At 64.3% G+C, this 230,686-nt stretch carries 201 protein-coding genes, 1 tRNA gene and 14 pseudogenes (1 of these 216 cut by a window edge); 122 read left to right on the forward strand and 94 right to left on the reverse strand.

Going from position 1 to position 230,686, the window contains the following annotated elements; all coding sequences use genetic code 11:
* From IPN92_11850 to IPN92_11860, 3 genes are all read left to right on the forward strand, one after another.
* Positions 1-1,236 (forward strand): hypothetical protein (locus IPN92_11850; protein ID MBK8638923.1); only part of this gene is annotated, 1,236 nt, incomplete at its 5' end.
* Positions 1,233-1,655, forward strand: coding sequence for a hypothetical protein (locus IPN92_11855; GenBank protein MBK8638924.1), 423 nt, complete (start codon positions 1,233-1,235; stop codon positions 1,653-1,655). The genes IPN92_11850 and IPN92_11855, both read left to right, overlap by 4 nt.
* 35 nt (positions 1,656-1,690) lie before the next feature.
* Positions 1,691-1,849 (forward strand): DUF2384 domain-containing protein, encoded by a 159-nt coding sequence (locus IPN92_11860; protein ID MBK8638925.1) that lies wholly within the window; start codon positions 1,691-1,693, stop codon positions 1,847-1,849.
* 66 nt (positions 1,850-1,915) lie between these two features.
* Here the strand turns inward: IPN92_11860 and IPN92_11865 are convergent, their stop codons facing one another.
* The 4 genes from IPN92_11865 to IPN92_11880 form a co-directional block, all read right to left on the reverse strand.
* The gene (locus IPN92_11865) at positions 1,916-3,136 is read right to left on the reverse strand and encodes an argininosuccinate synthase (GenBank protein ID MBK8638926.1); all 1,221 of its coding nucleotides are present in this window, start codon (positions 3,134-3,136) and stop codon (positions 1,916-1,918) included.
* 227 nt (positions 3,137-3,363) lie between these two features.
* Positions 3,364-4,152 carry an alpha/beta fold hydrolase gene (locus IPN92_11870; GenBank protein MBK8638927.1) on the reverse strand — a complete coding sequence of 263 codons (789 nt, stop codon included), beginning with the start codon at positions 4,150-4,152 and terminating at the stop codon, positions 3,364-3,366.
* Between the two features lie 139 nt (positions 4,153-4,291).
* On the reverse strand, positions 4,292-4,873 hold the full coding sequence (locus IPN92_11875) for a superoxide dismutase [Fe] (GenBank protein ID MBK8638928.1): 582 nt from the start codon (positions 4,871-4,873) through the stop codon (positions 4,292-4,294).
* Positions 4,874-5,038: 165 nt separating this feature from the next.
* Positions 5,039-6,208, reverse strand: a complete 1,170-nt coding sequence (locus IPN92_11880; GenBank protein MBK8638929.1) for an ATP-binding protein — start codon at positions 6,206-6,208, stop codon at positions 5,039-5,041.
* A 79-nt stretch (positions 6,209-6,287) separates the two neighbouring features.
* Between IPN92_11880 and IPN92_11885 the strand changes: the two genes are divergently transcribed.
* From IPN92_11885 to IPN92_11895, 3 genes are all read left to right on the forward strand, one after another.
* Complete coding sequence (locus IPN92_11885) at positions 6,288-8,543, forward strand: 2OG-Fe(II) oxygenase (GenBank protein ID MBK8638930.1); 2,256 nt, start codon at positions 6,288-6,290, stop codon at positions 8,541-8,543.
* A gap of 65 nt (positions 8,544-8,608) precedes the next feature.
* Positions 8,609-10,399 carry an N-acetylglutaminylglutamine amidotransferase gene (locus IPN92_11890; GenBank protein MBK8638931.1) on the forward strand — a complete coding sequence of 597 codons (1,791 nt, stop codon included), beginning with the start codon at positions 8,609-8,611 and terminating at the stop codon, positions 10,397-10,399.
* Positions 10,400-10,566: 167 nt separating this feature from the next.
* Positions 10,567-10,962 carry a transposase gene (locus IPN92_11895; protein MBK8638932.1) on the forward strand — a complete coding sequence of 132 codons (396 nt, stop codon included), beginning with the start codon at positions 10,567-10,569 and terminating at the stop codon, positions 10,960-10,962.
* Here IPN92_11895 and IPN92_11900 read toward each other — a convergent pair.
* Together IPN92_11900 and IPN92_11905 are read right to left on the reverse strand one after the other, a co-directional pair.
* Positions 10,948-11,901, reverse strand: coding sequence for an SDR family oxidoreductase (locus IPN92_11900; protein ID MBK8638933.1), 954 nt, complete (start codon positions 11,899-11,901; stop codon positions 10,948-10,950). The genes IPN92_11895 and IPN92_11900 overlap by 15 nt on opposite strands.
* Positions 11,902-11,990: 89 nt before the next feature.
* The gene (locus IPN92_11905; GenBank protein ID MBK8638934.1) at positions 11,991-12,782 is read right to left on the reverse strand and encodes an IclR family transcriptional regulator; all 792 of its coding nucleotides are present in this window, start codon (positions 12,780-12,782) and stop codon (positions 11,991-11,993) included.
* 151 nt (positions 12,783-12,933) lie between these two features.
* On the opposite strand from IPN92_11905, the gene IPN92_11910 reads away from it, so the two are divergent.
* Together IPN92_11910 and IPN92_11915 are read left to right on the forward strand one after the other, a co-directional pair.
* Positions 12,934-15,141, forward strand: coding sequence for a phosphoketolase (locus IPN92_11910; GenBank protein ID MBK8638935.1), 2,208 nt, complete (start codon positions 12,934-12,936; stop codon positions 15,139-15,141).
* An 88-nt stretch (positions 15,142-15,229) separates the two neighbouring features.
* Positions 15,230-16,573, forward strand: a complete 1,344-nt coding sequence (locus IPN92_11915; protein ID MBK8638936.1) for a four-carbon acid sugar kinase family protein — start codon at positions 15,230-15,232, stop codon at positions 16,571-16,573.
* Between the two features lie 76 nt (positions 16,574-16,649).
* Here the strand turns inward: IPN92_11915 and IPN92_11920 are convergent, their stop codons facing one another.
* The 3 genes from IPN92_11920 to IPN92_11930 all read right to left on the reverse strand — a co-directional run bounded on the left by IPN92_11920 (position 16,650) and on the right by IPN92_11930 (position 17,826).
* Positions 16,650-16,907: a DUF2442 domain-containing protein gene (locus tag IPN92_11920; GenBank protein ID MBK8638937.1), complete on the reverse strand. Its 258-nt coding sequence runs from the start codon at positions 16,905-16,907 to the stop codon at positions 16,650-16,652.
* Positions 16,879-17,118 carry a DUF4160 domain-containing protein gene (locus tag IPN92_11925; GenBank protein MBK8638938.1) on the reverse strand — a complete coding sequence of 80 codons (240 nt, stop codon included), beginning with the start codon at positions 17,116-17,118 and terminating at the stop codon, positions 16,879-16,881. The genes IPN92_11920 and IPN92_11925 overlap by 29 nt, the downstream gene beginning before the upstream one ends.
* A gap of 147 nt (positions 17,119-17,265) precedes the next feature.
* Positions 17,266-17,826, reverse strand: coding sequence for a cold shock domain-containing protein (locus IPN92_11930; protein MBK8638939.1), 561 nt, complete (start codon positions 17,824-17,826; stop codon positions 17,266-17,268).
* A 601-nt stretch (positions 17,827-18,427) separates the two neighbouring features.
* Between IPN92_11930 and IPN92_11935 the strand changes: the two genes are divergently transcribed.
* From IPN92_11935 to IPN92_11960, 6 genes are all read left to right on the forward strand, one after another.
* Positions 18,428-20,002 (forward strand): FAD-binding protein, encoded by a 1,575-nt coding sequence (locus IPN92_11935; GenBank protein ID MBK8638940.1) that lies wholly within the window; start codon positions 18,428-18,430, stop codon positions 20,000-20,002.
* Between the two features lie 15 nt (positions 20,003-20,017).
* Positions 20,018-21,145, forward strand: coding sequence for a glycolate oxidase subunit GlcE (gene glcE / locus IPN92_11940; protein ID MBK8638941.1), 1,128 nt, complete (start codon positions 20,018-20,020; stop codon positions 21,143-21,145).
* Between the two features lie 2 nt (positions 21,146-21,147).
* Positions 21,148-22,395, forward strand: coding sequence for a glycolate oxidase subunit GlcF (gene glcF / locus IPN92_11945; GenBank protein ID MBK8638942.1), 1,248 nt, complete (start codon positions 21,148-21,150; stop codon positions 22,393-22,395).
* Positions 22,396-22,486: 91 nt separating this feature from the next.
* Positions 22,487-22,813, forward strand: a complete 327-nt coding sequence (gene grxD / locus IPN92_11950; protein ID MBK8638943.1) for a Grx4 family monothiol glutaredoxin — start codon at positions 22,487-22,489, stop codon at positions 22,811-22,813.
* A gap of 83 nt (positions 22,814-22,896) precedes the next feature.
* A complete protein-coding gene (locus IPN92_11955; protein ID MBK8638944.1) occupies positions 22,897-23,454 on the forward strand; it encodes a cytochrome b in 558 nt (185 codons plus the stop codon).
* Between the two features lie 16 nt (positions 23,455-23,470).
* Positions 23,471-24,454, forward strand: a complete 984-nt coding sequence (locus tag IPN92_11960) for a RibD family protein (protein ID MBK8638945.1) — start codon at positions 23,471-23,473, stop codon at positions 24,452-24,454.
* Between the two features lie 62 nt (positions 24,455-24,516).
* Here IPN92_11960 and IPN92_11965 read toward each other — a convergent pair whose 3' ends face one another.
* The 3 genes and pseudogenes from IPN92_11965 to IPN92_11975 form a co-directional block, all read right to left on the reverse strand.
* On the reverse strand, positions 24,517-24,876 hold the full coding sequence (locus IPN92_11965) for a transcriptional regulator (GenBank protein MBK8638946.1): 360 nt from the start codon (positions 24,874-24,876) through the stop codon (positions 24,517-24,519).
* On the reverse strand, positions 24,866-25,174 hold the full coding sequence (locus tag IPN92_11970; protein MBK8638947.1) for a type II toxin-antitoxin system HigB family toxin: 309 nt from the start codon (positions 25,172-25,174) through the stop codon (positions 24,866-24,868). The genes IPN92_11965 and IPN92_11970 overlap by 11 nt, the downstream gene beginning before the upstream one ends.
* Positions 25,175-27,468: 2,294 nt before the next feature.
* Positions 27,469-28,468, reverse strand: a pseudogene (locus IPN92_11975) (FkbM family methyltransferase).
* A 258-nt stretch (positions 28,469-28,726) separates the two neighbouring features.
* Between IPN92_11975 and IPN92_11980 the strand changes: the two are divergent.
* Positions 28,727-29,392 carry a two pore domain potassium channel family protein gene (locus IPN92_11980; protein ID MBK8638948.1) on the forward strand — a complete coding sequence of 222 codons (666 nt, stop codon included), beginning with the start codon at positions 28,727-28,729 and terminating at the stop codon, positions 29,390-29,392.
* Positions 29,393-29,466: 74 nt separating this feature from the next.
* Here IPN92_11980 and IPN92_11985 read toward each other — a convergent pair whose 3' ends face one another.
* Positions 29,467-32,523 (reverse strand): efflux RND transporter permease subunit, encoded by a 3,057-nt coding sequence (locus tag IPN92_11985; protein ID MBK8638949.1) that lies wholly within the window; start codon positions 32,521-32,523, stop codon positions 29,467-29,469.
* On the reverse strand, positions 32,520-33,755 hold the full coding sequence (locus IPN92_11990) for an efflux RND transporter periplasmic adaptor subunit (protein MBK8638950.1): 1,236 nt from the start codon (positions 33,753-33,755) through the stop codon (positions 32,520-32,522). The genes IPN92_11985 and IPN92_11990 overlap by 4 nt, the downstream gene beginning before the upstream one ends.
* Before the next feature lie 245 nt (positions 33,756-34,000).
* Here IPN92_11990 and IPN92_11995 point away from each other — a divergent pair.
* Positions 34,001-34,126: pseudogene (locus IPN92_11995) on the forward strand (helix-turn-helix domain-containing protein).
* 107 nt (positions 34,127-34,233) lie between these two features.
* On the opposite strand, the pseudogene IPN92_12000 reads toward IPN92_11995, so the two are convergent.
* From IPN92_12000 to IPN92_12010, 3 genes and pseudogenes are all read right to left on the reverse strand, one after another.
* A pseudogene (locus IPN92_12000) lies at positions 34,234-35,300 on the reverse strand (IS256 family transposase).
* Between the two features lie 945 nt (positions 35,301-36,245).
* The gene (locus IPN92_12005; GenBank protein MBK8638951.1) at positions 36,246-36,626 is read right to left on the reverse strand and encodes a sulfur globule protein CV1; all 381 of its coding nucleotides are present in this window, start codon (positions 36,624-36,626) and stop codon (positions 36,246-36,248) included.
* A gap of 743 nt (positions 36,627-37,369) precedes the next feature.
* Positions 37,370-37,621: a hypothetical protein gene (locus IPN92_12010; protein ID MBK8638952.1), complete on the reverse strand. Its 252-nt coding sequence runs from the start codon at positions 37,619-37,621 to the stop codon at positions 37,370-37,372.
* A 239-nt stretch (positions 37,622-37,860) separates the two neighbouring features.
* Between IPN92_12010 and IPN92_12015 the strand changes: the two genes are divergently transcribed.
* From IPN92_12015 to IPN92_12025, 3 genes and pseudogenes are all read left to right on the forward strand, one after another.
* Entirely contained in the window at positions 37,861-38,421 is a 561-nt protein-coding gene (locus IPN92_12015; protein MBK8638953.1) for a twin-arginine translocation pathway signal protein, read from the forward strand.
* Between the two features lie 159 nt (positions 38,422-38,580).
* On the forward strand, positions 38,581-38,772 hold the full coding sequence (locus IPN92_12020) for a hypothetical protein (GenBank protein ID MBK8638954.1): 192 nt from the start codon (positions 38,581-38,583) through the stop codon (positions 38,770-38,772).
* A gap of 882 nt (positions 38,773-39,654) precedes the next feature.
* A pseudogene (locus IPN92_12025) lies at positions 39,655-41,337 on the forward strand (hypothetical protein).
* Positions 41,338-41,358: 21 nt separating this feature from the next.
* Here the strand turns inward: IPN92_12025 and IPN92_12030 are convergent.
* Positions 41,359-41,859: an AI-2E family transporter gene (locus IPN92_12030; protein ID MBK8638955.1), complete on the reverse strand. Its 501-nt coding sequence runs from the start codon at positions 41,857-41,859 to the stop codon at positions 41,359-41,361.
* 58 nt (positions 41,860-41,917) lie between these two features.
* Positions 41,918-42,094: a CsbD family protein gene (locus IPN92_12035; protein MBK8638956.1), complete on the reverse strand. Its 177-nt coding sequence runs from the start codon at positions 42,092-42,094 to the stop codon at positions 41,918-41,920.
* A gap of 640 nt (positions 42,095-42,734) precedes the next feature.
* Between IPN92_12035 and IPN92_12040 the strand changes: the two genes are divergently transcribed.
* The 8 genes and pseudogenes from IPN92_12040 to IPN92_12075 all read left to right on the forward strand — a co-directional run bounded on the left by IPN92_12040 (position 42,735) and on the right by IPN92_12075 (position 50,298).
* Positions 42,735-42,938, forward strand: a complete 204-nt coding sequence (locus IPN92_12040) for a hypothetical protein (protein ID MBK8638957.1) — start codon at positions 42,735-42,737, stop codon at positions 42,936-42,938.
* Between the two features lie 533 nt (positions 42,939-43,471).
* On the forward strand, positions 43,472-44,350 hold the full coding sequence (locus IPN92_12045; protein ID MBK8638958.1) for an alpha/beta fold hydrolase: 879 nt from the start codon (positions 43,472-43,474) through the stop codon (positions 44,348-44,350).
* A gap of 66 nt (positions 44,351-44,416) precedes the next feature.
* Positions 44,417-44,822 (forward strand): annotated as a pseudogene (locus IPN92_12050) (ATP-binding protein).
* A gap of 356 nt (positions 44,823-45,178) precedes the next feature.
* Positions 45,179-46,500 (forward strand): annotated as a pseudogene (locus IPN92_12055) (ISNCY family transposase).
* Positions 46,501-46,682: 182 nt separating this feature from the next.
* Positions 46,683-47,651 carry a zinc-binding alcohol dehydrogenase gene (locus tag IPN92_12060; protein ID MBK8638959.1) on the forward strand — a complete coding sequence of 323 codons (969 nt, stop codon included), beginning with the start codon at positions 46,683-46,685 and terminating at the stop codon, positions 47,649-47,651.
* 16 nt (positions 47,652-47,667) lie between these two features.
* Positions 47,668-48,072: a 6-carboxytetrahydropterin synthase gene (locus tag IPN92_12065; protein ID MBK8638960.1), complete on the forward strand. Its 405-nt coding sequence runs from the start codon at positions 47,668-47,670 to the stop codon at positions 48,070-48,072.
* The gene (locus IPN92_12070; protein ID MBK8638961.1) at positions 48,069-49,292 is read left to right on the forward strand and encodes a glycosyltransferase family 4 protein; all 1,224 of its coding nucleotides are present in this window, start codon (positions 48,069-48,071) and stop codon (positions 49,290-49,292) included. Before IPN92_12065 ends, IPN92_12070 begins: the two co-directional genes overlap by 4 nt.
* Positions 49,285-50,298: a class I SAM-dependent methyltransferase gene (locus IPN92_12075; protein ID MBK8638962.1), complete on the forward strand. Its 1,014-nt coding sequence runs from the start codon at positions 49,285-49,287 to the stop codon at positions 50,296-50,298. Before IPN92_12070 ends, IPN92_12075 begins: the two co-directional genes overlap by 8 nt.
* Positions 50,299-50,344: 46 nt before the next feature.
* Here IPN92_12075 and ubiG read toward each other — a convergent pair whose 3' ends face one another.
* Complete coding sequence (gene ubiG / locus IPN92_12080) at positions 50,345-51,124, reverse strand: bifunctional 2-polyprenyl-6-hydroxyphenol methylase/3-demethylubiquinol 3-O-methyltransferase UbiG (GenBank protein ID MBK8638963.1); 780 nt, start codon at positions 51,122-51,124, stop codon at positions 50,345-50,347.
* Positions 51,125-51,158: 34 nt separating this feature from the next.
* Positions 51,159-51,839 (reverse strand): ribonuclease T, encoded by a 681-nt coding sequence (gene rnt, locus IPN92_12085; GenBank protein MBK8638964.1) that lies wholly within the window; start codon positions 51,837-51,839, stop codon positions 51,159-51,161.
* A gap of 184 nt (positions 51,840-52,023) precedes the next feature.
* On the opposite strand from rnt, the gene IPN92_12090 reads away from it, so the two are divergent.
* From IPN92_12090 to IPN92_12140, 11 genes and pseudogenes are all read left to right on the forward strand, one after another.
* A complete protein-coding gene (locus tag IPN92_12090) occupies positions 52,024-52,917 on the forward strand; it encodes a TraB/GumN family protein (protein ID MBK8638965.1) in 894 nt (297 codons plus the stop codon).
* Between the two features lie 383 nt (positions 52,918-53,300).
* Entirely contained in the window at positions 53,301-53,969 is a 669-nt protein-coding gene (locus IPN92_12095) for a response regulator (GenBank protein ID MBK8638966.1), read from the forward strand.
* Positions 53,966-55,354, forward strand: coding sequence for a two-component sensor histidine kinase (locus IPN92_12100; protein ID MBK8638967.1), 1,389 nt, complete (start codon positions 53,966-53,968; stop codon positions 55,352-55,354). The genes IPN92_12095 and IPN92_12100 overlap by 4 nt, the downstream gene beginning before the upstream one ends.
* 96 nt (positions 55,355-55,450) lie before the next feature.
* Positions 55,451-58,801 (forward strand): fibronectin type III domain-containing protein, encoded by a 3,351-nt coding sequence (locus IPN92_12105; GenBank protein MBK8638968.1) that lies wholly within the window; start codon positions 55,451-55,453, stop codon positions 58,799-58,801.
* A gap of 121 nt (positions 58,802-58,922) precedes the next feature.
* Positions 58,923-59,459, forward strand: coding sequence for a TlpA family protein disulfide reductase (locus tag IPN92_12110; protein ID MBK8638969.1), 537 nt, complete (start codon positions 58,923-58,925; stop codon positions 59,457-59,459).
* 193 nt (positions 59,460-59,652) lie between these two features.
* Positions 59,653-63,372: a PKD domain-containing protein gene (locus tag IPN92_12115; protein MBK8638970.1), complete on the forward strand. Its 3,720-nt coding sequence runs from the start codon at positions 59,653-59,655 to the stop codon at positions 63,370-63,372.
* Between the two features lie 184 nt (positions 63,373-63,556).
* The gene (locus tag IPN92_12120) at positions 63,557-64,345 is read left to right on the forward strand and encodes a VacJ family lipoprotein (protein MBK8638971.1); all 789 of its coding nucleotides are present in this window, start codon (positions 63,557-63,559) and stop codon (positions 64,343-64,345) included.
* A 148-nt stretch (positions 64,346-64,493) separates the two neighbouring features.
* A complete protein-coding gene (locus IPN92_12125) occupies positions 64,494-64,871 on the forward strand; it encodes a hypothetical protein (protein ID MBK8638972.1) in 378 nt (125 codons plus the stop codon).
* 26 nt (positions 64,872-64,897) lie between these two features.
* Positions 64,898-65,233 carry a nucleotidyltransferase domain-containing protein gene (locus tag IPN92_12130; protein ID MBK8638973.1) on the forward strand — a complete coding sequence of 112 codons (336 nt, stop codon included), beginning with the start codon at positions 64,898-64,900 and terminating at the stop codon, positions 65,231-65,233.
* Positions 65,220-65,618, forward strand: coding sequence for a HEPN domain-containing protein (locus tag IPN92_12135; protein ID MBK8638974.1), 399 nt, complete (start codon positions 65,220-65,222; stop codon positions 65,616-65,618). Before IPN92_12130 ends, IPN92_12135 begins: the two co-directional genes overlap by 14 nt.
* A gap of 6 nt (positions 65,619-65,624) precedes the next feature.
* A pseudogene (locus tag IPN92_12140) lies at positions 65,625-68,265 on the forward strand (DEAD/DEAH box helicase family protein).
* A 9-nt stretch (positions 68,266-68,274) separates the two neighbouring features.
* On the opposite strand, the gene pyrC reads toward IPN92_12140, so the two are convergent.
* The 8 genes from pyrC to acs form a co-directional block, all read right to left on the reverse strand.
* Positions 68,275-69,315, reverse strand: coding sequence for a dihydroorotase (gene pyrC, locus IPN92_12145; protein MBK8638975.1), 1,041 nt, complete (start codon positions 69,313-69,315; stop codon positions 68,275-68,277).
* 178 nt (positions 69,316-69,493) lie between these two features.
* A complete protein-coding gene (locus tag IPN92_12150) occupies positions 69,494-69,961 on the reverse strand; it encodes a hypothetical protein (GenBank protein MBK8638976.1) in 468 nt (155 codons plus the stop codon).
* A gap of 112 nt (positions 69,962-70,073) precedes the next feature.
* Complete coding sequence (locus IPN92_12155) at positions 70,074-70,703, reverse strand: dephospho-CoA kinase (GenBank protein ID MBK8638977.1); 630 nt, start codon at positions 70,701-70,703, stop codon at positions 70,074-70,076.
* Positions 70,704-70,707: 4 nt separating this feature from the next.
* Entirely contained in the window at positions 70,708-71,577 is an 870-nt protein-coding gene (locus IPN92_12160) for a prepilin peptidase (GenBank protein ID MBK8638978.1), read from the reverse strand.
* A 9-nt stretch (positions 71,578-71,586) separates the two neighbouring features.
* Positions 71,587-72,819, reverse strand: a complete 1,233-nt coding sequence (locus IPN92_12165; protein ID MBK8638979.1) for a type II secretion system F family protein — start codon at positions 72,817-72,819, stop codon at positions 71,587-71,589.
* Between the two features lie 5 nt (positions 72,820-72,824).
* On the reverse strand, positions 72,825-74,549 hold the full coding sequence (gene pilB / locus IPN92_12170) for a type IV-A pilus assembly ATPase PilB (protein ID MBK8638980.1): 1,725 nt from the start codon (positions 74,547-74,549) through the stop codon (positions 72,825-72,827).
* A 64-nt stretch (positions 74,550-74,613) separates the two neighbouring features.
* Entirely contained in the window at positions 74,614-75,447 is an 834-nt protein-coding gene (locus IPN92_12175; GenBank protein MBK8638981.1) for an NYN domain-containing protein, read from the reverse strand.
* Positions 75,448-75,630: 183 nt separating this feature from the next.
* Positions 75,631-77,577 carry an acetate--CoA ligase gene (acs, locus tag IPN92_12180; protein ID MBK8638982.1) on the reverse strand — a complete coding sequence of 649 codons (1,947 nt, stop codon included), beginning with the start codon at positions 77,575-77,577 and terminating at the stop codon, positions 75,631-75,633.
* A 433-nt stretch (positions 77,578-78,010) separates the two neighbouring features.
* Between acs and IPN92_12185 the strand changes: the two are divergent.
* Positions 78,011-79,254, forward strand: a pseudogene (locus IPN92_12185) (ISNCY family transposase).
* Between the two features lie 260 nt (positions 79,255-79,514).
* Here the strand turns inward: IPN92_12185 and IPN92_12190 are convergent.
* The 3 genes from IPN92_12190 to IPN92_12200 all read right to left on the reverse strand — a co-directional run bounded on the left by IPN92_12190 (position 79,515) and on the right by IPN92_12200 (position 83,107).
* The gene (locus IPN92_12190) at positions 79,515-80,198 is read right to left on the reverse strand and encodes a 3'-5' exonuclease (protein MBK8638983.1); all 684 of its coding nucleotides are present in this window, start codon (positions 80,196-80,198) and stop codon (positions 79,515-79,517) included.
* 9 nt (positions 80,199-80,207) lie between these two features.
* Complete coding sequence (locus tag IPN92_12195; GenBank protein MBK8638984.1) at positions 80,208-82,079, reverse strand: cyclic nucleotide-binding/CBS domain-containing protein; 1,872 nt, start codon at positions 82,077-82,079, stop codon at positions 80,208-80,210.
* A gap of 191 nt (positions 82,080-82,270) precedes the next feature.
* Positions 82,271-83,107 (reverse strand): hypothetical protein, encoded by an 837-nt coding sequence (locus IPN92_12200; GenBank protein ID MBK8638985.1) that lies wholly within the window; start codon positions 83,105-83,107, stop codon positions 82,271-82,273.
* Positions 83,108-83,588: 481 nt separating this feature from the next.
* On the opposite strand from IPN92_12200, the gene IPN92_12205 reads away from it, so the two are divergent.
* The 12 genes from IPN92_12205 to IPN92_12260 all read left to right on the forward strand — a co-directional run bounded on the left by IPN92_12205 (position 83,589) and on the right by IPN92_12260 (position 97,023).
* Complete coding sequence (locus IPN92_12205; GenBank protein MBK8638986.1) at positions 83,589-83,855, forward strand: DUF4212 domain-containing protein; 267 nt, start codon at positions 83,589-83,591, stop codon at positions 83,853-83,855.
* Between the two features lie 60 nt (positions 83,856-83,915).
* Positions 83,916-85,658 (forward strand): cation acetate symporter, encoded by a 1,743-nt coding sequence (locus tag IPN92_12210; GenBank protein ID MBK8638987.1) that lies wholly within the window; start codon positions 83,916-83,918, stop codon positions 85,656-85,658.
* 127 nt (positions 85,659-85,785) lie between these two features.
* Positions 85,786-86,217: a hypothetical protein gene (locus tag IPN92_12215; GenBank protein MBK8638988.1), complete on the forward strand. Its 432-nt coding sequence runs from the start codon at positions 85,786-85,788 to the stop codon at positions 86,215-86,217.
* Positions 86,218-86,659: 442 nt separating this feature from the next.
* Positions 86,660-86,971, forward strand: a complete 312-nt coding sequence (locus IPN92_12220) for a DUF485 domain-containing protein (GenBank protein MBK8638989.1) — start codon at positions 86,660-86,662, stop codon at positions 86,969-86,971.
* The gene (locus tag IPN92_12225; protein MBK8638990.1) at positions 86,968-88,704 is read left to right on the forward strand and encodes a cation acetate symporter; all 1,737 of its coding nucleotides are present in this window, start codon (positions 86,968-86,970) and stop codon (positions 88,702-88,704) included. Before IPN92_12220 ends, IPN92_12225 begins: the two co-directional genes overlap by 4 nt.
* A gap of 280 nt (positions 88,705-88,984) precedes the next feature.
* Positions 88,985-90,376 (forward strand): threonine synthase, encoded by a 1,392-nt coding sequence (locus tag IPN92_12230; GenBank protein ID MBK8638991.1) that lies wholly within the window; start codon positions 88,985-88,987, stop codon positions 90,374-90,376.
* Positions 90,373-91,944 (forward strand): 2-isopropylmalate synthase, encoded by a 1,572-nt coding sequence (locus IPN92_12235; protein MBK8638992.1) that lies wholly within the window; start codon positions 90,373-90,375, stop codon positions 91,942-91,944. The genes IPN92_12230 and IPN92_12235 overlap by 4 nt, the downstream gene beginning before the upstream one ends.
* Before the next feature lie 194 nt (positions 91,945-92,138).
* Complete coding sequence (locus IPN92_12240) at positions 92,139-93,008, forward strand: transglycosylase SLT domain-containing protein (GenBank protein MBK8638993.1); 870 nt, start codon at positions 92,139-92,141, stop codon at positions 93,006-93,008.
* Positions 93,009-93,086: 78 nt separating this feature from the next.
* Positions 93,087-94,979, forward strand: a complete 1,893-nt coding sequence (thiC, locus tag IPN92_12245; protein MBK8638994.1) for a phosphomethylpyrimidine synthase ThiC — start codon at positions 93,087-93,089, stop codon at positions 94,977-94,979.
* Positions 94,980-95,080: 101 nt separating this feature from the next.
* Positions 95,081-95,728 carry a DUF4433 domain-containing protein gene (locus IPN92_12250; GenBank protein MBK8638995.1) on the forward strand — a complete coding sequence of 216 codons (648 nt, stop codon included), beginning with the start codon at positions 95,081-95,083 and terminating at the stop codon, positions 95,726-95,728.
* Between the two features lie 18 nt (positions 95,729-95,746).
* Positions 95,747-96,862 carry a macro domain-containing protein gene (locus IPN92_12255; protein ID MBK8638996.1) on the forward strand — a complete coding sequence of 372 codons (1,116 nt, stop codon included), beginning with the start codon at positions 95,747-95,749 and terminating at the stop codon, positions 96,860-96,862.
* Positions 96,859-97,023 (forward strand): hypothetical protein, encoded by a 165-nt coding sequence (locus IPN92_12260; protein MBK8638997.1) that lies wholly within the window; start codon positions 96,859-96,861, stop codon positions 97,021-97,023. Before IPN92_12255 ends, IPN92_12260 begins: the two co-directional genes overlap by 4 nt.
* Before the next feature lie 27 nt (positions 97,024-97,050).
* On the opposite strand, the pseudogene IPN92_12265 reads toward IPN92_12260, so the two are convergent.
* Together IPN92_12265 and IPN92_12270 are read right to left on the reverse strand one after the other, a co-directional pair.
* A pseudogene (locus IPN92_12265) lies at positions 97,051-99,776 on the reverse strand (HAD-IC family P-type ATPase).
* Positions 99,777-99,840: 64 nt separating this feature from the next.
* Entirely contained in the window at positions 99,841-100,044 is a 204-nt protein-coding gene (locus IPN92_12270; GenBank protein ID MBK8638998.1) for a hypothetical protein, read from the reverse strand.
* Here IPN92_12270 and IPN92_12275 point away from each other — a divergent pair.
* A pseudogene (locus IPN92_12275) lies at positions 100,028-100,171 on the forward strand (IS3 family transposase). The gene IPN92_12270 and the pseudogene IPN92_12275 overlap by 17 nt on opposite strands.
* A gap of 352 nt (positions 100,172-100,523) precedes the next feature.
* On the forward strand, positions 100,524-102,113 hold the full coding sequence (locus IPN92_12280; protein ID MBK8638999.1) for a glycosyltransferase family 2 protein: 1,590 nt from the start codon (positions 100,524-100,526) through the stop codon (positions 102,111-102,113).
* Positions 102,114-102,122: 9 nt separating this feature from the next.
* Here the strand turns inward: IPN92_12280 and IPN92_12285 are convergent, their stop codons facing one another.
* The 3 genes from IPN92_12285 to IPN92_12295 all read right to left on the reverse strand — a co-directional run bounded on the left by IPN92_12285 (position 102,123) and on the right by IPN92_12295 (position 105,200).
* On the reverse strand, positions 102,123-103,433 hold the full coding sequence (locus IPN92_12285) for a glycosyltransferase family 4 protein (protein MBK8639000.1): 1,311 nt from the start codon (positions 103,431-103,433) through the stop codon (positions 102,123-102,125).
* A gap of 30 nt (positions 103,434-103,463) precedes the next feature.
* Positions 103,464-104,180, reverse strand: a complete 717-nt coding sequence (locus IPN92_12290) for a sulfotransferase (GenBank protein MBK8639001.1) — start codon at positions 104,178-104,180, stop codon at positions 103,464-103,466.
* Positions 104,181-104,279: 99 nt separating this feature from the next.
* Positions 104,280-105,200: a hypothetical protein gene (locus tag IPN92_12295; protein ID MBK8639002.1), complete on the reverse strand. Its 921-nt coding sequence runs from the start codon at positions 105,198-105,200 to the stop codon at positions 104,280-104,282.
* 939 nt (positions 105,201-106,139) lie between these two features.
* Here IPN92_12295 and IPN92_12300 point away from each other — a divergent pair.
* From IPN92_12300 to IPN92_12325, 6 genes are all read left to right on the forward strand, one after another.
* Positions 106,140-107,231: a DUF4935 domain-containing protein gene (locus IPN92_12300; GenBank protein MBK8639003.1), complete on the forward strand. Its 1,092-nt coding sequence runs from the start codon at positions 106,140-106,142 to the stop codon at positions 107,229-107,231.
* A gap of 126 nt (positions 107,232-107,357) precedes the next feature.
* Positions 107,358-108,998, forward strand: a complete 1,641-nt coding sequence (locus tag IPN92_12305) for a hypothetical protein (protein MBK8639004.1) — start codon at positions 107,358-107,360, stop codon at positions 108,996-108,998.
* A 131-nt stretch (positions 108,999-109,129) separates the two neighbouring features.
* A complete protein-coding gene (locus tag IPN92_12310) occupies positions 109,130-109,507 on the forward strand; it encodes a DUF2513 domain-containing protein (protein ID MBK8639005.1) in 378 nt (125 codons plus the stop codon).
* Between the two features lie 741 nt (positions 109,508-110,248).
* Positions 110,249-110,788, forward strand: a complete 540-nt coding sequence (locus IPN92_12315) for a paraquat-inducible protein A (GenBank protein ID MBK8639006.1) — start codon at positions 110,249-110,251, stop codon at positions 110,786-110,788.
* Between the two features lie 321 nt (positions 110,789-111,109).
* Positions 111,110-112,168, forward strand: coding sequence for an efflux RND transporter periplasmic adaptor subunit (locus tag IPN92_12320; GenBank protein ID MBK8639007.1), 1,059 nt, complete (start codon positions 111,110-111,112; stop codon positions 112,166-112,168).
* Positions 112,165-115,272 (forward strand): efflux RND transporter permease subunit, encoded by a 3,108-nt coding sequence (locus IPN92_12325; GenBank protein MBK8639008.1) that lies wholly within the window; start codon positions 112,165-112,167, stop codon positions 115,270-115,272. The genes IPN92_12320 and IPN92_12325 overlap by 4 nt, the downstream gene beginning before the upstream one ends.
* Before the next feature lie 85 nt (positions 115,273-115,357).
* Here IPN92_12325 and IPN92_12330 read toward each other — a convergent pair whose 3' ends face one another.
* The 6 genes from IPN92_12330 to gatC form a co-directional block, all read right to left on the reverse strand.
* A complete protein-coding gene (locus IPN92_12330; GenBank protein MBK8639009.1) occupies positions 115,358-115,705 on the reverse strand; it encodes an H-NS histone family protein in 348 nt (115 codons plus the stop codon).
* Between the two features lie 216 nt (positions 115,706-115,921).
* On the reverse strand, positions 115,922-116,632 hold the full coding sequence (budA, locus tag IPN92_12335; protein MBK8639010.1) for an acetolactate decarboxylase: 711 nt from the start codon (positions 116,630-116,632) through the stop codon (positions 115,922-115,924).
* Complete coding sequence (locus tag IPN92_12340; protein MBK8639011.1) at positions 116,629-116,964, reverse strand: STAS domain-containing protein; 336 nt, start codon at positions 116,962-116,964, stop codon at positions 116,629-116,631. The genes budA and IPN92_12340 overlap by 4 nt, the downstream gene beginning before the upstream one ends.
* Positions 116,951-117,970: an alcohol dehydrogenase catalytic domain-containing protein gene (locus IPN92_12345; protein MBK8639012.1), complete on the reverse strand. Its 1,020-nt coding sequence runs from the start codon at positions 117,968-117,970 to the stop codon at positions 116,951-116,953. Before IPN92_12345 ends, IPN92_12340 begins: the two co-directional genes overlap by 14 nt.
* 54 nt (positions 117,971-118,024) lie before the next feature.
* Positions 118,025-119,479: an Asp-tRNA(Asn)/Glu-tRNA(Gln) amidotransferase subunit GatA gene (gene gatA / locus IPN92_12350; protein MBK8639013.1), complete on the reverse strand. Its 1,455-nt coding sequence runs from the start codon at positions 119,477-119,479 to the stop codon at positions 118,025-118,027.
* Between the two features lie 61 nt (positions 119,480-119,540).
* On the reverse strand, positions 119,541-119,828 hold the full coding sequence (gatC, locus tag IPN92_12355; protein ID MBK8639014.1) for an Asp-tRNA(Asn)/Glu-tRNA(Gln) amidotransferase subunit GatC: 288 nt from the start codon (positions 119,826-119,828) through the stop codon (positions 119,541-119,543).
* A 212-nt stretch (positions 119,829-120,040) separates the two neighbouring features.
* On the opposite strand from gatC, the gene IPN92_12360 reads away from it, so the two are divergent.
* The 5 genes and pseudogenes from IPN92_12360 (at position 120,041) to rodA (ending at position 125,661) form a co-directional block, all read left to right on the forward strand.
* The gene (locus IPN92_12360; protein ID MBK8639015.1) at positions 120,041-121,087 is read left to right on the forward strand and encodes a rod shape-determining protein; all 1,047 of its coding nucleotides are present in this window, start codon (positions 120,041-120,043) and stop codon (positions 121,085-121,087) included.
* Between the two features lie 149 nt (positions 121,088-121,236).
* A pseudogene (gene mreC / locus IPN92_12365) lies at positions 121,237-122,162 on the forward strand (rod shape-determining protein MreC).
* Positions 122,159-122,644 (forward strand): rod shape-determining protein MreD, encoded by a 486-nt coding sequence (mreD, locus tag IPN92_12370; protein MBK8639016.1) that lies wholly within the window; start codon positions 122,159-122,161, stop codon positions 122,642-122,644. Before mreC ends, mreD begins: the two are co-directional and overlap by 4 nt.
* 7 nt (positions 122,645-122,651) lie before the next feature.
* Positions 122,652-124,535, forward strand: coding sequence for a penicillin-binding protein 2 (gene mrdA / locus IPN92_12375; protein MBK8639017.1), 1,884 nt, complete (start codon positions 122,652-122,654; stop codon positions 124,533-124,535).
* On the forward strand, positions 124,525-125,661 hold the full coding sequence (rodA, locus tag IPN92_12380) for a rod shape-determining protein RodA (GenBank protein MBK8639018.1): 1,137 nt from the start codon (positions 124,525-124,527) through the stop codon (positions 125,659-125,661). Before mrdA ends, rodA begins: the two co-directional genes overlap by 11 nt.
* Before the next feature lie 175 nt (positions 125,662-125,836).
* Here the strand turns inward: rodA and msrA are convergent, their stop codons facing one another.
* A complete protein-coding gene (gene msrA / locus IPN92_12385) occupies positions 125,837-126,451 on the reverse strand; it encodes a peptide-methionine (S)-S-oxide reductase MsrA (protein ID MBK8639019.1) in 615 nt (204 codons plus the stop codon).
* Entirely contained in the window at positions 126,448-126,957 is a 510-nt protein-coding gene (gene msrB / locus IPN92_12390; protein MBK8639020.1) for a peptide-methionine (R)-S-oxide reductase MsrB, read from the reverse strand. Before msrB ends, msrA begins: the two co-directional genes overlap by 4 nt.
* Positions 126,958-127,331: 374 nt before the next feature.
* Between msrB and IPN92_12395 the strand changes: the two genes are divergently transcribed.
* The gene (locus IPN92_12395; GenBank protein MBK8639021.1) at positions 127,332-128,678 is read left to right on the forward strand and encodes an ATP-grasp domain-containing protein; all 1,347 of its coding nucleotides are present in this window, start codon (positions 127,332-127,334) and stop codon (positions 128,676-128,678) included.
* Between the two features lie 63 nt (positions 128,679-128,741).
* Positions 128,742-129,692 (forward strand): L-histidine N(alpha)-methyltransferase, encoded by a 951-nt coding sequence (gene egtD, locus IPN92_12400; protein MBK8639022.1) that lies wholly within the window; start codon positions 128,742-128,744, stop codon positions 129,690-129,692.
* A gap of 8 nt (positions 129,693-129,700) precedes the next feature.
* On the opposite strand, the gene IPN92_12405 is transcribed toward egtD, so the two are convergent.
* A complete protein-coding gene (locus IPN92_12405) occupies positions 129,701-130,849 on the reverse strand; it encodes an SUMF1/EgtB/PvdO family nonheme iron enzyme (GenBank protein MBK8639023.1) in 1,149 nt (382 codons plus the stop codon).
* Positions 130,850-130,883: 34 nt separating this feature from the next.
* Between IPN92_12405 and IPN92_12410 the strand changes: the two genes are divergently transcribed.
* The 17 genes and pseudogenes from IPN92_12410 to IPN92_12490 all read left to right on the forward strand — a co-directional run bounded on the left by IPN92_12410 (position 130,884) and on the right by IPN92_12490 (position 151,313).
* Positions 130,884-131,846, forward strand: a complete 963-nt coding sequence (locus IPN92_12410) for a TIGR04348 family glycosyltransferase (protein MBK8639024.1) — start codon at positions 130,884-130,886, stop codon at positions 131,844-131,846.
* Positions 131,847-134,129, forward strand: a complete 2,283-nt coding sequence (gene selD / locus IPN92_12415) for a selenide, water dikinase SelD (protein ID MBK8639025.1) — start codon at positions 131,847-131,849, stop codon at positions 134,127-134,129. It begins immediately after the preceding gene.
* A complete protein-coding gene (locus IPN92_12420) occupies positions 134,122-134,811 on the forward strand; it encodes a methyltransferase domain-containing protein (protein ID MBK8639026.1) in 690 nt (229 codons plus the stop codon). The genes selD and IPN92_12420 overlap by 8 nt, the downstream gene beginning before the upstream one ends.
* A 16-nt stretch (positions 134,812-134,827) precedes the next feature.
* The gene (locus IPN92_12425) at positions 134,828-136,504 is read left to right on the forward strand and encodes a sulfatase-like hydrolase/transferase (protein MBK8639027.1); all 1,677 of its coding nucleotides are present in this window, start codon (positions 134,828-134,830) and stop codon (positions 136,502-136,504) included.
* Positions 136,505-136,509: 5 nt separating this feature from the next.
* Entirely contained in the window at positions 136,510-138,093 is a 1,584-nt protein-coding gene (locus IPN92_12430) for a deoxyribodipyrimidine photo-lyase (protein ID MBK8639028.1), read from the forward strand.
* A gap of 17 nt (positions 138,094-138,110) precedes the next feature.
* Entirely contained in the window at positions 138,111-138,269 is a 159-nt protein-coding gene (locus IPN92_12435; protein MBK8639029.1) for a DUF2256 domain-containing protein, read from the forward strand.
* Position 138,270: 1 nt separating this feature from the next.
* Positions 138,271-139,828, forward strand: a pseudogene (locus tag IPN92_12440) (cryptochrome/photolyase family protein).
* Between the two features lie 57 nt (positions 139,829-139,885).
* Entirely contained in the window at positions 139,886-140,581 is a 696-nt protein-coding gene (locus tag IPN92_12445; GenBank protein MBK8639030.1) for an SDR family NAD(P)-dependent oxidoreductase, read from the forward strand.
* A 414-nt stretch (positions 140,582-140,995) separates the two neighbouring features.
* Positions 140,996-141,241: a DUF433 domain-containing protein gene (locus tag IPN92_12450; protein MBK8639031.1), complete on the forward strand. Its 246-nt coding sequence runs from the start codon at positions 140,996-140,998 to the stop codon at positions 141,239-141,241.
* A 274-nt stretch (positions 141,242-141,515) separates the two neighbouring features.
* The gene (locus IPN92_12455; GenBank protein ID MBK8639032.1) at positions 141,516-141,845 is read left to right on the forward strand and encodes a type II toxin-antitoxin system PrlF family antitoxin; all 330 of its coding nucleotides are present in this window, start codon (positions 141,516-141,518) and stop codon (positions 141,843-141,845) included.
* Positions 141,842-142,348 carry a type II toxin-antitoxin system YhaV family toxin gene (locus IPN92_12460; protein ID MBK8639033.1) on the forward strand — a complete coding sequence of 169 codons (507 nt, stop codon included), beginning with the start codon at positions 141,842-141,844 and terminating at the stop codon, positions 142,346-142,348. The genes IPN92_12455 and IPN92_12460 overlap by 4 nt, the downstream gene beginning before the upstream one ends.
* Positions 142,349-142,609: 261 nt before the next feature.
* On the forward strand, positions 142,610-143,629 hold the full coding sequence (gene bioB, locus IPN92_12465) for a biotin synthase BioB (protein MBK8639034.1): 1,020 nt from the start codon (positions 142,610-142,612) through the stop codon (positions 143,627-143,629).
* Between the two features lie 125 nt (positions 143,630-143,754).
* On the forward strand, positions 143,755-145,092 hold the full coding sequence (locus tag IPN92_12470; GenBank protein MBK8639035.1) for an 8-amino-7-oxononanoate synthase: 1,338 nt from the start codon (positions 143,755-143,757) through the stop codon (positions 145,090-145,092).
* The gene (gene bioH, locus IPN92_12475; protein MBK8639036.1) at positions 145,089-145,922 is read left to right on the forward strand and encodes a pimeloyl-ACP methyl ester esterase BioH; all 834 of its coding nucleotides are present in this window, start codon (positions 145,089-145,091) and stop codon (positions 145,920-145,922) included. Before IPN92_12470 ends, bioH begins: the two co-directional genes overlap by 4 nt.
* Positions 145,922-146,836: a malonyl-ACP O-methyltransferase BioC gene (gene bioC / locus IPN92_12480; protein ID MBK8639037.1), complete on the forward strand. Its 915-nt coding sequence runs from the start codon at positions 145,922-145,924 to the stop codon at positions 146,834-146,836. The genes bioH and bioC overlap by 1 nt, the downstream gene beginning before the upstream one ends.
* 34 nt (positions 146,837-146,870) lie before the next feature.
* Entirely contained in the window at positions 146,871-147,647 is a 777-nt protein-coding gene (gene bioD, locus IPN92_12485) for a dethiobiotin synthase (GenBank protein MBK8639038.1), read from the forward strand.
* Positions 147,648-147,737: 90 nt separating this feature from the next.
* A complete protein-coding gene (locus IPN92_12490; protein MBK8639039.1) occupies positions 147,738-151,313 on the forward strand; it encodes a class I SAM-dependent DNA methyltransferase in 3,576 nt (1,191 codons plus the stop codon).
* A 429-nt stretch (positions 151,314-151,742) separates the two neighbouring features.
* Here the strand turns inward: IPN92_12490 and xerC are convergent, their stop codons facing one another.
* The 9 genes from xerC to IPN92_12535 form a co-directional block, all read right to left on the reverse strand.
* Positions 151,743-152,687, reverse strand: a complete 945-nt coding sequence (xerC, locus tag IPN92_12495; protein ID MBK8639040.1) for a tyrosine recombinase XerC — start codon at positions 152,685-152,687, stop codon at positions 151,743-151,745.
* A 4-nt stretch (positions 152,688-152,691) separates the two neighbouring features.
* On the reverse strand, positions 152,692-153,324 hold the full coding sequence (locus IPN92_12500; protein ID MBK8639041.1) for a DUF484 family protein: 633 nt from the start codon (positions 153,322-153,324) through the stop codon (positions 152,692-152,694).
* Positions 153,321-154,151, reverse strand: coding sequence for a diaminopimelate epimerase (dapF, locus tag IPN92_12505; protein ID MBK8639042.1), 831 nt, complete (start codon positions 154,149-154,151; stop codon positions 153,321-153,323). The genes IPN92_12500 and dapF overlap by 4 nt, the downstream gene beginning before the upstream one ends.
* 8 nt (positions 154,152-154,159) lie before the next feature.
* A complete protein-coding gene (locus IPN92_12510) occupies positions 154,160-154,831 on the reverse strand; it encodes a methyltransferase domain-containing protein (GenBank protein MBK8639043.1) in 672 nt (223 codons plus the stop codon).
* A gap of 10 nt (positions 154,832-154,841) precedes the next feature.
* Positions 154,842-156,089, reverse strand: coding sequence for a diaminopimelate decarboxylase (gene lysA, locus IPN92_12515; GenBank protein MBK8639044.1), 1,248 nt, complete (start codon positions 156,087-156,089; stop codon positions 154,842-154,844).
* Positions 156,090-156,101: 12 nt separating this feature from the next.
* The gene (locus tag IPN92_12520) at positions 156,102-156,317 is read right to left on the reverse strand and encodes a lipoprotein (GenBank protein MBK8639045.1); all 216 of its coding nucleotides are present in this window, start codon (positions 156,315-156,317) and stop codon (positions 156,102-156,104) included.
* Positions 156,318-156,382: 65 nt separating this feature from the next.
* Positions 156,383-156,799 carry a nitrous oxide-stimulated promoter family protein gene (locus tag IPN92_12525; protein MBK8639046.1) on the reverse strand — a complete coding sequence of 139 codons (417 nt, stop codon included), beginning with the start codon at positions 156,797-156,799 and terminating at the stop codon, positions 156,383-156,385.
* Positions 156,796-157,968, reverse strand: coding sequence for an SPOR domain-containing protein (locus tag IPN92_12530; protein MBK8639047.1), 1,173 nt, complete (start codon positions 157,966-157,968; stop codon positions 156,796-156,798). Before IPN92_12530 ends, IPN92_12525 begins: the two co-directional genes overlap by 4 nt.
* A gap of 105 nt (positions 157,969-158,073) precedes the next feature.
* Positions 158,074-158,391: a DUF1840 domain-containing protein gene (locus IPN92_12535; GenBank protein MBK8639048.1), complete on the reverse strand. Its 318-nt coding sequence runs from the start codon at positions 158,389-158,391 to the stop codon at positions 158,074-158,076.
* A gap of 212 nt (positions 158,392-158,603) precedes the next feature.
* Between IPN92_12535 and IPN92_12540 the strand changes: the two genes are divergently transcribed.
* The 4 genes from IPN92_12540 to IPN92_12555 all read left to right on the forward strand — a co-directional run bounded on the left by IPN92_12540 (position 158,604) and on the right by IPN92_12555 (position 162,561).
* Positions 158,604-160,118: a hypothetical protein gene (locus IPN92_12540; protein ID MBK8639049.1), complete on the forward strand. Its 1,515-nt coding sequence runs from the start codon at positions 158,604-158,606 to the stop codon at positions 160,116-160,118.
* A gap of 94 nt (positions 160,119-160,212) precedes the next feature.
* On the forward strand, positions 160,213-160,725 hold the full coding sequence (locus IPN92_12545) for a hypothetical protein (GenBank protein MBK8639050.1): 513 nt from the start codon (positions 160,213-160,215) through the stop codon (positions 160,723-160,725).
* A 97-nt stretch (positions 160,726-160,822) separates the two neighbouring features.
* A complete protein-coding gene (locus IPN92_12550) occupies positions 160,823-162,037 on the forward strand; it encodes an FAD-dependent oxidoreductase (GenBank protein ID MBK8639051.1) in 1,215 nt (404 codons plus the stop codon).
* Positions 162,038-162,066: 29 nt separating this feature from the next.
* Complete coding sequence (locus IPN92_12555) at positions 162,067-162,561, forward strand: CreA family protein (protein ID MBK8639052.1); 495 nt, start codon at positions 162,067-162,069, stop codon at positions 162,559-162,561.
* A gap of 27 nt (positions 162,562-162,588) precedes the next feature.
* Here IPN92_12555 and IPN92_12560 read toward each other — a convergent pair whose 3' ends face one another.
* From IPN92_12560 to rplU, 4 genes are all read right to left on the reverse strand, one after another.
* Positions 162,589-163,713, reverse strand: a complete 1,125-nt coding sequence (locus tag IPN92_12560; protein ID MBK8639053.1) for a glutamate 5-kinase — start codon at positions 163,711-163,713, stop codon at positions 162,589-162,591.
* Between the two features lie 44 nt (positions 163,714-163,757).
* On the reverse strand, positions 163,758-164,831 hold the full coding sequence (gene obgE, locus IPN92_12565) for a GTPase ObgE (GenBank protein ID MBK8639054.1): 1,074 nt from the start codon (positions 164,829-164,831) through the stop codon (positions 163,758-163,760).
* 116 nt (positions 164,832-164,947) lie between these two features.
* Entirely contained in the window at positions 164,948-165,205 is a 258-nt protein-coding gene (rpmA, locus tag IPN92_12570; protein MBK8639055.1) for a 50S ribosomal protein L27, read from the reverse strand.
* A 13-nt stretch (positions 165,206-165,218) separates the two neighbouring features.
* Entirely contained in the window at positions 165,219-165,533 is a 315-nt protein-coding gene (rplU, locus tag IPN92_12575) for a 50S ribosomal protein L21 (GenBank protein MBK8639056.1), read from the reverse strand.
* 334 nt (positions 165,534-165,867) lie between these two features.
* Between rplU and IPN92_12580 the strand changes: the two genes are divergently transcribed.
* The 7 genes from IPN92_12580 (at position 165,868) to xthA (ending at position 170,899) form a co-directional block, all read left to right on the forward strand.
* Positions 165,868-166,836 (forward strand): polyprenyl synthetase family protein, encoded by a 969-nt coding sequence (locus tag IPN92_12580; protein ID MBK8639057.1) that lies wholly within the window; start codon positions 165,868-165,870, stop codon positions 166,834-166,836.
* Positions 166,837-166,913, forward strand: a tRNA-Pro gene (locus IPN92_12585).
* 304 nt (positions 166,914-167,217) lie between these two features.
* Positions 167,218-167,559 carry an SHOCT domain-containing protein gene (locus IPN92_12590; GenBank protein ID MBK8639058.1) on the forward strand — a complete coding sequence of 114 codons (342 nt, stop codon included), beginning with the start codon at positions 167,218-167,220 and terminating at the stop codon, positions 167,557-167,559.
* Positions 167,549-167,863, forward strand: coding sequence for a hypothetical protein (locus tag IPN92_12595; GenBank protein MBK8639059.1), 315 nt, complete (start codon positions 167,549-167,551; stop codon positions 167,861-167,863). Before IPN92_12590 ends, IPN92_12595 begins: the two co-directional genes overlap by 11 nt.
* A gap of 132 nt (positions 167,864-167,995) precedes the next feature.
* On the forward strand, positions 167,996-169,222 hold the full coding sequence (locus IPN92_12600) for a D-alanyl-D-alanine carboxypeptidase (GenBank protein ID MBK8639060.1): 1,227 nt from the start codon (positions 167,996-167,998) through the stop codon (positions 169,220-169,222).
* A gap of 16 nt (positions 169,223-169,238) precedes the next feature.
* Complete coding sequence (locus IPN92_12605) at positions 169,239-170,078, forward strand: trypsin-like peptidase domain-containing protein (GenBank protein MBK8639061.1); 840 nt, start codon at positions 169,239-169,241, stop codon at positions 170,076-170,078.
* A 2-nt stretch (positions 170,079-170,080) separates the two neighbouring features.
* Positions 170,081-170,899 (forward strand): exodeoxyribonuclease III, encoded by an 819-nt coding sequence (gene xthA / locus IPN92_12610; GenBank protein MBK8639062.1) that lies wholly within the window; start codon positions 170,081-170,083, stop codon positions 170,897-170,899.
* A gap of 36 nt (positions 170,900-170,935) precedes the next feature.
* On the opposite strand, the gene ptsP is transcribed toward xthA, so the two are convergent.
* The 13 genes from ptsP to IPN92_12675 all read right to left on the reverse strand — a co-directional run bounded on the left by ptsP (position 170,936) and on the right by IPN92_12675 (position 181,349).
* Positions 170,936-172,693 (reverse strand): phosphoenolpyruvate--protein phosphotransferase, encoded by a 1,758-nt coding sequence (ptsP, locus tag IPN92_12615; protein MBK8639063.1) that lies wholly within the window; start codon positions 172,691-172,693, stop codon positions 170,936-170,938.
* The gene (locus IPN92_12620; GenBank protein ID MBK8639064.1) at positions 172,690-172,959 is read right to left on the reverse strand and encodes an HPr family phosphocarrier protein; all 270 of its coding nucleotides are present in this window, start codon (positions 172,957-172,959) and stop codon (positions 172,690-172,692) included. Before IPN92_12620 ends, ptsP begins: the two co-directional genes overlap by 4 nt.
* Positions 172,956-173,381 carry a PTS fructose transporter subunit IIA gene (locus IPN92_12625; GenBank protein MBK8639065.1) on the reverse strand — a complete coding sequence of 142 codons (426 nt, stop codon included), beginning with the start codon at positions 173,379-173,381 and terminating at the stop codon, positions 172,956-172,958. The genes IPN92_12620 and IPN92_12625 overlap by 4 nt, the downstream gene beginning before the upstream one ends.
* Positions 173,378-174,241 (reverse strand): RNase adapter RapZ, encoded by an 864-nt coding sequence (rapZ, locus tag IPN92_12630; protein MBK8639066.1) that lies wholly within the window; start codon positions 174,239-174,241, stop codon positions 173,378-173,380. Before rapZ ends, IPN92_12625 begins: the two co-directional genes overlap by 4 nt.
* Positions 174,232-175,200: an HPr(Ser) kinase/phosphatase gene (hprK, locus tag IPN92_12635; GenBank protein MBK8639067.1), complete on the reverse strand. Its 969-nt coding sequence runs from the start codon at positions 175,198-175,200 to the stop codon at positions 174,232-174,234. The genes rapZ and hprK overlap by 10 nt, the downstream gene beginning before the upstream one ends.
* Positions 175,197-175,667: a PTS sugar transporter subunit IIA gene (locus tag IPN92_12640; protein MBK8639068.1), complete on the reverse strand. Its 471-nt coding sequence runs from the start codon at positions 175,665-175,667 to the stop codon at positions 175,197-175,199. Before IPN92_12640 ends, hprK begins: the two co-directional genes overlap by 4 nt.
* Positions 175,668-175,778: 111 nt before the next feature.
* Entirely contained in the window at positions 175,779-176,099 is a 321-nt protein-coding gene (gene raiA / locus IPN92_12645; GenBank protein MBK8639069.1) for a ribosome-associated translation inhibitor RaiA, read from the reverse strand.
* Positions 176,100-176,262: 163 nt separating this feature from the next.
* Positions 176,263-177,747 carry an RNA polymerase factor sigma-54 gene (locus IPN92_12650; protein MBK8639070.1) on the reverse strand — a complete coding sequence of 495 codons (1,485 nt, stop codon included), beginning with the start codon at positions 177,745-177,747 and terminating at the stop codon, positions 176,263-176,265.
* Positions 177,748-177,922: 175 nt separating this feature from the next.
* Positions 177,923-178,648 (reverse strand): LPS export ABC transporter ATP-binding protein, encoded by a 726-nt coding sequence (gene lptB / locus IPN92_12655; GenBank protein MBK8639071.1) that lies wholly within the window; start codon positions 178,646-178,648, stop codon positions 177,923-177,925.
* On the reverse strand, positions 178,645-179,196 hold the full coding sequence (lptA, locus tag IPN92_12660; protein MBK8639072.1) for a lipopolysaccharide transport periplasmic protein LptA: 552 nt from the start codon (positions 179,194-179,196) through the stop codon (positions 178,645-178,647). Before lptA ends, lptB begins: the two co-directional genes overlap by 4 nt.
* A complete protein-coding gene (gene lptC, locus IPN92_12665; GenBank protein MBK8639073.1) occupies positions 179,193-179,849 on the reverse strand; it encodes an LPS export ABC transporter periplasmic protein LptC in 657 nt (218 codons plus the stop codon). Before lptC ends, lptA begins: the two co-directional genes overlap by 4 nt.
* Positions 179,846-180,367 (reverse strand): 3-deoxy-manno-octulosonate-8-phosphatase KdsC, encoded by a 522-nt coding sequence (gene kdsC, locus IPN92_12670; GenBank protein ID MBK8639074.1) that lies wholly within the window; start codon positions 180,365-180,367, stop codon positions 179,846-179,848. The genes lptC and kdsC overlap by 4 nt, the downstream gene beginning before the upstream one ends.
* 25 nt (positions 180,368-180,392) lie before the next feature.
* A complete protein-coding gene (locus IPN92_12675; protein ID MBK8639075.1) occupies positions 180,393-181,349 on the reverse strand; it encodes a KpsF/GutQ family sugar-phosphate isomerase in 957 nt (318 codons plus the stop codon).
* A 264-nt stretch (positions 181,350-181,613) separates the two neighbouring features.
* Here IPN92_12675 and IPN92_12680 point away from each other — a divergent pair, with 264 nt between their 5' ends.
* The 9 genes from IPN92_12680 (at position 181,614) to IPN92_12720 (ending at position 189,142) form a co-directional block, all read left to right on the forward strand.
* Positions 181,614-182,447 carry an ATP-binding cassette domain-containing protein gene (locus IPN92_12680; protein ID MBK8639076.1) on the forward strand — a complete coding sequence of 278 codons (834 nt, stop codon included), beginning with the start codon at positions 181,614-181,616 and terminating at the stop codon, positions 182,445-182,447.
* Between the two features lie 4 nt (positions 182,448-182,451).
* Positions 182,452-183,231, forward strand: a complete 780-nt coding sequence (gene mlaE / locus IPN92_12685) for a lipid asymmetry maintenance ABC transporter permease subunit MlaE (protein MBK8639077.1) — start codon at positions 182,452-182,454, stop codon at positions 183,229-183,231.
* A gap of 3 nt (positions 183,232-183,234) precedes the next feature.
* Entirely contained in the window at positions 183,235-183,699 is a 465-nt protein-coding gene (gene mlaD, locus IPN92_12690) for an outer membrane lipid asymmetry maintenance protein MlaD (protein ID MBK8639078.1), read from the forward strand.
* A 4-nt stretch (positions 183,700-183,703) separates the two neighbouring features.
* On the forward strand, positions 183,704-184,324 hold the full coding sequence (locus IPN92_12695; protein MBK8639079.1) for an ABC transporter substrate-binding protein: 621 nt from the start codon (positions 183,704-183,706) through the stop codon (positions 184,322-184,324).
* Positions 184,321-184,638, forward strand: coding sequence for an STAS domain-containing protein (locus IPN92_12700; protein MBK8639080.1), 318 nt, complete (start codon positions 184,321-184,323; stop codon positions 184,636-184,638). The genes IPN92_12695 and IPN92_12700 overlap by 4 nt, the downstream gene beginning before the upstream one ends.
* Positions 184,639-184,787: 149 nt before the next feature.
* Positions 184,788-186,044: a UDP-N-acetylglucosamine 1-carboxyvinyltransferase gene (gene murA, locus IPN92_12705; GenBank protein ID MBK8639081.1), complete on the forward strand. Its 1,257-nt coding sequence runs from the start codon at positions 184,788-184,790 to the stop codon at positions 186,042-186,044.
* Between the two features lie 16 nt (positions 186,045-186,060).
* Positions 186,061-186,726, forward strand: a complete 666-nt coding sequence (locus IPN92_12710) for an ATP phosphoribosyltransferase (protein ID MBK8639082.1) — start codon at positions 186,061-186,063, stop codon at positions 186,724-186,726.
* 11 nt (positions 186,727-186,737) lie between these two features.
* Entirely contained in the window at positions 186,738-188,048 is a 1,311-nt protein-coding gene (gene hisD / locus IPN92_12715) for a histidinol dehydrogenase (protein ID MBK8639083.1), read from the forward strand.
* Positions 188,049-188,065: 17 nt separating this feature from the next.
* Positions 188,066-189,142, forward strand: a complete 1,077-nt coding sequence (locus tag IPN92_12720) for a histidinol-phosphate transaminase (GenBank protein MBK8639084.1) — start codon at positions 188,066-188,068, stop codon at positions 189,140-189,142.
* A gap of 127 nt (positions 189,143-189,269) precedes the next feature.
* Here the strand turns inward: IPN92_12720 and IPN92_12725 are convergent, their stop codons facing one another.
* The gene (locus IPN92_12725) at positions 189,270-190,337 is read right to left on the reverse strand and encodes a class III poly(R)-hydroxyalkanoic acid synthase subunit PhaC (GenBank protein ID MBK8639085.1); all 1,068 of its coding nucleotides are present in this window, start codon (positions 190,335-190,337) and stop codon (positions 189,270-189,272) included.
* Between the two features lie 25 nt (positions 190,338-190,362).
* Positions 190,363-191,409 carry a class III poly(R)-hydroxyalkanoic acid synthase subunit PhaE gene (gene phaE, locus IPN92_12730; protein MBK8639086.1) on the reverse strand — a complete coding sequence of 349 codons (1,047 nt, stop codon included), beginning with the start codon at positions 191,407-191,409 and terminating at the stop codon, positions 190,363-190,365.
* Positions 191,410-191,657: 248 nt separating this feature from the next.
* Between phaE and phaR the strand changes: the two genes are divergently transcribed.
* From phaR to phbB, 3 genes and pseudogenes are all read left to right on the forward strand, one after another.
* Positions 191,658-192,122 carry a polyhydroxyalkanoate synthesis repressor PhaR gene (phaR, locus tag IPN92_12735; protein ID MBK8639087.1) on the forward strand — a complete coding sequence of 155 codons (465 nt, stop codon included), beginning with the start codon at positions 191,658-191,660 and terminating at the stop codon, positions 192,120-192,122.
* A 143-nt stretch (positions 192,123-192,265) separates the two neighbouring features.
* Positions 192,266-192,634, forward strand: a complete 369-nt coding sequence (locus tag IPN92_12740) for a phasin family protein (GenBank protein MBK8639088.1) — start codon at positions 192,266-192,268, stop codon at positions 192,632-192,634.
* A gap of 17 nt (positions 192,635-192,651) precedes the next feature.
* A pseudogene (phbB, locus tag IPN92_12745) lies at positions 192,652-193,403 on the forward strand (acetoacetyl-CoA reductase).
* A gap of 287 nt (positions 193,404-193,690) precedes the next feature.
* On the opposite strand, the gene IPN92_12750 reads toward phbB, so the two are convergent.
* The gene (locus IPN92_12750; protein ID MBK8639089.1) at positions 193,691-194,299 is read right to left on the reverse strand and encodes a redoxin domain-containing protein; all 609 of its coding nucleotides are present in this window, start codon (positions 194,297-194,299) and stop codon (positions 193,691-193,693) included.
* Between the two features lie 616 nt (positions 194,300-194,915).
* Here IPN92_12750 and IPN92_12755 point away from each other — a divergent pair.
* The 5 genes from IPN92_12755 to IPN92_12775 all read left to right on the forward strand — a co-directional run bounded on the left by IPN92_12755 (position 194,916) and on the right by IPN92_12775 (position 201,898).
* Entirely contained in the window at positions 194,916-195,773 is an 858-nt protein-coding gene (locus IPN92_12755; protein ID MBK8639090.1) for a hypothetical protein, read from the forward strand.
* A gap of 340 nt (positions 195,774-196,113) precedes the next feature.
* Entirely contained in the window at positions 196,114-196,803 is a 690-nt protein-coding gene (locus tag IPN92_12760) for a hypothetical protein (GenBank protein MBK8639091.1), read from the forward strand.
* Positions 196,800-197,789, forward strand: a complete 990-nt coding sequence (locus tag IPN92_12765) for a hypothetical protein (protein ID MBK8639092.1) — start codon at positions 196,800-196,802, stop codon at positions 197,787-197,789. The genes IPN92_12760 and IPN92_12765 overlap by 4 nt, the downstream gene beginning before the upstream one ends.
* Positions 197,790-198,711: 922 nt before the next feature.
* Positions 198,712-199,734 carry a hypothetical protein gene (locus tag IPN92_12770; GenBank protein MBK8639093.1) on the forward strand — a complete coding sequence of 341 codons (1,023 nt, stop codon included), beginning with the start codon at positions 198,712-198,714 and terminating at the stop codon, positions 199,732-199,734.
* A 250-nt stretch (positions 199,735-199,984) separates the two neighbouring features.
* Complete coding sequence (locus IPN92_12775) at positions 199,985-201,898, forward strand: S-layer homology domain-containing protein (GenBank protein MBK8639094.1); 1,914 nt, start codon at positions 199,985-199,987, stop codon at positions 201,896-201,898.
* A 419-nt stretch (positions 201,899-202,317) separates the two neighbouring features.
* Here IPN92_12775 and IPN92_12780 read toward each other — a convergent pair whose 3' ends face one another.
* The 5 genes from IPN92_12780 to IPN92_12800 all read right to left on the reverse strand — a co-directional run bounded on the left by IPN92_12780 (position 202,318) and on the right by IPN92_12800 (position 208,099).
* Positions 202,318-204,456 (reverse strand): thioredoxin family protein, encoded by a 2,139-nt coding sequence (locus IPN92_12780; protein ID MBK8639095.1) that lies wholly within the window; start codon positions 204,454-204,456, stop codon positions 202,318-202,320.
* Between the two features lie 75 nt (positions 204,457-204,531).
* Entirely contained in the window at positions 204,532-205,932 is a 1,401-nt protein-coding gene (locus IPN92_12785; protein MBK8639096.1) for an FAD-binding protein, read from the reverse strand.
* Complete coding sequence (locus IPN92_12790) at positions 205,929-206,564, reverse strand: BON domain-containing protein (GenBank protein MBK8639097.1); 636 nt, start codon at positions 206,562-206,564, stop codon at positions 205,929-205,931. Before IPN92_12790 ends, IPN92_12785 begins: the two co-directional genes overlap by 4 nt.
* Positions 206,557-206,886, reverse strand: coding sequence for a YraN family protein (locus tag IPN92_12795; protein MBK8639098.1), 330 nt, complete (start codon positions 206,884-206,886; stop codon positions 206,557-206,559). Before IPN92_12795 ends, IPN92_12790 begins: the two co-directional genes overlap by 8 nt.
* Before the next feature lie 13 nt (positions 206,887-206,899).
* Positions 206,900-208,099: a penicillin-binding protein activator gene (locus IPN92_12800; GenBank protein ID MBK8639099.1), complete on the reverse strand. Its 1,200-nt coding sequence runs from the start codon at positions 208,097-208,099 to the stop codon at positions 206,900-206,902.
* A 228-nt stretch (positions 208,100-208,327) separates the two neighbouring features.
* Between IPN92_12800 and rsmI the strand changes: the two genes are divergently transcribed.
* Positions 208,328-209,167: a 16S rRNA (cytidine(1402)-2'-O)-methyltransferase gene (rsmI, locus tag IPN92_12805; protein MBK8639100.1), complete on the forward strand. Its 840-nt coding sequence runs from the start codon at positions 208,328-208,330 to the stop codon at positions 209,165-209,167.
* A gap of 1 nt (position 209,168) precedes the next feature.
* Here rsmI and IPN92_12810 read toward each other — a convergent pair whose 3' ends face one another.
* The 8 genes and pseudogenes from IPN92_12810 to IPN92_12845 all read right to left on the reverse strand — a co-directional run bounded on the left by IPN92_12810 (position 209,169) and on the right by IPN92_12845 (position 215,935).
* Positions 209,169-210,146 (reverse strand): LysR family transcriptional regulator, encoded by a 978-nt coding sequence (locus IPN92_12810; GenBank protein MBK8639101.1) that lies wholly within the window; start codon positions 210,144-210,146, stop codon positions 209,169-209,171.
* 105 nt (positions 210,147-210,251) lie between these two features.
* A complete protein-coding gene (gene tatC / locus IPN92_12815) occupies positions 210,252-211,442 on the reverse strand; it encodes a twin-arginine translocase subunit TatC (protein ID MBK8639102.1) in 1,191 nt (396 codons plus the stop codon).
* A 152-nt stretch (positions 211,443-211,594) separates the two neighbouring features.
* The gene (tatB, locus tag IPN92_12820; protein ID MBK8639103.1) at positions 211,595-211,909 is read right to left on the reverse strand and encodes a twin-arginine translocase subunit TatB; all 315 of its coding nucleotides are present in this window, start codon (positions 211,907-211,909) and stop codon (positions 211,595-211,597) included.
* A gap of 33 nt (positions 211,910-211,942) precedes the next feature.
* Positions 211,943-212,209, reverse strand: a complete 267-nt coding sequence (tatA, locus tag IPN92_12825) for a twin-arginine translocase TatA/TatE family subunit (GenBank protein ID MBK8639104.1) — start codon at positions 212,207-212,209, stop codon at positions 211,943-211,945.
* A gap of 167 nt (positions 212,210-212,376) precedes the next feature.
* The gene (locus tag IPN92_12830; GenBank protein ID MBK8639105.1) at positions 212,377-213,474 is read right to left on the reverse strand and encodes an aminoglycoside phosphotransferase family protein; all 1,098 of its coding nucleotides are present in this window, start codon (positions 213,472-213,474) and stop codon (positions 212,377-212,379) included.
* Entirely contained in the window at positions 213,471-214,823 is a 1,353-nt protein-coding gene (gene mtaB / locus IPN92_12835; GenBank protein MBK8639106.1) for a tRNA (N(6)-L-threonylcarbamoyladenosine(37)-C(2))-methylthiotransferase MtaB, read from the reverse strand. Before mtaB ends, IPN92_12830 begins: the two co-directional genes overlap by 4 nt.
* Before the next feature lie 49 nt (positions 214,824-214,872).
* Positions 214,873-215,376 (reverse strand): hypothetical protein, encoded by a 504-nt coding sequence (locus IPN92_12840; protein ID MBK8639107.1) that lies wholly within the window; start codon positions 215,374-215,376, stop codon positions 214,873-214,875.
* 74 nt (positions 215,377-215,450) lie between these two features.
* Positions 215,451-215,935, reverse strand: a pseudogene (locus tag IPN92_12845) (hypothetical protein).
* 158 nt (positions 215,936-216,093) lie between these two features.
* Here IPN92_12845 and gmk point away from each other — a divergent pair.
* The 8 genes from gmk (at position 216,094) to IPN92_12885 (ending at position 225,084) form a co-directional block, all read left to right on the forward strand.
* Positions 216,094-216,711 (forward strand): guanylate kinase, encoded by a 618-nt coding sequence (gene gmk, locus IPN92_12850; protein ID MBK8639108.1) that lies wholly within the window; start codon positions 216,094-216,096, stop codon positions 216,709-216,711.
* Between the two features lie 124 nt (positions 216,712-216,835).
* Entirely contained in the window at positions 216,836-217,129 is a 294-nt protein-coding gene (rpoZ, locus tag IPN92_12855) for a DNA-directed RNA polymerase subunit omega (protein MBK8639109.1), read from the forward strand.
* Between the two features lie 74 nt (positions 217,130-217,203).
* On the forward strand, positions 217,204-219,381 hold the full coding sequence (locus tag IPN92_12860; GenBank protein MBK8639110.1) for a RelA/SpoT family protein: 2,178 nt from the start codon (positions 217,204-217,206) through the stop codon (positions 219,379-219,381).
* 91 nt (positions 219,382-219,472) lie between these two features.
* Positions 219,473-219,940, forward strand: a complete 468-nt coding sequence (locus tag IPN92_12865) for a DUF2384 domain-containing protein (GenBank protein ID MBK8639111.1) — start codon at positions 219,473-219,475, stop codon at positions 219,938-219,940.
* A gap of 98 nt (positions 219,941-220,038) precedes the next feature.
* Positions 220,039-220,362 (forward strand): DUF2782 domain-containing protein, encoded by a 324-nt coding sequence (locus tag IPN92_12870; GenBank protein ID MBK8639112.1) that lies wholly within the window; start codon positions 220,039-220,041, stop codon positions 220,360-220,362.
* Positions 220,363-220,388: 26 nt separating this feature from the next.
* Positions 220,389-221,408 carry an amino acid ABC transporter substrate-binding protein gene (locus IPN92_12875; GenBank protein MBK8639113.1) on the forward strand — a complete coding sequence of 340 codons (1,020 nt, stop codon included), beginning with the start codon at positions 220,389-220,391 and terminating at the stop codon, positions 221,406-221,408.
* A 47-nt stretch (positions 221,409-221,455) separates the two neighbouring features.
* On the forward strand, positions 221,456-222,697 hold the full coding sequence (locus IPN92_12880) for a DUF1015 domain-containing protein (GenBank protein MBK8639114.1): 1,242 nt from the start codon (positions 221,456-221,458) through the stop codon (positions 222,695-222,697).
* A gap of 137 nt (positions 222,698-222,834) precedes the next feature.
* Positions 222,835-225,084, forward strand: a complete 2,250-nt coding sequence (locus IPN92_12885) for a bifunctional (p)ppGpp synthetase/guanosine-3',5'-bis(diphosphate) 3'-pyrophosphohydrolase (GenBank protein MBK8639115.1) — start codon at positions 222,835-222,837, stop codon at positions 225,082-225,084.
* A 238-nt stretch (positions 225,085-225,322) separates the two neighbouring features.
* Here IPN92_12885 and IPN92_12890 read toward each other — a convergent pair whose 3' ends face one another.
* Entirely contained in the window at positions 225,323-225,757 is a 435-nt protein-coding gene (locus IPN92_12890) for a host attachment protein (protein MBK8639116.1), read from the reverse strand.
* Positions 225,758-226,096: 339 nt separating this feature from the next.
* Here IPN92_12890 and IPN92_12895 point away from each other — a divergent pair, with 339 nt between their 5' ends.
* Positions 226,097-226,837 carry a hypothetical protein gene (locus IPN92_12895; GenBank protein ID MBK8639117.1) on the forward strand — a complete coding sequence of 247 codons (741 nt, stop codon included), beginning with the start codon at positions 226,097-226,099 and terminating at the stop codon, positions 226,835-226,837.
* A gap of 103 nt (positions 226,838-226,940) precedes the next feature.
* On the opposite strand, the gene IPN92_12900 is transcribed toward IPN92_12895, so the two are convergent.
* On the reverse strand, positions 226,941-228,113 hold the full coding sequence (locus IPN92_12900) for an AI-2E family transporter (protein ID MBK8639118.1): 1,173 nt from the start codon (positions 228,111-228,113) through the stop codon (positions 226,941-226,943).
* Positions 228,114-228,220: 107 nt separating this feature from the next.
* Positions 228,221-228,670, reverse strand: coding sequence for a DUF1134 domain-containing protein (locus IPN92_12905; GenBank protein ID MBK8639119.1), 450 nt, complete (start codon positions 228,668-228,670; stop codon positions 228,221-228,223).
* A 341-nt stretch (positions 228,671-229,011) separates the two neighbouring features.
* On the opposite strand from IPN92_12905, the gene IPN92_12910 reads away from it, so the two are divergent.
* The gene (locus IPN92_12910; protein ID MBK8639120.1) at positions 229,012-229,197 is read left to right on the forward strand and encodes a hypothetical protein; all 186 of its coding nucleotides are present in this window, start codon (positions 229,012-229,014) and stop codon (positions 229,195-229,197) included.
* Positions 229,198-229,239: 42 nt separating this feature from the next.
* Here IPN92_12910 and IPN92_12915 read toward each other — a convergent pair whose 3' ends face one another.
* The 3 genes from IPN92_12915 to IPN92_12925 all read right to left on the reverse strand — a co-directional run.
* Positions 229,240-229,722, reverse strand: a complete 483-nt coding sequence (locus IPN92_12915) for a molybdenum cofactor biosynthesis protein MoaE (protein MBK8639121.1) — start codon at positions 229,720-229,722, stop codon at positions 229,240-229,242.
* A 13-nt stretch (positions 229,723-229,735) separates the two neighbouring features.
* Positions 229,736-230,050 (reverse strand): hypothetical protein, encoded by a 315-nt coding sequence (locus IPN92_12920; GenBank protein MBK8639122.1) that lies wholly within the window; start codon positions 230,048-230,050, stop codon positions 229,736-229,738.
* 112 nt (positions 230,051-230,162) lie between these two features.
* Positions 230,163-230,686, reverse strand: partial view of an anaerobic ribonucleoside-triphosphate reductase activating protein gene (locus tag IPN92_12925; protein ID MBK8639123.1) — the 3' portion only. 178 nt of this gene lie beyond the right edge of the window; only the last 524 of its 702 coding nucleotides appear in the window; the start codon falls outside the window, past its right edge — the gene reads right to left on this strand; its stop codon occupies positions 230,163-230,165.

The following is a 230,686-nucleotide window of genomic DNA, read 5'->3' on the forward strand; positions in this document are numbered from 1 at the left end:
GCCGTAGTCAGCGTCACCCAGATCAACACCGGTGCCGCCGTCGCTGGCTGGCAGCTCGCCACCAATCTGCAGGCCCCCGGCGTGGTCCGCGCCTCCCTTGCCGGTTCAACACCCCTCGCCCCTGGCGTGGGACTGGAGTTGTTGACCCTTGACCTCAGGGCTGAAGGCGCCGCTGGCAGCAGCTCTGCCCTCAACCTAACCCGGGGCGATATCGACGAGCTCACTGGCATTCTTAGCGACGGCGAAGTCACCATTGCCTCCCCCCGTTCCAGCCTCAATGTCGACAAGGACGGCACCGGCACTGGCAGCGTCGCCAGCAGCCCCGCCGGTATCGACTGCGGCAGTGATTGCAGTGAGCGGTATGTGACTGGCACCGTCGTCACCCTCACCGCCACGCCCGCCAGCGACTCCTCCTTCGTCGGCTGGAGTGGCGGCGGCTGTTCCGGCACTGGTACTTGCGAGGTGACGATGAGCATCGATCAGAACGTCACCGCCAGCTTCACCAAGGCCCTTAATCCTACTGTCACCGTCACCGCCAGAGATGCCAGCGCCAGCGAGGCCGGCCTCACCACCGGCACCTACACCTTCAGCCGCACGGGGAGCACCAGCGCCGCCCTCGCCGTCGCCTATACCGTCAGTGGCACCGCCACGTCCGGCAGCGACTACCAGTCCCTGGGCACCAGCGTCAACTTCGGCGCTGGGGTTACCAAGGTCACCAAGACCCTCACCCCCCTGCAAGACACCCTACAGGAACTCCCCGAGAGCGTGATCGTCACTCTCAAGCCGGGTACCAGCTATGCCGTCGGCACCCCCGGTAGCGCCACGGTGACCCTCACCAGCGACGGTCAGCCGCCGCCGGCGCCACCGCGTCCCAAGCCCCTCACCCCCTGCGACCCCCTGCAGGAACTCCCGAGCGTGATCGTCACCCTCAAGCCGGTACCAGCTACGCCGTTGGCACCGCGCGCCACGGTGCCCTCACCAGCGACGAAGTGGTCACCCAGACCGTCACCGTCCGCTACGATAACAGCGCCACCGAGGCCGGCCTCCCACCGGCACCTTTACCTTCAGCCGCAGCGGCAACACCGCCGCCGCCCTCACCGTCGCCTATCCACCAGTGGCACCGTAGCGACTACCAGTCCCTGGGCACCAGCGTCAACTTCGGCGCTGGGGTTACCAAGGTCACCAAGACCCTCACCCCCCGGCAAGACACCCTACAGGAACTCCCCGAGAGCGTGATCGTCACCCTCAAGCCGGGTACCAGCTATGCCGTCGGCACCCCCGGTAGCGCCACGGTGACCCTCACCAGCGACGAAGTGGTCACCCAGACCGTCACCGTCGCCGCTACCGATAACAGCGCCACCGAGGCCGGCCTCACCACCGGCACCTTTACCTTCAGCCGCAGCGGCAACACCGCCGCCGCCCTCACCGTCGCCTATACAGTCAGTGGCACCGCCACGTCCGGTAGCGACTACAGGTCCCTCGGCGCCAGCGTCAGCTTCGCCGCCGGTGCCACCAGTGTCACCAAGACCCTCACCCCCCTGCAAGACCCCCTGCAGGAACTCCCCGAGAGCGTGATCGTCACCCTCAAGCCGAGTACCAGCTACGCCGTTGGCACCCCCGGCAGCGCCACGGTCACCCTGACTAGCGACGATTAGGAGCAGATGACGTCGTTGCCAACTGAAGCTCTTAATTGCTGCGATTGGCCCGGGTGATCGCCCGTGGCGAAGAAGCCTTCGAGGGTCGGGAAGCGACCCTCGATTGGCTCAACCAGCCCAATGCCGCCCTGGGTGGTGGTACCCCTTATGTGTCTGCTGGAAAGGGATATCGGCACCGAGAACGCCATGGATAACCTGGGGGTGTATCGAACACGGCGTTTACGCCTGATGCTCGGTTCTGGTTCTGAACCCGCTCCAGTTCAACCCCGCCGGCGTGCGGCCACCCGCAGGCGCAGGGCGTTGAGGCGGATAAAGCCGGTGGCGTCACCCTGGTTGTAGGCGCCGGCATCCTCCTCGAAGGTGGCGATATTGGTATCGAAAAGGCTGTTGGTGTCGGACTTGCGGCCGACGGCCATGACGTTGCCCTTGTAGAGCTTGAGGCGCACCACGCCGTTGACCACTTGCTGGGTCTGGTCGATGGCGGCCTGGAGCATCTCTCGCTCCGGGGCAAACCAGTAGCCGTTATAGACCAAGCTGGCGTAACGGGGCATGAGCTCGTCCTTGAGGTGGGCGGCCTCGCGGTCCAGGGTGAGGGACTCCATGGCGCGGTGGGCCTTGAGCAGGATGGTGCCGCCGGGGGTCTCGTAGCAGCCGCGGGACTTCATGCCCACGTAGCGGTTCTCGACGATGTCGCTGCGTCCGATGCCGTTGGCGCCACCAATGCGATTAAGTTCCGCCAGGAGCTGGGCCGGGCTCATTACCTGGCCATCGATGGCGACCGGGTCGCCCTTCTCGAAGGTCAGCTCAAGGTAGGTCTGCTGGTCCGGGGCCTGCTCCGCTGGTACCGTCCAACGCCACATGTCCGCCCCCGGCTCGACCCAGGGGTCTTCCAGGTCATAGCCCTCGTAGGAGATGTGCAGCAGGTTGGCGTCCATGGAGTAGGGCGACTTGGTGCCATCGCGCTTCATCTCCACGGCGATGCGGCGGCTGGCGGCATAGTCCATGAGCTTTTCGCGGGACAGCAGGTCCCATTCGCGCCAGGGGGCGATGATTTTGATCTCGGGGTTGAGGGCGAAGGCGGTCAGCTCGAAGCGCACCTGGTCGTTGCCCTTGCCGGTGGCGCCATGGGCGATGGCGTCGGCGCCGGTGGCGGCGGCGATCTCGATCAGGCGCTTGGCGATCAGGGGCCGGGCGATGGAGGTGCCCAGGAGATATTCACCCTCGTAAAGGGCGTTGGCCCGGAACATGGGGAAGACGAAGTCGCGCACGAATTCCTCGCGCAGGTCGTCAATGTAGATCTCCTTGACCCCGGCGGCCAGGGCCTTGGCGCGAGCCGGCTCCAGTTCCTCGCCCTGGCCGATGTCGGCGGTGAAGGTCACCACCTCGCAGCCGTATTCCTCCTGCAGCCATTTGAGGATGACCGAGGTGTCCAGGCCGCCAGAATAGGCCAGCACCACTTTCTTGATGTCGCTCTTCGCCATGGGGGACTCCCGCCTAACTTCGCAAAAGGGCGCAGTATATAGCGGCGGCCGGGCCTTGCGGAATGTGGTTGGCCTCATCGGAGGGTGGCGCCAGGCGATCAGGTCAAAAGCCTGGACTGGGGGACCCGGCAAGCCGAGCCTAAAGGTCATGCCACCCTGTGGAACTCGCCCGGATCAAGGCCAAGGTCAGAGCGCTGATGGGATTTGGTTAAGTGATTGACCTGTGCTCAACCCTTCAGGAAATCCACCAGGGTCTGGGTGAAGGCCTCGGGCTGGTCGGCATGGACCCAATGGCCGGCGCCGGGGATGGCGACGAGTTCCGCGCGGGGGAAGAGGGCGCGGATGTCTGGCAACTGGTTGGTGTTGACGTAGTCCGAATCCGCGCCGTGGATGAAGGCCGTCCGGCCGTGGAACTGGCGGTCCCGAGGGTCGGGAAAGGTCCGCAGCTCCTCCATGGCATCCGGTAGGGCGGCAAGATTGATGCGCCAGCTCCAGCCCGCTTCGCTCTTGCGGAGGTTCTGTAGCAGGAAGCCGCGCATCATGGGGTCGGGGATGGCGGCGGCGAGGCGGGCGTCGGCCTCGCGGCGCGAATCGATCGTCTTGAGGTTGAGCGCCCCCAGGGCCGCGATCAGGCGCCGAAAGCGGGAGGCATAGGTCACCGGGGCGATGTCTACCACCGCCAGGGCCTCGATCCGCTCCGGCCAGTTCAGGGCCAGCCACATGGCGACCTTGCCGCCCAGGCTGTGGCCGACCAGGCTGACGTACTCGATGTCCCGGCTGTCCAGCAGGCCGATAAGATCCTCGGCCATGGCCTCGTAGCTCAGGATCGGGTCATGGGGTGACTGGCCGTGATTGCGGAGATCCGGGACGATCAGGCGCCGGTCCGCCCCCAGCAGCGAGTGCAGCCGGCCGACGATGGGGTGCCAGTTGACGGCGGAGCCGAAGAGGCCATGGATCAGGAGGATGGGTGTGGCCGGAGACGCTGGGTCACCGTAGCCGCGGTGAAAGAGGGGGATGGGCGGGGACAAGAGGGGTAAGGGGCGGCGGGGCGTCCGGCGAGGAGGCGAGACTCAAGGCGCGGAGGTTGCACCCGCCAAGGATAGGCCCGGAGTGCCTCCGGGCCATGATCCTCTATGGCTCATCGCCGGGGCGCGATCAGGCGGCGAAATTGGCGGCCACGAAGTCCCAGTTGACAATATGCCAGATGGTTTCCAGATACTTGGGACGAGCGTTGCGGTAGTCGATGTAGTAGGCATGCTCCCAGACATCCAGGGTCAGGAGGGCCTGCTTGCCAGAGGTCATGGGGGTGCCGGCGTTGGAGGTATTGAAGATCTCCAGGGAGCCATCGGCATTCTTGACCAGCCAGGTCCAGCCGGAACCGAAGTTGGTGGCGCCGGACTGGTTGAACTGCTTCTTGAACTCCTCGAAGGAGCCGAACTTGGCATCGATGGCCGCGGCCAGGGCGCCAGTGGGCGCGCCACCGCCGGTGGGGCTCAGGCAGTTCCAGTAAAAGCTATGATTCCAGACCTGAGCGGAATTGTTGAAGACGCCGCCGGAGGACTTCATGATGATGTCTTCCAGGCTCAGGGCCTCAAACTCGGTGCCCGGGATCAGGTTGTTGAGGTTGGTGACATAGGTCTGGTGATGCTTGCCGTAGTGGTACTCCAGCGTCTCCTGGGAGAGGGTGGGCGCCAGGGCATCCATGGCGTAGGGCAGGGCGGGCAATGAGTGAGTCATGGGTTATCTCCTGAAAAGTGGTATCGACTCGGCGCAAGATAGGCCCCCCCGGGCCAAAGCTCAAGCGCCAGCCCCCAGTAATTCACATCCTGGTCCAGATCGGCACCCACGGTAGCATGAAGGACCGGGTGTGCGGAGGGATCCGCAATGGCTTTGGGCGGATGATCAGGTGGTTTCCGCCCAGGCGCCCACCTGATGCCAGGGCAGAATGCGGGCCTGGGTGCGTGTCTGGGCCTCGCTGCCCGCGTAGATCAGGAGGGGCCGCAGGGCGGCGTCACCTGCCAGGGCGCGCCATTTGTTCAGGCCGGAAAAATAGTCGGGGTTGATGGTAGTCCCCGCCTTGATCTCGATAGGCAACAGCCGCTCGCCCTGGTCCAGGAGGACATCGATCTCGTTGCCGGCGCTGTCTCGCCAAAAATAGAGGTTCGAGGGCAGGCCGCGGTTGAAGCGACCCTTGAGCAATTCGGCGATGACCCAGGTTTCGAACAGGGCACCGCGCTGGGCATGAAAATGCAACGGCTCCTGGTTCTGGATACCCATGAGCCAGCAGGCCAGGCCGGTATCGAGGAAGTAAAGCTTGGGGGACTTGGTGAGGCGTTTGCCCAGGTTACGATGGTGGGGAGGCAGCAGAAACAGCAGGTAACTGGCCTCTAGGACTGACAGCCAGGCCTTGGCGGTGTGATGGGTGATGCCGCAATCATTGGCGAGGGCGGACAGGTTCAGCAATTGGCCGGTGCGGGCGGCGCACATGCGCAGAAAAACCTGAAAGGTCTTCAGGTCTCGGACCTGGATGAGTTGATGCAGGTCGCGCTCCAGGTAGGTGGCCACGTAGGCGGACAGCCAGTCATGGGGCCTCAGATCCCGCACGTAAAGCGGCGGATAGGCACCTTTGTATAGGGTGGTTTCCAGATCGGCGGGTGGCGCGGGTGTCTGGCACAGCTCGACCTGACTGAAGGGCAGCAGATGCACCAGGCCAACCCGACCGGCCAGCGACTGGGTGATGCGGGAACGCAGGTCGAACTGTTGCGAGCCCGTGAGGATGAAGAGTCCCATGCGCCCGTCATCGTCCACCAGACCCTGGAGGTAAGAGAAGAGGTCCGGGGTCCGCTGGACCTCGTCCAGGATGGCGCCATCGGGAAAACCGGCGAGAAAGGCGCGGGGGTCGGACTCGGCGAAGCCGCGAAGGTCCGGATTTTCCAGCGAGACATAGGGTTTGTCGGGAAAGGTGGCGCGCGCCAGGGTGGTCTTGCCGGACTGGCGCGGGCCCGTGATGGCCAGGACAGGGAAGCCCCGGCTCAAGCGCTGCAAAGTCTGGCTGGCTTGGCGTGGAATCATTTCAGTAGGTTAGCAACGCTTGTGCAAATTGGCAATTTGATTTCCAATATTTCATCCCATCAACGATGACCCTACGCTTATGACTGACTACCCCCAAGCCTTGGCCGACCTCCTGGCCAGCGTCCAGCGCCCCGGTGGTTTCCACGTCGCCGGCTCCTTCGACATCCACCCGCCGCGTCTGGAGGTGGAGGGGGTGGGGCCCATTGCCCTGCCGCTGCTGCCCACCCAAGCCGAGGCCCTGGTGGGCGGGGCCGAGCAGGCGCCCTATGGCCGGGGGAGTGAGACCCGGGTGGACACCGGTGTGCGCCGTACCTGGCAGGTGGATGCCGCCCGGGTGAAACTGACGGGCCGGAAGTGGTCGGAGGACCTGGCGGGCGTCGTCGAGCAGGTGCGGGTGGGTCTGGCGGTAGCCGGGACCATTGAGGCTCAGCTCTATAAGCTGCTGATCTATGATACTGGCAGCTTTTTCGTTCCCCATCGCGACACCGAAAAGGCCCCGGGCATGTTTGGCACCCTGGTGGTGGTGCTGCCCTGCGACTACAGTGGCGGCGAGCTGATCATCCGCCACCGGGGCGAGGAGGTGCGCGTCGATCTGCACCGGGACGAACCCTCCGAGTCCGCCTTCGCCGCCTTCTATGCCGACTGCCGGCACGAGGTCCTGCCCATCGCCTCCGGTTACCGGCTGGCGCTGATTTACAACTTGATCCGCCGTGGCGAGGGCCCCTTGCCGCGGGCGCCGGACTACGGCTCCCAGCAGGCGGCCCTCGCCCGCCTGCTGGCTGACTGGGACCGCTCCGGTGCCGCCCCCGATAAGCTGGTCTATCCCCTGGAGCATGCCTACACCGAGGCCGAGATCGGCTTCCCGGCCCTCAAGGGCCAGGATGCGGCGGCGGCCCAGGTCCTGATCTCCGCGGCGGCCGCGGCCGGCTGCGATCTTTACCTGGCGCTGATCAGCGTGGCGGAGACCGGCTGGGCCGACTACACCGGCGGCGGCGGGTGGCGAAATCCGGAATTGGAGATCGGGGAGGTGACCGACAGCGCCTGGACCATTCATGACTGGCGTCTGGCGGACGGCGGCCAGAGCGATATGGCCAACTTGCCCTTCACCGAGGAGGAGCTGTCGCCCCCCGAGGCCTTGGCCGACCTGGAGGATGCCGAGGTCGAATTCTCCGAGGCCACGGGTAACGAGGGGGCCTCTTTCGAGCGTTTCTATCAGCGCGCCGCCTTCATCCTCTGGCCGGTGGCCCGGCGCGGCGCCGTCCTGGCCGCCGGCGGACTCAGGGTCAGCATCCCCGCCCTGCTTGAAGGGGTGCGCCGCTGGGAGGCGGCGGGCGCTCGGGTGGGCGACAGCGACTGGCGGGAGGCCCACCGACTGGCGGGCGCCATCAGCGCCCAGTGGCCGCGGGAGTCCTGGGTCCGGAACCATGCCAGTACCGAGGGGCGGTCACGTGACCTGCTCGATGCCCTGCTCCGGCTGGGTGATCTGGAGGGCGGGGCTGAGTTCACCGCCGCTCTGGTCGCGGGGGGCGCCTACAGTCTGGAGGACAATCCGGCCCTGGCCCTGCTCTTCCACCGTCTGCCGCCCGCTCGCGCGACCGAGCTGCTTGGCCAGGTCATCACCGCCCATGTCGCCCGGCGGCCCGGGGCCTGCGCCAATCTGCTCAACCGTTGCGCGGCGGATGGCGCGCCGGCCTGGCTCCACGCCTTGTCCAGTCCGGCCAGACTCTTGCTGCAGGGCCTACCCGATGGCCAGCCGGTCAGCCCGACGCCCTTCGATTATCCCCAGGTGCCGGAACCCCTGACGGCCGCGCAGCTTGCCGAAGCGGTCAGTGCCCTCGGGCGGATCGATGCCGCCCTTGCCGATCAGGCGGTGGCGCGCTGCCTGTCCTGGCCGGCCGTCTATGACCCGGACCGCTTACTGGTACCGGCGGCTTTGGCGCTCAAGTCCGCTGGCGGGGAGCGGGAGCCCCCAGCCGCCAAGGTCCTGCGCGAGGCGGTGCTGGCCCACCTGGAGGCCCGCATCGCCCTGCCCCTGGAGCCCCCGGCGGATTGGGCCCGGCCGGTGGCCATCGCCTGCAAGTGCGCCCATTGCCGCGCACTGAGCGGCTTCCTGGCATCACCGGAGGAGCCGGTCTGGCACTTCAAGGCCAACGAGGTCGAGCGCCGGCATGTCGCCGTTTCCATCCAGAGTATCCAGTGCGATCTCGACCTGGCCACGAACAAAGGTGGCCGTCCCTTCACCCTCATCTGTACCAAAAACCAGGCGAGTTTCCACCGCCGGGTCAAGCAGCGCGAGCAGGATCTCCGGCATCGCGAGCAACTGGTGGCCCCTTGAGGGCGCCGATAGTCGGGTCGGGTTAGCTGGGTAGCAGTCAAGGTCCAAGACGGAGAAAGTCAGCGATGTGCGGAATATGCGGTGAATTGCGCCTCGACGGCGCCCCGGCGGATTTGGGAGCGGTGGAGCGGATGATGGCGCGCATCCGCCGGCGCGGGCCGGATCATGGCGGGAGTTGGAGCGACGGCGGTCTGGGCTTCGGCCATCGCCGCCTGGCCATCATCGACCTCTCCGTCCGTTCCAATCAGCCTATGGTGGACCCGGAACTGGGCCTGGCCCTGGTGTTCAACGGGGCCATCTACAACTATCGCGAACTGCGCCAGGAACTGGTGGCCAAGGGCTACCACTTCTTTTCGGACGGCGACACCGAGGTCATCCTCAAGGCCTGGCACGCCTGGGGCGAGGGCTGCGTCGAGCGCCTGCACGGCATGTTTGCCTTCGCCCTCTGGGATATGGGCAGGCGCGTCCTCTTCCTGGCTCGGGATCGCTTTGGCGTCAAACCCCTCTACTGGACCCGCGACGCCCGTCGGTTCCGGTTTGCCTCCAGCACCCAGGCCCTGCTGGCGGCGGGTGGGGTGGACACCGCCATCGACCCCATCGCCCTGCATCACCTCTTCACCCTCCATGCCGTGGTGCCGGCGCCGCGCACTATCCTGACCGGCATCCGCAAGCTGGCCCCGGCCCACTGGCTACGCATCGACGCCGATGGCACCACCACCGAGCGCCCCTACTGGAGCCTGGCCGGCGTCCGCCCGGACCCCATCCCCACCGCCAGCGAGTGGGTGGCGGCCATCGGCACCGCCCTGCGCCAGGCCGTACGCCGCCGCGAGGAGGTGGCCGACGTGCCGGTGGGGGTGCTGCTCTCCGGCGGCCTGGATTCGAGCCTGCTGGTGGCCCTGCTGGCGGAGCTGGGGACGGCGGAGGTACGCACCTTCTCGGTGGGTTTCGAGGATACCCCGGAGGAGGCCGGCAGCGAGTTCGAGTACTCGGACCTCGTCGTGGCGCGCTACGGGACCAGGCATCACAAGTTCCACGTCCCCAACGCCGAGGTCCTGCCCCGCCTGCCGGAGGCGGTGGACGCGATGACCGAGCCCATGTTCGGCCAGGACGCCGTCGCCTTCTATCTGTTGGGTGAGCAGGTATCACGGGAGATCAAGGTCGTCCAGTCCGGCCAGGGGGCGGACGAGGTCTTCGGCGGCTATTTCTGGTATCCGCGCCTGGCCGGGGCGGACCAGGGGGCCTGGCTCGAGACCTTCCGTCGGCACTACTTCGATCGCGATCACGCCGAGTTTCTGCACCTGGCGGCCCCGGCCCATGCCGGACCGGACCACACCGGCATCCTCGTCGCCGATCTCCTGGACCAGACCGGCGCCGAGGAACTGGTCGACGCCGTCCTGCGCCTGGATGTGACCAGCCTCATCGTCGATGACCCGGTCAAGCGGGTGGACAACATGACCATGGCCTGGGGTCTGGAGGCCCGGGTGCCCTTCCTCGATCACGAACTGGTCGAGTTGGCGACCCGCTGTCCCGCCGCTATCAGGCTGCGCGAGGGCGGCAAATATCCCCTCAAGGCCCTGGCCCGGGGCCTGCTGCCGGATGCCGTCATCGACCGGCCCAAGGGCTACTTTCCCATGCCGGCCCTCAAGTTCGTGCGCGGCGACTTTCTCGTCATGATGCGGGACCTGGTCAATTCCCGCGCCTGCCGCGAGCGCGGCATCTACCAACGGGCTTATGTGGATCAGCTTCTCGCCGCCCCCGATCTGCATCACACACGCATCCGCGGAAATAAGCTTTGGCATCTGGCCTTGCTGGAACTCTGGCTCCAGCGCCACCTGGATGGGGAGTGCCAGGGCTGACCCGAAGATGAAGGGATGTCGCTATATAAGATTTTCCTGAACTTGGTTTTCATCACGGGTGTTATCAGCCATACTTAACTGCCAAGCCCCGGGAGATTGTCAACCTCTGAGACGAACAGTTCAGGCCGCTTTTCCTGCCATTGCCCGAGGGCTTCGGCGGGGCTGAGATGGCCGAGACGGGCAACCTGCTGCACGGTGAGGAAGAGGCCGCTTTTGCCGATGCGGGTTATACCGGCGCCGAGAAGCGCGGGGAGCTCAGGGACCGGAAGGTGGAATGGTCCATCGCCGCTAAGCGCAGCAAGGTGGCCGGTTTGCCCGCAGGCGAGAAGAAAGACCTGATCAAGCGGATTGAGCGGCTCAAAGCACAAGCCCGCAGCCGGGTCGAGCACGTCTTCCACCTCATCAAGGACCGCTTCCACCATCGCGAACTGCGCTACCAGGGGCTTAAGAAGAACAGTGCCCAGCATGAGGTGCTCTTCGCCCTGGCCAATCTGATTATTGCCAAAAAACGCTCTCCGAGGGCGAAGAGAGAGATATCAGATCATTCTTCAGCGTTTCCGTAAGGCCTCGAAATAGGCGATGGTGGGCTTTAGCCCTTCGCGCAGGGGGATCCTGGGCGCCCAGTCGAGGTGGGTTTTGGCCTGGGTGATATCGGGCTGGCGCTGACGGGGATCGTCCTGGGGCAGTGGCTCGTGGATGAGGGGTGAATGGGAGCCGGTCAGGTCGCGGATGGTCTCGGCCAACTCGATCATGCTGAATTCGCCGGGGTTGCCCAGGTTGATGGGGCCGGCGAGGTCGTCGGGGCTGTTCATGAGGCGGACGAAGCCCTCGATGAGATCGTCCACATAGCAGAAGGAGCGGGTCTGGCTGCCGTCCCCGTAGAGGGTGATGGGCTGGTTGCGCAGGGCCTGGACGATGAAGTTGGAGACGACGCGGCCGTCGTTGGGGTGCATTCGCGGGCCGTAGGTGTTGAAGATGCGGGCGACCTTGATGCGCAGGCCGTGCTGGCGACGGTAGTCGAAAAAGAGGGTCTCGGCGCAGCGTTTGCCCTCGTCGTAGCAGGAGCGGGGGCCAATGGGGTTGACGTTGCCCCAGTAGTGCTCGGGCTGGGGGTGGATGGCGGGGTCGCCATAGACCTCGCTGGTGGAGGCCTGAAAGATCTTGGCCTTGACCCGCTTGGCCAGGCCGAGCATGTTGATGGCGCCGTGGACGCTGGTCTTAGTGGTCTGGACCGGGTCGTACTGGTAATGAATGGGCGAGGCCGGGCAGGCCAGGTTGTAGATCTCGTCCACTTCCACATAGAGAGGGAAGGTGACGTCGTGGCGCATCAGCTCGAAGTAGGGGTTGTCGAGCAGGTGGGCGATGTTGTCCTTGGTGCCGGTGAAGAAGTTATCGACGCAGATGACGTCATGGCCGTCGGCGAGGAGGCGTTCGCAGAGGTGGCTGCCCAGAAAGCCGGCGCCGCCGGTGATGAGGATGCGTTTGCGCAGGGCGTAATTCATGGGGAGTACCGGTGGCGGTGGGGTGCAGAGGCCCGGGGGCGGCCAGTATGGCATAGCGGGCGGCCCGGGCCATCCTCGCGCGCCGCTGCCTAGCGCGCGCCCCGATGCTGGGCGATGCGCTCCGTGATGCGGCGCGCGGCCTCCTGGATGAGGCCGATCCAGGCATCCCGGCGCCGCTCGATGGGCGCGGAGATGGACAGCCCCGCCAGGGGCTCGCCCGCCGGGTCGCGCACCAGGACGCCAATGCAGCCTACGCCGATCTCGGCCTCTTCGTTGTCGAGGGCGTAACCGGCCGCCAGGTCCTGGCTGGCCTGGCGCCAGAGGTCCTCGCCGCGGGTCAGGGTGTGCTCGGTATAGGCGGTCAGGCCGGTGCGGGTGGCATACTCCTGGACCGCCGCCTGGCCGGCGCTGCCCAGCATCAGCTTGCCCACCGCCGTCACATGCAGGGGCGCCCGGCTGCCGATGAGCTGCTCGACCCGCATCATGCGCTGGGGGGTGGCCCGTTCGATATAGACGACGTCATCCCCCTCGCGCTCGGTCAGGTTGACCGTTTCCTCGACCTGGTCCCGCAGCCAGGCCATGACGGGCCGGGCCAGGGCGCGGAGGTCCTCGCCGCCCTGGCGACAGGCGGCCCAGCTGGCGAGCTGGCCGCCAAAGCCATAGTGGCCCGTCTCGTTGCGCTCGACGAGGCCATTCTCCGTCGCCGCCGCCAGGATGCGGAAGGCGGTGGAGGGGTGCAGGCCCGTCTCGGCGGAGAGCACCTTGAGACTGGCGCCGCCGCCATTGCTGGCGAGGGCATTCAGGAGGGCGGCCAGGCGGTCAATGACCTGAATCCGGTGGCTGGGGGTGGTGCTGGGTTGGCGAGGTGTTGGGCTGTTCATTTCACATTATGAAATCGATTACGTATTGTGAAATCATAGCGCCCGGTGTAAGGTTAGATCAAGCCCATTCGTCATCCCGAGGAGTCCCCCCATGAAGGCTACCGCCACCGAGACCACCCCAGACCAGGCCGCCCCAGATTTCTGCGCGGGCATGCAGCACTTTGGCGAGCCCTGGCCGGGTTTTGAGACCCATGCCGCCGCGCCGGCGGTAAGCGCGGATACTGGCCGCATTGCCCAGGTGGACGCGGAGGCCGCCTATCAGACCCTCCTGATGGCCGATGCCCTGCGCTATGTCACCCTGCAGGTGTGCGGCTCCAAGGGCTCCGGCCATCCCGGTGGCTTCGCCTCCAGCGCCGAGGCCTATGCCGCCCTGGTCATGCTGGGCCACACCAATATCGTCACCGAGGTCGGCCACCACGCCCCGGGTTTTTACAGCGCCATGTTCCTCGACACCTCCCTGGAGGAGATGGGCATCCGCACCCTGACGGACATGATGGCGCGGTTCCGCGAAAAGCATGGCCTGCTGGGCCACCTCTCCGGCGCCATCCCGGGCCTCCTGGCCCCCGCCGGTCCCCTGGGTCAGGGCCAGCATTTCGCCATGGCCGGGGCCATGCTGCATCCGGACAAGCTCTTCCCGGTGACCATCGGCGACGGTGGCATGGGCGAGCCCTATGTGCTCAATGCCATGATGCATTTCCATACCGCCTACCCCCAGGTCACCAACTTCCTGCCGACCCTCATTTGGAATGGTTACAGCCAGGAGCACCATTCCATGGTCTCCCGCCTGACCAATGAGGAGATGCTGGCCTACTGGCGGGGCCATGGCTTCGAAGAGGTGGTGCTGGTGGACGCCAAGGACTTCGACGATAGCGGTCAGGAGGCCGCCTATGTCGATTCCAGCCGTTTTTCGCAGGGCCAGCGCCTGGCCTTTGCCCAAGCGGTACTGGCGGGTGTCGAGCGGGCCGCCGCGAGCGCCTTCTCCGGCAAGCTGACCGCCTTCATTCTCAAGCAGTTGAAGGGTACCGGCGTCCATACCCTGGGCGCTAAGTCCCATAATCTCTACCCGGCCGACACCCTGGATGCCCCCCATATCATCGAGGGCCTGCAACGCCGCGCTCTGCCACCCGCCGCCTGGGCCCTGGTGCGGGAGAACTTTGTCCGCGCCGGTGGCGGCCCCGCCGTCAAGACGGCGGTGACGGAGTTCGTGCTGGACCTGGCCCCCCTGGGCGCCTTCCCCTGCCAGGCATTCACCCCGGGCGACAAGGCCGTGCCCGCCACCGCCCTGGGCGCCCTGGCGGCCTGGGTAGGCCAGCAGGACCCGCGCTTCGTGGTCACCAACGCCGACGGCAACGAGGCCTCGGCGATGAAGAATATCAACGACGCCCTGAAAATCCGCCACCCGACCCCGGACCCCCTCTACAACCAGGAGCCCACCGGCCAGGTGTACGAGCCCCTTAACGAGGACGCCTGCGCCGGCCTCGCCGCCGGCCTGAGCCTGTTCGGCTCCCGCGCCCTCTGGCTGTCCTACGAGAGCTTTGCCATCAACGGCTGGCCCATCGTCCAGACCGTGACCCAGGCCATGGCCGAGCTGCGCCGCAAGACGCCGTCCGTCGTCTGCATGTTCACCGCCGGCGCCCTGGAACAGGGCCGCAACGGCTGGACCCACCAGCGCCCGGAGATCGAAAACTACTTCGCCGCCCAGATGCGCAACGGCAACCTCTATATGCTGTTTCCGCCGGACGCCAACAGCATCCAGGCCGCCTACGAGTACGCCACCCAAAGCTTCAACAAGGGCATGGTGATCATCGCCTCCAAGTCGCCCCTGCCGGTGTACCTGAGCCTGGCCCAGGCCGACGACGCCGTCGCCAAGGGCGCGGCGACCCTCTACGAGACCCAGCCCGGCAAGTCCGGCAAGAAGGGCGGCAAGGGCAAAAAGGGCGCTAAGAACAACAAGGGTACGGTGGTCTTCGCCGTCACCGGCGACATGGTCTACCTGCCCGTGTTCGAGGCCAAGGATCAGCTCGAAGCCGCAGGCTGGGCCGTGCGCATCGTCGCCGTGGTCAATCCGCGCCGCCTCTATCGTCCCAGCGATGTCGCCTGGGAGACGGTGTCCGAGCCCGACAACGCCTTCATGGACGACGACCACTTCAACGCCTTCTTCGACGGCGACGTCCTGCTGGCCGTGAGCGGTGGCCCCTCCGCCGCCCTGGAGCCGGTGCTGCTGCGCAGCCGCGCCGCCCAGCGCGACACCTTCGCCTGGAAGCGCGGCGAGACCACCGCCAGCCCGGCGGAGATCATGGACTTCAACGGCATCACCGCCGAGCGGATGGTGGCGCGGGTCAAGGCCCTGCGGTCCTAATCAGGGTTCAAAAATAACCGGTATATCCGTAGGTCGGGTTAGCGCAGCCTAACCCGACTCCGGCCTGAATCTGTCCGCGAGCCACAAGATGCCAGAAACCAAGATCATAGTCCTCGACGACGACCCCACGGGTTCACAGACGGTCCACGGCTGCCTGCTCCTGACCCGCTGGGATGTCGAGACCCTGCGCCAGGGCCTGGCCGATGCCTCGCCACTCCTCTTTATCCTGACCAACAGCCGCGCCATGGGCGCCGAGCAGGCGGCGGCGGTTACCCGCGAGGCCTGCCATAACCTGAAACTGGCTCTGGCCGCCGACGCTCTGGCCAGGGAGGGCGAGGGCCGGGCGCTGCATCCCCTCTTCGTCAGCCGTTCCGACTCCACCCTGCGCGGCCACTACCCGGTGGAGACCGATGTCATGGCGGAGGAACTGGGCCCCTTCGACGCCCACTTCCTCACCCCGGCCTTCTTCGAGGGCGGGCGCTTCACTCGCGATTCCATCCATTACCTGATGGTCAATGGCCAGCCCGTTCCCACCGCGGAGACCGAGTTCGCCCGGGATTCCGTCTTCGGCTACCGCACCAGCTATCTGCCCGATTACGTTGCCGAAAAGACCCAGGGCCGCATCCCCGCCCACCAGGTCGAGCGCTTCCTCCTGGCCGAGGTCCGGGCCGGGGTCCAGGAGCGTCTCCTGGCCCTGCATGGCAACGCCTGCGGCGTGGTGGACGCCGAGACCCAGGCGGACCTGGATCGCTTCGCCGCCGATGTCCTGGCCAGCGTGGCCGCCGGCAAGCGCTTCCTCTTCCGCAGCGCCGCCAGCCTGCTCACCGCCCTGGCCCGCCTGCCCGCCCAGCCGGTGGCGCCGGATGCTATGCGCGAATATGTGCGCGGTGGCCGGCCGGGTGCCGTCATCGTCGGCTCCCACGTCAAGAAGACCACCGACCAGTTGGCGTGCCTCCTCCAGCAAGCTGGGGTGGGGGCGGTGGAGATCGACGTCGATCGCATCCCCACCGAGGGCGCGGCCCTCCTGAACGCGACCCTGGCCCGGGCCGCGGCGCTGCATGACCAGGGCCAGACGGCGGTGATCTTCACCAGCCGGGTCGAGCGCACCTTCGCCGACCAGGCCACGCGTCTGGCCTTTGGCGACCAGGTCTCCGCCTTCCTCATGGATGTGGTGCGCGGCCTGCCCCGCGACCTGGGTTTTCTGATCAGCAAGGGGGGCATCACCTCCAACGACGTCCTCTCCAGCGGTCTGGCCCTTGGCGCCTCCCGGGTCCTGGGCCAGATCCTGCCCGGCTGCTCCGTGGTGCGCTGCCCGGCGGATCACCCCCGTTACCCGGACCTCCCGGTGGTCATCTTCCCGGGTAATGTCGGGGATGAGGAGGCCTTGGCCACCGTTTATGGCCGATTAACCGGTATCAGTCTTGGAGATTAAGGGGCAAGGTGAGGTGGTAGCCGTGTCATCAGCTTGCGGGGCTGGACAGATATGCAAATGACCCGAGCCAACCACATCATGCCCGGATTTTCGAGATCAGAGGAAAATTTTCAGGCTTGCGAATTGACTCAACCGAGAGATCAAGGTCCAGTTCGGGCCAATAGAGATGGTTTTCCGTTGGACGTTCAATCTCGCAAAGTTGCTCGATGGTTGCCGACTTAAACCACGGAAAATCCGAAAACGGTATAGCCAGTTCCTCATCATCCAGCAGCAGCCAGAAGCAATGCTTAGACACGTTGGTGACTTCAGCAGTCAAAGTGGCGATGCCAGGCATCTTGAATCTCCTTAATATGCGCTTCAACCACGGCTTGCGCTTGACATATTTGCATCTTTGAAAGCCCAATATTCACTGCCAAGTGTACCGATGGAGTCAGCCAGAATTTCGCCTCGCCATCCGGGTGTGCCACGTGGACATGGCTGCGGGGCTCCTCGCGAGAGAAGAAAAACAGTCTGAACTGTCCGTCACGAACGATTGTTGGCGCCATCTATACACTATGCCGTAATGGTGGTCGTCTTGTGCACTAACATGCAAGCTCTGGGGCGCGGAGCCGGCTTGCCGGCGGAGCGTCCCACTGGAGCGGAATGTTAGACATTGCGCCAATTGAGAAAAGTCAGCTGGAGGGACGGCACGCTTATTTTGCAAAAGGACTTGTACACCACTGTTGCTCGCACGGCTCACCATCATGATTGCCGTCCATCTCAGTATTGGGGCAATTGCGAAGGAAAAAGGTAGCTTCAGCGCAGGATGTCATCTGGGAACAATGGGTGCGCCCGTCGCAGCGGTAGGGAGATGATGTTTCCTGAATCTCTGGTTCAGCGGCGATCACGGGCAACGGGGCTATACGGCGGGTATACTCACCGTAACCGTATACGCCCAAGCCCACCAGAAGGAGCAGAGGAATGACCCGACCGAAAAAGCCAGGACTCTCTTTGCGACGATAGGATGGCGATTTGCGGGAAGGGTATGGGCGCATAACAGTCGGGCGCTGTGGGCACAAAAGGTTTTTCGCTCGCTTCTTCCCAGTGCTGTCGGTTTCAATTTCAAAGGTGATGCTTTCTCCGAGTGTCGGGCGTACTCCATCCTTCGGAAACGCAGAGATATGGACAAAAATCTCCTGACCACCTTGGGTTGGCGTTATGAACCCGAATCCTCGGTCGTCATTCCACTTTGAGAGAGTGCCTTCGATGCGCATTTTGAATGTCTAATGTGTTCTTAGGTTGAGACGGGCCAAGTTGCGCGCTAGGCTGGACTAGGACATTTGTGCGCTATCCCGCCGCGGGCCACTAGGGTGCTAGACGGGATTTTTCGATCAGCCAAGTCCCCTAGCGGCGCCGCGGATGTCCTGCCAGCACTTCGCCCTGTGTCCTTCGCCGCGGATGCCGGCGTCGATTCTTCTTAACAGGTTGTAGGACCAGGCGCAACCCCACGGCTGCGGCTGTCTTTAACTCGTCGATGCCTTGCGAGGGCTTCTTCTCAATCTGGATCATGGTTCCGGCAAAAAAGGGCCCGATCACAACGGCTGGAGACGAGGCCAGCATCTGCTGGGGGCCAGTCATCTGGCCACCTTGTGTTCCGGTACGGACTTGGGCCCCTATGTACCAGACCGCCTTAGGATGCTCGTGTGCAAGCCTGCAGCGGGCCACTCGGGAACTAGCTTGCCACGGGCCACTAAGGGACTGGGTGATGTTGATATTCAAAAAGTAAACCGCATCGTTACCAAATCTCATAATTTAATCCGTTTTGCGTATAGTTGCCGCTGCGGACAAGACGAAGCGAAGGGGCTTTACTCAATGATGACTGAACGATGCACAGGTCAACAACAGGGGGATCATGGCCAGGACAACCCCCCCTTGGGAGTCCAGCTTTCAGTTGATCATCATCCCGATTCACCGCTAACCCCCCAGGCCCGTATCGCCCGCCAAGCGGAACTGGTGGCCGGCCTGCTGGCGATTCTGCCGGAGACCTTCGTGCTGCACGAGGCGGAGGATTTGCGCCCCTATGAGTGCGACGGCCTCTCCGCCTACCGCCAATTGCCCCTGGCAGTGGCCCTGCCTGGCCAGGTCGAGGAGGTCCAGGCCATCCTGCGCCTCTGCCAGCGGCTGGGGGTGCCGGTGGTGGCCCGGGGCGCGGGCACGGGCCTGTCCGGTGGGGCCTTGCCCCACGCGGACGGCCTGCTGCTGTCCCTGGCGCGGCTCAAGTCCATCCTCCATATCGATCCCCTGGCCCGCACCGCCCGGGTCCAGCCGGGGGTGCGCAACCTGGCTATCTCCGAGGCGGCGCGCCCCCATGGCCTCTACTATGCCCCGGATCCCTCGTCCCAGATCGCCTGCACCATCGGCGGTAATGTGGCGGAAAATGCCGGGGGCGTGCATTGCCTGAAATACGGCCTGACGGTCCATAACCTCCTGAAACTGGAGGTCATTACTATGGAGGGGGAACGCCTGACCCTGGGCGCCGATGCCCTGGATGCCCCCGGCTATGACCTGCTCGCCCTCCTGACCGGCTCCGAGGGCCTGCTCGGGGTGGTGGTCGAGATCACCGTCCGCCTCCTCCCCCTGCCGGAGCGGGCCCAGGTGCTGCTCGCCGCCTATGACGACATCGGCCAGGCCGGCGCGGCGGTGGGGGCCATCATCGCCGCGGGCATCATCCCCGCTGGCCTGGAGATGATGGACAATCCCGCCATCCGCGCCGCCGAGGCCTTCGTCCACGCCGGCTATCCGGTGGAGGCTGCGGCCATTCTGCTGTGCGAGCTGGACGGCGCCAACGAGGAGGTGTCGCAGGATATCCTGCGGGTGCGCCAGATCCTCCTGGAGAGCGGCGCCGTCGAGGTGCGCACCGCCCGGGACGAGGCCGAGCGGCTCCTCTTTTGGAAGGGGCGCAAGGCGGCTTTTCCCGCCGTCGGTCGCCTGTCGCCGGATTATTACTGCATGGATGGGACCATACCGCGTCGGCGCCTGTCCGAGGTGCTGGGGCGCATCGCCGCGATGTCCGCCGCCTATGGCCTGCCGGTGGCCAATGTCTTCCATGCCGGCGATGGCAATCTCCACCCCCTCATCCTCTACGATGCCAATGTGCCCGGGGAGCTGGAGCGGACGGAGGAACTGGGCGGCAAGATCCTGGAGCTGTGCGTCGAGGTGGGCGGTACCATTACGGGCGAGCATGGGGTCGGCAAGGAAAAGATCGACCAGATGTGCGTCCAGTTCCAGCCCCAGGAGTTGGCCCAGTTCCATGCCGTCAAGGCCGCCTTCGATCCGGCGGGCCTGCTGAATCCCGCCAAGGCCGTGCCCACCCTACATCGCTGCGCCGAGTTCGGCGCCATGCACGTCCACGCCAATCAGCTTAGGTTTCCCGACCTGCCGAGGTTCTGAGTGATGACAGAAAGCATGAATCAGGACCTTACCCAAATGTTGGCGGAGCGGGTGGCCGCGGCCCAGGGCGCGGGCCGCCCGCAGCGCATCCAGGGCGGCGGCACCAAGGCCTGGCTGGGGCGAACCGTGGAGGGTGAGACCCTGGAGGTCGCCGGCCATCGCGGCATCCTCAGCTACGAGCCCACCGAACTCGTCATCACCGCCCGGGCCGGTACGCCCCTGGCCGAGATCAAGGTCGCCCTGGCAGAGCGCGGTCAGTGGCTGGCCTTCGAGCCGCCCCATTTTGACGTGCGCCCCAATCCCGATGGCCGGCCCGGCGCTGACGCCACCCTGGGGGGGATCATCGCCTGCGGCCTCTCGGGTCCCGCCCGGCCCTATGCCGGTGCCGCCCGGGACTTCGTCCTGGGGGTCAGGATCATCAATGGCCGTGGGGAGGTGCTGCGGTTTGGCGGCGAGGTGATGAAAAACGTCGCCGGTTATGACCTGTCGCGCCTCATGGTCGGGGCCCAGGGTACCCTGGGCGTCTTGCTGGAGGTCAGCCTCAAGGTGTTGCCGCGCCCGGCCACCGACCTGACCCTGGCCCTCGAACTCACGGCGGGGGAGGCCATCGACCGCTTCAACCGCTGGGCCGGTCAGCCTTTGCCCCTTAGCGCGGCCTGCCATGACGGCGAACGAGCCTATGTGCGGCTCGCCGGCAGCGAGGCGGCGGTGCAGGCCGCGCGCGCCCGGTTGGGGGGCGAGGCGGTAGGGGCGGGGGCCGATTTCTGGCGTGGCGTGCGCGAATTGAGCCATGCCTTCTTCCGGAATCCGGCGCCCCTGTGGCGGTTGTCTCTACCGCCCACCGCGCCCCATGATCCCAGTCTGGGACCCCACTTCATCGACTGGGGTGGGGCCCTGCGCTGGGTCCAGAGCGAGCACCCCCTCTGGCCGGTGGCTCAGGCCGCGGGGGGGCATGCCACCTGTTACGGTCGCCGGCCGGCTGGCCAGCCAGGTCTTCAGGTGAGTGGCCAGGCTGGCGATCCGCCTGGCGGGCAGGTCTTTCAGCCCCTGCCGCCCGCCCTGCTGGCCCTCCACCAGCGCCTCAAGGCCGCCCTGGATCCGCGCGGCATCCTTAATCCTGGCCGCCTCTATCGGGATTTATAGGTATGCAGACCCAACTGGCCGATTTCATCCGTGACAGTCACCAGGGCCAGGAGGCGGACGCCATCCTGAGATCCTGTGTGCATTGCGGTTTCTGTACCGCCACCTGTCCCACTTACCAGCTCCTGGGCGATGAACTGGATGGACCCCGGGGCCGCATCTATCTGATCAAGCAGGTCCTGGAAGGCCAGACCCCCAGCCGCAGGACCCAGCTCCACCTGGATCGCTGTCTGACCTGCCGCTCCTGCGAGACGACCTGCCCCTCCGGCGTGCGCTATGGCCGGCTGGTGGATATCGGCCGTGCCGCCGTCGAGGCCACCGTGCCGCGCCCCTGGGACGAGCGGCTGGCGCGGCGCCTGCTGCGCTGGCTGGTGCCCTCGCGGTTGCGCTTCGGCCTCTTTCTCGGTCTTGGCCAACTGTTCCGCCCCCTGCTGCCGGCGAGTCTGAAGGCCAAGGTGCCGCCGCGCCGGGTCGCAGGACCCTGGCCGACCGCCCACCGGCCCCGCACCCTGCTGGCCCTCGCGGGCTGCGCCCAAGCGGCGGCGACCCCCGATACCAATGCCGCCGCCGCCCGGGTCCTGGATCGCCTGGGCATAAGCCTGGTCGAGATCCCGCGGGCGGGTTGTTGCGGGGCCCTGCCGCACCACCTGGGCGCGGAGGAGGAGGCCCTGACCATGATCCGGCGCAACATCGACGCCTGGTGGCCCCAGGTCGAGGCCGGCGCCGAGGCTATCCTGGTGACTGCCAGCGGTTGCGGGGCCATGGTCAAGGATTATGGCGTCCTGCTCGCCCAGGACCCGGTCTATGCCGCCAAGGCGGCCCGGATTGCGGGCCTGGCCCGGGATCCGAGCGAGGTGCTGGCGGTCGAGTTGGCCCGCCCGGAGGTCGCCCTGCCCCCGCCCGGGGCCGGGCGAAAAATCGCCTTTCATTCGCCCTGCAGCCTCCAGCACGGGCAGAAGCTGCCGGGTCTGGCCGAGGGCCTGCTGACCCGGCTCGGCTACGAGCTGACCCCAGTGGCCGACGGCCACCTCTGCTGTGGCTCGGCCGGCAGCTATTCCCTGCTGCAACCCGTTCTGGCGCGGCAACTGCGCGACAACAAGCTCGCCAGCCTGGCCGCCGGCGGCCCTGAGTGCATCGCCACCGCCAATGTCGGGTGTCAGTTGCACCTGGAGTCTGGTACCCGGATTCCCGTGCGGCATTGGATCGAGCTGGTTGACGAGGTGTTGGCCGTTAATCCCGCGGCGCGGACCTAGCCCGGTGGCTGGGCTTCCTTGAAATGGGCCCCTGCGGCCCGATCTCAGCCCCACTCCATCCCCTATTTTTTTCCTTAACAGAGGTCAGCCAATGGACGTCCTGGAGCGTATCGATCAGCAGGTCAAGGGTAATGCCATCGTCATTTTCATGAAGGGCACCCCCCAGTTTCCCCAGTGCGGCTTTTCCATGCGCGCCGCCGCCGCCCTCAAGGAGTGTGGCGTCCCCTTCGCCCATGTCAACGTCCTCCAGGATATGGAGATCTTTGAAAACCTGCCGCGTTATGCGGACTGGCCGACTTTTCCCCAAATCTACATCGATGGCGAGCTGGTCGGGGGCTGCGATATCACCCTGGAACTCCATGCCACGGGTGAACTCAAGTCCCTGGCGGAGTCGGCGGCGGCCAAGGCCACGGCCTGATCGGCTGGCGCGAGCGACCTGGCCGGACCGGCGGCCGGGTACGACATCTTGATCCCGGGAGCCTGTCACACGAGGAAACTGCTATGTCCGAGGCCGATCGCTACACCCTGGTACAACGCCTGCTGCACTGGCTCCTGGCCTTGCTGGTAATTCCCGCCCTGGGGGTGGGTCTAACCCTCGGCTGGCTGGGGTTCGATGGCACTAAGGACGCCTTTGGGGGTGAGGTGACTGATGCCCTCTATACTGGGCACAAGACGATGGGGGTGCTGATTCTGGCTCTGATGACCTTCCGTCTGGTGATGCGCCTGACCCTGGGCGCCCCGCCCCCCGTCCCCACCCTGACCCAGTTCGAGCGCCTGGCCAGCCAGGCGGTTCATGCCCTGCTGTACCTGGTCCTCCTGGCCCAGCCCATAGTGGGCTGGCTGGCGACAGCGGCTGGGGGTTACCCGGTCCAGTTGTTCGCCTGGACCTTGCCCGGGCTGATCGCCAAGGATCCGGCCCTGAGCGAGAAGCTGTTTCAGCTTCACGGCGTCCTGGGCTGGACCCTGCTCGCCTTGTTGGCGCTCCACATCGGGGCCGCGCTCATGCATTGGCTGGTGAAGCGCGACGGGGTGATGAGGCGTATGAGCCTCTTCTCCTGAACCGGCGGTTAGGGTTGTGGCATTAGCCCAGAGCAAGGCCTCCCGGCCCCTGCCGACGCTGGGCCCAGCGGCGAGCCTGGCCTGGTCCACCCTTCTGGGTACCCAGCGTCTGGTCCGGCGCGGGACTCTGCCCGAGGGCCCAACCACCTTCGCGGCGGATGCGGTTGCGGGGCTGAAACCCGTGACCGAGGCCGCGACCGAGGCCCTCATCACCTGGTCCCCGGGGTCGGACTGGGGGCTAGCCCCCGCCGCCCAAGGCGAGGCGCGGGCCCTGCTTGATCTCTACCTGCCGCTGCTGCCCCGCCACCCTGGCGAGACCCTGACCCTGGGCCACCTGGGGCAGAGCCTCGATGGCTTTATCGCCACCACCCAGGGGGAGTCCTGCTTCGTCACCGGTCCGGAAAACATCCTGCACCTGCATTGCCTGCGCGCCCTCTGCGATGCCGTTCTGGTGGGGGCCGAGACAGTGGCCGCCGACAACCCGCGGCTGACCACCCGGCTGGTGCCTGGCGACAATCCGGTCCGGGTGGTGCTCGATCCCCGCCTGCGGCTCCCGGCGGAGCGGCACCTCTTCCAGGACGGGGCCGCGCCGACCCTGCTGGTCCGGGCCGAGGGGCGGGCGGGGCCCCGACATCAGGGCCAGGCGGAGGTTTTGACGGTGCCGGCCACCCCCGAGGGTCGCCCGCGGCTGGACGCCCTGGTCGCGGCGCTCCACCGGCGCGGGCTGCGGCGGCTGTTCGTCGAGGGTGGCGGCCTGACTGTGTCCAGCTTCCTGGCCGCCGGGCTGCTGGATCGCCTGCAGGTGGCGGTGGCCCCCCTCCTGATCGGCACCGGCCGGCGCGGTCTGAGTCTGCCGGCGCCCGCCGCCCTCGGCGATTGCCTGCGCCCCGGTTGCCGGATCTTTCGCATGGGCGAGGATATCCTTTTCGATTGCGAACCCCGGGCAGCCGCGGCGGACGGGGAGGGGACCTTGCCATTCAGCCTCACCCGTATCCGTTGAGGGCTCGGGATGCTGGCTACCGGCGTCGTTCGCCCCTGGACATTTATCAGGCAGCAGGCGACTTATTCCGCCCGCGACAGCAGGCTTTCGTAGGGAATCCGCAGACCCTGATGCAGGCGTTGCACCATGCGCGGACTGAGCCCTCGTTTGCGGTTCAGCACTTCCGAGACGCGACCGCTCGGCCCAATGAAGGCCTCCAGATCCTTCGCCACCAAACCCTGTTGTTCCATACGGAATTTGATGGCCTCCACCGGGTCCGCGGGGCCAATGGGCCAGTGCTGGTTTTCGTAGGCTTCGACCAAGGTAACCAGTACGTCCCTCTCGTCGGCCTCGGGCGACCCTGGCGCCGCCTGAAAAATGGCCTCAAGGCGGCCAAAAGCGGCGCGCAGGTCATCATCATTTCGGATCGGCTTAATAGTCATTTACGGTTTCCACATCAATGCGATCGTATTGGGCATGGGTGCCGACAAATTTCACCCAGGCAATCCCCGCCTGGTATTGCATTTCCACCACCAGTCGGTACTTGTTGCCAGCAATATTGAATACCACGCGATTGTTGCCACAAAGGCTGGCATGGCGGTACAGCCTCTTGATGTCCCCTGGGCAAGTCCATGAGGCCTGCGCAGCCTCTTCATACCAGGCCTCCAGGGGGCCTCGCGCATCGGCATGCGGGGGATGCTCCCAAAATTTCCTCAGCGTGCTTTTCGAAATGATGCGCATCCGGATATTCTAGTTCCCATTTTGGGAGATGCAAGCGGATGAAGAACGCCCAGCCCTCACGTCGAGCGTTCGCCTCGGACCTCTGGCGCAACGCCTGGGTCAATGGCCTCGCCGGCCTCGGCTTGACCCTGGGCCTTGGTATGGGGCTCGCCGGTTTCCTGGGACTGGGGGAGGCCTATGTCCCCAAGGCCCTGGCCGTCTACGGCCTGATTCTGCTGGTGCTGCTGGGTTTTCTGCCGCTGCACTGGCCCCGGACGCGGCTGGGGCCGGCCAACCAGGTCACGCTGGCGCGCGGGGTTCTGACGGCCCTGCTGATCGCCCTGGCTGGGGAGGGGGGCGACGCGGGGCTGGGGGAGGCGATGGGCGCGGGCCTGGCCTGGACCGCCCTGGCCCTGGCGCTGCTGGCGACGGCCCTGGACGGGGTCGATGGCTACCTCGCCCGCCGGTATGGCTGGGCCAGCCCCTTGGGCGCCCGCCTCGACATGGAGGTGGATGCCCTGCTGGTGGCGGGGCTGGCCCTGCTGCTCTGGAACCTGGACCGCGTCGGGCCATGGGTGCTGGCCGCCGGGGCCATGCGTTATGTCTTTGTGTTCGGGGCCTATTTATGGCCCTGGCTGCGTCAGCCTTTGCCGCCGAGCCGGCGCCGCCAGGCGATCTGCGTGGCGCAGGTTCTGACGCTCACTCTGGCCCTGGCGCCCATCCTGCCCGCGGCCTGGGCCGGGTGGGTGGCGGCTAGCGGGCTGGCGCTCCTCTGCTACTCCTTCGCCGTGGATATTGTCTGGCTCGCCCGGCGGCCGGCACCCCTGGTCGTTGGCGCCGCTAATGGCCTTGCCGAGAGCCTGACCTGGACGGCCTGGCGCCCCTGGCTGGTTCTTGGCGTTGCCCTCTGGTTGCTCAACGCGGCCCTCAGCTTCCATGGCCGCTGGCCGACCCTCTGGGTGGAGTGGCGCTGGGAACTGGCCCCGGAGATCGCTGGCCTGGTGCTGCTTCTTGCACTGGGCGCGGGTTACGGACGACGGCCGTCGCGGCGCCTGATCGCTGGCCTCGCGGGGATTCTGACCCTGCTGGTGCTGGGTCGCTACCTGGCGGTGATGGCCCCGGCCCTCTACGGGCGACCCATCGACCTGATCGCCGATGCCCGCTATCTGCCCGAGGTGATCCCCATGCTGGCCCAGGCGGCGCCCTGGACCCTGTTGCTGGGCCTGCCGCTGGCATTCCTGCTCCTACTGGGGGTCATCTTTGTCGGCCTGCGCTGGGCCCTGGGGCGGGTGGCGGCGGCTCTGGAGGCGGTTGCCCCCCGCAGGCTGCTGATACTGCTCGGCGGGGTCACGTTCGCCGCCTACCTGGTGGGGCTGGCGAGTCCAGGCCTGGCCTGGGGGCCGGGGTTCTCGCGCCCGGTAAGCCTGGCCCTGGCCGAACAACTCCGCCTCGTCCCCCAAGCCTTGGACGCCCAAGCGCCGGACGCCCAAGCCTCGGACACACATACCCCGGACCCCCATACCTCGAACACCCAAGCCCCGGAGCCCCAGGCCCGGGCAGGCGCGCCGGGGCCGCCGCCGAGCCCCCGGCTCGACTCCGACCTCGGCCGGGTGCGGGGGGCCCACGTCGTCATCCTCTTCGCCGAGTCCTATGGGGCGGCGACCTTCGACCAGCCCCATCTGGCGGCGGCCCTGGCTCCCGCCCGCGCCGACCTGGCCGCCGCCCTGGCCGAGACCGGGCGCGAGGCGGTCTCCGCCTGGGTGCGGTCGCCGACCTTCGCCGGCGGCTCCTGGCTGGCCCACGCCAGCCTCCTGTCGGGTGTGGAGGTGACGGGGGACGAGGATTACAACCGCTTGCTGACGCAGTCGCGGGAGACCCTGGTCCAGCCCTTCGCCCGGGCGGGGTACCGCACCCTGGGGGTGATGCCGGGACTGAGGTACGACTGGCCCGAGGGCGCCTTCTACGGCTACGAGGCCATTCTGGATGCCCCGGCCCTCGACTATCCGGGCCCGGCATTGGGCTGGTGGCGCATCCCGGACCAGTTCGCCCTGGCCCGGCTGGATGCGGCGGAGCTGACCGGGGGCGATGGCCGGCCGCGTCTCGCCGTCTTTCCCACCATCAGCTCCCATGCCCCCTTCCGGCCCACGCCGCCTTACCAGCCGGACTGGGGCCGCATCCTCACCGCGGACCCCTTCGACCGGGCGGAGATCAAGCAAGAGCTTGACCCGGCGGGCGGCGAGGCGGGCGTTCTGTCGGACCTGGGCCCCGCCTATGGGGACGCGGTGGCCTATCTCTTGCGGGTCGTCGCCGGCTGGCTACGGCTCCGGCCCGACCTGGATCTGGTGCTGCTGGTGCTCGGGGACCACCAGCCCCTGGCCGCCGTCAGCGGGGAGGGGGCCTCCTGGGAGGTCCCGGTCCACCTTATCACCCAGCGGGCGGAGGTCCGGGATGCCTTTGTGGCCGAGGGCTTCGTCCCCGGCCTGGTCCCCCGGCGCCCGGCCCTGGGCGGCATGGCGGATCTCACCCAGGCCTTGCTGCGGGCCTTCGGCTCGGGTCCCGCCGACGACATCCGCGCGCCAGGCGTAAACGTCCCCGGAGCCCTGGGTCAGGCGGGCGAGGGCGGCCCGCATCCCGGCGGCGTCCAGCCAGCCGGCTGAGGCGAGCTGGTGGCTCTCGCCGGGGGACCAGTTGTAGCGATACTCCCCCAGGGCCTCCAGCCGTTCTACGCAGGCCAGGGCCCGGTCCCGGGCCGCCGTCAGGTATTCGAAGGAGAGGGCGGGCGGAGGCCGGGAGAGGCCAGCGAGAACCTCCCGCCTCCAGGCCCTCCACGTCGATCTTGACGAAGTCCGGCACGCCGAAGCGGCGGATCAGCGCGTCCAGGGTCGTCACCCGCACCTCCCCGGCCTGGCGCCAGCGCACGCCGCGAAAGTCGGGCCCCCGGCCAACCTCCTCGGCCCAGGCGGCGGAGAGGGTGGTGACGGTGGGGTGGCGATCGCTCACCCAGAGCGGGGCCTGCCCCGGCCGGGCGCCGACCGCCTCCGAGACCAGGGTTACTGCCGGGTCGCGGCCGTAGAGCAGGGACAGGATCCGCAGCAGGTCTGGCTGGGGCTCCACCGCGACGACCCGGGCGCCCAGGGCGCGCCAGCACCTTACCCGGTTGCCCACATGGGCGCCGATGTCGAAGCCCAGGGCGCCGGGCCCCAGGAAGGGGGCGTAGAGGCGGGCCAGCCGCCGGTTGCGCAGGGGATTGCCGTAGTAGAGGCCCAGGGAGCGGGCGAGACCAAGGGCGCGGGCGATGCGGTGGGTGCTGGCCATGGGTGCTAAAGGGATCTGGTGGGAGGCTGGGCCTCCGCGGCCTTGATCGGGGGGAGGGGCTCGCCTTACCCGGAGGCAACGAAGAGGGGCCGGCGACTATATCAAAGACGTTGCCAACGGGGAGATTGCCGGCCCTGTCGGCGGACCCTGTCAAGGCTAATAGCCAGGTCCGTGCAATGCCGTGGCGTGGCGTATAAAATCCCGGAGCGGGTTTTCCCGCTTTTTCTCGAAGCACCTGCAGCTACCGGAAGTGGGTTGATGAAACCGCAACACCTCGCACGCAACAACGTCATCCTTCTCGTCTCCTTGCTGGTCCTGATCCTGTTCTACCCGCTGTTCCAGGCGGACAGGTTGCTGGTTCGCGATCTGCTGCTCTCCGCAGTCTTCTTTTCCGGGATTTTCTCGCTTGAGTTTTCCGCTCAGTCCCGGATGCTCCTCTTGTCACTCGCGACCCTAACGACCGGCACCACCTGGATCCATCATTTCAACGACAATGACCTGCTGTCCCTGATCGACTTCGCGACGTCCTCGGTGACGCTGGCCGTTATCGTCGTACTGATGATCCGCCATATCGCCCGCAGTCGAATCGTGACGCCGACCATCATTCTGAGTTCAGTCAACGGCTACCTGCTGCTCGGCGTGCTTGGCGCCGTACTGCTGAACATCGCTGATGCCGTCCATGTCTTCCTGAACGGCGCGGAAAGCGCCGGCATCGCTCTCCCCAGCCAGGGTTCACCCGAATTCAGCGACTATCTCTATTTGGCGATTATTACCCTGACTACCGTGGGTTTTGGGGACGTGACGGCTGTTTCCCACCTGACCCGATCCGTGGTGATGCTCATCGGCCTTGCCGGTCCGCTGTACATGACCATTCTCGTTGCCATGCTGGTAGGAAAATTCCTAGCCGACCACGAAGGAAAGTAAGTGGGGGGCTGCACCATCACTCTCCTACCCACATTGGCACCGAATATCACCCCCACCGACTGCACCCACGTTCTTCATTGCGGCTGCGAAGGTCGCTCGGCAGTACCCCGATACCCCGTCACATAGAGTACCGGCAGGAAGACCAGGGTGAGGAGGGTCGCCACCAGCAGGCCGCCCATGATGGCGAAGGCCATGGGCCCCCAGAACACGGTCGGAGCAATGGGGATGAGCCCCAGGATAGTGGAGAGGGCCGTGAGCATGATGGGCCTCAGGCGCGAGGCGCTGGCGTCCACCACGGCCGCCTGCAGGGGCTTGCCCGTTTCGCGTTCCTGCTCGATCTGGCTGATGAGGATGACCGAGTTCTTGGCGATCATGCCGATCAGGGCCAGTACCCCGAGGATGGCGACGAACCCCAGGGGTTGGCCGGACAGCAGCAGTGCCCCGACCACCCCGATCAGGCCCAGGGGTACGACGCTGAGGACGATGACCAGCAATGCGAAACTGCGCAGTTGGAACATGAGCAGCGCGATCATGAGCAGGAGCATCAGGGGCACCACGGCCATGACGGACGCCTGGGAGGCGGCGCTCTCCTCCACCGAGCCGCCGACCTCGATCCGATAGCCCGCGGGTAGCCGGGCATTCAGCGCCTCGATCGCCGGAGTCAGGTCCGCGACCACCGCGTCCGGCAGGAGCCCAGGGGCCACATCGGCCTGGACCGTGAGGGTCGGTACCCGGTCCCGGCGCCAGATCATGGGGTACTCCTGGCCGTAATCGAAGGTGGCGAGCTGGTCCAGGGGCACGGTGCGCCCGTCCGGCAGTGGGACCTCCAGGGTCCTCAGGGTGGCAAAGGACACGCGCTGTCCCTCCCGCTCCCGGGCCACCACGTCGATCAGATAGATATCGTCGCGGACCTGGGTGACGGTGGTCCCGGTGATGTGGGTGTTGAGCACAGAGGCGACCGCCGCCGAGGACAGCCCCAGGCGCCGGACCTGATCCTGGTCAATGCGGATGCGTAACTGCCGGCCGGGCTCCATCCAGTCGAAGTTCAGATCCCGGGTCCCGTGGTGCCCGGCCACGATCTGGCCGAGCTCCAGGGCGATCTCACGCAACTGGTCCAGGTCGTCGCCCAGGACCCGGTACTGGATGGGCCAGCCCACCGGGGGCCCAAGCTCCAAGGGGGCGACCCGGGTGATGGCCTGGGGGATCTCTTCCTTGAGGTACTGGTCGAGCTTGACCTCCAGCCGTTCCCGGGCCGCCACGTCCTTGGCGACCACGACCGCCTGGGTGAAGAAGGGGTTGGGCAACTGGACGTTGAGCGGCAGATAGAAGCGCACCGCTCCCCAGCCGACATAGGTGCTCCAATGGGCGACGTCCGGGTCGGCGCCGAGCAGGGCATCGAGCCGGTCGGCCTCCCGGGCCGTGGCATGGATGGAGGCGTTCTGGGGCAGGCTGATGTCCACCAACAGGTCGGTGCGGTCGGAGGCCGGGAAGAACTGGCGCGGGACCCGATCCATGGCCCAGAGCGAGACGGCGAAGGCGGCCACGGTCACCGCCATGGTCAGCCAGCGCAGCCGGATGGCCCCATTGAGCAGGGCGCGGTAGGCCCGCAGCAGGGCGCCGGGTTTGGACTCATCGGCCGGGGTCTTGGGCGGGACCAGGAGCAGCATCCCGAGCAGGGGGGCGAAGACTACGGCGACGAACCAGGAGACCAGCAGGGTGATGCCGACCACGGCGAAGATGTCGAAGGTGTATTCGCCGGCCGAGCTGGCGGCAAAGCCCACGGGCACGAAGCCGGCGATGGTGACCAGGGTCCCGGTCAGCATGGCGAAGGCCAGGGTCCGGTAGGCATAGGTTGCCGCCGCCTCCTTGGCCTCGCCCATGGCCAGTCGCCGGGACATGGCGTCCACCGTAGTCAGGGCATCGTCCACCAGGAGCGCCAGGGCGATGATCAGGGCGCCCAGCGAGATGCGCTGCAGGTCGATGTCCAGGATGTTCATGATGGCGAAGACGGTGGTTAGCACCAGCGGGATGGCCAGGGCCACCACGGTCCCGGCCCGCACCCCCAGGCTCAGGAAGCTCACCCCCAGGATGATGGCGATGGCCTGCCAGAGGGAGGTGGTGAAGTCGTTGATCGCCGCGTCCACCGTCCGCGGCTGGTTGGCCACCCGCACCGCCTCGATGCCGATGGGCAGCTCCGCGATGATCCCCTGCATGGCCTGCCGGATGTTTTCCCCGAGCAAGAGGATGTCGCCGCCGTCGCGCATGACGATGGCGAGCCCTAGGGCGTCCTTCCCGTTGACACGGAACATGGGTTGGGGCGGGTCGGCCAGGCCGCGGCGGACCTGGGCGACGTCCCCGAGCCGCAGCATCCGGTCGCCGATGGCAAAGTTGACCGCCAGCAGGTCTGCCTCGGAGCGGAAGGCCCCAGACACCCGCAGCGAGATGCTCTCATCCCCGGTCTGGATGACTCCGGTGGGGCGCACCACGTTCTGGGCCGCCAGGGCCGCCACCAGGGCGCTGGGGTCGAAGCCCAGGCCGGCCAGGGTGCGCATATCAAACTCGACGTAGATGCGCTCGTCCTGAGCCCCCAGGACGCTGACCTTGGAGACGTCGGGTACCCGCAGGAGCTTGGACCTGACCTCCTCCACGTAGTCACGCAGCTCCCGGTGGCTGAAGCCGTCCGCGTTGAAGCCGTAGATGATGCCGTAGGTGTCACCGAACTCGTCGTTGAAGCCCGGCCCGATGAGCCCCTGGGGCAGGGTGTGGCGCATGTCACCCACCTTCTTGCGGACCTGATACCAGGTGTCTTCCACGGCCTTGGGGTCGGTGTCGCCGGTCAGGTCTACAAAGATGGTGGTGACGCCCGGCTTGGTGAAGCTGCGCAGGTTGTCGAGGTTGGGGACCTCCTGCAGGGTGCGCTCCAGGCGCTCCGTGACCTGCAAGGTGGTTTCCTCCAGGGTCGCCCCCGGCCAGGCCGCGCTGACCACCATGGTACGGAAGGTGAAGGGCGGGTCTTCGGCGCGGCCAAGCTGGAAGAAGGCGCTGATTCCGGCCGCCACCGAGACGATCATCAAGAAGAACACCACGGAGCGGTTCTTGATGGCCCATTCGGAGAGGTTGAAGTCGCTCATCGCTTGGCCTCTGCGGGCGGCGCTAGCGAGGCCTCAAGCTTGGGCTCGGGGTCCGCCGCCGAGGGCGGTGGCGCGCCCGCCAGGCGCACCCGCTGTCCTGGCCTCAGGGACTGGACCCCCGCCGTCACCACCAGTTCGCCGTTGCTCAGGCCCGCGGCGATTAGGACCTGGTCGAGTTCGAATCCGGCAATCTCAACATTGCGTAAGGCCACGGTGCCGGCCGCTGGGTCCATGACCCACACGGCGGGCGCCCCCTGACTGGCGGTCAGGGCTGCGGCGGGGATGACCATCCCCGGGTTGCCGCCCAACTGCACGGTGCCAGTGACCGTGGAGCCCAGCCGCATGGCCTCGGGCGGTTCGGACAGGCCCACCCGGACCTGGAAGGTGCGGGTCACCGGGTCGGCCTCGGGGGAGACCTCCCGTACCCGGCCCTGGGCCGCGACCTTGGCGTCGGTGCTCATGGCCACGGCGACCTCGAGATCCGCGTGGCCCTGGTCCTTGACCCGGGCGGGCACATCGAAGACCGCATCGCGCCCACCCTTGCGGGCGAGGCGCACCACCATGCGCCCGGCGGCCACCACCTCGCCGGGCTCGGCCCCCCGGGCCGTGACCACCCCTGGGCCGTCGGCCATGAGCTCCGTGTAGGAGAGCTGGGTCTCGGCGGTGGTGACCTGGGCCTCGGCCGCGTCCACCAGGGCCTGGGCCGCGTTGCGGGCCTCGACCGCCTGGTCGAACATCTGACGGGAGACAAAGCCGCGGGGCAGCAGGGGCTCGAAGCGCTCCACCTGATTGCGTGCCTCCACCAGGCGGGCCAGGGCGGCGGCGCGGTTGGCGCGGGCGGTCTGTACGGCATCGCTCCAGGTAGAGGGGTCCAGGCGGGCGACGACCTGGCCGGTGCTGACCTGATCGCCGACATTCACCGAGCGCTCGATCAACTGGCCGCCGATTCGGAAGGCCAGGGCGACGTCCTCCTGGGCCGCAACGGTACCGGTGAGGGTCACGGTCTCGCCGCCAGGGCGTTCCTCCACCGTCACCACCCGTACCGGCCGGATGGGTTCCGGGACTTCCTGGGTTGTCTGCGCCGGCTTGCAGCCGGGCAGGAGGATCAGCAAGGCGAGGGCGCAGGGGGCCAGGGCCCAAGGGCGGGGGCGCACGGGGGCGGCGGGACCGCGGGCGGCCAGAGTCGAAGCTTCCAAGGGGATACCTCCAGGGGGTAAGGGCACGATTCGCATCCTAGCCTGAACCGAGGTTTTGTCCTACCCCTGAGGGCCTATTTTTGCCCCGAAGGGGATCGACAGTGGCGCCATCCCGTGCAACCAGCCCTTTTCCCTGGTCCCCTAGGTGTTAGGCGACAGCACAAACTGACCCCCTGGCGACATCGAAAACTGACCCCCTGGCGGGCCGGGAGGAACCGATGTCGAGAACCCGTTACAACGCCTCTTTTTCATGGGCAGTAAGAAAAGAGAGAGGCGAGACGATGCGAGAGCCGGAGGAGGTGTCCGCGATGCTGCGGTTGCACGAGTTGGGTTGGGGTGCGAAGCGGATGGCTGCTGAGCTTGGGGTGAGTCGGAACACGGTCAGGCGCTACCTGCGCCAGGGGGGCTGGGCGGGATCAGCAGTTCTAAATTTAAGACCATTATGTTATGAGGGACTTCTGAGAAGCTAGAGCTATTGTCAAATCTGGTGTATGACCATGGGATCAGAGTTTTGTCAGGCGGCTTCCTGTTGCTCCTCTTGGGTCTCCGGCGGGTCGTCAGACACCGGAATGCCGTCTGCGTAGCGTGCCCCGCCGAGCAGCTCGGCCACTTTCTCGGGGGCACGGATGCGCCGCCAGGTCTTGGCGGCCTCCTCGGCCAGTTTGAAGGCCAGACCGAGGAAGGTCGCGCGGGTGACGCCGTTCTTGGTCTGACGGGTACGCTGGCGCACGGTGGCGAAGGTCGACTCGATCGGGTTAGTGGTGCGCAGGGGCACCCCGTGCTCGGCCGGGAAGGCGAAGAAGGCGAGCAGGGCCCCGCGGTCCTTCGCCAGTTTCTCGGTCGCCTTAAGGTATTTGGCGCCATAGCGGCTGAGGAAGCGCTTGAGGGCTTGGTTGGCCTCCTGGCGGGTCGGGGCCATCCAGAGCGCCTGCAGATCCGTCTTGGCCTTGCCATGCAGCGCTTTGGGTAGCGCACTGAGCACGTTGCCCATCTTGTGGAACCAGCAGCGCTGATGCGCGGTGTCGGGATAGACCTGATCGAGCGCGCTCCAGAACCCCAGCGCCCCGTCGCCGACGGCCAGGCGCGGACCCGCTTGCAGACCCCGGGCCTTGAGGTCGCGCAGCACATCGAGCCAGGACTCGGTGGACTCGCGCCGCCCGTCGCGGATGGCCACCCACTCCTGGGTGCCATCAGCAGTGACCCCGATGATCACCAGCAGGCAGAGCTGGGGATCGTCACTCGTGCGCAACGTGGTGTCGATGCCGTCGACCCACCAATAGGCGTATCGGCTCTCCTCCAGCGAACGGCTGGCCCAGTCCCGGTACTCCTTGCTCCACGGTGCCTTCAGTCGGCTCAAGGCGCCGGGAGATACCCATTGCGCACCACCGCGCGGCGTCCGTCCATCAACGACACCGCAGCGAATTCCTCGAGCAGTTGCTGGACCTCCGCCTCGATGGCGCGCTGCAGGATGTCGCGCGCCCCGCGGCGCACCCGCTCCTCCAGCGGCAGGCCCAGCTCGGCCAGCGGCTCCACCCGATCCCCACTTGCACTTCGGGTCCCCGTCCTCGTATCGTTGCTCATGGCGCACCTCTGTCGTTGCTGCTTTGGGTCTCGACAACCACATGGTCAGCAACGGTGCGCCGCCTGCTCAAGCGCTATCAGTCCCCGCTCATATACACCAGAATCGAGCATAGCTCTCGATCACCCGGACAACGGCGGCAAATTTAGAATTGCTGTCAATACCTGGTGTCGCTTGACACCCTGCATCATGCCCAGCCCGTCATCTCGCCAACTCGGTCACGGTCTGGTCAGCAGGGCGCGCGCCAGTCCCGCACAACCTCAGATTCCGCCCTCCCTGGCTGGATTTACGCGCCGTCCCTGGCTTGGGTGGCCACGACCTGAAGATTCAGAAGCGCCATCCCTGGCGCCGCTGTTGCGCGGCTGGTCTTCCGGCTGGCGCAGTTCGCAGGCTCACCATGCCCAGCCGGTAGCCCGCCCGCTGTCGGAAGAGTCGAGTCCTCCTGCCCCCCGCCGGGGGGAGTTGCCGGAAATTGGCCAGGCGTTAGCCCTGGTCTGGCTGGAGGTGGCGTCGCGGGCTGGGAAATGCTGGCCATGGGTGAAAAGGGGGGATAGGGCCGAACTGGCAATGAATGCTGCGACCGACCGTGCCCGCGGCGCGCTGCTTGGCGCGCTGGCCGGCGATGCGGCCGGCGCCTTTCCGGCTGCCGCATCCGGGTTGACCGCGGATGATGCTGGCGAGGTGTTGGCCTGGCTGCACGACGCCCGGGCAGGGGGCGCAGTGCCGTTGTCAATGGCCACCAGAACGGAATCACTCAGGATTTTGGTAAAGCAGGCCACTAGCCCGAGGGGTGGTGGGCCAGTGCAGGGATAGGGATAGGGATAGGTGGCGTCGGAGAAAGGTACTTGCTACCGCTAAGATGCTGACCACCCTCCCCCGACGCCGAAAGGGACCCAGGGTGAAACGCACCTCCCTGTGCGTGAGAATGTCCTAAGCTCAGCGGCTCCTTACTTGGTGGGGGCGGCCGGCGCGGCGGGCGCGACCGGGGGCGCGGGCGGGGCACCGTAGGGGGCGCCATAAGGAGCGCCGTAAGGGGCATAGCCGTAGGGGGCGCCGTAGCCGTAAGGGCCGGGGCCGTAACCATTGGAGTAGCTGTTGTAGTAGCGGTTGTTGCCGCGACCATAGCCACGTCCACCACCGCTCATGTTCATGCTGAAGTCGCCGTAGCCGTCGCCATTGCCGAACATGTCGTTCATCATGTTGTTGTTGCCCCAGCCATCGTTGCCGTAGCCGTTGTTACCCCAAGGACCACCGCCCCAGAAGGCGGAAGCAGAAGCGGAAACACCCAGCAGGGCAGCGATCGCGGCGGCAGTAGCAAGCTTTTTCATGTGATTTTCTCTCTCGTTGGTTTCTGGTTAGCAGCAAGGGCGGCGTCTTGGTTGTGCGGTGCGCCGTCCATGGGGAGTTAGAATATTAGAATGTTCTGATATTGTCAAGCGCCATTTTCCCAGGCGTGGGCTTTGGCGACGGTTCATGGGCCGTCGCTGGAATAGCCCCTTGGGGGGTGTAGCCGATGCCATCCTCGACCGCCTGGTCCACCACGCCCACCCCCTCAACCTCGCCGGGGAATCCCTGCGAAAAATCCAACCAAGATTGACGGAGGAACCCACCCGAGCGTAAACAACATCCACCCCGCGCGTAGCTTCGCTCCGACGGTCCAGGTTGGCGTGGAACGGGTGTCCCGCTTGCGCTGGAATGGGTGTCCAGTTGGCGTGGAATAGGCAGCGGATCTTGGCGGCTGATCGCGCTCGCGCGCGTCGTTCCCGGCATCTTTGCGCTGGGGCTGTAGTTGCTTTTCTGGCGCGGTAGGTGCGGACGCGCCTTGTATCTGCGGGCGAACATGCTCTCGCACTAAAGCGTCTTTCGGCTCGTAACGGTACTTCTGCTTTCGCAGCGTGTGCTGCTCCTCCACCCTGGGATACGTTTTCCCCGAATACTGCCGCTGATAGGTGGGCAGGGGGGCTGGCGCTGGCGCGGAGCGGTGGTTCCATTTGTCCCATCCGCGTCGACGCTGCTCCCAATCATGACCCCAGTGCTCGCCCCAACGTGGCGGCGCATCCCGCCGCCACCCTTAAAAGTACGCTGGCGGACGCCGGTAATCGCGCACCGGGACTCGTAACACGTATTCCGGGACATATTCAGGCGCGGTGCGCCACCAAGGCCCGTTGTACCAGTCGTCGTCGTGGTAGACCCAGTACATACCATCGTAAAAGAAATAGTTCGTGCGCTGTCGCGGCGCGTAGTAGACGGGGTAATTCGGAACCTGGACAAGTTCGGATTTGGTGCGGAACATGGGCACATGGGCGGCAGCGGTACACCACACGGGAGGTGGGCTCTGCCCGCTCCAGACCGGTTCGGTGTTGGACGAGTGCCGCCCTATGTGTACCACCGTACAGACGGCATTTGGTCATGTCAGTATCGTTGTGGTCAGTTGTCGCTGCCGCCGGCTATCGTTCGGAAAATGTTTTTTGTAGGGAGAGGCCCGCCGCGACAAAGACTGCTCGACTGGCAATGTTACCGGTCGGTCTCCAACGACAATCTAAACCGTAAGGGCCACTCAATATGTATAGCATACGACGCAATCTCCGCACCCTCGTGCTCGCGATGGCATCGATCGTTGCAATGGTCGTGTTGAACCCGGCACGGGCGGCAACCGCGGAGGATCTGGATAAGGATTCCAGTCAGGCATTGCAGGCGCTCTATAAAGCCCAACCTGTTGCCGAGACCCTTTCGCGCACGGCTAAGGCGGTGCTCGTCTTTCCAAATATCGTGAAGGCCGGCCTCGTGTTCGGCGGCGGCTACGGCGAAGGCGAGTTGCTGAAGGGCTCGAAAGTCATCGATTATTACAACTCTGTTACCGGATCCTGGGGTCTGCAGATCGGTGCCCAGTCCTACGGATACGTGGTGTTTCTGATGACAGATGAGGCCGTACGCTATGTCGAAGACACGAAGGGTTGGGAAATTGGTGTGGGCCCAACCGTTGTCGTGGTGGACGAAGGGGTCGCAAAGAATCTTTCGACTTCATCGCTGAAGGATGACGCCTATGCGTTTATTTTCAGTCAACAAGGATTGATGGCGGGCGTCAGCATCGAGGGAACAAAAATTTCCCGCATCAAGCGCTAAAATTAAAAAGGGGCGGACGCGAGTCGTTGTCCGTCCTCATTTGCCCGTCGCGCGTGCTCACAATGGCTGAATGAGCGGCGGCAACAATGGAGGATTAAATGCATCGAATCGATGCGGACGGTCCCTCGATAAATGTAAAGATCTAACAGGAGAATGCCCATGCCACTCATTAATCTAGTCGTTGTCTTGATCGTCGTTGGCGTACTGCTTTGGCTCGTCAACGCCTATATCCCCATGGACGGAAAGATCAAGAACATCCTGAATATCGTCGTCGTCATCGCAGTCGTGCTCTGGCTGTTGCAGGCGTTTGGCGTGTTGGGCTCGCTTAGCAGCATTCAGGTCGGTCGCTGACCCCAGCAGACGAAGGTAGGTCTGCTCGAACTGACCGCCGGCGATCGGCCGACGGTCAGTTCGTTGGTCTAGACCCGCGCGGTAGCCGTAGCGGCAGGCGCGCTGCCGGTTTTTGTGACTACGAGCAGCTAATACCCGCACCTCGGGAAGCCCGTCGTGTCCCTCTGCCAAAAAAATGAAGGCCGACGTGTCCCGGGGAACGCCTGACTTACGGCCCCCATCAACCAATAAAACGAGGTTCTCAATATGGCAAGAATGCATAGGCTCGCTTTCATGGCAGTGTCCTTGATCCTGGGCGTGGGTGGCTTGCAGTCGGCCGGCGCGCAGGATGCGCAGCGGACCTCCGCCGGCGATTCAGAACCAGGATATCCGCAACGGGCGCCCGTAACGCCTGCCGTATCGCCAAACGGTCGACCAATCGCCGCAGGGGAGTGGGCGGTACAACCATCGTCATCGACGATCCGTCCGTGTTCAGGACGGGAAACTTCCTGTGGGCAGGGTCCAAGGGGGCCCTAGGATATATTGTCCAGGCCACCATGGTGCTGTTCTTGGTTTTCTTTCTCTTCCTCTCGGGCGATACCTTCAAACGAAAGCGGGTACGACTCACCGGACCGTCGCGATCAAGGAGGAAGATCACCGTACAAATCCTCAGTGACATCAACCGCTCCATCCCAGCGCGGCCTTGATCACAATTCCGCCCAAGACCGAGTGCTGTGCCCGGTTATAGGCATCGGCGAGGTTGGCAGGATCTCCGAACGCTCATACCCTTGGAAGCGCGAACTAAACCAGGGTAGTGAACGATGTCCGAAGATCCTGCCACGATTGACTTTAGCCCAGAGGCCCGGGGTTCGCCAGTCGGCTGTGGTTGGCTGGCGAGCGGTGGTGCACGGTGAAGCACGTTCGCGCCTGGAGCGGGCGGAACAGCTCAGCGTCGCCGCGGACCGGTTGGCGCAGGGACAACCCCTGCGCCAGGTAGCGGCCCCGTTGGGGGTCGCACGCCGCACGCTGCGCGACGGGTGCGCGGCATCGGCACCGGCCGGGCTGCCGGCGGAGGTCGCGGCCTGCCTGGCCAACCCGGCGGGGGCGCGCTGGCTGCATCAATAAGTGGTGGTGATGCATCTGATCATCACCCTGCGGGCGGGCGCCGGGGTGCGCCTGGCGTGCGAGTTCCTGGAGCTGAGCGGCTTGTCGGCGGTGGTCGGCGCCGCCTATGGCAGCCAGTACGCGCTGAGCGTGCCGTTGCAGGACGCCGTGGTCTAGCAGGCGCAGGCACAGCGCGCGGCGCTCGCGGTCGGGATGTTGCCGCAGACGGTGACGGTCTGTGAGGACGAAACCTTCCATCCTGACATCTGCCTGGTCGCTATCGAGCCGGTATCGAATTTCATTCTGCTGGAACAGTACGTACCTGATCGCACGGCCGCGACCTGGACGCAGGCGCTGACGACGGCCCTGGACGGGTTGCCGGTGACCGTGATCCAAGGCACCAGCGACGCCGCGAAGGCGTTACGGCACCACGTGGAGCACGACCTCGGCGCCCACCATGCCGCCGACCTCTTTCATGGCCAGCATGAGGTGTCGCAAGCGACCCGCCTGCATCTGGCCCGCGACGTCCGACAGGCGACCGGCGACCTCGCCACCGCCCAGGCGCAGGTGGACGCGGCGCAGGCCGCCGAGCGGGCCTATTACGCCCAGTCGCCGCGTCCCCGCGGCCGCCCCCCGGCCTTTGGCGTGCAGATCGACGCGGCCGTGACGGGCCTGATCCGCGCCGAAGACGCGCAGACCCAGGCCGTGGCGCGACAAGCGCTGGCCGGTGAGCAGATCCAGGAACGGGGCCGCTTGTATCACCCCTATGACCTCGTGAGCGGAGCGGGACAATCCGTGGCGCGCGTCGCCGCCCGCTTCGCGGACGTGTTGGCGCGTCTGGCGGACCTGGCCGACGCGGCCGACTTGCCCACGCGGGCACGCGAACACCTCGCCAAGGCGCAGCGCCTGACCGTCCCGTGGCTGGCCACCCTGGCCTGCTTCTGGGCGACCGTCCAGACCCGGGTCGACGCCCTGGGCCTGGCTCCCGACCTGGAGCAAGCGGTTCTGACCCAGTTGATTCCGGCCCTCTATCTGGAGCGGGTCGCGGGGCGGAGCACCCACGCCGCGGATCGTCATCGTCTCACGGCGCTGAGCGCGCAGTTGCTCGAACCCCTGCGTCAACCAACGCATCCGCTGCAGGCCCTGGCACCCGCACGCCGTGCCCACCTCGAGGCGGTCGCCGCGGGCTGTGCCGACCTGTTCCAACGCAGCAGTTCCGGTGTGGAGGGGCGCAACGGCCACCTGTCGCTTTATCATCACGGCGGTCACCGTTTGAGCGACCGCAAGCTGGCGGCCCTGACGGCGCTGCATATCTTTTATGTCCGTCGCCCTGACGGCACCACCGCGGCCGAACGCTTCTTCGGGCGGGCTCACCCGGCGCTGTTTGACCAAGTGCTGCCACACGTCGACCTGCCGCCGCCAGCGCGGCGACGACGACCGCGACCGGACAAGCAGTCTGCCCTGACGCTGGTGGCGGCGTGACGGGGGTGAGCGGAGTTATGATCAAGGCCGTTCCATCGGCACCAGACGGACCGTGCGGCCGAGCATATGGCGGCCGTCGCGCAGCAGAAAGAACAGAAGGAACAGCATCACGAAAAGGTCGACGACCGTGCCCATGGCGCCGAGCAGGAAGTTGCCGCCCGTGGCCGCCACAGACGTGAGCGGCGCCTGAGCAGCGCTGACCAGCCAGCCCTGGAGCTGTTCGGTCGTGGCGGTGAGGTGCTGGCGCAGCCATTCGGCTAGGCCGCCAATGCCTGGGTACCGCTCCATCTGCGTGAGCAGACTGGCATCGAAGCGCAGGGGCTGCTCTTGCAGGTGTGTGATCAGGCCTGCGACCTGATCCACGAATGCCGCGCCGGGGCTCACCAGCGGGCCGGCGAGCAGGACAGGTACCAGCAGGGTAATGATCCCCGCCGACAGGCCGACGCGTCCCTTCAGCTTGCCCGCCAGCCAGCGATGCACCGGAAGCCCTCCAGCCCTCCAGCCCTCCAGCCCTGCTTTAATTCCAACGTGCCTGGGGTTGCCGGTGGATTGTTACGTCAGAATCGGGCCGTCTCAGGCGTTAGAGCGCGTCTTTGACATCTTCCTTGAGGTCCCCCACGCCCGCCTGGACCTTGCCGATGTTCTTTTGGATATTTCCTTCCACCTCCATCTCCTTGTTGCCGACGACCTTGCCGGTGACTTCCTTGACTTTGCCTTTCGCTTCTTCAATGCGTCCCTTGACCTGGCCTTTGTTCATGGTGAGTCTCCGAGGGTGAGGTCAGCCATGGCCACGATGGCGATGACTTGAGCCTGGAATGACGGTTTCCATCGCTCAATCTAAATAGTACACGCAAGACCAGGGGCTTTCGGTGCGGCAACGCACGTTGAACAGGGGCTAGAGAGAGCGGCGGAAGAGACAAGGTCCTTTGCGGGCCAGGGATGCCCCACGGGGCGGGGGGCGCGTTTGTCGCTCGCAGTTGTGGGCTTCGATGAGCGTTGCCGTTTCTTTGGAAAGGATCCTCCGGCCGTGTGCCGAAGGGTCGTAGGCCTGGACCGGGGAAGGCTGAGGGCATGTCCTGTGTGTCGAGGATTGCCGGTGGGACCTATGTGTGTCACCGAACAGACGGAATCCTCGGATTTCCATAGCGTCGGGGTGTCACAGCGAAGCCGTCGGGGGCGCTATCCTTACCAACGGCAGCGCAGTTGGAACCGTCGGCGCTGCTGCCGTTGGCGGCATCATCGGCCACGAAGTGAGTAAGCCCAAATGATGATGGCATTGCGACGCGCCTGACCGACCAGGCCGGTACATCGCAGTTGCTCATCGCCCTGATCCCGCTGCGAGCGGGACCGATAAAGTCGCTTTCGTCTCCGGGCGAGCGGATCACCACGAGGTATAAATGATGAAATTTTCGAAACTCAACACGACCGTCGGCACAGCGTTCGTCCTGAGCGCGTTGCTTGTGGCACTACCCGGCTGCCAGAAGCAGGAAGGCCCAGGGGAACAGATGGGCAAGGGAGTCGACAGGGCGACAGAGAGGGCCGGAGAGAAGGTCGAAAAGGCTGGAGAGAAAATCCAGGACGCGGCTAAGGGCGACAAGTAGCAAACGCCGCACAGAACACCGGGCAGCCGCTGGACACGAAGCCCCGCTCGGCGCCATCGAAACCCCCGCTGCGTCCTGCGGCAGGCAACGAGTACCGTTGCGCTGAAATGGCCCCAACATCATGCGGCCAGCGGCTTACCTTGGTAGGTACGCTTGTAAATGGCCGTCAAACCAAAGCCCTCCCAGTGCTTCGATCGGGGGTGTTAGCGTTTGCGTATAGGGTGATGGCCTGGCCGGCGCTGCCCCGGACTGCCGAGGTGATTCCGACTGGGGTTGTCCCATTCGGTTCCCAAAGTCCCTTCCCCCTCTCCATCGCACAGGTCCCTTTAGGAGGTCCTACCATGGTCGTCACTGCCGCAGACCGGATCGCGCAGCCAAGCTGCGACACGACTCTGCGCGCCGGCACCTTGACCCCCCAGGACCCCCGCCGGGGTAGGCTTCCCGCGCCAATCCCCAGTGCGCTTCGCGACCGGCGACCGAGTCAGCATCGAGATCGAAGGCACTTGCCTCCCGACCAACCCGGCGGAATCGGCATGAAGCGCTGGTGTGGTCGTTGGTGGCTGGCCCTGTGTTGCGCGCTCGGACTGGTGTTCGCCAGCCCTGCCAGCGCTGGGCGCATCCTGGTGCTGGTGCACGGCTACCTGGGAGATTCTGCTTCCTGGCGGCAGAACGGAGTCTTGCCGGTGTTGGAGCAGGCCGGCTGGAAAGCAGCCGGCAACTGGCAGTCGACCCGGGCCGGCGTCCGGCTGGAGCCGGTCGGGCCACCCGCAGGGGAATTCGCGGTCTACACTGTCGACCTGCCCTCCACCGCCCAACTGATGGAACAGGCGCGCTTGCTCGGCGGGATGCTGGGAGCCATCGCGCAGCGGCACCCGACGGACACGGTCGACCTCATCGGGCATTCGGCCGGCGGCGTCGTGGCCCGGCTCGCACTGGTGAACTACGGCGCGGGCACGGTCACCCGTCTGATCACCGTCGCCGCTCCCCACAGGGGCACCGAGCGCGCCTCGGAGGCGCTGGATGCGACCGACGACAGCGGGCTGTTCGGCGGGATCAAGCGCTGGTTCGTAAAACGCAAGGTGGGAGACGACCTGTATCGCACCGTGCAGGCTTCGCGCGGGGTCCTCGCGGACCTCGCCCCGCCGGTGCCCGGTAACCTCCTGTACTCGCTCAATGCTCGCCCGCACCCCGACATCGTTTATATCGCAGTGGTTCGCGGCGCCGCATACGGGCTGGCGGGCGACCAGGTCGTGCCGGCACCCAGTCAGGACCTCCGCCGGGTGCCCGCTCTGAATGGGCGGGCCAGCATTCGGGTGATGGCCGGCGATCACCAACTCAGCCCGCAGGATGGCCTGCTGTTGGCGGAGCTGGTGTCCAGGCCCGCTAATGCCACCGCGACCACGTCGAAGTGACGCGGCAGGATGGTGTGCGGCCGCGACGCCTGCGACAGGCTCGCCTGGGGTCTCGCTCTCCGTTTCGTGCTGTTCGCCACCGCCGCGGCCCTGATGACCTCCCTGGTCAAGGCCCACAACGAGGGCCGCCTAGAGGAGCGGCTGGCCATCTACGCCAAGCCCAAGCTCCTGATCGTCGACGAGTTGGGCTATCTGCCCTTTGAGGCCAGCGCCGCGCACCTGTTCTTCCAACCTCGTCTCACGCCGCTACGAGCGCGGCAGTCTGCTGGTCACCAGCAACCGCCACGTTACCGAGTGGGGCGAGGTCTTTGGCGACCCAGTGGTGGCCACCGCCATCCTCGACCGCCTGCTCCACCACCGCCACGTCCTCACCCTCCGCGGGGAGAGCTATCGCCTGCGCGAGAAACGTCGCTCGGGCCTCGTCCGTCTGAGCCCCATCAACCACGAAACCACCACCGCGATGCCCAGCTAGGGGGGCAATTTTTCGTGTCGCCAGGGGGTCAATACCTGGTGTCGCTTGACACCATAGGCCCTGTCGCTGGACTCCTGGTGGGGTTGATCCTGGCCGGGTGTCAGACTGTCCCTCCTGCATTCGGGGGTAGTGGTCCAGACGTGGAAACGGGCTCGGAAAACAGTCGTTAAGACAAGCCCCTGTAAGCTGTGCTATCCAGATCTGGCGCACTACCTCCCCCAGCGACTATCAGCAGTTCTAAATTTAAGACCATTATGTTATGAGGGACTTCTGAGAAGCTACTGGTGATTCCGTTGGTCCTCAAGCCTGCCGTTGCCCAGAGTGATCCTGCGCCAGACGTGTTCACGGTCACCGGCTTGGTGAAGCGGATTCGTGAGGCGTTGTTTGACTTGCCTGATCACCGTAAGGGCGGCAACAACCAGTCTTATGCCATCGGCGACGCCGCGCTGAGTGCCTTCTCGGCGTTTTTCCTGCAGAGTCCGTCGTTTCTGGATTACCGGCGGCGCATGTAGGAAGAGCTCGGGGAGAACAACGCCAGCTCGCTGTTCGGCGTGCATCAGATCCCGAGCACGCAGCAGATCGGCAATCTGCTCGGCCCGAACTCGGCGGATCATCTCGCGCCGGTGTTCTTCGAACTCATCGAGGCGCTGCACCGGCACGGCGCCTTGGCATCGCACCGCGGCGTCGACGCACGCCTGCTGATGGCGCTCGACGGGACCCAGTACCACAGCTCCGAGTCGATCCACTGCGAGCACTGCTCTACGCGCAGCTGAGTAACGGCAAAACCCAGTATGACCATGTTGCCGTCACCCCGGTGATCGTCGCCCCAGGGCAAGTGCAGGTCTTTGCCTTGCCACCGGCATTCGTGCGCCCGCAAGACGGGCAGGCCAAGCAGGACTGCGAACTCAATGCTGCGACGCGCTGGCTGCAGCAGTGGGGTGCACGTATCGCGCCGTGGCACACCACGCTCCTGGGCGACGATCTGTACTGTCATCAGCCGTTCAGCGAGCAGGTGCTCGCGCCGGACTGTGCGTTTTTGTTCGTCTGCCTGCCACCGTCGCACACGCTGCTGTATGAATGGGTCGCGGACTTCGAGCGCATCGGCGCGGTGCCGACCCTGGTGAAAACACGCTGGACGGGCAAGCAGCGCCTCACCGAGACCTATCGCTGGCTCAATGAGCTGCCGTTGCGCAACGGCGACGATGCCCTGAAGGTCGGTTGGTTGCGAGCTGACGACCACCGATGCCGCGGGCAACGTGCTCTACCGCAACGCCTGGGCCAGTTCGGTGCCGGTCACCCGAGAGAACGTCGTCGCGCTCGTCGCCGAGGGCGCAGTCGCTGGAAGATCGAGAACGAGAACAACAATACCCTCAAGACCAAGGGCTACAACTTCGAGCACAACTACAGCCACGGCAAACAGCACCTGTCCTCGCTGCTGGCAAGCCTGATGCTGCTGGCCTTCCTTACCCATAGCGTGCTCGATCTGCTCGACCAACGCTATCGCACGATCCGCCGGCACCTACCCTCGCGGCGCACTTTCTTCGAACACCTGCGCGCGCTCACCCTGTACATGCCCTTTACCTCCGGGGATCACCTCTTTGACTTCATGCTGGAGGCCCTGCAGCCAGCGCGCTCGCCGCCCAAGTGTCGATCACCCGGACAACGGCGGCAAATTTAGAATTGCTGAGCGACTATACCAAACCCAAAACACGGGTGTGTTGGGTATAGAATCGCGTCTTTCGGGAGACAGGACCATGCCGATCAGCCCAGCACCATCCCCCCAGCGCCTGACCCGGCTCGATCATGGCTCCTCCTAGCCTCCCCCTCGGTAACGCCGAACCCTGGACGGAGGCCACGACCCTGGCGGCGGAGGCCTATTGGCTCCTCGCCCCCGGCCAGGGCGGGATCTGCACCGAGACCTTGCCTGGGCTCGAGCCTGGCGATGCCCAGGTCCGGACCCTCTACAGCGGCATCAGCCGGGGCACCGAGTCCCTGGTCTTTCGGGGCGAGGTGCCGCCCAGTGAGTTTGAGACCATGCGCGCCCCCTTTCAGGCGGGCGATTTCCCCGGTCCGGTCAAGTATGGCTACTGCAGCGTGGGGCTAGTGGAGTCCGGCCCGGCGGACCTGCGCGGGCGGCGGGTCTTCTGCCTTTACCCTCACCAGACCCGTTACCGGGTCCCGGCCGCGGCGCTCCATTTCCTCCCGGAGGGGGTGCCACCGGGCCGCGCCGTGCTGGCCGCCAACCTGGAGACCGCCATCAATGGCCTCTGGGACGCTGCCCCTCGGGTGGGGGACCGCATCGCCGTCATCGGGGGCGGGACCCTGGGTTGCCTGGTGGCCTGGCTCGCCGGTCGCATCCCAGGTTGCCAGGTCGAGCTCATCGATACTAACCCGCGGCGGGCCGGCATCGCCGCCGCCCTAGGGGTGGCCTTCGCCGCCCCGGTCTCGGCGACCCCGGAGGTGGATCGGGTGATCCATGCCAGCGGCTCCGCCGCCGGCCTCGCCCTAGGGCTGCGCCTGGCGGGTTTCGAGGCGACGGTGCTGGAGCTGTCCTGGTATGGCACCCGGGAGGTGGCGCTGCCCTTGGGGGCTGCCTTCCACCGCCGCCGGCTGACCCTGCGTTCATCCCAGGTGGGTAGCATCGCCACCGCCCAGCGGGCGCGCTGGGATTTTCGCCGCCGGATGGGGCTGGCCCTGTCCCTCTTGACGGACCCGGCCCTTGATGGGCTCATCACCGGCGAGGATGCCTTCACCCAACTGCCGGAGATTCAGGCCCGACTGGCTCGCGACCCCGGCGACACCCTGATGCACCGCATCCGTTACGACTGACTAAGGGAATCCGATCATGTACAGCCTCAGCGTTCGCGATCACGTCATGATCGCCCACAGTTTTCGCGGCGCCGTCTTCGGGCCGGCCCAGCGGCTGCACGGGGCCACCTATGTGGTGGATCTGGAGCTGCGCCGGCCCAGCCTGGACGCAGACAACCTGGTGGTGGACATCGGTCTGGCGAGCCAGGCCCTGCGCGCCGTCCTCGCCGACCTGGACTACCGCAATCTGGACGAGCACCCGGATCTCCAGGGCCAGAACACCACCACCGAATTCATGGCGCGGCGGATTTTTGAGGGGGTGGCGGCCAGTCTGGCCGCCGGGGAGCTGGGGGCGTCGGCGCGGGGCATCCAGTCCCTGCGGGTGGTGCTGCGCGAGTCTCACCTGGCCTGGGCCGCTTACGAGTCGGAGTTGTCCGCCTGAGCCCGCCGAACCCCCCGGGGTCCGACGGGCGGCGGCTCTGGGCCCTGGTTCCCGGCGATCTCGACACCCCCGCCGGCGGTTACCGCTATGACCGGCGCATCCTGGCCGGCTTGGCCGGTCTGGGCTGGGAGGTGGCGTACCGCACCCTGGACGCCAGCTTTCCGGCACCGACCCCAGCGGCCAGGGAGCAGGCGCGGCAAGTCCTCGCGGCCATTCCGGACGACGGCCTGGTCTTGGTGGACGGGCTCGCCTACGGTGTCCTCCCTGAACTGGCGGAGGCCGAGGGGCGGCGGTTACGTCTGGTGGCCCTGGTGCATCATCCCCTGGCGTTGGAGGCGGGGTTGTCTCCAGAGCGGGCCGCCACTCTGCGTGACGCCGAGGTCCTTGCCCTGGCCCAGGCGCGGCTGATCCTGGTGACCAGTCGTTTCACTGCCGCCCTGCTCGCCGGCTGGGGGGTGCCCCCGAGCCGGCTGCGGGTGGTGGAGCCGGGGACGGACCCGGCCCCCACCGCCCAGGGCTCGGGGTCCGGGACCTTGCGTCTGCTCTGCGTCGCCTCCCTCACCCCCCGCAAGGGGCATGACCTGCTGCTGCGTGCCCTGGCGGGGCTGCGGGAAGAGTCCTGGCACCTGGACTGCGTCGGCAGCCTGGACCGGAACCCCGCCTGGGCCGCGGGCCTGATCCGGCTGCGGGATGAACTTGGGCTGGCTGGGCGGGTGAGCCTCCTGGGTGCCCTTGGCGAGGAGGAACTGGAGGACTGCTTTGGGGGGGCGGATCTGTTCGTCCTGCCCTCCCGCTTCGAGGGCTACGGCATGGCCTTCGCCGAGGCCCTGGCGCGCGGCCTGCCGATCCTGGCCACCCGCGCCGGGGCCAGCGGCGAGACGGTCCCCCCGGAGGCGGGGCTGCTGGTGCCGGCGGATGATCCGCTGGCCTTGGGGCAGGCGCTACGCCAGTTGCTGGTCGATCCAGCCCTGCGGGGCCGTCTGGCCAAGGGTGCCCGGGCCGCCGGCTTGTGTTTGCCGACCTGGCAGGATGCCGTCGCCGCCTTCGCCACCGCCCTTGAGGAGGCTGTGGGGCAAGCCGAGCAAGAAGCAAAGGCGGCTACCCAAGAGGGGGCCCGGCGGGTTCTCGGGGAAATCCGGCTGAACAGCAGCCCTGCCCATGACGAGATGACCCAGCAGGTGGTCGGGATGGTCATCCCGGAGGTGGCGCGAGATGGGTGATTTCAGCACCGCCTGGCTGGCCCTGCGGGAGCCGGTGGATAGCCGTGCCCGTTCCGATCGCCTGCTGCGGAGCCTGCTGGCGCTTCTCACGGCATTCAACCACCCCCCGGGCGCCGAGGTCGCTCAGCCCCTGCGTATTCTTGATCTGGGCTGTGGCACCGGGGCTAATCTTCGTTACCTGGCCCCTCGTCTGGGCCTCGAGCCAGACGCCGGCCCCTGGGCATGTCAGGACTGGATCTGCGTGGATAGGGACCGGAGGCTGCTGGCCGATCTGACTCACCGCACCGCGGACTGGGCCAGAGGCCGGAACCTCACGGCCATTGTCCAGGGCGAGGGGCTAATCATCCAGGGTGCCCAGGGTGTCCCGGCCTCGGGTCCCCACTGCCGGGTCAGGACCCTGGACCGGGATCTGGCCCGGGGGTCGGAGTCCCTGCTTCTGGGCCCGGGTACCCTGGTGGTCGCCTCCGCCCTGTTGGATCTGGTCGCGGCGGACTGGCTCGCCGGCCTGCTGCGGGCCTGCGCCAGGAGTCGCTCCCACCTCTACCTGGCCCTCACCTATGACGGCCGGATCGACTTGTCCCCCGACCACCCCCACGACGGGACCCTGATCGCCCTGGTCAACGCTCATCAAAACCGCGATAAGGGGCTGGGTGGTCCCGCCCTCGGGCCCTCCGCCCCCGCCCGGCTGGCGGAATTGGCGGCGGGTCTAGGCTTCGCCCTGGAAGCGGCTGACAGTGATTGGGTACTGGGGCCAGACGAGCCGGAGCTCCAGTCGGCCCTGGTCGCCGGCTGGGCGGTCGCCGCCCGGGAGCAGGTGCCCGCCGGGCCTGAGTCAAGGGGCCTGGACGAGGAGATCTGCCGCTGGCACGAGCGTCGCCAGGCACACATCGCCGCCGGACTTTTGCATATCCGGGTGGGCCATCGGGATGCCCTGCTGTCGCCGCTTAGGGAGGGTTCAGAAACAAGCGGCGCAAGGCTTGCCCGGAGTCGGCGTAGGCTGCGCTAATCCGACTTACGGATGTACCGGTTGTTTTTGAACCGTGACGTAGCGGCTAGCGCCCGTCGGGACGAACGGTTTCCGGACCCGGGTCCTTGCGCAGCAGCAACATGTAGTTGACGCCCAGATAGCGGCTGTAATGGAAGCTGCGGTTAAAGGGGTTGATACGCACGCCGGTGCGATGGAGGAGGGCGAAGGGCGCGCCGAGGCCGGCGGTGACCTCGGAGGGCTTGACGAGTTTTCGCCAGTGGTGAGTGCCCTTCGGCATCCAGCCCAGGATATATTCCGCGCCCAGGATGGCGATCAGGAACGCCGCCCAGGTCCGGTTGATGGTGGCCACCACCATGAGGCCCCCCGGTCGGACCAGGGTGCCGCAGACCGACAGGAAGGCCGGCAGGTCTTTCACGTGCTCCACGACCTCCATGTTGAGCACGGCATCGAACTGGGCGCCACTGTCCGCGAGGGCCTCCGCGCTCGTCAGCCGGTAGTCTGGAGCCAGGCCGCTCTCCTGGGCGTGAATTTCGGCGACCCGGATATTCTTGCTCACCACGTCGATCCCCGTGACCTGGGCGCCGAGGCGTGCCAGGGACTCGCTCAGGATGCCGCCGCCGCAGCCGATATCCAGCAGCCGAAGGCCCGCCAGGGACCGCTCGCTAGTGGGATCGGTGCCAAAGGCCTGGGAGAGGCGATCGCGCAGGTAGCCGACGCGGAAGCCATTAAGCCGGTGCAGGGGCCAAAAAGGTCCGTTTGCATCCCACCAGCGGTGGGCCAGCTTCTCATAGTAGGCGACCTCGTCGGGATCGATGCTCGGGGCGCTCGGCGGTGGGGTCGTCATGGTGGCTAAGGGCTCCGCTGCTGGCGGGTGGGGATTAATCGCGAAAATCAGGGTCCGGGCCCTGTGGCCCGGGCGGGCCGGCTTCCCAGATCCGCACTGGGTCCAGTTCCCGCCAGCGATTGACGATCTGGCAGAACAGCTTGGCGGTCTGCTCCACGTCATAGATGGCGGCGTGGGCCTTGCTATTGTTCCAGCCTAGGCCGGCGACCTGAGCGGCGCGGGCCAGTACGGTCTGGCCAAAGACCAGCCCCGCCAGGGAGACGGTGTCGAAGACGCTGAAGGAATGAAAGGGGCTGTTCTTGAAGCTGTTGCGCTCCACCGCCGCCTTGAGGAAGCCGAGGTCGAAGGCGGCGTTGTGGCCGACCAGGATGGCCCGGTTGCAGCCGCTGCTTTTGACTGCCTTGCGGATGGGCAGCAGGATGCGGTTCAGCGCCTCCTGTTCGGGCACGGCGTCGCGGAAGGGGTGAAGGGGGTCGATGCCGGTGAAGGCAAGGGCGCGCGGGTCGATCTCCGAGCCGAGAAAGGGCAGGACGTGGCAGGAAAGGGTGGCCCCGGGGAAGACGTGCCCACGCTCGTCCATGCGGATGACGCTGGCGGCGATCTCCAGCAGGGCATGGCGCTGGGGGTCGAAGCCGGCGGTTTCCACGTCCACCACCACCGGCAGGAAGCCGCGAAAGCGCCGGGCAATGGTGTGAAGCTGTTCTAGTTCGTTCATGGGCACAGAATAAGAGTAGCGCCCTTAATTGCAAAGGCCTTTGCGGTCGGCCTCGCCGGGATGCTGTCATCAAGCCTACCGGGAGGTCTTCACGGCGTCCCCCAACCGCCGCCACCCGACCCGACCCTGAAAACCGAAAAACTCCTATAGTGTCCGCCTGGAGAGGGATGGAGAGGGTGGCGCGATGACAAATCCAGTGAATCCGGTTCCCAAGCCCCTGGCCCGCCTGGCCCGCCTGGCCGGGTTGGCCCTGTGGCTGCTGCTGTTCACCGCCGCTGGGGGTGAGCGCGCCCTCCTGTTCGAAATCAGCACGCCCGCGGCGCCTCCCTGCTATCTCTTCGGCACCCTCCATAGCGAGGACCCGCGGGTGCTGGCACTGTCGCCCGCGACGCGGGACGCCTTCGAGGGGAGCCCTGTCTTTATCCTGGAGATGATCCCGGATGCCCAGGCGCTCGCCCGCTCTATGCAAATCATGGTCTACGGGGATGACCGCGACCTGGCGCGGGTGGCCGGGGCGCCGCTCTACGGGCGCCTGGTCGAGGCCGCGGCCGAGTTGGGCCTGCCCGAGGCGGCGATCCGGGGCCTCAAGCCCTGGGCGGCCGCCACCCTCCTGGGCCTGCCTCCGGCCCGGACGGGTGAATTCCTCGATATCCACCTCTACCGGACGGCCCTGGCCACGGGTAAGGAGGTGATCGGCCTGGAGACCATCGAGGAGCAAGTCGCGGTCTTCGATAGCCTGGGCGAGGAGGATCAAATCCTCATGCTGAAGGAGACTCTGGACACCCGGCACCAGCTGCCCCTGATCTTTGAGCGCATCCTCTCGGCCTATCTCGATCGGGATCTCACCGCTTTAGCGCGCCTCGGCGACGAGTACCTGGGCCAGGGCGACCCCGGGCTAGCGGAAAATTTCCGGCGCGCGGCCCTGGATGATCGCAACCTGCGCATGGCGGCGCGTCTGGACGCCTATCTACGCGCGGGCGGCTGTTTTATCGCCATCGGCGCCCTGCACCTGCCGGGAGAAGATGGGCTTCTAGCGCGCCTTGGGCGGGCCGGCTTGCGGGTGCGGGCGGTGGATTGATGGGGCTCAATCGCACCCAGCTATCGGCCAGGGTTCCCAGTTAGGATGCCGATAACCTCTTGGTTGGGCGGTTGATAGGGTTGGGACCTTTCGTGGAAAGGCGCCGACTCGCCGTCTGTGCGCCTAGGCCGCCAGGGCGCCTCTGGGGCCTAGGGCGATTGAGTTGGATCCATAAACACCCTATATTCCCTCCAAGGTTCAACAGTTGGCTGTCGGGTCATGGGTTTCGAATTTTTCCTCCTGGCTTGAGTCAGCCGGTGCGGACAGGGATCTACTGGCAAGTAGCCAAAACCGCAAGACAGGCATCCATTCTTCGTTGGGCTAACACCCTAAATCCAAGCCTTACCTGGCAATATTTCTGTCTGATAGCTTGTTGGGGAAAGATGCGCGTACTCATCGTCGAAGATGACCCTCTGCTGGGGGCGGGACTGGTGACCGGACTCGGTCAAGATGGCTTTGCGGCGGACTGGCTGACCGCCGCCGAGCCTGCCCTGCATGCCCTGCGTCTCGAGCACTTTGACCTGCTGGTACTCGACCTGGGGTTGCCAGGGCAGGACGGTCTCTCGCTGTTGCGGGAGTTACGGCAGGAGGGTTCAACCTTGCCGGTGTTGATACTCACCGCCCGGGATTCCGTCGCGGAGAAGGTCGCTGGACTCAATGCGGGTGCCGATGACTATCTGGTCAAGCCCTGCGACCTGGACGAATTAAGTGCCCGGCTGCGCGCCCTCGCGAGGCGCGGTTGGGGTCGTCCCGCGCCTCTGTGCAGCGCGGGAGACCTGACCCTGGACGCCACCGCGCGGGTTGTGACCCTGGCTGGGCAAACCCTGACCTTGTCACCCCGGGAGTTCGACCTGCTTGAGGTCCTGATCTCTCACCCCGACCGGGTGGTGCTCCGGGCCCGCCTGGAGGCCAGCACTCAGGGCTGGCAGGGCGAGGTGGAGAGTAATTCACTGGAGGTCCACATCCATAATCTGCGGCGCAAGCTTGGGAAGGAACGGGTCCTGACGGTACGAGGCTTTGGTTACCAACTGGTCTCGGAGCCGACGTCTTGAACTCCATCCGGCAACGACTGATGCTGTCCCTGTTTGGCCTTTGGATCGCGGTCTGGGCCGCGGTGGCCATGGTCGCCTTCGAACGCTCCGGTCATGAGGTTGACGAACTCCTGGATGCCCAGATGGCCCAAACCGCCCATGTCCTACGTAATCTCAGTTCCGGTGGGCCTCCGTCCGGGATGATCGCGGCCCCCCAGGCCTTGTCCACGGTGGGTCACCCCTACGAGGCGAAGCTGAGCTTCCAACGCTGGCAGGGGGACCATCTGAAGGCGAGCTTCGGCGCGGCGCCATCCGCGCCCTTGGCGCAGACGATGGGATTTTCGGACCAGGTGCTGGCGGGTACCTCCTGGCGGGTTTTCGGGCTGCCAGGCACCCGCCCCGACGAGGTCCTGTTCGTGGCCCAGGATTATTCGATCCGCAAGGAGTTGGTTGATTATCTGACCATTCACGCCTTGAAGCCCATCCTCTGGTCCCTGCCGCTCAGTATGCTGCTGATCTGGCTGGCGGTGAGTGACGGTCTTGGCCCCCTGTACCGCCTTGCCAGAAGTATTACCCGCCGCTCGGCGGATCGTTTGGGGCCGATCGACGGGGAGGGTGTCCCAGTGGAGATCCGCCCGCTCACCGAGGCCCTCAATGGCCTCATGGAGCGGCTCGACGAGGCGCTGGCCATGGAGCGGCGCTTTGCCGCCGATGCCTCCCATGAATTGCGCACCCCCTTCGCAATCATCCGCACGCACGCCCAAATCGCCCAGCGCAGCGGCGATCCCGCCGAACGTCGCCAAGCCCTCGATAACCTGATCCTGGGGGTGGACCGGGCGACCCGCCTGATCGCCCAACTCCTGATTCTAGCCCGGCTCCAGGGCGAGTCTCAGCAGGTGGAGCAGGGTGTCTCATCCCTCGCGGGGGCCGTTAGCCGGGCCGTGGCGCACCAGCAGGCCGCCGCGCAGAGCCGGTCGATCAGCCTGACCGCCCTGGTACCCGAGGGTCTCTACAGCGTGGTCGCGGTGCCTGGGGAGGTGCTGGGCACTCTGGTCGGCAATCTCGTGGAGAACGGGGTCAAGTACACGCCGCCGCGGGGCTGGGTCCAGGTGGCATTAGTACCGGAGCGGGGCTGGCTCCTGCTGCGGGTGACCGACTCCGGCCCTGGCATCCCACCCGCCAACAGGGAGCGGGTCTTCGACCGCTTCTATCGCCAGCCTGGTCAATCCCAGGGAGGGGCGGGTCTGGGGCTCTCCATTGTACGGCGCATCTGCACCATGTACGGTCTGGGAATCGAGTTGCGGGAAGGGGCGGAGGGGGTGGGCCTGGCGGTTGAGGTGCGCTTCCCCTTGTCTTCCGACTCCCGGCCCTCAGCCCCCTTGGGTGTCGTGGAAAAAGGGTCTTAAGGTTTTCTTAAGCCTCCCGGTTGTACTGTGACCATGCATGTGGCGGTAACCGCCGCCAAGAATAATGATCCACAGCCCACCCAAGAGGAGAGGCAGATGACCAACCCCCAACCACGGCGCCACAAGCGCTACTCCCTTAGCTCCGATCAAGCCCCCCCAGGACCATCCAAGGCGCAGCATGGCTTGGGTCTCGAGCTGTCCATGGCTGGCTTGGTTCGAAGCAACTCCATCCCCTTGGGGGTGGCACTATCCATTGGGCTGGCGTTGGCGTGGCCGGCCGTAGGCTCGGCGGCATCCTGTACCATCTCGCCCAGCAACCCGACTATCAACATGGCCGGGAGCGTTTCCTGGTCCGCCACTTACAGCGGTTTCTCGAGGTCGCCGACCTACGCCTGGACCTTCCCGGGCGGCAACCCCGCCAGCAGCACCAGCGCCACCCGCAGCGTCAGCTATGCCAATGCCGGGGCCTCCACCACCAGCCTGAAGCTGACCCGAGGGGGCACCAGCGCGACCTGTACGTCCACGGTCACGGTCCGGGATACCAAGGCCCCGACGGTCCCCGGGGGTCTCACCGCCACGCTCGCCGGTGCCACCCAGGTCAACCTGGCCTGGTCCGCCTCGACGGATAACGTCGCGGTCACCGGCTACCGTGTCGAGCGCTGCACCGGTGCGTCCTGTACCAACTTCGCCCAGATCGCCACCCCGACCACCGCCAGCTACAGCAACACCGGCCTCACCGCCGGCACCACCTACCGCTACCGGGTACGGGCGGCGGATGCGGCGGCCAACTTGAGCGCCTACTCCAGCACTGTCAACGCCACCACCCCGGCGGGCGATACCACGAAGCCAAACGTGTCCATCTCCACCCCGACCCCCGGGCCCTACCACGCCCCGGGCATCGTGCCCGTCAATGCCACCGCTACCGATAACGTCGGTGTCACCAAGGTCGAGTTTTACGACGGGGCCACGCTCCAGGGGACCGATACCAGCACTCCCTACAGCTACAACTGGTCCATCGTCGCCAGCGATGCCGGAACTAGCCATAACTGGACCGCCAAGGCCTACGACGCGGCCGGCAATGTCGGTACCACCGCAGCGCTTAGCCTGACCGTGGCGCCCCAGGCCCCCCACGTCTCCATCAACTCCACCAGCCAGAACGCGCTGGATGTGGGTGTGGACCCCTACACCGTCGGCGCCGTGACCGAGGGTCCCAAGCCGAAGAGCGCCAATTCCCTGAGCCCTACCGCCGGAACCGGCACTACCGGCTATCAGGTGGTCGCCATCAACGATCTCGGCATGCACTGCGGAGATCTAGACACCCGCGTCTCCAGCATCCTGCCGCCTTTCCAGGTCCTGCTCGCTCAGGTCATTCAGAAGGGGGCCAAGCCCGTCATTCTCGACAAAACCCAGGCCAGTGTGACCTACACCGCCGCCTCCAACGCCAATGACCCGATCCTCGGCAAACCGCTGGATCCGGGCACCGGCTATCCCTTCACCGGCCTGACCGGCAGCGGCGAAGTCTTCAAGACCAACTTCTGGTCGGTCGCCTTCAACGCCTACGACCCCTTCTACCCCCCAGGCGTGCTGGCCAGCTTCTACGATCCCAACAACCCGGCCAACAACGCGGACGACAGCCTGCCGGTGCCCAACGTCGAGGATCTTTATATAGGCCCCGATGGGCTGGTCAACAGTGGGGATGAATTTCTCTCCGCCGTCCAGCATGCCATGCCCGGTATCGCCAACCCCTACCTGGCCAACGCCGCTCAAACGGCGGAGGAGCACTACGGCGACAAGCCCTTCTTCGTCAACTTCCCCTTCGGCTATGTGGCCAACGGCGTGAACTGGTTCGAAGGGGCCGGTGTGCCGTTCGCCGCCTTCGATGACTTCGGGCGTGAGAATCCCTACCCGCTGGTGCGGGTCCAGGCCAAGAACAATACCGGGACCGTACTGGCCACCGTCGATACCGTCCTGCCAATTTCCGGCGAGGCCAGTTGCAAAAACTGTCACGGCGACCCGGTGGATGTGCCCGACAGCCTGCACCCGGGCGCGGCCAATGCCAAGCTGATCGCCGCTGGACTGCCGGTGGCGAGCAGTCTGGCCGACCCCCTTGAGGGGACGGATGTGCCTATCGCCGTGAGCGTGGAGTACGCCACCGACATCAACGTCCTGCGTCTACATGACGTCATGCACGGTGCGGCCTACCGCGATACCACGGGTGCGGTCACCGCCTGTAACGGCATCACCTCCGCCACCCCCAACGGTAACGCCAACTGCCTGACTAATCGGGCGCTCGACCAGGGCAAGTCGGTGGTCTGTCAGGTCTGCCACTACACCCCGGCCCTGGACCTGGCCCAGTTCGGCCCCCTCGGTGGTGATGCGGCCAACCCGGATGCCGCCGCTAACGGTCGGGTGCAGCGCATCCAGAAGAGTAACTCCCGCGTCCTGCACATGGCCCACTCGAAACAGACCACGCTGTTTCCGGCCATGCCCGCCCCGACCGCCGACAGCGCCGCCACCGGCCTGCCCGGCAACCAGGCCGCCCGCGAGGCCGTGCTCGAACAGACCTGTTACCAGTGCCATCCCGGTACCAACACCAAGTGCATGCGTGGGGCCATGGCCGACGGCGGCATGGTCTGTCAGGACTGTCACGGAGAACTGGCCCAGGTTGGTAACGACTTCACTGCCAACGTCACCGCCGCCCAGCCCTTCCCGGCCGGGGCCGACCTGACCAAACGCGTGCCCTGGGCCAACGAGCCCGGCTGCGGGTCTTGCCACACGGGGGATGCCACCAGCAACATGGCTACCGCCGCTGGGACCGCGGTCAATGGCTACGACACCAACGGCAATGCCGACGGTATCCGCCTGATCCGCGCCTATCTCAACAACGACGCCAATGCCAAGCCCATCGTTCCGGCCAACAAGCGCTTCGCGGAGAATACCATCGCCGCGAGCTTCAATGGCTTTGCCAACCCGGGGGCCGGCAACCAGAAACTTTACCGCGTCAGCACGGGTCATGGTGGGGTCATGTGCGAGGGCTGCCATGGGGCGACTCATGCGGAGTGGGACGCCGACAGTTCGCCCTTGCAGAACGACAACGTCACCGGCAACCAACTCCAAGGCCATTCCGGAACCGTGAGTGAGTGCAGCACCTGCCACACCACCAGTGCCATGTCCGCCAGCACCCAGGGCGGCCCGCACGGCATGCACCTGGTCAACGATAGCCGCTTCTGGAAGCAGTCGCACAAGGACATGGCCAAGGCCGAGAACGGCAAGACGGGGGGCGGGACCTGCGGGGCCTGCCACGGGGCGGATCACCTGGGTACCGTCCTGTCGCGTACCCCTGTCGATCGCAGCTTCAGTGTGGAGGGGACCAACCGTACCCTGCTGGCCGGCGATCCGGTGAGCTGCGGCCTCTGCCACAGCGTGAGCAAGAGCTTCGGGCAGTAATCCAACAACTTTCCTAGGTAGGCGCGACGGCATCTGGCAGATGCCGCGCACTTGGGCCCCACCCGGGCAACCGGGCGGGGCCCGTTTTTTTGGCTCGCTCTAATCTCTGGAGGAACTAGCCATGCCTAACGCCCAACGCCTGATAACCCTCGGCCTGGTTCTGGCCGTCAGTCTGGCCCTACCCTGTTGGGCCGGAGAGTTGCGCCCCCTGGAAGCCAGGGACGCCCCCGCCTTGGAACTGCCAGACCTGGGCGGGGCTATGCATCGCCTCGCCGACTGGCGTGGTCAGGTGATCCTGCTCAACTTCTGGGCCAGTTGGTGCCAACCCTGCGTGGCGGAGATGCCGGGGATCCAGCGCCTGGAGGAGCGGATGCGGGGTCGCGGCTTCGTTGTCGTTGGCGTCAACGTGGCGGAGACCCAGCGGCGAGCGACCCGGAGTGTGGAGCAAATGGGGCTCGGTTTCCCGGTCCTGCTGGACGCCGAGGGTGGGACCTTTCACGCCTGGGGTGGCAAGGGCCTGCCCACCAGCGCCCTGATCGACCGCCAGGGCCGCTTGCGGTATGTCGGGCTGGGACCCCTGGAGTGGGACGGGGCCGAGGCCTTGGGGCGGGTCGAGTCTCTCCTCGAAGAGCCCGTCTCCGCCGGGGACGGCGGTTGAACCGAGGGGGGCGGATGGGCAGGCACTTGGGGGGGGCCCTTGTCTTCCCGCTTTCAAGCTTCATATAAAGCAAATTGTTTTGAGGAACTGAACTTAAGGTTTTCTTAAGCCTCCCGGTTGTACTGTGATCATGCAGTTGGCGGTAACCGCCTTCGCGACCAATGATCCACAGCCCACCCCAAAGGAGAGGCAGATGACCACCCCCCAATCATGGCGCCACGAGCGCCACCTTCCCGACCCCGCTCAGGAATCGCCACCGCGACGACCTCTAGGGCGTCGCTTGGGTCTCGGACTGCTCATAGCGGGCTTTGCCCTGGCTGGTTTTGCCCAGGTCGAGGCCGCCGACAATGATGGCGTCGCGCCCAGCGCGGCCATCGCCTTGAGCATTGACAGTGCCTCTTGGAACAACAGAGAACGACGTCTGCGCGCCACGGGCAACGCGCCGGCCGATGTTAGGGTCAAGCTGGTCAATGCCTACAACCCATCCCAGGTATTGGGTTCGGACGAGGCCGAAGACGACGGCGACTGGTCCATCAGAAAATACAGGCCGAGCCCGGTGCCCTGTGCGGTGCGCGCCCTGACGCCGGACGGCAATTACATCGATCGTGCCGTGAGCAATACCCCGTCCACCTGTTCCCCCAAGGCCCCTACGCCGACCAACCAGGCCCCGACGGCCAAGGCCAACGGGCCCTATAGCGGCCTGACGGGCGCCGCCATCAGCTTCAGCAGCGCCGGTTCCACTGATACCGATGGCACCATCGCCAGCTATGCCTGGACCTTCGGGGACGGCGCCAGCGCCACCACCGCGAATCCGAGTCACGCCTACGCGACCGCCGGCACCTTTAATGTGTCGTTGACGGTCACGGACAACCTGGGCAAGGCCTCGACCGCGTCCGCCACCACCGCGACCATCACGGCGCCCCCGGTCAACCAGGCCCCGACGGCCAAGGCCAATGGGCCCTACAGCGGCACCACGGGCGTGGCCATCAGCTTCAGCAGCGCCGGTTCCACTGATACCGATGGCACCATCGCCAGCTATGCCTGGACCTTCGGCGACGGCGCCAGCGCCACCACCGCGAATCCGAGTCACGCCTACGCGACCGCCGGCACCTTTAATGTGTCGTTGACGGTCACGGACAACTTGGGCAAGGCCTCGACCGCGTCCGCCACCACCGCGACCATCACGGCGCCTAACGTCGCTCCCACCGCCAAGGCCAACGGGCCCTATAGCGGCCTGACGGGCGCCGCCATCAGCTTCAGCAGCGCCGGTTCCACTGATACCGATGGCACCATCGCCAGCTATGCCTGGACCTTCGGCGACGGCACCAGCGCCACCACCGCCAATCCGAGTCACGCCTACGCGACCGCCGGCACCTTTAACGTGTCGTTGACGGTCACGGACAACCTGGGCAAGGCCTCGACCGCATCCGCCACCACCGCGACCATCACGGCGCCCCCGGTCAACCAGGCCCCGACGGCCAAGGCCAATGGGCCCTACAGCGGCACCACGGGCGTGGCCATCAGCTTCAGCAGCGCCGGTTCCACTGATACCGATGGCACCATCGCCAGCTATGCCTGGACCTTCGGGGACGGCGCCAGCGCCACCACCGCGAATCCGAGTCACGCCTACGCGACCGCCGGCACCTTTAATGTGTCGTTGACGGTCACGGACAACCTGGGCAAGGCCTCGACCGCGTCCGCCACCACCGCGACCATCACGGCGCCCCCGGTCAACCAGGCCCCGACGGCCAAGGCCAACGGGCCCTATAGCGGCCTGACGGGCGCCGCCATCAGCTTCAGCAGCGCCGGTTCCACTGATACCGATGGCACCATCGCCAGCTATGCCTGGACCTTCGGCGACGGCGCCAGCGCCACCACCGCGAATCCGAGTCACGCCTACGCGACCGCCGGCACCTTTAATGTGTCGTTGACGGTCACGGACAACTTGGGCAAGGCCTCGACCGCGTCCGCCACCACCGCGACCATCACCGCCGCGGTGGCCTGCACCTCGCCAATCCCGGAGCATTGCAGCATCACCGCCTACACGGGGCCCGAGGTGTGCGTCGCCTGTCACGAAGGCGAGGCGCGCGATATGCATGGATCCGTCCATTACCAGCAGGGTGGGGCCTTCCCCAACGTGACGAATATTCCGTCGGACTTCAAGTCGGCCGGTGAGCGGCCCGCCAAGGCGGCGGCGAGTGACCTGGTGGCGACTGGCGTCAACACCTACTGCGGTACCCATGAGAACTCGCCGCGCTTCACCTGCGCGGGCTGCCATGTGGGTAACGGGCGCTTCCCGATGGCCCAATCCCTCTTCGAAAAGCTGGCTCCCACTTCGGTGGAGGCTCATACCCAGTTGGCGAATATCGACTGCCTGATGTGTCACCAGGAGGTTTACAAGCGCTTCCCCGATTGGACTTCCGCTGGCCTGGGCTTCAGTGATTTTAGTCTGCTGAACCTGGACACGGATCCCACCACCGGCAAACTCATTCGCTCGGATGGCGACGCCGTGATCCGCACGGGGTTCCAGGGCATCCCGAACGTCAGCGCCGCCGGTGACTTCCTGTTCAAGCCGGCTGGTAAGGACACGCTACCTGCCTCGGTGCCTATGGTACCCATGACCCTGACCACCCTGGCCGCGGCCCAGAATGTCCATGCCACGACCCGTCAGTCCTGCCTCAACTGCCATGCGGGGGCGGCGGGTGCCGACGGTGCCAAGCGCGGTGATCTCTCCAAGGAAAACGTTAACCCGAGCCTGACGCTGGACATGCACATGAGCCCGGCCGGCGCTGACCTTACCTGTTCCGATTGTCACGACGCGGTCGGGCCCAATGGCGAGAGTCACCGGGTACGGGGTCGTGGTCTGGATCTGCGGGCGAATGATGTGCCCGGGCGTTTCACCTGCGAGACGGGTGGTTGCCATAACAGCACCCCCCACGGCGACTTCAGCAACACCACTGGCTCCAGCAAGGACAAACATGCCATGAAGGTCGCCTGCCAGACCTGTCACATCCCGTCCTACGCCAAGGCGGCGGTGGGCACCGAGATCGCTCGCGACTGGCAGGACCCGCACCCGTCCGACTCCGCCTGTAATGGTCGTGGCGGTTGGCTGCCGCGGGAGGATAAGGGTGGTCTGGGTACGGCATCCCTCACGCCTATCTACGAATGGTTCGATGGCACCAGCGAGATCGCCTATCTGAATGAGTCCCTCACGGGCGTGCCGACGGTGCCCCTGGACGCTACGGTGGCGACCAATTTTGTCGGGAACTTCAATCCCGGTGATCCCACCTATGTCCTGGGTCAGCCCAATGGCGACGTGAAAAGCGCCAGCGCCAAGCTCTATCCCATGAAGGAACATTGGGGCAAGTTGGCTCGCGACGACAGTAAGAACACCCTGGTTGCCCACTCGACCTTCGAGTTCTTCCGCACCGGCAGCTTCTGTCGCGCGGTGGCGGTGGGCCTGGGCATTGACGAGGCCAATGCGGAGACGAGCACGGTGTGCGACGGTCTCCCTGGCGGTCTCGAGATGCCTTCGGGCACGACCACGGTCCCGGTCTTTACCTATCAGACCATCAACCACGGGGTGGAGCCCAAGGCCAATGCCCTGGGCGGGACCACCAAGGGCTGTGGCTCCTGCCACCAGGATCTCACGGGAGGCCCGACGCGGTTGGATATGGTCAGCCTGGGTTATGGCCCACGGACCGCCACGAGCGTAGTGGTTAGCACCAACAGGACCACGCTGAACGGCAATCTGGACAATATCTGCAGTCAGTGCCATAGCAACGAGACGAGCGCCAGTGATCGTGCGTTCGCCGAGGTCCATAAACGTCATGTGTCAAGCAAGAAAAAGGATTGCGCCGCCTGCCACAACTTCTCGCGACCCGAGAGGAGCTTATCCCTCAGTAAGAATTAAGGGCTTGATCCGAAGGTGACTGGGCGGGGCAGGGATGCCCCGCCTTTTTTTTGTTTAGGGAATTTTCCTAAGCGCTACCGCCAGCGCCCTCGGGATCGCTTCTGGACATCCGCCAATCTCTGCTGAGCCGATTTACCGCTTATGCTAGTATCCGCCTTTCGAAGGCACCCGGCGCACCGAGGCGATGGAAAGGCGCACCTTTATGACGAGAAGAATTTTCTTATCCCTGGGCACCTCCCTCATGCTCGTCCTGGGGGGCTGTACCTCCATCCCGGAAGACCAGCGTGATCCCCAGGATCCCCTGGAGTCCTACAACCGGGCCATGTTTAAGTTCAACACGGACCTGGACACGGCCTTTGTCAAGCCCGTCGCTAAGGGCTACAAGGCCGTGGTGCCCAAGCCCGTGGATCAGGGCGTCACCAATTTTTTTAATAACGTCAATGACGTCAACTCGGCCGTCAACAATCTCCTGCAGTTCAAGGTATCGCGTTTCGGCACCGATGTGGGACGCGTCGTCGTCAACACGACGGTCGGCATCGGCGGCCTCATCGATGTCGCCACCAATATGGGGCTACCCAGCTACAAGGAGGATTTTGGGCAGACCTTTGGCTATTGGGGCGATGTGGATAGCCCCTATCTGGTGCTGCCCCTGCTGGGCCCCAGCACCTTGCGCGATACGATTGGACTGCCAGGGGATATTGCCGCCAATCCCTTCTTCCATGTCTGGAATACCAATACCGCCGCCAACTGGGGCATGATCGGCCTGGATGTAATCGACACCCGGGCGGACTTGTTGGCGGCCAGCGATGTCCTGGATTCGGCCGCCGTCGATCCCTATGCCTTTGTGCGTGATGCCTATATCCAGAAGCGGCGCTATGCCATTTTCGATGGTAATCCGCCGTCGGACCCCGGGGAGCCGGACATCTGGGCCGAAGAGGACGCGGCTAAAGCGGCCAAGGCGAAAAAGCCCTGATGGCCTCCAGGTGGCCATCCCTCTTGGCACACTTGACATCCTCACCACCCTAAAGGAGGGCGGTTCCCGCGGCGCTACGCCCAAGGATGCTCGCGCTCAGTAGCCGCTGTGGGTTGCCGGGCCAGCGCCCCACCGGGCGAAGGTGGAGATGGACAGGCTGCTGACCGGGGAGAACCTGCCGGCCTTCGAGCAACTGGGCGCCCTGCTGTTCCACATGGCGACCCATCAGGCCCGGCCCATCGCCGCCGAGCCGGAGGAGGTCGCGGGGTGCGGCTACCTGGGGGCCTCGTCGGCGCAGCATGTGTGGCTGATCTACCGCCCGGACCTGGACTTCCTCAAGTCCCGCGACGCGGCCCTGACCCTCTCGCGCGCCCAGGCCATCGCCGGGGCCAAGCCGGACAAGCCGCACCTGGTCTATGCCCCGACCCGCTTCGTTTCGAAACGGGTCCTGGAGGACGCCAAACTCCCCGTCGAGGTGGCCTTTGCACCCCTGCCCTATGCCCTCTACCGCGTGGAGCGCCTTTAGCCCTTAATGAATCCGGAGCCAAGGCCATGAGCGCAGATGAAGCCGCGTTGCTACAACAGATGGTGGAGACGATCGTGCGGGAGGTCGACCCGGAGACCATCATCCTGTTCGGCTCGCGGGCCAGGGGGGAGGCCCGGCCGGATTCCGATGTGGACCTGTTAGTGGTGGAGCGTGAGCCATTTTCGCCCGCGCACAGCCGCATCCGGGAGGCCAACCGGCTCTACATGGCGCTGCGCAACCTGCCCGTATCAAAGGACCTGTTGCTGTATAGCCGGGATGAGTTCGAGCAATGGAAGGGGTCCTTGAATCATGTGGTCGGTCGCGCTTGCCGTGAAGGACGGGTCCTGCATGGGCGACTTTGAACATGCTCGCTCGTTGGTGCGGCTCGCCTACCGGGACTTGAACGCGCTGATTGGGATGCAGGATTCGCCGCTGTTCGCCGACGAGATCGTCGGGTTTCATGTACAGCAGGCGGTCGAGAAGGCGCTGAAGGCATGGCTCAGCGCGCGTGGCCGCGAGTATCCGTTGACCCACGATTTGCCGCGCCTGCTTTCGCTATTGGAGCATGACGGGGCCGAGGTCGAACCATTCTGGCCGCTGGCGCGGTTTGCACCCTATGCGGTTCAGGCGCGCTACGCGGAAGGGTTGCCCGAGGCGGACGAAGCACGAGATCGGCCCGCGCTGATTGCGGAGGTGACGGCCCTACTGGAGCACATCGCTGCTTCACTTGGCGACTTGGAGATTTAATCCGCCATGCCTTTGCGCGACTTGGAGTATCAGGCCCGGGTGCTGACCCGGTTCGACTAATATTTGACCGAGCTGGCGGTGCAGAAGGCGAGGGCCGATAAGATCGCCGTCGCCAATGCGGGGGAGTCGGACCCGGACCTGATTCGGCCGGTGCCGAATTTTCCGGCCACCGCCTGGCGGGCGCTGAAGGAGGCTGGCAAGCTCCCGCCGAGCCGGGTGAAGGTTCCGTTCTCGCCCCGCGCCGACGGAATGCGGCGCCCGGTCCCCAATTGCGTCTTCAAGGTGCCGACCGGTGGCGGCAAGACCTATCTCGCCGTCTCGGCCCTGTCGCGCCTCTTCGGGCGCTACCTGGGGCGCAGCACCGGGTTCGTGCTCTGGATCGTCCCTAACGAGGCGATCTACACCCAGACCAAACGCCAACTGACCAACCGGCAACACCCCTATCGGCAGATGCTCGATGTCCTCTCGGGTAACCAGGTCCTGCTGCTGGAGAAGGGGGACAAGCTGGACGCGCGGGATGTGGACGCCGGCCTGTGCGTCATGCTGCTGATGTTGCTGTCGGCCATCGGCAGACCAACGAGACCTTGCGGATGTTCAAGGACCGCGGCGATGTGCGCGGCTTCTTCCCGGATGAGGGTGACCAGGAGGCACAGACCCAGGTGCTCAAGGAGACCCCGAACCTGGACGCCTACGCCGTGTCCGCGACCAGCGGTTCCTTCTGGCCCATGGTCAAGGACTCGCTGGGTAATGCGCTGCGACTGATCCGCCCCGTGGTGGTCATGGACGAGGGCCACAAGGCGACCCCGGAGTTGGCCTTCAAGACCCTTTATGGCGGCTTCAACCCCTGTTTTGTGCTGGAACTGACCGCGACCCCAAAGGATGTGCTTGCCCGTGGCGGGCAGAACCCGAGACCGGCGCGACCGGCCAATGTGCTGGTGGAGATCACGGGCCTGGATGTGGACCGGGAGGGCATGATCAAGATGCCGCTCAACCTGGACACCCGCGGGGGCAGCGATTGGCGGGAAACCCTGCGCAGTGCCTTGGAGCGACTGAATAACCTAGATGCCGAGGCGCGGCGGTTCCAGGGTGAAACCGGGCGTTACATCCGCCCCATCCTTTTGGTGCAGGCGGAGCGCACCGGCGCCGAGCAGCGAGACGGCGGCTTCATTCATGCCATGGATGTGAAGGAGTGGCTGGTCACTGCTGGACTGGACGAGCCCGAGATTGCCATCAAGACCGCTGATACCAACGACCTGGCCGCGCCTGAAAACCTTGACCTACTGGACCCCACCAACCGGGTGCGCGTCATTATCACCAAGCAGGCCCTACAGGAGGGGTGGGATTGCCCCTTCGCCTATGTACTTTGTTCGCTGTCGGCGAGCCATAACGCAAGCGCCCTGACCCAACTGGTCGGGCGCATCCTGCGTCAGCCGCACGCGCGAAAGACCGGCGTCGCCGCCCTGGACGAGTGCTATGTGGTCACGCACCACGCAGATACGGCGCGCGTGGTGGCATCGATCAAGCAAGGATTAGAGGAGGACGGGCTGGGCGATCTGGTGCGGGAGATTCGCGTGCGGACCCGGACGGCGGCGGCCAGGGTCCCCGCCGAATCGGACGTCGTCCCGCCTTCGCCAAGACCGACATTTACCTGCCCGAGGTGCTGCACGTCGCCGACGGCGCGGTGCGGCAACTTGACTACGAGCAGGACATCCTGTTTGCGCTGGATTGGAGCGAGCTCGACCCGGCACCCTTGGTCGCGAAGATCCCGGACAACTTCACAGCCGCGGAGCGGCAGATGCGGCGCATCCGCCTGGTGGATACGGGCAAGGAGCGGTTTCTGGCGGAGGTGACAGGCGAGACTGGCGAGCGCCTGGCCTTCGATCCCGCCTATGCCGTGCGTATGGTGTCGGACATCGTGCCGAATGCCTGGATTGCGCGGGAGATCATCGGCGGACTGGTCGCTGGGCTGCAACGCCGGGGCTTTGCGGAGGAGACGCTGGGCAAACTCCACGGGTTGCTGATCGAGGAGTTGCGCAAGTGGCTGGACGGCGAGCGGGACCGGATGGCCGAGGCCCATTTCCGCCAGGAGGTCGCGGCGGGGCGCATCCAGTTCCGGCTACGCACCGACCGACACCATTGGACGATGCCGGCGGACTCGGTGACCTACGAACCCGAAGGGGCGGACCAGATGCTCGGTACCGACGGCGGTCCCCTGCAACGGAGCCTGTTCGCACCGATGTACAGGCACGACCTGAACCAGGAGGAACGCGAGGTTGCCGTCTACCTGGACGCGGAGCAGTCCCTGGTCTGGTGGCATCGCAACGTCGCACGGCACCAGTATGTCCTTCAGGGTTGGCGGCGCGAGCGCATTTATCCCGACTTCATCTTTGCCGTGCGGCCCGGCAACCGGTACGACAAGGGCGAACGGCGGGTGGTCATGGAGACGAAGGGCGATCACCTTCAGGGCAACGCGGACACCGAGTACAAGCGGGCGGTGCTGGACCTGATGACCCAAGCGTTTCTGATCGATCAGACCCAGCGCGTTGGCGAGCTGGCGATAGTCAACCCGGATGGGACCCGGGTGGAGTGCGACCTGGTGTTGATGAACGAGTGGAAGGTCAAGCTGCCGAAGAAATTTCAGACCTGAAGTGGTTGCCTACCCTGCCAGCAGGCGCCAGCCGATGGTCTCCCCCCCGCGCAGGGGTCTGACCTGGGTCGTTCCGAAGGTATAGCTGTCCGGTACTTGCCAGGCATCCCGCCGCAGCCGGATCGTCTCCCGGTTGCGAGGCAGACCGTACCAGTCCGCGCCATGAAAACTGGCGAAGCCCTCCAGCTTGTCCAGGGCCCCCGCCTGATCGAAGGCCTCCGTGTAGAGTTCGATGGCGGCGTGGGCGCTATAAATCCCCGCACAGCCACAGGAACTCTCCTTGGCCCCTACCGCATGAGGTGCGCTGTCCGTGCCCAGAAAGAAGCGGGGATGGCCGCTGGTGGCCACCGCTACCAAGGCCTGGCGATGGCGCTCTCGCTTGAGAACTGGCAGGCAATAGAAGTGGGGGTGGATGCCGCCGGTCAGGATGGCGTTACGGTTGTAGAGGAGGTGCTGAGGCGTGATGGTGGCGGCCAGGGTTGGCGGCCCCTCGCGGACCAGGTCGGCGGCGTCCGCCGTGGTGATATGTTCGAAGATGATCCTTAACCCGGGAAAGTCGCGCAGCAAGGGCAGTAGGGAGGCCTCGATGAAGCGCTGTTCGCGATCGAAGACATCAATCTCGGTATCGGTCGCCTCGCCATGCACCAGCAGGGGCATGCCGGCCTCCTCCATGGCCGCCAGGGCGGGGTAGATGCGCTCCAGCCGGGTAACCCCGTTCTCGGCGTTCGTCGTCGCCCCGGCAGGGTAGAGCTTGGCCGCGATGATGGCGTTCGAGGCCTGGGCGCGCCGAATCTCCTCCGGCGCCGTGCTGTCCGTCAGATAGAGGGTCATGAGGGGCGTGAAATTCAGGCCCAGGGGCAAGGCCGCCTGGATACGCCCCCGGTAGTCGATGGCCTGGGTCGTGGTCACCACCGGCGGCTTGAGATTGGGCATGACGACGGCGCGGGCGAAGCAGCGCGCCGTGTGGGGCAGGACCGAGGCCATCTCGGCCCCATCGCGCAGATGCAGGTGCCAATCGTCGGGGCGGGTGATCTGGAGTTCCTGGGTCATGATGGGCTGGATATTGGGTTGCGGGCAGGTGGTCGGAGGCTAGAAAGAGGGGGTCACCCCATCTTGTCTCTAGGTTAAAGCCGGCTGGGAGAGACGGAGGTACTGCCTGTCCCAGCCGCCATCAAAAAGGCGGCCTCTCGGCCGCCATTTCTTATGGGCGAAAGCCAGGATGGTAAAGTTAGTTCTTGGTGGGTGCCGGAGTGGCGGGGGCCGGAGTGATCGGAGCCTTAGCCGGGGCGGCGGGAACTTTAGCTGGCGCGGCGGGTACCTGCGCCGGGATAGCGGGAACCTTGACTGGCGCGGCGGGTACCTGCGCCGGGATAGCGGGAACCTTGGCTGGCGCGGCGGGTACCTGTGCCGAAGTAGTGGGCGCCTTGGCTGGCGCGGCGGGTGCCTGTGCTGGCGTAGCGGGAGCCTTAGCCGGAGCGGCGGCCGCTTCCTCGCCGGTCTTCCTCTCACCCTTGGACTTACAATAGGCGGCGACCTCCTTGCCATCCTGACGCTTATAGCCACTGACCCAGGAGCACCCGGGGTTGGCGCTACAGGCGGTCTGGTCGAGGCCCTTACACTCCGAGGCGGCCTGGACGGCGAGGCTGGGCAGGACCAGAAGGGCGCTAAGGGCGATGAAGGAAATGGACTTGGTCATGGGGGTGTCTCCTTGGTTTATTGTTGGCACTCACGGGATTATTTCCTCGCGATAAGGAGCATAAACGAGGGGCACCCTGCCCTCAAGCGGGAATTTACGGGCTTTCAAGCCATTATTGGGGGCCTGGATGTTGGGCGAGGCTCAGATAACGTTGGTGCAGGGCCTCGGTCTCCGCCATGAGGTCTTCCAGGTGACCGCTATTGTCAATCAGGTCATCGGCGCCCTGGCGGCGGGTCTCGCGCCGGGCCTGGCTGGCGAGAATGGGGCGGACCTCCTCCGCGGTCAGGCCGCCGCGCGCCATGACCCTGGCGACTTGCAGGGGTTCGGGCAGGTCCACCACCAGGATACGGTCGGCGACATCGGTCCAGCCGGTCTCGAACAGGAGCGGGATGGCGAGCACGGCATAGGGCGCCTGGACCTGGGCCAGTTGCTCGTCCATACGGGCGCGGATCAGGGGGTGGAGGATGGCTTCTAGCCGGTGGCGGGCGCTGGCGTCGCTAAAGATCAGCCGTCGCATGGCGACCCGATCCAGGCTGCCGTCGGCGGCGAGGGCCCTGGAGCCAAAGGCCGCGGCGACGGCGGCCATGGCCGCGCCACCCGGGGCCGTGAGGGCGTGGGCGAGGCGGTCGGTGTCGATGACGGCCGCGCCCAGTTCCGCCAGGCGCTCGGCGACGGTGGTCTTGCCGCTGCCGATGCCACCGGTCAGGGCGACGACCAGCCGGGGGCGGCCCGAGGGAGTCATGGCCTCAACCCAGCCCGCTCCACTGGAGGTAGGCGCCATTGATGGTTTCGCCCCAGAGCAGGGCTATCCAGCCCGCGGCGGCCAGGTAGGGACCGAAGGGCAGGGGTGTGTGGCGATCCTGCCCGCGCCGGGCGAGCAAAGCCAAGCCGATGATGGCCCCGACGACGCTGGACAAGATCAGAATCATGGGTAAGGCCTGCCAGCCGAGCCAGGCCCCGAAGAGGGCGAAGAGCTTGAAATCACCGTAGCCCATGCCCTCGCGGCCGGTGATCAGCTTGAAGACTTGATAAATGGTCCAGAGGAAGAGATAGCCCAGGGCAGCCCCCAGGATAGCGTCCCGGGGGCTGGAGAAGCTGCCCGCGAGGCTGAGCAGCAGCCCCAGCCACAGCAGGGGCAGGGTGATGCTGTCCGGCAGGAGTTGGGTGTCGATATCAATGCCCGCGAGGACGATCAGGCCCCAGGTCAGGGCCAGGGCCGCGGCGGCCTCCCAGGTCACCCCAAAATGCCAGACCACCAGGAGGGACATTAGGGCGGTTCCTGCTTCGACCAGGGGGTAGCGGGCGCCGATGGGATTGGCACAGGCCGAACAGCGGCCCCGCAGGAAAAGATAGCTCAAGAGCGGGATATTCTCCCGCGCCTTCAGGGCATGTCCGCAGTGGGGGCAGCGGGAGCCGGGCAGGGCCAGGGACAAGCGCTCCGCCCCCGGGGCCTCCTCGCCGGCTAGATCGGCGCATTCCCGTCGCCAGGCCTGCTCCATCATCAGCGGTAGGCGGTGGATGACCACATTGAGGAAGCTACCCACCGCCAAGGCAAAGAGGCCGACCGTGGTGTAGAGCAGGGCGGGGGTTTCGATCAAGAGTTCAATGGCTGACATGGGGTTTGCTCACACCGCGGCGCCCATCTTGAAGATGGGCAGGTACATGGCGATCACCAGGCTGCCCACCAGGCCGCCAATGACGACCATGATCATGGGCTCCAGCAGACTGCTGAGGGCATCGACGGCGTTATCCACCTCTTCCTCGTAAAAATCCGCCACCTTGCCCAGCATGTCGTCGAGGGACCCGGCCTCCTCGCCAATGGCCGTCATCTGAATGACCAGGTGCGGGAAGAGGTTAGCCTGGCGCATGGATAACTGGAGCGACTGACCGGTGGCGACCTGTTCGCGCATTTGCAGGATGGACTCGGAATAGACCACGCTGCCGGTCGCCCCGGCCACCGAGGTAAGGGCCTCCACCAGGGGTACGCCGGCGGCGAACATGGTGGCGAGGGTGCGGGCAAAGCGGGCGATGGCGGCCTTGTGGAGGATGGGGCCTATGATGGGAAATTTAAGCATGGTCCTGTCCAAACCTTCCCGGAGCTTGGGGGAGCGTTTGAAGGCCTGGGCAAGGGCGTAGCTGGCGCCTCCCAGGGCCATGCCGATCAGCCACCACCATTCGACCATGAAGTCCGAGATGCCGACCACCAGGAGGGTGAAGGCCGGCAGGTCGGCGCCGAAACTATCGAACAGGGACTTAAATTGGGGTATCACGAAGATCATGATGACGGTGGTCACCACCACGGCGACGATGATGACCGCGGCCGGGTAAAAGAGGGCCTTTTTGATCTTGCCCTTGATGCTTTCGGTTTTTTCCTTGTAGGTGGCGATCTTGTCCAGCATGGTATCCAGGACGCCGGCCTGCTCGCCGGCCTGGACCAGGTTGCAGAAGAGCTCGTCGAACTGGAGGGGATGCTTGGCCAGGGCCAGGGTGAGGGCGGTGCCGCTCTGGATGTCGTTCTTGATCGAAAGGATGAGGTCCTGCATGGCCGGGTTGTCGTGGCCCCGGCCCACGATGTCGAAGGCCTGCACCAGGGGGACACCGGCGGACATCATGGTGGCAAGCTGGCGGCTGAAGACGCTGATGTCCTTGCTGGTGATCTTCTTCTTACCACCCCCCAGACCCTTGGATTTCTTGCGTATCTTGATCGGGTTGATACCCTGGCGGCGCAGATCGGCGCGCACCGAGGCCTCGTCGGACCCCGGCGTCTCCCCCTTGACGCGCTGGCCGCGCCGGTCCAAGCCCTGCCAGGCGAAGAGCAGATTTTTATCGGGATCGGGTTTCCTGGCAGGAAGGGCCATGAGCATTATTCCTTGGTCACGCGGTTGATTTCCTCCAGGCTGGTGACGCCGGCCTTGACCTTGCGCAGCCCGGATTGGCGCAAATCGAGGATACCCTCGGCGCGGGCCTGGTCGCCCAGTTGGATGGCGTTGCCGCCCTCCATGATGAGGCGGCCCATGGCCTCCGAGATAGGCATGACCTGGTAGATGCCGACGCGGCCCCGATAGCCCTGATAACAATGCTCGCAGCCGACGGGCTTGTAAACGATCAGCCCCTCGTCTATCTCCTTTTGGCTGTAGCCTTCCAACAGCAGGGCCTTGCGTGGGATCTTATCCGGCTTGCGGCAGTGACGGCAGAGGCGCCGGACCAGGCGCTGGGCCATGATCAGCAGGACTGAGGAGGCGATATTGAAGGAGGCGACGCCCATGTTGGCCAGCCGGGTCAGGGTCTGGGGGGCATCGTTGGTGTGCAGGGTCGAGAGCACCAGATGGCCGGTCTGGGCCGCCTTGACGGCGATCTCCGCCGTCTCCAGGTCGCGTATCTCGCCGACCATGATGATGTCCGGGTCTTGGCGCAGGAAGGCGCGCAGGGCGGCGGCAAAGGTCAGGCCGGTCTTGAGGTTCATGTTGACCTGATTGATGCCCGTCACCTGGATTTCCACCGGATCCTCGACCGTGGAAATGTTCACCTCCGGCTGGTTGAGGAGGTTGAGGCCGGTGTAGAGGGTGACCGTCTTACCCGAACCGGTGGGACCCGTGACCAGGATCATACCGTAGGGTTTGCCGAGGGCGGCGAGGAAGGCGTTCTTCTGCTCCTCGTCGAAACCGAGTTGCTCCACCCCTGCCAGGGTGGTGCCCGTCTCCAGGATACGCAGCACCACCTTCTCCCCGTAAAGGGTTGGTAAGGTGTTGACGCGAAAATCGATATCGCGGGTGCGGCTGAGCTTAAGCTTGATGCGCCCGTCCTGGGGAACACGCCGCTCGGCGATATTCATGCGCGACATCACCTTGAGACGCGCCACCAGACGGTGCGAGATATTGACGGGGGGAGAGGCGATCTCGTGCAACATGCCATCCTGACGGAAGCGGATGCGAAAGGTCTTCTCGTAGGGCTCGAAGTGAATGTCAGAGGCACCGCTGGAGATGGCATCCACCAGGATTTTGTTGATGTAACGCACCACCGGCGCCTCGTCAACATTGAGTTCCTCCTCGGTAACCGGGCGCTCCTCGGCGGCGGCCTGTTCGAGATTGACCAGATCCGAGGCAATGATCTGGCCCATGACCGAATGGGTGGACTCCAGGGCACGATTGATGGCCTTCTCGATCGCCACCGCCAGCTTATCCTCCTCGACCAGCACTGCCTCCGTGGTTAGGCCGGTGTTGAAGCGGATTTCGTCCAGGGCCTGGTGGTTGGTCGGGTCGGATAGGGCGACGAAGAGGCGGTTGCCGCGGCGGTGGATGGGCAGGGCCCGATGCTTGCGCACCAGCCTTTCATTGACCATGTCCAGCGGCAGATTGCTGGTGTCGATGGCGCTCAGGTCCAGCAGGGGGATGCCGAGTTCCTCGCGGGTGGCCAGGGCGATACGGCGGCTGTCGAGGATTTTCTCCTCGACCAGGTACTGGACGAACGGCTTGCCGCGCTTGGCGGCGGCGGTGAAGGCGCTTTGGGCCCGTGCCTCAGAGATCAGTTTCTCGCGGATAAGGCAGGAGGCTAGTCCGGACAAGGGAATGGTGCGGGCGGGGATGGCCATGGGGCTTTCGTGCCGGTGGGTAACCAGACCGATTTCAGGTATTAAAAGGCCCTGGCCATGCCGGTCAGCGATTCACCGTAAAGGCGAGTCGGACGTTATTGGCTACCAGGCCGTTATCCTTCTGCTCGCTCTCGTTGAGATAGAACTCCAGGACGGTCTCCCGGTTCATGAGCATGTCCTCGCTCACCTCGTCGGCGATCTCATTGGCGTGGCAGAAGACGCTGGTATAGGGGGAGCCCTCGTCGCGAGGGTCCGTGATCCAGAGATTGGGGGAGATGTGATTCATGAAGCGCAGGAAGCCGTAGCCCTTTTCCGGGAACCACTTGGTGCAGACGCCGCGCACGCAGGAACTCGGCTTGCCCCATTCGTTGCGGGGCTCGTAGGTGACGGGCAGGAGTTCCGGGATCATGTAACCTGAGTAGTAGGCGTCCACCTCTTGCTGGAGTTGGCGCGAGACGTTCTTGAATCCGATGAGTTCGACGCGGCAGCCGGTATTCTGCAAGGCGTTGACAACCTGTAGGAAATCGCCATCACCCGTGACGAGGAGCACTTGGTCGAGCTTGCCGGCCTGCAGCATGGCATCCACGGCCATGTCGAGATCGGCATTGGCCTTGGTGGTGACATTGCCATTTTCGTCCGTGTAGCGGCGGACATATTTGACGGTGATCTTCCAGCCGAAGTCCCGCACCATCTGCTGATAGGCGCGGGATTTTTTTGCGTATTCCTGATCTTCCCTGGCACGTTCGAGATCGAAAGCCAAATAGGTATTGAGGCGCTGGAGTATGCCCTTCTCGCGCGCGGCAAAGCGGCGCAGGACGTCGTAGCGCATCTGATAACCGCCGTTGTAGCGGACATTCTCGGCATCGACGAAGACGCCAATTCGCATATGTGCACTCAAAATTATCATCTCCTTAAACAAAAGCGACGGGGAGGCGCTGGCATCCCCGTCGTTCACGCTAGATTAAAGGCTACTTCCCTCGTTAATCAGGGCCCCCTGCAGTCCCTGTCACATCCGATCAGCCGGGGCCTTTCGATCCCCACAGGGGCCCAGGCGGTGAACCGCCCGGGCCCGGTCTTGTGGTTACTGGTTGGCCCGGTTCTCGATCAATTCGTTGACCACGGTCGGATCGGCCAGGGTCGAGGTATCGCCCAGGCTGTCGATTTCGTTGGCGGCAATCTTGCGCAGGATGCGGCGCATGATCTTGCCCGAGCGGGTCTTGGGCAGGCCCGGGGCCCACTGGATAAGGTCCACGATGGCGATGGGTCCGATCTCGCCACGCACCATGGCCACCAGTTCCTTTTTCAGGGCATCGGTCGGCTCGATGCCGGCCATGGGGGTGACGTAGGCGTAAATGCCCTGACCCTTGATATCGTGCGGGTAACCCACGACCGCCGCCTCGGCGACATGCGGGTGCAGCACCAGGGCGGACTCGATCTCGGCGGTCCCTAGGCGGTGACCGGAGACGTTGAGCACGTCATCGATGCGGCCCGTGATCCAGTAGTAGCCATCCTCGTCGCGGCGGGCGCCGTCGCCGGTGAAGTACTTGCCCGGATACTGGCGGAAGTAGGTGTCGACGTAGCGCTGGTGATCGCCATAGACGGTACGCATCTGCGCCGGCCAGGGCTGGGTGATGACCAGGGCGCCTTCGCCGGCGCCCAGGATGGGGGTCCCTTCCGCCGGGTCCACCAGGGCCGGGACCACGCCAAAGAAGGGGCGGGTGGCCGAACCAGGCTTGAGGGGGGTGGCGCCGGGCAGGGGGGTGATCAGATGGCCACCGGTCTCGGTCTGCCACCAGGTATCAACGATGGGGCAACGGGCGTCGCCAACTACGCGGTAGTACCACTCCCAGGCCTCGGGGTTGATCGGTTCGCCGACGGAACCCAGGATGCGGAGCGACTGGCGGGAGGTCGCCTTCACCGGCTCCTCGCCGGCCCGCATCAGGGAGCGGATGGCGGTGGGGGCCGTGTAGAAGATGTTGACCTGGTGCTTGTCAACCACCTGCCAGAAGCGCGACATATCCGGGTAGTTGGGAATGCCCTCGAACATCAGGGAGGTGGCGCCGTTGGCCAGGGGGCCGTAAACGATGTAGGTGTGGCCGGTGACCCAGCCGACGTCGGCGGTGCACCAGTAGATCTCGCCTTCCTGGTAATCGAAGGTGTACTTGTGGGTCATGGCGGCGAAGACCAGATAGCCGCCCGTGGTGTGCAGGGCGCCCTTGGGCTTGCCGGTGGAGCCGGAGGTGTAGAGGATGAAGAGCGGGTCTTCCGCGTCCATTGCCTGGGGCTCGCACACGGCGGAGGCACTGGCCATGGCCTCGTGGTACCAGACATCGCGGCCCTCGGTCCAGGCCACCTTGCCGCCGGTGCGCTGGACCACCAGCACGGTGCCGACGTTCGGGCACTCGTTGAGGGCGGTGTCGGCGTTCTTCTTCAGGGGTACGTTGCGTCCACCGCGCACGCTCTCGTCGGCGGTGATGAGGACGCGGCAGTCGGAGTCCAGGATACGGTCGCGCAGGCTGTCCGGGGAGAAGCCGCCGAAGACGATCGAATGGACGGCGCCGACCCGGGTACAGGCCAGCATGGCCACTGCCGCCTCGGGAATCATGGGCAGGTAGATGCAGACCCGGTCGCCCTTCTTGACGCCCTTGGACTTGAGGACATTGGCCAGCTTGCAGACTTCGGTATGCATCTCCCGGTAGGTGAGTTTCTTGTCCTCCGCGGGATTATCGGCCTCCCAGATGATGGCGACCTGATCACCGCGCGTGGCCAGATGCCGATCCAGGCAATTGTAGGAAACATTGAGCTGGCCACCCTCGAACCACTTGATGTAGAGATTCTCGGGGCTGAAGCTATAGTCCATCACGGTGTCGAATTTTTTACTCCAGGTGACGAATTTCTCCGCCTGCTCGGCCCAGAAGCCATTCGGGTCATCGACCGAGCGTTGGTACATGCTCGCGTATTGCTCGGCGTTAATATGGGCCTTGGCGGCGATGGCGGCGGGAATTTCGTAAGTCTTGATTTCCGACATGGGAACCAATCTCCTGTTCTGAGGTGGTGAATTAATATCCGCCGGCTTTGGGAAGGAGCCGGAGATAAAGAGCTTGCTTTTGGTTATCGGCCAATCCGGGTGGGGCTTGGCGACCGATGTTCCTGACGCAACGAGCGCGCATTCTTCTTGATTTAGCGCCGCAGCGGGATTAATGCCGCTTGCGTGATCCTCGTCTCCCCCGACCCTACAGGGTTCGGCGGTCCTTATGGGGACTGTCCTCCTCGCCTCCCTAGCCAGGGCGATGTCGACACCGATCCCTGGATGGAAGGATACCCAAGTCTAAACACTTGTCGCGGCCTTCGCCAGCCCTTAGCCCCGCCTGTTAGCCCAAAGTAGTAATGTCCCCTTTGTGCAGTTTAGAAATGTCCCCTTTTGGTTAACGGGGGGGGCGATGCCAGAGGAGATGATCGAGTTGACGAATCGAGCGCTACACCGCCTGAAGGTCGTCGAGGCGGTCACGGACCGGCGGCTGACACAGGCGGAGGCCGGGCGGCAAATGGGACTCACGACGCGGCAAGTGAAGCGTCTGGTGGCGGCCTACCGGGCGCAGGGGGCCGCGGGACTGGTCTCCCGGCGCATCGGGGAGCCGTCGAACCGACGGCTCAAGGAGCCGCTACGCGAGGCGATTCGCGCCCTGCTGGTGGATCGTTACCCGGACTTTGGGCCAACCCTGGCCCAAGAGAAGCTCGCCGAGCTGCATCAGATCGAGGTCTCCGTCGAGACGATCCGCCAGCTCCAGATCGAGCTGGGGCTGTGGCGACCCAAGCGGCGCAAGGCCGCGCGGGCACATCAGCTGCGCGAGCGGCGAGGGCGCTTCGGCGAGCTGATCCAGATCGACGGCTCACCCCACGACGGGTTTGAGGGGCGCGGCCCGCGCTGTACCCTGATCGTTTTCATCGACGACGCCAGCGGGCGCCTGGTGCAGTTGTGGTTTGCCCCCAGCGAAACCACCGCAGTCTACATGCAAGTGCTACGGTGGCATCTGGAGCAGTACGGGCGGCCGGCAGCGTTCTACTCCGACCGCCATAGCCTCTTCCGCATCACCCAGGTGGAGCCCGCCAACGGCGCCACCACCACCCAGTTCGGACGCGCCCTCACCGGACTTGAGATCGAAGCGATCCACGCCCGCACCCCGCAGGCCAAGGGGCGCGTAGAGCGGGCCAACCAGACCCTCCAAGACCGGCTGGTCAAGGAGTTGCGTCTGCGCGGCATTAACGATCTGGAGAGCGCCAACGTCTACCTGCCGGAGTTCATGGCCGACTTCAACCGGCGCTTCGCAGTAGCCCCAGTTCAGGAGAGGACGCCCATCTTCCCCTCGTGCATCGCCCGCGGGAACTGGACCTGCTGCTCTCGGAGCAGGAGGAGCGGACCCTGTCCAAGAACCTCACCGCGCAGTACCGCAACGTCGCCTATCAGCTGCAACACCCTGGACCGGGATACCGCCTACGCGGGGCTAAGGTGACTGTCTGCGCCCTAGCCGACGGGGAGGTCGTGCTGCTCCGGGAGGGCCGCGAGCGGCCTTACACCACCTACCGCAAGGGGGAGCAACCGCCGCCGGTCGCGGACGAGAAGACCCTCAACGAGCGGGTCGATGGCGCTCTTGACAAGCAACAACGGCAGCGTGCCAAGCCGGCCCTCGATCACCCGTGGCGCCAGGCCGTGGCGAGGGCAGCCGCCCGCACCGCCACCTCATCCGCCGCCCCTGACCCCGCACGACCACGCCGCCGGCTGGGCGGCCAGACGCCCGTCGCCCTCCGGGCTCCTGCCGTCTGGCCCGCCAAGCCGGCGTACCCCCCGGTTCTACCCCCTCCCTAGCCGAGCCGAGCCGCTAACAGGGGACATCTCTATTTTGGACAGAAGGGGACATTTCTACTTTGGGTTGACAGCCCTTAGCCCCGCCGAGGCCGCCAGGGCCCTCAGACGAGGAATTCCCGCAAGGCGAAGCCCTTGCCGCTGTCGCGCTGGGCGGCCTGGGCGAGGAAGAGTTCGCCCGCCGCCAGGGCATCGCTGAGGGCATTGTGAGCACCGTAGCGGGGCAGGTTATAGCGGGCGCCCAGATTATGGAGACGCAGGTCGGAGCCTTTGAAAGGCATCTGGCGCTGATGGAAGTTGCGTAAGGCCACGGCTTGCGTATCGACGATGGGCACGATCAGGGGTCCCCCCAGGTACCGCTTGCAGGCCAGGTCGATGAAGGTCTCCTCAATGTAGGAATGATGGGCGATCATGACCTTGCCCGCTAGTTCCAGGAGGAATTCGGTCAGCACCTTTGCGAGGGGCTCGCCCGTGGCTGCTTCGTCATCCAGGATCTGGTGGATGATGGCGCTGGCCTCGGGGATGGCGCGATCGGTGAGGACCAGGCGGTGGCGGGCGGTGGCCAGATCGATGCTGTAGCCGTGGAGGGCCACGTAGCCAAAGCTGAGGATGCTGTCCCGTTTAGGGTCCAGTCCCGTGGTCTCCAGGTCCACGGCCAGGTATTCCACCTGACGATAGTCCGTCTTCGGGTCGGGAAAGGGCCTCGCCAGATAGTCGCGCAAGGGCCCCACCGGCAACTTGCGGAGGTGCCAGCGGCGGCGGAAGTCCGGGGTCAGGGGCCAGGTCATGGTCAACCGTCAGCCAAAGCGTCCAGCCTGATAGCGCTGCTCGAGATAGTCCTGCATGGTATTGATCAGGGAGAAGGCATCCTTGAGGTGCCCTCGCTCCAGACCCGACAGGGAGTCTGGGGCCAGGAAATTGTCCGCTTTTTGTCCCTGGCGTAACTGCTCGGCCTGGTGGCGCAGGCGGAGGGCGCCGATCAACTCCAGCGCATCAATGAGATTGGCCGCCCCATCCTGACTCACGGCCTGGTATTTAGCCGCCTGTTCCAGGCGCTCGGTGGTGTTGACGGCGGGCTGGCCCGTTGTCAAGGCATAGACCCGGGCCATGTCGATGATGGGTACCGTGCCGCGATGCTTAAGGTCCAGGGTTTTGTCGTGGTTGCCACCACTGACGAGGACGAAATTGCGGAAAAACCCCAAGGGTGGCCGATGCTTGAGGGCGTTGGCCACCATGTAGCCGATGAAGATGCGGTTGGCGCGGCTGAGGTCGAGGACATGTTCGCGGAGTTCTCCGACCATGCCCTCCGGGTCATGAATCGCCCGCAGGTCGAAGAAGATGCTGGAATGCATCAAGGCCAGGGGCTCGGGCCGTTCGATCCAGGAATTGAAATACTTGCGCCACATGCGCAGGGGCTGGCGCCACTTGGGATTGGAGGCCATGACGTTGCCGGGGCAGTAAACATAGCCACAGGCGTTGAGGCCATCATTGACGATGCGGGCCAGGGCGGCGAAATAGGCGTCATCGTCCGGCTTCATGTGGTCGGCGATGAGCAGCGCATTGTCCTGGTCGGAATGGGACGATTGCTCGCGCCGGGCCTGAGACCCCGCGGCCATCCAGGCATAGGGCACCGGCGGGGGCCCCAGTTCCTGCTCCGCCATCTCCAGCAATCGCGTGGTGATGGCGTCCGTGACGGCGCTCACGGCCTGCCCCACCTGATCCGTCGTCGCGCCACTCCTGACGAGCTGCACCTGCAGGTCCGCTACCTTGGCGCTGAGGGCGACCAGGGCCTCCAGGTCCCTGGCCTTGTGGATGTCGCCAACCATGTACACCGAGTTGGCGCTCTGGAAGCGGACCAGGTCGGAGGTGGAGAGCATGCCGATGACCCGGCCATCCTCCAGCACCGGCAGGTGGTGGACATTCAGCCGGGTCATGGTGATGAGGGCGTGAAAGGCCAGGGTGCCGCTGGTGATGGTATGGAGGTTGGTGGTCATGATGCGGGTGACCGGTTCCTCGAAAGAGAGGCCCGCCGCGATACAGCGGGTGCGCAGGTCGCGGTCCGTGATGATGCCCGCCAAACGCTCCCCGTCCATGACGAAGATGGAGGCGACGCGGGCCTCGCTCATGGCGGTGGCAGCCGCGCGGATGCTGGCCTCGAGCGGGACGCTGGTGACCTTGCGACCGGCGACGAAGTCGTGGATGTTGACCGTCATCAGGTTGCCGCCGCTCGTGGTCGGCTCCAGTTGCATCAGGTCCAGGGCCTTGCGCAGCCGCTCGCGCTGGGAGTGATCGAAGAAGGTGGCGAAATCCGGGTAATCGGCGCGCAGTTTGGCGAGGTCGGCGCAGGTCAGGAGGTAGCAGAGGGTATCCTCGGCGGTCGTACCCGTGAGGGTCAGCGTCACGTCAACCTGTAGGCAGGCCGTGGTGCAGAGATCGCCCTCGGCGAGCTTGCTCAGCAGGTCACCCCTGGGGTTGCGCAACTCCACCGCGCCCCGCCGGAGGATGTAGAGGTAGGGCTGGTCCGTGTCCTTGGGGGGGAGTTCCAGTCCCCGCCGAAAATAGCGTACCGACAGCTTTTTGGGCAGGCTGTCCAGCACCCCCCCCGGCAGCAGGTCGAAGGGATGATGGCTAGCCAGGAAATCGCGTATTTCGAGCAGTTCCACATCCATCGCGGGAGTTCCAAGGTTAGGCGAAAACGCTAACCATACACGAACCAACCTAACCCGTGCCTTGCCCTCGCTCAACAAAGCTGGGCTTGCGGGCCAGGCGATGGTTGGGCGGCGGCACCCGACGCAGGTCGAAAGGGATCGGCGCCGGCGCGATGGGCTCGCGCGCGGCGCCTCCTGGCCAGTGGGCGGGTTTAGTTTTTTCTGCCCGAGGGGACCGCGGGGCGGATGAGGGGGTTTTTGGGGGCGACGGGCCGGGCGGGAGCCTGGCTGGGATGCGGGCTCCCGGGGGAGGCGCCCGGGGAGGCAGTGTCAGCGGCGGTCATGGCGACATCGCCGCTGCCCTCGGCCAGGGTCTTGGCGCGTTCCAGGGCCTTGCGGGCCTTGTCCTCCGCCGCGTTCAGGCGCTCCTGGGCTTGCCGGGCATCATCCAGGGCCCGTGCCGCCTCGCTTTGCTCCTGGGCGCTGGCCTGGGCCAGGGCCTGGGCGGTGCGCGCCTGGGCCTCGGCGGTCTTGGCCTGAGCGCGGGCCGTCTCCGCCTGGGCGGCAGCGGTCTCGGCCTGGGCCTGGGCCTCCAGTTCCAGTTGGGCCTGGGCATCGGCGATCTTCCTGGCCGCCTGGGCCAGGATCTCCTGGCGCGCCCGCTCGCTCTCCGCCGCCGCCGCCTTGCGTACGGCCTCGACCTCGGCCCGGGTTTCGGATTTCATGCGCTCGACCAAGGCCTGGGCCTCGCGTCGCGCCGCCTCCGCCTGCTCCCTGGCCTCGGCGGCCTGCTTGAGGGCGTTCTGAACCTCAGCATGGGCCTGGGCGGATTTGGCCTGGGCCTCGGCCTGGAGTTGGGCGGCCTGAGCCTCGGCCTTGGCGGCATGGGCGCGGGCGGTGGCGGTCTCCGCCTGGGCCTCTGCTTGGGCGCGGGCTACCTTCTCCTGGGCCAGGGCGACCTCGACCTGGATCCTGGCAGCCTCCGCCAACTCCCGGACCAGGGTTCCCAATTGCTTGGTGGGCTTCTCTTTATTTTCCTTGGCAGACATAGGGGTCTCCTCGTTAGCAGACATGGGGGGCTCATCAACAGCGGGCATAGGGGGCTCCTCTTCAACAGGCATAGGGGGTCTCCTTGTTGGGGGGGAACTGAGAGGAGTTAATCGCCTCTTCGCGATTTTCAGGCCTCGTCTGGCTGGCAACCTGGGTTGCCTCGCCAGGCCTTCTGCGGATGTTAAGGGATTGTGACGATGGAGGGATAAAAATCACGTCCAAGGCCAGGGCCGTTCGGGAGTTGGCCCGGGGTTTTGGCCTGGGTCGGGCTACCAGGTGGCGTCTCGTCGCCCGGGTGGGTGATCCGGCCAAGCCCTGGACCCTGTGCCCTCGAACCCCGCCGCTAGCCACCCTGCGGAGAGGCGGTTGAAGCCAGAAACCTCCTAAGTTCTTGCTGGAACCTTTCCGCGATGGTATGGTCTCCTCGGACCCAACCCCTAACCGGTTGGATTTACCACCATAAAAATCAGAGGAGTCGTCATGTCGATACATGCAACAAAAGAGCTCAAGGCATACTGGAAAGAAAACCTTGTCATTATCTCGGTTCTTCTGGCCATCTGGTTCGCGGTGTCCTACGTTTGTGGCATCCTGCTCGCCAATCAGCTCGACGCCTACCGGATCGGCGGTTTTCCCCTCGGGTTCTGGTTCGCCAACCAGGGCTCGCTCGTGACTTTTGTGGTCCTGATCTGGGTCTATGTCGGGCTCATGGACAGACTGGACATCAAATATGGCGTGCAGCAAGACTGATATTGGCCCTGACGTTCGCAACGAACGCTCTTCCCGTAATTTGACGAGGTCACTGACACAATGACAATTCTTCAATGGACCTGGATACTTACAGGCCTCAGTTTCGCGGTGTATATCTACATCGCCTACTGGGCCAGGGCGAGAACAACCGGCGATTTCTATGTTGCCGAGAAGTCGGTTCCGCCTTTGCTGAATGGCATGGCCACCGGCGCCGACTGGATGTCGGCGGCGTCCTTCATCTCCATGGCGGGATTGATTTCCTTCCTCGGACGCGACGGTTCCTATTATCTGATGGGGTGGACCGGTGGCTACGTGCTGCTGGCCCTGCTGTTCGCCCCCTACCTGCGCAAGTACGGTAAGTTTACGATCCCCCAGTTCATCGGCGACCGCTACTACTCCAATACCGCTCGCCTCATCGCGCTGCTCTGCGCCATCTTCGTCTCCTTCACCTATGTGGCGGGCCAGATGCGTGGCGTCGGCGTGGTCTTCTCGCGCTTTATGGATGTCGAAATCAACACCGGCGTCATCATCGGTATGGCGCTGGTCTTCTTCTACGCCACCCTGGGCGGCATGAAGGGCATTACCTATACCCAGGTCGCGCAATACGTCGTGCTGATCACCGCCTACTTGATACCGGCTATCTTTATTTCCATGCAATTCACCGGTAACCCCATCCCGCAGATAGGCTACGGCTCGCCGATCACCGCCGAGGGCGCGGCCCTGCTCAACGATCCCGGCACCCAGGGTAAGTACCTGCTGGATGTCTTGGACGGTCTCAGTAAGGAACTGGGTTTTGCGGCCTATACCAGTGGGCAGCGCCCCATGATCGACGTCTTCTTCATCACCTTCTCGCTGATGATCGGCACCGCCGGTCTCCCGCACATCCTGATCCGCTTCTTCACCGTACCCAAGATCCGTGACGCTCGCTCCTCCGCGGGCTGGGCGCTGATTTTCATCGCCCTGCTCTACACCACCGCTCCGGCCGTGGCCGTTTTTGCCCGCACCAACTTCATCCAGACGGTGAACAACGTCGCGTATGCCGAGGCCCCTTCTTGGTTCAAGAACTGGGAAAAGACTGGGCTGGTCGGCTGGAAGGACAAAAATGGCGACGGCATCATGCAGCTTCGCCCCGGCAAGTGGGATGATCCGAAGAGCGCGAACGAAGTCAAGATTGATCAGGACATCATGGTTCTGGCCAACCCCGAGATTGCCAAGCTCCCCAACTGGGTTGTGGGTCTGATCGGGGCGGGTGGCCTGGCCGCCGCCCTGTCCACGGCGGCAGGCCTGCTGCTGGTCATTTCGGCCGCCGTTTCGCATGATCTGATGAAGAATATCCTCAAACCGGATATGTCTGAAAAGGCGGAACTCTGGTGGGCACGAGCGGGCGCCGGCGTGGCTGTTGTCATCGCCGGCCTGTTCGGTATCTATCCACCAGGTTTCGTGGCCCAGGTTGTGGCCTTTGCCTTCGGACTGGCGGCGGCCTCCTTCTTCCCGGCTATCCTGATGGGCATCTTTAATAAGAAGATGAACAAGGAAGGCGCCATCGCGGGAATGGTCGTCGGCATCGTCTTTACCGCCGCCTATATCTGGTGGTTCAAGTATGGCGACCCGGCGTCCAACAACGCGGCCGGCTGGTGGATGGGTATCTCGCCGGAAGGGATCGGCACCGTCGGCGCCGCGCTCAACTTCCTCACCGCCTATGTGGTCAGCAAGTTCACCAAGGCGCCGCCGGCCGATATCCAGGATCTGGTGGGCAGCCTGCGTTACCCCGGCAAGGAGGTATCCGCGGCGAGCAGCCATTGATCGATGAGTTGATGTGAGTCGCACTGATGGCGGCTGCCGGAAACGGTAGCCGCCATTTTTTTATCCAGCATATCGAGGGAGTCAGACCATGGCCGCGAAGGCAAATCCGCCAGGGGGCAGGTTAAGCATGATCCAACGCCTCAACAGATTCATCCTGTCTAAGATACTGGGCATTCGGCTCCGGCCCACCGGCGCCGTCATTCTGGGGGGCTTCGCCGGCTTGAGCCTGACGACCACCATTCTCCCCGCCACCATCGCGATTCTGGGGGGTATCGACGAGTTCTCGGCGCGCCTCGATCTGGCCGGTTTTGCCGTCTACTCCTTCCTGGCGTGGGCGGTCGGCGGCTGGGCGGCCCAGAGAAGGGCCAGCGCTCAGGGGGGGGCCGTCATCCTGGGCCTTTTGGGTTCGGTCAGTGCCGCCCTTTTCGCTGGCCTGACCTACGGCGCCGAGAAGGAATTAGTCCTGCTTTGCGCGGCGGCGGGATTGGCCTACGGTTCCATCGGCGGGATGCTCATCGCCATCGCCCTTGGCGAAAACAAGAATGCCACTTCGGGTTGACTTGCCGACCCTTATCAAGCTGAGCCATCCGGGCGGGCGCGGGGACCATCCCGCTCACCGGGTCAGTGGGTGACCCGATTTTCGGTATCCCGGTCGCCATCACCCCCCTCCGTGCGACGGCAAGGGCGCTAACAGCAGGGCTGGGAAGCGTCTGGACTTGGCCAGGAAGATAAGATATCTTGCCGGGCTGTCCGAGGGTGTCCTCCCCTATTCAGATCGGATGATGGCCCTATCCAGGGCGCCGAGAGCAGGCTTTGCACACCCAGGCTGGGATGGCTCACAAGCTCTCGCCCGGTTCGCGCGGACAGGGCGGACAGGGCGGAGGCCGTGGACAGCTAACGAAGCGGTTGCCGCCATACCATTTCCACAAGGGTAACGAGGTCAGCGACCTTCCTACTCTGATTCCATCAACTCCCATCCAAAATCATGAGGAGGTGTTACTGTGTCCATAGAAACATGGGGGCAGATTCGGGCCAACCCGAAATTTCAGCAATTCGTTCAGAAACGTAACCGCTACTCGATCGTCATGTCCATCCTGGTCATCATCGCGTATTTCGGTTTCATCCTCCTGGTCGCCTTTGACAAGCCCTTCCTGGCCCAAAAGCTCGTTCCTGGCAGCGTCACCTCCCTGGGGATCCCCATCGGCGTGGGCGTCATCCTCTTCACCATTATCCTGACCTGGATTTATGTCCACAGGGCCAACACGGAGTTCGATACCGAGGCCGCGGCCATCCTGGAGGAATCCACGAAATGAACCCCACCATCACGAGCTTGATCGCCGTCGCCGCCATCATTCTGATCGGCGTCTTTGGTACGGCCTTTGGCGCCGGGCCCGACCTCGGGCAGACCACGCAACAGACCACCAACTGGGTGGCCATTTCCATGTTCGCTGGCTTTGTCCTCATCACCCTGGGCATCACCAAGTGGGCCGCCGCCCGCACCCGTTCCGTTGCCGACTTCTATACCGCCGGTGGTGGCATCACCGGGTTTCAAAATGGTCTGGCCATCGCGGGTGACTATATGTCCGCCGCCTCCTTCCTGGGTATCTCCGGCCTGGTGTTCGCCAATGGCTTTGACGGCTTGATCTTCTCCATCGGTTGGCTGGTGGGCTGGCCCGTCATTACCTTTCTGATGGCGGAACGCCTGCGTAACCTGGGCAAATTTACCTTCGCGGACGTGGCTTCCTATCGCTTTTCCCAGACCCCGCTGCGCAGTTTTGCCGCTACCGGCACCCTGGTGGTGGTGGCCTTCTATATGATTGCCCAGATGGTCGGCGCCGGTCAGCTCATCAAGGTGCTCTTTGGCCTTGAGTACATCTACGCCGTCGTCCTGGTAGGCGTCATCATGATGATGTATGTCCTTTTCGGTGGCATGACCGCCACCACCTGGGTGCAGATCATCAAGGCCGTGTTGCTCTTGGGCGGCGCCACCTTCATGGCAACCATGGTCCTGCTTCAGTTTGGCTTTAACCCCGAGGCCCTGTTCGCCAAGGCGGTCGAGGTCAAGACCGGGATGGCTATCTCCACCGGCAAGACCGCCGCGGAGGCTGCTACGGCAGGTGCCTCAATCATGGGTCCCGGTGGCCTGATCAATGACCCCATCTCCGCTATCTCCGTTGGCATGGCCCTCATGTTCGGTACCGCCGGCCTGCCGCACATCCTGATGCGCTTCTTCACCGTCCCCACCGCCAAGGAGGCCCGCAAGTCCGTGGCCTGGGCGACGACCTGGATCGGCTACTTCTATATCCTGACCTTCATCATCGGCTTTGGCGCCATCGTCAACCTGATCCCCAATCCGACGCAATACTTCGTCGGTGGCGATCTGGCCAAGGGCCTGAATGGCGGCGGCAACATGGCGGCGGTCCATCTCGCCAACGCCGTGGGCGGTAATGTCTTCCTGGGCTTTATCTCTGCCGTGGCCTTCGCCACCATCCTGGCGGTGGTGGCCGGTCTGACCCTGTCCGGCGCCTCCGCCGTCTCCCATGACCTCTATGCCTCGGTCTGGCGTCACGGCAACGTGGATTCCGATACCGAGCTGCGGGTCTCCAAGATCACGACGGTCGTCCTGGGTATCGTCGCCGTCTTGCTGGGTATTCTGTTCGAGAAGCAGAACGTGGCCTTCATGGTCATGCTGGCCTTCACCGTTGCCGCCTCGGCCAACTTCCCGGTCCTCTTCATGGCGGTGCTCTGGAAGAACTGCACCACGCGCGGGGCCGTGGCCGGCGGTATCGTCGGTCTCGTCATGTCCGTCTCGCTGACCGTGGTCTCGCCCGCCGTCTGGGAGGCCACGCTCGGCAATCCCAAGGGCAGTGCCCTCTTCCCCTTCTCCACACCGGCGGTCTTCTCCATCACCGCGGCCTTCTTCGTCATCTGGCTGGTCTCGATCCTGGATCGCAGCCCGCAGGCCAAGAAGGAACGTGCCCTCTATCCGGACCAGATGACCCGTTCGGAAACCGGCGTCGGTGCCTCCCTGGCCTCCAGCCATTGATGCTCCCAGCCGGTTGAGGTAAATGAAATGCCCGCCCCTGGCGGGCATTTTTATTTCCGGGCCCGTCTTTTCAACCGTTTGCGCGGTGGCAGGCGCGGGCCCATTTGCGTCAGGCTCTCAATCGCGTTCATCCTTCCGCCCGCCTTGCACTTGAATTTGGCGGAAAAACTACCTACCTTGACACTCCCCGGCTTGCGGGACTCAATCCGGGTCCCGAATCGATGGCCGATCCCGGTCGCGACTTTTATTCTAAAATTTCCGGCATCCAGCAGGACCACACATGCGCTATGTCAGTACACGCGGGGGAGTGGCCCCCATCGGATTCGCCGAGGCGGTGATGATGGGCCTGGGCACGGATGGCGGCCTCCTAGTCCCCGCAAGCCTGCCGCGCCTGGATGCCGCGACCCTCAAGACCTGGTCGCGCCTGCGCTTTCAGGACCTGGCCCTGGAGGTCATGTCGCCCTTTGTCGGCGACGCCATCCCCCGCGATCACCTGGCGGCCCTGATCGAGCGTTCCTACGCCAGCTTCAGCCATCCGGAGGTGACGCCGGTCATCCGCCTGGGCGACTCGTGGCTGCTCGAACTCTTTCACGGCCCTACGGCGGCCTTCAAGGACGTGGCCCTGCAATTTCTGGGCAACCTCTTCGAATATCTGCTGGAGCGGGACGGCGGGCGGCTCAATATCGTCGGTGCCACCTCGGGCGATACGGGCTCGGCGGCGATCGCCGGGGTGCGCGGCAAGTCGCGCATCCACATCTTTATCCTGCATCCCGAGGGCCGCGTCTCGCCGATCCAGGAACGCCAGATGACGACGGTGCTGGACGCCAATGTCCACAACATCGCCATCCGCGGCACCTTCGATGACGGCCAGCGCATCGTCAAGCAACTCTTCGGCGACCTGGAGTTCAAGCGCGACTTGAGCCTGGGGGCCGTCAACTCCATCAACTGGGCACGCATCCTGGCCCAGATGGTGTACTACTTTTACGCCTGGGGGCGATTGGCGGCGGATGATCCCAACCGCCGGGTCAGTTTCGCCGTGCCCACGGGCAACTTCGGGGATGTCTTCGCCGGTTATATGGCCAAACGCATGGGCCTGCCGGTGGACCGCCTCATCATCGCCACCAACCGCAACGATATCCTGAGCCGCTTCGTCCATACCGGCCGCTACGCGGCGGGGGAGGTCTATCCGACCCTGAGCCCGGCCATGGACATCCAGATCGCCTCTAACTTCGAGCGCTATCTCTATTTCCTGCTGGGCGAGGACCCGGCGGCGGTGCGCGGTCTGCTCGACGACATGGCCGGGACCGGCGGCCTGGCGGTGGATGCCGGGCAGCATGCCCAGGTTCGGGCCGATTTCGACGCCCTGGCCGTCGGCGACGCCGAAACCCTGGACCAGATCCGTGCCACCTTCGCCCAGTCCCAGTACATTCTGGACCCGCACACGGCGATTGGCGTGCGCGCGGCCCAAGGTCATGGGGACACCATCTGCCTGGCCACCGCCCACCCCGCCAAGTTTGGCGAGGCCGTGACCCTGGCCATTGGCCGCGAGGCCCCGCCGCCGCCGTCCCTGCGGGGGCTGTTGGAGAAGGAGACCCGTTGCGCCCGGCTGGAGGCCAGCGCGGAGGCCATCCGCGCCCATATCCATGACACCCTGGAGGCGGCAAGCCTATGAGTGGCCCGGCCCCTTCCATTCTCATTCTCGACACCACCCTGAGGGATGGCGAACAGACCCAGGGCGTCTCCTTCTCGCCGGAGGAAAAGACCAATATCGCCAAGGCCCTGCTGGAACTGGTGCGGGTCGATCGCATCGAGGTAGCCTCGGCGCGGGTCTCCCGAGGTGAGCTCACGGCGGTCACTAACATCATCGACTGGGCCCGGGGTCAGGGCCTGGAGGGGCGGGTCGAGGTACTGGGTTTCATTGATCAGGGCCGCAGCATTGACTGGATCCGTCAGGCCGGCGGGCGAGTCCTCAACCTGCTTGCCAAAGGCAGCGAAAAACACTGCCAGGGCCAACTCGGCAAGACCCTTGATCAGCACGCCCAAGAGGTGCGGGACACCATCCGCCATGCCCAGGACCGGGGGCTGGCGGTCAACATCTATCTGGAGGACTGGTCCAACGGCTACCAGGATAACCGGGACTACGTTTATGGCCTGGTGGAGCGGTTGGAGGATGGCGGGCTGGGGCACATCATGCTGCCCGACACCCTGGGGGTCATGACCCCGGAGCGGGTCTTCGCGGCCGTCTCGGACATGATCCGGCGCTTCCCGGAGCTCAAGTTCGACTTTCATCCCCATAACGACTATGGCCTCGCCACCGCCAATGTCCTGGCCGCCGCCCGGGCGGGGGCGGCGGCGGTCCATTGCACCGTCAACTGCCTGGGCGAGCGCGCCGGTAACGCCTCTCTGGCGGAGGTCGCCGTCAATCTGCGCGACCAGTTGGGTATGAAGGTGTCCATCGACGAGACCCATCTGGCGCGGGTCAGCGAGTTGGTCGAATATTTCTCCGGCAAGCGCATCGCCGACAATGCCCCCATCGTCGGCGAGGACGTCTTTACCCAAACCGCCGGCATTCACGCCGATGGTGATCGCAAGGGGAGCCTTTACCATACCCAGTTGAGCCCCGAGCGCTTTGCCCGCCGCCGCAAGTACGCCCTCGGCAAGCTCGCCGGCAAGGCCTCCCTGGCTAAAAATCTGGAAAAGCTCGATATCAGTCTATCGGAGGAAAATCAGCGCAAGGTGCTGCAGCGCGTCGTCGAACTTGGCGACTCCAAGAAGACCATTACCACCGATGACCTGCCCTTCATCATTGCCGAGGTGTTGGAGAGCCAGGACTACAACCATGTCCAGTTGCTGGCCTGCAACGTCAGTAGCGCGCTGGACTTGCCCTCCACCGCCAGCATCCGGGTGCGCGTCGGCGAGGCCATCCATTACGCCGCCGGCAGCGGCAACGGCAGCTTTGATGCCTTCATCAAGGCCCTCGCCAAGGTTCTGCGCCGGCATGACCTGACGCTCCCCGGCTTGATCGATTACGAGGTACGCATCCCCAAGGGTGGCCGTACCGACGCCCTCACCGAGTGCATCATCACCTGGGCCGACGAGGAAGGTCCGGTCCGCACGCGTGGCGTCCATACCAATCAGGTCTTCGCCGCCATCGCGGCTACTCTGCGCCTGGTCAATATTCTGGTCCATCGCGCCGCCCAGCGGGTGGGGACCTTGCCCGTCCTGGAGACCGGGGCTTGAACCTTGCGGTAGGGCTTTGGGTGGCTGGCGCGCCCGTCCGGTTATTTTATGGTGGCTTTTCGGGCCGTCATATCGGACACTAAATCTGTTATGGCCTTTGGCGCGGGAGGCTGGACCCCTAGGTCCAGTGTGCATCCGGCGCACCACCCATCACCCTTGGCGGCGAGATGATGCGAAAGATGAAATCCCTCCCGATGCTGGCGACCCTCTTGCTGACGGCCGTGCCCCATGCCGCTACCCAGGCGGCGGAAAAGACCCCTGAAGCGAAGGCGGACAAGGTCTTCGACGAGGCCCTGCGCAGTCGGGATATGCACCTGCTCACCGCATCGGGTCTGCGCTATGAGACCGGTGTTGGCGTTGGGCAGGATGCCGACAAGGCGGTCAAGCTCTATTGCCTCGCGGCCAAAATGGGTGATGGCGACGCCAAATATCGTCTCGGCTACCTCTACGCCTACGGCCGGGGCGTCAAACGTGATCCGGAACTCGCCGCCGCCTGGTTTGGCGAGGCGGTCAAGGCGCGGCACGCCATGGCCGCTACTCAGCTCAAGCTCCTTAAGGTCACCGCCGATCCCAAGCGTCTCCCCTCCTGCGGCCCCGGTGGCCCGGGCGGCGGCGGAGGCGGTGAAACCACGCGCATGGTCCTGCGTATCCATCCGGCCACCGGCGAGATCGCCAAGCTGATCCATAGCCTGGCCCCTAAATACAAGCTTGATCCCAGCCTGGTCCTGGCCGTGGTCGAGGCGGAATCCAACTTCAATCCCCAAGCCCGTTCGCCTAAGGATGCCCAGGGTCTGATGCAACTCATCCCCGCGACCGCCGATCGTTTCGGTGTCAAGGATGTCTGGGACCCGGAGCAAAACCTGAACGGCGGCATGGCCTATCTGCGCTGGCTCCTCGACCACTTTGATGGCGATGTCAAGCTGGCCCTGGCCGGCTACAACGCCGGAGAAGGGGCGGTCGAGAAGCATGGCGGGGTCCCCCCCTACCAGGAGACCCAGTCCTATGTCGCGCGTATCCTGCGCCGCCTCGGGCTCGAGGAGGGCCAGCAAAGCAGCCCAGGTTAAGGCCGGCGCGGGATCCTCCGGGCGAGATGGCCGATCGCGCCGCGCCTGCCTGCCCCCATTTCATCGAGATCAGACGTCATGAGCGCCATTCCCCAGGACTTTATCCGAAACACGGCCCGTCTTTCGGACGCGGCTACTCAGCCCTTCGCCCGTTCGCGCAAGATCCACGTCCAGGGGTCCCGCGCCGATCTGCGGGTGCCCATGCGGGAGGTGAGCCAGACGGACACCCAGACCCATCGTGGCGTGGAAGAGAATCCCCCCATCTACATCTACGACACCTCTGGACCCTACACGGACCCGCAAGCCCACATCGACCTCCTGGCGGGCCTGCCTGACCTGCGGGGGGCCTGGATCGAGGAGCGCGGCGACACCGAGCGTCTCGCCGGTCCCAGTTCCGCCTTCGGTCGTCAGCGTCAGCAGGACCCGGGCCTGGCCCACCTGCGCTTCGAGCACATCCGGGTCCCACGCCGCGCCAAGCCAGGGGCCAACGTCACCCAAATGCACTATGCCCGCCAGGGTCTCGTCACCCCGGAGATGGAGTTCATCGCCATCCGCGAGAACCTGCGCCTGGAGGAACTGCGCGCCGACCCCCGTTACGCCAAGCTGTTGCGCCAGCACCCGGGGCATGGCTTTGGCGCCCGGCTGCCCGCGTCCATCACCCCGGAATTCGTCCGCGCCGAGGTGGCCGCCGGGCGGGCCATTATTCCCGCTAACATCAACCACCCGGAACTGGAGCCCATGATCATCGGGCGCAACTTCCGGGTGAAGATCAACACCAACATCGGCAACTCGGCGGTCACCTCCAGCATCGAGGAGGAGGTGGAGAAGATGGTCTGGTCCTCCCGCTGGGGGGGCGACACCCTCATGGACCTCTCCACCGGCAAGAACATCCACGAGACCCGCGAGTGGATCCTGCGCAACGCCCCCGTGCCCATCGGTACCGTGCCCATCTACCAGGCCCTGGAGAAGGTGGACGGCAAGCCGGAGGAACTGACCTGGGAGATGTTCCGCGACACCCTCATCGAGCAGGCCGAGCAGGGGGTGGACTACTTCACCATCCATGCCGGGGTGCTGCTGCGTTATGTCCCCCTGACGGCGGACCGCGTCACCGGCATCGTCTCCCGGGGCGGCTCCATCCTCGCCAAGTGGTGCCTGGCCCATCACCAGGAAAATTTCCTCTACACCCACTTCGAGGATATCTGCGAGATTATGAAGGCCTATGACGTCGGCTTCAGCCTGGGCGATGGTCTGCGCCCGGGCTCCATCGCCGACGCCAACGACGCCGCCCAGTTCGCCGAGCTTGAGACACTGGGCGAGCTGACCCAGATCGCCTGGCGGCACGACGTCCAGGTCATGATCGAGGGTCCGGGACATGTGCCCCTGCAGATGATCAAGGAGAACGTGGACAAGGAGCTAACCGACTGTTTCGAGGCTCCCTTCTACACCCTGGGGCCCCTGATCACCGACATCGCCCCTGCCTACGACCATATCACCTCCGCCATCGGCGCCGCCAACATCGGCTGGTACGGCACCGCCATGCTCTGCTACGTCACCCCCAAGGAACATCTGGGCCTGCCCAACAAGCAGGATGTGCGCGACGGCATCATCGCCTACAAGATCGCCGCTCACGGCGCCGACCTGGCCAAGGGCCTGCCCGGCGCCCAGGTGCGTGACAACGCCTTGTCCAAGGCCCGCTTCGAATTCCGCTGGGAGGACCAGTTCAATCTGTCCCTGGACCCGGAACGCGCCCGCGAGTATCACGACGAGACCATGCCCCACGAGGCCCACAAGGTCGCCCACTTCTGCTCCATGTGCGGCCCCCACTTCTGCTCCATGCGCATCACCCAAGAGGTGCGCGACTACGCCGAGGCCCATCGCCTCGATGACGTCGAGGCGGCGCTGGTCGAGGGGATGCGGGAGAAGGCGGTGGAGTTCCTGAAGGAGGGCGCGGAGATCTATCGGGAGATCTGAGGGAATCGGTGGTTCGTCTTGGGCAAACCCAATATCCCCAAACAGGAAGTCGCCGAAGCCATCGCGGTGGTGACGGTTTTCTTGGATCTGGTGGCAAAGAAGTGACGCAGCTCCCCACCCCCACTTGGCTCTACCGCCTGGTTCATGTGGACAACCTCGCCACGTTACTGATGCGGGGCGCCTTGCATGCACCTCATGCCACGCCGGAGGATGGCCTGCCATACCACCCCATCCACAATGTCAGTGTGCAGGTGAGCCGTCATATCCAGCCCATCTCATGCGGGCCGGGCGGCACGATTCACGATTACGTGCCGTTCTACTTCGGCCCCCTGTCGGTGATGCTGCTCAACCTCAAGACCGGCCGCGTCGCCGGCTACGACGAAGGCCAGGAACCATTGATCTACCTGATGACCACGGCCCAGGCGGTGCAACAGGCGGGATGCCGCTTTGTGTTCTCCGACGGCCACGGGCTGGCCGGGTTTACCGAGTGGTTCGACGATCTGGCGCGACTCGACCAAGTGGATTGGAATCTCGTGAGTACGCGCTACTGGTCGGATCAGCCCGACGACAACGACCGGCAGCGCCGCAAGCAGGCGGAATTCCTGGTCTGGCAATCTTTGGACTGGACTTTGATTGGCGGCATCGCCGTGCTGAACCCGTCGATGCAACGGCGGGTCGAAGACATACTCGACCGGTTTCTGCAGCGGTCGCGCCCCAAGGTCGCGGTCAAGCAAATCTGGTATTACTGAGCAAGGAGAGCACGTTCAATGATCGAACTTACCCGTGGCAACCTGCTGGAAGCGCCCGCCGAAGCATTGGTGAACACAGTCAACTGCATTGGCTACATGGGCAAGGGCATTGCGCTGCAATTCAAGCAGGCCTTCCCGGCCAACTTCAAAGCCTATGAGGCCGCCTGCCACGCCAGCGACATGGTGCCGGGCAGAATGTTCATTCATGACAACGAAGGGCTGGTGAATCCACGCTACATCATCAACTTCCCAACCAAGCGTCATTGGCGGGGCAAGTCGCGCATCGAGGATGTGGCCGCCGGTTTGGAGGCTCTGGTCGCCGATGTTCGCCGCCTGGGCATTCGCTCCATCGCCGTGCCGCCCCTGGGTTGCGGCCTAGGCGGGCTGGACTGGAAGGTGGTGCGGCCGATGATCGAACAGGCCTTTGCTCCGCTGCCGGATGTAGGCGTTCTACTGTTCGAGCCGGCCGGGGCGCCTGCGGCCAAGGCCATGCCCGTACGCACCGCTCGCCCGCACATGACCGCCGCACGTGCCCTGTTCATCAAGCTGATGGAAGCCTATTCAGCGCTTGATTACAGCCGCACTCTGCTGGAAGTGCAGAAGCTCGCCTATTTCCTGCAAGAGGCTGGTGAACCACTACGGTTGAAATATGAGGCCGGTCACTATGGGCCCTACGCCGCCAACCTGAACAAGGTGCTGGAGGTCATGGAGGGGCACTTCATCCGTGGTTTTGGCGACAGCCAGAAGCCGGATGCGGAAATTGAACTGCTGCCGGGTGCGGTTGAGGAAGCGACCGAGTTCTTGAAAAACCGGATGGACTCCGTCGCTCGACTCGAACGGGTCGCCGGCCTGATCGAGGGTTTTGAAACCCCTTACGGAATGGAGTTGCTGTCCACTGTGCATTGGTCAGCATGCTACGGCGGCCATCGGGGTGAATCGCCGGCCACTGACGTGGAGAGTGCCGTCGATCTGGTTCATGCCTGGAACCCGCGAAAGCGCGGCATTTTCAAGCTGGATCATATCCACGTGGCATGGGCGAGGCTGGCGCAAAACGGATGGCTGGCGACGGGCCTGTCGCACCGGGAGATTGAATCGCCCGCTCGTCAGTGCCTCCCGCGAATTTCGCAGCAATGAGCAAGCTGTACCGGGTGCATCGCAAGCCGGATGCGGGCAATGGCCAGGCGGAGGCGATCAATCCGGAGGCCATCCGCACGGTGGTGCATTCGCAGTTGGCCATGAAGCAAAAGGCCGATGAGTTCCTGAAAGAGGGCGGACGGATTTACCCTGAGGTTTGATGGAGGATAACCATGGGGTTGGCAGCACTAGACTTGGGCTTGAGGGGCTAGCCGCGACTTACGGATTGCCTTATCCATTTCTATGGTGATGATGACCGGGAAGAATGACATGAGGATCAAAGGCCACCAATCGCTGGGGAAAGGCGCCAGGCGGAAGGCGGCCGCCAATGCCGGGACATAAGTCACCAAGCCATGGAGCAGGATGGCGAGCCCGATTCCGCCCAGTAGCCAAGGATTGCCGAAGGGGTTCAAGGTAAAAGCGGAATCGTAAATGGACCGGGCGGAAATAACGTAGCTGACCTGGGTGATCAGGATGACCCAAAAGGCGGCCGTCTGCGCCTGAGTCAGCAGCTTGGCGTCCACGACCACCCCGTCCACCACGGCGGAGGCGCCGAAGTGGAAATAGATCAGGAAACACGGCACCGCAATCATCAGGCCCATGATCACCACCCGCTGCAGAAACAGGGAATCAATGATGCGCACCTGGGGGTCACGCGGGGGGCGCGCCAGCAGGCCGCGTTCCTTGGGTTCCATCATCAGCGGCAGGGTGAGGAGGACCGAGTCGATGAGATTGATCCAGAGGATCTGCACCGGCTCAAGGACAAAACGCGCCGCGAACACCGGCACCAGGGCCGCCAGCAGGATGGCGCCCATGATCAGCAGGGCCTGGGCGGCGTTGGTCGGCAGGGTATAGAGGATCGCTTTCCGCAGATTGGTCCAGGCATGGCGGCCTTCCTCCACGGCGTTGACGATGGTGGCGAAATTGTCGTCCGCCAGCACCATGTCCGCCGCCTCCCGCGCTACCTCGGTGCCCGCGATACCCATGGCGATGCCAATGTCTGCCTGCCTGAGGGCCGGGGCGTCGTTGACGCCGTCGCCGGTCATGGCGACGACATGGCCATTGGCCTGAAAGGCCTCGGCGATGAGCTTTTTATGCTCCGGGGCTACCCGTGCGAAGACGGCAACCTCTTCCACCGCCAGGCGTAGGGTCGCCAAATCCATGTTCGCCAGTTCCACCCCGGTCAGCACCCGTCCCGCCCGGATGCCAAGTTGCGCGGCAACCGCTTGTGCCGTGTCAGGGTGATCGCCGGTGACCATGACCGTACGGATGCCTGCCCCCTGACACTTGGCCACCGCGGCGATGGCCGCGGGTTTTGGCGGATCGATCATGCCCTGCAAACCCACCAGTGTCAGGTCACATAGGTCCTGGTGGCAAAGATCCCGATGGTCCCCACTGACTTCCTTGCAGGCGAAGCCCAGGGTGCGCAGGGCCTGACGGGCAAAGCCTCTCACCGCGGCGTGATAGGCCGCTGGATCCAGCCCTTGCGTCTGACCTGCCCGGTCAAGTTGCGTGGTGCACATCGCCAATACGGCCTCGGGGGCGCCCTTCACGAAGATGAAGCGTCCCCCCGCCATCTCAACCAGCACGGCCATGTACTGGGTGCTCGAGTCGAAGGGAATTTCTTCAAGGCGATGCAACCCCTCGCGGGTAATTCCGGCTTTCGCGGCGCTCACCAGCAGGGCAAGCTCGGTGGGGTCACCCACCCCGCCACCCGCATCGCTCAGGTGGGCGTTGTTGCAGGCAACACCAATCTCCAACAAACGTCGCAAGGCCGGCTGGTCCCCGGGGTCAAGCTGGGCACCCTGCAGGGAGAAATGGCCCGTCACGTCATAGCCAACCCCCGCGACTCCCAGGCTTTGTGAACCGGCATAGACCTGGGTCACCGTCATGCGATTCTCGGTGAGGGTACCGGTCTTGTCCGAGCAGATCACCGAGGTGGCCCCCAGGGTCTCCGCCGCCGGCAACTTGCGGATCAGGGCCTTGCGCTTGGCCATGAGGGTCCCCGACACCGCCAGAATGGCGGTGATCAAGGCCGGCAGCATCTCCGGAATCGCCGCCACCACCAGCGACACCGCGCCGAGGAAGCTGTAGCCCAAATCGTAGCCCAGGTAGATGCCGAGGCCGAAATTGAAGGCGCCGACGACGAGAATGGCCTTGATGAGGGTATGAACAAACTCACTCGTCTTGCGCTGCAGGGGGGTTTGACCGGGATCGGCACGCTTGACCATGGCGGCGATCTGGCCGAAAACGGTGTTGGCACCCGTCGCCACCACGATCCCCGGGCGGTTCCTTGGGTCAGAAAGGTCCCCGAAAAGCCCATGTTGCGCTGATCGCCCGGCACCAGGTTCTCGCCGGCGATCGCCTGTACTGACTTTGGCACCGGCACGGATTCGCCGGTGAGGGACGATTCATCGACCGAGAGACTACTGACCTCGATGAAGCGCAGGTCAGCGGGAATCTTGTCCCCGCCCTCGAGCACCAGCAGGTCGCCAGGCACCAACTCACGCGAGTGCAGCCGCCGCACCTCCCCGTCGCGAACCACCAGGCACTCGGGTACCATCATGCCGCGCAAAGCATCCAGAGCCCCTTCGGCCTTGCCCTCCTGGACGAATCCCAGCAGGGCGTTAAGCACCACCACGGCCAGAATCACCAGGGTATCGGGCAGCATGTGGCTGCCCAAGGCCGTCAGTAGGGCGGTGATGGCGGCGGTGACGAGCAGGATGATCACCATGGCATCTTGAAACTGGCCCAGGAAACGCACCCAGGCCGGTGTTTTCCTGAAGACCAGTTCATTCCATCCGTGCTGGGCTCGGCGGTTAGCAACCTCGGCCGCGGATAGGCCCTGAGTCCGGTCGCTTGCCAACGCTGCCAGAACCTCGTCCACGCTCTGTCGATACCATGCCGTGCTCATGTCACTCTCCTCTTCGGTCAGTGTGCCGCGGGTAAAAGGTGCGTACCGCGGCGCGGAATCAGACTCAGACCTCGTCAGGCCCAACTTCATCCGCCGTGAGGTGCGCGCCTTGCTGACGCCATCCCCCAGCCCCTATCTCGTCCGTATCGAGCCGTTCCGCATCCCTGACAACGCCGCTCTTCAGTCGCAGGACCGGCCGCAGCATGTAACCCAACCCATAATCATTGTAGATCTCAAGCCGGCCGAGGGTGCTGGGTCTGGCCGGCATGGCGCCTGGGCCTGCGACCAGCACGGCACCTCCGCAGCACCAGCTTTACCCCTACCTGCTGCGTGGGGTAGCGGTGACCCGCCCCAACCAGGTCTGGAGCACCGACATCACCGACATCCGCCTGGCCCCCCCTTGTCCACACTCATTCACCCTTTGCCCACACTGCGCCGCACGGGCGCCGGTGCTGGCTGACGACGCCTGGGGATAGTGGTCGAGTGCCGCGGTTTTGTACCCACGATGGACGCTCAAGCAGCGACGAGAGCGAAAATCAATACCGAAAAAAATGCATGAGTTTTCATGGCAGTCAAGACCGAATTCGGGAGGTTTAAGTTATGAAAAATGCCGTACGCCAACAACTACAGCCGGTGTCCCTTGTGGGTACGAACGCCTCCGCTTGGCCCTTGACTGGCTAGGTGGACGGGGGCAAACTGCTACGCAGGCGGTTGGATTTCCTATCTTTCTCCCTCCCTGTGAGCTGCTTGACGCTGACCGATATGGATACATCCCGTTCACTTGGCGACATGCGCAAGCAGGCAGCCGAACTCTGCCGTAACGGCGAGTGGGAGGCCGCGCTCATGCTCCATGAGGTATTGCGCCAGGAAAACCCCGACAGTTTTGCCTCTGCATTGCCGCATGCGAGGCTTCTGAGTGAAATCGGCCGCTCACGGCAGGCGATAGAAAGGCTGGAGCCCGTTGCCGCCAGGGATCCGGACCCGCAGCGTTCCCTGTCGCTGATCGCGGCATGGCGGAAAGCACTCAATATCCACTCCGGCCAGGATCTGGCAGCGGTCACGCCCGAAAATCCGACGCCCGGACCCTTGCCGGGACAGGCGGCGTCCGCACCGCCACCGAACCGGCAGGGCGATCTGGTCCGGGAGGGCCGCCTGGATGAGGTCGTTGCGCTCCGGGCGGAGCACATGCGGGCCAATCCCGGACGGGTTAAGGCACGTCTGGTCTGGATCGAGGGTCTGATCATGGCCGGTCGATTCGAGGAGGCCGAACGCGCCGTTACTGATCTTTCCGGAATTCTCGATCTGCACCCGGAAGCAGCCGTTCAGCGCGCCTGGCTGGAGGCGCGTCACGACCGATACGATGCCGCACGCCGTATTGTGAGAACCGCGCTCGATGAGCGCGGTCACCGCGCCCTGCATTGGCCTGTATCGCGGATAGACTGGCTGAAAACGGCCCGTCATCCGTCATCGTCGACTCTTGCGCTCTTTACCACGGTTCACAACGAAAAGCTGCGCCTGCCGTGGTTTCTCCGTTACTACCGGGAACTGGGCATACGCCATTTCGTGATCGTGGACAACGACTCCACCGACGGCAGCCGCGAATGGCTGATGGATCAGGCGGATGTCACCCTCTACTGGACGCCCGACAACTTTAGAAACGCCATGTGCGGCATGCGCTGGATCAATCTCCTGGCGGAGCGTCACCTGCCGGGAGGCTGGTGCCTGTATGTCGATGCAGACGAGCAACTGGTCTACCCCGGTGTCGAACACCGCGGACTGCCCGATCTGGTCACCTGGCTCGAGGCCCAGGGCCATGAGGCGATGCGGGCGCACATGATCGACATGGCCGCCAATCCATTGGCGGACGGTGCCCTTCTTGCGCCCGGCCAGGATCCCGTCGAACGATGCCCGTATTTCGAGCCCCACTATCGCTTCATCCCGAAATCGGGAGCACCCTACGAACGTGTTACCGGCGGCCTTCGGGATGTGCTCCGGGATATTCAAGTTATGCAGGCCCTTCCGATGGTTAAAACGCCGCTCGTGCGCATACCCTCCGGCGTGCGTTTTCTGTCGAGCAGCCACGACATCCTGCCCGCCCGCGTGGCAGACGTGACCGGCGGCCTGCTACATTTCAAATTTGCGGGGGACTATTTTGAGCGTTATTTCACGAAAGGCCGCCATGCTGCGCGCCGCGGCGAGGCCGCGCGCGTGCAATGGATCAAGGAATCGCTACAGGCCGAAGGGGGATTGTCGCTGCCCGTATCCGCACTGCGATACCGAGACAGCACACAACTCGTTACCCTCGGCATCCTCCGGCCGGGGGGCTGGGCCGGATGATGTTGGCGCTCATTGCGCCAAAACCTGCCGGTAAGCCGACTGGAGTCTTTCCAGGTGGCGTTCGGGTGAAAACCATTGCGCACGGACCAGACCCTTCTCAGCCAGGCTTTCATGCAGGGTGTCATCCTCCGCCAGTCGCTCCATGGCATGGGCGATCTCGTGGACATCCATCGGGTCGATCAGGTACGCGGCATCCGCCGCCACTTCGGGCAGGGAGCTGTTGTTCGACGTGATCACCGGCACCCCCATCTGCATCGCCTCCAGAACCGGCAGTCCGAAGCCTTCGTACATCGACGGAAAAACCAGCGCACGCGCCCCTTTCAGGAGGTACATCTGCTGCACACGGTGCAGATAATCGAGTTTTTGTATGTATCTCCTGGAGTTGCGATTGCTTTTCATGACCTCGATGCGGTGGCGTTCCTCTTTAAACAGCCAGCCATATTTTCCGGCCAGCACCAAAGGCAGTTCGATCTGTGCGATTGAATGCGCGTCCAGCAGGCGCATCACGTTTTTTTTCGGTTCTATCGCACCCAAAAACAGTAAATAGCCCCCGGGGCTGAGTCCGAAGTTGGTCTCCAGGAATCGCGCCAGGTAGTCGTGATCAACCTGGCGAACGGACTGGGGGATGTTGACGGACTGGTAGGTCACGTGGATGCGATCCTCGGGCAGCTCGAATAGCGCCAGCAAATCCCGCTTGCTGTGTTCCGAGACCACGAACACCCCATCGGCTCGATGCAGCGAGGCCTCCATGATCCGTCGGTAATGTTTGAGATTGATCTCGGTACTGTGTGGAAAGACGAGCGGAATCACGTCGTGGGCGGTGATGACGTTCGGCACGCCCTCCATGCGAACCGGAAGTGGGGAGGTCAGGTGAAACAACTCGATACCGGGGATGCGCTTGATCCGCAAAGGTCTTCCGGTAGTCGCCGCCAACGCCTGGGACGCCCGGTATACGGATGGCATATTGTAGATATCGGCAGTATTGGGAATCCCTTCGGGTATTCGCCGCTCGCTCGTGGTTGCCGTGGGCAGGATGCGTTTCGGGTCGTGCGGTAGCCGTAGCAAACCGGTCACGGCGTGCAGCCCGGCATGCAATGCCCACTGCCTCCAGTCTTCGACACCGGACTCGCCATTCACCCCGAGGGATTGCATGAAACGCTCCCAGCGCAGCTTAGGTTCCCTGCCGATACCGTTTAGACCATAAAGAACACTGACCTCGTGACCGCCGGCACCCAGGTTGCCGGCCAGTTCACGGGCATAGGTGGATAATCCCGTGCCCTGTTTCAGTCCAAGCGCAAATCCATCGATTCCAATTTTCATAAGGAGGCGGCCACGGCGCGCGCGTTAGAGTTATCGATTAGTGTCACGTCCGAGCACTCTGCGGTGATAAAAGGAACGAATTTTTGCTATTAAATATTCGATGGGTGTCGGGTGGTGGTAATCGCCATCGCGATTAATGAACCCTAATAGTCGTTCGCGGTCGGGGCGTAGTGGGTTCAGTATGGCGATGAGCTGGTCGACGAACGCCTGCGGATTGGCATGAATCACCTCCAAATGAAACTCATGGAGATCCGGAACGGGGGACTCCGAAGAGAGGGAGTCCTGAAACTGACGCACCCTGCGGGTGTGTTCATGGGCCACCTCCAGGAGGCGATCCCCGACGGCCGACCAGTCACGTCGATCATGCCGTGCCGAGGACTGCGCAATCCGGAGGGGATCCCGATAGATGAACAGATAGCAGGGCTCGACGAGCAGATGACGCACCTGCTCAATGTAGTAGATATTGTTAGGTAGCTTCCAGCCCCAATAGGGATATTTTCGATTCCGCCGCCGAATGACCGGGGCCAGTGTCTCAAGGGCCTGGTCGGCCTGCTTCGGCGGAATTTTGAAATCGCAGTCCTCGTATTGGTAATAATTTCCCAGGTTACCCATATAGACGCCCGCAGCGTGGAGTGCCCCGGCAACAAGGCTGGTCCCGCCCCGCGGACAGCCGAGGACGACGAAGGTGCGTCGGGTTTGAGTGCTTCGACCGCCAATCATCCCCAGGAGGCAATTCAGGAAATTCATGACACCCGATCCATCACTTCCCGACATGATCTCGACCGCTTTGTGGCTGTGTTTGGCGAACGCCGCCTTTCCAGAAGGGTATGAATGAACCGGCCGTGATTAACAACGACCTCCACCAAGGGTGTCGAGCCATTTGTTTCTCACTCGGCGGCGTCGATCCGGATGTCCAGCGCGCCGGCAGGTCGGCATCCAGGGATGGAAACTTCCCCGCAGCCGGGTCCAGTGCTTACCTGAATCACCGATCATGCGAGCGGTTTCGATAAGGGCAATATCCAGCGGGTCGAAATCCGCCCGCATATACAATTCGATTTGCCGTCCAAAGCGTTGGGTCAGATGGAGCGTCTCGTTGATGGTCAGTTCGTCCCGATGGCGACGCGGCACACCCCGGTTGTACTGCGTGAAGGCGTTTGCCTTCACGCCGTCCACAATGGCCGGCAGATCGAGTCCGGCGAGGTCTTTCGCGCCGATTTGCTCCGCCACGCGCCTGAGGAAGGAGTCGCTGCGGAATGCCACCTCTTCGAAGTGGGAGGCCATGATCCCGGGCACGTCGAGCCATTGTTCAAAGGCCTGCAGGTCCTTCTCATAACCCTTGGTAGCCCTCACCCAGCCATCTATCTCTGAAAATGCGCTACGTCCTTGCTGCCTGGCCTGCCAACCGGCATCCAGCAGCGACAGGATGGCGTCCCGCGGGTCCCGGAAGATGGCCTGTCCCAACAACCGCCCCTCCGCAGCCAGTTCACGAAAAATATCCGTCGGTGGGGCATGCGTCTTGAGCACGATAATCCGTCCGGGCGATACCTCCTCCTCAAGCCGCCGCAACGTCTCCCTGTCGAAGTCCCTGCGCACGAAATTTACAGAATGAATGGCCGCAATCACCCTGTTGCTCAATCGGTCATTAGGATGCCCCACGGCCTGCAGCAACGCACGCGTCAACTCGTACGCCAGGGTGCTGCCGGATTTTTTCATGCCGAAGCTGATATAGATCATGGGTCCTTGTTCAGGTTGGCAGTTGATATACACGGGCGCACTCTCGTTCGTTTGGCGATCTCATGGATCGATTGCGGGGATGTCTCCGAGTCGTGCAGCACGACGTCGACAGGCAGACCGCCGAAGTCGGGTTCGACTCGCGCGGCAAACCGCACGGCGTCGGAAACGCGATCCGGCAACGCCCTATTCACCTTAACATACAGGTCGATCTCAACATATAGGTCGATGTCGCCGCCTCTCTGGCTGTCGTCTGCGCGCGAGCCGGAGCGCCACCAGGGTGCTGCGGGGCCGAACGTCTCGTCCGCCGTCGTTCGGAGCGCGTTCACTTGTTGTTTCGCTTACCGAAGTCCATGCCTTGGCTGTGTTGTGGGTAATGCACGCGGCCGTGGCCGGGGAAGAAAATCCAGTTGCGCGGCTCAGGCCCGATGCTGGAGCAGGCCCACCTAGCGGGCGGGCATCCGCAGCGCGGTGCGCCAAGCAGGTCGATGTCCTCGCCGCTCAGGCGGGCAAAGTCCTCCCGTTGCTGGCCCGGTTTTCGAGCGAAATGTCCAAACGAAGCCCTTTCAGCGGCTCTTGAATCTGCTGATGGGATGCGGTGGTCAGGGCGAGGAGCGCGGCGACCCACTCCTTATCCTTGTCAAATGCAGTGAACCACGGTTTAATCAGCCGGCACCACCGGAGGTGATTCGCGTCAAAACCCCGCTATCCAGACCGGACCCCCTCCTGGCACCTGAATCCCCGCATTCCCTGCCGGTATGACCCATTTTGAGGGCCTCATTCCGGCCGGGATTGCCGGAACTCAGTAACCAGGGTAGGTCGCCGGCCAGCTAGCACGGATCAGCCGAACATTAGCGCTAATGACCCTACCTGATGCGCGGTCGAATGATCTGGCTGGCCGGCTATCATCCTGGAGGGGGGGATAGGCGGGTCCATACAATTCATTGTTAGGCCTGCACGCGGAAATCTTGTGCTATGGAAATAGACGGTCTAAAAGCGCTGAACGTTTTCGTCGATTCATCAGTATTTATCGGCAAAAACTACCGATACGAGCACCCTTCGTTTGTTGCTCTCAAGGATGCTGTGTCGGCAGGGCGAGCCAATTTGCTGATTACGGATATAACCATAGAAGAAGTGAAGGCACATATAGATAATGATGTTAGCGAGTCTTCGCAAGCCCTTAAAAAAGTTCGTGGTGCGGCAAAGATCCTTAGAAACATCGCTACGCTAAGTGATTCCGCCATATTCAATGACATCGATAGCGCATCCGTCGGTGAGGAGCTTTATAAGCAGTTTGAACAGTTTTTGACAGATGCCGGTGCGGTCATTATTTCAGTGTCGGAGGCCGACACGCGGTTTGTCTTCGATTGCTACTTCAAGCGTTCTGCGCCATTTGGCGAAGGAAAAAAGAAGAGCGAGTTTCCTGACGCATTTGCATTATCGGCATTGAACGAATGGGCGGAATCAGAGCAGAAGGATGTATTCGTTGTAAGCCAAGATTCAGACATGAGTGGAATCGAAGTCGACTTTCCGCGTTTGTCCGCACTTGGCTCACTAGAAGAGTTCCTGGGCAAGGTTACTTCATACTTTGAGGAACTCGCTCCGCTAGCTCAACAGTTGTTGGAAGATAATTTTGGCCAAATTGCGGATATTCTTGAAGAACGATTTCAGTGGCTTGGCTTCGTTTTGGTAGATCAAGATGGCGATGTGAATGAAACTAGAGTCACCGAGGTCGGAGAGATTTCTGCTTACCTGATTTCGCTAACCCACGGCTCAAATGGCGAGCCAGCAGAAGCGCGATTTGAGTTGACTACAACCATCGCATACGAAGCGGACGTGTCATATGACAACCTAGAAACGGCAAGCTATGACAGCGAGGATAAGGTGTTGATCCCTTGGGAGACTGTCGAGCGAACAGTTGAAAGCTCTGAAATTGTTCAGGCGGACCTAAGATTTACGTTTAATACGACCGAGCCGCACAATCTAGAAATTGAAGAACTGGATTTGCACACGCCAAAGGACGTTTCGGTTTCTACGGAAGAAGATGATGGCTGGCCTTACAAGTAATTGGCCTAACACGGCACTGCACCTGACCGCTTTTCCGCTGCGCTCCAAAGCGGCAGGTGAGTTTGGTCGTTGGGCACCTCAAGAAACGTGTTTGCCATCCTTTTACCGTAAGAGGGCGAGATCCAGATGCTGACAATGGATGAGGCGCTGAAACTACTGCGCGACGGAGAGCAAAGGCAGTGGTTGATAGCTGACTGGGGCTGGCACATTAGCGGAAGCGGGAATGGGGACGTTTACATTGGCCTTGTTCGAGGAGGCACAGCCAACAACTGCCTTGATGACGCTAGTTGGACTGTCAGTAAGGGCGATGGGCTAACCGGATTCTCGATGTGGTGGGAGGACGGAGAAGAACGTACGGAATATTCTTACGATCCAGCATCGGGCGAATCTTGGCCTCTTGTTATTCATCGCGATTTTCATGGCTTAGAGCAGGATCAGTTCGATCTTCTTGAGGAGTTCCGCTTGTTCCACAACTTGTGGCACGACCGAAAAACAGATAACTATTTCAGGGTTCTAGAAGACGGAAATAAGCAGAAAGTTGTATTCCGCGATTCATCTGGCGCGATGCTTGTGGATACGGCGGCGATTCGGAAGTTTTGCGCAGCGAGGGGTTTGAAAATTCTTCTACAAGTTGATTCGGTTCAATTTTTTGATGAGCCTCAAGAAGAAAGCTCAGAAGAAATAACCGAATCTGCTCTTCGCGCGAGTCGGCACGTAACCAACGATTCGATTTCTGGAAAGCCCGCGTTTGGTCGGCTTCTCGGCAAGCGGCTGATAGAGGCGCTGCCAATTGAAAAGTGTGGTGTCTGGCCGTACGAGGATGAGAGCACTTATGAATCTATCATCATCGGAACTCTCGATGATGGATCAGATGCGGTTTTTACATCCGACCCTGATGAACTCGCAGATTATTTCGGCAAAAATGCGGATAACCCTCACTATCTCACCCCGGTTCATTTCCGCAAGGATGTACTGAAAAAGTACCTTGAAAAGCCCAGTCTCTATTCAGTCGAAGATGGATATCTACGTTGTGGGAGTATATGGGGCTTGCGTATGGATAACGACCATGATGATAAGGTGGTGGTGTTCCTGGGTGACCTTGGGCGTGACCTCCCAGAGTCGGAACAGCAGTACTGGCGCTCGTTCAATGTTCGACCTGATGGCGGACTAAGCGAAACTTGTTTCAATCGTTCCTTTTTAGCTCAGTTTGCCGATCCTACGAATCACGATCTCGCTATAAATTTTGAGCGTCGCAAGCTTCTGCAAAAATGGCATGAGGCTTTCGGGTTTGGGCTTTACGTTGATTTTCACAAAGATGATGCGGGTGTGCTTGCAGATTTGCGGGTGCCTATTTCAGATGAATGGACCGAGTTTGATCGCTGCACTATCGCGGCAACCAAGGTCTTTATCGACTACCTGAACGAATCGCAGCTCGCTAAATTGGCAGCTACAGAAATTGCAACGATGAAGGCAAACGATCCTGACAAGCCTGTTCGGGGAATTGATAAGTTACAGGCATGGTTCCGCCAAAATGGAGGTGCCAACCCTCCGGATGACTTGATAGCCTCGCTTCGCCTGTTGCAAGAACTTAGATCGAAATCGGCTGCTCACCGGAAGAGCAGCGCATTGACTGCAATGCTTACTGATCGAGGACTGGAGGATGAGTCTCCGCGAGAGGTCTATCGCCAGTTGATCTTGGAGCCAATGCTCGAGTATTGCCGGCGTCTTTCAGAATTTGCTGAAAACCATATTCAGGCCTCGGAGTAGCCGATGCCCAACAAATCGCTGCAGCTGACGTTTGACTCGCCGCTCGGTTTGGCTACGCCAAGCCCTCACGTCGAATCAAACGCAGCTGAGCTTAGGCGTTAGCCGCCACCCGACAAACACCGGAGTCATCGATGAAGCGCGACTGGGATACCGTCCGGGAACTACTCACCAAGATCGAAGAGTGCTCGCAGCCGGGCGAGATCACCCGCTTGTCCTCCTTTCCTGCTGAACGTGCCGCGGAGATTTCGTATCACATTGAGTTGCTGCTAGAAGCTGGTCTCGTCGACGGACAGATGTCAAAGTTAATCCATCGCGGACCGCACGACTTCATCGCTACTCGCCTCACTTGGAGTGGCCACGAGTTTCTGGACAGCATTCGGAGTGAGACTGTCTGGCAGAAGACCAAGAAGGTGTTTGCCACCAAAGGCATCGAAATGACAGTTGACCTTGTTAAGTCTGTAGCTACGGAGGCAGCCAGTGCGGTCCTCAAAGGGGCAATCGGCGGCTAACCGGTCCGTCAAGCGGACGTCCAAAAGCAGGCTTCGCTACCTTTCGGTCGCCGCTTACTTCCAATGTGCGCGCCGGGCATGGCGCGTTACTTCATCGGTGCAAGTCCTCTGGCCAGGTTTGCAGAGCCGGAGGCAAGGAGAAGGGCAAGGGCGTCGTCGCGAGGCGGGGTCGGAAGGAAGCCCCATCCGCAACGGCGGGGCGATGATCAACAACCGGCTAGGAAGCGTGATGCCCTCGGGATGAGCGGGCACCTGACCGGAACGTCCTCCCTCGGCGACGAGGTGTATGGTGTAACTCCGGCGTCCATGCCGCGAAGGTAACGGGTCTAACCCAGCGCCAGCCGGCGGCGGCTTGGCCGCCGGATGAACCCGTGGCTGGATCGCAGGAACCACCCGCGTCGCTTCCTCCCCGCGCCTGGCGGGCCCAAGTGCTCGACCGGGCAAAAACCACGACCAGCTCATGGCGCGGCTCAACACCCGCCAGTCGGCGCACGGGCCGTGGCATGGGTCGAAGACCCCGCCCCGGCCTTGGCGTTGCCCTTGCGCTACTTCGAGAACCTGGGCGTACCGCGCCTTGCCACCCGGTAAGCATTCAATTCATCGAACCGCTGGCTACGTGACCCGTTCGTCCGGTGGTGGGGGAGGGCGAGGCCGTGAGGCTTCTGCCTATCTCGATTAGGCCTCATTCGCTAAACTTGGCAAGGGCCGAACCGGCATGTGCACTGAAGACAGAAGATGGGGATGAACGTGAGTGATGCAAATTTGCCGGTTTCAAGTCAGTGGATCGGGGTTAGGGAGCACGGCTTTCTGTTGAATGCGTATAAAGCTACTTGCATCCTGTTTGGGCTAGGTTTGATTCTTCCGATGATGACCCTTACGAAATTCTTCGTTCTTAAGAACACGGTTTCCGTGTTATCCAGCATTTTTACGCTTCTTTCGTCAGGTAGTTGGTTCCTTTTTCTGGTGATATTCGGGTTTAGTGTAGTAATGCCTGTATTAAAGCTCCGGCTTATCTACGTTTTGATCAAGGCCAAGGGCCGGATCGATGTCAAGACTAAGCGCTGGTTGCATTTGATGCATGAATACGGCCGCTGGGGCATGCTGGATGTTTTCGTTGTTGCTATGGTCCTCGTTGCTGTCAAGCTAGGCGCACTGGCGAAAGTCGAAGTTCACGTAGGGCTATATTGTTTCGGCGTGTCAGTGCTACTGATGATGGCAATTGCCCATCGTTTGTCGAAGATCTATGAACCTATTGAGCACTCCACGCAGAACGGTGAGTGAGGCCCAACCAGTCGCTGCAGCCGACGTCGGCCTCCTCGCTTCGCTCCTCGGCCGCCGCGGCTGAGCTTCATTGATCCGCAGACCAAGGGCCGGGTGGAGCGCGTTAAGGGCCGCAGCAGGGCGGTCCTGGCGACGAACCGCCGCCGCTCTAGGGAGAGCCTGAAGGATACCCTTCAGCGCTATGTCAACGTCTATAATCACCGCATGCCCCAGCAGGCACTCGGTCCTATCTGCCCCTTTGAGGCCCGCGAACAGTGGCAGTTCAAGCAGCCTGAACGGGTCGTTTCAGAGATTAATAATCTCCCGAAGGAAGCGATCCCCATGCCCAAATGTCCCGCCCTTTTGCTCTTGCTGCAGATCCTGGCCACCCCGCTGCTGGCCCAGGAGGCCCCCAAGGCCATCCCCGTCATCGTCGCTCAAGCGCGGCAGGAGGCATTCGCCGACCCGGTTGAGGCCCTGGGGACTCTCAAGGCGCGCGAGTCCGTCGATCTCACCGCCAATGTCACCGAGACGGTCTTCGCCATCCATTTTGACGATGGCCAGCGGGTGGAGGCGGGTCAGGTGCTGGTGGAGATGACCAGCGCCGAGGAGCATGCCCTCCTGGAGGAGGGCCAGGTCAGGGTGGCGGAGGCCTCCCGCCAATACGACCGGGTCAAGTCCCTAGTGACTCAGCGTGCCGCCTCCGAGTCCCTCCTCGACGAGCGCCGCCGCGACCTGGACGCGGCTCGCGCCCAGTTGGTGGCCATCGAGTCGCGCCTCGCCGATCGCCTGATCAAGGCCCCCTTCGCGGGCGTGCTGGGGTTGCGCAACATCAGCCCCGGGGCGCTGGTCCGGCCCGGCGATCTCATCGCTAACCTGGACGACGACAGCCAGATGAAACTGGACTTCGCCCTGCCCAGTCTCTACCTGGCCGATCTCAGGCTGGGCATGGCCATCTCGGCCAGTTCCCGGGCCCATGGCGATCGGTCCTTCCAGGGCGAGATCGCCGCCATCGATAGCCGGATCGATCCCGTGACCCGTTCCATCCAGGTCCGCGCCCTCATCCCCAACCCGCGCCAGGACCTCAAGCCGGGTCTCCTCATGCAGGTCGAGGTACCCCGCAACCTCCGCCAGGGCCTGGCCATCCCCGAGGCGGCCCTCCTGCACCGGGGGCGCGATCATCGGGTCCTGGTGGTGGGGACGGGCGATCAGACCGAGGAGCGGCGGGTGGACATCGGCGCCCGTCGCCCCGGGGTCGTGGAAATCACCAGCGGGCTGACCGCGGGGGAACGGGTCATCACCCACGGTAACGACAAGGTCCGGCCGGGACAGGTGGTGCGGGTCCAGGCCCTGGATGAGGGTACTAAGCCCTTGCGGGAATTGCTGGGGTCCGGTCAATGATCCTGTCCGATGTCGCGGTCAAGCGTCCGGTCCTGGCCGCGGTCATATCGCTCCTCCTGATCGCCTTTGGCCTGCTGGCCTTCGACCGCTTGCCCTTGCGCGAGTATCCGGACATCGACCCGCCGGTGGTCTCGGTGGAGACCCGCTATCCCGGCGCCGCCGCCAACGTGGTGGAGACCCGCGTCACCCGCCTCATCGAGGACATGGTGGCGGGGGTGGAGGGCATCCAGAGCATCGAGTCCTTGAGCGAGGATGGCCGCTCCATCATCACCATCAAGTTCGATATCGGCCGCGACATCGACGGCGCCGCCAACGATGTCCGCGACCGGGTGTCGCGGGTCAGCGACGACCTGCCGGACGAGGCGGAGCCGCCGGAGATCCAGAAGGTGGACGCCAACGAGGATGTCATCCTCTGGCTCAACCTGGCCAGCGATCGCCTGACGATCCCGGAGCTGAGTGACTATGCCCGCCGCTACCTGGTGGATCGCTTTTCCGTAATCGACGGCGTGGCGCGGGTGCGGGTCGGTGGCCGCCAGACCTTTGCCATGCGCGTCTGGCTCGACCGTCAGGCTCTGGCGGCCCGGGGCCTGACGGTGGACGAGGTGGAGGAGGCCCTGCGCGCCGAGAACCTGGAATTGCCGGCGGGGGGCGTGGAATCCCGCCAGCGCCAGTTCAGCGTGCGCACCGAGCGTGCCTTTCTAACCGCCGGGGACTTCGCCCGTCTGACCCTCGCCCGGGGCGAGGATGGCTCACTGGTGCGCCTGGGGGATGTCGCCCGGGTGGAACTAGGTACGGACGAGGACCGCATCTCTTTCCGCGGCAATGGCCTGCCCATGGTGGGTATCGGCATCGTCAAGCAATCCACCGCCAATACCCTGGCCGTCGCCGAGGCGGCCAAGGCGGAGATGGGGCGCCTCAACCAGACCCTGCCCGAGGGCATGAAGCTCCATCAGAGCTACGATTCCTCGGTATTCGTCCGCGGCGCCGTGCATGAGGTTTACAAGACGCTGGGGGAGGCCATCCTCCTGGTGGTGCTGGTCATCTTCCTCTTCCTCGGCAGTTGGCGCGCCACCCTGGTGCCGGCGGTGGTGGTGCCCGTGTCCCTCATCGCCACCTTCCTGGCCATCTGGATGCTGGGCTTTTCCATCAATATCCTCACCCTCCTGGCCCTGGTCCTGGCCATCGGTCTGGTGGTGGACGACGCCATCGTGGTTCTGGAAAACATTCACCGCCGCCTGGCCGAGCAGGGCGAGACCCGCCTGGTGGCGGCCTATCGCGGCACCCGTCAGGTCGGCTTCGCCGTCGTGGCCACTACCCTGGTACTGGTGGCGGTCTTCGTCCCCATCGCCTTTCTGGAAGGTGACGTTGGCCGCCTTTTCTCCGAGTTCGCCCTGACCATGGCCGCCGCCGTCGCCTTTTCCATGCTGGTGGCCTTGACCCTGTCACCCATGATGGCCTCCAAGATCCTGCCAGATGCCCATGCCCCGGGCCGCCTGAGCCTGGCGCTGGATGGGTTCTTCGTGCGCGTGCGGCGTGGCTATGGACGCGCCCTGGGCTGGTTCCTCCGCCATGCCTGGGTGGCGGGTCTGCTCCTGATCCTCATCCTGGGTGGGGCGGTCTGGCTGTTCCAGGAGCTGCCTCGGGAGTATGCGCCCCGCGAGGATCGCGGCACCTTCTTCGTCCAGGTCAATGGACCCGAGGGGGCCTCCTATGCCTACATGAAGGAGTACATGGACGAGATTGAGCGGCGCCTCATGTCCTACATCGACAATGGCGAGGCTATCCGGCTGCTGGTGCGGACCCCGCGCGGCTTCGAAGGCACCCAGACCTTCAATACCGGCAACGCCACCCTGGTACTGGCTGACTTTGGTCAGCGCCGTTCCGGCTGGGTCATCATGGACGAGATTCGCGCCAAACTCGCCGACCTGCCTGGCGTCAAGGCCTCCCCCATCATGCGCCAGGGCTTCGGGTCCCGAGTTCAGAAGCCGGTCCAGTTTGTGATCGGTGGCGGGACCTACGAGGAGCTGGCCCAGTGGCGGGACATCCTCCTAGCCCAAATCGAGGCGTCCAACCCGGGCCTGACCAACCTCGACTGGGACTACAAGGAGACCAAGCCGCAACTGCGGGTAGCCATCGACCAGGCGCAGGCGGCGGATCTGGGCGTCACCGCCGGGGCCATCGGTCGCACCCTGGAGACCATGCTGGGTTCCCGCAAGGTCACCAGCTTTATCCGCGATGGCGAGGAATACGACCTCATCCTGGAGGGGGAGCGGGATAGCCAGCGCACCCCGGGGGCCCTGGATAATCTTCAGGTCCGCTCGCGGCGCAGCGGCGAGTTGATCCCCCTGGCCAATCTGGTGACGGTGACCGAGTCCGCGGATTCGCGCAGCCTCAATCGCTACAACCGGCTGCGGGCCATCACCCTGGAGGCCAATCTGGCGGAAGGTCTGGCTCTGGGCAGGGCCCTGGATTATCTGGAGGGGCTGGTGAAGACCTATCTGCCGGAGCAGGCCCGGGTCGATTACAAGGGCCAGTCCCGGGATTTTCGCGCCAGCACGGCGGGGGTCCTGTTCGTCTTCATTCTAGGGGTTGTGGTGGTCTATCTGGTGCTGGCCGCCCAGTTCGAGAGCTGGATCCATCCCCTCATCATCATGCTCACCGTCCCCCTGGCCATGGCCGGCGCCCTGCTGGCCTTGTGGCTGAGCGGCCAGAGCCTCAACCTCTACAGCGAGATCGGCCTCATCATGCTGGTGGGGTTGGCGGCCAAGAACGGCATCCTGATCGTGGAATTCGCCAACCAGTTGCGCGATCAGGGCCGGGAATTCAACGCCGCCCTGCGGGAGGCCGCCGAGATTCGCCTGCGCCCCATCGTCATGACCAGCATCACCACGGCCGCCGGGGCCGTGCCCCTGCTCCTGGGTTCCGGCGCGGGCGCCGAGACTCGCCTGGTCATCGGCACCGTCATCCTCGCGGGGGTCCTGGCGGCGACCCTCTTTACCCTCTTTGTCGTCCCGGTGGCCTACCAGGTCCTGGCCCGCGGTACCAGCTCCCCCGGCGCCGTAGCCCAGCGCCTGGCCACCGAGGAGGCGGCCAGCCCGGAGTGAAGCCCGGGAAGACCAGGAAAGGTCCCGGGCTGGAAAACCGACAACTCGTGCAGCCGCCACTCCATCAGGAAAATTGTCGGAAAAATTACAGCTTTACCCGGTAGTCTTCCAGGTTTCCGCCGCGCTCCAGCATCTTCTGCACCCACTCGGGTCTCCGTCCTATCCCATTCCAAACCTTTCCTTGCCGGCTCCGGTAAAGTCGGGGGATGTTATCCCTGATGAGGGGTAAGACATATTTACCTCTACGTCCGCCGTTGACGCTATTGATGAAATTGAGTTCGTAGGGCCTGATTTTATATTTTTTGATTAGGTCATTGATCTCTTGGATAACTGGGGCTTTTTCCGCTTTAAAAATTTCTTCGTACTGGGCCTGTAGTTCGGCGATCTGGGCGTTGAGCGAGCGCAGATCGGTGTCGTTTTCAGTAGGCGGCATTGCTGGGGTACCCAATCAGGATAAACATATTTTTAGTTTACAAAGAAGCCTGACCTGGATCAAGTTCGCGGCAACCCGGTGACGGGGATGTCGGAGAGGGGCTTTGGGGAAATACCCGGGCAGTCGGGCGTCCCGCATCCCAGGTGCCGCCACCCGACGCCATCAGGCAAATTCCGCTTTAACCCACTGGCTGGGTTCCACCCCTCCCGGGCGGGCTCAGTGCTCGGCTTCGCGCAGATCCTGGGAAGTATCCCGTCCCAGGTCCGCCGTAAGGTAGTCCAGGGTCAGGGGCAAACCCAGTTCCAGGCGGGCGATGTGCTGCAGGCTGATGCGGATGTGGCGTGGCCGGCATTCCAGCAGATGGCCGCCATGTCGCTTGTCCACGGTCAGGAAGTGCAGGTGATAGCCGGGTACGGCGACGGACTGCATGAAGTTGGGTGTCCAGTAGCCGACCAGGGTGCCCTCGATATGCTCGAATTCGAATTCGGGCTGTTCCCGCGCCACCTCCACCAGGGGCCGGTAGGCGTCCTGGCGCGGCACGGAGCGGGTGCGCACATAATCAAAAAGCCCGTCCAGGCGGAGGGCGTAGAGCATGTTCTTGGATGGCAGCAGGCGGTCGAGGAGGGCGAGCAGGCCCGGGTAGTCCAGCGGCTGATCAATCTCCTCCTCGCTGTAGGGGCGGAAGAAGGTGACGCAGGCGAAGGGGGTGCGGGTTTCGTCCGGCACGGCGTAGGCGTTGCCGTCGGAGCGTAGCTGATAGACCACGCTGTCGATGACCACCATCTCGCCATCCAGGTCGTTGAAGGTGCCGAGGCCGAAGTCGCCGCGGGCCAGGATGTCGGCGATGGTGGTGTCCTGGCGGTAGAGGCCCTCGACCAGGGCATTCACCGGGGCCGAGACATAGAGAAGGGCGTTTCGGGCATTCATGACGGCATGGCCTCCAGGGCTTTAGCGCGGGTGTCGACGACCTCCAGCAGGCCAAGGAAGCCGCTGATCTCCAGGACCTCGTGGATGGGCGGGTTGACCTGGCAGAGGATCAGGCGGCCCTCGTCCTTGTCGATCTGCTTGACGGCCTTGAGCAGCACGCGCAGCCCGGCGCTGGAGAGGAAATCCAGGGCGCCGAAATCCAGCACCAGATGGGTGCAGCCAGCCAGTCGCTCCATGAGCTGTTTCTCGAAAGCGGGGGCGCTACCGCTGTCCAGGCGCCCTTGCGGGGCGATGATGAGCACGGGGCCCTGGTGGGTTTCATGCAGTTCCATTTTGCTTCTCCGGGGTCGGGTTGTGCGGAGGATGAGACGGACGGCACCCCGGGCTACAGTCGAGGAGGATTTTCAGGGTCCCCGGCTGTGCCGCCTGCGCGAAGGCCGCGACGGCCGCGGCGAGAGGGTAGCGCCCCTCGATCAGGGGTCGCGGGTCCAGGCCTTGCCGCAGCCGCTCCAGGGCGGTGGTGAAGGGCCCGCAGCGGGAGCCGATGAGGGTGATCTCGTCCACCACCAGCCGGGACAGATTGATCTCCGCCCGGTGGGCGTAGGTGCTCTTGAGAATAAGGGTGCCCGCGGCGCGCAGGGCGTGGCGGGCCAGCTCAAAGCCGGCCGGCGTGCCGCTGGCCTCGATGACCAGATCCCAGTAGCTCTCGTCCACCCGGTCTTCGCCGATCCAGGCGATGCCGGCGGCCTCCAGCAGGGCCCGCTGCCTGGGGTGGCGTGCCACCACCTGAAGTTCGCCCGGCCCACCCGCCAGGCTCAGGGCGATGAGTTGCCCCAGACGTCCGGCGCCCACGACCAGGATGCGTTCACCGGCGCGGATGGGCCTTTGCTCCGGGATGCGCAGGGCCGCCGCCAGGGGTTCGCAGAAGACGGCGGCCTCGTCCGGGAGGGTGTCGGGGACGGCGTGCAGGTTAGCGAGGGGCAGGACCAGGTATTCGGCAAAGGCGCCATCATGGTCCTTGATGCCGAGCACCCGGCGCCGGGCGCAGTGATGACCCCGCCCGGCCCGGCAGGGGTCGCAGTGGCCGCAGGGGAGGTTGATTTCGCCAACGACCCGTTCCCCTCGGCGTCCGGGCTGGTCCGGCGCGGCGGCGATCTCGCCGACGAACTCGTGGCCGGGGATGCCGGTGAAGGGGTAATAGCCCTGCCTCAGTTCCAGGTCCGTGGCGCAAATGCCGGCCAGGCGCACCCGCACCAGGGCCTCCCCCGGACCCGGCACCGGTACCGGCAGGTCCTCCCGCAAGCGCGGTTGCCGATCCTCCAGCCAGAGACCGCGCATGAAGCTTGTCCTCCCTCGGTTGCCGTCTTGGCCCTGACGCTTGGCCCGCCCGGTCTATTCGAAGCTAGGCGGCGAGGCCCGGTGCCAGTCCGTGACCGCTTGCAGCCTGTGGGCGACGTTGAGCAGCCGACCCTCCTGGAAATAGTCGGCGATAAGCTGTAGGCCCACCGGCAGGCCGCCAGACTGGGCCACCGGCAGGGATAGGCCCGGCAGGCCCGCCAGGTTGGTGGCGATGGTGTAGATATCGTTGAGGTACATGGCCACCGGGTCGTCCCCCTTGTCACCCAGCGGGAAGGCAGTGGTGGGGCTGGTGGGGCCCAGGATGACATCCACCTCCTCGAAGGCGCGGCGGAAATCGTCGCTGATGAGGTGTCGCAGCTTTTGCGCCTTGAGGTAATAGGCGTCGTAGTAGCCGGCGGATAGAACGTAGGTGCCGATCATGATGCGCCGCTTGACCTCGGCCCCAAAGCCCTCGGCGCGGCTGCGCTGGTAGAGGTCGAGCAGATCTCGGGGCTCCTGGCAGCGATGACCGTAGCGCACCCCATCAAAGCGAGCCAGATTGGAGGAACATTCCGCCGGCGCCACCACATAGTAGGTCGGCACCGATAAGGGGCTGTTGGGCAAGCTGATCTCGCGGATCTGGGCGCCCAGGCGGCGGTACTCGGCGATGGCGGCCTCCACGCTGGCGGCCACCCCCGCGTCCAGCCCAGCGCCGAAGTATTCCTTGGGCAGGCCGATGCGCAGGCCCGCCAGATCCTGGCCCAGCCCGGCGCGATAGTCCGGCACCGGTTCCTGGGAACTGGTGGAGTCACGGGGATCGAAGCCCGCCATGGCCTGGAGCAGCAGGGCCGCATCCTCGGCGGTGCGGGTCATGGGGCCGGCCTGGTCCAGGCTGGAGGCGAAGGCGATCATGCCCCAGCGGGAGACGCGCCCGTAGGTCGGCTTGAGCCCGGTCAGGCCGCAGAGGGCCGCCGGCTGGCGGATGGATCCGCCGGTGTCCGTGCCCGTCGCCGCAGCGCACAGATAGGCCGCCACCGCCGCCGCCGATCCGCCCGAGGAACCGCCCGGTACCCGCGTCTCATCCCAGGGGTTTTTGACCGGGCCGTACCAGCTCGTCTCATTGGACGAACCCATGGCAAATTCGTCCATGTTGGTCTTGCCCAGCATCACCACCCCGGCCTGTTCCAGCCGCTCCACCACCGTGGCGCTGTAGGGCGCCACGAAGCTGTCCAGCATCCGCGAGCCGCAACTGGTCTTGAGGCCATAGGTGCAGAAGATGTCCTTGTGGGCGATGGGAATACCGGCCAGGGGCCCGACCTCGCCGCTGCGCCGCTGGGAATCCGCCCGCTCCGCCGCCTCCAGGGCCCGATCGGCGGCGACCGTGATGTAGGCGTTCAGGCGTGGATTGAGTCGCTCGATGCGCGCCAGAAAGTGGCGGGTCAGTTCCACGCTGGTGAAGGCGCCCTGGCGCAGCCCGCGATCCAGTTCGGCGATGGTCATCTTATGCATGAGGGCTTGTCCTGGGGCGGAGAGAGTGAAACGGGGTAAGCAAGGGGGGTGGCGGACCCCATTATTCAATGACCTTGGGCACCAGATAGAGACCGTTATTGACGGCGGGCGCTATGCCCTGACAGAGTTCGCGCCGGTCCGGCTCCGTGGCCTGGTCGGGGCGCAGCCGCTGGACCATGTGCAAGGGGTGGGCCATGGGGCTGATACCCTGGGTGTCCACGGCGTTCATCTCCTCGGCAAGGGCGAGAATCCCATTGAGGTCATGAACATATTTGTCCTTTTCCGCCTCGGAGATCTGAATGCGCGCCAGATGGGCGATCTTTTCCACATCGGATCGGTTGAGGGTCATGGGCGGGCTCCAGCTTGCGTGAGTTATGCGAGAAAAATACCATAGCCGGGCCTCGGCCGTCCTCTTCCGCGCGATCCGCCTTGCCCGGAGGCGATGGCATTGTTAGATTAGCCAAGCTCGGGCGCTGCCACGGAGCGGTTTGGTCCCCGCCGGATGCTGGCTTAGCGGGATCGCGTCTTTCCTCCCCTTTTATTCCCAAGGTAAAAAGCTCGATGTTTTTTCGACGTTTTCGAGGGATGTTCTCGAACGATCTTTCGATCGACCTCGGGACGGCCAACACGCTCATCTATGTCCGCGGCCAGGGCATCGTCCTTAACGAGCCCTCGGTGGTAGCCATCCGTCAGGATCAGGCCGGTGGACCCAAAACCGTGGTAGCGGTGGGCGAGGAGGCCAAGCGGATGGTCGGGCGCACACCCCAGAACATCACCGCCATCAGGCCCATGAAGGACGGTGTCATCGCCGACTTCACCGTCACCGAGAAGATGCTCCAGTACTTCATCCACAAGGTGCATGAGTCGCGCTTCATGCGGCCCAGCCCGCGGGTGCTGGTCTGCGTCCCCTGCGGCTCGACCCAGGTGGAGCGCCGCGCCATCAGGGAATCAGCGGCCGGGGCCGGGGCGCGGGAGGTCTTCCTGATCGAGGAGCCCATGGCGGCGGCCATTGGCGCCGGGCTGCCCGTGGAAGAGGCGCGGGGCTCCATGGTCGTCGATATCGGCGGCGGCACCTCGGAGGTGGCGGTGCTGTCCCTGAACGGGGTGGTTTACTCCAACTCCGTGCGCATTGGGGGCGACCGCTTCGACGAGGCCATCATCAACTATGTGCGACGCAATTACGGCACCCTGATCGGCGAGGCCACGGCGGAGCGCATCAAGCACGCCATCGGTTCCGCCTACCCCGGCAGCGAGGTACGGGAGATCGAGGTCAAGGGCCGCAACGTGTCGGAAGGCATTCCCCGGGCCTTCAAGCTCAACAGCAACGAGATCCTGGAGGCCCTGGAAGAGCCCCTGGCCGGTATCACCCGGGCGGTCAAGATCGCCCTGGAACAGACCCCGCCGGAACTGGGCGCGGACGTGGCCGACCGGGGTATCGTCCTCACCGGCGGTGGCGCCCTGCTGCGGGATATCGACCGCCTGCTGGCGGACGAGACCGGGCTGCCGGTGCTGGTGGCGGACGACCCCCTGACCTGCGTTGCCCGAGGAGGTGGCCGTGCCCTGGAGATGATCGACGAGCACGGCACGGATCTCTTCGTGACCGAGTAGTCCCGGTGGCGGGGGTGCGGGCCTCGATCCCGGCGACCCGGGCCCCGTTAGCCGGGGCGCCGGGGTTGGGCCTGGCACCCCACCGGACCAGCCCCGGGGCGCGCTGGCTTGGCCGTCGCCCCTGGGGTCCCTGAACGAGGTTGTCGCCCATCAAACCCCTCTTCCTGCGCGGGCCTCGCCCACCTACCGGGTGGTGATCGCGGTCCTTCTGTCCATTGGCCTCATGGTGGCCGACCAGCGCCAGCACCTGCTGGAGCCGCTGCGCTCCACCCTGTCCCTGCTGGTCTCGCCCCTGCACTATCTCGCCAGTATGCCCGTCGGGGTGGTCGCGACCCTCAAGGGGCTGTTCGCCAGCGAGCCCTCCCTGCGCCAGGATAACGAGGTTCTGAAGGCGGAGAATCTGAGCCTCAAGGGCCGGCTGCAACGCCTGGAGTCCCTGGAGGCGGAGAACCGCCGTCTGCACGATCTGCTGGGCTCCTCCTTCCGCGTCGGCGAGCGGGTCCTGATCGCCGAGATGCTCTCCGTGGACCTGGATCCCTATCGCCAGCAGGTGCTGATCAACAAGGGCAGCGCCTCGGGGGTCTTCGTTGGCCAGCCGGTGCTGGACTCCAACGCCGTCATGGGGCAGGTCATCTGGGTGGGGCCCACCACGGCCACCGTTCTCCTCATCACCGACGCGGCCCATGGCTTGCCAGTGCGGGTCAATCGTAACGGCCTGCGCGCCGTGGCCACGGGCACCGGCCTGGTCAACCAGCTCGACCTGTCCTATGTCCCTCACGACGCCGACCTGGAGGAGGGAGACCTCCTGGTCACCTCCGGCCTCGGTGGCCGCTTTCCGGCCGGTTATCCCGTGGCGCGGGTGAGCGAGATCATGCGTGAATCGGGCCAGCCCTTCGCGCGGGTGACGGCCACCCCCAATGCCCACCTCGATAGTGGCCATGAGGTGCTGCTGGTATGGACCCTGCCCGAGGCTGGCAACCAGGAGTTTGCTCCCTCCCCCCGCGCAGGGGAGGGCCGGGGAGAGGGGGCCGAACAGGCTATCCCCGCCGCCCTTTCCCAGGGGAAGGCGCCATGATCGACTTCTCCCCCCGCCGCTGGCTCCTCATCCCGAGCCTGGGGGTGGCACTGCTGCTGACCCTCCTGCCGCTGCCCGAATGGGCCAGCGAGCTGAGACCGCCCTGGGTCGCCCTGACCCTGCTGTACTGGATCCTGGCCACCCCCGAGCGGGTTGGAGTCTTCTGGGGCTGGGCTATGGGGCTGCTGCTGGATGTCAGTATTGGCACCGTCCTGGGCCAGCATGCCCTGAGCCTGGCGGTGATGGCCTGGATCATGGTGAGCCTCCAGCAACGCCTCGGCCTCTATCCGCCGTTTCAACAGGCCCTGGCGGTCTGGCTGCTCCTGCTGGCGGAGCGGTTGGTATCGCTCTGGGTCATGGGCGCCCTGGGTCAACCGACCCCTGGCCTGCCTTACTGGCTATCCACCCTGATGGGGCTCCTCATCTGGCCCTGGATCCCGCTCCTGACCCGCGGTGGTCGGCGCGGTTACGGGATGGGCTGAGCACGCCGTGGCCGGCTCCTGGTTCCACGCGGCGGATGGCGAGCGGCGGCTGTTCGCGCGCCGCGCCTGGGTCGCGGCCATCCTGGCGACCCTGCTCCTGTCCCTGGTGGTGGCGCGGGTGGCGCACCTGCAAATTGACAGCCACCAGCATTTTTCGACCCTGTCCCAGGACAACCGGGTGCGGCTGGAGCCCCTTCCGCCGGTGCGGGGTCTCATCTACGACACCCAGGGCGTCCTCTTGGCGGCCAACGAGCCCTCCTTTACCCTCACCGTCACGCCAGACAAGGCGAAGGATATGGACGGGCTCCTCGGGGAGCTGTCCAAGCTGATCCGCCTCGACGAGGCGGACATCCGGCGCTTTGAACGGTTACGTCGTCAGGGCTCGCCTTATACGGCGGTGCCCTTGCGCCTGCACCTGACAGAGGAGGAGATTGCCCGCGTCTCCCTGGAGGGCTATCGTTTCCCGGCGGTCGATATCCGCACCGATCTGTTGCGGACCTACCCCATGGGCATCTATACGGCCCACGTCCTGGGCTACGTGGCGCGCATCGACGAGGAAGAGGTCAAGCGCATCGACGCCGCCAATTACAGGGGCACGGACTTCATCGGCAAGAACGGGCTGGAGAAGTCCTACGAGGAGGTGCTGCACGGGCGCGTCGGCTATCGCCAGGTGGAGGTCAACGCCAAGGGCCGGGTCCTGCGCACCCTGGAGAGCGAGCCGCCGACACCGGGCAAGGATTTGCGGCTGCATCTGGATATTCGCCTGCAACGCAACGCGGCGGCGGCCATGGCCGGCAAGCGCGGTGCCGTGGTGGCCATCGATCCCCGGACGGGGGGGGTTCTGGCGATGGTCAGCAACCCCGGTTTCGACCCCAATCCCTTTGTCGAAGGGATCGGCGCCAAGGAATATGCGGCCCTGCGCGACGACATCGACGTCCCCCTCTTCGACCGTGCCCTGCGCGGCCAGTACCCGCCGGGTTCGACCATCAAGCCCTTCATCGCCCTCGGTGGGCTAGAGACGGGCGTCATCACCACCGGCAAGGTCAAGCATTGTAGCGGGGCCTTTCAGTTGCCCGGTCAATCCCACCGCTATCGCGATTGGCGCAAGGGCGGTCATGGCTCTGTGGACATGCGTCGGGCCATCGTGGAGTCCTGCGATGTCTATTTCTACGACCTGGCCCATCATCTGGGCATCGACCGGTTGGGTGACTTCCTGGGCAAATTCCACTTCGGCCGCAAGACGGGCGTCGATCTGGCGGGGGAGCTTGGTGGCCTGATGCCCTCGAAGGAGTGGAAGCGTCGGGTGCGCCATCAGGCCTGGTATCCGGGCGAGACCCTGATTGTCGGCATCGGTCAGGGGGCCTTTCTGGCCACGCCTTTGCAGTTGGCGGCGGCCACCGCCGCCATCGCCAATGGCGGCCGTTATCTCGAACCGCGCGTGGCGAAGGCGCTGGACGCGGGTCAAGGGCAGCTCGCACCGATTCAGGCCCCCCGGCGCGATCTCGGGCTGGACCCCGATCATGTGGAGGATATTATCCAGGCGATGACCCAGGTCGTGGAGAGTCCCCGGGGTACGGCCCGGCGCATCCGGAGCCCCGCCTATCGTATTGCCGGCAAGACCGGTACGGCCCAGGTCTTTACCGTCGGCCAGAAGGAGACCTATAAGGAAAAGCAGGTCGCCGCGCGCAAGCGTGACCATGCCCTCTTCGTGGCCTTTGCCCCGGTGGATGACCCGCGCATCGCCGTGGCGGTCCTGGTGGAGAATGGCGGTCATGGGGGCTCGGTGGCCGCGCCTATCGCCCGGGCCGTGATGGATAGCTATCTGCTGGGCAAGGACCCCCCGGCGGATCTGGGCGCCGAGTCCGAGGAGGAGGCCGAGGATGGCGATTGAGCCTGTCGACGCGAGTCTGGACCGAGTGCCCCTGGCCGGGCAAGCGACCCTCTCCCAGCGGCTGCACCTGGATCTGCCCTTGGTCTTTGCCCTGCTACTGGCGGCGGGCTATGGCCTGCTGGTGCTCTTCAGCGCCATCGACCAGGACCCGAAACGGCTGGAGGCCCAACTGCTGCGCCTGGGGCTCGCCTTTGGGGTCATGATCCTCGTCGCCCAGATCCCCCCCCGGCTCTGGCGGCGCCTGGCGGTCCCCCTCTACATGGTTGGCGTGCTCATGCTGGTGGCGGTGCTGGCGGTCGGCGAGATCGGCAAGGGCGCCCAGCGTTGGCTGGACCTGGGACTGCTGCGCTTTCAGCCTTCGGAACTGCTCAAGCTGGGGGTGCCGCTGATGCTGGCCTGGTTTCTGGCGCTTCGGCCCCTGCCGCCTGGGGGCTGGCGTACCCTGGTGGCGGCCATCCTGACCGCGGTGCCGGCGGTGCTTATCGCCCGCCAGCCGGACCTGGGCACGGCCCTGCTGGTGGGCAGCGCCGGGGCCTTCGTTCTCTTTCTGGCGGGCTTGTCCTGGCGGCTCATCGCCCTACTGGTGGCCATCGCCGCCGCCCTGGCCCCCCTGCTCTGGAGCCAGATGCTGGACTATCAGAAAAATCGGGTGCTGACCCTTTTCGACCCGGAAAGCGATCCCCTGGGCACGGGCTACCACATCATCCAGTCCAAAATCGCCATCGGCTCCGGCGGGGTCTATGGCAAGGGCTGGGGCCTGGGCACCCAGTCCCATCTGGAATTCCTGCCCGAACGCTCCACCGACTTCATCTTCGCCGTCCTGGGCGAGGAACTGGGCCTCTTTGGCGTCCTGGCGCTGCTGGGTATCTATCTCTTTATCCTCTTCCGGGGGCTCTACATCGCCAGCCAGTCCCAGGATGCCTTTGGGCGCCTGCTGGCGGGTGGTCTGACCCTGGTCTTTTTCGTCTATCTCTTCGTCAACACCGGCATGGTGTCCGGCCTGCTGCCGGTCGTAGGCGTACCCCTGCCGCTGGTGAGTTACGGCGGCACCTCCATGGTGACCATTCTGGCCGGCTTCGGGCTCATCATGGCCGTGCATACCCACCGGGGCCTTTCGGGGCGCTAGGCGGTGTGGGTGAACTGGTAGGTGACTCAATCGCCGCCAAGCTTGTGCTTCTCGATCAGCGTGACCTTGGCTTTCACCGCGGCGGCGATGTGGGCGGTGACCAGCCCCGCGCGGGCGCCGCCGATGACGATCAGGTTGCGCTAGCAGAAGCAGGCGCTGGCGGGTCATGTGCGGATCACTTGCCGCCCCAGATTTCCTCCACTCGCGCGTCCCGGCCGCAGGACTTGCGGTAGTAGTTGTAGCGGATCGGGTTCTTCTTGGAGTAGTCCTGATGGTAGGTCTCGGCCAGCCAGAACGTTGTGGCCGCTGCCAGCTCGGTATGGATGGTCTTGAATTTACCGCTCTTTAGCAGCGCGTCGCGGCTGGCCTCGGCGGCCTTGCGCTCGGCGTCGTTCTGCCAGTAGATGCCACTGCGATACTGGGTGCCGACGTCGCAGAACTGGCGATCCTTGACCGTGGGGTCGATGTGACGCCAGAAGTAATCCACCAGTTGCGGGTAGCTGACTTTTTGCGGGTCGTAAATCACCCGCACCGCCTCGGTATGCCCGGTGCCGCCCGCGCTGACCTGCTCGTAGCTCGGATTACTCGTGCGGCCTGCGGTGTAGCCCGACTCCACCTCGATCACGCCGGGGAGTTTTTCAAAGTCTTTTTCGATGCACCAGAAGCAGCCGCCGGCGAAAATCGCCGTGGCGCCGCCGGCAGGCACGATGGTGGGCGTGGCGGGTGTCTCGGCAAACGCGGCGGGCACCAAGGCTGTGGCGAGCGCCGCCACCTTTATCAGCGTCTTCATGTCCGCAGCGCCGGAAGCTGTTCACCTTTCAAGATGAACCTCAAGGCGACCCCGTTGTTGCAGTAACGTTTTCCGGTGGGTTGCGGGCCGTCGTTGAACACGTGGCCCTGATGCCCGCCGCAGCGCGAACAGTGATACTCGGTGCGTGGGAATACCAGTTTGAAGTCCGTCGAGGTGCCGACCGCGTCTGCCAGCGGTTGCCAGAAGCTCGGCCAGCCGGTGCCGCTTTCGTACTTGTGGGCGCTGTCGAACAGCGGCAGATTGCAGGCGGCGCAGACGAAGGTGCCGGTGCGCTTTTCCGCGTTCAACGCACTGCTGCCGGCAGCTTCAGTACCCTCTTCAAACAGCACCTGGTAGGCGTCAGCCGGCAGCAATCCCTTCCACTCCCGTTTGCTCTTGTTCAAGGGGAAAGTGCGGGCGGCGCTGGCCGAGCCAAACGGCAGAATGGGCAGCCAGGACAAGGCCAAAAGCCCCGAAACCCGTGAAATCCAGTTGCGACGGTTCATGTTGCTCTCCTGTTGTTTCTCCGGCGGAGCCGGCGACGGTATCCCTGTGGTTATGGCGGGTGGTGCTTGGTCTGGCCAGCCCCGAGATTCCTTACAACCGTCAAAATATGTTTATCCGTTGGACCAAGTGAGCCGCAGTCCAGTTCCGGCAAGCCTCGGCACTGGCGCCAGACGCTGCCGGGGCGCCAAGCGGCCGCTCCCCGCCGCCCTCCCAACCGGTGGTTTGCTCCCCGCCGGACCCCGTCGGCTCGCACCCGTCGGCTCGCACTGTGCCCTTGCAGAGCACCTTCCTTCGATGCTAGATTCCCCGAGCCCAGCCGCCGTGCGGTTGGACTTCCTATCCCCACCCCTTTGCCGGCGGCCGGATGCTCCCTATGAGTGCTGCGCGCGGTTTGGTGCTCTTCAACTACGATTGGGATCAAGTCGGCTATGGCCGCTGGTCGTCGGAATTTTCTCTGGATTCCGAAGGCTTCGACCTGTTCAGTTTTCCCAGCAATGCCCATCTCGTTACCTTCGACTTGCAGCGCTTTGTTGATCGCCTTGCTGGTCGCGCGGCGCGCAAGGGATGGTGCGCGGTAACCTCGAATCACGAGCAGTTTGGCGCGTTGGCCGCCGCCCTGCTGGCTGAGCGGATGGGCTGGCCGGGTACGCCGGTCGCGGCGGTGCTCGCCTGTCAGCACAAGTTGCACGCCCGGCGGGTTCTCGAACAGGTGGCGCCGGAGGCCAATACCCCGTTTGCCACCCTTGAATCGGGGTATGGCGATCCGGTACCGGCCCATCTGCGTTATCCCCGCTTCGTCAAACCGGTCAAGGCAGCGTTCTCGGTGCTCGCCCGTGTCGTGCACGACCGTGATGAGTTGGTGGCACTGACCCGCTTTGGCTTCTGGGAGCTCTGGGTTATCCGCCATCTGGTCGAGCCTTTCGAGCGGGTGGTCAAGGCGCGCTTGCCGGAAGCGGGGAGCGCGCACCGGATGTTGCTGGAACAGCCCGTCAATGCCTTGCAGTACAACCTGGACGGCTATGTTTTTGCCGGAGAGCCGCGGCTATTGGGATTTGTTGAATCGGTGATGTATCCAGGAACGCAGGCCTTCATGCGTTTCGATTATCCCTGCCAGTTGAGCGAGCCAGGGCGCGATCAGGCGCTCGACGTGGCGCGACGCTTTTTGTCTGCCGTGGGTTTTACGCATGGTCTGTTCAACATGGAGTTCTTCCATGATCCGGTAACGCAAAAATTGACGGTGATCGAATTCAACCCACGCATGGCGGCGCAATTTTCCGATCTGTATTTGCGAGTTGACGGAGTCGATCTGCACCGTTTCAGTCTGGAACTGGCCTTCGGTCGCGACCCGGCCCTGCTGCCCCGGGCCGAGCCTGCGGCCGGTGCCGCGGCCAGCTTTGTCTATCGCTGTTTTGATCCGGCGGAACGCCCCGCTATGCCGGGCGCCGCCCAACGGGCGGCCCTGGCCGAACGATTTCCGGATGCGCTGCTGTTCCGTTTTGCCAAGTCACCCGGGCAGATTGCTCGTGATTTCAAGTGGCTGGGCAGCTATCGTTACGGCATCCTGCATCTTGGCGGCCGGGATGCACGCGATCTGCGGGAGCGGTGCCTGGCAGCCAGTGAGCTGCTCGGTTGGCCGGCACCTTATGCGTGGCAGCCGGCGGAAACCCCTATGCCGGCCGGCTATCCAACGCCCGATTTTTCCATGGAAACTTCCCGATGATTTCTCGCTCACCCTTTTCTTTTCTGACGTTGCCAAGGCTAAGGCCGCTCGGAGCCTAGCCAATTGAAAGCGCCCAGCCTGCTGCAGTTCGCACGGGAAGATCCCGCCGCCACCCGGGCCGCGATTTTTGCCGGTTTTTCGGCGTCGCCCGCGGCAGTCTCGCCCAAGTATTTTTACGATGCCCTGGGTTCGCGTCTCTTTTCGGCCATTACCGAATTGCCGGAGTACTACCCGACCCGCACCGAGGCGAGGATTTTTCTCCGCTTCATCGGCGAGATGGCTGCGGAACTGGCGCCGGTCACGACGCTGGTTGACCTTGGGGCAGGAAATTGCGAGAAGGCGGCTAGCCTCTTTGCGGCATTGCAGGTGCAACGCTATGTTGCTGTCGATATTTCGGCCAGTTACCTGCGTGATTCGCTGGAGAGCCTGCAGCGCAAGCATCCGACGATGGACATGCTGGGGATCGGCCTCGATTTCTCGCGGACTCTGACATTGCCGGCCGAGGTTGGCGAGGGGCCGAGGACGATGTTTTATCCCGGGTCGAGTATCGGCAATTTCACTCCGGCTGAGGCACTGGCCTTTCTGCAACAGGTTCACCTGGCCAGCGCCGGCGGCGCCTTGCTGATCGGTGTCGATCTGGTTAAGCCGATCGACATTCTCGAGCAGGCCTATGACGACCCGCTAGGCGTTACCGCGGCTTTCAACCGCAACCTGCTCCGCCATCTCAATGCCTTGGTCGGAACCGATTTTGTGATCGATGACTGGCGTCATGTCGCTTTTTTCAATGCGCGAGCGTCGCGTATCGAAATGCATCTGGAGGCGGTAAGGGCAACGGTAGTCCATTGGGCCGACGGCGAGCGAGCCTTTGTCGCCGGTGAGCGTATTCATACCGAAAATTCCTACAAGTGGCGCTCGGAGGATTTCGCCGACCTGCTCCAGGCCGCCGGTTTTCATCGTGTGGAGTCATGGACGGATGAAAACGGCTGGTTCGCTGTTTTTCGGGCATTTTCATGACCATGGATCTAGGTCGCGCAGCTCCGAAACCCGCTGTGAATATCGTTGCGTTCCGGCGTGAAGAAGTTCCGGTAGCGTGGATGCACCATGCGCGGCGAGGTGGCACGGCTGGCGCCCCGCAATACCCGTCGGTCACCGAACCAGGGGACGGAATAGTCCCGGTAAGGGTGGGCAACAAAGCCGGGATAAGGCAGAAAGGGACTGGACGTCCACTCCCAGACCTCGCCCCAGGCAAAATCCGGCTGACTGCTGGCGGAAAATTCCCATTCGGCTTCCGTTGGCAATCGCCGGCCAGCCCAACGGCACCAGGCCTCGGCTTCGAACCACGTCAAATGGGTCGCCGGGGTATCGAGGGGCAAGGTCTGCCAGTTGCCCGCAACCAGCCCTTGCCATTCGGAACCCTGCTTACGCAGGTAGCGGGGCGGTGCCGTGCCCGTCGCTTCCAGGAAGGGGAGGTAGCGTTCCCAACTGACCACGCAACTGTCGATTTCAAAGGCGGCCAGCTCGACGCCGTGGAGGCCCAATTCATTGTCAAACGCAAAGCCGCTGCCCGGGTAACCCAGCTTGCCGTTGTTCCCGGGAATCTTCAGGCTAGTCAGTGGCGGCAGGGCGGCGGGCGGGGCAATGAGGGTTTCCGACAGGGGAATGCTCAAGGCCTGGGCCATGTAGATGGCCGCTTCGCCGTGCATGTCCTCATGGAACAGCGCGAGACGGTAGAAATACAGGTCCTCGTCGGTTTCCGGTGTGTTGGCCAGCAAGGCCAGGGTGTCGTCCAGCACCGCTTCAAGATAGGCGCGGGTTGTCCCCAGGTCGGGCAGTGGCAGCGTCCAGCGACTTGGGTGGGCGACATGGCTGGAGTTGTACCAGGCGTCCGCTTCTTGCAGGCGGCCGGCGGGCCGGTGATGATCGGGGTCGGCTTGAACACCCCGGGTGCGCTGCTGGTTGCGGGTGATCCAGTAGTCCTGGAACCAGGCGATATGCCCGACTTCCCAGCAGGGTGGATTGAGCTGGGTCGAATAGGGGACCACCAGGTCCTCTCCAAGGCTGTCGGCGTAGGCGGCCAGCAGGCCGAGGGTGCGCTGATGACCGTCGCGCAGGGCTTCGGCAAGCAGGGTGCGGCTGCTGGTACGGGCCGCTATGGCTTCGGCAGTGTTCATGGCGAGGCTTCCGTAGGTGTGTAATAGGGGAAGTATGCCGCAAGTTGTCATTGTCAGCCCGGCCTTGCGCGATGCAAACAACGGCAACTGGCGGACCGCGCGCCGCTGGCAAGCCCATCTGGCGGCGGAGTTCCGGACGCGCATCGTCACTCACTGGCCCGATGAAGCGGCGGCGGATGACCGGGTGATGATCGCCCTGCATGCGCGGCGTTCGGCCGATGCCGTCGCCGCCTGGCATGCGGCGCGGTCGCTGGGCGGCCTGGCCGTCGTGCTGACCGGGACCGATCTTTACCGGGACATCCAGACCGATGCCTCGGCACGGCGTTCGCTGGCGATGGCGGGGCAGCTTGTGGTCCTTCAGGAGTGCGCCCCGGCCTCCTTACCCGTCGAATGCCGCGCCAAAACTCGCGTCATTTTCCAGTCGACCACGGCACGTCAGATCCTTGCCAAGTCATCCCGCCGCTTGCGCCTGCTGATGGTCGGTCATCTGCGCGAAGAAAAGTCCCCGGAGGCCTTGTTCGCCGCGGCGCGCCTGCTGGCGAAGCGGCCCGATGTGGCGATTGATCATATCGGTGCGGGGCTTGATCCGGCCCTCGCCGCAGCGGCAAGGGCAACCATGCTGGCCGTGCCCAACTACCGCTGGCTGGGTGGCTTGGCCCATGAGGCGGTTCGCCGGCGTATCCAGCGGGCGAGTCTGCTGGTGCATACCAGCCGTATCGAGGGGGGTGCCCATGTCATCATGGAGGCGGTGACCAGCGGTACGCCCGTGCTGGCCTCGGCGGTTGCCGGTAATGTCGGGATGCTGGGGGCGTATTACGCGGGCTACTTCCCCTGGGGCGATGCACCGGCACTGGCTGAACTGATCCTGCGCTGCCGTTCGGGAGAGCTGATGCCGACATTGGCGGCACAGTGTCGCGCACGGGCGCCGCTTTTCGACCCAGCCACCGAGCGCGCCGCGCTCCGGCGGCTGGTTCATGAACTTCTGGAAAAGGCCTAGATGCAAGCAGTCACCGAGCCGGTAGTGAGGGATATTGTCCTGATTGGCGGGGGGCACAGTCACGTCGGCGTGCTCCACATGTTTGCCATGAAGCCCTTGCCGGGCGTGCGCCTTACGGTGATCTGCACGGATACCGATACCCCTTATTCGGGCATGCTGCCCGGTTACATCGCCGGTCATTACCTCTTCGACGAGGTGCATATCGACCTGCGCCGGCTGGCGTCGTTTGCCGGCGCGCGCTACTACAAGGACGAGGTGATCGGCATCGATCGCGCATCGCGCCGGGTGCTGTGTCGCAATCGCCCGCCGGTCCCTTACGATGCCCTCTCGATCAATATCGGTTCGACGCCGCAGTTGGCCCAGGTGGCCGGGGCCGGCGAATATGCCGTGCCGGTCAAGCCGATCCGGCGCTTCAATGAACGCTGGCTGGCCCTGCTCGAACGTGTTTGCCAGCACCCAGGGACGATGACTATTGCCCTGGTGGGGGCGGGAGCCGGCGGCGTCGAACTCACCCTGGCCATGCAGTACCGTTTGCGTCGCGAATGGGTGGCGCTCGGCCATGATCCGGATGAACTTCACTTTCATCTCTTTTCGGCTGATCCCCAGATCCTGAGCACCCACAATGCGCGGGTCCGTGATGCCTTCGATCGCGTGCTGGCGGCACGGGGGGTTGTGGTGCATCGCGGTGCCAAGGTGATGCAGGTATCGGCCGGGCGCTTGCAAACCGACTCGGGCGGGGTGCTGGCGGCCGATGAAATCATCTGGGTGACGCAGGCCGGCGGGGCGGGCTGGCTGGTTGATACCGGCCTGGCTCTGGACGAAAAGGGCTTCATCCGCGTGCGGGATACCTTGCAGACCGAAACGGATCCCGTCATTTTCGCGGCGGGTGATTGCGCCGCCATGATTGACCACTCGCTGGAAAAGGCTGGCGTCTTCGCTGTCCGCATGGCCAGGCCGCTGGCCGAGAATTTGCGGCGAATCCTGCTTGGCCGCGCCCTGATCCACTACCGCCCGCAGCAGCGCTGGCTGGCGCTGATCAGTACCGGCGACCGGCACGCCATCGCTTCACGTGGCGATTTCTATGCGCGAGGTGATCTGCTCTGGCGCTGGAAGGACTGGATCGACCGGCGTTTCATGCGCAAGTTCACCCAGTTGGTCATGCCCTCCACGCCGCTCACCCGGCCTCCCGAAAGGCTAGCGCTCGATGCCGAGGAGCAGGACCAGGCTATCTCAGCCATCGCCATGCGCTGCGGCGGTTGCGGTGCGAAAGTCGGCGCCAGCGTGCTGTCGCGCGCCCTGGCCCAGGTGCATCCGGTGGAGCGCGAGGATGTGCTGATCGGCCTGCATGCCCCGGACGATGCCGCCGTGGTGCGCGTCCCGGCAGGCATGGCGAGCGTGCAGACGGTCGATTTCTTCCGTGCCTTCATCGACGATCCCTGGGTTTTCGGCCGGATAGCGGCCAACCATGCGCTGGGCGACGTATTTGCCATGGGGGCGGTGGCGCAGACGGCGACGGCCATTGCGACCTTGCCGCCGGGGCTGGAAAGGCAAGTCGAGGACACCCTGTTCCAGATGATGTCGGGTGCCGTGTCGGTGCTCAACGAAGTAGGCTGTGCGCTGGTTGGCGGCCATACCGGGGAGGGGCGGGAACTGGCGCTGGGGTTCGCCATCAATGGCCTGGTGGACGAGAAGCTGGTCGGAGTCATGACCAAGGGGGGCCTGCGCCCCGGCGATGTGCTGATTCTGACCAAGCCGATCGGCACCGGCACCCTGTTCGCCGCCGACATGCGGCGGTGCGCCAAGGGGCGCTGGATCGATTCCGCCATCGCCTCCATGGTCCACTCGAACCTGGCCGCGGCCCAGTGTCTGCGCCGGCACGAGGCTGCCGCCTGCACGGACGTCACCGGCTTCGGGCTGCTTGGGCACCTGCTGGAGATGACCCGGGCATCGGGCGTCGATGCGACCCTGCGGATCGCGGCGGTGCCCCTGCTCGAGGGTGCGATCGAGACGGTTGCCGCGGGCATTCTGTCCTCGTTGCAGCCGCAAAACCTGCGTCTGCGCCGTGCGGTCCGCGATCTGGAGCAGATGGCGGGGCATCCGCGCTTTCCCCTGCTGTTCGACCCCCAGACGGCGGGTGGACTGCTGGCGGGCGTGCCTGCCCAGCGGGGGGCGGCCTGCGTGGCCGAGCTCAGGTCGCTCGGTTATGCGGCCGCCGCCATCATCGGGCGGATCGACCCACGCAGCGCGGCCGAGTCGCCGATCGTGATCGATGCCCGTGCCTGATCCCAAACTCGCCATCGCGCGTTACCGTCTTCACGCCCCCGGCTACGACGCCTCGGCGCAGCGCACCCTGGGGCTGCGGCGGCGCACCCTGGCTAAGCTCGCCTTACAACCGGGCGAGACCGTGATCGACGTGGCCTGTGGCACGGGTCTCAGCTTTCCCCTGCTGCAAGAGGGCGTGGGTGCGACCGGCCGTATCGTCGGTGTCGAGCTCAGCCCCGACATGCTGGCCCTGGCCAGGGAACGCTGCGCGCGCGAGGGTTGGCGTAATGTTGACCTGCGGGAGTCGGCCATGGAGACCGCCGAGATTCCCGGACCTCTGGACGCGGTTCTTTTCAACTTCACTCACGACGTACTGCGCTCGCCCCCGGCCCTGGCGCGCATCTTCGCGGCCGCTCGCCCTGGCGCGCGGGTGGCCGTCGCCGGCATGAAGCTCGCCCCCTGGTGGCTGGCACCCCTAAACCTCGTGGTGCTCGCGCAGGCAAGGCCCTACATGACCACCTTTGAAGGGCTGGGCCGGCCCTGGAGCCTGCTGGAGCCCTACCTCGAGGGGTTCGCGCTCGAATCGGTGCTGTTTGGGACGGGCTACATTGGCTGGGGTCGGGTCAAACCGGCCCCCCTCGGGTCGCCGGGACGCGGTCGCGCGCAACCCGATGCGCTCGGTGGCAGCGGCGAGCAGGGCTGAGCCCGGGAGAATCCACATGCCCATCCTGAAAGGGTTGGCGCCCATCGCCGCACTGCTCCTGCTGAACGCGATGCTCGGGTTCGAGAATGGGTCGGGGACGCCCGCTATCCGGCTCGAGCCGCGCCTGGCGCCGGAGTTCGTGGCCTTGTGGCTCCTGCTGCTGGTCGCGATCCGGGCGCTCGGGGCGGTCCCCAAGTGGCTCGTCACCAGCCTGGCTATCGTCTGCACCTTCCTGGTGATCGGGCGTTACCTCGACGTCACCGCGCCCGTCCTCTTCGGGAGGGCGATCAACCTCTATTGGGATGTCCCGCAGTTGCCGCGATTCTTGTCGGTGATCGGCCAGCCGTTGGCCGGGTGGCAGCAGCTCCTCGTCGCCAGCGGCGTGGTGCTGGTCCTGTGGGGTCTCTACCGGCTATTGCGCGCGCTGATTGGGATCCTGGCGCGCCGGGCCGCGCCCGTGGCGCTGCGGTCAACCCCGGCCCTGGTCGCCACCGCCGGCGCGGTAGTCCTGGTCGCGGCCTACGCGGTCGGCGTGCCGGGGACCCGGGCGCTGGTGTCCGAGCCGGTGACGCCGACCTACGCCCGCCAGGCGGAACTGCTGCTCTCCGCCTTCCTCCCCGGTCGTCTTGCCAGCGCCCTGCCGCCGTCACCCCCCTTTGACTCGGATCTGGCGGTGCTGCGGGGCCTGGATGTCAAGCTGCTGGTCCTCGAGTCCTACGGCGCCATCGCCTTCGACCATCCCGAGTCCCGCCGGCGCCTCGCCGCCGCGCGCGACACCCTCGCGCGGACCATCGCCGCGACTGGGCGGCAGGAGGTCTCGGCCTTCGTCCGGTCACCCACTTTTGGTGGTGCGTCGGACCTGGCGCACCTCAGCCTGCTCTCGGGCATCGACCTGAGCGACCCCCGGCGGCACGACCTGCTCCTCACCAGCGACCGTCCGACCCTGCTCGGCCTGTTCGAGCGCCACGGCTACCGGACCTATGGTTTCTATCCCGCCCTCAGTTGGGACTGGCCCGAGCGGGTCTACTACGGCTTCGACGAGTTCCTGGACGGTCCGGGCCTGGGCTATCAGGGTCCCGAGTTCGGGCCTTGGTTCATCCCCGACCAATACTCGATGGCCCGCCTCGACGAGTTGCACCCGATTGGGCCCGACACCCCGCCGCGGCTGCTGTTTTTCCCGACCATCACCAGCCACTTTCCCTTTCGGCAGGTGCCACCCTATCAGCCGGACTGGTCCCGCCTCCTCTCCGCGCAACCCTTCGAGAGCGAGGATGTCGAGCGGGCGCTTGCCTACCAGGTCGGCGACTGGATGAATCTGCTCCCGGAATACCTGCGGACGATCGAGTACACCTATGCCTGGCTCGCCGGCTATCTCGAACAGCCCAGCCCCCGCGATTACCTGATGATCCTGGTCGGTGATCATCAGCCCGCGAGCAGCGTTACCGGTCCCGATGGCCCCTGGGATGTCCCGGTGCATATCATCACCTCCCGGTCGGAGCTGGTGGAGCGCTTCCGGGCGCTGGGTTTTCAGCCCGGTTTGGAGCCGCGGCGACCGGTCCTCGGCGGGATGCATGAACTCACCTGGCTCCTGGCTGATGCCTTCGATAGCCAGCGGTCACTGGGGTCGCTGCGGGGAGTGCCGGCAAAACCGGTACCGGCGCGGCAGGTATCCGCCGGGACGCCATCGCACTGACTGCCATGACTTACAGCCTGGTCTGGTTCAAGCGCGATTTGCGGCTGCATGACCATGCGGCACTGGTTGAGGCCGCCACACAGGGCCCGGTGCTGTGCCTTTATGTGATCGAACCCAGCGTCTGGGCGCAGCCGGATGGCGCGCGCCAGCACTATGAATTCATTCTGGAGAGCCTCCGCGAGTTGGCTCATGCGCTCAAAAACCTGGGTGGCCGCCTGCATGTGCGCGGCGGCGAGGTGACCGAGGTATTGACGCAGTTGCACGCACTCAGCCCCTTCGCCAGGATGTATTCCCACGAAGAAACCGGCAACGCCATCACCTTTGAGCGCGATAAGGCGGTGGCGCGCTGGTGCCGCGCGCAAGGCGTGGCGTGGCGGGAGCTCCCGCAATTTGGCGTGGTGCGCCGCCTGAAAAGCCGCAACCACTGGCAACGCCACTGGGCGGCACACACCCAGGCACCGCAATGGCCCTGCCCCGAGCCCGGCGCATTGCCGTTTCAGCCCAGCCCTTGGCCGGCGCAGCCAGTGCCCAGCGCGCAAGCGCTGGGGCTGGATGCTTTTGACCCACCCGAGCGCCAGCGCGGCGGGCGCGGCGCCGGGCTGGCGGTGCTGGATGATTTTTTGAACGACCGCTGCCGCCACTACCGGGGCGGCATCTCGTCCCCCCTGTCGGCACCCAGCGCCTGCTCGCGCCTGTCGCCCTACCTGACGTTTGGGTGTTTGAGCCTGCGCGAGGTGGTGCAAGCCACCGATGCCAAATTGCTGCATCTGAAAGAGCACTCCGCCTCAGCCTATGCCGCGAAGGGGCTGGAGGCCTTTTTGAGCCGATTGCATTGGCACTGTCACTTTATCCAGAAGTTGGAATCCGAACCCGAGCTGGAGTGGCGCAATGTGCATCGGGGTTACGACAACCTGCGCGAACCCGACTGGAACCCGGCGCATTTCGAGGCCCTGCAAGCCGGGCGCACTGGCTGGCCGATGGTCGATGCCTGCGTGGCCATGTTGCGCCAGACCGGCTGGCTGAATTTTCGTATGCGCGCCATGCTGGTCTCGGTGGCCGCTTACCCGCTGTGGCTGCACTGGCGTGAAGTGGGCCAGTGGCTGGCGCGCCAGTTTCTGGACTATGAGCCCGGAATCCACTGGAGCCAGATGCAAATGCAGAGCGGCACCACCGGCATCAATACCACGCGCGTTTACAACCCCATCAAGCAGGCGCAAGACCATGACCCCAAAGGCCTGTTTGTGCGCCGCTGGTGCCCGGCCCTGCGCCGCGTGCCCGATACCTGGTTATTCGAGCCCTGGCGCATGTCGGTGAAGGTGCAGATCGCCTGCGGCGTGCGCGTCTGTGCCGATGCGCCTGCGGGTGCCAGCGATGCCTGGCCGCTACCGCTGGTTGATCTGGAGGCCGCCACCCGCGCCGCCAAAGACCGGCTGCACGGCTTGCGCCGCATGCCCGAGGTGCGCGCGGCTAAGGCGGCGATCGTGGAAAAGCACGCCTCGCGCAAGCCGCGTGACAGTCGCTCGGCTAGTCAACAGCGCCGGTCCACAACCGTCGAGGCCAGTGCGCAACTCAGTTTGGGTTTTGATTGAGTCCGCCTACCCTGAAAATGCGCAAAAAGTCCGAACTGCCCAGCAAAATCTGCCCCGTTTGCGGCAAGCCTTTTGCCTGGCGCAAAAAATGGGAGCGTGATTGGGACCATGTCAAATACTGTTCCGAGCGTTGTCGCCGCTCAAGCCCAGCCATCCCGCCAAGTCCGCCAAGTTGACATGAACACCCCTCCCGCCCACGCCTTGCGGCTGATCCTGGGCGATCAGCTCAACCCCCAACATAGCTGGTTTGCCACCCTGCGGCCCGACCTGGTCTATGTGCTGATGGAAATCCGCCAGGAGACGGATTACGTGTTGCACCACGCGCAAAAAATCATTGCCATCTTCGCGGGCATGCGCGAACTGGCGCGCCAACTGGGCGAGGCGGGTCACCGGGTGCATTACCTGACCATTGACGACCCCGCCAATCAGCAGAGCCTGCCCGCCAACCTGACTGCGCTGCTGCGGTGTTACCAGGCGCAAGTGTTTGAATACCAAGAGCCTGACGAATACCGGCTCGATCGACAGCTACAAGACTTTCTGGCCTCGGGCCCTTATGGAATCAGTGGGAGTAGCCCGGGTGTCGATAGTGAACACTTCTACACCCAGCGCCATGAAGCGGCCGAACTGTTCGCCAACCGCAAACAATGGCTGATGGAAACCTTCTACCGCCAGATGCGCAAACGCCATCGGGTACTGATGGACGGCGCCGATAAGCCCGCTGGCGGCCAGTGGAACTTTGACGCGGACAACCGCAAGCCCTGGAAGGGCACGCCGCCCGAGCCGCCCGACTGGCGCCCGCGCCACGACCACCGCGCGCTGTGGGCCAGCATTCAAGCGGCCGGTGTGCAAAGCTTTGGCGAGCCCAGCGCGGACCACTTTCGCTGGCCCATCAACCGGGCCGAGGCGCCAGGGGCAGCTGGATCACTTCATCACCCAGGCCCTGCCGCACTTTGGCGATTTTCAGGACGCCATGAGCCGTAAGGCCTGGCGCCTGTTCCACTCGCTGCTCTCTTTTGCGCTAAACGTGAAGATGCTCAAGCCCGCCGAAGTGGTGAACCGTGTTGAGGCCGCATGGCGCGCGGGCCGGGTAGAGTTGGCCCCGGCCGAGGGTTTTATCCGCCAGATCATCGGTTGGCGCGAGTATGTGCGCGGCATCTACTGGGCGCGGATGCCGGGCTATGATCAAAACAACTTTTTCGAGCACACCACGCCGCTGCCCGAATGGTTTTGGACCGGGCGAACCCGCATGAACTGCCTGGCCGCCGCCATCACCGGCTCACTGCGCAACGCCCATGCGCATCACATTCAGCGGTTGATGGTGATTGGCAACTTTGCCCTGCTGGCTGGCCTGGACGTCCAGGCGCTGCACCGCTGGTATCTGGGCATTTACATCGACGCCTTTGAGTGGGTGGAGCTGCCCAACACGCTGGGCATGAGCCAGTATGCCGACGGTGGCCTGCTGGCCACCAAGCCGTATGTGAGCAGCGCCGCCTACATTGACCGCATGAGCGACTCCTGCAAGGGCTGCGCCTATGACAGGAAGCCGCGTCTGGGCGAGACCGCCTGCCCCTTCAATGCGCTGTACTGGGACTTTTATCGGCGCAACGCCGCCAAGCTGGAGCGTAATCCGCGCATCGGCATGGCCTATCGTCAATTGGCCAAAATGCCACCAGACGAGGTGGCCGCGCTGCAAGCCCAGGCCGCGCATATCCGCCAGCGGTTGGAGACGCTCTGATTAGGGCACGAGCACCGGCACCGCCACTCACTCTGTTAAACCCTCGGCAACCACACCATGAACAGATTCCCAGACGGTTTTCGCGCTTTGATTCTTGGCGCCTCGGGTGGCATTGGCCAGGCTTTCGTGCAGGCCCTACAAGCCAACCCCCGATGCGCGCAGGTGGTGGGGCTGCACCGCCAGTCCGAGCCGCGCCTGGACTTTGACGATGAGGCCAGCATCGGCGCGGCCGCCGAACAGTTGCACGCCACGGGCAAGTTTCACCTCATCATTAACGCCGCCGGCGTGCTGCACACGGCGGATTTCATGCCCGAGAAAAAACTGGGTGACCTCGGCTACGCCCAACTGGAAGCCACTTTTCGCGTCAACACCTTCGGGCCCGCTCTGGTGCTGCGCCACTTCAGCGCCCTGCTGGACCGCCAGCGCGGCGTATTGGCCGTGATTTCGGCCAAGGTGGGCAGCATCGAAGACAACCGCCTGGGTGGCTGGTACAGCTATCGCGCCTCCAAAGCGGCACTGAATATGCTGCTGAAAACCGCCGCCATCGAGGTCAAGCGCGGCAACCCGCAAGCGGTGTTGGTCAGCCTGCACCCCGGCACCGTCACCACCGGCTTATCCAAACCCTTCAAAGGGGAACAAATTGGCCGTCCAGCCAGGCTGGCGGTGCATGAGATGCTACAAACTTTGAATCAACTGGACCCTGCGGATACCGGCAGCTTTATTGCGTACAACGGGGAGCGCCTGCCCTGGTGATGGGCTAGGGGGTGGGAGTAGGACTTCTCGTCCCGTCCGGTGGCCATTGACAGCCGAGAGTTGGCGACCAGATTCAGGGGGGTACGCAGTTCATGACGCGGGTTACCCGGGTGGTTGTGGTGGTCTCGCAACCTCCACCCGCCTACCATCCGGGATGGCCAGCCCCCCATTCTTTCTTAGAATCAGTCTGTTCCGAGCGCGGCCATCGGGCGGCCGCGCTTTAGTCAAGTGCCATTCTGGTCTGGCCCCGATTTTCCGCACTCGATTCCCTGCATCTACTGTCTCCAAAATGCCCCGCCAGTGACCGAGCCGCGATCTCTGCCGTCGTGCCTCCTTACTCGGCGTAATCTGCCGCAACCTTGCACCGGGGCCTAAACTTGGGAGGATGTCCAATCAGTCGCGACCGCCACTGCCATGAATCAAGATACCTTACTGCAACGCATCACTACGCGCCCCGAGGTATTCGGCGGCAAACCCATTATTCGCAACCTGCGCATTTTCGTTGAGTTGGTGTTAAGCCTCTTGGCGCAAGGTGAGCCCTACGCCGCCATCCTTGAGGATTATCCTGGCCTTGACCAGGACGACATCAACGCCTGCCTCGCCTATGCCCATACGGTCATTGCCCATGACCGCATCGATAGGATCGCGGTTGCCGGGTGAAATTCCTCGTTGATCGGTGCGCCGGGCGGCGTCTCGCACAATGGCTGCGAACGCAAGGCCACGATGTCCGTGAGGCGGCGGAAGTCAGTCCCGATCCCGGCGATCAGGCGCTATACTCACGGTGGGGACAAAGCGCGTGCGCATATCGCGGACCCTGCCGACCCCGCCTTGATCGTGACAGCATGGCAACAAACAGAGGTAATGCATTCGCATTTAATTGGAAAGGCGAGTGCATTACTATACGACGCATCCACTACCTTGACCGGAGAGCGCCATGCCAGCCACCCTCGAAGTCGAATCCACTCTGACCGATCGCTATCAGACCACGGTGCCGGAAACCGTGCGCCGCGCCCTCAAGCTCGGCAAGCGCGACAAGATCCACTACACCATCCGGCCCGGCGGCGAGGTCGTGCTGACGCGCGCCGCTGTTTCCGAGGGAGACGACCCGGTGCTGGGGTCTTTCCTGGGATTCCTGGCTCGCGACATCACCCACCATCCCGAGCGCCTGCAGGCTGTGGATGCGGGTCTCGTCCAAAGGCTCCAGTCGCTGGTCGGGAGCATCGAAGTCGATCTCGATGCCGCCCTGTCGGCAGACAATGAATGAGCGCGGGCAAGCCCACACCCCTGGTCATCCACGGCTGGACGGTTTTCGCCCATCCGCTGTTCCTGGCCCAGCTTGAAGTGCTGGCGCAGCAGGTCGAGTCCTTCAAGCAAGAGGACCCGGTCGGGTACGTGAAAAAGAACGCTAGCAAGCGACTGGCGGCGATCACCAAATTGGCGTTCGACGTTATCCCGCAAGACCCGCTGCGGCCGGAGTACCGCCAGGGCGGCACTCTGGGCGACGATCACAAGCACTGGTTCCGGGCAAAGTTCTTCCAGCAGTACCGACTGTTCTTCCGCTACCACGCTGAAGCCAAGGTGATCGTGTTCGCGTGGGTCAACGACGAGGACACCAAGCGCGCCTACGAGAGCAGCGACGACGCCTACCGGGTGTTCCGCAAGATGCTGGAAAGCGGCCATCCGCCAGACGGCTGGAACCCGTTGCTAGCCGAGGCTCGGGCCAAGGGACAACGCTTGCGGCGGTTTGCCACGGGCATCGCGCCGTAAGGCTTGGCTTCGGTGGCGAACAGCCTTGTCATGGGGACCCGCGGCACATCCCCGCGCCACCCGGGGGGAAACGCCAAAACAAGCTGCGGCCGGCGGGGACACCCGTGCCGCGGGTGGTAACGTGGACCCCAATAACCCGCCGACCACCGGGTCGGATTCGTAAACTCCGTCACCCCATCATGGTTGACAGATCCCGGGATCGGGTTAAGATTCGGTCCATTGCAGCCCGTGTCCAGGCGCTATCGACTCCGGAAAATCTTCATGTCCAGTCCCCAGTCCTGCCACCAACTCCGTCACGACTGGTCCCTCGACGAGGTGGTGGCCCTGTTCGATCAGCCCTTCATGGACCTGCTCTTTCGCGCCCAGTTGGCCCACCGGGCCTGTTTCGACCCCAACAAGGTCCAGGTTAGCACCCTCCTCAGCATCAAGACCGGGGCCTGTCCCGAGGATTGCGGCTACTGCGCCCAGAGCGCGACCCATGGCGCGGATCTGGAACCCGAGCGCCTCTTGCCCCTGGCGGAGGTGACGGCCGCCGCCGCCGCCGCCAAGGCCCGGGGGGCGACCCGTTTCTGCATGGGCGCGGCGTGGCGCAACCCCACGGACAAGCATCTGGACCGGGTGACAGCCATGATCGCGGCGGTCCACGACCTGGGTCTGGAGACCTGCGTCACCCTGGGGATGCTGACGGACGCCCAGACCCAGCGCCTCAAGACCGCCGGCCTGGACTACTACAACCACAACCTGGACACCTCCCCCGAGTTCTACGGCCAGATCATCACCACCCGGACCTATCAGGACCGGCTGGACACCCTGGCCCGGGTCCAGCGCGCGGGCCTCAAGGTGTGCAGTGGCGGTATCCTGGGCATGGGCGAGTCGCGGCAGGATCGCGCCTCCCTGCTGCGGCAACTGGCCAATCTGCCCCAGCACCCGGAATCGGTGCCCATCAACCTGCTCGTTCAGGTGAAGGGCACCCCCCTCCATGGCACGGCCCGGCTCGATCCCCTGGAGTTGGTGCGCACCCTCGCCGTGGCCCGCCTGCTGATGCCGGCCTCCCAGGTGCGCCTGTCCGCCGGCCGCTCCGACATGAGTGATGAGTTGCAGGCCCTCTGTTTCCTCGCCGGCGCCAATTCCATCTTCTACGGTGAACGCCTGCTGACGACCCCCAACGCCGGGGCGGATCGCGACCTGGATCTGTTCCAACGCCTGGGCATGAGCTTCGAGGAGGTCGATGCGGCCGAACGCTCGGTGCCGGGCCCCTGCGAGCGGTGCGAGGCGCATTGACCCCCGCCCCGAGCGCGGGCCAGCAGGTTGCTCCTGCCCTGCGGCACGGCAGGGCGAGGGGATGGTCCGCCATCAGGCCCGCGGACCGGTTCGCTAGCCGCATCGGCGCGGCCTCCTGATTCCTGGTGAACCGCGACTTCAAGAGCGAACTGGAGCGCCGGCGGGCGGCCCATCTCTACCGCCGGCGCCGCCAGATCGAGGCGGCGCCAGGTCCGCACCTGATCCTTGATGGCCGTCCGGCCATTGCCTTTTGCACCAATGATTATCTGGGCCTGGCCCGCCATCCGGAGGTGATCGCCGCCTGCCAGCGGGGGGCCGAGACCTATGGCGTCGGCAGCGGCTCGGCCCACCTGGTCGCTGGTCATGGCCCGGCCCATCAGGCCCTGGAGGAGGAACTGGCCGATTTTCTGGGCCGCGAGCGGGCCCTGCTCTTCTCCACCGGCTACATGGCCAACCTGGGCCTCATCCAGGCCCTGGCCGGGCCGGGCGAGCCCGTCTTCGAGGACCGGCTCAATCATGCCTCCCTGATCGATGGCGCCTTGCTGGCTCGTGCCCGCCTGCGGCGCTATCCCCATGGCGATATGGCGGCCTTGCGGCGCCAGTTGGCGATCTCTTCCCATCCCGAGTCGGAATCCGGTTCGGGGTCCTCGTCCGGATTCGGATGCGAGTCTGAGTTCGGGTTCGGGTGCGAGTCTGGATCCGGGTCTGGGTTCGACGCTAGCTCCATGCCAGCGGCCGGCTCCGGGCCCAATGTCGTGCCCACTACCACCGGCCGCCCGGTGGCCCTCATCGCCACCGATGGCGTCTTCAGCATGGACGGCGATCTGGCGCCCCTCCCCGAGTTGGCGGCTCTTGCCCGGGCCGCGGCCGTACCCCTCCTGGTCGATGACGCCCACGGCCTCGGCGTCCTGGGCCGGGAAGGGCGGGGCACCCTGGATCATTTTGGCCTGGACGCCGAGGCCGTACCGATCCTAATGGGTACCCTGGGCAAGGCCCTCGGCACCTTCGGTGCCTTCGTCGCCGGGGGCGAGGATCTGATCGAGACCCTGATCCAGACCGCCCGGAGTTACATCTACACCACGGCCCCGCCGCCGGCCCTGGCGGCGGCGACCCGCGCCAGCCTGGCCCTGGCCCGCCGCGAGGAGTGGCGGCGGGAGCGCCTCCGGGAACTGATCCAGACCTTCCGCCGGGGGGCGGAACAGCTCGGCCTGCCGCTGATGCCCTCCGCGACCCCCATCCAGCCCATCCTGGCGGGGACCGCCGAGCGCGCCCTGGCCTGGAGTCAGGCCATGGAGGCGCGTGGCATCCTGGTCACCGCCATCCGTCCGCCCACGGTGCCGGAGGGCTCGGCCCGGCTGCGGGTCACCCTCTGCGCCCTGCATAGCGACCAGGATCTGGAATGCCTGCTTGCGGCCCTGGCGGAGTTGCCCAAGGGGGCGCGAGATCCGGGAGCGGCGTCATGATCGCCGCGCCCTTGCTCCCTCCCCCCGCGCGGGGGAGGGTCGGGGAGAGGGAGCTGAACCTCTACCGGGAGACCCGCGGCCAGGGGCCGGACCTGGTGCTGCTCCATGGCTGGGGCATGAACGCCGCCGTCTGGCGCGGCCTGCCCGCCGATCTGGCCCTGGGCCACCGCCTGACGGCCATCGAGCTACCCGGCCATGGCGGCAGTACCCGCGATCCTGACTGGCAAGGGCTTGATGACTGGGCGGACGTCTGTCTGGCGGCGGCCCCGGACCGGGCCGTCTGGTTGGGCTGGTCCCTGGGCGGCCTGGTCGCCCTGGCGGCGGCCCAGCGCGCCACCGAGCGCTTGAAGGGGCTGGTCCTGATGACCGCCACCCCGCGTTTCGTCCAGGCCAGCGACTGGCCCGCGGCCATGGCCCCCGCGACCCTGGCGCGCTTCCACGACGGCCTGCTCGCCGACCCCGCCGGTACCCTGGAGCGCTTTCTCGCCCTCCAGGTGCGGGGCAGCGAGGCGGCGCGGGACACACTGCGCCTGCTCAAGCGAGAACTAGCGGAGCGGCCCGCCCCGGACCCGATCGCCCTGGCCCTGGGCCTGGATCTGCTGCGGGACTCGGACCTGCGCCCCCTGCTCCAGGACCTTGACTGCCCCAGCCTCTGGCTGTTCGGCGCGCGGGATACCCTGGTCCCCGCCGCCGTAGGCGCCGATATCGCCGCCCGGCTGCCCGAGGCGCGGGTCCAGGTCATAGCCGGGGCCGCCCACGCCCCCTTCCTCTCCCACCCGGCGGCGACCACCGCCGCCCTACTGTCCTTTCTCTGGGAACTGGAGGCCTGATGGCCGCGAATCTCGACCCGGGGCTGAAGAGCCCCCTGGATAAGCCCGCCGCCCGTCGTGCCTTCGAGCGGGCGGCGGTCGGTTACGATACCGTCGCCGTGCTGCAAAAGGAGATGGCCACGCGCCTGCTGGAGCGGTTGGACTATGTGCGTCTGGCGCCGAGGACCGTCCTCGACCTGGGGGCCGGCACCGGCCTGGCCCTGGATGCCCTCCAGCGCCGTTATCGCCAGGCCCGGGTCCTGGCCCTGGACTTCGCCTTCCCCATGCTGCGCCTGGCCCGCCGCCGGGGCAGCCTGCTGCGCCGCCCGACCTGCCTCTGCGCCGATGCCGAGGCCCTGCCCCTGGCGGAGGGCAGCATCGACTTCATCTTTTCCAACGCCACCCTCCAGTGGTGCAACGACCTGGACCACACCTTCGCCGAGTTGCGCCGCGTCCTCGCCCCCGGTGGCCTCCTCATGTTTACCACCTTCGGTCCCGATACCCTGCGCGAGTTGCGCGCCGCCTGGGCCCAGGCCGATGGTTACGGCCATGTCAGCCCCTTCCTCGACCTGCACGATGTGGGCGACGCCCTGGTGCGGGCTGGCTTCGAGGGCCCGGTGATGGACGCCGAACACCTGACCCTGACCTACCAGGACTTGGGCGGCCTGATGGACGACCTGCGGGGTCTGGGCGCGACCAACGCCACCCGCGAGCGCCCGCGCGGCCTCACCGGCAAAGCCCGGTGGTCCGCCATGCGCGCCGCTTACGAGGTCCATCGTCACGAGGGTCGCCTGCCCGCCACCTACGAGGTGGTCTATGGCCATGCCTGGGCGCCCCTGCAACGGCTCAAGGCAGACGGCTCCGTGACCTTGCCCATGAGCGCTATTGGCCGCGCGTCCCTGGCGGGAAGCCGAGGGGTCGCGGGAACTGGATGAAGGATATGAAGCGTTTCCGGGACCGGGCAGCGCCATGCCGGTGAGGACCCTGGCCAGCGGCACGGACGGCGGGGGCCCCGAGTCGGGCAGGGGAGTCGAGGGCCCGCCGGGTTTCTTTGTCACCGGCACCGATACGGGCTGCGGCAAGACCGAGATCAGCCTGGGCCTCATCCAGGCCCTGCGGCAGCGGGGCCTCGCTGTCCAGGCCATGAAGCCCGTGGCCTCGGGCTGCGAACCCGGTCCCCAGGGCCTGACCAATCCCGACGCCCGCCGCCTGCTGGCCCAGTCCAGCCTCGCCGTTCCCTACGCCTGGGTCAACCCCTACGCCTTCGCCCCCCCCATTGCCCCCCATATCGCCGCCCGCGAGGCCGGGGTCGAGATCGATCTGGCCCTGATTCAGGCGAACGCCGCCGCCCTGGCGGCCCGGGCCGACCTGCTCATCGTGGAAGGGGTCGGTGGCTGGCGGGTCCCCCTGGGCCCCGATCTGGCCCTTGGCGACCTCGCCAAGGCACTGGGTCTGCCCGTGATCCTGGTCGTCGGCCTGCGTCTGGGCTGTCTCAACCATGCCCTCCTGACCGCCGAGAGCCTTCTCGCGGGCGGGGTCAGCCTGGCGGCTTGGGTCGCCAACCAGGTCGATCCGGGCCTGGAGCGGCGGGAGGAAAATATCCGCACCCTTGCCGCCCTCCTTCCCGCCCCCTGCCTGGGGGTGGTCCCCTGGCTGGCGGACCCGACGCCGGCGGAGGTGGCCGGATACCTCGCAATCGAAACGCTGGTGAGGATTTTGAATCGCTCGCCCAGGGGGCTGGGGTGATGCAGGGGCTGTTTTGATTGCTGATTGATAAAGCCTTTCAACCCGGCTAGCATCCGGTCATCAGCCCTTCTCCCCCGGAGTCCCGGCCCCATGGACGACGCTGCCACGCCGCTGCCCCTCTTGTCGGACGACCCGCCAGAGGACGATGCCCTTGACCCCGCCATCGTTGCGGCCTTCATCGCCCGCTGGTCCGCCGCGAGCGGTACCGAGCGGGCCAACTACCAGCTTTTCCTGACCGAACTCTGTACCCTGCTTGGCCTGCCCCGGCCGGACCCGGCGCGGGAAGACACCCAGGACAACGTCTACTGCTTCGAGCGCCGCGTTTGCTTTCAGCACGGCGACGGCACCCAGAGCCAGGGCTTCATCGACCTCTACCGCCGCGCCTGCTATGTCCTGGAATGCAAACAGACCGGCCTGGAACTGGATACCCGCGGCTGGGACAAGGCCATGCTCCGCGCCCACGGCCAGGCGGTGCAATATGTCCGCGCCCTGCCCGTGGCGGAGGGCCGGCCGCCCTTCGTGGTGGTCGTGGACGTGGGACGGAGCATCGAACTCTACAGCGAGTTCAGCCGCAGCGGCGGGGCCTATATCCCCTACCCAGACCCCCGCTCCCACCGCCTCCGCCTGGAGGACCTGCGCCGGCCCGGGATCCGCGTCCGGCTGCGGGCCCTCTGGCTCGACCCGCTCAGCCTCGACCTCAGCCGCCGCGCCGCCCGCGTCACCCGGGACATCGCCGCCCGCCTGGCGCGCCTCGCCGTCTCGCTGGAGTCCGCCGGCCATGCCCCCGAGGTGACCGCCGCCTTCCTCATCCGTTGCCTCTTCACCCTCTTTGCCGAGGACGTGGGGCTCATCAAACTGGGCGGCTTCACCGACCTGTTGCAATCGGTGCGGGCCGATCCCGCCCAGTTCGTCCCGCTGACCGAGCACCTCTGGCGGGAGATGAACCTGGGCGCCGCCTTCTCGGTCATCCTGCGCGAGCGGGTGCCGCGCTTCAACGGCGGCCTCTTCGCCGCGGGCCAGGCCCTGCCGCTCGACCGCGACCAGCTCGACCTGCTGATCGACGCCGGCCGGGCCGACTGGCGCCACGTCGAGCCCGCCATCTTCGGCACCCTGCTGGAACGCGCCCTCGACCCGCGGGAGCGCCACGCCCTGGGTGCCCACTACACCCCTCGCGCCTACGTCGAGCGGTTGGTGCTGCCTACCGTCATCGCCCCCCTGCGCGAGGAATGGACCGCCGTCCATAGCGCCGCCTTCAGCCTGCACGAGCAGGGCAAGGACCCGGAGGCCATCCGGCTGGTCAGTGCCTTCCAGGTCCGCCTGGCCAACATCCGGGTGCTCGACCCCGCGTGCGGCTCCGGCAATTTCCTCTACGTCACCCTCGAGCATCTCAAGCGCCTGGAGGGCGAGGTCCTGGATACCCTGGAGTCCCTCGGCCAGCGCCAACTGCTGATGGCCATGGAGGGGGTGAGCGTCGATCCCCACCAACTTCTCGGCTTGGAGATCAACCCCCGCGCCGCCGCCATCGCCGAGACAGTGCTGTGGATCGGCTATCTGCAATGGCACTTCCGCACCCACGGCAACGTCAACCCGCCGGAACCCGTGATCCGCGACTTCCGCAATATCCAGTGCCGCGATGCCGTGCTCGCCTACGACCGGGTTGAATGGGTCACGGACGCGGCGGGCCGGCCGGTCACCCGCTGGGACGGGCGGACCTACCAGCCCCATCCGGTCACCGGCGAGCCGGTCCCGGACGAGAACGCCCGGTTGCCGCTGGAACGCTACCTCAACCCCCGGCGGGCGGAGTGGCCGGAGGCGGATTTCGTGGTGGGTAATCCGCCCTTCATTGGCGCCGGCACCCTGCGCCGTGCCCTGGGCGACGGCTATGTGGAGGCCCTGCGCACGACCTGGCGGGAGGTCCCGGAGTCCGCCGATTACGTCATGTACTGGTGGGAGCGTGCCGCCGAGCTGACGCGGGGCGGGCACCTGCGTCGCTTCGGCTTCATCACCACCAACAGCCTGCGCCAGACCTTCAACCGCCGGGTGCTGGAGCGGCACCTCAAGGCCGCCGAGCCCCTGTCACTGCTGTTTGCGGTCCCGGATCACCCCTGGGTCGATTCGGCGGGCGGGGCGGCGGTGCGGATCGGCATGACCGTGGCCGAGGCGGGCGATAAGCTAGGTGTTATCGACCAGGTGGTGGCCGAACGTAGCGGCCAGGGCGAGGGGCTGGACGTTGATCTGGAGCGGACGGCCGGGCGCATCCATGCCGACCTGCGGATTGGGGCCGATGTAGCTTCGGCTGTAGCGTTGCTTGCTAATCGGGACCTCAGCAATCCCGGAGTCAAACTCCATGGTGCCGGCTTCATCGTCACGCCGAAAGAAGCCTTGACCCTGGGTTTGGGTCGTGTGCTCGGCCTAGACCGACACATTCGCGCTTATCTGAATGGCCGCGATCTGACCCAAAATTCGCGGGGCGTCATGGTCATTGACCTGTTTGGGCTAAACGCAGACGAAGTGAGGTCGCGTTATCCCGAGGTCTACCAGCGGGTGTTGGAGCGGGTCAAGCCGGAACGGGACCAGAACAAACGCGAATCCAGGAAGCTGAATTGGTGGCTCTTCGGGGAGACCAATCCGAAGCTCAGGAGACAACTCGCGGGACTATCCCGCTATATCGCCACCGTCGAGACCGCCAAGCATCGCACCTTCGTGTTCCTGGACCAGTCCATCCTGCCGGACAACATGCTGGTCAACATCGCAGTCGATGACGCCTGGCTCTTGGGGGTTCTCTCCTGCCGCATCCATGTCTTCTGGGCGCTTGCCACCGGCGGTCGCTTGGGCATGGGCAATGATCCCCGCTACAACAAGACCCGCTGCTTCGAGACCTTCCCCTTCCCCGCCCCTAACGATCCCGTAGGTCGGGTTAGGGCAGGGATGCCCGTAACCCGACGCCCGGCCGCGGTCTCGTCGGGTTACGCTGCGCTAACCCGACCTACGGATCCCCTTAACCCCGCGGAGGCCCTCAAGACCCGCATTCGCCAACTGGCCGAGGACCTCGACGCCCACCGCAAGGCCCGTCAGGCGCTGCACCCGGGGCTGACCATGACCGGCATGTACAACGTGCTGGACATGCTGCGTCGGGGCGAACCCCTGAGCCCCAAGGATAAGATCATCCACGAACAGGGCCTGGTTTCGGTTCTGCGTCAGCTCCACGATGAACTCGACGCCGCCGTCCTCGCCGCCTACGGCTGGGAGGACCTGATCCCGGCCCTGGTAGGAAAGGGCTCGGGGAACGGGGTGGAGGAGACGATCCTGCTGCGCCTTGTCGCCCTCAACACCGAGCGCGCGACCGAGGAGCGTCGTGGCCTCATCCGCTGGCTGCGCCCCGAATTCCAGCATCCCGGCGGTGGCGCCACCGTCCAGACCGAGGCGAAAATCACCGCCGCCACGCCTACCGCCAGCGGCCCCAAACCCGACTGGCCTAAGACCCTGCCTGAGCAGTTCCAGGCCCTGCGCGCCGCCCTTGCCACCCGCCCCGGCCCACTCAGCGCCGCCGACCTGGCCCAAGGCTTCACCCGCGCCCCTCGCTCCCGGATCGCCGAACTCCTGGAGACCCTCGCCACCCTCGGCCACGCCCGCCGCCTGGACGATGGCCGCTACCTGCCCGGCTAGCGCCCAATGAACGGCCCGCCCGCCTACAACCTTCGAACTCCTGGAGACGTGCCAATGACCACGGCCCCCGCTTGGCGAGACCCTATCGTGCTTGAACTGCATGCCATTCGCGAGCAGCTTGCCGAACGCTTCCAAAATGATCTGACCGCCTATTCAGAGGTAGCTACAGCCCACTGCCGCGTCTTGGGTTTCCGCCCCGTTGCATCGCCCAAGGATGTGGAAGCCACAACAGGTGACTCAGTTCCAACGTCCTTGACACCTAAACCCTAAAAATCCCGGACCTGCGCGATCAGCCCACGCCGCCATAAACGACCGGGCGACCAGAGACCCACCTCGAGGCAAACTCGGCCGTAAACCCTTCAGACCCCCTCTCCCCAACCCTCCCCCACCAGGGGGGAGGGAGCCAGAAATGACGGGGGGCGGTCCGGCTTAATCCTCGGTTGCCGGGCCCTTGCGCCGCGCTCGGGGGTGGGCCTGGTCATAGACCTGGGCCAGGTGCTGAAAATCCAGGTGGGTGTAGATCTGGGTGGTGCCGATATTGGCGTGGCCGAGGAGTTCCTGGACGGCGCGCAGGTCGCCGGAGGATTCCAGCAGGTGGCTGGCGAAGGAGTGGCGCAGCAGGTGGGGGTGCAGGTGGCGGCCGGCGCCCTGTGCCGCCGCCCAGTGCTGGAGGCGCTGCTCGACGGTGCGGGGGTGGATGCGGGACCCGCGCTGGCTGACGAAGAGGGCGGCTTCCCCGGGGCTGGCCAGTTGGCCGCGCACCTGATGCCAGTGCCGCACGGCCGCGATGGCCTGGGCACCCACGGGGACGCGCCGACGCTTGGCGCCCTTGCCGAGGACCTCCAGACTGGCATCCTCCAGGTCGATGTCGTTGAGGTTGATCGAGACCAGTTCCGCCAGACGCAGGCCACTGGAGTAGAAGAGCTCGATCATGGCCCGGTCGCGCAGGGCCAGGGGGTCCTCGGACTGGGCCTGGTCCAGCAGGGCGCAGAGTTGGTCGGCCTCGAAGGTGGTGGGCAGTTTGCGCTCGGTCTTGGGGGCGCGGATGCCTTGGGCGGGGTTGGCGCCTAGGCGGCCCTCCCGCAGCAGGTAGTTGAAGAGGCTGCGCAGGGCCGAGAGTTCGCGCTGCAGGGTCTTGCCGCCGGCGCCGCCGCGATGCCGCCAGGCGACATAGCGGCGCACCTCCTCCGGGGTCATGGTCGCCCAGTCCAGACCCGCGCCCGCCCCCGCGCGCCAGGCGCCGATCCGTTCCAGGTCGCGGCGGTAATTCGTCAGGGTCAGGGGCGAGAGCCGGCGTTCGTGGGCCAGGTGGGCCAGGAAGGCGGCCAGTGCGGGGGCCGCCGGGTCCTGGTCGGCGGCGCTGGCTTCCGACATGACCTTAGGGCTCCAGGGCGGCGAGACAGGCGCTGACCAGCTCGCCCAGGCGGTGCAGATGATCCGTGCCCATGTCCGGGCCGAAGCGCGCCGGGTCGGTGCTGCCGATGGCCAGCAGGCCTGACTGGGTGGGGGAGCGGACGGGGATGAGGGCGGCGGAGCGGATGCCGACACCGGCGTCGGGGAACAGCAGGGCGGCATGGTCTGGGTCGAGGGGGCCGCAGCGGGCACTGGCTTGCATCCCGGTTGTCCCGTCGGCGCCAGCCTGTCCGGCCTGGGTGTCGAATACGAGGGCTACGGCCTCGGCCTCGAACTCCCGGCGCAGGGAGTCGCTGAGCAGAGCCTCCAGCCTTGGCCGGTCCGGGGCGCCGATGAGTTGCAGCATGAGGCCGTGGAGGCGGCCGGCGAGGGCCTCGTAGTCGCGGGCCCGGGCGATGAGTTGAGCCAGGAGGCGGCGCTCGTCTTCCACCTGGGCGCGCAGCAGGCCCATCTGGTGTTCGACCAGGGACAGGGTGCCTTCCGGGCCATGGGGCAGGCGCAGGCGGGCGGTAAGCTCGGGGTGACGCAGGAAAAACCCCGGGTCGGCCTCCAGGTAGGCGGCGACGGCGGTATCCCCGACGGGTGACGGCGCGGTCATGGTTCGATCTCTCCACTAAAGACGCTGACGGCCGGCCCGGTCATCCAGATGGGTTCGGCGCCGCCCGCCCAGGCGATGCTCAGGTCGCCCCCGGGCAGACTCACCCGCACGGCCTCATCCAGCAGGCCGAGGCGCCGGCCCACCGCCACGGCGGCGCAGGCGCCGGTGCCGCAGGCCAGGGTCTCGCCCGCGCCGCGCTCGAAGACCCGCAGCCGGATATGGGCCGGGTCCAGGATCTGCATGAAGCCGGCGTTGACGCGCTGGGGAAAGCGGGGATGGCCTTCGATGAGGGGACCTAGCTGGGCGACGGGGGCCTGGTCCAGGTCAGGAACTCGCAGCACGGCGTGGGGGTTGCCCAGGGAGACGGCGCCGATCCTCTGGGTCTGGCCGTCCACCTCCAGGTCGTAGCTATCCGCCTCCGCTGCCGCCAGGAAGGGGATGTCCGCGGGGGCGAAGCGGGGCGAGCCCATATTCACCCGCACCTGGCCGTCGGCCTGGATAAAGAGGTGGATGGGGCCCGCCGCGGTGCCCACCGGGATCTCGGTCTTGTCTGTCAGCCCCTGGTCGAGCACGAAGCGGGCGAAGCAGCGGGCGCCGTTGCCGCACTGTTCCACCTCGGAGCCGTCGGCGTTGAAGATGCGGTAGTGGAAGTCGGTGCCGGCCAGGCGTGGGGGCTCCACCAGCAGGATCTGGTCGCAGCCGATGCCAAAGCGGCGGTCCGCCAGGAAGCGGCATTGGTCCGCGCTCAGGGTCACCGGCTGGCGCACGCCGTCGAAGACGACAAAGTCGTTGCCCAGGCCCTGCATCTTAGTGAAAGGGAGTTTCATGGTCCTGATCAGCCGGGCAGACGGCCGGAGACCGTCAGGTGACGGTCGCTTACCACCGCCACTTCCAGGCTTGCCAGGCCGGCCTCGGCCAACTGGGCCTGGACCTCGGCGGGCTCGAAGGCGGCGAAGAGGGCGTCGCGGTAGGCGTTCTGGAGCAGCTCGGGTTCATCGCCTACATAGGTCACCACCAGGGATTCAGCCCAGCCAGGGGAGGGCGGGCGCATCAGGTCCATGACCAGGACCAGGGCGCCGGGGCGGCCCGCCGCGCCGATGCCGCGCCAGAGCCGGTGGGGGTCGGGGAATCGATGCAGCAGGCTGTTCGCCAGGACCAGGTCATAGGCGCCGGCCGCCACTTGCGTCGGCGGCAGGGTGTCGTGGATCAGTTGGCAGCGGCGGGCGACCCCGGGCCAGGCCCCCAGGCTGGCGCGCGCGATCTCCAGCCGGTCGGCGGAGTCGTCGAGGGCTTCGCAGCGCGCCCCGGGCCAGGCCTTGAGAAAGCGGATGACATAATCCGCCGGCTCACAACCCAGGGCCAGGGCCCGTTGGCCGTCCAGGTTGCCGGGATGCAGGTCGCGCAGGGACTGGAGGAATCGGTTGCCGTCCTCGGCGAAGTCCGCCTGGGCATAGGCCCGGGCCCGGGCTGCGTCCTCCATGCGTTCGGGTGCGGGACGGCGTCTCATGTCATGTGGCTCAAGGGATTAGCGTCTCCCCGGCGAAGAGGGACGCGACCGTCTCGCGGGGGCGTACCAGATGGATGTTGGCGCCATCCACCATGACCTCGGGGGCGCGGGGGCGGCTGTTGTAATTGGAACTCATGGTGAAGCCGTAGGCACCGCTGCCGCGCACGGCCAGGAGGTCACCGGGGGCAAGGGCCAGATCGCGGGCCTTGCCGATGAAGTCGCCGGTCTCGCACACGGGGCCCACCAGGTCGTAGAGGGCGCGCTCGCCCCCCTCGTGGCGGTCGGTGGGGATGATGTCCTGGACCGCCTGGTAGAGGGCGGGGCGCACCAGATCGTTCATGGCGGCATCGACGATGGCAAAGCGCTTCTGGCCGTTGTCCTTGAGCATTTCCACCCGCGTCAGCAGGATGCCGGCGTTGCCGGCGATGGCGCGGCCGGGCTCCAGCAGAATTTCGTAATGGCGGCCCTCCAGGAGCTGGTCCAGGGCGCGGGCATAGTCGGCGGGCTCGGGTGGGGTTTCATGGGTGTAGCGGATGCCAAGGCCGCCGCCCAGATCCAGGTGATGGATGGGGATACCGAAGCGTTCCAGCCGGTCCGCCAGTTCCAGGACCCGCGTGAGGGCGTCGAGAAAGGGCGCCAGCTCGGTCAGCTGAGAACCGATGTGGCAATCGATGCCGGTCACGCGCAGATGGGGGCTCGCGGCGGCGCGCTCATAGACCCGGTCGGCGGCATGGATGTCGATACCGAACTTGTTCTCGCGCAGGCCGGTGGAGATGTAGGGGTGGGTGCCCGCATCCACGTCCGGGTTGACGCGGATCGACACCGGGGCGACGGTGCCCAAGGTCCGGGCGACCCCTTCCAGACGTTCCAGTTCGGCCTCGGACTCGACATTGAAGCAGCGGATGCCGACCTCCAGGGCCCGGCGCATCTCCTCCGCGCGCTTGCCGACGCCGGAGAAGATGACCTTGGCCGGGTCGCCCCCCGCCGCCAGCACCCGCTCCAGTTCCCCACCCGAGACGATGTCGAAACCGGACTCCAGTCGCGCCAGGACGTTGAGCACGGCCAGGTTGGAGTTGGCCTTGACGGCAAAGCAGATCAGGTGGGGATGATGGCCGAAGGCGGTGTCGAAGGCCCGCCAGTGGCGCTCCAGGGTGGCGCGGGAATACACATAGCAAGGGGTGCCGAAGCGCTCGGCGATGTTGGCGACCGGCACCTCCTCGGCATAGAGGCGATGTTCCTGGTACTGAAAATGATCCATCGGCGGGGGTTCCTAGCGGACGGGTGGCGGCACGGCTTCCGGGCCGGGGATCTCGGGGGCCTGGTCCTGCTGGGGCGATTGCGCCGGGGATTCCCTGGAGACTTCCTGCTTGCCAGCCTGTTCGTCAGGCAGGAAGAGGGGGCCTTTCTGGCCGCAGGCGGCCATCATCTGGCTGATGCCCAGCAGGGCGACCATCAGGATGAAGAGTTGGCGTGCCCAGCAAAGCATCGGTCGAGGTTCCGGGGGGGAAGGGGCCTGAAGGGCCATAAGGGGGGCGAAAGGGCGATCGGCGCCTAGGGTTTGGCGGCCGCCCTATCACCCGAGTGCCCGGCGGCTGACCGCTCCCGCTTGATCGCCGCCAGGGGCGGGGCCTCGCGGCGTTTGTCGAGGAGGTGGTAGAGACTCAGGATGGGGTGACGAAACAGCATGCGTGGACCGGCATAACGCATGACTACCCTGACCCGTTCTCGCTGGCTGGCGCTATAGCAATGGACCTGGCAGTTGTTGCAGGCGGGCTTCTCCTCACCAAAGGGGCAGGTGGCGAGCCGCCGGCGGGCATAGTCCAGCAATTGAGCGCAGTCGTCGCAACTGCCGTTCCGGGTGCCGTGGTGATCGCGGCAATAGAGGGCCATCATGGCGGCCATGGTCGCCTGTTCCCGGGCCAGGCGCGGACCGGTGGTTTGGGCCTGACTCGCCTGGGAGGCGGTCATGGGGCGCGGTCCAGGACCTGGAGCTGTGCCCCCGCGTCCAATTGGCGAATGATGGGTTTGAGAGCGGCGAGTTCGGCGGGCAGGGCCGCCTTGGCCTCGGCGGCGGCGGCCTGGTCTTGGTAAAGGCTGTGGAAGAGGGCATACCAGGGCTTGCCCCGCCGGCTCTCCTCGCGGTAGTAGACGCGGTTGGGCGTATCCGCGCGATTGGCGAAACGGCGCACATCCTCTAGGTTCTTGAAGCTGATAAGTTGCAGGGCCAGGGGGTGATCGCCCACGGTTATCACGTCCTCAACCAGGGCGGGGGCCGCCTTGGCTTCGAGGGTGGTCTCGGGCGGGGACAGGGGGGCCGATTCGGCGGTGGGGGCGGGCGCTGTGGCGGCTTGGGTGGGGGTCTCCTCCGGGGTCCAGGTTTTCTGTTCCAAGGGCAGGTTGGCGGAGGCCAGGGTGTTCGCCAGGCTGTCGCGCAGCAGCAGCATGTCCTTGCCCAGTCGTTCCTGGGCCTTTTGAATCTCTTCGATCTTGGCGATCAAGTCGGCGTCCGTGGCCTGGCGCTCCTCGATCTCCTTTTTCATGGCATCCGGCTTGGCGGGCGATTGCTCCGGCTGGCTGGCAAGGGTCTCCTCCAGTCCCTTCAGGCGGTTGGCGAGGTCGGTGACGCCGGACTGGCGCTCATCGACCTTGGTCTCCAGATCCCCGGACAGACGCGTGACGGCCTGGTCAAGTTCCCCCAGGCGCTCGTCCAGCGGGGCCGTGTCGATGGTGGAAAGGCGGGCGACCGCCTCCTGGATGCCACTCAACTGGGCGCTCACCTCGGTATCACCGCTGTTGATCTGGAGCAGGCCCAGGGTGGCCCCGCCGATGGAGACGAGGAAGGCGAAGAGGACAAGGATGGTCGTCATGAGACCCCGGCGCCGGATCTCCTCCTCGATGTCGTCCCGCTGGGCGTCCAGGGCGCGCCTGACTTCCGTCGCTGTCCGGCGGCGATCGTCGTCCACGTCGGCGATACGTCCGATCAGGGCTACCTCCAGGTCCCGCAGTTTGCTGGCCTGGGCCTCCAGGGCGCTGTCCAGCGCCGTCAGGCGGTCACCTCCCATCTCTGAAGCTTGGGTGGTGGTGGCCGGAGTTTTGGCCAGCTTGGCCTGGTCCGCGGAGGAAGTGGCATTTTCCATGTGATCGTCGGCTCCCGGGGGGGTCTTTTACAATTTGTCAATGATCCCCCAGCCGGGGGCGGATTCCAAGCGGAAACCCTCTCCTGGCGCGGATTCAGGGGGGAATCAGTTATCCCACATCACATTCTTGCCCCGCGCCGCCGCCGTGGTCAGGAGATCGATCAGGGGCAGGGCGCGATTGGCCAGGCTGACATGGCGTCCCTGATCGTCGTCCCCCTGGCGAGAGGAGGGCGCCGGGTCCAGTGTCAGGTCCGGATGTTCCGCGACCGCCGCTTGCAGTCGCGCCAAGGCCTGGGGAATATCCGCGGCCAACAAGGCCCCGGGGGTCCTGCCACTTTGCCCCATGAGCTTGAGCAGAGTCAGGGCTACATCGCCAAACATAATGATGTCGGCATGGGCATCGGTTTTGAATGTGACCAACATGGGCATGTCCTCGTTGCGGAGATGGGGCAGTCGAATGGCTGTTGGGTAGGGGCCCGCAACGGCGATATTATCCGCGACCCCGGCTTGGTCGGTATAGAATCCTGTCATCCCCCTAGCCTGGCCTGAGGGTCTCGCAAGTTTGAACCCCAGGCCGCCTTGACCTCATTCCGGAAGCGCCCATGAAGAAACCCGACCTGCTCCTGCCCGCCCTCCTGGTCCTTGGCCTCCTGCTCGGCCCGATCCAGGCGCTGGCGGATATACCGGCCACCCCCGTCATGACTCTCTATAAATTCAACGGGCCCAGGACCAACCCCTACTATGACGCGGACGATTTCGCCAGGCGCGGTCCCCAATCCCCGGCGGGCCAGCTCACCCAGGGTAGTTCCATCATCCCCTGCCTGGTGATCCGTAATGGCGAGCCCCTGGTGGATGAGAGCGGCACCCCCTACGTTGGCTTTGAGGTCGTCGTGGACACCGCCAAGGCCGGGCCCGAGGCGACCGATAAATTCAAAAAGGCCCTGGCCGAGCGCAAGGGCCTGAAGGTCGAGAATCACCACTGTGGCCCTGGCATCAAGCGGGTCATCAGCGTCCGCGACTTTTATGCCATGACCAAGGCCCCCGCCTTCGATCCCCCCAGGACCGGCAAGGGCCAGGGCGCCGGGGGGGGGAGCACCCTGGACCGGCTGGTGCGCGGCTTCCATAATTCTCCCCAATGCGACCAGGTCAACGACGACCTGGTAGGTCGCCGGGGCGCCCTGGCGCAGGCCTGGGACAGCTATATCGCCGCCAACCAGGGCCGTGCCTCGGCCGAGGATCTCAAACGCGCCAAGCACCTGGATTACGTCATGCGCACCGCCCTCTTCGAGGGCCATCTTGGCCGCGGCTGCAATGCCTATGGTGCCTGCGAGCGCAATATCATTGCCCTGTCCATCCGTAACCGCGCCGTCGGCAGGTGCCAGGCCGGTCAAGGCTGCCGTCAACCTGGCGACTTCCAGGGCGCCTCCTCCGCCGTCGCCCAGTACAACATCTGGGATGAATATCTCACCCAAGTCTCCGGTCTCACCTCCTGCTATCTGCGGGATGACCTCGGCAGCGCCGGCAATGCCCGTAGCGGTGACTATTACGACAAGCTCCAGGCCATGCATGCCCAGAGTGTCGGCGATGTCGAGCGCATCATGTATGGGGACGAAGCGGCGCTGCGTGACCTCTTCCCCGGCAATTCCTTACGGGATATCACGGGTCTGCGCAACTACTACCATGCCCCGGCCATGGGCAAGTGCTTTCCCAAGCACCCGGGGGTCGAATATATGTCTGGCGCCATCGCCCGCAAGGGCGGTGATTTTGCGCTCATCGCCAACACCCGTATCCAGATCGATGGCAAGGAAGGGGAGGGTTATCGCTTTCGCGAGTTCCTCGTCACCGAGGACGAGGACGCCGATCGCATCCGCCTGGAGGATAACTTCCCCGGCTTCGCCGTTGATGCTCGCAAGGTCAGCGGCAAGCCCCCGGCCTCTTGCCCGGCCTATGGCATCCCCGCGGGCTGTCGTCACGACAAGATTGGCCGCCATCGCAAGGTGCCCTCCTGGCTGGCCGAGGGCAAGCCCCTGGAACTCAAGTGTCAGATCAAGGACCGGGGCGAGAACTGCAAGTCGGCGCCGGCCTCCAAGTCCGTGAGCGTCGGTGGTGTCTGCGATAGCCAGATGCGCCCCGTGGCGCATGTCGATTAGGCGCGTCCCCTCCGCGGTCGCCCCTCAAGGTCCGGGCACCCACAAACCGGACCCGGGCGTGACCCAGGGCTGATCCGGTAGCGAGAGAGGTGCAATGACGACGAGCTATGAGATTCACTTTTCCGGCGACTTGCTGCCTGGGGTTGATCCTGCGGTGGCGAGGGCGCGGATTCAGGGGTTGTTCAAACTCACGGACGCCGTGGCGGCGCGGCTGTTCAGTGGGCAGACGGTGGCCCTGAAGCGGGGACTGGACCTGGCTCGGGCGGAGCGGTTGCGACAGGTCTTTCTGGAGGTGGGGGCGCTGGCGCGGCTGGTGGAGCAGGGGCCCGCGGTGGCGCCGGCGCCCCACGCCACCCCCGTGCCCGAGGTGAAGGCGGCCTTGCCGCGCGACTGGACTCTGGCGCCAGCGGATGGCCGGCCCCTGGAGCCGGACCCGGGCCAAGCGCCACCCACGGTGGACATCAGCGGCATGAGTCTGATCTCGGGCCAGGAATGGAGCCTGGCGGAGTGCGATCAGGGAGCCACGCCAGTGGTGGCGCCGGATATCAGTCATTTGCGAATTCTGGCGCCAGAGCCGGACCCGGGCGAGGGGGCGGGCGCCCGATGATGGCTTTTTGGGCGCGCCTGGCTCGATAAGGCGGTGGCCCAGTGACGCTTCAGGCGCCAATCAAGATGATTTTTCCCGTGGGGCGAGGGTGGATTTTATGAGCGAGGCTTTCGAGCATATCGTCGTTGGCGGTGGTATCAGTGGCCTGGGGCTGGCCCATGGTGCGGCGCGCCGGGGCATCCCGACCCTGGTCCTAGAGGCGGCCGAGCGGGTTGGGGGTTGCATCAATAGCCAGGCCTTTCCGGCGTGTGGCGGTTTCTGGGTGGAGGCGGGGACCCATACCTGCTACAACAGTTACGGCCATCTGCTGGATATTCTGGGCGACCTGGGGTTGATGGCGCGTCTCACCCCCAAGGCCAAGGTGAGTTTTTCCCTCTGGCGGGATGGCCAGCGCCACTCCATCTTCTCGGCCCTGCACCTTGGGGAACTGCTCCTGTCCTTGCCCCGCCTTTTTACCACCAAGAAGGCGGGTCTGAGCGTGCGCGACTACTATGCCCCTGGGCTCGGGGCCGCCAATTATCGCGACCTCTTTGGCCCGGCCTTCAGTGCCGTCATCTGTCAGGAGGCGGACGATTTCCCCGCGGATCTGTTATTTCGCCGCAAGCCCAGACGCAAGAAAGTCCTGCGCAGTTTCACCCTGCCCCAGGGTCTGTCCGAGATCCCCCTGGCCATGGCCGGGCAGCCGGGATTGGCGGTGCGAACCGGGCAAACCCTGAAGGAAATCCGGCGCGATGGGCAGCGCTTCTGGCTGCTGATGGCCGATGGCCAGGAGTTGAGCTGCGCCACCCTGAGCCTGGCGACACCACCGGATGTGGCGGCCCGCCTGCTGGGGGCTCCTGCTGGTCCCCTGGTGGACCAGCAGGAGGCGGTGGCGGCCATCGCCGGGATCGGGATGCGGGAGATCGAGTCCCTGGTCTTATGTGTTTCCGCTCAAGCCCTGGGGCATCTGCCGCCCAGCGCGGGTCTCATCGCCGTGGACGAGGCCTTCAACGCCATGGTATCGCGGGATTATCTGGCCGATGGCGCCTACCGGGGCTTTAGTTTCCATTTCCGGCCCGGCGCCTTGACCCCAGAGGACCAGCAGCAGAGGGCTTGCGCCGCGCTGGGGATAGCCCCGGCGGCCATCGCCGGTCTGGCCCGGGTTCACAATCGGCTGCCGGCCTTGCGGGTCGGGCATGGGGAGCGGGTGGCGCGCATCGACACCGCCCTGACCGGCACCCGGTTGGGTATTACGGGTAACTGGTTTCAGGGGGTCTCGGTCGAAGACTGTCTGACCCGGAGCCACCAGGAGTGCGAACGCCTGTTCGCTTAAGATTTAGGCTATTAAGAGGAGTCAAGAGTATGACAAGGTTGATCCTGTGTGCTGGCCTGATCGCCAGCCTCGTGGCCGGTCAGGCCCTGGGGGGCGAGGAGATCGGCAGCGTCAGCACCCGCTTCAAGATGCTGGGACCCAATGACAAGGTCGTGGTCGAGGTCTTCGATGACGAGGACGTGCCGGGGGTAGCCTGTTACCTGAGTCGGGCCAAGACGGGGGGCATCTCGGGGGCCGTGGGCGTCGCCGAGGATACCTCGGACGCCTCTATCGCCTGCCGCCAGATCGGGCCCATCAAGCTTGGGGAGGACATCCGTTCGGGTAAGGCGGACGGCGATGAGGTCTTTAAGAAACGCACCTCCCTCATCTTCAAGACCATGCAGGTGGTGCGCTTCTTCGATGCCAAGCGCCAGGTACTGGTCTATCTGACCTTTAGCGATCGCATCATCGAGGGTTCGCCCAAGAACAGCATCTCGGTGGTGCCGATCCAACCCTGGCCCGGGGCCGTCACTGGCGGTAACTGAGACCCCGGCCCAGCGGCTCAGGGCCCCTCACACCAGCACCAGGTTGTCGCGGTGGATCAATTCGGCCTCATTGAGGTAGCCGAGGATGGCCTCGAACCGGGAACTTGGTTTGCCCTTGATGCGGTCGGCCTCCTGGGCGTCGTAGTTGACCAGGCCGCGGGCGACCTCGCGGCCATCCGGGTCCAGGCAGGCCACCACCTCCCCGCGCGCGAAGCCCCCGCTGACGGCGGTGACCCCTACCGCCAGCAGGCTGGTGCCCTGGGTGCGCAGGGCGCGCACGGCGCCCTGATCGAGGGTCAGGCGGCCGCTCGCCACCAGATGGCCGGCGAGCCATTGCTTGCGTGCCGCCTCGGGCTCATGCACGGGTGACAGCAGGGTGCCGACGGACTCCCCGGCGCGCAGTCGGGTCAGTACCTCCGGGCCCCGGCCGGGGGCGATTACGGTGGGGGTGCCGGAACGCGCCGCCAGTCGCGCCGCCCGGACCTTGGTGACCATGCCGCCGAGGCCCAGGCCGCTGGCGCTGCCGCCGGCGACGGCGTCCAGAAAGGGGTCATCGACCCGGGTTTGGGGGATGAGGCTGGCCTCGGCGGAAAAGCGCGGGTCCCGGTCGAAGAGGCCGTCCTGATCCGTGAGCAGGACCAGCAGGTCCGCCTCGATGAGATTCGCCACTAGGGCCGCCAGGGTGTCGTTATCCCCAAAGCGCAACTCATCCGTGGCCACGGTATCGTTCTCGTTGATGACGGGGATGACGCCGAGGGACAGCAGGGTGCGCAGGGTGGTGCGGGCGTTGAGGTAGCGGTGGCGATCGATGAGGTCGTCACGGGTGAGCAGTACCTGGGCGGTGCGCAGGCCGCGCTTGTCAAAGCAGTCCTCGTAGGCGCGGATCAAGCCCATCTGGCCGATAGCGGCGGCGGCCTGGAGTTCATGCAGGGTCTTGGGCCGACGCTTCCAGCCCATGCGGGCCATGCCCTCGGCAACGGCGCCGGAGGATACCAGTACCAGATCGGCCCCGCTCCGGCGTAGTTCGGTCATCTGATCGACCCAGGGGGCCAGGACCGCGCGGTTGAGGCCCTGGCCGTCGCTGGTGAGCAGGGCGCTGCCGATCTTGACCACCCAGCGCCGGGTGGAGGGCATTTGGTCTCGCGTTATCATGCTAGTCTGTTCAGCTTGGGAATGGGCCTGGGGGCGACAGGGGATCACCCCAGGGGATGCCAGTCGTCCTCCGCGGCTGCGGTCTCGGCCTCGGTGCGTTCGGCCAGCCGCAGGGTCTCCAATCGCTTCATCAGATCCGCCATCAGGTCGTCGGTGCCGGAGCCGGTGAGGGCGGAGATGCCGTAAACGGGGCCCGTCCAACCCAGTGCTTCCAGGAGGCGGGCGCGACGGGTCTCGTAGTCCGACGCTTCCAGCAGATCGCGCTTGTTGAGCACCAGCCAGCGTTCCTTGTCCATCAGGCCCTCGCCATAGAGGGCCAGTTCGCGCTCGATCTTGCGGATCTCTTCCACCGGGTCGAGGCCCTCGTCAAGGGGGGCTATGTCCACCAGATGCAGTAACAGCCGGGTGCGGGCCAGATGGCGGAGGAAGCGCAGGCCGAGCCCCGCGCCATCGGCGGCCCCCTCGATGATGCCAGGAATGTCGGCGATGACGAAGCTGTGATCCTGGCCGAGTCGCACTACGCCCAGGTGGGGTTGCAGGGTCGTGAAGGGGTAGTCCGCCACGCGGGGGGTGGCGCTGGAGACCTGGCGGATCAGGCTCGATTTGCCCGCGTTGGGAAAGCCCAGCAGGCCGACATCGGCCAGCAGGATCAATTCAAGGCGCAACTCGCGGGTCTCTCCCGGCGTGCCGGGGGTGAATTGGCGCGGCGTGCGGTTGATGCTGGACTTGAAGCGGGCGTTGCCGATGCCGTGGAAGCCCCCTTGGGCGACGGTTAGGCGTTGGCCTTCCTGGCAGAGATCGCCATACTGGTCGCCGGTCTCCTCGTCCCAGATGCGGGTGCCCACGGGGACGCGAATGACCAGGTCCTCGCCCTTGCGGCCCTTCTTGTCACTGCCCATGCCGTTCTTGCCGCGCTGGGCCCGGAAGGTGCGCTGGAAGCGCAGGTCCACCAAGGTGTTGAGATTGTTATCGGCCACCAGGTGGATGCTGCCGCCATCGCCGCCATCGCCACCGTTCGGCCCCCCTTTTGGGATGAACTTTTCGCGCCGGAAACTGACGCAGCCATCGCCGCCATCCCCGGCCTGGACGCGGATGCGGACTTCGTCAACAAATTTCATCGGCGGAATGGCTCTGGTTCATGATGGCGGGGCGGAACGGGTTCCGGGCAGTCCTGAAACGCAAAAAGCCTCGCCGACGGGCGAGGCTTTTTGGTGGGACCAGGTTGTCGTGGTTCTCAGAGGCTGTCAACCATGATGTACTTGCGATTGTCGGGCCCCTTGACCTGAAAGCGCACATGGCCATCCGTCAAGGCGAAGAGGGTGTGGTCACGGCCACAGCCGACGTTGGTGCCATTGCGAAACTTGGTGCCGCGCTGCCGGACGATGATGCCGCCGGCGTTAATGCGCTGGCCGCCGTAAACCTTGACCCCAAGCCGTTTCGATTCCGAATCGCGACCGTTACGAGAACTGCCGCCTGCTTTTTTATGTGCCATGCCTGTGCTCTCCTCAGCCCGCGCTGATACTGGTTACGGTCAGTTCCGTGTAGGACTGGCGATGACCCGCGCGCTTCAAATGATGCTTGCGCCGACGGAACTTGACGATCTTGACCTTGGGGCCGCGCCCATGGCCACTGACCTTGGCCATGACCTTGCCTTCTTCCAGGTAGGGCTTGCCCAGTTTGATTTGGTCGCCATCGGCCACCATGAGCACCTTATCGAGTTCGATGTCGGCGCCATCCTCGACCGACAACTTTTCGACCTTGATGGTGTCGCCCTCGGCGACCCGGTACTGTTTGCCACCGGTTTGAATGACCGCGTACATGTGAATGCCTTCCCCAGCAATGACCATTGTCTGCCTCCCGCAACGACGGGCGGCTAACCAAAGACGCGAGATGATAGCGGTTGGGCTCCGTTCGAGTCAAACATTCCCTTGGGTTTCGACCCAAGAGCCGTCTGATCTGGCGAGGAGGCGATGCGGTCGCGCTCGAAAAATGCCCTAAATTATCCTGGAATCAGGCAGTAGCCGTGCCGCCGCCAGGCCGCCAACGCCCTCTGCCGGTAGCCACGCCCTGACGGGCCCTGCCATAAATCTTGACAGGCCCGGCGTCAATCCCTAGCATCCCACAGTCTTTTTGCAACCTTCGATCTCGCCGCAAATGTCCTTGAGTGAAATTCGGGGCCCCGTCGCCGCGGACCTGCGGGCGGTGGATGACCTTATTCTGCGTCGTCTCCAGTCCGATGTCGCCCTGATTAACCAAATCGGGCACTACATCGTCAACAGTGGGGGTAAGCGCCTGCGCCCGCTGGGCGTGTTGCTGAGTGCGCGTGCCTGTGGCTACGTGGGTGACCGTCATATCGATCTGGCGGCCGTCATCGAGTTTATCCATACCGCGACCCTGCTCCACGATGACGTGGTGGACGGCTCCGATCAGCGCCGGCATCGCAACACGGCTAATGCCGTCTGGGGCAACGCCGCCAGTGTTCTGGTGGGGGATTTTCTCTATTCGCGCTCCTTCGAAATGATGGTGGATGTGGGCTCCATGCGGGTCATGGACATCCTTTCCCATGCCACCAGCCGCATCTCCGAGGGCGAGGTGTTGCAATTGCTGAACTGCAACGACGCGGATACCACCGAGGCGCGCTACATGGAGGTCATTGAGCGCAAGACGGCGACTCTCTTCCAGGCCGGCACCCGCATCGGCGCCGTGCTGGCCGACGCGCCCCCCGAGATCGAGACGGCCATGGCCGACTATGGCCGTCATCTGGGGGTTGCCTTCCAGTTGGTCGACGATGCCCTCGACTATCGCGCCAAGAGCGAGGATCTGGGTAAAAATCTGGGTGACGATCTGGCCGAGGGCAAGCCGACTCTGCCGGTCATCCGCGCCCTGGCGGTCGGCACGCCGGAACAGCGGGCCCTGCTGCGGGAGGCCATCGAAAACGGCGGGCGCGAACGCATCACCGAGGTTGCGGCCGTAATTGATTCGACCGGTGGCATTGAGTACACTATATCGCTTGCTCGCCGACACGCAGCCTCCGCCAAACACGCGGTTGCCCTGCTTCCCGAGTCGGGGCAACGCGCGTCGCTGGAAATGATGGTCGATTTCGCCGTCGCACGCACTTATTGACGGGGTGTAGCTCAGCCTGGTAGAGCACTACGTTCGGGACGTAGGGGCCGGAGGTTCGAATCCTCTCACCCCGACCAACTTTTAGTTTGTCCCCCCAAGGTTTCCGCGTTCACTGACCACTTCGGAGTTGAGTTGCCGGCAGCGGTTCCAGTACGACTCCTGGTCTTACCCCCCTTTTCCACCAGTGGATGACGCCCTTTCACAGGGTGCCATGAGGGCGTGGCTGCATGCTGTCCCTGCTCATCTGCCGACAAAAATCCCTACTTGTGCGTTATTTCAGGACAATTCCCGTCACTTGAAAAATGTTTGATCAATGCCGGACTTCTTGGAAAGTTTTGCTTCGGCAATCTGTTGTCTTGACGTTACTGGAGGATTTGGAGAATGGCGGCATCACTCAAAATATTCGGCATCATCCTGGGATTACTTGGTTTAGGTATTGTCTATTTAGTCCCTTGGGATCACCCAAATTTTGCTGGCTATCTTATGACGTTCTGGATACCTGCCGTGGTTTTTTATGGCATGGGATCCCTGATAAGCAGTAGAGATGCCAAATATAAGGAACACCATGATGATCTGGATGCTGGGCCCGACGAAGCTAGAGGAAACCCAGGCTCTGAAAATATTGAAGGACGGTTACGTAAATTGGATAAGCTAAAGGAAAATGGTGTGATCAGTGAGCTTGAGTGGGAAGGAAGACGAGCGGAAATACTTGATGAAGTTTGAACTACTTGCGCTATTTAGGTTGGAAAAAAAGGCAAGGGATTCGACGATGGTTGTCAAGATTTTTAGCAAAAGTCCGCCGAGGTCGCTGTGCGCGGCTAATGTCGACCCGGTCAAGCCTCGACATCGACCGGACCCTGCCTTGTCAGGTCGAGGCCACTTGGTCATCTGCGAGCACGCCGTCGAGCAAGTCGTGGGTTCGCTGATGGCGGGGCGGGATGAGGCGGTGTTCGATGTCCTGTTCGGCGCGGAACCGGTCGCAGCGTTGCCGCCCGCTCATTTCATTCGCGGCGCATGGCCCGCGTAGCTCGGGCAATCTGGCGCAGCTTGAGGTGCATGGCTCGGCCCTCGTGGCATCCGGGGCGCGAATAATTCCCGTGTGCCCAGGGACCATTGGTCCTATCCTACCCAAATCGTCCCTAGCTGGTTTCGAAGTGTCATGACAAAGGCCTCCCTGCTGGCGCTCTTGCTTGCTCTCTTGGCTGGCGGTCTCGCCCTGCCTCCCCGTTCTGGCCTGGCGGCCGGCGATGCCGTCAGGCAGGTGCTGGCGCTGAAGGATGCCAGCCTGATCCTCGAGGTGGACGGCCAGGTGCGCATCGCCCACCTGGCGGATCAACCCATGATTCCTGCCTCCACCATGAAGGTGGTGACGGCCCTGGCGGCTATTCAGCGCTGGGGGCTGGATCATCGTTTCCACACGGATTTTTCTACTCTTGATGGCTGGCTCTGGGTTACGGGCGGCGATCCCTACCTGGTATCCGAGGAGCTTGATCGCCTGGTGGCGGGTTTGAAGAGCCAAGGCCTGCGTTCGGTGGCGGGGATCGGGCTGGATGATGGCCTTTTTGCGCCGGGTCTGAGTATTGATGGGCGCTCCTCCAGTGACAATCCCTACGATGCCCCGGTGACGGCCCTGGCGGTCAACTTTAACACCCTGGCCCTGACAAAGGAGGGGGGTAAGGTCCTGAGTGGCGAGTCCCAGACGCCCATGACCCCCCTGGGGCGGGAGATCGCCGCCCGGTTGGGGCTAGGCAAGCACCGGGTCAACCTCAAGGATCGGCAGATGGCCCTGCGTTATGCCGGTGAGGTTCTGGCGGCCAAGCTGGAAGCGGCTGGGATTGCGGTGAAGGGCGATTTCCGCTTCGGCCAGGTGCCTTCCGGGGCCAAGCGCCTTTATCGGCACGAGAGTAGCCGAAATTTGCGCGAGGTCCTGACCTCCATGCTGGAATACTCCAATAATTTCATCGCCAATTACCTCTTCGTCATGCTGGGCGGCAAGGAGGGCCAGCGGGCACTGGGCATGGCCCAGGCGCAACAGGCAGCCCGAAAGTGGGTGGACCAGGCATTTCGCTGGCGTGATTACCGGATCGAGGATGGTGCCGGCCTGTCTCGCGCCAATCGCCTCAGCGCGCGCCAGTTGCTGGAGGCGGTGAAGGCCTTCGCACCCCACCGCGACTTGCTGCCAGCGCATGGGGGGGTGGCCAGGGCCAAGACGGGAAGCCTGAAAGGGGTCAGTACTTATGCGGGTTTCGTGCGGCGCGAGGGCCGGTGGGAGCCTTTCGGACTCATGATCAACGAGCCGGTGGCCTATAATCTGCGGCTGGAGGTCGCCGATACCCTGGCGCGGGCCCCCGATGTTTCCCGCTATTGCCCAGGGTCCAAGTGTTGACCCCCGGACAGACGCCATGATCCCCTTCCATCGCCTCCTCGCCCTGGCGGCCACCCTCCTGGCGATGGCCCTGGCCGGCTGCGCCCCCCTGTCCACGGCCCCCGTGGCCGGGGAGGGCGGCCGGGATACCCTGGAAGTGCCCTTCCGCCGGGGTGGCAACCCGACCCTGGCGCCCCTCTTGCGTCAGGTCACGCCAGCGGTGGTGAACGTCGCCGTGGAGACCACCATCCCCCAGCGCGATCATCCCTTTCTGAGCGACCCTAACTTTCGCCGCTTCCTGGAGACCATGGACATCCCCTTCCCGGAATCCGTGGAAGGCGGGCGCCAGCAGAGCGTGGGTTCTGGGCTGATCGTCGATGCCGCCCAGGGCTATGTCCTGACCAACGCCCATGTCATCAAGGACGCCAGCCGCATCACGGTCACCCTCAAGGACCGGCGCAGCTTCTCCGCCCGCTTGTTGGGCACCGACGCGGCGGCCGATATCGCCGTGCTGGTGCTGACGCCCGTGCCGCCCGGGCTCGCGGCCCTGCAATTTGGCGACTCGGACCGTCTGGAGGTGGGTGATTTCGTCCTGGCTATCGGCAATCCCTTCGGCATTGGCCAGACGGTCACCTCTGGCATCATCAGCGCCCTGGGGCGCGAGGGCATGGGCGGCGCCGGGGTCGGCGGTCTGATTCAGACCGACGCCTCCATCAATCCGGGCAATTCCGGAGGGCCCCTCATCGATTTGAGCGGCCTGGTGGTGGGTATCAACACCGCCCTGTTGGGGCCGACGGGCGGTAATGTTGGCATCGGATTTGCCACCCCCGCCAACCGCGCCCAGGTCGCGCTGCGGCGAGTGATCGCCAGGCACTGACCATGTTCAAGATTGTTTCATTCAATATCAATGGGATCCGTGCCCGGCCCCATCAATTGGCGGCGCTCAAGGTCCGCCATGATCCCGATGTCATCGGTCTCCAGGAATCCAAGGTGCATGACGAGTCCTTCCCCCTCGACATCACGGAGGGGCTGGGCTATCAGGCTGAATTCCATGGCCAGAAGTCCCATTATGGAGTGGTCCTGCTCAGCAAGGCGCAACCTTTGGAGATCAGCAAAGGCTTGCCGCATGACCCCCTGGATGCCCAACGCCGCGTCATCACCGGCCGCTATGCCCTGCCTAATGGCGAGGCGGTTACGGTTATCAACGCCTATTTCCCGCAGGGGGAAGGGCGCGCTAACCCGGTTAAATTTCCCGCCAAGCGGCAGTTTTACGCGGACCTGGCTGCCTACGCGCGCGACTGTTTCACCCCCGACCAGAATCTGGTCGTCCTGGGCGATATGAATGTGGCGCCTCTGGACCTGGACATCGGCATCGGTGCGCACAACGCCAAGCGCTGGCTGCGGGAAGGCAAGTGCAGTTTTCTGCCCGAGGAGCGGGAATGGCTCGCCACCCTCCAGGGTTTTGGACTGGTGGACGCCTATCGCCTGAAATATCCGGAAATCGATGATCGCTTCAGTTGGTTTGATTACCGCAGCCGTGGCTTTGAGCAGGAACCCAAGCATGGCCTGCGCATCGATCTCGTCCTGGTTACCGCCCCCCTGGCCAGCCGTCTGGTGGATGTGGGCATCGACTACGATATCCGCGCCATGGACAAGCCTTCCGACCATTGTCCCGTCTGGATCAGCCTCGACCTCTGAGGTTCTCGCCCCCTGTCCCGTGCCTCCCGGTTGCGGCTAGTCGCCGCGATTGAGGGCATCCAGCAGATCCTCCGCTGGTTCGTTGTCCAGACGGCCATACAGGTCGGCGACGGCCTCTTCGAGTCGGGCGGTATCGGCCTCGAGAATAATTTCCTTGATCTCCAGCAGAGAACCCGGCTGCATGCTGAATTGACGCAGACCCAGGCCTAGGAGCAGGCGGGTAAAGCGGCGGTCGCCGGCCATCTCGCCGCACATGGCTACCGGGGTCGCCTGGCGGCGGCCCGCCGCGATCACCATCCGGATCAGGCGCAGGACCGCCGGGTGCAGGGGGTCGTAGAGGTAGTTGACCGTATCGTCGATGCGATCAGTAGCCAGGGTGTACTGGATCAGGTCGTTGGTGCCGATGGAGAGGAAGTCCAGCCGGTTGGCGAAGGCGTCGGCGCAGAGGGCGGCGGCGGGGATCTCGATCATGCCCCCGACAGGCATCTTAGGGTCGAACGGCAGGCCTTCCTGGGTCAACTCCCGACGTGCCTGGGCGAGGAGGGCACGGGTATGGTCCACCTCCCCCAGATTGGTGAGCATGGGCAGCATGAGCCGCACCGGGCCCTCCGCGGAGGCGCGCAGGATGGCGCGCAGCTGGGGCCGGAAGAGATCCAGATCCTTGAGGCAGAGGCGGATGGCGCGGAGTCCCAGGGCCGGGTTGCAGGCGGCGGCGCAATGGGCCGAGGCCGAGCCATCCACCTGTTTGTCGGCCCCCAGGTCCAGGGTGCGAATGGTGATGGGGATGCCGCCCAGGCCTTGGATAACCTGGCGATAGGCGGCCAGGTGTTCCTCCTCGTTGGGCTGCCCCTCGCGGTTCATGTACAGGAACTCGGTGCGGTAAAGGCCGACGCCCACGGCGCCGTTAGCGCGGGCGAGTTGAGCGTCATCGGGGAGTTCCAGGTTGGCGAGGAGTTCGATGGGCTGGCCGTCCCGGGTCTGGCAGGGATCCTGGAGCAGGCGCCGCAGCCGGTTGCGCCGGGCGCTCAGGGCGATGAGGCGCTGGCGATAGTGATTGAGGATGCGGTAGTCGGCGCCTGCGATGACGGTCCCCGCCTCGCCATCCACCACCAGGATCTCGCCTTGATGCAGGTAGCGGGTGGCGTTGCGCACCCCCATGACCGCGGGGATGTTGAGGCTGCGGGCCAGGATGGCGGTGTGGGACAGGGGGCCGCCAAACTCGGTCACCAGGGCCACGGCGCCGCGATGGCGGAGCAGCAGGGTATCCGCCGGGGAGATGCCATGGGCGACGATGACGCAGCCCGAAATCTCGCTCTCGGGGTCGCGGAGCCCTGGGGTGCCGGGGGCGCCGGCAACAAGGAAGTCCAGAATATGATGGATGACTTGGTCGATATCATCACGGCGGCCGCGCAGGTAGGGGTCGTCCATTTCTTCGAAGATACGCGCCAGATCGTCGCGATGCTGCCGCAAGGCCCATTCCGCCGAGAAGAGGTGGTTGCGGATGAGGTCGCGGGCTGGTTCCACCAGGGCCGCGTCTTCCAGAATCAGCAGGTGCGAATCGATGAACTCGGCCAGGCTGAGCGGCGAGGCCTGTGAAACCTGATGGCGTACCGCCTGGAGTGCCCTCTGGGAGGCCGCCAGCGCATCCTCCAGGCGCGCGATTTCCAGGTGCACGTCACCGGGCTCGATGACCCGGGGCGCAACGGGCATGGACCCGCGCTCCATCCGATAGACCGGGCCCAGGGCGACGGCCTGGCTGGTGGAGACGCCGAGCCCGACCAGGACGACCGTCATTCACCCTCCCCGAAGCGATCGGCGATGAGGCACTCCAGGGCGGCGCAGGCCGGGACCTCGTCCTCGCCCTGGATGTGCAGCGTGATGCGCGCCCCTTGGGCGGCGGCCAGCATCATGACCCCCATGATGCTCTTGCCATTGACCTTGCGGCCGTCGCGCTCGACCTGGATAAGGCTGCTGAAAGCGCCCGCGCAGGTGACGAATTTGGCGGAGGCCCGGGCATGCAGGCCCAGCCGGTTGACGATTTCCACTTCCTTGATAATCAAGGCATAACCCCCATGGCCGCGCACTGCTGGCTGGCGCAGATCAGGACGCCGTCGCGCCCCCCGGCCTCCACCTTCAGGGCGAGTTCCGCCAGGGGCAGCCGGGGGTAGTTCAGTGCCCGGACCAGCATCGGCAGATTCAGGCCAGCGACGATCTGGATGGCCCCCGGCCCGCCTTGCAGGGAGCAGGCAATGTTGGCCGGCGTGGAGCCGTAAAGGTCGGCGAGAACCAGAACGCCATCCCCGCTATCGACCTCCAAGGCCAGTCGCAGGGCCTCGGCCAGCAAGGCGTCCCGCTGGGTTTCGTCGGTGACGGCCAAGGCGCGGGCCGCGACGGGGCAGGTGCCACCCAGAATGCGCGTGGCGGTGTAAAGCAGATTGGCGCCGATGTCGCCGTGGGTGATGAGGAGGAGTCCGACGCTCATGAGAGTTCCCGGTGGCGGAGCATGACCTTGCGACCCAGGGCGGCGAAGTGGTCGCGCAGTCTTTCTCCTACATAGACCGAGCGATGCTGGCCACCCGTGCAGCCGATGGCGATGGTGAGGTAGCTGCGTCCATCGGCCTCGAAGCGCGGGACCCAGCGTTCGAAGAAGCAGGAGAGGTCCTGGACCATCTCCGCGACCTCGGGCGATTCCTCCAGAAAGCGGGCGACCTCGGGGTCGCGGCCCGTCTGGGGGCGGAGGTGAGGCTGCCAGTGAGGATTCGGCAGGCAGCGGACATCGATGACAAAATCCACGTCGCGGGGCACGCCCTGTTTGAAGCCGAAGGTCTGAATCAGCAGCGAGACCTGGCGCGGGCTCGATTCCTGGAAGTGGCCCAGCACCCGATCCCGCAACTGGTGAACATTGGTATGGGTGGTATCGATGCGCAGGTCCGCTATGTCCAGGATGGGTGCCAGCAGGGTCCGCTCGAGATTGATGGCCTCCGCCAGGGAAAGATTCTCGGCGGTAAGGGGGTGTTTGCGCCGGGTCTCGCTGAATCGCTTGATCAGGGACTCGGGGCTTGCCTCCAGATACATGACGTGACACTCGACGCCGCGGCCCCGCAGGTCGGCCACCAGTTCCGGGACCTCGCCGAGCCGTTCGGGCTGGTTGCGGGCGTCGATACCGACGGCGGTGCGGGTCATCTGCGGGCTGGCGGCCTCCTCCAGGCCGTGAGCCAGTTCACGCAACAGAAAAAGCGGCAGATTATCGATGCAGTAGAAGCCGAGATCCTCCAGGGTGTGGAGGGCAACACTCTTGCCCGAGCCCGAGAGGCCGCTGACGATGATGAGCCTTACACCCACTCGGGGTCTCCATCAGGTGCATGGCCTTGCAGGGCACGCAACTGGCGTTCGGTGAAATCGATGCCCGCGTCATAGCCCCGGCTGCGCTGCACCTGGCTGCGCACCGCCGCCTCCACCAGGATCGCCAGATTGCGACCCGGGGCGACGGGCATGGTGACCTCGGGAACGCTCACGCCGAGGATGGTCCGCATGGTCTTGGATCCGCCCAGGCGGTCGATGCCGAGGAGACCGGCGGCGTCCAGGGTGCGCAGGTTGACGATGAGGTTGAGCCGCTTACGCTGGCGGACGGCGCTTTCGCCAAACATGGCGCGAATATTGAGGATGCCGAGTCCGCGCACCTCCAGGAAGTCGCGGAGCAGGGGCGGACAGAAGCCCTCCAGCATCTCCGGGGCCAGGTTGGCGAATTCGGGGGCGTCGTCGGCGATCAACCGATGTCCACGGTTGATCAGTTCCAGCGCCAACTCACTCTTGCCGACCGCGGGATCGCCGATCAACAGGACCCCGGTACCCAACACCTCCATGAAGACGCCATGGATAACGACGCGGGGGGCCAGTTTGAGGGTGAGGTAGTAGTGCAGATAGCCAATGATCTCCTCGTCCGGCAGGGGCGAGGCCAGTAGCGGGATGCCCAGGCGTTTCGTAGCTGCCAGCAGGTGATGATCGGGCTCAATGCCGTGGGAGAGAATGATGGCCGCGGGTTGACTGGTAAGTTGCCGGTTCAGCGCATCCCGGCGAGAATCCTCGCCCATGTCCTCGAAATAGCGCTGTTCGGCCAGGCCGATGACCTGGAGCCGATTGGGATGGATACCGTTGAGCGGGCCGACCAGGGATTGACGACCGAGAGAACCTTCCCCGCCGAGCAGCGGGACGGGCGGGTGGGGTGGCGCCGTCAACCAACTCAGTTGGAGGCGCGGACCCATACGCTCGACCAGGTCGTTGAGAGTGCGCAGCTTAGTCATCCGTCTGGTGACAGGTTGGCCCCACCCAGGAGCAGGGCGAGGAGGGCGGCCGGTTCATCGGTCTGGCGCAACCGCTCCCGGAATTCCTCCTCCCCGAACAGTCCCGCCAGTTGGGCCAGGAGTTGGAGATGGACCTCGGTGGCGGCCTCGGGGACGAGCATGGCGAAGGCCAGGTCCACCGGCTGTTCATCGATGGCGTCGAAGTCTATGGGTTGACGGACCTGCACGAAGGCACCGATGGCCTCGCCCGCTTCCTTGATGCGGGCGTGGGGCAAGGCGACGCCATGGCCCAGGCCGGTGCTGCCCAGGCGCTCGCGCTCCAGCAACCGCTCAAGGATGGTGTCGGTGTTTAAAGGGGGCTGGGCGGAGGATAGCAGTCCGGCGAGGACCTCCAGCAGGCGCTTTTTGCTAGTTATTTCCACGCCGCCGGCGATACGCTCGACGGTGAGGAACTGGGGAGGAAACATCGAAGGCGGCTCCCGATGAAGCTTGATGATGGATTAGGCGTCTTGCGGCCGGCGCCGCTCACCCCAGGGTGGGGCGGCGCCGGCGCGGATTATGGCACGGCCTTGCGTCCCTTACTCGCTTTCTGTGACCTTGGGGATGGGCGCGCGGTGTTCGCTCTTTTTCTCCTTATGCTTGAGGATCTGACGATCAAGCTTGTCGCTCAAGGCGTCGATGGCTGCGTACATGTCTTCCTCAGTGGCCTCGGCATGGATATTGCCCCCATTGATCTGAATGGTGGCCTCGGCGCTGTGCCGCAGCTTTTCGACGGCGAGGACGACGTGGGCATCCAGCACATGGTCGAAATGCCGCGAAAGTCGTTCAAAACGGCTCTCGACATAGTTGCGCATGGCCTCGGTGATTTCGACATGATGACCCGTCAAGTTTATTTGCATAGCGTGACTCCTGGGTGTCCGAAGGAATGGCCAAAGACCCGCATCCTGGGCCGGCCAACGCTTGCGATCCCTCGCCCTTGCCACCTTTGCGGGTGGCGAATGGCGGCCCTTCCCGGGGCCGCCGCGCCACTGGCCGGACCAGTGGCGTGACGATACTGGTTACTCATCCTAGCCGGCGGCGCTCGTTCGAGGCCGCGATGCCCAGGTTCTCGCGATATTTTGCGACCGTGCGGCGCGCCACATTGATGCCCTGGTCAACAAGAATCGCCGCAATCCTTTGGTCGCTCAGTGGCTTGGATGGCGATTCGGTGGCTACGAGCTTGCGTATATGGGCGCGGATGGCGACGGAGGAGCATTCCCCCCCCTCGGCGGTATTGACGTGGCTGGAGAAGAAATACTTGAATTCGTAGGTGCCGCGCGGGGTATGCATGTACTTTTGGGTGGTCACCCGGGAGACGGTGGATTCGTGGAGTTCCAGGGCCTCGGCCACGTCGCGCAGCACCATGGCCTTCATGGCCTCCTCGCCCTGTTCAAGAAATTCCCGCTGCATCTCCACGATCTTGGTCGCCACCCTCAGCACGGTATCGTTGCGGCTGAGCAGGCTCTTGATGAACCAGCGCGCATCCTGGAGATGGTTGCGCAAAAAGGTATTGGTATCGCTCTGATCGGCGCGGCGGATAAGCTTAGCGTAATCGGCGTTGATCCGCAGCCGGGGCGTGCACTCGGGGTTCAGTTCCACCACCCAGCCCCCGTCCTTCTTGCGCACAAAGACGTCCGGTATCACATAATCAGGCTTGCTTTCGGCGATCAGGTTGCCAGGGCGGGGCTGCAGGCCGCGGATCTCGAGGATGGCGGCGGCGATCGCCTCGGGTGTTAAACCGAGCTGACGCTGAATCCGGTCCAGGTCGTTGCGCGACAGGGCGAGGAAACAGTGTTCGCAGATGGCCATGGCATCGCGGGTGGCGGGGGAGGGGTCCGGGCGCTGGCGCAACTGGATCAGCAGGCATTCGGCCAGGTCACGGGCACCAACGCCCGGGGGGTCCAGGGCCTGGATGCGATGCAGAACCGTCTCGATCTCCACCAGGGTCAGCTTTTCGTCTCCCAGGACCTCCAGTAATTCCTCGCAGCTTTGGCCGAGGTAGCCGTCGGGGGCGATGGCATCGACGAGGGTGGTGGCGATGGCCATCTCGGTGTCATTGAGACGGATCAGGTTAAGCTGCCAGTGCAAAAAGTCCTGAAGGGTCTCGGCGCGGCTCTGTTGGGCGAAGAGGTCAAAGTCGCCTTCCTCGCCGCCGCTACCGGAGACATGGCCATCGAAGTGGTCGGTCCACTCGCTGTCAACGGGCAAGTCGTTGGGGATGGCGGTGTCATCCGGGGTGAATTCCCGATCCAGCCGCGCCTCGCTGACGGTCTGTTCCTGGTCAATCGGGGCACCTTCATGGCCTGGATCCTGGATAGGGCGCTCGCGGGTGTCCTCGGCCAGGCGTTCGGCCTCCTCGGCGTTTTCCAGCATGAGGTTCGAGTCCAGCGCCTCCTGGATCTCCTCGCGGATTTCCAGGCTCGAGAGTTGCAACAGGCGGATGGCCTGCTGCAACTGCGGCGTCATGGTCAGGTGCTGACCGAGCCGAAGCTGGATCGATTGCTTCATGAGAAATTAAAATCAGACCTGGTATGAGATTTGAATAGCAAAAGCACAGGGTAAAGTGTAGCTGAAAAGCGGGCGGACGACTAAGCCGGCACATGATTGCCCAACCCATCAAGCGCTTTGGGGCTCTTCAGCCTCGTGGCCCCCTGTCTGTCGGTGGTGGCGGACCAGGGCCTGATCACAGCCGGAAATGCTCGCCCAGATAGACGGACCGGACCTGGGCATCCTCCAGCAGGGCTTGGGGGGCGCCCTCCGCAATCACCTGACCCTCGTTGATGATGTAGGCACGGTCGCAGATGTCGAGGGTCTCGCGGACATTGTGGTCCGTGATGAGGACGCCAATACCGCGGTCGCGCAGGTGGGCGACAATCTTCTTGATGTCCCCCACGGCAATGGGATCGACGCCGGCGAAGGGTTCATCCAGTAGCATGACCTTGGGCTCCACCGCCAGAGCCCGGGCAATCTCCAGGCGCCGCCGCTCTCCGCCGGAGAGGCTCATGGCTAGGGAATCGGCGACATGGGCGATACCCAGTTCCTCCAGCAGGTCAAGGCAACGGCTCTGGCGGTGATTGCGATCCAGGTCCTTGCGCGTCTCCAGTACCGCCAGGAGATTGTCCTGGGCGCTGAGTTTGCGAAAGACCGAGGCCTCCTGGGCCAGATAGCTCAGTCCCCGTCGCGCCCGCACATGCATGGGTTTGCCACTGATATCCTGGTCTTCCAGCCAGATTTCGCCCTGATCGGCGGCGACCAGGCCGACGATCATGTAAAAACAGGTGGTCTTCCCGGCGCCGTTGGGACCCAGGAGGCCCACCACCTCGCCCGCATCCACGTCGACGCTGACCCCCCTCACCACATGACGGTGGCGATAGTTCTTGATGAGGTCGCGGGCGCGCAGGGTGGTCATTGTTTGGGGGGCGGCGTGATATGAATTTTTACCCGCTCCTTGCCCTTGGCGCTGGCGCCGGCCTTGACCCTAGCGTTGGTGCGATCGTAAAGGATGCGGTCGCTGCGGAAGGTATCCGTGCCCTGAAAGACGATAGCCTGGTCGATGAGGGTGATCTCGTCCTTGTCGGCCTGGTATTCCATGCGCAGGGCCTCGGCCTGGACCGGCTTTTCCTCGCCCTCGACCGCCTGCTTATAGGTCGCGGGTTTGCCGATGGCGACCACTAACTGCGGACGTTTGTCCTCGGCATGGTGAATGGTGACCTGATCGGCGCGGATCTCCAGGCTGCCCTGTCGCACGATAACCTTGCCCGAATAGAGACTCAGGCGTTTGCCCTCGTCCATCTCGGCGTTGTCGGCCTCCAGGTACAGGGGTTGCTGTTGGTCGGTTTCCAGGGCCCAGGCTGGGGTCGAGGACAAGAGGCAGGACCCGAGGATGAGCCCGGGCAGGGGCAGCCTTGGCCATCCGCCCGCGGGTCTGGGAATTGGGGCATAAAGTCCCTGGATCATGGCATCTCCTCGATCACTTGATCGGCCGGGTCCGGGTCGGGAGGCGGGTCTTGCGCGGGCTTGGGGCGGTATTCCAGGCTCACGCGGCCGAAGAGGCGGGCGCGTAGGGTCTCGCCGAACCAGGCCTCGCCGCCGCGGGGGCTGTTCAGCCAGTCCGCGCCGCTGACGGCGCGCAGGGGTTGGTCGGTACGGCCATATTCCTCGTTGGGCCAGACGAACAGCTCCCGGGTTTCGACCTGGAGGGGCGGGTTGTCCGGGCTGGCCTCGCGGTCCAGAAACACTCTGCCGTGGAGCCGCACCTCCTCGGCCTTCTCGGAAACCCAGCCGCGCTCCGACTTGAGCAGCCAGGGCGGTCCGGTCTTCGGGAACAGGGTCAGACGCGGCTCATCCAGTTCGCTGCCCGCGTTATCCGGGTAATGCCGCGCCTCGCGGGCGACCAGCCGCCGGTGGGGCCGGCCATTTTCGTCCAGGGTGGTGGCTCTCAGTCCATTGATGGTGTGATCCGGCTGGCCTTGGCTCCCATCCTCCACCCGAGGGGGGGCATCGCGCATCCTTCCCAGCCACCAGGCGGTGATGGCCAGCAGGGCAAGCAGGATTGGCAGCAGGCGCTGACGGCTAATGCCCATGCTGGCCGTGTCGAGGGGGGATCTCACAGGTAGCGCGCCATCATGGCCTCCAGGGTACCCTGGGCCTCCATGATGAGTTCGCAGAGGTCCCGGGCCGCGCCCCGGCCACCGGGAGAGCGGGTCTGCCAGTGGGCGTGGCGCTGAACCAGGGGATGGGCGTCGGCGACGGTGACCGCCAGACCGGCGCGGCGCAGGACGGGTAGGTCCACCACGTCATCACCCACATAGGCAATAGCCTCGTCCGTCAGGCCCAGGTTCAGTTTCAGTTCCTCGTAAGCGGCCAGCTTGTCCAGGATGCCTTGATAGAGGTGGTTGATGCCCAGGCTCGCCATGCGGATGCGTACCACCTCCGAGGAGCGGCCGGTGATGATGGCCAGGGTGACCCCGGTTTGACGCAGCATGACCATGCCGTGACCGTCGCGGGAGTTGAAGGCCTTGTACTCCTGACCATCGTCGCCGATAAAGAGGCTGCCGTCGGTAAGTACCCCGTCCACGTCGAAAATGGCGAGTTTGATACGACTGGCGCGCTCAAGGATGTCTCGCATGATGGTGAATCCCCGCTGGCAAATGTTAGACCACGCCCGCTCGCAGCAGGTCGTGCATGTTCAGGGCCCCGGCCAGTTGTCCCGCCTCGTCCACCACCAGCAGGGCGTTGATCTTGCGCTCCTCCATGACCCGCAGGGCCTCGGCGGCGAGAATCCCGACCCTTACCGTCACGGGCTGGCGGGTCATGACGGCATCGACCGGAGTGGCGTGCAGATCGAGGGCCCCATCCAGGGTCCGCCGCAGATCGCCATCCGTATAGATGCCGGCGATACGACCTTCCCCATCGACGATGGCGCTCATGCCCAGCCCCTTGCGCGTCATCTCCATCAGGGTCTCCTTCAGCAGGGTGCCCAGGGGCACGCGGGGGATGGCCTGGTCCCGGTGCATGATGTCGTCGACGTGCAGCAGCAGGCGTCGCCCCAGGGTGCCCGCCGGGTGGGAGCGGGCAAAGTCGTCCCGGGTAAAGCCCCGGCTCTCCAGCAGGGCCACCGCCAGGGCGTCGCCCATGGCCAGGGCCGCCGTCGTGCTGGCGGTGGGGGCAAGGCCCAGGGGGCAGGCCTCCTCGGCCACGCTGACGTCGATGTTCACATCGGCGCCCTGCGCCAGGGTCGAACGGGGGTTCCCGGTCAAGCTGACGAGGGGGACTCCCAGGCGCTTGATCAGCGGCAGGATCAGGAGGATTTCCTCGGTCTCGCCAGAATTGGACAGGGCCAGGACCAGGTCGTCGGGGGTGATCATCCCCAGGTCGCCATGGCTGGCCTCTCCCGGGTGGACGAAGAAGGCCGGGCTGCCGGTGCTGGCCAGGGTGGCGGCGATCTTGCCGGCGATGTGCCCGGACTTGCCCATACCCAGGACGACGATGCGGCCCCGGCAGCGGAGCATCAGGTGGCCGGCGCGCGCGAAGCCCTCGTCAAGGCGCTCCACCAGGGCCAGCACGGCGTTGGCCTCGGTCTCAAGGACCGCCTGGCCCAGGGCGCGCATCTTTTGGGCGCGGTCGGGATTGATCAAGGGTAGGGGCTCGGCGGTGACCATGACCCGGTGATTGTTTCAGAGGCGTCACGGGCACGCAAGGGCGATGCGGATTTGCATTCCCCCGTCGGGACCCAGCCGAAGGCGCCGCCGCCGGTTTGGCTTGACGCTTGCTAGAGGTAAGGGGACAATTTGAGCCTTTGGTACAGCCTTTCGGCGGCGGGAATCGGGCACATGGGATTGAGTAGCCCTCGCATATCCGGCGAGACCGGGGTCATGGCATCCGTGGATCGCCGGCTGGAAGAGCCTGGCGATGATATTCTTGTGCGCATTCGTGGCCTGGCCTTTGCCCATGGCGGCCGGCGTATCTTTGATGGCGTGGACCTGGACATACCCCGGGGCAAGGTGACGGCGGTCATGGGGCCGAGCGGCACGGGTAAGACCACCCTGCTCAAGCTCATCGGGGGTCAACTGCGCCCCCATGCCGGCAAGATCGAGGTGGATGGCGAGGATGTCCATGCCCTGTCCAAGGGTGATCTTTTCCGCCTGCGGACCCGCATGGGGATGCTGTTCCAGAGCGGGGCCCTCTTGACGGACCTCACGGTCTTTGGCAACGTCGCCTATCCTCTGCGCGAACATACCCGGTTACCGGAATCCATGATCCGCAAGCTGGTCCTGATCAAGCTGGAAGCCGTGGGTCTGCGGGGCGCCCGGGACCTGAAGCCCAACGAACTCTCCGGCGGCATGGCCCGACGCGTGGCCCTGGCGCGGGCTATCGCCCTGGACCCCATGATGATTATGTACGACGAACCCTTTACGGGACAGGACCCCATCTCCATGGGGGTGCTGGTCAAATTGATCCGGCAGCTCAACGATGCCAGCCGCCTGACCAGCATTGTCGTCTCCCATGACGTGGCGGATACCACCAGCATCGCCGACTACCTCTATGTCATCGCCGGGGGCAAGGTGATGGCGCGGGGAACGCCCGCGGAGATTCGGGCCTCGTCCTCCGAGTGGGTGACCCAATTCATGGAGGGGCTGCCGGATGGGCCTGTCCATTTCCATTATCCGGCACCCGCCCTGGCGACGGACCTGTTGGGGGCCAACTAACATCATGTTGGATGCCCTTGCCCGTCTCGGCCACCTGGGTCTGCATGCCCTGGCCCGCCTGGGCCGCGGCCATCTGCTGCTCCTGGCTATCCTGAGCGGGCTGCCCAGCCTGCTGGCGCGGCCGCGCCTGCTGTTGGCCCAGATTCACAATGTCGGCGTCCTCTCGGTCTTGATTATCGTGGTGTCGGGGCTCTTCGTGGGTATGGTGCTGAGCCTGCAGGGCCACTATGTCCTGTCCCAGTTTGGGGCGTCGGAGAGCCTGGGGGTCATGGTCGCGGCCTCGCTGGTCCGGGAATTGGGGCCGGTGGTCACGGCCCTCTTGGTCGCGGGTCGCGCCGGCTCCGCCCTGACCGCCGAGATCGGCCTCATGAAGGCTACCGAACAGTTGTCCGGCTTGGAAATGATGGCGGTCGATCCCATCAAGCGTATCCTGACCCCGCGGTTTTTTGGCGGCCTCCTGGCCATGCCCATGTTGGCGGCGATGTTCAGCGCCGTTGGTATTATCGGCGGCTATTTCGTGGGCGTGGGCCTGCTCGGCGTGGATGACGGCGCCTTCTGGAGCCAGATGCAGAGTAAGATCGACTGGCGCGAGGATATCGTCAACGGCGTCATCAAGAGCCTGGTCTTCGGTTGGGTGGTGACCTGGATCGCCCTCTTCGAGGGCCACGACAGCATCCCTACCTCCGAGGGAGTCAGCCGGGCGACCACTCGCACCGTGGTGCATTCCGCCCTGGCCGTGCTCTGTCTGGATTTCGTTCTGACCGCCCTGATGTTTGGAGATTAACCCTTGTCCCGTTTGCGCATAATCGAGATTCTGGTGGGCGCCTTCATGGCGGCTGGCTTCATCGCCCTCTTCTTTTTGGCCATGAAGGTGAGTAACCTGAGCGCCGACGTCGGTGGTCAGGGCTACCGTCTCAGTGCCCGCTTCGAGAATGTCGGCAGTCTCAAGGTCCGCGCCCCCGTGGCCATGGCCGGGGTGCGGGTCGGGCGGGTGGAGGCCATCGATTTCGACAAGGACCGGTACGAGGCGGTGGTGACCCTGCGCATCGACCCGCGTTACGACACCATTCCCGATGACACTATCGCCAGCATCTTCACGTCCGGCCTGCTCGGGGAGCAATATATCGGCCTCGCCCCCGGCGGGAGCGAGGACCATCTCGCCGACGGCGGCAGCCTGACGCAAACCCAATCGGCCCTGGTCCTGGAACAGATGATCGGGCAGTTTCTCTTTAAGAAGGCAGAAGAAGGTTAAGCTTATGAGGCGTTTTGTATTGTTAGCGGTATCGCTCCTCCTGGGGCTGGGTATCCTGGCCGAGGGGGCTTGGGCATCCCAGCCCGACGCGGCGACCAAGCTGGTCCAGGACGTGAGCCAGAGGATGCTCTCCACCCTGGAAAAGCGCCGGGCGGATGTGGAGCGGGACCCCAGCCTGATCTTCGGTCTGGTTGACCAGATCGTCGTCCCCCATTTCGATTTCGAGAAGATCACCCAGTCGGCCGTGGGTCAGCATTGGAAAGATGCCTCCCCCGAACAGCGCAAGGCCCTGGCCAACGGTTTCCGCGAGGTGCTGATCCGCACCTATGCCAAGGCCCTGCTGAATTATTCAGGCCAGGATATCCGCTACCTGCCCGTCAAGCCGGGGCAGCGCGAGGCCACGGTCACCGTGCCCACGGAGGTGCGCGAGCGTGGTGGCCCCGTGGTCCCCGTCGATTACCGCATGTACGAAAAGAATGGCCAATGGCTGGTCTATGACCTGGTCATCGACAATGTCAGCCTCATCGCCAACTATCGCGGCAGCTTCAACACCGAGATCCGCCGCGATGGCATCGATGGCCTCATCCGCCGCCTCGGCCAGATGAACAAGAAGGGCGAGGTGTGAGTCAGGCCCGGCTTCAGTCGCGGGGCCAATCCGAGGGCGTTGTCCGTTACGCCTTGGTGGGCGTCCTGGATTTCCAGACCGTCCCTGGCTTGCTGCCGGATGGGCAAAGGATGCTGGCTGGGGAGGGCCCCCTGGAGCTGGACCTGGTGGAGGTGCACGAGGCCAACAGTGCCGGGCTCGCCCTGCTGCTGGAATGGATTGACCTCGCGGGCCGTCGCGGTCGCCCCCTGCGTCTGTATAATCTCCCTGAGTCCCTGGCCAACCTCGCGGATCTCGCCAATCTCGGTCCCCTTTTGCCGCTGGCGGATCTTTGACAGGCTGGCGGGTCTTCATCCCGGGGCCTGGCGGCTGGGCCGCGCGGAGACCACCCCCGGACCCGTTGCCCAGGTCCCGCCGCTATTCCCCTGACCACCGCCGGCACCCTGGCCAGTTCCACTAACCTTTTTCGTGTTCGCTATTTTTGATGGATAAACTCCTTATTCGGGGCGGCGAACGGCTCGACGGCGAGGTTCGCATCGCCGGCGCCAAGAATGCCGCCCTGCCGATCCTGGCCGGTACCCTGCTGGCCGAGGGCCAGGTGCACCTTTCCAACGTGCCCCACCTACGCGACATCACCACGACCTTGGAATTGCTGGGCCGCATGGGGGTGGCCTTCACCCTGGGCGAGCGCATGGCCGTCCAGTCCGACGCTAACCACGTCAAGCAGTTTTCGGCACCCTACGAGCTGGTGCGGACCATGCGCGCCTCCATCCTGGTGCTGGGGCCCCTCCTGGCCCGCTTCGGCCAGGCCGATGTCTCCCTGCCGGGCGGCTGTGCCATTGGCGCCCGGCCGGTCAATCTGCATATTGACGGCCTGCGGGCCATGGGTGCCGACATCAGTGTCGAGCAGGGCTACATCCGGGCCCGGGCCAAGCGGTTGCATGGCGCCCACCTGATCCTGGAACTGGTCACGGTCACCGGCACCGAAAACCTCATGATGGCGGCGGCCCTGGCCCAGGGCGAGACCCTGATCGAGAATGCCGCCCGGGAGCCCGAGGTTGAGGACCTGGCGGATTTTCTGATCGGCATGGGGGCGCGCATCGAGGGCGCCGGTACCGATCACATCCACATCCAGGGCGTGGACCGCCTGGTGGGCGCCAGTCACCGCATCCTGCCGGATCGCATCGAGGCGGGCACCTTCCTGGTGGCGGCGGCCATGACCGGTGGCCGGGTGGTGTTACGGGACATGCGCCCGGATCTGCTCGACGCCGTCCTCGGCAAGCTGCGCGAGGCCGGGGCCGAGATCGAGACGGGCCCGGATTGGATCAGCCTCGACATGGGGGGGCGCCGCCCGCGCTCCGTCAATATCCACACGGCCCCTCACCCGGCCTTTCCCACCGATATGCAGGCCCAGTTCTGCGCCCTGAACAGCATCGCCGAGGGTGTCGCCACCATTAGCGAGAACGTCTTCGAGAATCGCTTCATGCACATCCCCGAACTGCAGCGCATGGGGGCCGACATCGCCCTGGAGGGTCATATCGCCATCTGCCGCGGGGTCCCCCGCCTGACCGGTGCCCCCGTCATGGCCACCGACCTGCGCGCCTCCGCCGGACTGGTCCTGGCCGGGCTCGTAGCCGAGGGCGAGACCCTCATCGACCGCATCTACCACCTCGACCGCGGCTATGACAATATCGAGGAGAAGCTGTCGGGTCTGGGCGCGAGCATCCGGCGCGTCCACTGATCGCGGAGCCCTGAACATGGCCTTCGACGCCTCCCTCACCATCGCCCTCTCCAAGGGCCGGATCTTTAAGGAGACCCTGCCCCTTCTGGCCCACGCCGGCATCCAGCCCCTGGATGACCCCGAGACCAGCCGCAAGCTGATCCTGGATACCAACCAGGCCCAGGTGAAGCTGGTCATCATCCGGGCCAGCGACGTCCCGACCTATGTCCAGTATGGTGCCGCCGACGTGGGGGTGGCCGGCAAGGACGTCCTACTGGAACATGGCGGCGACGGCCTTTACGAACCCCTGGATCTGCGTATCGCCCGCTGCCGCCTGATGGTGGCGGGGATTCCCGAGGCGGCGCTTACCTCCGGAGGCGGACGGCTGCGGATCGCCACCAAATACGTCAAGTGCGCCGAACGCCACTTCGCCGCCAAGGGTCAGCAGGTGGAGGTGATCAAGCTCTATGGCTCCATGGAGCTGGCCCCCCTGGTGGGGCTGGCGGACCTGATCGTCGATCTGGTGGAGAGCGGTAATACCCTCAAGGCCAACGGCTTGGTCCCCCTGGAGCACATTGCCCCCATCAGCTCCCGTCTCGTGGTCAACAAGGCCGCTTGGAAGATGAAACACGCCGCCGTCATGGCCCTGCTGGGCGCCCTGCGCGAGGCGGTGACCCAGGCCCAGGCTATCCAACATGCTTAGAGGTTAGGCCCATGGCCGATATTCGCCGATTCTCCACCGCCGATGGGGACTTTTCCGACCGGCTCCAAGCCCTGCTCGCCTGGGAGTCCGTCTCCGATGCCCAAGTCCGGGGGACGGTGGATGTCATCATTCAGGACCTGCGCGCGCGCGGCGACGCGGCCCTACTGGAATACACCCGCCGTTTCGACCGGTGGGAGCCCGCGACCGGCGCGGATCTGGAGATCCCCCAGGCCCGCCTGGAACAGGCCTGGCATACCATCCCGGCCGACCAGCAGGTCGCCCTGCGTCTGGCCGCCGAGCGCATCCGCGCCTATGCCGACTACCAGGCCATGACCGGCTGGAGTTATATCGAGGACGATGGCACCCTCCTGGGCCAGAAGGTCACGCACCTGGACCGGGTCGGGCTCTATGTTCCCGGTGGTAAGGCGGCCTATCCCTCCTCGGTGCTGATGAATGCCATCCCCGCCAAGGTGGCCGGGGTGCCGGAGCTCATCATGGTGGTCCCCACCCCCGCCGGCGAGCTCAACGAACTGGTCCTGGCGGCAGCCCACGTCGCGGGCGTGGATCGGGTCTTCGCCATTGGTGGTGCCCAGGCGGTGGCCGCCCTGGCCTATGGCACCGAGTCCGTGCCGGCGGTTGACAAGATCGTGGGCCCGGGCAACATCTATGTCGCCACCGCAAAGCGGGCCGTCTTCGGCCAGGTCGGCATCGACATGGTGGCCGGACCCTCGGAGATCCTCATTCTCTGCGATGGCGGCACGGCCCCGGAATGGATCGCCATGGACCTCTTCTCCCAGGCCGAGCACGACGAGGATGCCCAGTCGATCCTCATTGCCTGGGACTCGCACTTTCTCGATCAGGTGGCGGCGGCCATCGACCAACTGCTACCGAACATGGAACGGCGCGACATCATCGCCGCCGCCCTGCGCGCCCGCGGTGCCCTCATCCTGGCGCGGGACCTGGACGAGGCCGTGGCCGTCGCCAACCAGATCGCCCCCGAGCACCTGGAGCTCTCCGTCGCCGATCCCGAGATTCTGATCAGCCGCATCCGTCACGCGGGCGCCATCTTCATGGGCCGCCACACCGCCGAGGCACTGGGGGACTACTGCGCCGGGCCCAACCATGTCCTCCCTACCTCCCGCACCGCCCGCTTCTCCTCGCCCCTGGGGGTCTATGACTTCCAGAAACGCTCCAGCCTCATCATGGCCTCCGCCACCGGTGCCGCCACCCTGGCGCATACGGCCTCGGTGCTGGCCCGAGGCGAGGGACTGACCGCCCACGCCCGGTCGGCGGAGTATCGTGGCCAGGGTCCCAGGTCCTAGGGCCGGAGCGCAAGCCGATGCAGCATCTGATCGAGCGGCTGGTCCGCCCCGAAATTCTGGCCCTAACCGCCTATCACGTCCCCGACGCCGCCGGGCTCATCAAGCTGGATGCCATGGAGAACCCCTATGGCCTGCCGGAGGGCCTGCGTCGGGAATGGCTGGAGCAACTGGCGGTCGTGGACGTCAACCGCTACCCGGACCCCCAGGGCACCCGCCTGCGGGAGGCCCTGCGCGCGGCCCTGAAGATACCGCCGGACATGGCGATCCTGCTCGGCAACGGCTCGGACGAGATCATCCAGATGCTGTGCCTGACCCTGGCCCAACCCGGCCGCAAGGTGCTGTCGGTGGAGCCGGGTTTCGTCATGTTCCGCCTGATCGCCCGCTTCGCGGGGATGGAATATGTGGGCGTGCCCCTGCGGGCGGATGACTTTGCGCTGGACAAGGAGGCGGTGCTGGCGGCCCTGGCCCGGGAGCGGCCCGTCCTGACCTTTCTGGCCTATCCCAACAACCCCACGGGCAACCTCTTCGATGCCGAGGCCCTGGGCGAGATCATCGCCGCCGCGCCGGGCCTGGTGGTGGTGGACGAGGCCTATGCCCCCTTCACCGACGCCAGCTTCATGGCGCGCCTGGGGAACTGGCCCAATCTCCTGGTCATGCGCACCGTCTCCAAGATGGGGCTGGCGGGGCTACGGCTGGGCCTGCTGGCAGGGCCCCCGGCCTGGTTGGATCAGATCGACAAGACCCGGTTACCCTATAACATCAATGTGCTCACCCAGGTCAGCGCCGCCTTTGTCCTCGGCCACAAGGCCCGCTTCGACGAACAGACCCAGCTCATCCGCAAGGAGCGCCAGCGCCTTTTCGAAGCCCTGGCCGCCTTACCGAGGGTCCACCCCTATCCCAGCCAGGCCAACTTTATTCTGGCGCGGGTGACCCCGGGCCGCGCCGACGCCCTGTTTCGGGCCCTCAAGGCCCGGGGCATCCTGATCAAGAACCTCAATGGCGCCCACCCCCTGCTCGCCGACTGCCTGCGCGTCACCGTGGGGACCCCCGAGGAAAACGCCGCCTTCCTCGCCGCCCTGGGGGCTGCCCTCTAGCTCGGATCACCCCCCCAAAAATCTCCCATCCCCCAAAAAGCAGAAGGCCCCAGTCTCCATCTTGATGAGGGAGGCCGGGGCCTTGCTAGGCCATCCGATCCAGATTGCGATCTAGATCAGACGGGGTTCAGGAGCGCTCGTTCAGCCAACTGCCGATGGCGGGCGTGACTTCCTTCTGGGCCTTGCCGCTGACATAGATGCCGATGTGGCCGCCGGGGAAGGCCAGTTCTGTGTAGTCCTTGCTGCTGGTCCGGCCAGCCAGGGCGCGGGAGGCATCGGGCGGCACCAGATGGTCCTGCAGCGCATAGATGTTCAACACCGGGCAGGCGATGTTGGCCAGGGCGACCTCATGGTCGCCAATTTGCAGGCCGCCGTTGAGGAGCTTGTTCTGCTGGAAGAAGTCCTTGGCGAACTGGCGGAAGGTCTCCCCCGCCTGGTCCGGGCTGTCAAAGATCCATTTTTCCATGCGCAGAAAATTCTTGATCTTGTCCGGGTCGTCCAGGACATCGACCATGTTGACATACTTCTGGCCGGTCAGGCTAAAGGGCTTCAAGGACAGGAAGGACCAGTTGAGGAGCTCGCCGGGGAGATTGCCCATGGTATCAACGGCCAGGTCAACGTCGATGTCCTGGACCCAGGCCGACAGCAGGTTATCCGGGGTCTTGAAGTCCACCGGGGTGACCATGACCACCAGGTTGCGGACCTTCTCCGGGTGCATGGCGCTGTAGCAGAGGCTGAAGGCTCCACCCTGGCAGATGCCGAGGAGGTTGATGGTGTCCAGGCCATGGGTCTCGCGAATGTAATCGACGCAGTTGTCGAGGTAATTGTTGAGATAGTCGTCGATGGTCAGGGAGCGGTCGGCATGATCCGGGTAGCCCCAATCGATGAGATAGACGTCCTGACCCGTGGCCAGCAGGCCCTTGATGGTGGACCTGTCCTCCTGAATGTCCGCCATGTAGGGGCGATTGACCAGGGCATAGACGATCAGCAGGGGCACCGGGTTGCGCTTGACGCCCTCGTGAGCGCGGTAGCGGTAGAGCACCAGTTTGTCTTCCCGGTAAACGGGATCGCGGGGGCTGACGCCGGTGTCGATCTTATCGGCGTTCAGTAGGTTCTCCATGCCCTTGCCCAGCTTGCGGCTGAAGTCGAGCATCTCCTCGGAGAGTTTGTCGGGACGGATGTCAATAGGCAGCATCATTTTTTAGTCTCCTCGGGGCTCATTATTCCGCAGGCGTGGACAGGACGGGCTTCTTGCGGATCACGGGCCGCTTTTCGGGCACGGTGCTATTGGCGACCGCGGGCACCGCGGCGGTCCCCGCGCCGGTCAGGGCGGCGACCTGCACTTGCAGGGCATGCAGCTCCTTGCGCAGAATCTTATTCTCGCGGCGGCTCTGCTGAACACGGTCCTGCAGGGTGCGCAGTTCGCCGCGGGTCGGCATGTTCATGCCACCCAGGGTCTCGTCAACCATCACGGACATGCGTTGCTTCAGGGCCATCTGGGAGTTGACTAGCTCGCCATGGATGCGGGCATAGTCGGGGCTCTGGACCTCCTTGGCGTAAACGTCCTCGCAGCAACCGACCCAGGTGTCATAAAGGCCGCGGGCCGAATCGATGACCTTACCCGAGGCCTGCATCTGCTCCAGGACCTCGCGCATCCGGTTGACCGACTTGACGCCCATCTCCGAGAAAATCGACATGTATTGTTGCAGGGCCTTCTGATAGGCCACGCTGCGGCGCATCAAATCCTGATATTGAGACTGCTCCTCGCGGGTATAACCCAGACCGGGGGCGGAGAGGACCTTGTCAACGGTGCTACCCCCGGCATGGGGCATGTTGCGCAACAGGTCGCCAGGCATGGGGCTCATGGAGGAGGCCATGCGCTGCCAGTTGTCGTAGGGCAGTTCCCAGAAGGCCATCATCTTGTGTAGGGCCTGATCCCCCTGCTCCTGGCCGCCGGAGAAGGCCTTCTGCATGTCGTTGAGGGCCTTGGTCATGTGCGACCAGGAATCCGTGGCGCCGCCGCCGAACTGGGGCATAGGGCGGGCAAAGGTGTCCGCCATGCGGAAAAACATCTTGCCCTGGTCCATCATCCGCTCCATGAAGGTGCGGGACATATCCGGCGCGGCCGGCGCAAAGGCCTTCCACCAGTGATCCAGGGCGCCTTCCCAGGGGTTGGCTTGGGGGACTTGGGCGCCCATCGCCCTGCGGCTCATGTCGGTCCACTGTTCCCAGTATTTTTGCTGAAGGCTCAGCCAGTCGTCGGTCATGGGGGGTTCTCCTTTTTGGTGTGTGGTGAAAAACTATCACGGATAATTGTGCGCTGCAACAAAAGCAGCTTAGAATAGGTCATCGGGCATCGATGGCGGCAAGGCCAGTTCCGGCTGCCATATTAACGAGAGGACCTTCCTGATGAGAAAAAATATCGTGATCGTCACTCCCGGCACCACCGTCTCCGGCGCTAGTCTCTCCTGAGTCCCCCTTCGCTCACCCCGCACCCGCTTCGGAGTCGTCCCCCATGCCCAGCGAACGCATCATCAAGAAATACCCCAATCGCCGCCTCTATGACACCAAGATTAGCCGCTATGTCACCCTAGCCGATGTCCGGGCCCTGGTCATGCAAGGCGTCGGCTTCCGGGTGCTGGATACCAACAATGACGATGACATCACCCGCGCCATCCTGCTCCAGATCATGCTGGAGGAGGAGAGTGGTGGGGAGCCCCTCTTCACCGCCCCCATGCTGGCCCAGATCATCCGTTTCTACGGGGGTACCCTCCAGGGCATGCTGTCGCGCTACATGGAGAAATCCCTGGATTTCTTTGTCAAGCAGCAAAATCAGCTACGCGAGACCTGGGGCGAAAACCCCTTTGACGCCATGACCCGCCTGGCGCAGCGCAACATCGATATGTGGTCGGACCTCCAGAATGATTTTCTGCGCGCCTCGGGCTATAAAAAGCGGTCCGATACGGACAAGAATCCCTGAAGGGCCGGGGTGACGGGGGTCGGGCTTGGCTCGCCCGGCCGCCGGGACCAAAAAAGTAGTTGACACCCGTTCCCCGAATTATTATTGTGCACCGCAGCAATGCTGCATTGCACAAAAGAAACTGAAACCTTAGGAGATAGCTCATGACCAATAAAGACAACCTGGCCGCCATGAACGAGTTAGGCACCAAGGGCGCCGAGCGCCTGAACAGCCTGGGCGACCTTAATCTGAAGATCTGGGAGAAGATGGCGGCCCGCCAGCTTGAGGCCCTGAACCTCATGATGGAGCAAAGCGTGCGCCAGATGAAGATCGCCAGTGAGGCCAAAGGGTATAATGAGTTCGTAAAGGCCCAGGTCGATCTGGCCAAGGAAGCCAGCGAGCGCATGATGGAAGAAGTCCGCACCAACATGTCGCTGGCCAACGAAGTCCGTGATGAGTACCGCGCCTGGGCCCAGGCCGGCATGTCCGAACTGACTGCCGAAATGAAAAAGAACGCCGCCAAAGCGGCTTAATTCGGGAGTTGAATAATATGGCGCAACCAACACGCGTGGCCCTGGTAACCGGTGGTATCGGCGGTATCGGTACTTCCATCTGCCAGCGTCTGGCTAAGGAGGGTCATCGGGTGGTAGCCAACTACCATCCCTCGGAGCAAGAGCAGGCGGAGGCCTGGCTAGTGGCGCGGCAGGCGGAAGGCCTGGACGTTACCCTGGCGGTAGGAGACGTTTCCTCCTTCGAGGATACCCAACGGCTGGTGGCCGGGGTCCTGGAGAGCATGGGAACCGTGGACGTGTTGGTAAACTGTGCCGGCATCACGCGCGACAAGACCTTCAAGCGCATGGAGCAGGCTCAGTGGGAGGCGGTGATCAACGTCAACCTGAACTCGGTGTTCAACGTCACCCGCCAGGTTTGGGAGGGGATGCTGGAGCGCGGCTTTGGTCGCATCATCAACATCTCCTCCGTCAACGGCCAGCGCGGCCAGTTTGGTCAAGCCAACTATTCCGCCGCCAAGGCGGGCATGCATGGCTTCACCATGGCCTTGGCCCAGGAAGGCGCGGCCCGGAACGTGACGGTTAATACCGTTTCTCCCGGTTACGTCGAGACCGCCATGACCCTGGCCATGCGTGACGACGTCCGCGAGAGCATCATCTCCGGCATTCCGATGCGCCGCATGGCCCAACCGGCGGAGATCGCCGCCGCCATCGCCTTCCTGACGTCGGACGATGCGGCCTACACATCACCGGGGCCAATATCCCGGTCAACGGCGGCCTCTTTATGCATTAAGAGACCGCGCAGGGTCCTGGGCCAGCCGTAATCGGCCCGGGTACCTGCTAGATAGGCGCCGCTGGACGTCGATGCGATGACCGGCGATGCCTTCCGGGCCTTCCCCAGGAAGGTCCCCCTATTTCCGACCAGGCCGCCATTGACGTGGCCTGGCGATTTCCGCGGCAGCGTTCGTCGCTCGCGGAGAAAACAGGTCCTCCTCGTCTCTCTCAATCATTGAGAAGAGCTTTAAGCCCAGCGCTAGCTGGGCTTTTTTTTGCCTGGATAAACCGACAACAACCTGACGGTCAGAACTTTACCGAACAGCCATAAGGCCGCGTCACCGGATTGGCGATCGGTTTGCCAGCAGCCAACTCGGCCATGGCCATCCGCACATAATTATTGGCGCCCGCGATATCCGCCGGGTCCGTGGTGGGCTTGTCATCCATGCCACCCCGATAGGCCAGGGTGCCGGCTTCATCAATGATGAAGAGGTGCGGAGTCGTTTTCGCCTCATAGGCCCGCCCCAGGACTCCCTGGCTGTCGAGCACCACGGCGGTTGGGGCAGCCCCACGGCTCGTGGTCAGGGCGTCCGCTTCGGCGGCGCTGACATGGCCCTGCTTGCCGGGGGCCGAGGAAATGACCGAGAGCCAGATGTAGCCGGCGCTGGTCGCCTCCTTCTGCAGGGCCTGCATGTTGCCCGCACCATAGTGCTTGATGACATAGGGGCACTGATCGTTAGTCCACTCCAGGATCACCCTTTTCCCCTTCAATTCGGGCAGGCTCCAGGTCTTGCCGGCCGTGTCCACGGCATTGAAAGCGGGTGCCGGGTAGCCGATCTTGGGTGCCGCCTGGGCCAGTCCGAGGGTGGCCGCCAAAGCCAGGGCCCCCAAGAGGGTCGTCTTCAGAAAGTTCATGGGGTATCTCCTCTGCGGTGGGATGGTGTAAACCCGGGATTATAGTGGGGCGGTGGGTAGCTCAACCCAGCGATTTGACTGCCAGGGGTGCTAGGTAGCTCGGCGGCGGCCCCGAGAGACTCTGTTACCAGGGAATCGGCCTGGATCTGGGATGTAATAAGGATGACGTTATGGAAGGCAATACAGGTATCGAGGGGGCTGGTATAGGTAGGACCGCTAACAGGAGCAGATGTGGTTCTAAAATACTATTAAGATTCAGTGATCTATAGCAGCCGACCCTCCAAGTATCGGTAATAGGTACTAAAAGGAGCAAGGGGCCACGGGGCGGGTGCAGGATCGCGGGACATGGCACCCAGGGTGACCTAGATCAACTATTTTGGTGGGTTGGCAAGATTTTTCAGGATTTCAAGTTATTGATTTATATTAGATTAACGCCCTAAATGTCGTAATTGTTAGTGATTTGGTCGTATTTGGTTCGTAGACGGCGGGACAAGGGGGGTCTAGGCTATGGATCGGGCTCGGGAACCGCGATGGGACTTACTTCTTGGCCTCGCGCTTAAAGACATAGAACGTTGCCAGGGAATCGGCCTGAACCGGGATGTGAAGGTGGGACATCTTGGGTACACAAATATCATTTGCCACTGGCTGGCATCTGGTTTTCAATGCTGAGGTGAATGATATGTCAAAAAAACGAGTAGCAATAGCAGCGATCATCACGATGTTGGGCTTCTCCAGCACGGCTTGGTCCGATTCTGCAAAGTTAGTAAATCCTAGTGGTGGCCATTTCTATCAACGCATCGATGCAGAAGAAAACTGGAATAATGCTAAGACTTCTTGCGCCAACTTAGGTGCTTACCTTGCGACAATCACCAGCCAGTCAGAAAATGACTGGATTCAAGAAACTCTATCTACGGGGAATCAAATATTGATAGGTGGTACGGATGCAGCAATAGAGGGTACTTGGACCTGGATTACCGGAGAAACTTGGAGTTATACAAACTGGAATTACGGAGAACCAAACAACGCGGACAATGAGGAATCATTGGAAATATTATCTACCGGGAAATGGAATGATATCCCTAATGATATTACCCGTCCCTATCTCTGTGAATGGAATGGTCCTTGGTTGCCATTGACCAGCAGCGATACGTGCTGGCGGCATACACCATCAAAATCCCTCATTCGCGTTCGGTTTATCGCAGTGGGTACCGGCTACTACCAATTTGCAGGTAAGATGGTCGAGTCAACCGGTTTGATCAATCCGATATTTGGCAGTGCTGTCGTTACTGCAACCAAATTGCTCGGGACATCGACACACAGCGGGGCCGATCCCTCCAATTACTGGGGAGAGATAAGCAATTGGTCAATCAACCGACAAACAAAAGCGCTAACAGCCAAGGCCATTGGCATGGAAAAAATTGACACGGAGCCCTACTACATTAACCTCACTCTGGGTTTAGTAGCTTGCCCCTAGTGTAAGCACCAGGTGCTGGGGACTATCGAATTATATCAATGGTCCTTAATTGACCAAGACCTAGGCCGATGAATAGGCTGGCACTTACAAGTCCACTGAGAAAAACGGTGGGCTTTTTGCTGGGGACCAAAAGTTGAGGTAAACGTTTGGGCAGTGCCCCAATCCGTAGGGCGATGGCGATATTTATAGATATTAATCAGCATGTTAGAAAGCATTGCCCTGCTGGTCTGGGCACCACCAATCAGACACCAGTGACCTTAATAAAGTTATAAGATACTCCCCCCCTTTGCAAAATAAGGTCTGCTAACCCCTCATCCCCCTGATTCATTGGTGTATAAGCATGTTACTACTCGAAAGCGTACAGTTACGCACAGAAATACTTAATTGGCGAGATCGGCAATTTGAAAAAACCCATAATAAGCTAGCGCGCGAGTTGATGGTTCTTTTTTCTGCTTTGGATTCAGAAATTGTTAAAATGGAATACAAGGATATTTTTCTATATGGAGCTGAATATAGTAAATTACATTTCCAGCCTATTTACACTGCTTGGGCGGAACGTGAAATTCGGGAAATAGTTGAGGGCGCAGAAGCAGATCTACGGAAAATAGCGACTGACAAAAGTCTCCAGTTTTCGCATGATTCATCACGTCAAGCTTATGATGGATCTTCTTCGTATGGAACAGAAGTAACCACAGCAACCCTCGCGTGTGCAGGAGCCTTAGTCGCTATACCAACATTTGCCTCTTGGTCTGTAGTTTCCGCAGGCGGTATAGCCGGGTGGCTTGGCGCAACTGTCATTAGTTGGCCTGTCGTAATTGCTGGGATTGCGGTTGGTGGCACCTTCCTTGTTATATCTGGAACTAAATGGGCAAATTTAAAAGAAAATGTACATAATAGTATCAAAAAAAATATCCGGAACAGTATTAGACAACAGGTTTTAGGTAACGAAGAAATTAATTCTTTGTGCCAGCGCATACATGCACATCTTGAAAAAGTTACCAATGCAATCCTGGAGGAGATTCCGGCGTGATTGATTCTATACCCTTCAAAATACCCTTGGAATTCGCCGCCGGTCTGGCCGATGGGAGCATTACTCGGATAGGTACACTGCTCAAAGATACTTCAACAGGTCAGATACTTGCCCACGTTCAAGAAACCGGAGTTGCTCAAAACCTTCTGCAAGGCATCAGCAGCACTCCCTTCATGGCGCTCGGCGGTCTTGACTTAGCAACCTCGGGTTTTGCTAATTATCAACTTGCCCAACTTAAAACTTTGGTTGAAGGACTTCAGGTATTGCAATATGCTAACCTTGGTGTTGCACTTGCTGGGATAGGGGTTAGCGTAATCGGCTTTTCTATGATCAATAAGAGACTGAAGATAATAGAAAGACAAATTGCCGAAATGAGCGCAAGGATTGAACAACATTTTTCTGATCTTTCTCAGAGTGTATTGCGTCATCACTACTACCAAGTCCAGACACTATTTGAGATGGCAGGGCAGGCTCTTTGCTTAAAAAATCCGGATCGCGAACTTCTTACCGTTTCATCGCAGTTAGGTATTGAAAGTGGGTACTTCCGGGGTGAAGTCACTTACATGCTGGGTAAGGAGAATTTTGACCCTGACTTGTTTTTATCACTAACTCGCTCGTATACCTTATGCAATGCCGGACGCCTAGAATGTCTTATGCTTGCACGTGAACTTCCAGCGGCTAAAAAGGTGGCCCAAGATTTTGGTTCTCAGTATCGGTCACTTTTCGACCCGTTAGTGCCAAACCGCATCGCAACTAACATGCTTCCAGTAGAAGAAAGATGGCTAGAAGGTTCATCTTTCAAACTGAAAAAAATCCAGGCTGAAATGACTATCTTAGTACAAGGAGTTAGAGATGCAACGGATGCTGCACTTACCAAACCATTTTTATTGGACACTCTCATCGAGAAGGAAATTGATGGATATGAGTATATTAAGACTCTCCGAGAAGAGAAATCTAACCCTCTTTACTTGTTGGCCGCAACATAACCCCAGTATATGAAAAAGATTAGGAAATCACACATCATTAAGCCAGGCTCACTTCTGTTTTTTTTGTGTTAATTCAACCCTAACCCTAAACACACCTTCATCTTCTTTCAACACTCATGCATTTATCTAATTTCACCCTAAAAGATCACTAGAATCAAAATCTTTTAGACACCCCTATCCCCTCATAACCTGCTTCGGCGGGTTTTTTTATGCCCGGAGACATGAAGCTATACTGTAATTCAAAGCACCCGTAGACCCAAACATCACCCTTTAACCGATTCTGCCTTTCCCGGATCAAGGACCTGGAGGACAAAATGGGGCTCTGGGCAGGTCCGAAGATGCCTGTGGGCAACCTTGATTATGCTCATGTCATCAAGCCTGGGACCGGGCCGAAATCCAGGTCCTCGCGCAAGCTCATGGTGGGAAGGGTGTGGGTGGACTGGGAAGTCAGTTTAGGTTCTGGTATCCCTTTAAAATTCAGTAGGCTATAGCAATCAGCTTTACAAATGGCAGGGGACACCGGTGGGGAAGGATCGCGGGACATGGCACCCAGGTTGACCTAGATCAACTATTTTGGTGGGAGGTGAAAAGGGTCAATTTTTTATGTATCTGAATAATATCAGGAATCGACAAATATGTCGTAAATTGCCGCAAATGGACGCATTTGATGTGTAGACGGCGGGACAAGGGGGGTCTAGGCTACGGATTTGGCACGGGAGACGCGATGGGCCTTAGGGATACGTCAATGTCTATCGGGCTTTGATGGACCTTTAGGGGGTGAAGGCCGGGCTGGATACCTAAGGCTAGCGTGCAACTGCCAAGGTCCAGCCTGACACCTAGAACACTTGTCCTAGGCAAACCTAGAACATGTTTCGCGACTGAGATTAAATAAAGATAGCGAAAGGACAGCCAGGTATATTTGATGGAGACGTTTATAGTCATTGTACTTCTCATCGTTACGGTACTTCTCATCGTTGCGATACCCTGGAGACATGTACTATATGGACTGCTCGGAGCCTTCATCTGCGGACTTATTGGGTCGATCTTCGGACGTAGCGGGTGGGCAATTGGAGCAATAATCGGGTTCATCGCCGGCATTCAAGCCGCCAATGAATCCAATAAAAGCGATAAAGAAAATGCCGCGCCACAAGACAAGCCAAAGCAACAACCGAATACCAATGGAGGTGAACTTCCTGATATTGACTCCAGTTCACAAGTTAATCCCCTACCACAGCCAAAAGAGGAAAAAGTTATAGAGCTAGATGAAAACAGAAAAGCGAATGAAATTGATGATTCAGCACATGATGATATTATTTTAACGGAAGATTGTCTCGCGCCAGATGAAAAAAAAGATACTGAATTACAAAACGAACAGGAAAATAATAATAAAAACTCAGACATAATAGATGTTCCTGCTGACAAGGAGGAGCCCGACCAAAATCAAACGAGTAATAAAGAAATGAATCCTGAAGAAACAACCCCTTCGCCAAATAGGGCAATCAACCCTTTTCTATCATCTATAAAAAATCTTCTAAGGCTACTCAATCAAATAGAATGGAAATTTCCATTCGTTGCCCAATTAATAGAAGTAGTTGTTCTATTTCTATCGCTTGCGATAACTACTATTTTGTTCCTAACAATTGGAATTGCTTCGCAAATAGAGACCACTCTACGAAATTTAATTAATAATTCCATACAGGATAGAAGTAGCGACGGCCATGTAGAAAAAAGCGCACAAGCAATTGCTGCTGGTGTATATATGATTTTTTGGCTTCCCTTTTGGGTTATATTACTCCCGTTCAATTTGTTAGGGTGGATATGGAAAAAATTCGGGTACTATGGGTTAATTTTGGTTATAGTTGTAATAATCGGGGCCTTCATATATGGCCAGAATTATAGTTGGAGTAGCCTTTTGGAAGCTCTTAATAATAATTCACCGAGATAGGAGCAGATAGGATAAATTTAGCAATGGGAATGAATAAGGATATCCTATGATAAGATAACACCTGACATCAATAGCGCAATTCATTTGCAAGACCCGCACATCGAATTGAATCTTACCTTGGTAGTGCCCTAATTAGTAGGATGATGATGAGGCTTGTACATATAAATCAGCATGTTAGAAAACCCTATCCTGCCGATCTGGGCACCACCCCCATTTATTAGGACTGCACTTGATGCTCTGGGAGAAATCAATGAATACTACTTTTTTTGGAAGATTTAGGTTAATAGCGGGTCTATTATTTCTATACCTTCATCCCGTCGGAGCTACGGTTTTTTGTGTTACTGATTCATCGGCCTTACAAACAGCCCTGACAACTGCTGCAACCAATGCCCAGGACGACGAGGTCCGGATTGTCCAGGGTACCTATGTAGGAAACTTTGTTTATACAAGCACCCAAAGTAATGCATTATCTGTACTGGGTGGTTACCTTGCTGGTTGCATAAGTCGGACATTAGACCCCACTAACACCATCTTAGACGGCAATTTAAAAAATACTGTTTTCGCAATATCCACGGCCGCCACGGCTGCTAACCATATTGTTGAAGGTATAACAATGCGTAATGGTCGGCGGAATGGAAATGGTGCTGGGCTTTATACTGTTACTGGTGGTGATCTCAAACTTTACAGCAACATCATAGATGGAAATTCTGTAGTTGGATTTTGGGACAAAGGGGGTGGAGCCTTCATAAATGCAAGACACGTTAACATAAGCTACAATTTAGTAGAAAATAATATATGTCCAGATAATAATGGCGGTGGTTTTCTGGTGGAAGGCGAAACAATAGAAATTCGGTTTAATACTATTAAAAATAATGTTGGAGGGAGCTTTTATGGAGGAGGTTTCTATTCTAGCGGCCCGAGTTGGATAGAAAATAATATAATTGAAGCAAATAATATCAGCTTTGGTTTTGGTGGAGGTGCCTACATTATGGGTGCCGTAAAATTCAGCAATAATGTTGTTCGTGGTAATATAGCAGGCCAGGGTGCAGGAGGTGTAAGTATTTCTGGTGAAAATTCGGATTTTTCAAATAACATTATAGCAAAAAATTCTGCTAACCATGAACTGGGTTTACAACCACATGGCGGGGCAAGCTTGTCCGGACGTAACATTTCCGTGATAAATAACACGGTTTATGGGAATCTCGGCTCTGGCGGCGCCGGATTATATATTGAGGGATATGGCGATTTAAGCGTTTATAATAATATTATCTGGGACAATACTGGAGATGCTGAAAATGGTTTGTACGTTCGCACGGACATCAATGGAGACTTCATCCTTGATCTCAAGTCTATAGCAATAAAAAATAATAATCTTGTTCTCGATTCCGACCTGCCCATCTTTCTGGATGGTAGTAATTATATTAATGTCGATCCATATTTCTTTAACGCCCAAAATAATGATTTTCGCCTATATACATATTCATCCATGATTAATGCCGGTTCTTTGTTCGCGCCTGGAATACTTGATGTTGATATTAGCGGAGGCCCCCGTGTTATTGGCCAATCAATTGATATTGGAGCCTACGAGGGTGGCGTGCCTCCTGATGATGGAAGCTTTTTTGATATCAAACCAAATAGTTGGGCGGCCGGATACATCAACGCCATTCGCGATGCGAGCATCACGGGTGGTTGTGGCAATGGTAATTATTGCCCCCAAGGCCTCGTCACCCGCGAGCAGATGGCCGCCTTCCTGGTGCGGGCTGCCGAGGGTGAACCTGCCGCCAACTACTGCGGTGGCTCCTCCTCTTTCAGTGATGTTTCACCCAGTGCCTGGTCCTGCCCGCACATCAAACGCATGGGTGAACTGAACATCACCGGCGGGTGCGGCGGGGGTAACTATTGCCCCCAGGGCCTCGTCACCCGCGAGCAGATGGCGGTGTTTATCGTCCGGGCGCTAGAGGGCAACCCAGCGGCCAATTACTGCAATGGGGTCGCGCCCTTTAACGATGTATCAGCCGCTTCTTGGTCCTGCGGACATATCAAGCGCCTTGTCGAACTTGGGGTTACTCAGGGTTGTGGCAATGGCAACTACTGTCCTGGTAATGAAGTAACCCGCGAGCAAATGGCGGCATTCATTGCCAGGGCCTTCTTGAGCATGGATTGATGTATTTTGAGGAACCTATAGGCTGACTATGGAAACGGGTACTTCGGTGCCCGTTTTTTATTTTATCCAATGCCCGCCATGGCCTTCCTGTTCACCTGAACCCATAATTTAACTATCCCCTAAAGAATCCTTAGAAAGATTCTTTATAAATACACCCCCACCCCATCATAACCCGCTTCGGCGGGTTTTTTTATGCCTGGAGAAAAGCCATGCTGCAATTCAAAGCCCCTGATGACCTCCACGGCCTTGATCACAATTCCGCCCACCTCGTTCAACCCGGGAAGGTATAGATCCCTTGTAGAACATGCTGTTGTGCGTATTAACCCACATCAACTGAACGGTCTTAGGCGGATTTATGATCAAGGCCCATTTAGAGTCTGTTCCGCGCCCGTGATTGCTATTGAGGTCATCCATGAATCCTACTTTGATCCCTGAACACCACCGTCTCTGACTCCGTCCAGGACAACGGCCGGAGTCAGTATCTGCGGCAAAATCCTGGGCTCTCCCCCCGGGGGATAGAAAACATAGAGGGGCACCCCGTTACGGCCATGTTCCGCGAGATAGGCGGTGATCGACGGGTCCCGGTTGGTCCAGTCGCCCTTGAGGTAGAGGATGAAGGCCGCCGAGAAGGCTTGCGCCACCTCGGCGGTGCTCAGGGCCAGGCGCTCGTTGACCAAACAGGTGATGCACCAGGCGGCGGTCATGTTGACGAAGACGGGGCGTCGCTCCGCGCGGGCCTGGGCGAGTCGTTCTGGCGAATAGGGCTCGCTGGGGAGGGGTGAGGCATTGGCCGCGCCCGCGCCGCCGGTCGGGGCCGCCAGGCGGTCGGTCGCGATGGCGAGAGAGAGGGTGCCCACCAGTGCCGCCAGGCTCGCGATTGCGCCCCAGCGCCGCCGGCCGGGACTCAGCAACCGGGTCCGCTCACGCAGCCAGAGCCCAAAGGCCAGCAGGATCAGGCCCGCCAGGACCAGGGCGACCCCGTCGGCTCCGGTCTGGACACTCAGAACCCACACCAACCAGGCCGCCGCCCCGAACATGGGAAAGGCCAGTATCTCCTTCAGGGTCGCCATCCAGGGTCCCGGTTTCGGCAGCCGCCGCGCCAGGCCGGGGAGCAGTGACAGCAGCAGGAAGGGGAGGGCCAGGCCCAGCCCCAGGGTGAGCATGATCGCCAGGGCCAGGGGCCAGCTCAGGGTGACGGCATAGCCCAGGGCCGCGCCCATGAAGGGGGCGGTGCAGGGTGCCGCGACCAGGGCCGCCAGGGCGCCGGTCCCAAAGGCCCCCAGATTGCCGCGCCGGCTATCGCCACTCCCCAGCACCATGAGCCCGGCACCCAGGTTCACCGCCCCGGCGAGGCTCAGGCCGATGACGAAAAAGACCGAGGCCATGAGGGCGACGAAGGGCGGGTACTGGAGCTGGAAACCCCAGCCGATGGCCGCGCCGCCCGCGCGCAGGGCCAGCAAGAGCCCCGCCAGGGCGGCGAAGAAGAGCAGCACCCCGGCGGTATAGGCAAGCCCCTGCCGGACGCGTTGCCGCGCCGCCGCTGGCCCTGACTCCGCCAGGCCCTTGACCAGGCTCAGGGCCTTCATCGCCAGGATGGGGAAGACGCAGGGCATCAGATTCAGGACCAGGCCCCCGAGCAGGGCGAAGGCCAGGGCGAGAGGCAGCCCGATGGCCGCCTCCGGGCTGGTCGAGATCGCTGGTTGTGCTCTGACCGCCGTGATTTCGTAGGCCTGCACCTGGCCCCGCTCATCCGTAACGACCAGCAGGCCCTCGGCGGGGGCCTGGTCCGCCAGGGTGCCGGGGGTCAGGTCCAGCCGCAGCAGGCCCGCGTCCAGCCGCCAGGGTTGCGCGGCGGCATGCTCGATCAGGCCCCAGGAGCCGGCGAAAAACCTGGCCGTGGTCGGAGCAAAGGGCAACCCCGCCGTGGGGATGACGAGGCGGAGCCGCTCCCCCTCCAGGCTCAGCAAGGCCCCCTCGATCTGGCCCCGAGGCAAGCCGGCGCGGGCGGCGGCGAATGACTCGGCCTCGTCGGGATTGACGGGACCCATCGCGGCCGCCGTCGGAATAGTCAGTTCAAAAGAGCCGGACTCCGGGACGCAGTGCTCCGCGCAGACCAGCCAGTCGGCCTGGGCGTGAAGGCGCAGCGGTTCGCCCACCGGCCAGTCCTTGGGCACGGACAGGGCGAGGAGCAGCAGGGCCCGGCCCGCATAGCCATAGTTGGCCAGGGGGCCGACCGGGATGACCTCGGGACGCGGCCAGCGCGGCGGCCCGACGGTGACGCCCTCGGGTAGGGTCCAGGCGAGGCGCGGCGGATCGCCCGAGTCACCGGGGTTGCGCCAGTAGGTGTGCCAGCCGGGCTGAATCTCGAAGACCAGGGCGAGATCGACTGTCTGGCCGGGCGCGACTGGGGTCCGCTCCGCTACCAGGCGCGCGGTGACGTGCTCCGTCGTGACCGGGTTCGCCAGGGTCGGCCAGGGCCAGGCCAGCAGGGCGAGCAATAACAGCAGGCCGGTCAACCTGGGTGATTTCGGGGGGGGCCGGCCCAACGCAGTCAGCATTGACCCATAAACCGTCATGCGCTTCGTCCCCTCTGATGTCCAGAATATGGGTGGCGAAAGAGGGGTCCTGCCCTACTACGCCAGGGGCGGCAGGGTCTTGCCGGGATTGAGGATGCCGTTCGGATCGAACTGGCGTTTGATGCCGTGCATGAGGCGTAGCACGACGGGGTCCAATTCCCGGTGAATATAATCGCGCTTGGCCAGGCCCACCCCATGCTCGCCGGACAGGGTGCCCTCCAACTTGATGACGAGGCTGAAAACGGCGTCGAGGCAGGCGTCGGCGCGGGCCATCTCCTCCGGGTCGTCGGGATTCACCAGCAGGTTGACGTGGATATTGCCGTTGCCGGCGTGACCGAAGTTGACGATGCGGATGGCGTGCTCCCGCCCCAGCCGATCGACGCCCTCGATGAAGGTCCCCAGCCGCGAGACGGGCACCACCACGTCCTCGTTGATCTTCTTGGGCGCGATCTGGCGCAGGGCCGGGGACAGGGCGGTGCGAGTTTTCCAGAGGGCGGCGACCTCCGCGGCATCGGCGGCGGTGCGCAGTTCCAGTAACCCCGGTAGGCTGGCGGCCTGGGCGACCGCGGCGGCGGCCTGATCGATGCCATGGGCCGGGCCGTCCACCTCGATCATCAGCAGGGCGCCTGTCCCCTCCGGCAGGCCCAGGTCGCCGACATGGCGGGCCATGGCGAGGGCGGAGCCGTCCATGAATTCCAGGGCGCAGGGGGTGACGGGCTGGGCCATGATGGCGGAGACGGCAGCGGCGGCGGCATGAATGTCGGCGTAACTGGCGCGCAGGGTGCGCCGGGCCTCCGCCAGGGGGGTGAGCTTGAGGGTGGCCTGGGTGATGAGGGCCAAGGTGCCCTCGGAGCCGATGATGAGCCGGGTTAGGTCATAGCCGACCACGCCCTTGGTGGTCCGCACCCCCGTGCGGATGAAGTCGCCGGCGCCGGTGACCGCCGTCAGTCCTAGGGTGTTTTCGCGCGGGGTGCCGTACTTGACGGCCCGGGGGCCGGCCGCGTTACAGGCCAGGTTGCCGCCCAGGGTGCAGGTGGCGGCGCTGGTGGGGTCCGGTGGCCAGAAGAAACCGTAGGCGGCCGCCGCCTGTTGAAGGGCCTGATTGGTGACGCCCGGCTCGACGATCGCCAGGCGGTTGTCGGGATCGATGAGGGGGATGCGGTCCAGGCGTTCGAAGGAGAGAACCAGGCCGCCCCGGTCTGGCACCGTGGCGCCGGTGGTGCCGGTGCCGCGTCCCCGCGCAACCAGGGGCAGCCGTTCCCGGTTGCAGAGTTGGACCAAGGGCACGACCTGGTTGGCGGCCTCGACCAGGACCACGGCCTGGGGCATGGCCTGGCGGCGGCTGTTGTCATAGCCGTAGGACCATAGCTCCGCCGGGTCCAGCAAGAGGGCACCGGGTCTGGCGATGGCCCTGAGTTCCCGGATAATCCCGGCGCTCAGGGGGTCAAAGGGTGTCATCGGGGCTGGTTGGTGATCTCAAAGACCTTAACAACCTTGATAACCCCGGGGACGTAGCGAACCTTGTCAACCGCCGCCTCCGCCTCTTCGGGGGTCACCAGGCCCATGAGATAGACGATGCCGGATTCGGTAATCACCGTGACCCGGGTGGGGTCAAACCCCTTGATATCGACATCAACCAGGGCCAGCTTGGCCCGGGAGGTGATGAGGGTATCCTCGCCTTGGCGGTTCATGCTGGCAAGGGGGCCGATGGTGATCTCGTCTATCACCCGGCTGACCTTGGGCACCTTGCTGACGCGCTCGGCATAAGCCTTCGCCCCGGCCTCGTCCTTACACTGACCCGTGAGCAGCACGACCCGATTGTAGCTGTTGACCGCGACCTGGCAACGGGTCTGGGCGCCGGGCCAATCCCGGCTCTTGAACTCGATTTCCTTGTCATCCATGAGGGTGTCAGGGTCGCGCCGGTCCCGAACCACGACCGTGGCCCCCACCGCCGCCCCCACCCCTGCCCCGATCAGGGCGGCGGCGCAGCCCTGCAGGAGCGGTAGGGCCAGGCTTAGGGCCAGGCAGGCGACGAGGGTCCGATGGCCGCGGGGGGCGGTACTGGGTCGCGCAAATCGGGCGTTAGGCATGGAAGGCATCCCGAATCCAGTCGATACGGTCCCCGGCGCCGATAGCGATGACATCGAAGCGGCAGGGGAGGTCTAGGGTTTGGCGTTGCAGAAAATGGCTGGCGGCGGCGATCAGTCGCCTTTGCTTCGCCACCCCGATCGAGGCGGCGGCGCCGCCAAAGCGCTCCGAGGCGCGAAAGCGGACCTCGACGAAGACCAGGGTGGCGGCGTCACGCATCACCAGGTCGATTTCGCCGCGCCGGCAGCGGTAGTTGCTGGCCATGAGGCGCAGACCCTGGCCCTGCAGATAGTCCCGGGCCAGGCGCTCCTTGTCGGCGCCCAGGTCCCCGGGGGTCTCAGGGAGCGAGGGCGGCAAGGCGCGCACCTCCGCCGCCGGGGGAGCCAGCAGGCGCGGCGATGTTGGGGCCCCTGGCTTCCGTTGCGCTCATCCGCCTGGGTCCCAGGCTGTCCATGCGCGCCAGGATGAGTTCCCGTTGAACCCGGCCCCGGTTGTCCAGGCTCAGGCGCCCGGTGCGGCCCTCGAGGTAGGCGCCGGGACGAGCGGTCAGGCCCTCAAGCTGCTGAACCAAGGCATAGGCATCGATGCCCATGGCATAGAGGCGGGCGTAACGCGGGTCGATGCCCCCCGAGGCGCGCTCCAGGCTGGATCGGGAGAGCGGGTCCGCCGGATCGATGTCAATCATCCAGGGGATATCGACGAATTGCAGCCCGAGCAGGGCCTGGTAGCCCTCCTGATCCTGGCCGCCTTCGAAAATATGAGAGGTAGCAAAGACCGAGGGCGGGTTCTGGTTAATGGCAACAATCTCGGGCCAGAGCCGGCGCGCCTGGGGCGCCGTGGCGACCAGGAAGACGCAGTCGGCGGGGGCGGTCTGGACCGAGCCGGCAAAGGCGTCCTCCAACAGTCCCTGGGGCAGATCCGCCGAGTTCGGATCAAAGGCCTGGATGGCCGCGAAACCGCCCCCATTCCCAAGCCATTCGCGCCGGAAACCATTGGCCAGGCGTTCCCCCCAGGGGCTGGCGGGATAAAGCAGAATGGCCGTGTGATAACCCCGCCCCCAGGCCTTGCGCGCGGCATCGGCGGCCTCGTCCTCGGGGTCCAGGGAGAATTGGAAGAGATTCGGTGGCGTGGCGTCGCTGGTGGCCCGGTTCAGAGCCAGGGTGGGGATGGGCAGGGCCGATTGGCCGGCGAGGGCATCGACGGCCTCCTTTTCCAGGGGGCCGATGGCCAGGCTCGCGCCTTCGGCGGCGGCCTGGCGCAACAAATCCGGCACCGATTTCGGGTTGTGGCTATCGTAGAAGCGCAGTTCCGGCCCTTGTCCGCTGGCGCCCTGGGCGGCGAGAATGCCCTGACGCACCGCCGCGCCCGCCTCGGCATAACGTCCGGACTGGGGCAGGAGGACGGCGACCTGGGCCCGGGCCTGGGGGGGCGCGGCCGCCCCTGGACCGTTGCCAGGACCGGCGCTACGCGGGGGCGCCGCGCAGCCCGCCATCAGCAAGGTCAGGGTCGTCAGGAGGAGGGTGAAAACGAGCGGCATGGCCAGGGTCCTAGGGAGGGTTTTGCTATCGCCAATGACCAGTGCGGCGAGTTCCTGAACAGGACGCCAGGCCCGCGAGCGCCGGGCAGGGCCGCGCGATTCAGGGGCGAGTCGCGGGCGTCCCGTCGGGGAACAGGGGGCAGCGGAGCTGGGGAAACTCCCGTCGCCAATAGCATCGTCTGGCTTCGTCATCGATGGCGGGCCTGTTGAAAATCAGAAGGAAAGGCCTTGTCACAAGTCTCGGGGATACTATACGTGGTGGCCACGCCCATGGGCAATCTGGCCGATATCAGCCAGCGCGCCCTTGAGGTCCTGGCCCGGGTGGCCCTCATCGCCGCCGAGGATACCCGCCACACCGCGGGTCTGCTTAGTCATTATGGTCTGCGCACGCCGCTGACGGCCTGTCACGAGCACAACGAGGAGAAGCTGGTCCCGCGCCTGCTGGAACGTCTGGCCGCCGGGGAGGATTTGGCCCTGGTGTCGGATGCGGGCACGCCCCTGATCAGCGATCCCGGCTATCCCCTGGTGGCCGCCGCCCGGGCCGCCGGTCTGCGGGTCGTGCCCATCCCCGGCCCTAACGCCGCCATTTGCGCCCTCTCCGCCGCGGGCCTGCCCAGTGACCGCTTCGTCTTTCTGGGCTTTCCACCCCGCACCCGCGCCAAGCGTCGGGAGTGGTTCGTCACCCTGGCCCAGGAACCCGGCACCCTCATCTTCTACGAGGCGGGCAATCGGGTCCTGGCAACCCTGGCCGACCTGGCCGCGAGCCTGGGGCCCGACCGCCGCGCCGTGGTGGCGCGGGAACTCACCAAGCACTTTGAGACCTTCCTGGACGGCACCCTGGCGGGCCTGGTCCCGCGCATCGAGGAGGACCCGGATCAGCAAAAGGGGGAATTCGTCCTGCTGGTGGAGGGCTGCCGGGACCTGGATACAACCGCGGCGGAAGGCGAGCGGGTACTGCGCATCCTGGCCCGGGAACTGCCCCTCAAGCAAGCCGCCACCCTCGCCGCCGAGATCAGCGGCGATAAGAAGAACCGGCTGTACGGCCTGGGGCTGGCCTGGCGGACCTGATTCACCCCAGATGGGCATCCTCCCATTCCCCATGTTCGGGGCCTTGGAGGTGGGGTTCGACCTCCTGGCCGGCGAAGGTTTCATCGAGCACCTCGATGAAGCGCTTGGCCTGGGGTGAGAGGAACTTGCCACGGCGCAGGACGATACCGTAGCTGCGTTTGGGGAAGTATTGCTCCATGGGGATGGTGGCGAGGCGTTCCTGGCCGGTGAGACAGACATCGGTGACGATGGAGATGCCCAGCCCCAGTTCGACGTACTTCTTGATGACCTCCCAGCCGCCGGCCTCCAGGGCCACCTTGTAATTCAGGTTGTGTTGGCGGAAGACCAGATCGACCGTCCGCCAGGTGCTGAGGTGACTGGGGGGCAGGATGAGCCCGAAGGGGGTGATGTCCTCCAGGGTCACGCTGGCCCTGGCCGCCAGCGGGTGGTCCAGGGGGGTGATGAGCTTGGGCCGGTAGGTGACGAAGGGCCGGTAGGTGATGTCGTCCGGGACCTCGATCATGGAGCCGACGGCCATGTCCGCCTCGTCGGCCCGCACCATGGCCAGGCCATCGCGGCCCGTGACATTGTGGAGCTTGATCTCGATACCCGGATGGATGGCGGTGAAGCGCCGGACCGGCTCGGGCAGGATATAGAGAATGGTCGATTCACCGGCCGCCACCTCCAGGGAGCCCTGATCTACCCGGCCGCACTGGCTAAAAAAGGTTTCATGGAGCTTGTCCATGCCTTCGACCAGGGGCTGGGCCAGACCGTAGAGCAGATCACCCGCCGGGGTGAGCTTGATCTTGGGGCCGCGGCGCTCAAAGAGGAGGGTGTCGAATTCCCGCTCCAGGGCCTGAATCTGCAGGGAGACGGTGGGCTGACTCAGAAAGATCTGGTCGGCGGCGGTACTGACGCTGCCCGAGCGCGCGGCGTGACAGAAGGCGCGCAGTTGCTTGAGCCGATTTTGTTTGTAATGGAGTTGGGTGGCGGAGGCCATGGGTCCGGGTCGCTCCCTGGTGGTGATGCCATGGCCCGGCGTTAGGCCATGGATTAGGCGGAATTAGTGTGCCATCGCGACATTTCAATACTCGGGCCGCCAGCCTCAGGGCCTGTCCATCTCCGTCAGGATATTCATGGCTACCCCGCGCTGGGATTCGTCGCCGTCGGCGAGGACGCGATAGAGGAGTTGGCGGGCGCCGGCCTCGTTTTCCAGGTCGCGCAGCTCCGATACCCGCTCCAGCAAGGCCTCGATGGGGTCGATATCCTCGTCCAGCTCCGATTCGGCCGCCTCGATGGCGTCGAGCTCCGCCTCCATTTCTTCCGGCGTCAGGGGGACGAAGCGCTCGCGGTCGAAGGGATCGCCACCGTCGATCTCACGGCCGACCATGACCTCATGGGCCTGGGTTGTTGGCGCGTGGGTGGGGCCGCCCGGATCGCGGTGAGTGCCCGCCCCTGGAGCCATCGCCGAACTGGCGGTGCCCGCGGCGGCCGCCCCGGTCGGCCCGGTGCCCGAGGGAGGCCCCCCGGTGGTTTCTGGTTCCTCCTCCTCCGTGTCCCGCTTCCTGAAGAAGCGCGAAAAGAAGATGCCCGCCTCGAACAGCATCCACATGGGCACCGCGAGCAGGGTCTGGGAGATGACGTCCGGTGGGGTCAAGAGCATGCCGATGACAAAGCAGCCGACGATGACATAAGGCCGTTTGTCGGCCAGACTCTCCGCCGTGGTCATCCCCATGGCCACCAGCAGGATGGTCGCGATGGGGATCTGGAAGGAGACCCCGAAGGCGAAAAAAAGCTTGAGGACAAAGTCCAGGTAGTAGGTGATGTCCGGCATCTGGGCCACGCCTTCGGGGGTCGTGGCCGTGAAGAAGGCGAAGATCAGGGGGAAGACGAGGTAATAGGCGAAGGCCATGCCCAGGTAGAAAAGGCAGATGCTGGAGGCCAGCAAGGGCATGGCGAAGCGCTTTTCATGCTGATAAAGGCCCGGGGCCACGAATCCCCAAAGTTGGAACAGCAGATAGGGCATGGCGACGAAAATCGCCGATACCAGCGCTAGCTTGAAGGGCGTCATGAAGGGCGATGCCACCTGGGTGGCGATCATGGTCGAGCCCTCGGGCAACTGGGCGCGGATGGGCTCGGCGATGAAGGTGTAGATATCGTTGGCGAAGGGGAACAGGACCACCAGGGCAATCCCGATCGCCATCACCATGCGCAGCAGCCGGTCGCGAAGCTCCACGAGGTGCGACATGAAGGGCTGTTCCGGGCCCGGGTCTTGATGGTAGGCCGGCGCTGTCATCGCGGTCGTTACATCCGAATGAGTGGTTATCTAGAGAGGCGGAGCCGGACAGGCGCGAGTGGGTATCGGGCGCGGCGTCGGGGCTAAGCCGTGGGCAGGGGGTTTCAACCTGGGTGATCCAGGACCCCTGGGGATGGCGCTAGTGCCGGGCCCTAGTTAGGGGGGTCCTGCTTGCTGGGCGGTGCTGGGTTTTGGGGTGGGGAGGGCGCGGGGGCCGACGGCTTGCTGCTGGGCATCTCGATGAGGGTCTCCAGCGGATTCTCCCGCGCCTGCTTGGCCAGGATCTCCTTGAGCTCCTCCGCCTTGAGTTCGCTGTCGATCTCCGCCTTTACCGTTGCGAGGGTCCGCCGCGCCCGCCCCATCCAGAGCCCGGCGGTGCGCGCCAGCTTTGGCAGGCGCTCCGGCCCTACCACCAGGAGGGCGACCACGCCCACTACCACCAATTCCAGAAAGCCGATATCAAACATGATCCCGCCCCGGCCCCCGCGCTAAATCGGGATTCAGACCTTGTCCCTGCCTTCGACCTTGGCCGCCGGGTCCGGCGTGGCCGTCCCCGTGGGGGAGGCCGTCCCCGTGGGGGAGGGGGGCACCTCCAGTCGTTTGGCCTCCTCCTCTTCCTTGTCCGGGTCGCTCATAGCGGACCTGAACCCCTTCACCGCGTTACCCAAATCCGAACCTATGCTCTTGAGACGCTTGGTCCCGAAGAGCAGCAGTACGATCACCAGAATGATGAGAAGCTGCCAGATGCTGATGCCACCAAAGCCCATGATGTCCTCCACTGCCGTCCCGAGAGACGGACGTTACTTGCTATCCGGAACCGGCCTGCCTGGGGCAAGGGATCCCCAATCCTTAACCGGCCGCGTCCGCCACCGGGCCTACGCGAAAAGTGGACGTGATCTTACCGCAAGAGCGGGGCGGGATGTAGGGATTGCAGTCAATCCTGCGCGAATCCGCTAAAACAGGCGGCGATGATGGCCCGGATCGCCCCTTCCTTGCGCTCGATGTCCGCCACCAGCGCAAACTGAATCCGCGCCTTGGCAAGATTCTGACCGGGTGCGGAGACGCGAAACCAGCGGTCGCCTTGCAGATGGTCGGTCAGAAGGCGTAGCCCCAGCTCGAAGGGAATCAGCCGGATGGCGGCAAAGAGGAGCGCCACCTCCGCCGGGACCAGCAGTCCTTGGGTCCGGTCCGCATAGGCCCGCAGCAGGGGGCGGCAAACCTCCAGGTCAAAGCCCACGCGTGCCTCACTGGCGGACTCCCCCGGCCGGTTACAGCTGGAACGTAGGCAATCGCCGATATCGTGCAGGGTCAGACCCGGCTGCACCGTATCCAGATCGATCAAGGCCAGGGCCCGCCGTCCCTCGGCATCGAACAGCAGGTTGTCCAGCTTGGGATCGCCATGGATGACCCGCTCCGGGAGCAGACCCGCCGCCCGCGCCTGCTCCAGCACCCCCACGCCCGTCCGCCGCGCCGCCACGAAGGCCAGCGCCTCCTCCAGCCCTGGCTGGGGTGCCGCGACCGCCTGCTGTGCAACCCGGTCGAAGGGCTCCAGATAGCCCGGCGTCACATGGAAGCCTGGCAGGGTCACCCGCAGGCTCGCGGGGTCGAGGTCCGCCACCGCCCGATGAAAGGTCCCCAGCAGGCGCCCTACCTCCGCCGCTTGGGGGGCGTCCTCGATCCGCTCCAGAGGTTGGCCCGGGATGAAGGTCATCAGGCGCCAGACGGCGCCGGTCTCGTCCCGCGTCCAGGTCGCGCCCTCCGCCGTTCGCGCCAGCTCCGGCCACGTCAGATCCAGCCCCTCCTGGCGGGCCAGATGCGCCGCGAGGCGGGACAGGTTGGCCATGATCCCCTCGGGATTGGCAAAGACCCGGCCATTGATGCGTTGCAACACCCAGCGGTCGGTCCCGGCCGTCACCTTAAAACTCTCATTGATCAGTCCCCGCCCCAGTGGCTCGATCAGGGGGGGGCCGCTGGTAAGGGTAAAGCGCTGGGCGATCCGTGCCGCCGTCTTTGAGAACTCGGTGCTGTTCATGTCGCGGCTGGGTCCGCCAGTGGCCAAAGGGCCTCACCCGCAGGGGGCCCTTCGTGGTCATGGGGGGCCAAGGTCGCGATCAGGCTGTCTCCATCCGGGTGGATGGCGGTCAGTTCGACCCGCGGCAACTGGTTGGTGAGGTCTTGCCCCCCGTTGGGGCGGACGCGCACGGGCAAATAATGGGGTGTGTAGCCATGATGGTCGCCGTTCGGGTCGCTGCCCTGGCGGCCTTCCAGCAGGAGGCTGGTCCGCTGGCCCAGGTAGCGGGCGAAGGTATCGGCCCTCATGCGGCATGCCAGCTCGTGCATCTCCCGGCTGCGCTCCTTTTTGACCTCGGCGGGGACCTGATCGGGCAGGCTGGCGGCCTTGGTACCGGGGCGGGGGGAGTAAGGGAAGATGTGGACCTGGCCGAAGCCGATGGAGGCCACGAAATCGAGCGTCTGGCGCCATTCGGCCTCGGTTTCACCGGGGAAGCCGGCGATGATGTCGGTGGTGAGGTTGATGTCGGGGACCCGGGCGCGGGCCTCGTGGGCGAGGCGGGCGAATTCATCGGTCCGGCAGCGGCGCGCCATGCGCCGCAGGACGCTGTCGGTGCCGCTTTGCAGGGGTAGGTGCAGGTGGGGCATGAGGCGCGGATGGGCAAAGAGGTCCCAGAGGCCATCGGGCAGTTCCCAGGGTTCCAGGGAGCCAAGGCGCAGGCGCGGCATGTCCGTCTCCGCGAGGAGGGTACCGATCAGGTCGTCCAGGCCGAGCCCCAGGTCGCTGCCCCAGCCACCGAGGTGGACGCCCGCGAGCACGGCCTCGCGCACGCCCGCCGCCGCGGCCTGGTTGATCTCGTCAATCACCTCCGGGATGGGGCGGCTGCGTTCCTCGCCCCGCGCCAGGGTGACGATGCAGAAGGCGCAGCGGTAGCGGCAGCCGTCCTGGACCTTGATGAAGGCGCGCTGGCGGCCGCGGGCGAAGAGGGGATTGGCATCGGCCGCCAGGGCGGTGAGGGGCATGGCGGGCAGGTCGAGTTCGGCGGTGGTGATCGCCACCAGGCGGTCCTTGTCCGCGTTGGGGATCACCAGGTCAATGCCGGCTTCCAGCGCCAGGGCCTGGGTCTCCAGGGTGGCGAAGCAGCCGCTGACCACCAACTTGGCGTGGGGGTTATCGCGCTGGGCGCGGCGCAGGAGCTTGCGGGACTTGCGGACCGCCTCCTGGGTGACGGCGCAGGTGTTGACCACCACCAGGTCGGCCCCCGTTTCGTCGGGGGTGATCTGGTGGCCGAGTTGTTGGAACTGGCGCGCCCAGGTCTCCAGTTCCGCCTCGTTGAGCCGACAGCCCAGAGTCTGGAGATTGACGCGCATCATCCTGGGGCTGGGCATCAGGCTGGGGATGGCTCTGGAGGGTCGCGGCTCAGTAGGGGCGGCGGGGGATGATGATCCGCACCTGTTCGGCGCCATCCTCACGCCGCATGGCCCCACCCTCGGCGTCCGGGGGCAGTGGCAGGCGGTGGCTGGAGCGGCCGCTGGAGAAACTGTAGCTGCGCAGGTAGCCCTGGCCATCGCCGAGGGTCTCCTCGCGGGTCTTCTGGGTGGAAGTGTCGCGGGAGAGGCGGAGCGAGCGGCCGTCGATCTGAACCTGGATGTCCTCGGCCTTCAGGCCGTCGAGGGGGATTTCAAGGATGTAGCCCTCGGCGGTGACGGTCTGGTTGAAACGCAGGGGGCCTCCGGCGCGGGGGAAGCCGGGCCTGTCGGGACTGGATAGGGTCGGGGGGGCCGGGAAGTCCGGAAGTGCTCCACCCTGACCCGGGGGCAGGGGGCCATAGCCATAATAGGGAGGCGCCCAGGCCAGCGCCAAGGCCGGAGCCATCAAGGTCATCCCCACCAGGAGGCCGCGTGGGTTAAAAATCTTGGTCATGATAAAACTCCTCGCTTCGATACCAGTTGCCATCGAATTATAGGGCAGGCGCGGGAAAACCGGTGGGGGCACTGTTACAGCCGAGGTATCCAGGTGGGGCGGCTGGCGGTGTCGATCAGGCCCTGTTGGAGCAGCCATTGGCTGGCATCCCCTGCGTCTTCCTCGAACCAGATGCGGGCGCCGCCGAGGCGGAAGCTGTAGAGCCCCAATCGTCCATTTCCCGGCAGATGCGCTCGCGGCCCACGCCAGGCAGTTCGTCGGCGAGCAGGATTTGGAGATAGCAGACGCCATTTTCCTCGGCCACTTCGCCGCCGGCATCCGTGTGCAAGGCTAGCCGGCGGTCCGGGTCCATGCAGATCCAGTGGCAGGCCTCATGCAGGGCCGAATGCACCGGGGTGTCGGCCCGGACATAGAGGTAGTCCGCGATCAGGCCGGCCTCCGGCTCTCCCCAATAGCTGCCGGGGATGGGCGCCCCCGGTGCAATCCAGCCCAGGGTGAGTCCGTAGCGGGCGAGCAGGGCGGGGAGCAGGGTGGGGGACAGGTCGGCGCAGGTCAGCATCTGGGTTGATTCCTGGGGGCCCCTGCGCGGTCCGGTCTCGCTCGCGACGGGCGCTTGTGGTCTAATTTCAGGGTAACTATAGCCTTGCCGTGGGGCGTTTGCCTCTCCTCGGCTCCTCCCTTGCCCCCTTTTCGCCAACCCCCAGGCGCTGGATTCTTATGAGCGAAGGCATCCTCTTTATCGTATCGGCGCCCTCCGGCGCGGGCAAGACCAGTCTGGTCAAGGCCCTGCTGGAACGTGAATCCGCCCTTGGGTTGGCGATTTCCTTCACGACCCGTCCGCCGAGGCCGGGCGAGGTGGATGGCGTTCACTACCATTTTATTAATGAGGGCCGTTTTCTGGCTATGATCACCGCTGGCGCCTTCCTGGAGCACGCCCAGGTCTTCGGCAATCGCTATGGCACCGCGGAGGCTAAGGTGCGCGAGGCCCTGGCCGCGGGCCAGGATTTGCTGCTGGAGATCGACTGGCAAGGGGCGCGCCAAGTGCGCGCGCGTTTCCCCGGCGCCGTTTCCATCTTCATCCTGCCGCCCTCCGCCCCCGTTCTGGCGGAGCGGTTGCGGGGCCGCGGCCAGGATAGCGAGGCGATCATTGCTGGGCGCATGCGCCAGGCGCGTGACGAGATGTCCCATTTTGACGAATACGATTATCTGGTCGTGAATGATGATTTCGATCAGGCTCTTGCCGATCTGGCCTGCCTGGCGCGGGCGGAGCGATTGCGCCTGGCCCATGGGGCCGGGCTGGCTCCCGGCATGATCGAGGCCCTGCTGGCCGGCTGAAGGCGGGGCCGCGCCTTCCGGGCCGGGTGCGGCAAATTGGGAAAGAAATCCTGCGGCCCTTCGCCTTCCGGGCGGGGTTTTGGTAATCTGGCCGATCTACGTTATAAATGGAGCAACAAGACTCATGGCGCGAATTACTGTCGAGGACTGCCTCGATCATGTGGACAACCGGTTTGATCTGGTCATTTTTGCCACCAAGCGGGCCCGGCAACTGGCCAATGGCGTCGAACCCCTGATCCCCTGGGCGAATGATAAACCCACGGTGGTGGCCCTGCGGGAGATCGCCGAGGGCGTCCTGACCCAGGAGACGGTCGCCGCCGTGGAGGTGGAACGCGAGCAGCGCCGTGCCGAGCGGACCCTGGAGATGCAGATCGCCGAGGAGCTGGCGGCCGAGTTGGGGACCGAGGAGCACTCCTGAGACGCCAGCGAGTCAGGTATCGGATTTCGGGTGCCACGCCAGCCGTCCCCGCCAGCCGCTCGGGTCCAGGTCCCATGACTCAGGTGCTTGAATCGCCCGTCGCCAACCCACCCGCCGAGCCGCCCGACAGGGCGCGCTTCCAGATCGGCGACCTCTGTGTCTATCTGGAGTCCTACCTGAGCGCGGAGCAAATCCGCGAGGTTTATCGCGCCTTCCAGTTTGGGGCCGAGGCCCATGCCGGCCAGACGCGCAAATCTGGCGAGCCCTACATCCAGCACCCCATCGCCGTGGCGCGCATCCTGGCCGAGATGCGTATGGATCACAAATGCCTGATGGCGGCCATTCTCCATGACGTGATCGAGGACACGGGCCACTCCAAGGAGACAGTGGCGGCCCTGTTCGACGAGGAGATTGCCGAACTGGTGGATGGCGTAAGCAAGCTGACGCGTCTCGATTTCCGTTCCAAGGCCGAGGCTCAGGCGGCGAATCTGCAGAAGATGCTGTTGGCGATGACCAAGGATATCCGGGTCATTCTCATCAAGCTTGCCGACCGGCTCCATAACATGCGCACCCTGGGGATCATGGCCCCGGAGAAGCGCCGCCGCATCTCGCGCGAGACCCTGGAGATCTATGCGCCCATTGCTAATCGCCTGGGTATTCGCAAAATCTCCGTGGAACTGGAAGAACTGGGCTTCGCGCATTGCTGGCCCTGGCGCCGCCTGCTGCTCCAGCGGGCGGTCGTCCGCGCCCGGGGGGCACGCAAGGAACTGGTGGGGGATGTCGAGAAGGCCTTGCGTGAACGCCTGGAGCAGGAGGGTATCCAGGGCGAGGTGGTGGGCCGCCAAAAGCACCTTTACGGAATTTACGGCAAGATGCGTGACAAGCAGCGCCCCTTCGAGGAGGTGGTGGATGTCTTCGGCTTTCGCGTCGTCGTTGATCGGATCGATACCTGCTATCGCGTCCTGGGTGTGGTGCACAACCTTTACAAGCCTAAGCCCGGTCGCTTCAAGGACTATATTGCCATCCCCAAGAACAATGGCTATCAGTCCCTGCATACCCAGCTGTTTGGCCCCCAGGGCATCCCCATCGAAATCCAGATTCGCACCCTGGACATGCAGCGCCTCGCCGAGAGTGGCATCGCGGCGCACTGGATGTATAAATCCGGCGCCAAACGTGGCAGCCCGCAGAACCTTGCGGAGGATTGGCTGGGGAACCTGCTGGAGATGCAGCGCGGATCGGGCGACTCGGTTGAGTTTCTGGAGCACGTCAAGGTCGATCTCTTCCCGGACGAGGTCTATGTCTTTACCCCGCGTGGGGACATCCAGGTGTTGCCTGCCGGGGCCACGGTGGTGGATTTTGCCTATGCCATCCATTCCGGTCTGGGTAACCGCTGCGTGGCGGCGCGGATCGATCGGCGCATGGCCCCCCTGCGCACCGCCTTGCGCAGCGGCCAGACGGTGGAGATCATCACGGCGCCCCGGGCCATGCCCAACGCCGGCTGGCTGAATTTCGTGGTGACGGGCAAGGCCCGCGCCAATATCCGTGGCTATCTGAAGAATTTGCAGCGCCAGGAGGCCGAGGTCTTGGGCCGGCGCCTGCTGAACGCCGAGCTGGCGGGGCAGGGACTGGACCTGGATCGGTTGCCGGAGGGCCCCCTGGCGGCCTATCTGACGCGGGCCAAGCTGACGGATTTGTCTGCCCTGCTGGTGGAGGTGGGACTGGGCAATCGGCTGCCGATCCTGGTGGCGCGGCGTCTCATGGGCGAGGAGGTGGTCGAGGCCCCGCTCGACGCCGAGCCCAGACAGGCGCGCCGCCTGGCCATCAAGGGCACCGAGGGCATGGTGGTCAATTATGCGCGCTGCTGTCGGCCCATTCCGGGCGATCCCATCTCCGGACTCTTCAGCCCTGGCAAGGGCATCGTAGTGCATCGCCAGGGTTGTCGGAACCTCGGCGATTTTCAACAACATAGAGATCAGTGGCTTGACCTGGACTGGTCCAGTCAACCGGCGGGGGATTTCAATACCGAGATCCGGGTCGATGTTGGCAACCAGCGCGGGGTTCTGGCCAGTCTGGCCGCCGCCATCGCCGAACTGGGTTCGAACATCGAGAATGTCCAGTCCCGGGAAAAGGATGGCCACAACATCAGTTTGGATTTTCTGCTCTCGGTCCGTGATCGCCCCCATCTGGCTCGCATCATGCGGCGCCTGCGACTGGTGCCACGGGTGATGCGCATCCATCGCGTGTCGCGTTGAGCCTGGCGTGCCCGCTTGAAATGGCGGGCCTTGCCCGCAACCTTGACTTACTCGCGGCAAGCCTCGTCCTTCTACTCATCCGGAATACGCCATGACTCAAGCCCCGCCCTCCACCGCCGTCCTGACCCCCGAGGAACGCCTGTCCATCACCCGTCACATCATGGCCCTCTTCGGCGACTGGGGGCTGGGGCCGAGCGATATCCTGGCCCTGCTGGCCCTGCCGGCAACGGTCAAGACCCGTCATGTGTCGCGCTTCCTTGATCAGGAGCCCTTCCCGGACGATGCCACGGTCAACCGCCGTCTGGGTTATCTGACGCGGATCGAGCAGGCCCTGGGCACCTATTTCCCCCGCAACCCGGAGATGCGCTCCCTCTGGGTAAAGCGCGGCAATCGTCGCTTTGGCAGCCGTCCCCCCCTGGCCGTGATGATCGAGGACGGGGAGGGCGGTCTGGTGGCCGTGCTCGCCCATCTGGACTGTACCTTCGCCTGGGATGAAACCGGCTCCAAGACTGAATATGCCGAGCGCAAGGTGCCCGCCACGGAGGCGCTCGCCTCATGAAGCAGGAGCCGGGCGCGCCTCACGCACTTACCCGGGCGCGGGGCCGCATCCTTCCTGGTACCATAGCCCCGAATTAAATGCCCAGGGCCGCGCCTACCATGCCCCATCTCCGTCTCCTTGCCCAGCTTTTGCCGGCCTTGGGCCTGCTTCTGGCCCCTTTGGTCCTTGCCAGTCAAATCGATGGGCTGGATCTGAGTGTCCACGAGTCCGATATGGCTCCCGACGTTACCCTCCATGAGCACCAGAACCGGACCATTCAGGAGTACCGCATCAATGGCCGCCTCTATAAGGTCAGGATTACTCCGAGGGTGGGTCCGTCCTATTACCTGATGGACCAGGACGGATCGGGCGACATGTCCTGGAACAGTGGCTCCGGGCCCGCCACGACCCAGGTACCCCAATGGGTCCTGATGAGCTGGTAAACCCCCTTTCGGACAGGAGAATCTCAATGAGACAAGTAGCCAAGTGGGTGACCGGCATTCTGCTCGCCGGTGCCCTGTGCCAGTCCGTGGCGGCGGGCACCCTGGAGAACGTCAAGGGCCGCGGCAAGGTCAAGTGCGGCGTCAATGGCGAGGCCCCGGGGCTGTCCTTCAAGGACGCCGCCGGGCATTGGAGTGGTATCGACGTGGATTTCTGCCGCGCCGTGGCGGCGGCGACCCTGGGTGCCAAGGACAAGGTGGAGTTCGTCCCGCTGACCGTGGCCGATGCCCTGGGGGCCCTTGCCAAGGGACAGGTCGATCTGGTCTCGCGCAACCTGAGTTGGAACCTGGAGCGTGACTCCGCCGAGGGCGTGACCTTTGTGGGCGTGCTCCTCTTCGACGGTCAGGGTTTCATGACCCGGCGCGACACGGGCATTCTCAGCGCCCTGGAGCTGGATGGCAAGTCGGTTTGTGCCATCATCGGGTCCACCAGCGCCGACCATGCCCGCCGTTATTTCGACCGGCATCGCATGTCGCTCGATCTGCGTCTCTTTCCCGATATGAATGCCGCGCGCAAGGCCTATCTGGGGGGCGAATGTCAGGTCCTGACCAGCGATTACACTCAGCTCCACGGCCTGCGCGTGGCCATGGACACGGGGCGTGACCACCGGGTCCTGCCCGAGATTGTTTCCAAGGAGCCCCTGAGCCCCGCCGTGCGCGAGGGTGATGGCCGCTGGTTCGATATCGTGCGCTGGACCCTCTTCATCATGATCGATGCCGAGGAACTGGGCATAGATTCCCGTAATGTGAAGCGGGCCCAGGAAGATGCCAAGGTCGGGGATACCCGCTTGCTGCTGGATGTGGAGGGCAAGGTAGCCAAGGCTCTGGGCCTGGACAAGGACTGGGTCATTCGCGTCATCGGCCAGGTCGGCAATTATGGCGAGCTCTATGAGCGCAACCTGGGTGCCCAGTCGCCACTCATGATTCAGCGCGGCTATAACGCCCTCTGGAACGATGGCGGCCTGCTTTACGCGCCGCCACCCCGTTAAGGATCCCGGCCTCCTGGCTCTCAACCCAAACTGGAAAACCGCCCATCATGCCTCTGATCAAGCCCTTCGCCGGACTGCGCCCGGCCCCAGGTCGCGCGGCGGAGGTGGCCGCGCCCCCCTACGATGTGATGAGTGCCGACGAGGCGCGCGCCATGGTGGCGGGGCGGCCCTGGAGCTTTCTCCATATTTCCCGCCCCGAGGTGGATCTGCCCCCGGATACGGACCCCTATGCGCCGGAGGTCTATGCCAAGGCCCGGGAAAACCTGGAGCGCATGCTGGTGGAGGGCGTGCTGGAGCGGGACCCGACCCCCTGTTATTACGTCTATCGCCTGACCATGGGCGAGCATGTCCAGACGGGCCTGGTCACCGCCGCCTCGGTGGCGGCCTATGACGCGGATCGCATCAAGAAGCACGAATTCACCCGGCCAGTGAAGGAAGACGACCGGGTGCGGCAGATCGATGCCCTGGATGCCCAGACGGGCCCCGTCTTTCTGGTCTATCGCGCCACCCCGAGCATTGACGACCTCCTGGTCGCCGTCAGCAGGCAGCCCCCGGCGGTCGACATCCGCGCCGCGGGCCAGGTACGTCACGAGATTTGGGTGGTGGCCGACGAGGGCCTCATCCGGTTGCTGTCGGCGGCCTTCGAGGCCTTGCCGGCCCTCTATGTGGCCGACGGTCATCATCGTTCCGCCGCCGCCTCCCGGGTCGCGGCGGCGCGCAAGGCCGCCCCTGCGGGGCATGGCGGTAAGGCGGCCTATAACTATTTCCTGGCTGTCGTCTTCCCCCACAACCAGATGCAAATCATGGACTACAACCGGCTGGTCAAGGACTTGCACGGCCTGGATAAGGAGGGATTCCTGAGTCGGGTGGCGGTGCCCTTTCGTGTCGAGCCGAGCGCCACGCCGGTTAAGCCCGCCAGAACGGCCGAGTTTGGCATGTACCTGGATAGCGCCTGGTATCGGCTGACCCTGGATGCGGGGCGCATCCCCTGGGACGATCCCGTGGGCCGACTCGACGTCAGCCTGCTCCAGGATAATCTGATCGAGCCCATCCTCGGCATCATCGATCCCCGGCGGGATGAGCGCATCAACTTCGTCGGCGGTATCCGTGGCCTGGAGGGCCTGGCCGGTCCCGTGGACGAGGGCCACTATCGGGTGGCCTTCTCGCTGTTCCCCACGCGCATGACGGAACTTATGGCCGTCGCCGACGCCGGGGAGGTGATGCCGCCCAAATCCACCTGGTTCGAGCCTAAGTTGGCGGACGGGCTGGTGAGTCATGTGCTTGATTGAGTGGCGGTGGGCCCTGGGTTGCGCCAAGACGCGGCCCGTGGCCATGGGCGGCGTCACGCCTTAGCCGCGCGCGCCCCCTGTACTAGGTACTAGGGGCCGGTAAGGCCCACCCCTCCTCCATGGCCTAGGCTGATCCCATGGTAACACCAGTTTATAATCTCCCCGAGGACCCCGCGGACGATGCGGCGGCCATCGAACACTGGCTCGCGGCGCTGCCGGAACAATACGGCGAGGGGGATCGCGCCCGCCTCCGCGACGCCTGTGCCCTTTTGCTGGGCTGCCGGGGCCGCCAGACCCTGGAGACGGGGGAGACCCAGATCCGCTATCGCCTGGCCACCGCCGATATCCTGGCGGGGATGCGCCAGGACGCCGACACCCTGATCACCGCCCTGCTCAACGGCTGCCTGGAAGCGGGCGACATGACCGAGGTGGGTCTGTCCCAGCGCTTCGGACCCGGCATTGGACGCATGGTGGGAGACCTGCGCCGCATCGGCCAACTCGCCAATGTCGAGGCGGTCATCGCCGCCAAGGAGCAGGACCGGCACGAGGAAAATCTGCGCCGCCTGCTGCTCGGTATCGCCGAGGACGTGCGCGTCGTCCTGGTGGTGCTGGCGGAACGCCTGCATCTCATGAGGAGCATCAAGGACCTGGATGAGGCGCGGCGGCGTAAGCTGGCCACCGATACCCGGCGGGTCCATGCCCCCCTCGCCAACCGGTTGGGCGTCTGGCAGGTCAAGTGGGAACTGGAGGATCTGGCGCTACGCTACCTGGAACCCGAGGCCTACCGGCGCATCGCCCAACTCCTGGGCGACAAGCGCGTGGAGCGCGAAGCCTACATCGCCCATGTCATCGCCCTGCTCAGGTCGAAGTTCGCCGAGGCCGGGGTGCGTGCCGATATCACAGGACGACCCAAGCATATCCATAGTATCTGGCGCAAGATGCAGCGCAAGGGCGTGGACATCGAGCAGATCTTCGATCTGCGCGCGGTGCGGATCCTGGTCGACAGCATTGCGGATTGCTATGCCGCCCTGGGCCTGGTCCATGGTCTTTGGCGGCATATCCCCAAGGAGTTCGACGACTACATCGCCACCCCCAAGGGCAACATGTATCAATCCCTGCACACGGCGGTGGTGGGGCCCGGGGACAAGTCCCTGGAGGTGCAGATCCGCACCTGGGACATGCATCGTCACGCCGAGCTGGGCGTAGCCGCCCATTGGGCCTACAAGGAGAGCAAGGGCGCGGATGCCGCCTTCCAGAACCGCCTGGTCTGGATGCGTCAATGGATGGAACTGCTGAACGAGGGCGAGGACGACGGAGATTTTCTTGAACGCTTCAAGACGGAGTTCGAGCCCGCCCATGTCTATGTGCTCACGCCCCAATCCAGGGTCATCGATCTGCCCCGCGGCGCCACGCCCCTGGATTTTGCCTATGCCATCCATTCAGAGATCGGTAATCGCTGCCGGGGCGCCAAGATCGATGGTCGTATCGTCCCTCTCAACCAGACCCTGCGCAGCGGTCAGACGGTCGAGATCATCACCCAAAAGAACGCCACCCCCAGCCGCGACTGGCTCAGCATCCATCAGGGCTACCTCAGGACCGCGCGGGCGCGCAACCGGGTGCGTCTCTGGTTCAAGCAACAGGATTACGACCGCTATGTAGCGGAGGGTCGCGCCCTGCTGGAAAAGGAGTTGGCCCGTCTCGGCGTCGAGACCCGGCTGCAGCTCGATCCTATTGCCCAAAAGTGCAATTTCCACAAGGGGGATGACTTGCTCGCCGCCCTCGGGCGCGGCGACCTCTCGCCGGGCCAGATCGCCCGGCAGTTGGGGGAGCTGGCGGGTCCGGTGGATAAGGGGCGCGAGGAGTTGGTACCGGAGGACCTGGTCACCCAGCGGCGCGACCGGCGGCGCAAGAAGCCGCTGCGCCCCGGTCGGGGACGCCAGGAGGTGGTGGCCGAGGGTATCGACGACCTTATGACCCACATGGGCCATTGCTGCAAGCCGGTACCAGGGGATGCCATCGTCGGCTATATCACCCGTGGCCGGGGCCTCACCGTCCACCGCCGGGATTGCGACAACCTGCGCCAACTCGCCGCCGCCGAGCCGGCCCGCCTGATGGAGGTGGCCTGGGCCGAGGCCAGTCCCGAGGACGCCTATCCCGTGGATCTCATCATCGTCGCCGCCGACCGCAAAGGCCTGTTGCGCGATATCTCCGCCGTCTTCTCCGAGGCCGACCTCACCCTGCTGGGTGTCAATACCAGCACGGACCGCACCAGCGATCGGGCCACCATGCGCTTTACCGCCGAGGTCCGGGACATGGACCAACTCGAGACCCTCCAGTCCCGGCTGCGCCAGATCCCGGATGTCATCGCGGTGAGACGGCCCCGCTGAGACCTGGGGTGCTACGACGGTCCCGGTCGCGCCCTGTCTAGCCGCCGGGCGCGCCCCAACACCGGCGCGGGGCCGGCACCCGCCGCCAAACCGCCGCAAGCCTGGGGCTTACCAGGTCGCAGGGCTGGCCAAGGTCCGCGGCGTTCAGGGTGATGCCGGGTTCCATGTCATCTCATCCCGCGAGTCCAGGCCCCACGGGGCCTGGGCGGCGGCCCATGGCGGGGCCGGCCCCGGGAGTCTAGAGGTATTCGGGCAGGTACTTGCGGATGCTGGCCAGGTCTTGGGCGGCCAGGTTCTTGTCAAGTTCCGCCGTGATGCATTGCTTGAGGGCGGCGGATTGGTGTTTGCGCAGGAGACCGAGAAAGGCTGGGGCCGCCAGGATATAGAGTTTATGGAGGGTGCCGGCGGCGCGAGCGGCGTCAAGTTCTTCACAAATGGCGAGGGCGAAGCGGTCCGCGCCATCCTGCTTGTGGGAGGCATCGGCACCCACGCCGTGGGCGGTGCCGCTGCTGGGGTTGCGATCGCGGCCGGTCTTGTCGGAGACCAGATCGCCCTCGTGCAGCCGGGCCTCGGGGTTGGCGAGGTCATGGGTCTCGGTGAGGGGGCCGGAGGGTTTATCGGCGGTAAAGAAGCGGGCGCGGCTGTTGTCGGCAACTATTACCCAGATGACCATGATGGTTCTCCTGCTCCTGATGGAACGCGGCCCGGTTGAACAGGCGGCGCCGTGGGTTTGGGACAGGGTGCTGGCGGGGTTGGCCCAGCCACCCTCTCTGACTTGAGTTTAACAGGCTGACGGCGGGCCGGTGAAAAGGATGCGGCGCCCGGGAGTCCTGCGGAGGCTGTTCATTCCAGACTGCTGGCGGTCGCTAAACCGGCGCGGTTGGATAAGGCCTGAGGGGGTGTTTTTTTATGCGGACGGGATAGAATGCCCATGCACCGTCTGCTGGCCCTGGCGCGTTAATGGGCGGTCGCGATTGACCGTTACCCCTATTCACCGCATCGAGATATCACCATGATCCAGTTCTCCGCGCGCTTCGCCCATGGCGCCGCTATCGCGACCCTCTCGGTCACTCTATTGACATCCGGGCTGCTTTTCAATCCTTGCGCCAACGGGCGGGATTTTGGTGGCGGTGGCTTCCGCGGCATGGGCGGGGGTGGCCTGGATCGTGGAGGCTATCATTTTGGTGGCGATGACATGGGAGGATATCGGGGTTCACATCCCATGTTCGGCGATGGCGCGCGTCCTCAGTGGGGCGACGACAAAATCGATCAGCACAATGTCACCATTAATGACCAGCACAACATCAATGCCGACCACAATTTCTACAACCGGCCCTATAACGGCTGGCACCCCAATTGGTCCAACGGCGGCTATTGGGCGCATCGCCCCTGGAATGCGGGCTGGTATCGGTGGGCACCGACGACTTGGGGCTGGTGGGGCGGCAGCGCCGCCGCCTGGGGGCTGGCAGGCCTGGCGACGGGGGTTGCCATCACCGAGTTGGTGAACAATGCCGCTGCCCAGCAATCCACCATCATCGTCGTGCCGCGGAGTGATTATCAGCTCAACTACGGTTCGGTGGAGGCGGTGGGAAGCCAGGGTGCGAGCTTCTCTTACGCGGTTTCGGGGGGCGCGAATCTGCAGGGGGCGGTGAATTGCCATCAGGGCCTGCTCAATGGCCAGGTGCCACAGACCGCCGCTGACGCCCAATTGGTCAATGCCGTCTGCCAGGTGGCCTTCGGTTCCGCGGGCTAGCTCATCAAGACTCGATCAAACCGGGCGCCTTGAACCATTCATGGCGCCTGTAGTGGGCCGAGGCCCGGGCATTCAGGCCAGGGGGTGCCCTGTCAGGGCTATTTCAGGTTAGCTGGGTGCCGGCTTTGGATTCAGGTTCGGCAGCGGCTGCGGGCCGGGCTTTGAGATCTGTTCCGGTTGCGGCGTCTGTTGGCCGCTCTTCCTGTAACCAGGCCAGGAGCAGTTCGTAGCCGAGAACCAGCACCACAGCTCCGACGAAGAGGCCGATGATGCCCTGGCCGATGAAGCCCCCAATGGCCCCTACGAAGATAACGGGCATGGGCACCGAGATGCCCTGTCCCAGCAGTATGGGCTTGAGAATGTTGTCGATGCTGCCGACGAAGAGGGTCCAGATCAAGAAAAGCACCGCCGTGGTGGTGCTGGCGGTGTAGAAGAGATAAATGGCGGCGGGCACCATGACCGGGAAGACACCCAGTTGGATGGTACTCAGTACCAGGCCGATCAAGGCCCACAGGCCGGCGGCCGGCACCCCGGCGGCCAGCATGCCCAGTCCCGCCAGCGTCGCCTGAATCATGGCCACGCCCAGAATGCCACGGAATACGCTGCGTACCACGGCTCGGGACAATTGGGCGAACCTGAAGCCATGACTGCCCGCCAGACGCAGGGCGATGCTGTGGACCAGGTTGCCGGCCTCTTCGCTCTTGGCCAGAAATACCGCGGCGATGAAGATGGCGAAGATGAAATGCAGGATGCTGATGCCCGCGTCCTTGGCGAAGCCGAGGGCCCATTCGCCCACCATCCGCAATTGGGGTTCGATCATGCGCAGGGCGTCTTCCAGGTTTGATGACGCCGTTTTCCAAAAATCTTCAATATCGGGGCCTACCAAGGGGATGTAGGTCAGGTCGGGGGCGGGTGGGATGATCAGTTTTCCGGCCTCGAAGCCGCGGGCCAGACTCTCGGCGCCTTGGACCAGGGTTCCGCTCAGCATGACAATGGGCACTATGAGCCCCAGGAGCGCGATCAAGATGAAGAGGGCCGAGGCGATGACCCGGCGGTTGCCCGCGAGGCTGAGCAGGGCCTGGTAGCCTGGGTGGACGGCGATGGCAATGATGATGCCCCAGGCGAGTGGCGCCAGGAAGGGCCGCATGATGGCGAAGCAGAGGGAAATCCACAGGGCCAGCAGGCTGATGCGGATCGCGATCTCAACCGCCCGGTCCACGGCTTCGTGACCGCTGCTCAAGGATTTGCCTGGGGGAGGGAGAGGGGTCTCCGCCATGGGTTGCCTTTCCTGTTAGCCGGATAGTTAGGGGTTTGCGGGAATTGGGTAGGGCGGGCCACTGCGTGGTCAAGGGTTGGCCGGCCTGGTGGGTCTGGATGCCTGGATCAGGGCTCCATCTTGACCGTCACGCCGCTGGAACTCAGGTTGAACTGCAGCCCCTGGGAGGTGGACTGGAGGCGCATGATGACGCCATGCTGGTTTTTGAGGATGGTGCCACCGACGCCGCCGGCGAGGGTGATGGCGCCTTCCAACTGCACATAGGTGCCCGGGAAATCAGCCAGCTTTTTCAGGTCGTAGACCTCGCCCACCGCCGAGATCTTGGAGGCCCCAAAATTGGCGCCGGCGCTGATGCCATTGATCTTGAAGTCATGCTTCTTGCCCTGGAACTTGAGTTCGCCCTTGCCGAAGCTGCCGCCGACGATAAAGGCAATCTGGGTTTCGTCGATGTTTACGCTGCCAGATGGCTTTTTAGGGGTTTCGGCCAGGGTCGCGCCACTCACGAATAAGGCCAGTCCCGCCAGGGCGGAGGTAAAGAATTCACGGCGGTTGATCATGTAACAACTCCCAATAAGGTGAGAAGGAGGCTAGAGCTAAGTCGCCTAGGTAGATGCGGGAACCGGGCCCGAGGCGGATGATTCATCACCCCGAACATTAACACAATCGCTCGGGGAACGAGTCGGTTGGATGCTTCCGTAGCAGAGCGGAGGAACGGGTTCATGGGGTAAAGGATTGCCATCCATCCGCCGATGCCGTGGCTTTTGACAGGCAGTTCCGCAAGGAAAATTGTCGCGGGCGCCCTGTTACCTGCTTTAATGTCTATATTCCAAGCGCTGGCGGCCCATTACCCTGGGCGCCGATTGTTCCGGCGTCGCAACTTGACCGAGAGGAAACACCCATGTCTGGACTCGAGCAAATCGAAATCGCGAAATATAACAAGGAACTGGTCGGCGATGTTCGTCATCTGGTCAGTAAGTACTGCCGCATCATGTCTTGGGAAGTGCCGGAACTTGATGAGAAGGAGGCGAGTCGTCTTATTTTTAGCGCCCTAAGGTCTGCCCTGGACGAGGCCGAAAAGGGTTAAGGCTGTCGGATCGGGCTGGATGGCGCGGCTTGGGGCGGGGACTTAGTCCCGACCCCTATTATGAGCCGAGGTCGTCCAGCGGGAATCGGCAACCGCATCGCTGGCTCGGGGCTGGACCCAACTTTCGCCCGTTGGGGTCGTCTCCTTTTTCCAGAGAGGGGCCTTGGTCTTGAGCTGGTCGATCAGGAATTCGCAGGCGCGAAAGGCCGGTCCCCGATGGCTGGCGGCAACGGCGACGAGAACGATGGGATCCTGGGGTTCCAGGACCCCGACGCGGTGCAGAATGCGGACGGCATCGAGGGGCCAGCGGCTGGCTGCCTCCTCGGCGATCACCGCGAGGGCCTTCTCGGTCATACCGGGGTAGTGTTCCAGGGTCAGGCGGCTGACGGGGTTGCCCTCGTTGAAGTCGCGCATCAGGCCTATGAAGCTGACCAGTGCCCCGATTTGGGTCTGACCTAGCCAGAGGGTGCGTTGCTCCTCGGGGAGATCGAAGGGTTCGGCCTGGACCCGGATATCAAGGAACATACTCAGGTCTGATTTAGGCGGACTGTTCGGAGGGGACCAAGGGGTTCAGGGTGTCGGGAGGCCCTACCTCCACGATCTGGCTGGTTGGGACGAAGCTGAAGCCGCAGACCTGGGACGTGAGGTTCTCCTCCGCCGTGCGGGGATATTTGCGGCAACTCGGCGGGCGAAAGGTGTAAATAGCGCACATGCTCAAGCCGTCCGCGTCATAGCGCAGAAAGGGGCAGGGATAGGGCAGCTTGCAGCACTCACCGCAGCGGTTGCAGTCGCCGACACGGTTAGGGGCAACCGGCAACAGCGAAGTCGCAAGGCGCTTGATTTTCTTCTTCATTGACATGGACTGAAAGGTAACTGGGAACTGGGCTTGGGTCGGATTGAACCGCGGTCTGGATTGCCAATTGGGGGCAGGGCGAGGCCAATCAAAGCCCTCTTAACGCTTTATGCTACCGTAAGACGAAGCGGCGGAATAGAGCCTCTCCAAGTTTTGCATAGGTTTCCGGCGGGGGCGAGGCAGGTGATCCGGTGATCCGCGCGTCCTGCTGGCGGCGATGGGTTTCTCGGCAAGTCTGGAGCCCGTAGTCCTGGACCCCCGCATCGGCCAAGCGGCGCATCAAGGTCTCCATCCCACGGGCTAGCCGCCAGTCTGGAGGCAGGGTCGTCCTGACCTCTAGGGGGACGCCCGCCGCGATGAGCCGGCGCAGGCTCTTCCAGGCGCGTTCACCGGAACCCACCGCCCCGGTGATGATGGGGTAATCCTCGGGCAAGGCCTTGATATCCAGCCCAACCCAGTCCAGGAGCGGCACCAGTATCCCCAACTGTTCGGGATAGATGCCCGCCGTGTGCAGGCCAATCTTAAAGCCCATCGCCTTGACGTGAGTCAGGGCGGCGGGCAAGGCGTTTTGCAGGGTGGGTTCGCCGCCTCCGAAGACCACGGCATCCAGGAGCCCTTGGCGACGTTCCAGAAATG

Source organism: Chromatiaceae bacterium, from assembly GCA_016714645.1.
Taxonomy (GTDB): domain Bacteria; phylum Pseudomonadota; class Gammaproteobacteria; order Chromatiales; family Chromatiaceae; genus M0108.

Coding starts and splice junctions, on each gene's coding strand:
- mlaE (MBK8639077.1), top strand. CDS start 182,452: ATGTTGGATGCCCTTGCCCGTCTCGGCCACCTGGGTCTGCATGCCCTG.
- budA (MBK8639010.1), bottom strand. CDS start 116,632: ATGAATGCCCGAAACGCCCTTCTCTATGTCTCGGCCCCGGTGAATGCC.
- IPN92_12235 (MBK8638992.1), top strand. CDS start 90,373: ATGAGTGGCCCGGCCCCTTCCATTCTCATTCTCGACACCACCCTGAGG.
- IPN92_12410 (MBK8639024.1), top strand. CDS start 130,884: ATGCCGCAAGTTGTCATTGTCAGCCCGGCCTTGCGCGATGCAAACAAC.
- IPN92_12680 (MBK8639076.1), top strand. CDS start 181,614: ATGGCATCCGTGGATCGCCGGCTGGAAGAGCCTGGCGATGATATTCTT.
- IPN92_12205 (MBK8638986.1), top strand. CDS start 83,589: ATGTCGATACATGCAACAAAAGAGCTCAAGGCATACTGGAAAGAAAAC.
- rpmA (MBK8639055.1), bottom strand. CDS start 165,205: ATGGCACATAAAAAAGCAGGCGGCAGTTCTCGTAACGGTCGCGATTCG.
- tatA (MBK8639104.1), bottom strand. CDS start 212,209: ATGGGCTTTGGTGGCATCAGCATCTGGCAGCTTCTCATCATTCTGGTG.
- IPN92_12675 (MBK8639075.1), bottom strand. CDS start 181,349: ATGCGCGCCCTGGGCCAGGCGGTCCTTGAGACCGAGGCCAACGCCGTG.
- IPN92_12240 (MBK8638993.1), top strand. CDS start 92,139: ATGCTGGCGACCCTCTTGCTGACGGCCGTGCCCCATGCCGCTACCCAG.
- IPN92_11970 (MBK8638947.1), bottom strand. CDS start 25,174: ATGCGCATCATTTCGAAAAGCACGCTGAGGAAATTTTGGGAGCATCCC.
- IPN92_12405 (MBK8639023.1), bottom strand. CDS start 130,849: ATGAACACTGCCGAAGCCATAGCGGCCCGTACCAGCAGCCGCACCCTG.
- dapF (MBK8639042.1), bottom strand. CDS start 154,151: ATGAAACTCCCTTTCACTAAGATGCAGGGCCTGGGCAACGACTTTGTC.
- IPN92_12095 (MBK8638966.1), top strand. CDS start 53,301: ATGCGCGTACTCATCGTCGAAGATGACCCTCTGCTGGGGGCGGGACTG.
- IPN92_12255 (MBK8638996.1), top strand. CDS start 95,747: ATGATCGAACTTACCCGTGGCAACCTGCTGGAAGCGCCCGCCGAAGCA.
- IPN92_11890 (MBK8638931.1), top strand. CDS start 8,609: ATGTGCGGAATATGCGGTGAATTGCGCCTCGACGGCGCCCCGGCGGAT.
- IPN92_12580 (MBK8639057.1), top strand. CDS start 165,868: ATGTCCTTGAGTGAAATTCGGGGCCCCGTCGCCGCGGACCTGCGGGCG.
- IPN92_12535 (MBK8639048.1), bottom strand. CDS start 158,391: ATGTTGGTCACATTCAAAACCGATGCCCATGCCGACATCATTATGTTT.
- IPN92_12890 (MBK8639116.1), bottom strand. CDS start 225,757: ATGGTCATCTGGGTAATAGTTGCCGACAACAGCCGCGCCCGCTTCTTT.
- IPN92_12625 (MBK8639065.1), bottom strand. CDS start 173,381: ATGAGCGTCGGACTCCTCCTCATCACCCACGGCGACATCGGCGCCAAT.
- IPN92_11985 (MBK8638949.1), bottom strand. CDS start 32,523: ATGAGCGACTTCAACCTCTCCGAATGGGCCATCAAGAACCGCTCCGTG.
- IPN92_11915 (MBK8638936.1), top strand. CDS start 15,230: ATGCCAGAAACCAAGATCATAGTCCTCGACGACGACCCCACGGGTTCA.
- selD (MBK8639025.1), top strand. CDS start 131,847: ATGCAAGCAGTCACCGAGCCGGTAGTGAGGGATATTGTCCTGATTGGC.
- thiC (MBK8638994.1), top strand. CDS start 93,087: ATGAGCGCCATTCCCCAGGACTTTATCCGAAACACGGCCCGTCTTTCG.
- IPN92_12490 (MBK8639039.1), top strand. CDS start 147,738: ATGGACGACGCTGCCACGCCGCTGCCCCTCTTGTCGGACGACCCGCCA.
- IPN92_12780 (MBK8639095.1), bottom strand. CDS start 204,456: ATGCTGACTGCGTTGGGCCGGCCCCCCCCGAAATCACCCAGGTTGACC.
- IPN92_12260 (MBK8638997.1), top strand. CDS start 96,859: ATGAGCAAGCTGTACCGGGTGCATCGCAAGCCGGATGCGGGCAATGGC.
- IPN92_12290 (MBK8639001.1), bottom strand. CDS start 104,180: ATGAATTTCCTGAATTGCCTCCTGGGGATGATTGGCGGTCGAAGCACT.
- bioC (MBK8639037.1), top strand. CDS start 145,922: ATGGCCGCGAATCTCGACCCGGGGCTGAAGAGCCCCCTGGATAAGCCC.
- IPN92_12600 (MBK8639060.1), top strand. CDS start 167,996: ATGACAAAGGCCTCCCTGCTGGCGCTCTTGCTTGCTCTCTTGGCTGGC.
- IPN92_12155 (MBK8638977.1), bottom strand. CDS start 70,703: ATGACTCCCTCGGGCCGCCCCCGGCTGGTCGTCGCCCTGACCGGTGGC.
- ptsP (MBK8639063.1), bottom strand. CDS start 172,693: ATGACGGTCGTCCTGGTCGGGCTCGGCGTCTCCACCAGCCAGGCCGTC.
- IPN92_12130 (MBK8638973.1), top strand. CDS start 64,898: ATGAGCGCAGATGAAGCCGCGTTGCTACAACAGATGGTGGAGACGATC.
- murA (MBK8639081.1), top strand. CDS start 184,788: ATGGATAAACTCCTTATTCGGGGCGGCGAACGGCTCGACGGCGAGGTT.
- IPN92_12525 (MBK8639046.1), bottom strand. CDS start 156,799: ATGACCGCCTCCCAGGCGAGTCAGGCCCAAACCACCGGTCCGCGCCTG.
- IPN92_12520 (MBK8639045.1), bottom strand. CDS start 156,317: ATGCTTTGCTGGGCACGCCAACTCTTCATCCTGATGGTCGCCCTGCTG.
- mreD (MBK8639016.1), top strand. CDS start 122,159: ATGATCGACTTCTCCCCCCGCCGCTGGCTCCTCATCCCGAGCCTGGGG.
- IPN92_12905 (MBK8639119.1), bottom strand. CDS start 228,670: ATGATCAACCGCCGTGAATTCTTTACCTCCGCCCTGGCGGGACTGGCC.
- IPN92_12135 (MBK8638974.1), top strand. CDS start 65,220: ATGGGCGACTTTGAACATGCTCGCTCGTTGGTGCGGCTCGCCTACCGG.
- rpoZ (MBK8639109.1), top strand. CDS start 216,836: ATGGCGCGAATTACTGTCGAGGACTGCCTCGATCATGTGGACAACCGG.
- IPN92_11875 (MBK8638928.1), bottom strand. CDS start 4,873: ATGACTCACTCATTGCCCGCCCTGCCCTACGCCATGGATGCCCTGGCG.
- bioH (MBK8639036.1), top strand. CDS start 145,089: ATGATCGCCGCGCCCTTGCTCCCTCCCCCCGCGCGGGGGAGGGTCGGG.
- IPN92_12075 (MBK8638962.1), top strand. CDS start 49,285: ATGGGTGATTTCAGCACCGCCTGGCTGGCCCTGCGGGAGCCGGTGGAT.
- IPN92_12500 (MBK8639041.1), bottom strand. CDS start 153,324: ATGACCGCGCCGTCACCCGTCGGGGATACCGCCGTCGCCGCCTACCTG.
- gatC (MBK8639014.1), bottom strand. CDS start 119,828: ATGACCCTCAACCGATCCGATGTGGAAAAGATCGCCCATCTGGCGCGC.
- IPN92_12450 (MBK8639031.1), top strand. CDS start 140,996: ATGAATCAAGATACCTTACTGCAACGCATCACTACGCGCCCCGAGGTA.
- hprK (MBK8639067.1), bottom strand. CDS start 175,200: ATGACTAAGCTGCGCACTCTCAACGACCTGGTCGAGCGTATGGGTCCG.
- IPN92_12545 (MBK8639050.1), top strand. CDS start 160,213: ATGACGACGAGCTATGAGATTCACTTTTCCGGCGACTTGCTGCCTGGG.
- IPN92_12345 (MBK8639012.1), bottom strand. CDS start 117,970: ATGCGCGGTCTCTGGCTGGAGGATCGGCAACCGCGCTTGCGGGAGGAC.
- IPN92_11905 (MBK8638934.1), bottom strand. CDS start 12,782: ATGAACAGCCCAACACCTCGCCAACCCAGCACCACCCCCAGCCACCGG.
- IPN92_12460 (MBK8639033.1), top strand. CDS start 141,842: ATGAGCGCGGGCAAGCCCACACCCCTGGTCATCCACGGCTGGACGGTT.
- IPN92_12270 (MBK8638998.1), bottom strand. CDS start 100,044: ATGCCGGCCAGACCCAGCACCCTCGGCCGGCTTGAGATCTACAATGAT.
- IPN92_11885 (MBK8638930.1), top strand. CDS start 6,288: ATGACTGACTACCCCCAAGCCTTGGCCGACCTCCTGGCCAGCGTCCAG.
- IPN92_12300 (MBK8639003.1), top strand. CDS start 106,140: ATGGAAATAGACGGTCTAAAAGCGCTGAACGTTTTCGTCGATTCATCA.
- mtaB (MBK8639106.1), bottom strand. CDS start 214,823: ATGCGCGTCAATCTCCAGACTCTGGGCTGTCGGCTCAACGAGGCGGAA.
- obgE (MBK8639054.1), bottom strand. CDS start 164,831: ATGAAATTTGTTGACGAAGTCCGCATCCGCGTCCAGGCCGGGGATGGC.
- IPN92_12775 (MBK8639094.1), top strand. CDS start 199,985: ATGAATACTACTTTTTTTGGAAGATTTAGGTTAATAGCGGGTCTATTA.
- tatC (MBK8639102.1), bottom strand. CDS start 211,442: ATGACAGCGCCGGCCTACCATCAAGACCCGGGCCCGGAACAGCCCTTC.
- IPN92_12160 (MBK8638978.1), bottom strand. CDS start 71,577: ATGTCAGCCATTGAACTCTTGATCGAAACCCCCGCCCTGCTCTACACC.
- acs (MBK8638982.1), bottom strand. CDS start 77,577: ATGTCGGAAATCAAGACTTACGAAATTCCCGCCGCCATCGCCGCCAAG.
- IPN92_12065 (MBK8638960.1), top strand. CDS start 47,668: ATGTACAGCCTCAGCGTTCGCGATCACGTCATGATCGCCCACAGTTTT.
- rplU (MBK8639056.1), bottom strand. CDS start 165,533: ATGTACGCGGTCATTCAAACCGGTGGCAAACAGTACCGGGTCGCCGAG.
- IPN92_12750 (MBK8639089.1), bottom strand. CDS start 194,299: ATGAACTTTCTGAAGACGACCCTCTTGGGGGCCCTGGCTTTGGCGGCC.
- IPN92_12165 (MBK8638979.1), bottom strand. CDS start 72,819: ATGGCCCTTCCTGCCAGGAAACCCGATCCCGATAAAAATCTGCTCTTC.
- IPN92_12105 (MBK8638968.1), top strand. CDS start 55,451: ATGACCAACCCCCAACCACGGCGCCACAAGCGCTACTCCCTTAGCTCC.
- kdsC (MBK8639074.1), bottom strand. CDS start 180,367: ATGCGAGACATCCTTGAGCGCGCCAGTCGTATCAAACTCGCCATTTTC.
- IPN92_12215 (MBK8638988.1), top strand. CDS start 85,786: ATGATCCAACGCCTCAACAGATTCATCCTGTCTAAGATACTGGGCATT.
- IPN92_11900 (MBK8638933.1), bottom strand. CDS start 11,901: ATGAATTACGCCCTGCGCAAACGCATCCTCATCACCGGCGGCGCCGGC.
- IPN92_12915 (MBK8639121.1), bottom strand. CDS start 229,722: ATGTTCCTTGATATCCGGGTCCAGGCCGAACCCTTCGATCTCCCCGAG.
- IPN92_12425 (MBK8639027.1), top strand. CDS start 134,828: ATGCCCATCCTGAAAGGGTTGGCGCCCATCGCCGCACTGCTCCTGCTG.
- IPN92_12125 (MBK8638972.1), top strand. CDS start 64,494: ATGGACAGGCTGCTGACCGGGGAGAACCTGCCGGCCTTCGAGCAACTG.
- IPN92_12800 (MBK8639099.1), bottom strand. CDS start 208,099: ATGCCGCTCGTTTTCACCCTCCTCCTGACGACCCTGACCTTGCTGATG.
- IPN92_12110 (MBK8638969.1), top strand. CDS start 58,923: ATGCCTAACGCCCAACGCCTGATAACCCTCGGCCTGGTTCTGGCCGTC.
- IPN92_11865 (MBK8638926.1), bottom strand. CDS start 3,136: ATGGCGAAGAGCGACATCAAGAAAGTGGTGCTGGCCTATTCTGGCGGC.
- IPN92_12360 (MBK8639015.1), top strand. CDS start 120,041: ATGTTTTTTCGACGTTTTCGAGGGATGTTCTCGAACGATCTTTCGATC.
- IPN92_12710 (MBK8639082.1), top strand. CDS start 186,061: ATGGCCTTCGACGCCTCCCTCACCATCGCCCTCTCCAAGGGCCGGATC.
- xerC (MBK8639040.1), bottom strand. CDS start 152,687: ATGTCGGAAGCCAGCGCCGCCGACCAGGACCCGGCGGCCCCCGCACTG.
- IPN92_12285 (MBK8639000.1), bottom strand. CDS start 103,433: ATGAAAATTGGAATCGATGGATTTGCGCTTGGACTGAAACAGGGCACG.
- IPN92_12510 (MBK8639043.1), bottom strand. CDS start 154,831: ATGAGACGCCGTCCCGCACCCGAACGCATGGAGGACGCAGCCCGGGCC.
- bioB (MBK8639034.1), top strand. CDS start 142,610: ATGTCCAGTCCCCAGTCCTGCCACCAACTCCGTCACGACTGGTCCCTC.
- IPN92_12225 (MBK8638990.1), top strand. CDS start 86,968: ATGAACCCCACCATCACGAGCTTGATCGCCGTCGCCGCCATCATTCTG.
- IPN92_11980 (MBK8638948.1), top strand. CDS start 28,727: ATGAAACCGCAACACCTCGCACGCAACAACGTCATCCTTCTCGTCTCC.
- ubiG (MBK8638963.1), bottom strand. CDS start 51,124: ATGACGACCCCACCGCCGAGCGCCCCGAGCATCGATCCCGACGAGGTC.
- IPN92_12900 (MBK8639118.1), bottom strand. CDS start 228,113: ATGGCGGAGACCCCTCTCCCTCCCCCAGGCAAATCCTTGAGCAGCGGT.
- IPN92_12015 (MBK8638953.1), top strand. CDS start 37,861: ATGTATAGCATACGACGCAATCTCCGCACCCTCGTGCTCGCGATGGCA.
- glcF (MBK8638942.1), top strand. CDS start 21,148: ATGCAGACCCAACTGGCCGATTTCATCCGTGACAGTCACCAGGGCCAG.
- IPN92_11930 (MBK8638939.1), bottom strand. CDS start 17,826: ATGCGCATCGAAGGCACTCTCTCAAAGTGGAATGACGACCGAGGATTC.
- IPN92_12035 (MBK8638956.1), bottom strand. CDS start 42,094: ATGAACAAAGGCCAGGTCAAGGGACGCATTGAAGAAGCGAAAGGCAAA.
- pilB (MBK8638980.1), bottom strand. CDS start 74,549: ATGGCCATCCCCGCCCGCACCATTCCCTTGTCCGGACTAGCCTCCTGC.
- IPN92_11895 (MBK8638932.1), top strand. CDS start 10,567: ATGGCCGAGACGGGCAACCTGCTGCACGGTGAGGAAGAGGCCGCTTTT.
- IPN92_12305 (MBK8639004.1), top strand. CDS start 107,358: ATGCTGACAATGGATGAGGCGCTGAAACTACTGCGCGACGGAGAGCAA.
- IPN92_12200 (MBK8638985.1), bottom strand. CDS start 83,107: ATGTCTGCCAAGGAAAATAAAGAGAAGCCCACCAAGCAATTGGGAACC.
- IPN92_12640 (MBK8639068.1), bottom strand. CDS start 175,667: ATGTTTCCTCCCCAGTTCCTCACCGTCGAGCGTATCGCCGGCGGCGTG.
- IPN92_12725 (MBK8639085.1), bottom strand. CDS start 190,337: ATGCTGCCTATTGACATCCGTCCCGACAAACTCTCCGAGGAGATGCTC.
- IPN92_12150 (MBK8638976.1), bottom strand. CDS start 69,961: ATGACCAAGTCCATTTCCTTCATCGCCCTTAGCGCCCTTCTGGTCCTG.
- IPN92_12595 (MBK8639059.1), top strand. CDS start 167,549: ATGAAGTTTGAACTACTTGCGCTATTTAGGTTGGAAAAAAAGGCAAGG.
- IPN92_12865 (MBK8639111.1), top strand. CDS start 219,473: ATGACTCAAGCCCCGCCCTCCACCGCCGTCCTGACCCCCGAGGAACGC.
- IPN92_12880 (MBK8639114.1), top strand. CDS start 221,456: ATGCCTCTGATCAAGCCCTTCGCCGGACTGCGCCCGGCCCCAGGTCGC.
- IPN92_11965 (MBK8638946.1), bottom strand. CDS start 24,876: ATGACTATTAAGCCGATCCGAAATGATGATGACCTGCGCGCCGCTTTT.
- IPN92_12395 (MBK8639021.1), top strand. CDS start 127,332: ATGAGTGCTGCGCGCGGTTTGGTGCTCTTCAACTACGATTGGGATCAA.
- xthA (MBK8639062.1), top strand. CDS start 170,081: ATGTTCAAGATTGTTTCATTCAATATCAATGGGATCCGTGCCCGGCCC.
- msrA (MBK8639019.1), bottom strand. CDS start 126,451: ATGAAGACGCTGATAAAGGTGGCGGCGCTCGCCACAGCCTTGGTGCCC.
- IPN92_11910 (MBK8638935.1), top strand. CDS start 12,934: ATGCAGCACTTTGGCGAGCCCTGGCCGGGTTTTGAGACCCATGCCGCC.
- IPN92_11990 (MBK8638950.1), bottom strand. CDS start 33,755: ATGCGAATCGTGCCCTTACCCCCTGGAGGTATCCCCTTGGAAGCTTCG.
- IPN92_12115 (MBK8638970.1), top strand. CDS start 59,653: ATGACCACCCCCCAATCATGGCGCCACGAGCGCCACCTTCCCGACCCC.
- IPN92_12810 (MBK8639101.1), bottom strand. CDS start 210,146: ATGGCCTCCGCCACCCAACTCCATTACAAACAAAATCGGCTCAAGCAA.
- IPN92_12860 (MBK8639110.1), top strand. CDS start 217,204: ATGACTCAGGTGCTTGAATCGCCCGTCGCCAACCCACCCGCCGAGCCG.
- IPN92_12005 (MBK8638951.1), bottom strand. CDS start 36,626: ATGAAAAAGCTTGCTACTGCCGCCGCGATCGCTGCCCTGCTGGGTGTT.
- IPN92_12830 (MBK8639105.1), bottom strand. CDS start 213,474: ATGAACAGCACCGAGTTCTCAAAGACGGCGGCACGGATCGCCCAGCGC.
- lptA (MBK8639072.1), bottom strand. CDS start 179,196: ATGATCCAGGGACTTTATGCCCCAATTCCCAGACCCGCGGGCGGATGG.
- IPN92_12560 (MBK8639053.1), bottom strand. CDS start 163,713: ATGATAACGCGAGACCAAATGCCCTCCACCCGGCGCTGGGTGGTCAAG.
- IPN92_12120 (MBK8638971.1), top strand. CDS start 63,557: ATGGAAAGGCGCACCTTTATGACGAGAAGAATTTTCTTATCCCTGGGC.
- IPN92_12210 (MBK8638987.1), top strand. CDS start 83,916: ATGACAATTCTTCAATGGACCTGGATACTTACAGGCCTCAGTTTCGCG.
- phaR (MBK8639087.1), top strand. CDS start 191,658: ATGCCCAGCGAACGCATCATCAAGAAATACCCCAATCGCCGCCTCTAT.
- lysA (MBK8639044.1), bottom strand. CDS start 156,089: ATGGATCATTTTCAGTACCAGGAACATCGCCTCTATGCCGAGGAGGTG.
- IPN92_12790 (MBK8639097.1), bottom strand. CDS start 206,564: ATGCCTAACGCCCGATTTGCGCGACCCAGTACCGCCCCCCGCGGCCAT.
- IPN92_11955 (MBK8638944.1), top strand. CDS start 22,897: ATGTCCGAGGCCGATCGCTACACCCTGGTACAACGCCTGCTGCACTGG.
- IPN92_11880 (MBK8638929.1), bottom strand. CDS start 6,208: ATGATTCCACGCCAAGCCAGCCAGACTTTGCAGCGCTTGAGCCGGGGC.
- IPN92_12445 (MBK8639030.1), top strand. CDS start 139,886: ATGAACAGATTCCCAGACGGTTTTCGCGCTTTGATTCTTGGCGCCTCG.
- IPN92_12740 (MBK8639088.1), top strand. CDS start 192,266: ATGACCAATAAAGACAACCTGGCCGCCATGAACGAGTTAGGCACCAAG.
- IPN92_12320 (MBK8639007.1), top strand. CDS start 111,110: ATGCCCAAATGTCCCGCCCTTTTGCTCTTGCTGCAGATCCTGGCCACC.
- IPN92_12455 (MBK8639032.1), top strand. CDS start 141,516: ATGCCAGCCACCCTCGAAGTCGAATCCACTCTGACCGATCGCTATCAG.
- IPN92_12910 (MBK8639120.1), top strand. CDS start 229,012: ATGTCTGGACTCGAGCAAATCGAAATCGCGAAATATAACAAGGAACTG.
- tatB (MBK8639103.1), bottom strand. CDS start 211,909: ATGTTTGATATCGGCTTTCTGGAATTGGTGGTAGTGGGCGTGGTCGCC.
- hisD (MBK8639083.1), top strand. CDS start 186,738: ATGGCCGATATTCGCCGATTCTCCACCGCCGATGGGGACTTTTCCGAC.
- IPN92_12090 (MBK8638965.1), top strand. CDS start 52,024: ATGACAAATCCAGTGAATCCGGTTCCCAAGCCCCTGGCCCGCCTGGCC.
- IPN92_12550 (MBK8639051.1), top strand. CDS start 160,823: ATGAGCGAGGCTTTCGAGCATATCGTCGTTGGCGGTGGTATCAGTGGC.
- IPN92_12040 (MBK8638957.1), top strand. CDS start 42,735: ATGATGAAATTTTCGAAACTCAACACGACCGTCGGCACAGCGTTCGTC.
- gatA (MBK8639013.1), bottom strand. CDS start 119,479: ATGCATAAGATGACCATCGCCGAACTGGATCGCGGGCTGCGCCAGGGC.
- rodA (MBK8639018.1), top strand. CDS start 124,525: ATGGCGATTGAGCCTGTCGACGCGAGTCTGGACCGAGTGCCCCTGGCC.
- IPN92_12315 (MBK8639006.1), top strand. CDS start 110,249: ATGAACGTGAGTGATGCAAATTTGCCGGTTTCAAGTCAGTGGATCGGG.
- pyrC (MBK8638975.1), bottom strand. CDS start 69,315: ATGACCCAGGAACTCCAGATCACCCGCCCCGACGATTGGCACCTGCAT.
- IPN92_12330 (MBK8639009.1), bottom strand. CDS start 115,705: ATGCCGCCTACTGAAAACGACACCGATCTGCGCTCGCTCAACGCCCAG.
- IPN92_12530 (MBK8639047.1), bottom strand. CDS start 157,968: ATGGAAAATGCCACTTCCTCCGCGGACCAGGCCAAGCTGGCCAAAACT.
- IPN92_12770 (MBK8639093.1), top strand. CDS start 198,712: ATGGAGACGTTTATAGTCATTGTACTTCTCATCGTTACGGTACTTCTC.
- glcE (MBK8638941.1), top strand. CDS start 20,018: ATGAATCAGGACCTTACCCAAATGTTGGCGGAGCGGGTGGCCGCGGCC.
- IPN92_12695 (MBK8639079.1), top strand. CDS start 183,704: ATGAGGCGTTTTGTATTGTTAGCGGTATCGCTCCTCCTGGGGCTGGGT.
- bioD (MBK8639038.1), top strand. CDS start 146,871: ATGCCGGTGAGGACCCTGGCCAGCGGCACGGACGGCGGGGGCCCCGAG.
- IPN92_12230 (MBK8638991.1), top strand. CDS start 88,985: ATGCGCTATGTCAGTACACGCGGGGGAGTGGCCCCCATCGGATTCGCC.
- IPN92_11925 (MBK8638938.1), bottom strand. CDS start 17,118: ATGGCGCCAACAATCGTTCGTGACGGACAGTTCAGACTGTTTTTCTTC.
- IPN92_12920 (MBK8639122.1), bottom strand. CDS start 230,050: ATGAAGAAGAAAATCAAGCGCCTTGCGACTTCGCTGTTGCCGGTTGCC.
- IPN92_12020 (MBK8638954.1), top strand. CDS start 38,581: ATGCCACTCATTAATCTAGTCGTTGTCTTGATCGTCGTTGGCGTACTG.
- IPN92_12605 (MBK8639061.1), top strand. CDS start 169,239: ATGATCCCCTTCCATCGCCTCCTCGCCCTGGCGGCCACCCTCCTGGCG.
- IPN92_12195 (MBK8638984.1), bottom strand. CDS start 82,079: ATGGATGTGGAACTGCTCGAAATACGCGATTTCCTGGCTAGCCATCAT.
- IPN92_12760 (MBK8639091.1), top strand. CDS start 196,114: ATGTTACTACTCGAAAGCGTACAGTTACGCACAGAAATACTTAATTGG.
- grxD (MBK8638943.1), top strand. CDS start 22,487: ATGGACGTCCTGGAGCGTATCGATCAGCAGGTCAAGGGTAATGCCATC.
- IPN92_11920 (MBK8638937.1), bottom strand. CDS start 16,907: ATGCCTGGCATCGCCACTTTGACTGCTGAAGTCACCAACGTGTCTAAG.
- IPN92_12435 (MBK8639029.1), top strand. CDS start 138,111: ATGCGCAAAAAGTCCGAACTGCCCAGCAAAATCTGCCCCGTTTGCGGC.
- IPN92_12340 (MBK8639011.1), bottom strand. CDS start 116,964: ATGGAACTGCATGAAACCCACCAGGGCCCCGTGCTCATCATCGCCCCG.
- IPN92_12555 (MBK8639052.1), top strand. CDS start 162,067: ATGACAAGGTTGATCCTGTGTGCTGGCCTGATCGCCAGCCTCGTGGCC.
- IPN92_12045 (MBK8638958.1), top strand. CDS start 43,472: ATGAAGCGCTGGTGTGGTCGTTGGTGGCTGGCCCTGTGTTGCGCGCTC.
- IPN92_12325 (MBK8639008.1), top strand. CDS start 112,165: ATGATCCTGTCCGATGTCGCGGTCAAGCGTCCGGTCCTGGCCGCGGTC.
- IPN92_12870 (MBK8639112.1), top strand. CDS start 220,039: ATGCCCCATCTCCGTCTCCTTGCCCAGCTTTTGCCGGCCTTGGGCCTG.
- IPN92_12840 (MBK8639107.1), bottom strand. CDS start 215,376: ATGACCAAGATTTTTAACCCACGCGGCCTCCTGGTGGGGATGACCTTG.
- IPN92_11935 (MBK8638940.1), top strand. CDS start 18,428: ATGACTGAACGATGCACAGGTCAACAACAGGGGGATCATGGCCAGGAC.
- IPN92_12885 (MBK8639115.1), top strand. CDS start 222,835: ATGGTAACACCAGTTTATAATCTCCCCGAGGACCCCGCGGACGATGCG.
- msrB (MBK8639020.1), bottom strand. CDS start 126,957: ATGAACCGTCGCAACTGGATTTCACGGGTTTCGGGGCTTTTGGCCTTG.
- IPN92_12875 (MBK8639113.1), top strand. CDS start 220,389: ATGAGACAAGTAGCCAAGTGGGTGACCGGCATTCTGCTCGCCGGTGCC.
- IPN92_12895 (MBK8639117.1), top strand. CDS start 226,097: ATGATCCAGTTCTCCGCGCGCTTCGCCCATGGCGCCGCTATCGCGACC.
- IPN92_12590 (MBK8639058.1), top strand. CDS start 167,218: ATGGCGGCATCACTCAAAATATTCGGCATCATCCTGGGATTACTTGGT.
- lptB (MBK8639071.1), bottom strand. CDS start 178,648: ATGACCACCCTGCGCGCCCGCGACCTCATCAAGAACTATCGCCACCGT.
- phaE (MBK8639086.1), bottom strand. CDS start 191,409: ATGACCGACGACTGGCTGAGCCTTCAGCAAAAATACTGGGAACAGTGG.
- IPN92_12190 (MBK8638983.1), bottom strand. CDS start 80,198: ATGACCTGGCCCCTGACCCCGGACTTCCGCCGCCGCTGGCACCTCCGC.
- raiA (MBK8639069.1), bottom strand. CDS start 176,099: ATGCAAATAAACTTGACGGGTCATCATGTCGAAATCACCGAGGCCATG.
- IPN92_12430 (MBK8639028.1), top strand. CDS start 136,510: ATGACTTACAGCCTGGTCTGGTTCAAGCGCGATTTGCGGCTGCATGAC.
- rnt (MBK8638964.1), bottom strand. CDS start 51,839: ATGAACGAACTAGAACAGCTTCACACCATTGCCCGGCGCTTTCGCGGC.
- IPN92_12720 (MBK8639084.1), top strand. CDS start 188,066: ATGCAGCATCTGATCGAGCGGCTGGTCCGCCCCGAAATTCTGGCCCTA.
- IPN92_12650 (MBK8639070.1), bottom strand. CDS start 177,747: ATGAAGCAATCGATCCAGCTTCGGCTCGGTCAGCACCTGACCATGACG.
- gmk (MBK8639108.1), top strand. CDS start 216,094: ATGAGCGAAGGCATCCTCTTTATCGTATCGGCGCCCTCCGGCGCGGGC.
- IPN92_12310 (MBK8639005.1), top strand. CDS start 109,130: ATGAAGCGCGACTGGGATACCGTCCGGGAACTACTCACCAAGATCGAA.
- IPN92_12785 (MBK8639096.1), bottom strand. CDS start 205,932: ATGACACCCTTTGACCCCCTGAGCGCCGGGATTATCCGGGAACTCAGG.